The following is a 225,001-nucleotide window of genomic DNA, read 5'->3' as shown; positions in this document are numbered from 1 at the left end:
GCAGCCGCTTTGCACTTCATCGACGATCAACAGAATGTTGTGCTTCTTCGTCAGCTCGCGCAGTTGCTTCATGAATTCGCGGGTTGCAGGGATCACGCCGCCTTCGCCCTGGATCGGCTCGAGCATCACCGCGACGGTCTTCGCGTTGATCAGCTTTTCCACCGACGCGATGTCGTTCAGGTCCGCCTTCGGGAAGCCCGGCACCTGCGGTGCGTAGATCGTGTCCCAGCCCGGCTTGCCGCTGGCCGACATCGTCGCGAGCGTGCGGCCGTGGAAGCTGTGGTCGAACGTGATGATCTCGAACGCGCCGTCCTTGAACTTCTTGCCCCACTTGCGCGCGAGCTTGATCGCGCCTTCGTTCGCCTCGGCGCCGCTGTTCGCGAAGAACACCTTGTCGAAGCAGCTGTGCTGCGTGAGCAGACCCGCGAGCTTCGCCATCGGCTCGTTGTAGAACGCCGGCGACGGGTTGATCAGCAGCTTGGCCTGGCTGTTCAGCGCTTCGATCATGCCGTCGTTGCAGTGGCCGAGGCTGTTGACTGCCCAGCCCTGAATGAAATCCAGGTAGCGCTTGCCGTTGTTGTCGTAAATCCACGAGCCTTTGCCGTGCGTGAAAACGATTTCGGGCCGGTTCGTGATGTACATCAGCGAATCGATTGGATACTCATTGAAATTCATGTCGGCAGGCTCCAGGCAAAGGGTAAGAGCAGGGTGAAGAAATGGTGACGGTTTGGCCAATAAAAACGGCGGCCGGAAAAACAGAAAAGCCACGGCATGCCGTGGCTTTCATGATTCGAACAGCTTGCGCCCAGGTTGGTGTGTGGCGCGAGTCCGTGACGAAGCCAGCGGCGTCCCTAGGGGAGCGGCGAGCGGCGACGTCGGAGTTCGGACTGGAGGCGGTTCATGCGCGAAAGAATACGATAAGAAAAGCACCGGTGTAAACCATGAATTTGCACTGGTGCTGCATCGGGGCGAAATTGCCGGCGTGCAATCAGACCGCGTTCGCGAGATCGGCCGCGCTCGTGAACGAGTCCGCGTAGAACTCGTCTTCCGGCAGCTGGTGATGCTGCGTGAAGTCGCGCAGCGCCGATTCGACCATCACCGGCGCGCCGCATGCGTACACCTGGTAGGCCGACAGATCGGGCAGATCCTCGATCACCGCGCGATGCACGAAGCCCGTGCGGCCCGTCCATGCGTCGCCCGCATCGGGCTCGGAGAGCACCGGCACGAACTTGAAGTTCGGAATCTCGCGCGCCCATTGTTCGGCGAGTTCGAGCAGATAGAGGTCTTTCTTGCGGCGCGCGCCCCAGTAGAGCGTCATGGGGCGCGTGATGTTCTTGAACACCGCATGCTCGACGATCGCCTTCAGAGGCGCGAAGCCGGTGCCCGATGCGAGCAGCACGATCGGCTTGTCCGAATCTTCGCGCAGGAAGAACGTGCCGAGCGGCGCTTCAAAGCGCAGGATGTCGCGCTCCTTCATCGTGCTGAACACGTGATCGGTGAACGCACCGCCGGGCATATGGCGGATGTGCAGCTCGATCGGGCCTTCGACGTGCGGCGCATTCGCCATCGAATAGCTGCGGCGCTTGCCGTCCTTCAGGATGAATTCGAGGTACTGGCCGGCCAGATATTGCAGGCGCTCGTTCGCGGGCAGTTGCAGCTTCACGACGATCACGTCGTCGGCCTTGCGCTCGATCGCGTTCACGCGACACGGCAGCTTTTTGACCTGCACGTCGCCGACGCCGGCCACTTCGCGGATGTCGACTTCGAGATCGGAGCACGCGGTCGCGCAGCACAGGAGCGCCATGCCGCGGGTCTTTTCGTCGTTCGAAAGCGCCGACGACGAGTGCGCGCGCTGTTCGACCTCGCCGCTCACGACCGTGCCCTTGCACGAACCGCACGCGCCGTTCTTGCAGCCGTACGGCAGGCCGATGCCTTGCCGCAGGGCTGCGGAGAGCACCGGTTCGTCCTGTTCTACCTGAAACTGCCGGCCGGTTTGCCGGAGCGTGACGTTAAATGCCATAAAGTGTTCGGAATCGAAAAAACGGAATCGAAATCGGACCCGCCGGATCAACCGCGCGGTACCTGTTGCGTGTGACCGCTACAATGCGCCCACCATGAAAGCGACACGAAATTTCCGCCGGCCGCGCGTGCTGATCGTAGGATGCGGCGACGTCGGCATGCGCTGCGTGCCTCTGTTGCGGCCGCGCGCGCATGTCTTCGCATTGACCAGCCACGCCGCGCGCTGCGACGAGTTGCGCGCCGCGGGTGTAACGCCGCTCGTCGGCGATCTGGACGCGCGCCGCAGCCTCAAACGGCTCGCGCGCCTCGCGCCGACGGTGCTGCATCTCGCGCCACCGCAGAAGTCCGGCGACGACGACCGGCGCACTCGCGCGCTGCTTGCGACGCTAGGTGCAGCGGGCCGCATGAACGCTAGCGCGGCGAGGCCGTCGGTCGCGCCGATCGCGCGGCTGCGCCGCGCGCGCGCTTCAGGTCTGGACGCTGAAACACCCGCTATTGTACCCGACGGGGTGTGCCAGACCGGCGCTTCGCGGGCACCGGTGCGCATCGTTTACGCAAGCACGACGGGCGTCTACGGCGATTGCGGCGGCGCGTGGATCGACGAAACACGCGCGATGCGGCCCGCGAATGCGCGCGCCAAACGTCGCGTGTCGGCCGAGCGGCAGTTGCGGCGCGCGACCGCGCGCGGCAGCGTCGCCGCGAGCATCGCGCGGATTCCGGGCATCTATGCGGCCAACCGCCTGCCGCTCGCGCGGCTCGAAAGAGGCACGCCGGCGCTCGTCGATGCCGACGACGTCTACACGAATCACATCCACGCCGACGACCTCGCCGCCATTCTCGTGCGTCTCGCCACGCATGGCCGGCCCGCGCGTGCGCTGCACGCGTCCGACGATTCGTCGCTGAAGATGGGCGAGTATTTCGACGCGGTCGCCGACGCCTTCGGGCTCGCGCGAGCGCCGCGCATCACGCGCGAGCAGGCGGAGCGGCAGATCGATCCGATGCTGCGGTCGTTCATGCGCGAGTCGCGCCGCCTTGTGAACCGGCGTCTGAAGGAGGAATTGGGAGTACGTCTGCGCTATCCGAGCGTCGACGATTTCTTGCGCGAAGCGAAGGGGAAGGGCAAGGGCGGCTAGGCCAGCCACGGAAACAAAAATGCCGCCTCGCGAGGCCACCTGGCCCCGCAGAAATAGCACCTGCGCCGCACCGCATCAATGCACCGCGCAAAGAGCCGCGGTCCAACCGGCATCAGGTCAGCGTAGGCAGCACTTCCAGCAACAGGAAGCACAGCATGCCGCCGATCAACGCGCCGATCAGGTTCGGGTGGTACTGGTGCCGCCGCCGCATGATGACCAGCAATCCACCGACCAGCAGCAGCGCGAAGCAGATAAACGCGATCATCGCGCGCGAAAACGCCATCGTGCCGTCGATATTCATGGCGCCCCTCCTTGAAACCTTTGTAGTCGTTTGTTTAGACGAGTATAGGGCGACATGTAAGCAACGGCATGCTGCAACGCAGCGGCCTATGTGCGGTGCACCACAATGCGCGCGGGCTTTCTCCGGCGCATCAAGGGCTTAGAAGGCGCTCACCGCGCGCTAGTCGTTTACCCGGCCCGCAGCGCGGCGAGGCCCGCTTCGTCGAGCCATTGCCATGCGCCGGGCGCGAGCGTCGCGGGCAGCGCGAGGCCGCCGATCCGCTCGCGATGCAGCGCCTCGCAGCGGTTGCCCGAGGCCGCGATCATCCGCTTGACCTGGTGGTATTTGCCTTCGAGCACGGTGAGCGCGAGCGTGTGGGTGTCGCGCGCCTGTGCGTCGAGCGCGGCGCTCGGTCTGGTCTCGCCGTGCAGCAGTACGCCGTCGCGCAGCGCGGCGAGCTGCGCGTCATCGAGCGGATGGCGCGTGGTCGCGACGTAGAGCTTCGGCACCTTGCGTTTCGGCGACGTGAACTGATGCACGAACTTGCCGTCGTCGGAGAGCAGCAGCAGGCCCGTGGTGTCCTGATCGAGGCGACCGACGCACTGCACGCCGCGCTCCGCGAACTGCGGCGGCAGCAGGCTGAACACGCTCAGATGATGCTGCGGATCGCGCGAGCATTCGTAGCCGACCGGCTTGTTCAGCAGCAGATACGCGTGCTCGCGATACGGCCACTCGACGCCGTCGACGCTAAAGCGCAACGCGCCGCTATCAACGGCGAAATCGGCGTCGGCATCGGTGCAGATGGCGCCGTCGATGCCGACGCGGCCGTCGCCGATCAGCGCGCGGCACTGGCGGCGCGAACCGAAACCTTGAGTAAAGAGGATGCTTTCGAGATTCATGGCGAGCGAAGAATAACACCGCAAGAACCGGAGCGCCCCGCAGGCCCCAAGCGCCGACGATGAATGCTTCACGTCACAACTCCGGAGTGCATCGATGTCCGCCACCACGTCTTCGTCGTCTTCGCCGTCCAACGCGCAACGGCTGCCCCGCGCCTTCCAGCGCCTCGCCTGGTCGAACCTGTGCGCGCAATCGGCCGAACAGATCAGCCTCGCCGCCGCGCCGCTCGTCGCGGTGTTCGCGCTCGGCGCGAACGCGCGCGATACCGGTCTGCTGCAAACCGCGCAGACGCTGCCGTTCCTGTTGCTGTCGATGCCGCTCGGCGTCTGGGCCGACCGCCGCTCGCGCCGCGTGCTGATGACGCTCGCCGAGAGCGTGCGGGTCTGCGCGATGCTGTGCGTGCTGCTGCTGGTGCTCACGCATGCGCTGAACCTGCCGCTGCTCGCCGCGCTCGGCTTCGTCGCGGCGACGGGCACGGTTGCCTACAACGTCGCGGCGCCTTCGCTGGTGCCGTCGATCGTGCCGCGCGAAGCCTATGCGAGCGCGAACGGCCGGCTCGAACTCGCGCGCAGCGTCGCGTATTCGGCGGGGCCGGCGCTGGGCGGCGTGCTGGTCGGCTGGATCGGCGCGGGCTGGGCGTATGGCGCCGCGGCGGGATCGTCGGCGCTCGCGGTCGCGTTGCTGGCGGGATTGCGCGAGCCGCCGCGCGCGGCCGCGCCGCGGCGGCACTTCATGCTGGAGCTGCGCGACGGCACCCGCTTCGTGCTGCGTGATCCGCTGCTGCTGCCGATCCTGCTGACCGCCGTGTTCTTCAACCTCGGCTTCTTCATCCTGCAGGCGGTCTATGTGCCGTACGCGGTGCATCGGCTCGGGCTCGACGCGTCGGCGGTCGGCGTGACGCTCGGCGCGTACGGCGTCGGCATGGTGTGCGGTGCGCTCGCGGCGCCCGCGGTCGCGCAGCGTATGGCGTTCGGCCGTCTGCTGATCATCGGGCCGTCGTGCGGGCTGCTCGCGTCGCTCGCGATGGTCGCGACGCTCGTCGCGCCATCCTTTTGGCTCGCTCTCGCGAGTTTCTTCCTGCTCGGCGTGGGACCGATTCTGTGGGTCGTCGCCTCGACCACACTGCGTCAGGCGATCACGCCCGAACGAATGATCGGCCGGGTGTCCGCGCTGATCAGCACGGCGACCTATGGCGCGCGGCCGGTGGGCGCGCTGCTGGGCGCTGCGCTCAGCGCGCGCTGGAGCATCGACGTGTGTCTGGTTGCGGCGGCGTTTGCGTTTCTCGTGCAGGCGTTGATCATCGTGATGTCGCCGGTGACGCGGCTGACCGACATTCCCGAGCAGAGCGCGGCGCCAAGCGCGCGCTGAAGCCTTCCAGGCGCCCCGATGAAAATTCATTTTCATCGTGGCGCAGCATGTCGCGGATGCCGAATACCTTTATCCGACGGGCTTCGGTCGGTGAAAACCCTCAAAGTATGAAAATGAATTTTTTTCGGCGCGGGTTTCATGTAAATATGTTTTCATCGAATCCACCTAGCCCAACCGCGCCTGTCCGCTCGCATGATCCATCACCCGTCCGCTGTGTCGAACTCCGCCGAGCAGGCGATTGCCGCGCGCATCAGCGCCGCGATGCCGACGCTCACGCCGATCCACCAGCGCATGGGCGAGTACGTGCTCGCCAATCTGTTCCGCGCGGCGACGATGCGTATCGACGAACTTGCGAGCGTGGTCGGCGCGTCGGTGGCGAGCGCGAATCGTTTTGCGCGCGCGCTCGGCTTCGACGGTTATCCGCAGTTTCGCGAGGCGCTCGTGCGCGGCTTCGAGGCGACGCTCGCGCCGGTCGAGCGGTTGCGCAACGCGCAGGAAACGCTCGCGGCCGGTGACGACCTGATCGACGCGTCGCTCGAGCAGGCCGCCGACAATCTGCACGCAACGCGTACCTCGATCGATCGCGCGACCGCCGATGCCGCCGTCGATGCGATCATCGCCGCGCGCCGCGTATTCGTGATCGGCTTCGGCGCCAGCGCGTTTCTCGCGAGCCTGATGGAGCACGGCCTGCTGCCGTATCACGAGAACGTGCATTCGCTTGCGCTGAGCGGCGGGCCGTCGCATGCGGCGCGGCACCTCGTGCGTTCCGGTGCGGGCGATCTCGTGATCGGCATCGCCTTTCCGCGCTATGTCGAAGACACGATCGAGCTTGCTCGCCGGGCGTCCGAACGCGGTGCGCGCGTGCTTGCGCTCACCGACGGTCCGCGCTCGCCGCTCGTGCGGTTCGCGGACCTGGCGCTGTATGTCCGTACCGACCGGCGCCTCGCGTCGAATGCCGATTCGGCCGTGCTCGCGGTCATCGAGGCGTTGTGCGACGCGGTCGCTTATCGCGCGCAACGCTCCGTCAAGGCGGCCGCCGAGGTCAGCGAGTTCGTGCTGCCGTGGCTGTTCGATCCGCAGTCCGGCGCGGCCGGCGCCGCGCAGGAACCGGCGCGCGCCGCGAGCAAAGCCGCGCGCGCAAAGCCCGACGGCGGCCAGGCCAAGGGCATCGAAGCAACGGATACCGAAGCAAAAGCCATCCCGGCAGTCCGCACTCCCCGAACCAACCGCACTCCACAATCCAAACGATGAACTCCAACGCAGTCATTGCCATTCACGGCGGGGCAGGGACGATCCTGCGCACGTCGATGTCGGCCAGCGCCGAAGCCGAATATCACGCGGCGCTCAACGCGGTGCTGAGCGCCGGCCAGCGCGTGCTCGCCGACGGCGGCAGCGCGCTCGACGCGGTCAGTGAAGCGGTGCGGCTGCTTGAAGACTGCGCGCTCTTCAACGCGGGTCACGGGGCGGTCTACACCGCGGCCGGCACGCACGAGCTCGACGCCGCGATCATGGACGGCCGCACGCTCGACGCGGGCGCGATCTGCTGCGTGAAGCGCGTGCGCAATCCGATTCTCGCCGCGCGCCGCGTGCTCGAGCGCAGCGACCACGTGCTGTTCACCGGCGAAGGCGCGGAAGCGTTCGCGGCCGCGCAGGGGCTCGAGTTCGTCGATAACAGCTACTTCAATACCGACGCGCGCTATCGCCAATGGCAACTCGCACGCGAGCAGCAGCGTCCGATGCTCGATCACGACGCCGCGACGCTCGCGTCCGCGGCTTCACGCAACGGCGACCCGATGCCGCACGAGCCGATCGATCCGAACCGCAAGTTCGGCACCGTCGGCGCGGTCGCGCTCGACCGTCATGGGCATCTCGCCGCCGCGACCTCGACGGGCGGCGTGACCAACAAGCAGGTGGGCCGTGTCGGCGACACGCCGCTGATCGGCGCCGGCTGCTACGCCGACGACGCGACCTGCGCGGTATCGACCACCGGCTCCGGCGAAATGTTCATGCGCATGGTCGCCGCCTACGACGTCGCCGCGCAGATGGCCTATCGCCAGGTGTCGCTCGAACAGGCCGCGCACGACGTCGTGATGAACCGCTTGCCGAAGATCGACGGACGCGGCGGACTTGTCGCCGTCGACGTGCATGGCAACGTCACGCTGCCGTTCAACACCGAAGGCATGTACCGCGGTTTCGCACGGTTGGGCGAAGCGCCGGTGACGGCGATCTATCGCTAACCGCGTTCGAATTCAAAGCAAAGGAATCACCGTGCCGACTTCCTCGCATACCGCCAGCCCGCTCATCGAAACCCTGCCGCCGCAGCGCGTGCTCGCGGTCGAGGATCTGACGGTCGCGTTCCGCCGCGGCGACTCGACGTTCAACGCGGTCCGCAATCTGTCCTTTACGGTCGAGCGCGGCGAGACGCTCGCGATCGTCGGCGAATCGGGTTCCGGGAAGTCGGTCACGTCGCTGGCGCTGATGCGGCTGATCGAGCACGGCGGCGGGCGACTTGCCGGCGGCAGCATCGCGTTCCGGCGGCGCGACGGCAGTGTGCTCGATCTCGCGAAGACGTCTTCGGGCACGATGCGCACGGTGCGTGGCGCCGACATCGCGATGATCTTCCAGGAGCCGATGACCTCGCTCAATCCGGTCTTCACGGTCGGCGACCAGATCAGCGAGGCGATCGCGCTGCACCAGGGCAAGAGCCGCGAGGCCGCGCGCGCCGAAACCTTGCGTCTGCTCGAACTCGTGCGGATTCCGGAGGCGAGGCGCGTCGCCGCGCGCTACCCGCATCAGCTGTCGGGCGGCATGCGCCAGCGCGTGATGATCGCGATGGCATTGTCGTGCAAGCCCGCGCTCTTGATCGCCGACGAGCCGACCACCGCGCTCGACGTGACGATTCAGGCGCAGATCCTGCAACTGATCCGCGGCTTGCAGGATGAGATGAACATGGGCGTGATCTTCATCACGCACGACATGGGCGTGGTCGCCGAAGTGGCCGACCGGGTCCTCGTGATGTATCGCGGCGAGAAGGTGGAGGAAGGCGCATCGGACGCGCTCTTCGCCGCGCCGTCGCATCCGTACACGAAGGCGCTGCTCGCGGCGGTGCCTCGGCTCGGCTCGATGCACGGCACCGATCGGCCCGCGCGCTTCCCGATCCTGACCGTCGAGCAAGCCGGCGCGAACGGCGCCGATGCCGCGGTGCAGCCAGACGCCGCCGTCGCCGAAGAAGCGCAGCCGCCGGTGCGCGACGACACGCCGCCGATTCTGCGCGTGCGCGATCTGGTCACGCGCTTTCCGGTTCGCAGCGGCCTGTTCGGCCGCATGACGGGCCGCGTGCATGCGGTCGAAAAAGTCAGCTTCGATTTGCGGCCCGGCGAGACGCTCGCACTGGTCGGCGAGTCGGGCTGCGGCAAGTCGACCACGGGCCGCTCGCTGCTGCGGCTCGTCGAAAGTCAGAGCGGCTCGATCGAATTCGCTGGCAAGGAAATCAGCTCGCTGAGCGGGCCCGCGTTGCAGGCGCTGCGCCGCGATATCCAGTTTATTTTCCAGGACCCGTTCGCGTCGTTGAATCCGCGCTTGACCGTCGGCTTCTCGATCATGGAGCCGCTGCTCGTGCACGGCGTCGCGCAGGGTGCCGAAGCGCAGGCGCGCGTCGCGTGGCTGCTCGAGAAAGTCGGCTTGCCGGCCGAGGCCGCACGTCGCTATCCGCATGAGTTTTCGGGCGGGCAGCGTCAGCGTATCGCGATTGCCCGCGCGCTCGCGTTGAATCCGAAAGTCGTGATCGCCGACGAATCGGTGTCCGCGCTCGACGTCTCGGTGCAGGCGCAGATCGTCAATCTGATGCTCGATCTGCAGCGCGAACTCGGCGTCGCATATCTGTTCATTTCGCACGACATGGCCGTGGTCGAGCGCGTCAGTCATCGCGTCGCGGTGATGTATCTCGGCCAGATCGTCGAGATCGGTCCGCGTCGCGCGGTGTTCGAGGCGCCGCAGCATCCGTACACGAAGAAGCTGATGAGCGCGGTGCCGGTCGCCGATCCTGCGCGCCGTCACGCGAAACGCCTGCTTGCCGCCGACGATATTCCGAGCCCGATCCGCGCGCTGCACGACGAGCCGGTGGTCGCGCCGCTCGTCGCGGTGGGACCGGATCACTTCGTCGCACAGCATCGCGTCGGCGGCGCGTATTGAGCGAAGCGCCGCATCGCGTTGAAGCGGAAAGACCTGAAGCAAAACTGCAGCACGAGCAACCGCGGCACAAACCAACTGAAGCACGAGCCAACCATAAAGACCCGGTCACACCATTAACTCGCAGCCTGGAGCAATCTCATGAACCTGCTGTTCCCGTCCTCTCCGTTTCGTTTGCGCGCGCTCGTCAGCGGCGGCGCGGTGGTGTTCGCGATGCTTGCGGGCAATCTGGCGCACGCCGAAACCACGGCCGTGATGGCCGTCGCGTCGACCTTCACGACGCTCGATCCGTACGACGCGAACGACACGCTGTCGCAGGCGGTCGCGAAGTCGTTCTACCAGGGGCTGTTCGGCTTCGACAAGGACATGAAGCTCGTCAACGTGCTGGCCGACAGCTATGAGGCGAGCCCCGACGCGCGCGTCTATACGATCAAGCTGCGCCACGGCGTGAAGTTCCAGGACGGCACCGACTTCAACGCGGCCGCCGTGAAGGCGAACTTCGATCGCGTGACCGATCCGGCCAACAAACTGAAGCGCTACAACATGTTCAGCCGCATCGAGAAGACCGAAGTGGTCGATCCGTACACGGTGCGCGTCACGCTGAAGGCGCCGTTCTCGGCATTCGTCAACGTGCTCGCGCATCCGTCGGCGGTGATGATCTCGCCGGATGCACTCAAGAAGTACGGCAAGGACATCGCGTTTCATCCGGTGGGCACGGGTCCGTTCGAACTCGTGAAGTGGGACCCGGCCGGCGACCTGACCGTGAAGAAGTTCGGCGGCTACTGGAAGAAGGGCTATCCGAAGATCGACGCGATCGACTGGAAGCCGGTCGTCGACAACAACACGCGCGCCGCGCTGATGCGCACCGGCGAGGCGGACTTCGCGTTCCAGGTGCCGTTCGAGCAGGCCGCGCAACTGCAGTCGAGCCCGAAGGTCGATCTGATCGCGGCGCCGTCGATCATCGAGCGCTACATCAGCATGAACATGAACCAGAAGCCGTTCGATAACCCGAAGGTGCGTGAGGCGCTGAACTACGCGGTCAACAAGGAAGCGCTGACGAAGGTCGCGTTCGCCGGTTACGCGACGCCGGCCGACGGCGTGGTGCCGGAGGGCGTCGACTATGCGGTCAAGCTCGGACCCTGGCCGTACGATCCGGCGAAGGCGCGCGCACTTCTGAAGGAAGCGGGCTATCCGAACGGTTTCGAAACGACGCTGTGGTCCGCGTATAACTACTCGACCGCGCAGAAGGTGATCCAGTTCGTGCAGCAGCAACTCGCGCAGGTCGGCATCAAGGCGAGCGTCGAGGCGCTCGAAGCGGGTCAGCGCGTCGCCAAGGTCGAAAGCGCGCAGGACCCGGCGACCGCGCCGGTGCGTATGTACTACGCCGGCTGGTCGTCGTCGACCGGTGAGGCGGACTGGGCGATCAGCCCGCTGCTCGCGGGCTACTCGATGCCGCCGAAGATGGTCAACACGTCGTACTACAAGAGCGACGCGGTGGACAACGATCTGAAACAGGCGCTCGAAACCACCGACCGCACGCAGAAGGCCGCGCTGTACGCCGACGCGCAGAAGCGCATCTGGGCCGACGCGCCGTGGATCTTCCTCGTCAAGGAGAAGGTCGTGTATGCGCGCAGCAAGCGTCTGTCGGGCGCTTACGTCGCGCCGGACGGCTCGTTCAACTTCGACGAGATCGCGATCAAGTGATGAGCTGACGAGGCGGCACACGTTTCGTCGTGGCCCGCCTCGTTTGCCGCACATTCGCCGCTCATTTGCCGGACTGGTTTCATGCTGAACTTCCTCGTCAAACGTCTGCTAGGCCTGCTGCCGACGCTCTTCATCGTCGCCGTGCTGGTGTTCCTGTTCGTGCATCTGCTGCCGGGCGATCCGGCGCGGCTCGCCGCCGGTCCCGAAGCGGACGAAGCGACCGTCGCGCTGGTGCGCGCCGACCTCGGCCTCGACAAGCCGATGCCGCAGCAGTTCGTCCGCTTCTTCTGGCGCATCGCGCACGGCGACTTCGGTGTTTCGACGCGCAGCAAGCGGCCGGTGAGCCAGGAGATCGCGGAACGCTTCTTCCCGACGCTGTGGCTGACGATCGCGAGCATGGTGTGGGCGGTCGTGATCGGCATGGCGATCGGCATCGCCTCGGCGGTGTGGCGCAACCGCTGGCCGGATCGGCTGGGCATGACGCTCGCGGTATCGGGCATTTCGTTTCCGGCGTTCGCGCTCGGCATGCTGCTGATGGAAATTTTCTCGGTGCAGCTCGGCTGGCTGCCGATCGTCGGCGACGGTTCGTGGCGCAGCTACGTGCTGCCGTCGCTGACGCTCGGCGCGGCGGTCGCGGCCGTGATGGCGCGCTTCACGCGGGCCTCGTTCGTCGAAGTGCTGCACGAGGACTTCGTGCGCACCGCGCGTGCGAAGGGCGTGCCCGAGCGGCTCGTAATCGTCAAGCACTGCCTGCGCAACGCGCTGATTCCCGTCGTCACGATGATGGGCCTGCAGTTCGGCTTTCTGCTGGGCGGCTCGATCGTCGTCGAAGTGGTGTTCAATTGGCCGGGCCTCGGGCGCCTGCTGATCGATGCGGTGTCGATGCGCGACTATCCGATCATCCAGGCCGAGGTGCTGTTGTTCTCGCTCGAATTCATCATCATCAACCTGATCGTCGACGTGATGTACGCGGTGATCAACCCGACCATCCGTTTCAAGTGAGGCCCGCATGAGCACCACTGCCACCGGGCCGAACGCGGCCAATCCCACGCTCGCCGAACGCGCGATCCGCACGCCGTGGAGCGAGTTCTGGCGCAAGTTCCGCAAGCAGCATGTCGCGCTGGCCGCCGGCGTGTTCGTGCTGCTCTTGATCGTGATCGCGATCATCGCGCCGCATATCGTGCCGTACGACCCCGAGAATTTCTTCGACTACGACGCGCTGAACGCGGGGCCGTCGGCCGCGCACTGGTTCGGCGTCGATTCGCTGGGCCGCGATATTTTCAGCCGCATCCTCGTCGGTTCGCGCATTTCGCTCGAAGCGGGCTTTCTGTCCGTTGCGATCGGCGCGGTGATCGGCACGTTCTTCGGTCTGCTTGCCGGGTACTACGAGGGCTGGTGGGATCGCATCACGATGCGCGTGGCCGATGTGCTGTTTGCGTTCCCCGGCATTCTGCTCGCGATCGGCGTGGTCGCGATTCTCGGCAACGGCATGATCAACGTGATCAGCGCGGTGGCGATCTTCAGCATCCCGGCGTTCGCGCGGCTCGTGCGCGGCAATACGCTGATGCTCAAACAGCTCACCTATATCGAAGCGGCGCGCAGCATCGGCGCGTCGGACTGGACCATCATCGTGCGGCATATTCTGCCGGGCACGATTTCATCGGTCGTCGTGTATCTGACGATGCGCATCGGCACGTCGATCATCACGGCGGCGAGCCTGTCGTTCCTCGGCCTGGGCGCGCAGCCGCCGACGCCCGAGTGGGGCGCGATGCTCAACGAAGCGCGCGCCGATATGGTGACCGCGCCGCATATCGCGCTGTTTCCGAGCCTCGCTATTTTTCTGACCGTGCTCGCGTTCAACCTGCTCGGCGACGGTCTGCGCGATGCGCTCGACCCGAAGCTGGATCGGCCATGAGCACGAATAACCATCACTCGGCTGAGCGTGCGCCGCATATCGGCACGTTGCCGGCCGGAGCGCTCGGCACGATCGCCGACGTGGACGGCGTCAGCGTCGGTCATTGCACGCTTGCCGAAGGCGCGTTGCAAACCGGCGTCACCGTGATCCGACCGCACCGCGGCGATCCGTTCGTCGACAAGGTGCCGGCCGCCGCGTCGGTGATCAACGGCTTCGGCAAGAGCGTCGGGCTCGTGCAACTCGACGAACTCGGCGCGCTGGAGACGCCGATCGCGCTGACCAACACATTCGGCGTCGGTACGGTCGCGCAGGCGCAGATCCGCGCGGCGATTCGCGCGAATCCGCGCATCGGCCGCGAATGGTCGACCGTCAATCCGCTAGTGTTCGAATGCAACGACGGCTACCTGAACGATATTCAGGCGCTCGCCGTGACCGAACAGCATTTCAACGAAGCGTTCGATGCCGCGAGTACCGATGTCGCGAGCGGTGCGGTCGGCGCGGGGCGCGGCATGTCGTGCTTCGATCTGAAGGGCGGCATCGGCACTGCGTCAAGGGTGGTCAGTGCGGCGGGCCGTGACTACACCGTCGGTGCGCTCGTGCTGGCCAACTTCGGCCGTCTGCCGATGCTGACGATCGACGGCACGCCGCTCGGCCGCGTGCTGGCCGAACGCGCGGCTGCGGCTGAGGCGGCAAATGCTGCTAATGCTGCTGCCAGCGCAACCTCCGACAAACCCGAGCAAGGTTCGATCATCATGATCGTCGCGACCGATGCACCGCTCGACGCGCGCCAATTGAAACGCCTGTCGTTGCGCGCGGCGGCGGGTCTCGCGCGTACCGGCTCGGTGTACGGCCACGGCAGCGGCGATATCGCGCTGGCGTTTTCGACCGCATACACGGTGCCGCACGGCGCGGACTTCGTCGCGCTGCCGCCGCTCGTCGCCGATCATTGTATGGACCCGCTGTTTCGCGCGTGCGCCGACAGCGTCGAACAGGCGATCGTCGATGCATTGTGGAGCGCCGAATCCGTCACCGGTCGCGACGGCCATAGGCGGCTGTCGCTGCGCGACAGCGTGCCCGATCTTGCCCAACTGCTGAGGAATTCCGCGCGATGAAAGTCCTGATCTCCACCGACATCGAAGGCATCGCCGGCGTGTTTCATGCCGAGCAGACGCGCGCGGGCAACGGCGAATACGAAGCCGCGCGACGCTGGATGACGCTCGAAGCCAACGCCGCCATCGAAGGCGCGTTCGCGGGCGGCGCGACCGACGTGTGGGTCAACGATTCGCACGGCGGCTTTCGCAACCTGCTGCCCGATCTGCTCGATCCGCGCGCGCAGGTCGTGCTCGGCAAGCCGCGCACGCTCGGCATGATGGCCGGGCTCGAATACGGCGCGGCACTCGTCTTCATGATCGGCTATCACGCGAAGGCGCAAACGCGCGGCATTCTCGCGCACACGATCAACAGCTTCGCGTTCGCGCGCGTCGCGTTCAATGGCGTGGAGCTAGGCGAAGCGGGGCTGTACGGCGCGCTCGCTGAAGAATATGGCGCACGTGTCGCGCTTTTATCGGGTGACGACGTGTTCGCCGAGGAAACCGCGCCGCGTTTTCCCGGCGCGCATTTCGTCGTCACGAAGACCGCGACCGGTCAGGCAAGCGGCGTCACGCAGTCGCCCGCGAGCGTGCGCGAGGCGCTGCGGGCTGCCGCGCGCGACGTGGTCCGTCAGCATATCGAAGCGGGCCGCGCGCCTGCCGCGACGCGTGGGGAGCCGCGAGCAGTCGACTGCGAACTGCGCGTGCAAACGAGCGGGCTTGCCGATCTGTTCTGCCAATGGCCGACGCTCACGCGTGTCGATGGCGTGACGTTGCGTTTCAGTGCGGCGTCGGCCGAGCATGCGGTGCGGATGCTGAACTGTCTATCGGCGATGTCGTTCATGTTGCGCTGAGCCGCGGCACGCCGAGCCGCTGACAGCTTATTGCGGTGGCCTACTGCTGCTGCCGGCTCAACTCGCGCGCCGCATGATCGATTGCCTCGGCCACCGCCCCGGCGTGCGACACCGGCGCGAGGTGGCTCGACGCGACCGGCACCACCTTCGCGCCGATGCGCCCGGCGATCATTTTCTGCAAATCCGGCGACACCGCCCGGTCTTTCGTCGTCAGCACGTACCACGATGGTTTGTCTTTCCAGCCGACCTGATCGACCGGTTCGTCGAATGCGCTCGCGGCGATCGGTACCTGCGCGGCGGCGAGCACGCGGGTGACGGTCTCGGGCACGTCGGCGGCGAGGTCGGCGTGATAGCGCGCGCGGTCGAGCCACAAAAACCCGTTCGCGTCCTTGCTGATGCTCTGGCCGGCCGGCATCGGCCCGCCGGCCTTCATCACGTCCGTCGCCGATTCGTGCAGTTGCGGCGCAAGCGCGGCGACATACACGAGCCCGGCGACGTTCGGCGCATTCGCGGCGACCTCGGTGATCACGACGCCGCCCCACGAATGCCCGACCAGCAGCACCGGGCCGTTCTCGCGATCGAGCACGCGGCGGGTCGCGGCAACGTCGTCGGCGAGCGATGTCAGCGGGTTCTGCACCGAGCTCACGTGATAACCCTTTTGCTGCAGCTTGGCGACCACGCCGTTCCAGCTCGAGCCGTCGACGAACGCGCCATGCACGAGCACGATGTTGCGCACCGGGCCGCCGAGCGCGGCGGCAGGCGGCGTGCTGGCGGTAGCGGGGGCCGCCGCCGTTTGCGCAAGCGCGGGTGTACCGACGCCCGCGAAACAGAGACACAACGCAGCGGCGCAAAGCAGACGTTTGGGCAACATGTTGAAGCTCCGCAGCTTGAAAAGTGGACTCCGGCAACATACTCGCGTGCCATCCCCGTGACAATCACAATCCGCGCGCTTGAGTGCGGCGCACAACGAAGGCGGGCGGCTACGAACGTCAGAGGAATATCGGTCGGGTAAAATTATCGGTTTTGCCGGACCGGACGCGTGCTGTCCGGCCGTGCAATCGGCCACAGCGCTGCCCTCGACAGCGTTCTACACGCAGCGGCCACACGCAGCGATCTCCACACAGCAGGGCGTAATGAATAGTGCAAAGCAGCAAGAGGGCCTGAAGCGCGGGCTCAAGAATCGTCACATCCAGTTGATCGCGCTGGGTGGCGCGATCGGCACCGGCCTCTTTCTCGGCTCCGCCAGCGTGCTGCAGGCCGCGGGTCCGTCGATGATCCTAGGCTACGCGATCGGCGGCGTCATTGCGTTCATGATCATGCGCCAGCTCGGCGAGATGGTCGCGCAAGAGCCGGTCGCCGGCTCGTTCAGCCACTTCGCATACAAGTACTGGGGCGATTTCCCGGGCTTCCTGTCGGGCTGGAACTACTGGGTGCTCTATGTGCTCGTCAGCATGGCCGAGCTGACCGCGGTCGGCACCTACGTGCATTTCTGGTGGCCGGGCGTGCCGACATGGCTGTCGGCGCTGGTGTGCTTCGCGATCATCAACGCGATCAATCTCGCCAACGTGAAGGCCTACGGCGAAACCGAGTTCTGGTTCGCGATCATCAAGGTCGCGGCGGTGATCGGCATGATCGTGTTCGGCGGCTATCTGCTGATCAGCGGTCACGGCGGCCCGCAGGCGACGGTCGCGAACCTGTGGCGTCACGGCGGCTTTTTCCCGCACGGCTTTCACGGCCTGTTCATGATGCTCGCTGTGATCATGTTCTCGTTCGGCGGGCTGGAGCTGATCGGCATTACGGCGGCCGAGGCCGCCGAGCCGCAGAAAAGCATCCCGAAGGCCGTGAATCAGGTGATCCTGCGGATCCTGATTTTCTATATCTGCTCGCTCGCGGTGCTGCTGTCGCTGTATCCGTGGAACGAGGTGGCGGCGGGCGGCAGCCCGTTCGTGATGATCTTCTCGCAGATGGGCTCGTCACTGACCGCCAACGTGCTGAACGTGGTCGTGCTGACCGCGGCGCTGTCGGTGTACAACAGCGGCGTCTACGCGAATAGCCGCATGCTGTACGGTCTCGCCGAGCAGGGCAACGCCCCGCGCGCGCTGCTGAAGGTCGACCGGCGCGGCGTGCCGTATCTGGCGATCGGTCTGTCCGCGCTCGCGACGTTCGCAGCCGTGATCATCAACTACGTGATCCCGGCCGAAGCGCTCGGTCTGCTGATGTCGCTGGTGGTCGCGGCGCTGGTGCTGAACTGGGCGTTGATCAGCCTCACGCATCTGAAGTCGCGCAAGGCGATGGTGGCCGCGGGCGAGACGCTGGTGTTCTGCTCGTTCTGGTTTCCGCTCAGCAACTGGATCTGCCTCGCGTTCATGGCGCTGATCCTCGTGATTCTGGCGCTGACGCCGGGCTTGTCGGTCTCGGTTTGGCTGGTGCCGGCATGGCTCGTGCTGATGTGGGGCGGCTACGTGATCAAGCGGCGCCGCGAGGCGACTCGCGCTAGCGTGGGGATTGCGAGCTGATCTTCACGCGGCGAAGTTCCCCACATAGGTCGCTCCCGTGTGGGCGAGCGCACAGATCGATTTTTGCGAACCGGTAATCTCTGTCCGGTCGTCCGGCACGAAGCCGGCGCGGAGAGACACCATGTTCAACTCAGGCGCGGTACGGACCAGGTCGAACTTCGGCGCGGGTGCCGCGCTCCTTCTGCTGATTGCGGTAGCCTGCCTCGCGCTGCGCATCCTGCACGTCGTCGCGAAGTTTCGTGGCGACGTCCCCGACGCCTTCGGCGATTTCAATTTCTACCTGTACGCCTTCGACGTCGTGCTGCACGACCCGGCGCGCCTGTACGATCACGACGCGCTGATCGCGTTCTTGCAGGGCATCGGCGCGCGCTCGACGGGCGACGACATCTTCTACGCCTACCCGCCGCAGTTCGCGCTGGTGTTTGCGCCGCTCGCGCTGCTGACGCCGCTCGCCGCGAAAATCGTCTGGGTGAGTGCGTCGATCGTGTTGTTCGCGCTGGCTTTGTATCTCGTCGTCACGATGGCGTACCGCGGCGCGGAGCGCAGCGTTAGCCTGCTGCTGGTGGCGGTGGCGCTGCTGAGCTTTCCGCTCGTCGAAGATACCTACGACGGCCAGTCCAACGAACTGCTGTTCTTCCTGCTGGTTGCGACCTTCGCGCTGATCGAGCGTGGCAAAGGCTATGCCGCTGGGCTCTTTCTCGGCTTCGCGATCGCGATCAAGCTCACGCCTCTCGCCGTCGCCGGTCTGCTGTTGCTGCGCCGCGAATGGCGCACGTTCGTGATGGCGAGCGTCGTTGCGATTGCCTTGACGCTGATTACCGGAGCGCGGCTCGGCTTCGACGTTCTGTGGCACTACTTCGTGTCGGACATGCCGCGCCTGAATGGCATGGCACTGGCGATGAGCGGTGGCGGCGCGCCGATGAACAACGCCGTGCGGGGCGCGTTGCAGACGCTATCGGCGACGCTCGGCATGCCGATGTCCGGTACGTTGCTGTCGATTGTCTCGCATGCGTTGGTGCTGGCTGCTTGCCTGCTGTCCGCGTATCTGGTGTTTCGCCGCCATCGGGACAGCCGCATCGACTACGCGCTCGCCTCGATGACGATGCTCGTGGCTTATCCGATCCTCGAGCCGATCCACATGGTGCTCGCGCTGATCCCGTTGCTGATTCTGCTGGGCACCGCATTCGAAGCGCGCGACGGGCAGTTGTCGGCGCTCGGTCCGAGACTGGAGATGCTGCTGGTCGCAGTCGTCGTGGTCTTGCTGTTCTTTGCGGCGCGGTTTGTGTCTTATACGGTCGCGGCGCTGATCATTTACCTGCTCTGTGTTGCAAGGTACTTTCCACCGTCAGAGGTGGGATGGCGAGAGCGGGCTTACCAGCCTGGATGAACGATCCTGGTGTGGCGCGGCTCCTCTAAGGTCTTTGCATGAAGGTGCAATGGGTATCAGAGAACTGCTCGCGGAGCAGGATGCAAAGTTCGTGAGCCTGCGGGCGCGGAGAGCCTCCGTGTTCTTGCGGGGGCTTTTCTGTTTCTTCGGAAGGCGGAGATTTTGGGCGGTCGCCCATGTACGGACTGCCTGTCGCACGGTAATTATCTGACTGCTGTCAACTCCGGCAGCGACTTCAGATAGACCAACGACACACCTATGTCCCTGTCCGTATTTGAGATGCACTCCGTGGAGCTGTTCTGCCAGCGGCCATCGGGTGCCTGTTATGTCATCTGTGACGAGTGGCGCTATAAGGCGTGCCTCGGCAAGGCCGCAGACCTTCCGAAGGCCAAGGCGGAGACCCGGGAATTTCTTGAGATTGCCGAACTCAATCACAGCAAGTGGGAGGAGGACCGAAAGCTTGTCAGGAATCTCCTTGACAGTCACTGGCTGTTTTTTCATAACGTGCGGGACCGTAACCCTGACACCGATGGCTGGTGGGTCATCGTTGCTCTTCTCGAAGAGGTTCGCCGGGGCAAACTGCTTGCCATTAAAGGTCCGCGCAATGGCCTGTTTCCGTCACCCTACAGCAGCACGCCGTTAAGAAATCCCGTAGCGAGGACCGGCAGTCATCCGGACGGCGAACCCATTCGGTCCGTCGAGTATGATCCGGCCACCTGGCAAGCCCAGTTAGCCGCTGCGCGCGCAGCCAGGGCGACACCGCCACACATCGAGATACCACAGGCACTGACCAAGGCGCAGCGGTGGCAGACGCGCAAGGCGCTGATTGCGGCGGGCAATGCGGCCATGTCCGGGCGCGTGCGGGCGGCGGCTGAACGGCTCGCACGCAACAATGTCGCGGTGGAGAAGGCCAGACTCTCCGATCATGTCTACGAGCCGTCCGGGCCGGTGCCCGAAGGGTGGGTGAACCGCAGCGGGGATAGGGGATTTCTACGGCAGTACGGCTTGAAGCCAATAGACCTGGAAATCGAAGGCGCGAACTTCAGGGCGCAGCTATACGAACCGGATGCGGCGGTCTTCGGTGCCGATATGAATCCGACACTCGCCTTCAAGGGAACCGAAATGACGAGCCTGAGCGACTGGTCGAACAACTCAAACCAGAGCGCGGATATGACATCGCCTTACTACAGGCGAGCCGTAGATATTGGATGGAAGATGCGCCGCACACAGGCACCAATTGATATTGCCGGACACTCGCTAGGTGGCGGTCTGTGTTCTGCCGCTTCTTTGGCCAGCGGCAAGGACTGCTGGAGCTTCAACGCCGCCGGCCTGCACCCGAAGACGGTCGAACACTACGGCGGCCAGGTCACGCCATCGAACATCAATGCCTACCATGTGAACGGCGACATTCTGACCGTCGCACAGACGTGGACGCCCCTGCCCGGTGCAGCCGGTACTCCCTATCTCCTTCCCGGCAGCGGCTCGCCCGTGTCGCGGCACTTCATCACGCAGGCAATAGACGGCATAGAGCAGCAGAAGGCGGAGGACATCACCGTACTTGAAACACTGTCATAGCGAGGCTGAAAGCGATGAAAGCACTCAGCCGAATCCTTATCGTGCCGGTGCTGTTACTGGCGATATTCCCTGTGGTTCATGCAATGAAAAAATTTCCCGCCACTGATTTTTTTAGCGGCCCGCAACTCGAACTGGCGCAGGCCATCGAGCGGGGTGACATGCAGCAGGTCCGGCGACTGGCTCCGAAGACGGACCTGAACACGCCCGGGCGCAAGAACATGACGATGCTGTTTTTTGCGTTTCAGGAGGCGTTGCAGCGCGACCCGCATCGGCTTGCGGTTACGTCGGAGGTGGTGAGGGCCGGGGCCGATCCTTTGCAGGCCGTACCGGATTTTGGTAGTCCCCTCGGGGTCCTGCTCAACAGCTCGCACCCGGAATTCCTGCGCGCGATGCTGGACGGGGGCGTTGATCCTAATCTGGTCTACAAGGGAGATCCATTAATTTTCTTTGTTGCAGGAGAGTCGACATCTGGCTCGCTCAAGCTGCTGGTGGAGCGTGGCGCCGATCTGAACCGGCGCGATTCGTTGCGCAATTCAGTGCTATATGAGGCGCTGGCAAATCGTGCACTAGATCAGATTGACTACTTGCTGGATCATGGTGCGAATCCCAACACCTACGATATCAAAGGCCTGTCGTTTCCTCAGGCGCTATCAACACGCATTGCCGATAACGCTTCCGCGCCCAATTCCCCGACCTACATAAAGCTAATCGAGATTCGGGATCGCATCATCAGGATGGGTGTGAAATGGCCCCCGGAGACACCGGCACAGATTCGAGCGCGCTGGGGGGCAAACGCACCGCGGTGGCTCGATGACAGCAAACTTCCTCTGCCTTGAAATAACGAGGCTGAAAGCGATGAAAACACTCAACCGAATCCTTATCGTGCCGGTGCTGTTACTAGCGCTATCTCCTTTGGTTCATGCAATGAAAAAATTTCCCGCCACTGATTTCTTTGGTGGCCCGCAACTCGAACTGGCGCAGGCCATCGAGCGAGGCGACATGGAGCAGGTCAGGCGGCTGGCACCGAAGACGGACCTGAACACGCCTGGGCGCAAGAACATGACGATGCTGTTTTTTGCGGTCCAGGAGGCGTTGCAGCGCGACCCGCATCGGCTTGCGGTTGCGTCGCAGGTGGTGAGGGCCGGGGCTGATCCCTTGCAGGCCGTACCGGATTTTGGCAGCCCCCTTGGGGTCCTGCTCAACAGCTCCCACCCGGAATTCCTGCGCGCGATGCTGGACGGGGGCGTTGATCCTAATTTGGTCTACAAGGGAGATCCATTAATTTTCTTTGTTGCAAAAGAGTCGACATCTGGCTCACTCAAGCTGCTGGTGGAGCGTGGCGCGGATGTGAACCGACGCGATTCGTTGCGCAATTCAGTGCTGTATGAAGCGCTGGCAAATCGCGCACTAGATCAGATTGACTACCTGCTGGACCATGGGGCAAACCCCAACACCTACAACATTAACGGCGAGTCATTCCCACTAGGGATATGGGACGACATTAATACCTTCGCGACTGATTCACCGGCCTACAGGAAACTGGTCCAAATCCGGGACCGCATCATCAGGATGGGCGTGAAATGGCCTCCCGAGACTCCGGAACAGATAAGAGCACGTTGGGGAGCCAATCCTCCGCGCCGGCTCGATGACAGCAAGCTTCCGCTGCCGTGAGGCAGAAACGGAAAGGGCTCTTCCAGTTCTTCATGTAGGATCGTGCGCGCCATCGCCCGGAAGCGGTGGCCGGTTATCTCCATGCGCGCATAGGAGCCAAGCCGCCGAAGCGCGGCATTGATAGCCGCTTCACTCATCGGGTGCTTGATATCGCGTGCGCTTGGGAACCCGTAGCTTTCCGGCAAAACGGTACTTGAAAATGCATCGCTTGTTGGTCGTTGGCGTGATCAGAAGCAGGCCGCCGCCGTACAGCTTCCGAAGTTTTTCACCCGGCTTCGTGTACGGATCGTGGCAACACGCCAAACGACCCCCTGATGGGGGCTGTAATCGCTGGTGAAACGTTGGAGACCACACAAACAAAAACCCCGCTCAGGGCTGGCTGTCGGGGCTTAGTGGGGAACCGTTGAAACCGGTTTAAGAGTGTTTGGTGCCCAGGGCCGGAATCGAACCGGCACGCCTTGCGGCGGGGGATTTTGAGTCCCCTGCGTCTACCAATTTCACCACCTGGGCAGAAACTGCAGCGCGCATCAGAAGTTAAGCGCGCGAGGAAGACGCAGATTATGGCCGAAAATCGCTCGACGGGCAAGCCGATTGCCTTCACCCGCCACAGCGCGTTCGCAACGAGCGGTCCTCAGACCGTGCGCGAGAACCGTGTGAGCGTCTGCTCGCCGAGATAGCGGTCGAATACCATCGCGAGATTGCGTACGAGCATGCGACCGGCCATCCGCACTTCGAGCTTGCGCGTGCCGAGCGAGATCAGCCCGTCGTCCTCGAATGACCGCAGACGCGCGAGCTCCGGCGCGAACGTGTCGGCGAAGTGGATGCCGTACGCCGCCTCGAATTCGTCGAAACGCAGTTCGAGGTTGCACATCAGTTGCGTGATCACGTCGCGCCGCAGACGGTCGTCGGCGGACAGGCGGATGCCGCGCGCGATCGCGAGCCGGCTTGCGTCGATCGCGTCGGTGTAGGCGGGCAGCTCTCGCGCGTTTTGCGCGTACACGTCGCCGACCTTGCCGATCGACGAGGCGCCGAAGCCGATCAGATCGCACTCGGCCCGCGTGCTATAGCCCTGGAAATTGCGATGCAGCGTGCGCTGTGCCTGCGCGAGCGCGAGCTCGTCGGTGGGCAGCGCGAAGTGATCCATGCCGATGTACACATAACCCGCCTGTGTCAGCCGTTCGACCACCCGTTGCAGCAGAACGAGCCGCTCCTCGCTCGACGGCAGCGTCGCGGCATTCATCTGCCGCTGCATCTTGAAGAGCTGCGGCATGTGCGCGTACGCGAACACCGACAGCCGGTCCGGCGCGAGTTCGAGCATCGTGTCGAGCGTGCGGCTGAAGCTCGCGACCGTTTGATGCGGCAGGCCGTAAATCAGATCGACGCCGATCGAATGAAAACCGTGCGCGCGCGCCGCTTGCATCACCGACGCGGTCATCTCGAACGGCTGGATGCGATTGATCGCCTGCTGCACGCGTGGATCGAAGTCCTGCACCCCGAGGCTCAGCCGGTTGAAGCCGAGATGGCGCAGCAGCGCGATCGTGTCGGGCGACGCCTCGCGCGGATCGACCTCGATCGAATATTCGGCTTGATCGTCGGGCAGCAGATTGAAGTGCTCGCGCGTTGCGGCCATCAATTCCGTCATCTCGTCATGCGACAAAAACGTCGGCGTGCCGCCGCCCCAATGCAGTTGCGACACGGGCCGCTGTGTATCGAAACACGCAGCCTGCAAGCCGATTTCGCGTTTGAGCCGCTCGAGGTACGGCCGCGCGTGCGCGCGGTTTTTCGTCACGACCTTGTTGCAGCCGCAGTAGAAGCACACGGTGTCGCAAAACGGAATATGGAAGTACAGCGACACATCGGTCGACGCGGCACCCGGATCGGCGGCGGCGCGGCGATAGTCGGCGGTGTCGAACGATTCGCGGAACTGCGGCGCGGTCGGATAGGACGTATACCGGGGACCATTCGCGCTGTAGCGCGCGAGCAGGTCGGGGCGGAACAGGGTGTCGGCTAGGGACATGAGCGGTATCGGACGGTGGGCGGCTCTCGCGGCGTATCGCGTGTGCATGGCCATTCGGGATTTTTCAGTTTAAATGCGCGCCTGCGGGCTCCGTTTGTGTAAAAAGGTCGCACAGACAGGCAGTGGCACAATGCGGGTCTGGCAACGCGTTGCCAAGGTTTGAGTTCAGGAAAGATGACGTGGATCAAAGGTTGAAGAGCGCACGAGTGGACGATCACGCGTGCCGTCCAGATTGCGGCGCGTGCTGTATCGCGCCGTCGATTTCGAGTCCGATTCCGGGTATGCCCAACGGCAAGCCGGCGGGCGTTCGCTGCGTGCAACTCGGCGACGATCTGCGCTGCGCGATCTTCGGCCGGCCGGAGCGGCCCGCATGCTGCTCGGGTCTGCAGCCGCAACAGGAGATGTGCGGCGCGAATCGCGGTGAAGCGCTCGCATGGCTCACGCAACTCGAAGTGCAAACGCAACCGGCATCGCATCCATGATGCGCGGCACGCGATAAGCGCCATCACCCACCTCAAAGCCAACGCGAGCCGATGTCCGCAAGGGCTTCCACAGGAGATTTCGCATGACTCGACCCGCAGCGCCGGCCCGGCGCCGCTTTCTGCGCGCCGCGCTGACCGGCTGCAGCGTGCTTGGCATCACCGTGTCGCTCGCGGCTTGCGCGAGCCCGACGTTTCCGTTCATGCCGTCGCAATACACGTTCTCGCAGAAGCAGGTGCAGGAGGCCGTGCAGCGCAAATTCCCGTATCAGCGCACGGTGTCGCAGGTGTTCGACGTCGCGCTGAGCAATCCGGTGGTGGGCATGCTGCCCGATGCGAACCGCGTGCAGGTGAAGCTCGACGCGCGTTTCGCCAGCCCGTTCCTGCAAGAGCCGGTCGATGGCGTGTTCACGCTGTCGAGCGAACTTGCCTACGACGCGGCGAGCCGTTCGGTGATCCTCAAGTCGCCGAGTGTCGATAACGTCAGCGTGAACGGCCAGGCGCAGATGTACACGCAGCAGATCAACGCGGCCGCGGCGCTGCTCGCGACCCAATTGCTGACCAACTGTCCGATCTACACGTTCAAGCCCGAGCAACTGCAATTTGCCGGCGTCCATTACGAACCCGGTACAATCACCATCCTTACAAACGGCATACGCGTGCAGATCGTCGAAAGATGACGCGCACGCGCGGCCACGAGGGCCGCGCGTGCCAGTCATGACCGTGCCGGCCCATTTCGTTGCGACAACCAACTGCGATAAGGGGCACGGATGGACTGGCTACTGGCTTGCAAAGCGCTGATTCTCGGCGTGATCGAGGGTTTGACGGAGTTCCTGCCGGTGTCGAGCACCGGGCATCTGATCGTCGTCGGCAGTCTTATCGATTTCTCCGACGAGCACGCGAAGACCTTCGATGTCGTGATCCAGCTCGGCGCGATTCTCGCGGTGTGCTGGGAGTTTCGCCGTCGCATCGGCAACGTGATCGTGGGTCTGCCGAACCGGCCCGAAGCGCGCCGCTTCGCGCTGAACGTCATCATCGCGACGATTCCGGCGGTCGTGCTGGGCCTGCTGTTCGAAAAGTCGATCAAGGAGGCGCTGTTCGCGCCGGTGCCGGTGGCGTTCGCGCTGGTTGCGGGCGGCGTCGTGATCCTGTGGGCGGAGGCGCGTCAACGTGCGCGCGGCGACGCGGCGGTGCGAGTGCGCAGCATCGACGACCTGAGCCCGCTCGATGCACTGAAAGTCGGCCTCGCGCAGTGCTTCGCGCTAATTCCGGGGACCTCGCGCTCGGGCTCGACGATCATCGGCGGCATGCTGTTCGGCATCGAGCGCCGCGCCGCGACCGAGTTTTCCTTCTTTCTCGCGATCCCGATCATCTTCGGCGCGACCGCCTACGAGTTGTACAAGGACTGGCATCTGCTTACCACCGACGCGCTCGGCAGCTTCGCGCTCGGCTTCGCGGCTGCGTTCGTCAGTGCGTTCATTTGCATTCGCTGGCTGCTGCGCTACGTCGCGTCGCACGACTTCACGGTGTTCGCGTGGTATCGGATCGGCTTCGGTCTGCTGATCCTGCTGATCGGTTATAGCGGCGGGTTGAGCTGGGCCGATTGAGGCTGGCTGTGCGATGAAAAAAGGTCCGCGAATGCGGACCTTTTTTCGTTGGCTTGCCGTTTCGTCGCGTTATGCGGCGGCGCGCTTGCGGAATACCAGGTCCCACACGCCGTGGCCGAGCCGCAGGCCGCGCCGCTCGAACTTCGTTACCGGACGATAGTCGGGCCGCGGTGCGTAGGTGTCGGCGGTGTTTTCGAGCAGCGGATCGGCGCCGAGCACTTCGAGCATCTGTTCGGCGTAGTTCTGCCAGTCGGTCGCGCAATGCAGATACGCACCCGGCTTCAGACGCGACACGAGCAGCGCGACGAACTTCGGCTGGATCAGCCGGCGTTTGTGGTGGCGCGCCTTGTGCCACGGATCGGGGAAGAAGATGTGCACGCCGTCCAGGCTGTCGGGCGCGATCATGTGTTCGAGCACTTCGACCGCGTCGTGCTGGATGATGCGGATGTTCGTCAGCGACTGCTCGCCGATCAGCTTCAGCAGCGCGCCGACGCCGGGCTCGTGGACTTCGACGCCGAGGAAGTCGTCGCCGGGACGCTGTGCGGCGATCTCCGCGGTGGTGGCGCCCATGCCGAAGCCGATCTCCAGCACGCGCGGCGCTTCGCGGCCGAACACGCCGGTCCAGTCGGGCTGCTGCGGCGCGTAGGGCACGACGAAGCGCGGGCCGAACTCATCGAGCGCGCGGCGCTGGCCGGTCGACACGCGACCCGCGCGCGTGACGAAGCTGCGGATGCGGCGGTGATGAAGCGTGTCGGCCGGCGTCGCACCGGGCGTGCCGTCGACGTTGTGCGTTTCGTCGCCGGCGGACCGGTCTGCTGCGCTCGTGGGAGTCGGGGAGTCGTCCGGGAGACCGGAGTCGTTTGGATCGTGGATCATCGTCGATGCTGCTGCAAGGGTGAGGGCTGCGCGGCTTGCGCGCTGTGCCGGGCCGTTGCCACTACAAAAAAGCCGCCTTCAGGGAGGCGGCTCTTGCTAGCTTCCGCTGAATGCTCAGCAGGAAAGTGGAGCGGGCGATGGGAATCGAACCCACGGCTCTAGCTTGGGAAGCTAGGGTATTACCATTATACGACGCCCGCGGAACTCGCGATTTTACAGGCTTTTGGGCGGTTTGGGCAGGGGTATGGTTCGCGCGCACGAACAGCCACCGCGCCTGTTCGCGTTGACGGTCAGAACGGCGCGCGTCTTCAGATGGCGTCTGCGCCTGCCGTTAACCCGAATGCTGCCCAACATCGTGTGCTTGCGCAGCGCAAGCCGGCACGCCCCCGGCGCTCCCCATCCTGTTCAAGAGACTTTCCCAAGATGCAGTGGTTTTCCAATCTGAAACTGAGCCACAAGCTGGTCGGCTCGTTGATGCTGTGCGCGTTCGTGACGGCCATCGTCGGCACGGTCGGTGTGCTGAAGGTGCGCGAAGTCGCGACGATGCAAACCGAAATGTACGACCGCGAATTCGTGCCGGTGCGCGACGACGGCACCGCCGCGTGGCAGGCGGCCTCGCACTTTCGCCGCCTCTATTCATACATCCTGAATCCGGAGCCGGCGGGTCGCGCCGATACGGTGCGCCTGAATCACGGCGGTGAAGCGGCGATCCTGGCGGCGTTCGACTACGAGCGCAAGCACGCGACCACCGACGCGCAAAAGCAATTGCTGAGCGACTTCGACGCCGCCTATCCGGCCTATATGAGCTCGGTCGCGAAGGTGATGGCGCTGGCCGACCAGGGCGATCAGACCGGCGCGCTCGCCGAGCTCAAATCGACCACCGACCCGCTGCACGTCAAGCTGCGCACATTGATGATCAAGCTGTCGGACGTGCGGGATGAGTTGGCCAGACAGCGCGTCGCGAACGGCGTCGACATGGTTCGCTCGGTGACGTGGTGGATCGCGAGCTGCGCGCTCGTCGGCGTCGCGATTGCGATCGGCTTGGGGTTGCTGGTGACGCGGGCGGTCGTGCGGCAAATCGGCGGCGAACCGGCCGAAGTCGCGAAGGTCGTCGAGCAGATCGCGGGCGGCGACTTGAGCCAGCGCCTGCACACCGGCGCGGCCGACGAGCGCAGCATCCTGCGCGCGGTCGCGCACATGCAGGAGCGTCTCGCGTCGACGATCGGCTCGATCCGCGAAAGCGCCGAGTCGGTCAGCATCGCTTCGCAGCAGATCGCGAGCGGCAACATCGATCTGTCCGCTCGCACCGAAGAGCAGGCCGCTTCGCTCGAACAGACCGCGGCGAGCATGTCGGAGTTGACGCAGACCGTCGGCCGCAACAGCGACAACGCACGAAACGCGAGCGCGCTCGCGACTCAGGCCGCACAGGTCGTCGACACCGGCAACATGGCGGTCGAGGGCATGGTGCGCACGATCGGCGAGATCAGCGGCAGCTCGACGAAGATCTCGGAAATTACCGGCGTGATCGAAGGCATCGCGTTCCAGACGAATATTCTTGCGTTGAACGCGGCGGTCGAGGCGGCGCGCGCGGGCGAGCAGGGGCGCGGTTTCGCGGTGGTCGCGAGCGAGGTGCGTAACCTCGCGCAGCGCTCGGCCAGCGCGGCGAAGGAGATCAAGGAGATGATCACGACGTCGGTCGCGATCATCGAGGGCGGCACGCAGCAGGCGGCCGAAGTCAGCACGACGATGGCCGATATCAAGGATGCGATTCATCGCGTGTCGAATATCGTCGGCGAGATCGCGACGGCCTCCGAAGAGCAGAACCGCAGCATTCACCAGGTCGGCCAGGCCGTCACGCAGATGGACGAGACCACGCAGCAGAACGCGGCCCTCGTCGAACAGGCCGCGGCGGCTGCGCAATCGCTCGAGGCGCAGGCGCGCAGGATGAAGCAGACGGTGTCGGTGTTCCGGACGGCGGAAAGCCGTGCCTTTGCGGCGGCCTTGCCAAACCCGGCGCCGGCGCCCACTCGAGCGTCGGCGCGCGTGCGCGTCGACCAGCCGGCGTTGCCTCAGGCCGCGGCGGCCGTGCCTGCGCGCGAGCGCGTGGCGGCGGCCGCGGCAGCACAGAGTGACTGGAGTGCGTTCTGATCCACGGCTCGCGACCGAGCCTGGCGATCCGGAAATTGACCGCCTGAGGGCGGTCGAAGCCGCCACGACGATCAGCAGACACGAAAACGCCGCCGCATGCAGTCGCAAGCGGCGGCGTCTCGAGCGCGATCAGCTCAGATCACAAAATAAGTCAGCTGAACCGCCGCGCGCGTGACGACCATCTGCAGCACCTGCACGATCACGAACAGCAGGATCGGCGACAAATCGATACCGCCGAATTTCGGCAGCACGCGGCGCAGCGGATTCAGAAACGGCGCCGTCAGCTGATACAGAATCGGCATCGCCGGCGAGCGCGGATTGAGCCATGACAGCAGCGCCATCAGGATCGTCATCCAGATGACAAGATTGAGCGCCCACTTGATCGCGGTCAGCACCGCGACGATCAGCAGCGTCGGCACGAGCGTCAGCGGATCGGCGCCGGTCATCACGATCATCAGGACGACGTAGATAATCGCGGCGATCAGCGTCGCGGCCACGCTCGCCCAGTCGATCCTGCGCGTGCTCGGCAGAATGTGCCGCAGCGGCAGCACGATCCAGTTGGTCGCCTGCAGCACGGCGTTCGAGACCGGGTTGTACGGCGGCAGGCGCACGACCTGCAGCCACGCGCGTAACAGCAGCGCGGCGCCGAACAGCGTGAAAATGGTATTGAGCAGAAAACGGGCGATATCGCCAAACATCTCGGGTCCTTATGCTTCTGATAACGGCCACCGGCGGGCCGTGGGCTGCCGGCGTCGCAAGATCGGTGCGCGCCGGCGGTTTTCTGGATTTACCTGGTTAGCCAACCGGAGGTTCGACGCCATTGCGCACCGCCTGCCGGTGGTTGTCTGTCCGGCATCACACGGAAGTCCGGACCTCGCTGATCAGGATCGTGCCATTGCCGCCGTCCGTGTAGTTCGGGATATCCGCCAATAGTTGCTCGGACGCGGGCTTGAACACTTCATAGAAATCGTCCGCGCTGTCGAACAGGAAGTGACCCGCGGCCACGTAAGGAGGCGGCGTGCCGGGCGGCCCGGCGTTCAGGCCCGCGTCGACCGACCAGCCTTTCAGCGCCGGCCCGAACAGCTTCGCCGCGAGCGGCATATGGGTCGCGCAGTAGTAGTCCATGTCGAAGCGGCCATTTTCCCGGTACGGGTAGAGGATGCTGACCTTGATCATTGTGCGTTCTCGTCTGTTGATCCCGAGGCGCGGCGCGGGTCGTCGCGTGGTTCGCATCTGCTTCGCCCGGCGCGCCGGACGTCACATTATCACGGCTTACTTGACGCTTGCACCTGCTGCCGCCTGATTCAGCGAGCGGCCCAGCGATTCTTCCACAGCTTCGGAGATCGCTTCAATCGTCGCGGGCGGCGCGGTACGCCGTCGGGCGAGGGTGACCGCGCGGCGCGTCAGCAGACCGTAGAGCGCGGCATGGTCGCCGTCGAAGCTTTCGAGCAGCGCCAGCTGCTTCTCGACGACACCCGTGTCGCCGCGCGATACCGGCCCCGCGAGCGCGTTCGGCAGGCCCTTGTCGCGCGCCGTTTCGATCGTGCCGGCGAGCATCGGCAGAAGCGCGCGCAGCGCATCGTCCTCGGCGAAGCCGAGCGTGCGCCACAACGCGACGCATTCGGCGAGGCTGCAAAGCGCAAAGCTCGCCGCGTAGTGCGCGGCGGCGTGATACAGCATGCGGCCGCCCGGCGGAATCGACAGCGGATGGCAGCGCAGTGCGAGCGCGAGCGCGGTCAGTGTCTTCTTCAGTTCGCCGTCGGCTTCGATCGTCACCGAACAGCCGGCGATCCGCTCGAGATCGGCAAGCTCGCCGCTAAATAGATACAGCGGATGAAAGCCGCCGATCGCCGCGCCCTGATCGCGCGCCGGCGCCAGCAATTCGACCGGCGACGCGCCGCTGCAGTGCACGAGCGCCTTGCCGGGGTGGCTTGCCGCATCGCCGCCAAAGCGGAGTGTGTGCGCTGTCGTACCGATGCTGTCGTCGGGAACGGCTAAAAAAACGATATCGGCAGCGTCGACGACTTGTTGCGGGTCGTCAGAGGCCATGCAGTGCGCGAACTGGGCGGCGAGCCGGCGCGCGGAATCGGCCGAGCGGCTCGCCACCGCGGTGACCGGGTAGCCGGCGCGCGCGAACGCGAGAGCGAGACAGCGCGCAAGCCGCCCCGCACCGATGAAGCCGACGCGCGGCAAGGAAGACTGGGACATGGTCGCCTGCTCCAGACAGATCGTGTGAACGGGAAAGCAGCAGTATCTCGCATCCGCAATGCGCGGGCGCGAGCCGGCCCCTTGCGCGGCTCGGCAGCTGTCGTCGGATGAGTTTGCGGGCGATATGGCGCCACCGGTCGGTCATCGGGCGGCGCGACGCCCACGGGTGTGAAAACTGCTCACAATCGTAGTGACAGGAACAGTGGTCGATGAGTCGGTTTTGACGGTCGTATTTTTCGTACTTTGTTCGTAGTCAGAAAATCGGGAGGGTAGCGATGAGTATTTTTTCTTACCGAAAACACTTGCGGTTCCTGACGCACGCCCAGCGCCGTCGCTGGTGGGATCAGAAAAAGCGCCTGACGCCGCGCGTGCGGATCAGCGGCGCGTATGTGCCGCCCAATGTGTCCCGCGAATTCGTGTACGTGAAGGTCGGCTAGTCGCGCGGTCTTCGCAGGTGAGAAAGTGCCCGGCTCGAGCCATTGAGCCGGGCATTTTTTATTGGGAAATTTCTCCCGGCTGTCAGGATTGAAGCGAATTTGTAATTAAAGTTTACCGATGCGCGAACTCAAGCCCCTCGCGTTCGATCTGACCTATGACCCGCGGCCCGTCGCTCGCGTGCAACCCCTTGATTCACGGCTCCCTTGGCTGTCGCTGCGGCGGCGCGTGGGCGCGCACGTGCGGCGCCCGGCAAAACGCTTCGGCTTGCCCTTGCAATTTGCAACAAATGCGAACAGTTCGGCCGGGGCTTTTTAGATACATTGATTCCACAGCATGCGAGGCATGCGCAGTCGGCGACCTTGGCAGGCCGCGCTAGGAGAATAGAAGTGAAAAAGATCGTTCCATTCGTCGTTGCAGCCGCACTCGGCTTGGGACTTGCCGGGGCTGCTGAGGCAGGTGTTTCCGTTGGTATCGGCCTTGGGGTGCCGATCGCGCCGGCCTATCCGGTGTACGCGGCGCCGCCGCCCGTCTATTACGCGCCGCCGCCTCCGCCGGTGTATGCGCCGCCGGTTGTCGTCGCCCCGGCTCCAGTGGTGGTCGGAGGCTATTACGGCTATGGCCATCCTTATTATCGTGGCTACTACCACGGCTACCGTGGCTACTATCGCGGCTGGTACGGGCACCCGTACTATCGTCATTAAGAAGCGCGGGCGCGCGTGACGCGCGCGGGAACCTCCACGGCGTAACACCGGCTTGTGCCGGGTTACGCCGCTTCTATTTGTATCGCTGGTTGTGCTTTCCGCCGTGTTTCCTAGCAGGTGTCGCGCGCTCGCGCGAGCACCGTTCCAAAGCATGGATGAAGCTGGGAGAATGGCTGCTTCGCCATCGCTCCAGGAGAGTTTCGCCGATGCAAGCGCTTCCCGCTCCCACCTTCGATGACGTCCTCGACGCCGCCACGCGTCTCGAAGGCGTCGCGCACCGTACCCCCGTTCTGACGTCGAGCACGTTCGACGAGCGCACCGGCGCGTCGGTGTTCTTCAAGTGCGAAAACTTTCAGCGCATGGGCGCGTTCAAGTTCCGCGGCGCGTACAACGCGATTTCGCATTTCGACGCGGAGCAGCGCAAGGCCGGAGTGCTAACCTATTCGTCGGGCAATCACGCGCAGGCCATCGCGTTGTCGGCGCGCCTCGCCGGCATTCACGCGACGATCGTGATGCCGCACGACGCGCCCGAGGCCAAGGTCGCCGCGACCAAAGGCTACGGCGGCGAAGTGATCACGTACGATCGCTACAAGGAAAATCGCGAGGAGATCGGCCGGCGCCTAGCCGAGGAGCGTGGCATGACGCTGATTCCGCCGTACGATCATCCGCACGTGATTGCCGGGCAGGGTACCGCGGTCAAGGAGCTGATCGACGACACCGGCCCCCTCGACATCTTGTTCGTGTGCCTTGGAGGCGGTGGGTTGATCAGCGGCAGCGCGTTATCGACGGCCGCGCTGAGCCCTGCTTGCACGGTGATCGGCATCGAGCCCGAAGCGGGCAACGACGGCCAGCAGTCGCTCGCGCGCGGCGAGATCGTGCATATCGATACCCCGCGCACGATCGCCGATGGCGCGGCCTCGACGCATCTGGGCCACTACACGTTCGCAGTCATCCGTCGGCTGGTCGCGCGAATTGAAACGGTCAGCGATGCGCAACTGATCGAGACGATGCGCTTTTTCGCGCAGCGCATGAAGATCGTCGTCGAACCGACCGGTTGCCTCGCGGCGGCGGCGGTGCTGAATGGCATCGTGCCGGTGAAGGGCAAGCGCGTCGGCGTGGTGGTGAGCGGCGGCAACGTCGATTTGCCGAAGCTCGCGCAGTACCTCGCATGAGCGACTCACGTCGAGCCGCATGAAGAAACGGCTCGCCGATGCGAGCCGCTTTCTTATGCGTGAACCGCTTCAGCTTGCTACTTGTGCAGTGCTTTGTACGATCAGGTCGCGATACCCGTTGACGATCACGCTGTACGAGAAATACGCGAACAGCAGCGCCGACAAAACGTGACACGCCCGCAGCAGACCGGCGCCCGCGCGCTTGCGTCCGTGGCTGCCGAGCCCGCAGATAAACAGCGTCCAGCACAGGCCGCCGAGAAAGAAGCCGCCGAGGAAGATCAGCGCGGTCGTCGGGCTCGTTGCGCCGGCTTTCGCGATCAGCGCGCCGCCGACCGCCGCGAACCACAGGATCGCCGAAGGCGACGACACCGCCAGCAGCACGCCGCGCAGGAAGCCGCGCCATGGCGACTGATGCGCAGTAGCGTCGCCTTCGCCGGCAACAGCGGGTGCCGTGGCCGGGAACATCGCTTCACGCGCCATCTTCCAGGTGAGAAACAGCAAGATCGCCGCGCCGCCGATCCACACGACCCAGCGCACCGATTCGAACTGCAGCAGCGCAGCCATGCCCGCGAGCGCGAGCGCCGCGTAAATGAGATCGCCGACGCACGAGCCGAGGCCGAGCCAGAAGCCCGGCCGGAAGCCGTGCGATAGCGTCAGCGAAATGATCGCGACGTTGACGAGACCGATATCGAGGCATAGCGACAAGGACAGAAAAAAGCCGTCCGACATCATTGAAAAAGCGTGCATCCGCGCGAGCGCTCCATCCGTTATTAGTTGTGTTGTTTGGCGCGCGTTTACAGACCGAGGCCCAACTCGTTCCACAAGCTGTCGATACGCTGCTTGACCGCCTCGTCCATCACGATCGGGCGGCCCCATTCGCGGTCGGTTTCGCCCGGCCACTTGTTGGTCGCGTCGAGCCCCATCTTCGAGCCGAGGCCGGCTACCGGCGACGCGAAATCGAGATAGTCAATTGGCGTGCGGTCGACGAGCACCGTGTCGCGCGTCGGGTCCACTCGCGTGGTGATCGCCCAGATCACTTCGTTCCAGTCGCGGATATTGACGTCCTCATCGACGACGACGATGAACTTCGTATACATGAACTGCCGCAGGAAGCTCCACACCCCGAACATCACGCGCTTCGCATGGCCGGGGTAGCTCTTCTTCATCTGCACGATCGCCATGCGGTAGCTGCAGCCTTCGGGCGGCAAATAAAAGTCGGTGATCTCGGTGAACTGCTTCTGCAGTAGCGGCACGAACACTTCGTTCAGCGCGACGCCGAGCACCGCGGGCTCGTCGGGCGGTTTGCCGGTGTAGGTGGAGTGATAGATCGCGTCGCGGCGCATCGTGATCCGCTCGACCGTGAAGACCGGGAACCACTCCTGTTCGTTGTAGTAGCCGGTGTGATCGCCATACGGGCCTTCGAGCGCGTGTTCGTACATGGCCGACGCACCCTTCGACGGACGCGGCGGCGCGCCGGCCGGAGCGGACGAGGGCGCGCCTTCCTGCGGATAGATGAAGCCTTCGAGCACGATCTCGGCGCGCGCGGGCACTTGCAGACCGTCGACGCCCGGCGTGATGCATTTCGCGAGCTCGGTGCGCCCGCCGCGCAGCAGGCCGGCGAACTGGTATTCGGACAGCGTGTCGGGCACCGGCGTGACCGCGCCGAGGGTCGTCGCAGGGTCCGCACCGAGCACGACGGCCACCGGATACGGCTTGCCTGGATTTTTCAGCGCGAACTCGCGGAAATCGAGCGCGCCGCCGCGATGCGCGAGCCAGCGCATGATCAGTTTGTTACGCCCGATCAGTTGCTGGCGATAGATACCCAGGTTTTGTCGGCTCTTGTTCGGCCCTTTCGTGACGGTCAGACCCCAGGTGATCAGCGGCCCAGCATCGCCCGGCCAGCAAGTCTGAATGGGCAATCTGCCGAGGTCGACGTCGTTGCCTTCCCAGACGATTTCCTGGCAGGGCGGCGCGCTGACCGTCTTCGGCGCCATGTCCCACACGGCCTTCGCTAGCGACAGCAGCTTGCCGGCGTCCTTGAAACCTTTGGGCGGTTCCGGTTCCTTCAGCGCGGAGAGTAGCCGGCCGACGTCGCGAAGCGATTCGAGCGCCGCCTGGTCGCCCGCGCCCGCTTCGGCATCGATGCCCATGCCGAGCGCGACGCGGCGCGGCGTGCCGAACAGATTGCCGAGCACCGGGAACGCATGGCGCTCGGTGTTCTCGAACAGCAGAGCCGGACCGCCCGCGCGCAGTACACGGTCGCACAATTCGGTCATTTCGAGGTTCGGCGACACCTTTTGCGAAATTCGGCGCATTTCACCGATCGCCTCGAGGCGGCCGATGAAATCGCGCAAGTCTTTGTATTTCATCTGTGACGGGTTCAGGGCCGCATGCACGGCGCATAGGACTGAGGGCGCAGCAGGACCGACGGTGGTATCTGCGTGGCGCAAAAAAACGATTGTCGATTTTACCTGCGTTAGCCAGCGCACGTAGATCAACCAAATGGTCTATCCCGAACAGCCAGGGTCCGATCGCCTAAAACGCACATAGAACAGGGCTTCCGGCGGACTGAACACCGTTTATTATTACAAATAGTTATAGATATTGAATTCTATAGTGTTGACGATCTATAAAACCGTGCATAGAATCCGTCCACATTGGTTGCAGGGCGTTGACCTTTTTACCGTCGCCCCCGGTCCTCAGACGCAACGCGTCACCGTTTTACTTCCCTGCAGGGTAGAACGGCATTATTGAAGTCCCTCACCAGCGTCCACCAACGCTGGTTTTTCGCGTGGGAGCCAGGCCCGTACACATTGAGTATGTGTGGGCTGTTTTTGAGATGGCTCCCCGAAACGGTATTTGTTGCCGTTTTCCCGACGTCGCTGCTGCCCAACCAGAGAGCACGCGATGTCTTGACTCTGCGAGCGCGCTGTACCGCCTGATTTGACCCGGCGGAGTTCGCGGATCATGCAAGATGGGAGATCTGAATGAACGCCTGGTTATCGTGGCGTCCTGATGAGCGTATTGCGCAGGTTGTGCGCGGTGCGCTGCGCCGCGGGACGCGACTGAGTCATCACCTGTTCAGCATTGTCGGCGGGATCGCCGTGGTGCTGGCGCTCGCACTGTGGCTGATGCCTACCTGGCGCGGCGCGCTGGCTGCGCGTCTGATGCCGGTCATTTCCGCCGCCGTGCAAGCGGGTCCCGCCCGCCTGCTGCAAGGCAACCCGCTGCCGGCCATCGGACCGACCAAAAACGCCGCTGCATCCTCCGACGAATCGCTGTCGGCCAATTCACCGACCGCGCCGAACACGCCGAGCCCCGCCGATGGGTCGAGCGACGGCAGCATGACCCTGACCTCGGCGACCACCAGCTTCGACGGCGCGTTCGACAACGCTGCCACGTCGGGCACCAGCACCGTCGCGCTCAACGGCCTCGATCCGCGCACGATGCAGGGCGTCAGCGCGCTCGCGCGTCTGATTCCGCAGCAACGCGTGTCCGCCGATGCGCGCGACGACCGTGTGCTCGTGTCGAGCCACGAGCAGGACCTGGTCGCGTCGTACCTTGCGCGGCGCTATCGGGTCGCTCAGGAGCCCGTCAGCGAACTCGTGAAGGCCGCGTTCGACACCGGCCGCGAAGTCGGCCTCGATCCGCTGCTGCTGCTCTCAGTGATGGCGATCGAATCGGGCTTCAATCCCTACGCCGAGAGCGGCGTCGGCGCACAGGGCCTGATGCAGGTGATGTCGAAGGTGCATTCGGACAAATTTCAGTATTTCGGCGGCCAGAGCGCTGCGCTCGAACCGCTCGCGAACATCAAGGTCGGCGCGCTCGTGCTGAAGGATTGCATCGCGCGCGGCGGCTCGCTGCCGGGCGGCCTGCGTCTGTACGTCGGCTCGAGCACGCCGGACGACGGTGGCTATGGCGCGAAGGTGATGGCCGAGCGCGGTCGGCTGCGCGATGTCGCGCGCGGCCGCAAGGTGCCGATCAATGCGCCGCAGGCTCCGGTGCTGAGCGCGTCGACGACGCCGGCGCCAGCGGCCTCGACGAGCGGCGGCAACGGCAAGCGCGTCCAGGTGACATTGCAGGGCGGCCACGCGCTGAGCTCGGCGACTCCGGCGGCGCACTCGCAGCCGGCCGATCAGCAGGACGACGCCAGCGCCAATTCGGTAACGCGCCATGTGGCGTCGGCGTCCGAGCTGGGGGCTTGAGTTAGACATTTGCTAGCCGCATGAAAAAAAGGACACCCGAGGGTGTCCTTTTTTGCGTCTGGCAGGCCAGTAGCCGCCGGCTCAGTGCCTCAACATCAATGCCGCCCGAACAGCTTCGCCAGCCGCTCGACAGCCTCTTCGAGCTTCGGATACGCGGTCGCATACGATAGCCGGATGTAGTCCCTCGGCGCGTGCGTGCCGAAGTCCATGCCCGGCACCAGCACGACGCCGGCATCGTGCAGCATCGCCTTCGTGAGCGCCGCGCTGTCGCCGGCCGCGGGATGCGCGACACCGCGGCAGTCGGCGTACACGTAGAACGCGCCGTCGGGCATTACGGGCACCGAGAAGCCGAGCGATTCGAGCGCCGGCGCGATGAAGTCGCGGCGTCGCTTGAATTCGAGGCGCCGCGCTTCGTAGATCGCGATCGTCTCCGGCTCGAAGCAGGCGAGCGCCGCGTGCTGCGCGAGCGCCGACGCGCAGATGAACAGGTTTTGCGCGAGCTTTTCGAACGCGCTGACCATCGCGGGCGGCACGACGAGCCAGCCGAGTCGCCAGCCGGTCATGTTGAAGTACTTCGAGAAGCTGTTGACGGTGACCACGTCGTCGCCGAACGACAGCGCCGACACGGGCTTCGCGTCGTAGCTGAGGCCCTGGTAGATCTCGTCGACGATCGTGAAGCCGCCGCGCGCGCGCACGGCCTTGACGATCCGCTCGAGTTCGGCCGGCTCTATCGACGTGCCGGTCGGATTCGACGGCGACGCGAGCAGCACGCCGCGGGTGCGCTCGCCCCACAGGCGTTCGACGTCGGCGGCGGTCAGCTGGAAGCGCTCGGCCGGCCCGCTCGGCACCATCACCGGCTTGCCTTCGGCGGCGATCACGAAATGGCGGTTGCACGGATAGCACGGGTCGGGCATCAGCACTTCGTCGTCGCGATCGACGAGCGCCGCGCACGCGAGCAGCAGCGCTGCCGACGCACCCGCCGTGACCACGATCCGCGCCGGATCGACGTCGATGCCGTAGAACTCGGCGTAATGCGCGGAAATCGCGTCGCGCAGCTCGTGCACGCCGAGGGCGTTCGTGTATTGCGTGACGCCGCGGCGCAGCGCGCTCGCGGCCGCCTCGATGACCGGTTCGGGCGCGGTGAAATCCGGCTCGCCGATGCCCATGTGAATGATGTCGCGCCCGGCTCGTTCGAGCATCGCGGCCTCTTTGGCCAGTTCCATCACGTAGAAAGGCTGGATGGCATCGACGCGCGCGGCAAGCCGCACGAGAGGTTCGGTCACGGAGTTCATACGGTCAGATCCAATTCAGAAGCAGGGAACGGCGCCCATTCATGGAATGATGCGCTCATCGATGCGCACGGCGGCGTCCTTGCGGGCGCTCGCGGTGCTTCGCCCTGTGCAATGCGGCGTGGCGGGAGCCGATGCACGGCATGGCCCCGCCCGCGCAGCGCTCAGCTCTTACGAGCCGCCTGCGTTTCGGCGGCGCGCAGTTGCGCCGAGAGCTTGTCGAGCACGCCGTTCACGTACTTGTAGCCATCCGAGCCGCCGAACGTCTTGGTCAGCTCGACCGCTTCGTTGATGACCACGCGATACGGAATGTCGACGTGATTCTTCAGTTCGAACGCGGCGACCAGCAGCACCGCGCGTTCGACCGGCGACAGCTGATCGATCGGACGATCGAGGCATGGCGCGATCGCGGCGGACAATTCCTCGGAATCGCGCATCACGCCATGCAGGATTGCGTCCAGATGCTCGTGGTCGGCCTTGTCGTAACCTTGCGCGCCGCGCAGTTGCGCGTCGATCTCACCGCCGGGCGAGCCCGACAGCAGCCACTGGTAAAGCCCCTGCGTGGCCAGTTCGCGGGAGCGTCGGCGTGCGCTCTTCATGCCTCTTCCTCATCGTCTTCGTCTTCATCTTCGTCGTCATCGCCGCCGAGCTGTTCGAGCGCAACCGCGAGGTTCGCCATCTCCACAGCCACGCGCGCGGCGTCGCGACCCTTCTCGGTCATGCGAGCGACGGCCTGCTCGTCGTTCTCGGTGGTCAGCACCGCGTTCGCGACCGGAATGCCGAAGTCGAGGCCGATGCGCGTGATGCCCGCGCCGCTTTCGTTCGACACGAGTTCGAAGTGGTACGTCTCACCGCGGATCACCGCGCCGAGCGCGATCAGCGCGTCGAATTGCGCGCTTTCAGCGAGCTTTTGCAGCGCAAGCGGGATTTCCAGCGCGCCCGGCACCGTGACGAGCAGCACGTCTTCGCCGGTCACGCCGAGGCGTTCGAGTTCTTCGATGCATGAGTCGGCGAGGCCGTTGCAGACGGGTTCGTTAAAGCGCGCCTGGACGATGCCGATGCGCAGTCCGTCGCCGTCGAGATTCGGTTGATATTGTCCGATTTCCATGTGAATTCCGTAGTGTTTGAGTGGGCGCGAGGCGCGTGAGTGGCCGGATCAGACTTGCGGGGCTTGCGTTTTGCTGCCGGGCATCGGAATGAAGCCCGTCACTTCGAGACCATAACCCGACATGCTGCCGAGCTTACGAGGGTTCGACAGCACCTGCATCTTGCCGACGCCGAGTTCGCGCAGAATCTGTGCGCCGACGCCGTAGGTCTTGAAGTCGACCGGGCGGCGCTTCAGCGCGTCCGCTTTTTCCTTCGAGTCGAACGCCTTGAAGACGTCGATCAGATGGTCTTTCGAGTCGCCGCAGTTCAGCAGCACGACCACGCCGAGATCGCGTTCCGCGATTTCTTTCATCGCCGCATCCAGCGTCCACGAGTGCGTGGATTCGCCGACTTCGAGCAGATCCAGCACGGAAAGCGGCTCGTGCACGCGCACCGGCGTGTCGCGATCGGGTGACGGCGTGCCGCGCACCAGCGCGATATGCGGCTGGCCGCTCGGCTGGTCGAGATACATGACCGCGCGGAACGAACCATGCGCCGTTTGCATCGTGCGTTCGCAAATACGCTCGACGATCGATTCCGTGCGGCTGCGATAGTGGATCAGATCGGCGATCGTGCCGATCTTCAGGCCGTGCTCCTTGCCGAACTCAAGCAGATCCGGAAGACGCGCCATCGTGCCGTCGTCCTTGATCACTTCGCAGATCACCGCGGCGGGCGTGAGGCCCGCGAGCCGCGTGAAGTCGCAGCCGGCCTCGGTATGGCCGGCGCGCACCAGCACGCCGCCCGGCTGGGCCATGATCGGGAAGATATGACCCGGCTGCACGATGTGTTCGGCCTTTGCGTCCGGCGCTACCGCGGCGGCGATCGTGCGGGCCCGGTCGGCTGCCGAGATGCCGGTCGTCACGCCTTCGGCCGCTTCGATGCTGACCGTGAACGCGGTGCCGTACTGCGTGCCGTTGCGGTAGGTCATCAGCGGCAGGTTCAGCTGTTTGCAGCGGTCCTGGGTCAGCGTCAGGCAGATCAGGCCGCGGCCGTAGCGAGCCATGAAATTGATCGCTTCCGGAGTGACGAACTCGGCGGCGATCACGAGGTCGCCCTCGTTTTCGCGGTCTTCTTCGTCGACGAGGATCACCATCCGGCCGGCTTTCAGTTCGGCAATGATCTCTTGGGTGGAGGCGAGCGTCATGTTGGCGAGTTTTTCGGGAAAGCGCGTATTTTACGCCACGCGCGGGCCCAAGTCGCCTCCGCCAGACATAGGCGGTTTGGCCGATTGACGAAGAGCGGGGCGTGGTTGCCATCGCGGCCCGTTTTACGGACTGCAATAGTGCGGAACGGTACTTGCGGCGCAGCAGGCAGCTTCGTCTCACTACCATCCGGAGATTGCAATGTCGAGGACCGTCGGCTATTGCATCACTGCAAGGCGTCACGCGCACGTGCAAGGAGCGCGGCCATGAGGCGCGGCGTCACGAGCGGGGGCTCGTCGCAGGCGCCCGTCACCGCGCTGCGCGCGAGCGCGTACCGGATCCCGACCGACGCGCCGGAAGCCGACGGCACGTTCGCGTGGGACGCGACCACGCTGGTCGTCGTCGAGGTCGACGCGGGCGGCGACACCGGCATCGGCTACACGTACAGCGACGCCTGCATCGTCGCGCTGATCCAGGGCGCGCTCGCCGCTTGCGTGCTGAATCACGACGGCCTGGACGTCGGCGCGCATTGGCAACGGCTACAACGCCAGGTGCGCAATCTCGGCCGCGCCGGACTGGCCGCCACCGCCATTTCCGCGATCGACTGTGCGCTGTGGGACCTGAAGGCGAAGCTGCTCGGCGTGCCGCTCGTCGGGGTACTCGGCGCGCTGCGCCCGACCGTGCCGGTCTACGGCAGCGGCGGCTTTACTACGTACACGAACCAGCGCTTGCAGCAGCAGTTCGCTGGCTGGGTCGCGCAGGACGGGTGCCGGTGGGTCAAGATGAAAATCGGCAGCGAGCCGGACAAGGACCCGGTGCGCGTCGCGGCGGCGCGCGAGGCGATCGGCGGCGCGGGCCTTTTCGTCGACGCGAACGGCGCGTTCACGCCGCAGCGGGCGCTGTACTACGCGCAACGCTTCGCCGAGCACCAGGTGAGCTGGTTCGAGGAGCCCGTGTCGTCGGACGACGAAGCGGGCCTGCGCAACGTACGCGAGCACGTGCCGGCCGGCATGGAGATCGCCGCTGGCGAATACGGCTACACGCTCGACGATTTCCGCCACCTGCTCGCGACCGGTGCCGTCGACGTGCTGCAGGCCGACGCGAGCCGGTGCGCGGGCATCACCGGCTTTCTGCAGGCCGCCGCGCTTTGCGATGCGTATCACGTGCCGCTGTCTGCCCACTGCGCGCCGGCGCTGCATCTGCACGTCGCGTGCGCCGCGCCGCGCTTGCGCCATCAGGAGTGGTTCCACGACCACGCCCGGATCGAAGCGATGCTGTTCGACGGCGCGCCGCGTTTGCGCGATGGCCAGATGGAGCCGGACCTGTCGCGGCCTGGTTGCGGGCTCGAGTTCAAGCAGGGCGACGCCGCGCGCTACCTCATCAAATAAAGCAGGCCATAACAAGGAAGCGATATCGATGAGCTCTTCAGGCGTACCCGGATTGCTGTGCACGGCGGCGGCGGTGGCGGCCGTCGCGACGTTGGCCGCGCGCGGCGCGCGAGGGCCCGAGCAGCAGCGCGAACCACGCGGCAGCGGCCTGCGACACCGTGAGCGTCGAGCCTCCGTGACGTCCGCGGCGCGTGTGCACACGGGAAAACCCGCTGGCGAGGTCCAGGCACACGTCGCAGCGGCCCGCACCTTCAACCATAGCTCCGCGCTGCTCGCGCTGTCGGTGCTCGCCGACAGCGCGATGGAGCACTATCGCGGCTCGTTCGACAATCCCGCGATGTTTGCGCCACTCGTCAGCGCGAGTCTGTCGCTCGCCGCGGGTCTGCATGGCGGCGCGGATCCTCGCGGCCAAACGCATCGCGCGCGCCATGCGATCTATCTGGGCGCGGCGGCGACCGGCATCGCCGGCACGGGATTCCATGTCTACAACGTGATGAAGCGCCCGGGCGGCTGGAGCTGGAACAACCTGTTTCACGCGGCGCCGCTCGGCGCGCCGATCGCGTTGTTGCTGTCGGGCGCGTTCGGTGCCGTCGCCGAACGGCTGCGCGACCAGCCCGCCGCCGACCCGCGACTGCTCGGCATGCCGGCCGGCCAGGCGCTCGGTCTGCTGGTCGCGGCCGGTCTCGTCGGCACCGTGGGGGAGGCCGCACTGCTGCATTTTCGCGGCGCGTTCCAGCATCGCGCGATGTACGCGCCGGTCAGCATTCCGCCCGTCACCGCGGCGCTGCTCGCGCATGCCGCGCTGGCCGCTCCGCGCGAGCGCTGGTACACGCGGCTGTGGTTGCGCATCACGACCGCGCTCGGCTTTATCGGCGCGGGTTTTCACGCGCGCGGGATCGCGCGTCGCCAGGGCGGCTGGCGCAACTGGAGCCAGAACCTGTTCGACGGGCCGCCGCTGCCCGCGCCGCCGAGCTTTTCCGCGCTGGCGCTCGCCGGGCTCGCCGCGCTGCGTCTGCGGGAGACTGAAAAATGACCCACCAACCACGCTCGACCCGAGTCACCCGCTATCCCGGCTACGACGTGCTCGACAAACGCGCGACGCCGTCGTGGGACGCTCACACCCGCGCGGTGATCGCCGAACGCCTCGCGACACCGCTCGAGCCGCGCTTTTTCCGCGCCGTCGAATGGCTCGCGGTCACCTCGCTGTGCGCGCGCATCGTGCCGCAAGCGAACGCGCAACCGGTGGTGCCGCTCGCCGCGCTGCTCGACGCGCGCCTCGCCGGCAACAGCAATGACGGCTACCGCGACGCCCGTTTGCCGCCGATGCGCGACGCCTGGCGCATCGGCCTCGCCGCGCTCGATGCCGAATCCCGCGAGCGCGGCGGCCTGCCGTTCGCGAGCCTCGCGCAGGATGCGCAGATCGCGCTGCTCGGCGACATGCAGCGCGGCGAACTGACGAACCCCGCGTGGCGCGGCATGCCGTCGAAGCTGTTTTTCAGCGAGCGGGTGCTGCACGACATCTGCGGGCTCTACTACTCGCATCCGCACGCGTGGAGCGAGATCGGCTTCGGCGGCCCGGCGAATCCGCGCGGATACGTGCGCATGTACCTGAACCGGCGCGATCCGTGGGAGGCGGTCGAAGCGACGCCCGACACGCACGAGCAGGCCACGAGGGAGAACCGCCGTGTCCGATGACGCGCAGCAACGGCCGCGCGGCAAGGACGGCCGCGCCCCCGACGTGTTCCAGCGCGGCGGCTGGGTGCCGATGCGCACGTACTCCGACGGCGAAGAGGTCGATTTCGCGATCGTCGGCACCGGCGCCGGCGGTGGCACGCTCGCGTGCCGGCTCGCGGAGAAAGGCTTCAAGGTCGTCGCGTTCGATGCCGGCGCGTGGTGGCGTCCGCTGGAAGAGTTCGCTTCGGACGAGGCGCATCAGGAAAAGCTGTTCTGGACCGACGAGCGCATCTGCGACGGCGACAATCCGCTGAAGCTCGGCCACAACAACAGCGGCAAGGCGGTCGGCGGCAGCACGGTCCATTTCGCGATGGTGTCGCTGCGTTTTCGGCCCGAGTGGTTCAAGTCGCGCAGCGTGCTCGGCTATGGCGCCGACTGGCCGCTCGACTGGCGCGAGATGTGGCGCTACTACGGCGAGGTCGAGGACGCGCTGAAAATCTCCGGACCGGTCAACTATCCGTGGGGTCCGAAGCGGCCGCGCTATCCGTATCGCGCGCATGAGCTGAACGCGGCGGCACTGGTGCTCGCGCGCGGCGCCGAGGCGCTCGGCATCGGCTGGTGCCCGACGCCGCTCGCAACCATCTCCGCGCCGCGCGGCCGCGCGCATCCGTGCGTGTACCGCGGCTTTTGCGTGTCCGGCTGCGCGACCAACGCGAAGCAAAGCGCGCTCGTCACGTGGATTCCGCGTGCGCTGCGTGCCGGCGCCGAAGTGCGCGATCTGGCGATGGTCGGCCGCGTCGTCACCAACGACGCGGGGTTCGCCACCGGCGTCGAATATCTGCGCGAAGGGCATTGGCGATTCCAGCGCGCGAAGCACGTGGTGGTGGCCGGCTACGCGATCGAAACGCCGCGCCTGTTGCTGATGTCGGCCAACAGCCGCTTTCCGGATGGACTCGCGAACAGCTCGGGACTCGTCGGCAAAAACCTGATGGCGCAGTCGAATCAGGCCGTCTACGGCACCTTCGACGAAGACATCCGCTGGTACAAGGGCCCGCCGTCGCTCGCGCTCACCGAGCACTGGAACTACGAAGACAAGGGCAAGGACTTTTTCGGCGGCTACTGCTACATGAGCCAGGGGCCGCTGCCGAACGGCTGGGTCGCGGTGCAGAACGGCCGTGGCTTGTGGGGTGACGCGCTCGGCGCGGAGATGCTCAAGTACAACCACCAGGCGGGGCTGAAGATCGTCGGCGAGATGCTGCCGCAGCAGCGCAACCGCGTGATGCTTGCAGACGAAAAGGACCAGTACGGGCTGCCGATCGCGCGCGTCACCTATTCATGGTGCGACAACGACAAGCGGCTCATCGCGCATTCGCTAGACTTCATGGAGCAGGCGCTCGCGGCCGCGGGGGGCAACGAGATCTGGCGCGAGACCGACGACACCTGCCACCTGAACGGCACCGCCCGCATGGGAGACGATCCGGCGACGAGCGTCGTCGATGCGGACTGCCGCAGCTGGGACATCCGCAACCTGTGGGTGTGCGACGGCTCGGTGTTTCCGACCGTCGGCGGCGTGAATCCGTCGTTGACGATCCAGGCGATCGCGTGCCGCACGGCCGACCGCATCGCCGCGCTGGCCGCGCGCGGTGAGCTATAGGTTTCGCATCGTTCGCCGGATGGAGGCTTGTATGAAGCGCACCTGGACGATCATCGGGGTCGATGACGTGGCTCGCAGCTTCGGCTGGTATCAGCAACTGTTCGGTCAGCCGCCGACGTCGCCCGCTCACGACGACTTCGGACAGATCCGCGACATGGACGGCACCGTGTTGCTGTGTCTGCATCAGTGGGGCGCGCATGAACACCCAACGTTGACGAGCCGCGACTATGGTCTACCCGGCAACGGCCTGCTGCTGTTTTTCCGGGTCGATGATTTCGATTCGTGCGTCGCGCGTGCCCGGGCGCTCGCCGATCGTTTCGAAGAAGAGCCGCGCATCAATTCGCACACGGGCACGCTGGAATTCGCGCTGCGCGATCCGGACGGGTACTACGTGATGGTCAGCGCGCTGTCCGAGGCGTGAGGCTTTATCGCCAGTCACACCTGCCGGGCACAACATGCTCTGCGAGCATCGAAGCTTGGCGCAGATCATGTTCGCGGCGAGAAAACGGCCTCTTTTTCAATGCGCACCATGCATGGTGCGATGCAAAGTCCATAGAAAGGCCGGGGCTGCGAGCCTCACCATACCTTGAAGGTATGAAAAAGGACGGGAAAAGTATTGGACGGGCCAAATGGGCGAGGGGTATAAAAACATCCAATGAACTCACTTCTCGCCGCAGCCGCCATGCCCCAAGCGACCATCGAACGTATCGAAACCCGCCTCGTCGATCTGCCGACGATCCGCCCTCACAAGCTGTCGGTCGCCACGATGCACGGGCAGACGCTGATGCTGGTCAAGGTGTGCTGCAGCGACGGCATCGTCGGGATCGGCGAAGGCACCACGATCGCCGGCATGGCCTACGGCCCGGAAAGCCCCGAGGCGATGAAGCTCGCGATCGACGCCTACTTCGCCCCGGCGATGATCGGCAAGGACGCGACGCAGATCCAGGCGCTGATGGCGCACCTCGGCAAGCTGGTCAAGGTCAATCATTTCTCGAAGAGCGCGCTCGAAACCGCGCTGCTCGACGCGCAAGGCAAGCGCCTCGGCGTGCCGGTGAGCGAGATGCTCGGCGGCCGTCGCCGCGAGCGCCTGCCGGTTGCGTGGACGCTCGCGTCGGGCGATACCGCGAAGGACATCGCCGAAGCCGAGCACATGCTCGACGTGCGCCGCCACAAGGTCTTCAAGCTGAAGATCGGCGCGAAGGAACTGAAGACCGACATCAAACACGTCGCCGACATCAAGAAAGCGGTCGGCGAGCGCGCCGCGGTGCGTGTCGACGTGAACATGGCGTGGAGCGAGACCCAGGCCGCCTGGGCGATTCCGGCGCTGGCCGACGCGGGCTGCGAGCTGGTCGAGCAGCCGGTTGCATCCGCCGCGGCGCTCGCGCGCCTGATGCGGCGCTTCCCGGTCGCGCTGATGGCCGACGAAGTCCTGCAAGGTCCGGACAGCGCGTTCGAGATCGCGAAGAACGGCGGCGCCGATGTGTTCGCGATCAAGATCGAACAGAGCGGCGGCCTGTTCGCCGCGCAGCGCGTGGCCACGATCGCCGATGCCGCCGGCATCGAGCTGTATGGCGGCACGATGCTCGAAGGCGCGTTCAGCACGGTCGCGTCGGCGCATCTGTTCGCGAGCTTCGCGAACCTGCAATGGGGCACCGAACTGTTCGGGCCGTTGTTGATCACCGAAGAAATTCTGACCACGCCGCTTGATTACAGCGACTTCGAACTGACCGTGCCGAATGGCCCGGGTCTCGGCATCGAACTCGACGAGGCGAAGGTCGAGCGATTCACTCGAGACGGGCTGATGAAGGTCACCCGCTAAACCGATTCAGATCAAGAGGAGTCAACGATGCTTTTCCATGTGCGAATGGACGTGAACCTGCCGGTCGACATGCCGGCCGAAGTGGCGAACGAAATCAAGACCCGCGAGAAGGCTTACTCGCAGGAGCTCCAGGGTAGCGGCAAGTGGCGTCATATCTGGCGCCTCGTTGGCGAGTACGCGAATTACAGCATCTTCGATGTAGAGAGCAATGCCGAACTTCACGACATCCTGTCCGGTTTGCCTCTGTTCCCGTACATGAAGATTTCGGTGACGCCTCTGTGTCGTCACCCGTCGTCGATTCGGGACGACGACATCTGAGCCCAGGGGCCAGGCGCTGTTTGAAGGCGAGCGCATCCAAAGCCATCTTTTCCCCCTATACCAACTGGAGACAGTCATCGTGAGCGTCAAAGTATTTGAAACCAAAGAAGTGCAGGATCTGCTGAAGGCCGCTTCCAACGTCGATGCTGGTAACGGCAATGCACGTTTCCAGCAGATTGTTTTCCGTCTGCTGGGTGACCTGTTCAAGGCAATCGATGACCTCGACATCACGCCCGACGAAGTCTGGGCCGGCGTCAACTATCTGAACAAGCTCGGCCAGGACGGCGAAGCAGCGCTGCTCGCAGCCGGCCTCGGTCTCGAGAAGTACCTCGACATCCGCATGGACGCCGAGGACAAGAAGATCGGTCTCGAAGGCGGCACGCCGCGCACGATCGAAGGCCCGCTGTATGTGGCCGGCGCGCCGGTGCGCGACGGCGTGTCGAAGATCGACATCAACGCCGACGAAGACGCGGGCCCGCTCGTGATCCGCGGCACGGTCAAGGATCTGGACGGCAAGCCGGTCGCCGGCGCGCTCGTCGAGTGCTGGCACGCGAACTCGAAGGGCTTCTATTCGCACTTCGATCCGACCGGCGCACAGACCGAGTTCAACCTGCGCGGCGCGGTGAAGACCGGTGCCGACGGCAAGTACGAGTTCCGCACGCTGATGCCGGTGGGCTATGGCTGCCCGCCGCACGGCGCGACGCAGCAACTGCTGAACGTGCTGGGCCGTCACGGCAACCGTCCGGCGCACGTGCACTTCTTCGTCAGCAGCGACGGTCATCGCAAGCTGACCACGCAGTTCAACATCGAAGGCGATCCGCTGATTTGGGACGACTTCGCGTATGCAACGCGCGAAGAGCTGATTCCGCCGGTCGTCGAGAAAACCGGTGGCGCGGCGCTGGGCCTGAAGGCGGATGCGTACAAGGACATCGAGTTCAACTTCACGATCACGCCGCTGGTTCAAGGTAAGGACAACCAGCTCGTCTATCGTCTGCGCGCTTCGGCCGAAGCGTGATCGCACGAGGGGGCGCCGTGGCGACACGGCCGCCGCCTTTCGTTGCCAACGGCCGGCAGTCCAGTCGGCCGGACCAATCCCCTGAAGCGTCGAGGAGTCGACGGTGTCGAGCAAACTTCGTGAGCAGGCAGCGCACGATGTCGCGTCCGTGCTGCCCGAGCGGGCCCACGATCTGGCGCGCCTGCTGATTCTGATCGACGACAGTGAACCGGTCGTCACCGTCGTCGGCAAATACAACCACGGCAAGAGCAGCCTGCTCAACGAGGTGTTGGGCCGCGATGCGTTCGCGGTGTCCGACCGGCGCGAAACGGTGCGCCTGTCCGACAGAGTGCACCAGGGCGTGCGCTGGCTCGACGCGCCGGGACTCGACGCCGACGTCGGCAGCGAAGACGACCGCGAAGCGTTGCGCGCCGCGTGGCTGAAGTCCGACATTCGCCTGTTCGTGCACGCCGCGAAGGAGGGCGAGCTCGATGCGAAGGAACTGACGCTGCTGACCGAGCTCGACGCCGATCGCGTCAGGACCGGGCGGCAGACGCTGTTCGTGCTGTCACAAGTCGACCAGCTCCCCGACGACGCCGCGTTGCGGAACATCGGCGCAGCGATCGACCGGCAGATGCCCGGCATCACGCTGAACGCGGTGTCGTCGATGCGACATCGCAAGGGGCTCAACGGCGGCAAGAACCTGCTGCTTGAAAAAAGCGGCATCCCCGCGCTGCAAACCGCGTTGCGCGCGGAACTCGCGCGTGTGCCGGATGCGCGCGCTCACGAAACCACGCTGCTGATCGGCGAAATCCGCGACGAACTGCAACGGCTGCGCGCGGCACGGCTGACGTCGCTGGAGATTCTGCGCACCACGCAGCAGCAACAAAAGCAGGCCTTCGATCGGAGCCTCGCGGCCGTCATCGACAAAGTCAGCGGGGACATCGGCGCGATGTTGAATGCGCTCGGCACCGATCACGCGATCGTGCCCGATACCGCGAAGGACGCCTACGCGATCACCGCGGGCAAACTGGAGCGCGCGCGCATCCAGATCGCCTACTCGCGCGCGTGCATCGAGATTGATGCGATGCTGGCCGGGCACGGTGTCATCGGTCTGCCGGCGGACCAGCACACCGCGGCGAAAAGCCTGAACTCGGTGATGATCGCGGTGATGGGCGTGTCGGTGAAGTTTCGCAAGGATCTGCGCCGCATGTTCTGCGAAGCGACGGGACGCGAACGCATGCAGCGCCAGTTCACGCACTACTACGCCGGTATCGACGATATCGTCGTCGAGCGTACGGGTGCAGATGGACTGGTTCGCGAAGTTGCGGGCGTCGACTATGGCCGCCTTCACGCGGCGCTCAGCCGCGCGATTCGCGAGTGCGTGCTGAGTCTGTCCAGCCATGCCGAGCAACGGTGCCGCGCGTCGATCGCTCAGTTGATGAAGCTCGCGCGGCGTCTTGAAGCGTCGTTAGCGACGCATGAGGAAGGCTTGCTCGATCTGAAGTCGCAGGTGCGATCGGAATCTGTCTGACGCGCCGTGCAAATGCCCGGCGTCGGCGTGATCGTGAACGACCGCGGTGTCTCACCGTTCTCATTGCGCGGCATCGGATCGGGGCGCTTGACCGCCTCGACGGCGCGTGACTACTTCAACGATTGATCGCCATCGCGCGGCGCATTGAGCATTCGCTCGACATAGCGTGCAATCAGATCGATTTCCAGATTCACTTTCACGCCATCGCGCAGATGCTTGAGCGCCGTCACCTGCACGGTATGCGGAATCAGATTGATCGAAAACTCGCAGCCGTCGTCGCGATCAGCGACGGAGTTCACGGTCAGGCTCACGCCGTTGACCGTAATCGAACCCTTGTACGCGAGATAGCGGCCGATGTCGCGCGGCGCGAGAATGCGCAGCTCGTGCGATTCGCCGACCGGCGCGAAACGCGTGACGGTACCGAGCCCGTCGACGTGTCCGGACACGATATGTCCGCCGAGCCGGTCATGCGCGCGCAGCGCTTTCTCGAGATTGACCTCGCCGGTTTCGCCGAGACCGGCCGTGCGGTTCAGGCTTTCGCGCGATACGTCGACTTCGAACGAATGAGCGGTCTTCGCGACCACCGTCATGCAGGCGCCCTGGATCGTGATGCTGTCGCCGAGCTGCACGTCGGCGAGGTCGAGGCCGCCGGCTTCGACGTTCAGGCGTACGCCCGCATCGCCGCCCGCGCCGAGCGGCTTGACTGATTCGATGCGGCCCACTGCCGCGACGATTCCTGTAAACATCGTGCTAATCCTTGATCATTTCGAAACGGTGGGGGACACGGCGTCTGTCCCGGGTACGTTTGGCTGTGCGAAGCGCGCGAGGATGCGCAGGTCGTCGCCGATCCGCTCGACCGTGTGGAAATTGAGCTTCACACGGTCTTCGAGCAGGTCGGGCGCGTCCAGATTGAACATGCTCATCGAGTCCACGCCGAGCAGGCTCGGCGCCAGATAGACGAGCAGTTCATCGACGCAGCCTTCGCGCAGCAGCGAGCCGTTCAGCTTGTAGCCGGCTTCAACGTGCAATTCGTTCACGTTGCGCTCGCCGAGCACACTCAGCATGCGCGGCAGATCCACTTTGCCGAACGCGTTCGGCAGCGGCACGATCTCGGCGCCGCGCTCGCGCAGCGCAACCGCGCGTTCTTCGAGACGCGCATCGAGCTCGCCGCAGAAGATCAGCGTCGGCGCGCCGGCCAGGATCTGCGCGTCGAGCGGCACGTCGAGCTGGCTGTCGATCAGCACGCGGTGCGGCTGGCGCGGCGTATCGACCGCCCGCACGGTCATGCGCGGATTGTCTTCGCGCACGGTGCCGATGCCCGTCAGGATCGCCGACGCGCGCGCACGCCACGCATGACCGTCGGCGCGCGCGGCCGCGCTCGTGATCCACTGGCTCTCACCCGAAGGCAAGCCGGTGCGGCCATCGAGCGATGCCGCCACCTTCATGCGCACCCACGGACGGCCGCGCGTCATGCGCGACACGAAGCCGATGTTCAGCTCGCGCGCTTCGTTTGCGAGCAGCCCGCAGCGCACTTCGATACCGGCTTCGCGCAGCATCGCGAGTCCGCGGCCGGACACCTGTGGATTGGGATCTTCCATCGCCGCGATCACGCGGCCGATCTGTGCTTCGATCAGCGCGCTGGCGCACGGCGGCGTGCGGCCGAAATGGCTGCACGGTTCGAGCGTCACGTAGGCGGTCGCGCCGCGCAGGTCGTGGCCGCGCGAGCGCGCGTCCTTCAGCGCGCGAATCTCGGCGTGATCCTGGCCGGCCGGCTGCGTGTAGCCTTCGCCGATCACCTCGCCGTTTCTGACGAGCACGCAACCGACCCGCGGATTCGGGTCGGTCGTGTACATGCCGCGCTTCGCAAGCGCGAGCGCGCGTTCCATATGGACGAAATCGGTTTGCGAGAACATCGGTGTCCGTTGTGGTGCGGTGTCTGGGTCGTGCGGGTTGCGGCTTTTGCTTGAAGTCCGGGTTCAGCCCTTCAACGCTGCGAACGCGCCGCGCGCGGCGTCGATCGTCGCGTCGATCACTGCGTCGTCGTGCGCGCTCGACACGAAGCCCGCCTCATACGCGGACGGCGCGAAGTACACGCCCGCGTCGAGCATCTTGTGGAAGAACGCGTTGAAGCGCGGCACATCGCTCTTCGTGACGTCGGCGAAGCTCGTCGGGATCGATTCGCGGAAGTAGATGCCGAACATGCCGCCGAGCGCGTCCGCGGCGAACGGCACGTTTGCTTCGCGGGCGACCTGCGCGAGCCCTTGCGCGAGACGCGTGGTGTGTGCGGCGAGCGTGTCGTAGAAGCCGGGCGCCTGGATCAGCTGCAGCGTCTTCAGGCCGGCCGCGACCGCGATCGGATTGCCCGACAGCGTGCCCGCCTGATAGACGCCGCCGAGCGGCGCGAGGTGAGCCATGATGTCGCGCCGTCCGCCGAACGCCGCCGCCGGCATGCCGCCGCCGATCACCTTGCCGAGGCACGTAAGGTCCGGCGTGATGCCGTAGAGCTGCTGCGCGCCGCCGAGCGCAACGCGGAAGCCGCACATCACTTCGTCGAAGATCAGCACCGAGCCGTACTCGGTGCACAGGCGCCGCAGCGCCTGCAGGAATTCGGGGGTCGCGCGCACGAGGTTCATATTGCCCGCAACCGGCTCGACGATCACCGAGGCGATCTCGTTGCCGAACGCCTTGAACGCTTCTTCGAGCTCGGCGACGTTGTTGTATTCGAGCACGGTGGTGTGCTTCGCGATATCGACCGGCACGCCCGCCGAGGTCGGATTGCCGAAGGTCAGGAGGCCCGAGCCAGCCTTGACGAGCAGGCTGTCCGCATGGCCGTGATAGCAGCCTTCGAACTTGACGATGCGGCTGCGGTTCGTGAAGCCGCGCGCGAGACGCAGCGCGCTCATCGTCGCCTCGGTGCCGCTCGACACCATGCGCACCTGTTCGATCGACGGCACCAGCTTGCAGATTTCCTCGGCGATCTGGACTTCCGACTCGGTCGGTGCGCCGAACGAGAAGCCATTCACGAGCACGCGCTGCACGGCTTCGAGCACTTCGGGATGAACGTGGCCGAGGATCATGGGACCCCACGAGCCGATGTAGTCGGTATAGCGCTGGCCGTCCGCGTCCCAGAAGTACGGGCCTTGCGCGCGCTCGATGAAGCGCGGCGTGCCGCCGACGGAACGGAAAGCGCGCACCGGCGAATTCACGCCGCCGGGGATCGTGCGTTGCGCGCGTTCGAAGAGGGTTTCGTTTCTGGACATGGCGATGGCTGGAATAGGGAGCAAGGGTTGCGCAGCGGCGCAAAGGGCCTCGGACGATTCCCGCGGACACTTCGCGCGATGCTGGGATGGATCGAGAAATTGTACCGGACTCGGCGCCGGCGGGCTGTGCGCGCGGGCGGCCGCGGCGGCGGGAATTTCAGGCCTGGCTGCCCGGTGCGGGCAGCGCCGGCGGCTTGCGCTTGCCGGTCAATTCGGCCCAGCGCTTCTCCAGCGCGCCTTCGGCGATGGGCTTGATGATCGTGCCCGAGCTTTGCGCATCCCACGTCTGCACCGAGAACGGATGCACACGCAGCTGATCGCGCGGGATGACCGGCGCGTGATGCGCATCGACGAGCCAGTCGTAGACGAAGTCGATGCACAGACGGTAGCCGCGTTTGGTCGACGCGTCGGGGACTTCGTACGGCGCGCGCGTCACGTAGCCCGAACCGAAGATGCCCTTCGGCTCCTGCGCGACGCGATGCAGGAACACGCGGTCGCCTGGCAGGATGCCGCGCGCGAAGCCGCAGCCCCATGCGTCGGTCACCGCTTCGCCGGCGGCCACGCGTTTGGCGATGTCGGGCAGCTCGGGCCACGGCCATTTTTTGGGGCTCCAGATCAGCAGAAAGGCGGTCATCGCGGGTTCGAACGGGATCGGGGGAAGGGGGTGGGCATGCAGGCGGCAGCTTAACCGATCGACGGTGTTTGCGCCGCGCGGCGCTGCCTCGCGCACAGTCAGCGGGTTAACCGTCGCGTACAATCGAGCCGGTCAGTTGATGGCCGTTCCCGCTTCACCCGTTCCGCTGCCGATGCCGGCGCGGCGTTCCATCCGGATTTCCCATGTCTCACGTCGTCAAACGCCGGCCCGATGGCCGGCTGATCTTGTTGCTCGGCGCGCTGGCCGCGTGCGGGCCGATTTCCATCGACATGTATCTGCCGAGCCTGCCGACCATCGCGCAGGCCTTCGCGGTCGGCACGGGCGCCGCGCAATCGACGTTGACCAGCTTCATGTTCGGCTTCTCGATCGGCATGCTGCTGTACGGTCCGCTGTCCGATACGTACGGCCGCCGGCCGATCCTGCTCGGCGGCATCATCATGTATGCGCTCGCGAGCATCGCCTGCGCGCTGTCGATCTCGATCGGCTCGCTGGTCGGCTTTCGCTTCGTGCAGGCGTTGGGCGCGGGGGCGGCGTCGGTGCTGGCTCGCGCGATCGCGCGCGACGCGCACGAGCCCGGCGATGCGGCGCGCGTACTGTCGATGATCGCGATCGTCACGGCGATCGGTCCGCTGCTCGCGCCGCTGATCGGCGGACAGTTGCTGCTGCTGGGCGGCTGGCGCGCGGTATTCGTGGCGCTGACGCTGTTCGGGGCCGTGTGCGCGGTGACCGCATTCCTGAAGGTGCCGGAGACGTGGCCGCGCGAGATGCGCGCGCAGTCGGCGCTGCTGAAGTCGTTCGGCGCGTATGGCACGCTGCTGCGCGATCCGGTCGCGTGGGGACATATGTTGTGTGGCGGCATGGCATTCGCGTCGATGTTCGCGTACATCACGGCGACGCCGTTCGTCTACATCGAGTATTTCCACGTGTCCGCGCAGCACTATGGCTTCCTGTTCGCGCTGAATATCGTCGGCATCATGTTCGGCAATTACCTGAACACGCGGTTCGTCGGCCGGCTCGGGCCGGTGCCGATCATCTCGTTTGCGGCGAGCGTGAGCTTCGTCGCGTCGCTGTTCGTGTCCGTCGTGTCGCTGACGGGGTGGGGCGGCTTGTGGTCGATCGTGTTTGGCCTCTTTTTCGTCGTCAGCGTGGTGGGCGTGTTGTCCGCCAACTGCACGACCGATCTGATGCATCGCTATCCGGTCAACGCAGGTGCCGCGGCGGCCGTGTTCGGCGCGGTGCAGCTCGCGCTGGGCGCGTTGTCGAGCCTCGCGGTCGGACTGTGGCAGGACGGCACGCCGAAGGGCATGGGCATCGTGGTCGGCGTGGCGGGCTGCCTGTGCTTTGTCGGACGCAGGCTCGTGATGCGCTGGAACGGGACGAAGTCGCCGGTTGCGGCTGTGTAGCGTGTGCGGTTTGAGTATTGAGGTCGAGCACTGCGCGGGCGCTGTGAAAACGGCGTGAAAGCCGTATGACGCTCGTGATACACCGGCCGTCGGTACCGACCGACGCGTGAGTTCACCGGGCGCGCTCCGGAAAACACCTGGTGTTGCGCGCGCACCACCGTGCGTCGCGGTTTGCATTGCTATGATGAAGTCACTGTTCCTCGGAGCGGCAATCATGGCGATCAAAGACTTGATAAACGGCGAACGGCAATTTGCCGCATTCGCCGAAGCGCAACGGCTGGCCGACAGCGGCGCTTACTACGATTACACCGACATCGAATATGTGTTGCGCTTTGATCACGGGTTGACGGATGTATCGGCTCTGCTCGATAGCCAGCTGATGCATCGCGATCTGAATCGCCGTTGTGCGGATGCGCGCGAGAAGCTCGAGATCGCGGATGCGTGATGCGCGGTGTGCCCGTTTGCGCTGAATGAAGCACGGCGATGAACCGCTCCGGCAATTTCACTTCTGGAGTGGTTGATGACCGATAGCACGCACGCCGCACGCTTGCCTCACACCGACAATCCCGCCGCGCTGGCGAAACCCGGCGGTCACTACAGTCATGTGGCGGTCGCGAATGGCTTCGTCCTCGTGTCCGGGCAATTGCCGATCAATGCGCAAGGCGACAAGCTCGCCGATGCGTCCTTCGACGCGCAAGCCGAACAGGTTCTGGCCAATGTGAAGGCGGCGCTCGAAAGCGTCGGCAGCAGCGTCGTGCAATTGGTGCAGGTGCGCGTGTATGTCGTCGATGTCGAACATTGGGCGAGCTTCAATCAGATCTATGCGCGCTGGGCCGGTGAGGCAAAACCGGCGCGCGCGGTCGTACCGGTGCCGCAGTTGCACTAAGGGTTCAAGATCGAGGTTGAGGCGGTGGGGGTGGTTTAGTTCGGGGTGGTGCAAGCGAGTACCTGAAGCTTCGCAGGCTTTTCTCGTTTTCACGATCAGGTCCTGCCGAAGCACGCGGCAAAGGTCGAGCACCAACCGGCGATGCCTTGGCGCGACCCTTGCCGAACGGGCGCTTGCGCATACTGTGTCGAGCAAGGGATCGGCTTGTGCATTCGAGCGAGGCTCTATCGATATTCGTCAATCTCAACGGTGCCGCCCATGGCTTCCATCATGGTGCGGATATCGTCGGGCACATCAGGCACGCGGTCGCCGCTCTCGTTGTCCCAATAACAGAAGAAACGCATCTGTGCGCCAGTGCGCTTGAGCAATTCGGGCAGGTCCAATCGGGGCAATGCCAAGCGTTCGACAAGAGTGCGAAGGTGAGGCGCGAGAAGATCACTCTGAACATGCCCCTTGCTATCCACACTCCATACACCAATTCGAGCGGGGTACTTGCTAGTGCGCCCAGACGGTGTAGTGCGGAATTGCCTCCGAACGCTCTGCATGTCCGGTTCAACGCCAAAATAGTTTGTCCAGAATTCGGGCCGCTCCACGTCCTGATAGATAGTGAAAGAAGCATGTGCAAGTTGATGGGTCGTTACCATAACATTCCTTTAGGGTGCCCAACTGTGCATGTTGTCGATAATCACGCCGTTGAATTCCACGTCTCCATCGTCATGCCAGATCACGTTGTTGTCGCCGCGCAATTTGTTGTACTGCTTCATAGCGTGAAGCATGTCGCTGAACGTACATAGGTGTGTCGATGGTCTATCTGAAGCCGCTGCCGGGTTGACAGCAGTCAGATAAGTACCGTGAGACAGGCAGTCCGTACATGGGCGACCGCCCAAAATCTCCACGGGTTTCGACGAAACAGATAAAAGCGCCCGCAAGAACATTGCGATTTTTCGCGCCCGTAGTGCGGTTGCTCGCGGGGAGCGACCGTACCTCTCGTCTATGATCTTTCCAGTCGCTGACGGCACTCGCGCAGCGGATCATCGGGATAAGAAAAACAAAAACCCCGTAAGTCGCTGAACTTACGGGGTTTTTCTTGAAAGACTGGCGGAGGCGGTGAGATTCGAACTCACGGAAGGATTGCTCCTTCGCCGGTTTTCAAGACCGGTGCCTTAAACCACTCGGCCACACCTCCAAGCCGCGAATTGTAACCTGGAAAGACTTCGCTGCCGAGTCCAGGCGAGTCACCATCACTGCGGATCTTTCAGAAACAGCGCTTGCAGATCGTTCAGGAACGCCTGCCCAAGCGGCGTCGGCGCAATTCGTTCGTGGTCGCGCGTAATCAGCTTGCGCCGTTCCGCTTCCTGCAACGCGGGTTCGATCGTCGTGATCGACAGACCCGTGCGCTCGATGAACCGATGCACCGGAAACCCTTCCACCAGGCGCAGCGCGTTCAGCATGAACTCGAACGGCAGATCGCGTGGCCCGACCTCGTGCTCTTCCTGCACGCTTGCCCCGGCCTTGGCCTGCTCGATGAACGTGGTCGGATGTTTGTAGCGCGCCTGACGCACGATGCGATTCGGAAACGACAGCTTCGTATGCGCGCCCGCGCCGATGCCGAGATAGTCGCCGAAACGCCAGTAGTTCAGATTGTGTTTGCTCTGCCGATGCGGCCGCGCATACGCGGACACCTCGTAGCGCTCATAGCCGGCTTCGGCGGTGCGTTGATGAATCCAGTCCTGCATGTCCGCGGACGCGTCGTCGTCGGGCAGCGCGGGCGGGAACTTGGCGAACAGCGTGTTCGGTTCGAGCGTCAGGTGATACAGCGACAGATGCGGCGGTGCAAACGACAACGCCGTTTCGACGTCGGCCTGGCATTCGGCGAGCGTTTGCCTGGGCAGCGCGAACATCAGGTCGAGGTTGAAGTTGTCGAACGTGGTCGCGGCGACTTCGACCGCGTGGCGCGCTTGCGCCGCGTCGTGAATGCGGCCGAGCGCCTTCAGATGCGTTTCGTTGAAACTCTGGATGCCCACCGACAGCCGGTTCACGCCGCTCGCGCGAAACTGCGCGAACTTGTCGGCTTCGAACGTGCCGGGGTTCGCTTCGAGCGTGATTTCCGCGTCGGCGTCGAGGGGCAGCAAAGCGCGAATATCCGACAGCATGCGATCGAGCCCCGCCGCCGACAGCAAACTCGGCGTGCCCCCGCCGATGAACACCGTATGCACCTGGCGGCCCCAGATCAGTGGCAACGCCATTTCCAGATCGGCGCGCAGCGCGGCGAGGTAGTCGTTCTCCGGGAACGTTTCGCCCTTCCACTCATGCGAATTGAAGTCGCAGTACGGGCACTTGCGCACGCACCACGGAAAATGCACGTACAGCGCGAGCGGCGGCAGGGACGTCAAACGGATGCCGCCTGGCGACGTGAATGCCTTGACGACACCGTTGCCGATGTCCGCCGGTGTCGATCGGATCGGAATCACGCTTCCTCCGACAGGCGAGCGAGCAGTTGCCGCAGCGCGATCGCGCGATGACTGCTGGCGTTCTTGACCGCTGGCTCGAGCTCGGCGGCGCTCGCGTTAAGCGAGGGCAGATAGAAGTACGGGTCGTAACCGAAGCCATGTTCGCCGCGCGGCGCGTCGAGGATTTCGCCATGCCAGCGGCCTTCGGCGATCAGCGGTTCGGGATCGTCCGCGTGACGCACGAGGGCGAGCACGCAGTAGTAATAGCCGCGCCGATCGCTCGCGCTCCGCAGTTCTTCGACGAGTCGCGCGTTGTTCGCCGCGTCGCTTTTCTCGCCGCCGGCGAGTTGCGCGAAGCGGGCCGAGTAGACGCCCGGCGCGCCGCGCAGTGCACGCACGCAAAGGCCCGAGTCGTCGGCGAGCGCGGGCAGGCCGGTCAGCTTCGCCGCGTGACGAGCCTTGGCGAGCGCGTTTTCGACGAAGGTGGGGTGCGGCTCTTCCGCTTCCGGTACATTGAGCGCGCCTTGCGGGATCAACTCGATGCCGGCCGCGCCGAGCAGCGCCGCGAATTCGCGCAGCTTGCCCGCGTTGTTCGACGCGAGCACGACTTTTTTCAACGGCATGCCCGACGTTATGCCGAGAGCATCGTTCCCGCCGCCGTCCTGACGAACCTCATTCACTGCTGCACTCCCAGCGCTTCTTTCTGCTTCGCGATCAGCGTGCTGATGCCGTCGCTCGCGAGATCGAGCAGCGCATTCATTTCTTCGCGCGAGAACGCCACGCCTTCCGCGGTACCCTGAATTTCGACGAAGCCGCCCGCGCCCGTCATCACGACGTTCATGTCGGTGTCGCACTGCGAGTCTTCGTCGTAGTCGAGGTCGAGCACCGGCACGCCGTCGTACACGCCGACCGAAATCGCGGCGACGTAATCCGTGATCGGCGAGCTTTCGATGCGGCCTGTGGCGAGCAATTTGGCGACCGCATCATGTGCGGCGACGAACGCGCCGGTGATGCTCGCGGTGCGCGTGCCGCCGTCGGCCTGGATCACGTCGCAGTCGAGATTGATCGTGCGCGCGCCGAGCTTCTCGAGATCGAACACCGAGCGCAGCGCGCGGCCGATCAGCCGCTGAATTTCCTGCGTGCGGCCGGTCTGTTTGCCGCGCGCGGCTTCGCGATCGCTGCGCGTATGCGTGGCGCGCGGCAGCATGCCGTATTCGGCGGTGAGCCAGCCCTGGCCGCGATCGCGCAGGAACGGCGGCACGCTCTCGCTGACGCTCGCGGTGCAGATCACCTTGGTGTCGCCGAACTCGACCAGCACCGAGCCCTCCGCATGCTTCGTGTAGTGACGCGTGATGCGCACGTCGCGCAACTGGTTGGGCTGGCGGCCGCTGGGGCGTGGGGTGTCGTTGCTCATGTCGGAATGGGTCGCGTTGTGTGCCGAAAGGCCGAAAGAGGGGCGGAGGAAAAACCCTAATTTTACCGCCGATCGAATCGGGCGGTTGCCCATACGCATAGCACACGAGCTTGCGGGCGATGAGCGCCGCTTGAGCACGCGAGAGTCATCGTAACGACGAGCGGCAATCCGTACCGTGAAAGCGGCCGCGTGCCGGGCCGCATCCGTGCTCGCTCACGAGCGGATGGCACCGCCAAAAATGGGATAATGCCGGTTCCCCGCCCCGCGTCTCGTACACGCCGGGCGATCCGCTTCTCAGGCCATCGTCGAACGCATGGCCGCAATCGCGAGATATACGATGATCTACAGCATGACTGGCTATGCGAGCGCCACGCGCGAACTCGTGGCGGCTTCGGGCACTGGCGGCGTCAGCGTGTCGGTCGAATTGCGCACGGTGAACTCGCGCTTTCTCGACCTGAACTTCCGCATGCCGGAAGACGTGCGCGTCGTCGAACCGACGCTGCGCGAAATGCTGATGAACAAGCTGTCGCGCGGCAAGGTCGACATTCGCGTGAATCTGCAGCGCAGCGAGCAGTCGGCGAACGCGGGCGCGATCAACCACGACGCGCTCGCGCAGCTCGCGCAGCTGGAACGCGCAGTGCTCGACGCGTTTCCGGAAGCCGGCCGTCTGCGTACTGGCGAAATTCTGCGCTGGCCGGGCGTGCTCGCCGAAAGCGGCATCGCGCCCGAGACGTTGCGCGACACGGTGCTCGCGTGCGGCAAGCAGGCCATTGCGGACCTGATCGACGTGCGTGCGCGCGAAGGCGCGCAACTCGCGACGATGCTGCTCGCCAACGTCACCGAAATGGAAACGATCGTCACGAAGATCACGCCGCTCGTGCCCGAGCTGATTGCACGGCATCAGCAGAAGATCGTCGAGCGTCTGCAGGAAGCGCTCGGCATCGCCGCACCGGACGCGGCCGTGACGATCGTGTCGCGCGAAGAGATCAACGAACGGATTCGCCAGGAAGTGACGATGTACGGGATTCGCATCGACATCGCCGAAGAGCTGTCGCGCCTTACCGCGCACCTGAACGAAACGCGTCACGTGATCGAGAAGGGCGGCAAGGTCGGCAAGCGGCTCGACTTCATGATGCAGGAGCTGAACCGCGAAGCGAACACGCTCGGTTCGAAGGCGGCGGCGAAGGAACTCGCGGATTCGTCGATGACGCTGAAACTACTGATCGAACAGATGCGCGAGCAGGTACAGAATCTCGAATAAGGCTGGAGCACTACACATCATGACCGACCATCATCCACGCGAAGCCGGCGCGCCGCGCCATCCGTACGCCGGCGCCTATCCCGGCAATCTGTTCATGGTCGTCGCGCCGTCGGGCGCGGGCAAGTCGACGCTCGTGAACGCGCTGCTCGCGGGCGACGACGCGATCCGTCTGTCGATCTCGTACACGACGCGCCCGCCGCGTCCGAAGGAGCAGGACGGCGAGCACTATCACTTCACGACCGTCGAAGACTTCATGCGGCGTCACGATGCGGGCGAGTTTCTCGAAAGCGCGGAAGTGCACGGCAACTACTACGGCACATCGCGCGTGTGGATCGAGGAGCAGATGAAAAACGGCCATGACGTGCTGCTCGAAATCGACTGGCAAGGCGCGCAGCAGGTGAAGAAGCAATTCCACAACGCGGTGGAGATTTTCATTCTGCCGCCGTCGCTCGAAGCGCTCGAAGAGCGTCTGAAAAAGCGCGGCCAGGACGAACCGAATGTGATCACGCGACGCCTGCTCGCGGCGGGCGGCGAGATCGCGCACGCGGCCGAAGCGGAGTACGTCGTGATCAACGAAAACTTCGATCGAGCGCTGGCTGAGTTGCAGTGCCTCGTCGGCGCGACGCGCTCGCGCTTCGCGTCGCAGTACGCGCGTCACAAGCAGCTTTTCATGCAGCTCGGCATCCACCTGCCGCACGCGTGAGCGCGGCGTGCCGTCAGGCACATAAGGTAGAATAAGCAACATACTGAGAAGGAACCCAACATGGCCCGCATTACCGTCGAAGACTGCCTCAAACAGATCCCGAACCGTTTCGAACTCGCGCTTGCCGCGACCTATCGCGCGCGTCAGCTCGCTCAAGGCCACACGCCGAAGATCGAAAGCCGCGACAAGCCCACCGTCCTCGCGCTGCGTGAAATCGCATCGGGTCAGGTCGGCGTCGAAATGCTGAAGAAGGTGCCGGTCTAAGGCGCACGGATTTTCGTTTTCGACTTGTCCGGTATTCGCCACACCGGATTGCTCAACGTGCAGAACTGTGTCCAACCCTGACCGCTACCGGAGGCGACCATGAGTGCTACCCCGCCCACCGCCACGGAAGCGGAACACGACACCGACGCGCCGTCGTCTGCACGCAAGTACATCGACGCGGTCCTCGAGCAATCGTTTCGTCATCTGTTCGGGCCGACCGCCACGCCGGAGCAGCCGCGCCGGCATGACGTCGTCTCCATCGCCAATCTGACGTCCGCGCTGTCCGGCTATCTGCCGCCGGAAGAAATCAAGGACATCAAGGCGGCGTTCCACTTCAGCGACGAAGCCCACCTCGGCCAGTATCGCCAGAGCGGCGAACCCTACATCACGCATCCGGTCGCCGTCGCGGAAATCTGCGCGGGCTGGAATCTCGACGCCCAGGCGATCATGGCCGCGCTGTTGCACGACGTGATGGAAGACCAGGGCGTGACCAAAGCGGAGCTCGCCGAGCGCTTCGGCGCGAAGGTCGCAGAACTGGTCGACGGGTTGTCCAAGCTGGACAAGATGGAGTTTCGCAATCGCGAGGAAGCGCAGGCGGAGAACTTCCGCAAGATGCTGCTCGCGATGGCGCGCGACGTGCGCGTGATCCTCGTGAAGCTCGCCGACCGGCTGCACAACATGCGCACGCTCGGCGCGGTGCCGCCGGAGAAACGTCGCCGCGTGGCGCGCGAAACGCTCGACATCTACGCGCCGATCGCTCACCGGCTCGGCCTGAATAACACCTATCGCGAGCTGCAGGACCTGAGCTTCGCGAATTTCAACCCGCACCGTTACGCGACGCTCGAAAAAGCCGTGAAGGCGGCGCGCGGTAATCGTCGCGAGGTGGTCGGCAAGATTCTCGAATCGGTGCAGCGCGCGATTGCCGACGCAAAGCTCGACGCCGAAGTCACCGGTCGCGAGAAAACCATCTTCAGCATTTACAAGAAGATGCGCGACAAGCAGCTGTCGTTCTCGCAGGTGCTCGACGTGTATGGTTTTCGCGTGGTCGTCGACAGCGCGCTCGAGTGCTATACCTGCATCGGCGCGCTGCATGCGCTGTTCAAGCCTGTTCCGGGCAAGTTCAAGGATTACATCGCGATCCCCAAGGTGAACGGCTATCAGTCGCTGCATACCACGCTCGTCGGCCCGTTCGGCGCGCCGATCGAGTTTCAGGTGCGCACGCGCAAGATGCACGAGATCGCCGAGGCGGGCGTTGCCGCGCATTGGCTTTACAAGAACGGCAGCGCGGACCTCAACGACGTGCAAAAGCGCGCGCACCAGTGGCTGAAGTCGCTGCTCGACATTCAGAGCGAAGCGGGCGATTCGAGCGAATTCCTCGAGCACGTAAAGATCGACCTGTTCCCGGACGCGGTCTACGTGTTCACGCCGAAGTCGAAGATCATGGCGCTGCCGCGCGGCGCCACCGCGCTCGACTTCGCGTATTCGATCCACAGCGATCTCGGCAACCAGTGCGTCGCGGTGAAGATCAACAACGAGCTGCTGCCGTTGCGAACCGAACTGAAGAGCGGCGACATCGTCGAGGTCATCACGGCGCCGTATTCGAAACCGAACCCCGCATGGCTCGGCTTCGTGCGCAGCGGCAAGGCGCGCTCGGCGATCCGTCATTATCTGAAGACGATGCGCCTGAACGAGTCGGTGCAGCTCGGCGAGCGTCTCGTCGATCAGGCGTTGAAGGGCTACGGCCTCGCGCTGTCGGACGTGACGCCGGAAGCGTGGGAAAAGCTCGTGCAGTGGACGGGCAACAAGAACCGTCAGGAAATTTTCGCGGACATTGGTCTCGGCCGACGCGTCGCCGCGGTGATGGCCAAGCGCATCGAAGTGCTGATGAGCGGGCGCGACGGCGACGACGACGGCTCGCGCTCCGAGTCGGGCTCGACGCCGCATGCGCCGCCGGTCGTCATCACTGGTACCGAGGGCATGTCGGTGCAGCTGTCCGCGTGTTGCCGTCCGATTCCGGGCGACGACATCATGGGCTATATCGGCATCGGCCTCGGCATGGCGATCCACACCACCGACTGTCGCGTCGCGCAGCGTATCCACCGGCGCGATCCGGGGCGCTGGATCGACGTTGCGTGGGCGCCGCAGCCGGGGCGTCTGTTCGATGTCGCGGTGAAGGTGCTGGTCAAGAACACCAAGGGCGTATTCGCCCGCGTAGCGGCCGACATCACGTCGGCGGACGCGAACATCGTCCATATCGCGATGGACGAAGATCTGTCGCAGGAATCCACGATTCTGCGCTTCGTGATTCAGGTCAGCGATCGTGTGCATCTGGCCAATGTGATGCGGCGCGTGCGCACGAATCCCGACGTGATGCGCATCACGCGTGAGCGGCCGAGCGAAGAAGGGCATCACCGCCACGAGGGCGGCATGCGTATCGACCGCGAGCGCGCGGATTACTGAGCGGCTTCCGGCTGGGCGTCGGCGCGGCCTGGACTGGCGCTTCTCGCCAGTCTGGCATCTTTCGTGCAGCTCAGGATACAACTGAAGGCAAGTCTCACCTGAACCCCGGGGAGAACGCAGATGAACGTATCCGACCTCGCTGGCGTGGCGCTCGATTACTGGGTGGCGCGCAGCCTGCACGACTTCGTGCGCGAAATCTACTTTACCGATAGTGGCGAGACTGTTGCGATCCGCGGCAACGATCGTGGTCGTCCGTGGGACGGGCGCTTCACGCCTTGCGCGTCATGGGAAACGGCCGCCGTTGTGCTCGAGCGCGCGATACGGCTCGATGTGCGCGAGCAGAGCGAAAAAGGCGCGTTGTGCGTCGCGGAGTTCAAGGGCGGACAGCGGGCCTCGGAGGGGAGCGGCGACTCGCTGCGCATTGCTTTGCTGCGGGCGTTCGTCGCGAGCCATTTCGGCGATACCGTCGACGACGTGCTGCGCGAGCGCCAGGCACTGACCGGCATGCGGGCCGAGACGATCAGCGAGCAGACGGTAGGCGGGGTCGTCGAGGACTTGCCGCACCCGGACGGGCAGATTGGGGATATCCAGTCGCCGCCGCGTTGAGCTGGCGCACAGGGTATGGTGCGCCAGAAAAACAAAGGGCCTTCCGACTGGAAGGCCCTTCATAGGTGGCGCGGCTGGCAGGATTCGAACCCACGACCCCTTGGTTCGTAGCCAAGTACTCTATCCAACTGAGCTACAGCCGCACGCAAAACGGTGATGCTTACTGCAAAAACCGGTGAAACCTGAGAACGCCCGGCAACGAAGTTCTCGAATAAGGTGGCGCGGCTGGCAGGATTCGAACCCACGACCCCTTGGTTCGTAGCCAAGTACTCTATCCAACTGAGCTACAGCCGCACACAGAAACGAGATTATAGCCAACGGAATTGAAAAATGGAAGCCCATCACGGCGATTTGTGTCGCGGGCGCGATCGTGTAACCTCCTATCAGGTTGTTGCTAGCTGCTGTTAATGGATGATTATGAACAAGGCCTTTGTCAAAGAGTCGAGCGAGGACAACGACGACGATCTCGACGTCACCCAGCCCGACGTGCCCGCAGGCACCAAAAATTACATGACTCCCGCCGGTCATCGGCGTATGCGCGATGAGTTGCTGCATCTGATCGATGTCGAGCGGCCCGAGGTCGTCAAGCTCGTGTCGTGGGCGGCGTCGAACGGCGACCGCTCGGAGAATGGCGACTACATCTACGGCAAACGACGTTTGCGCGAAATTGACCGGCGCATCCGTTTCCTGACGAAGCGGCTCGATCTGGCCGAGGTCGTCGATAGCAGCCAGCAGGAAAACCTCGACCAGGTGTTCTTCGGCGCGACGGTCGACTATGCGACCGAGGACGGCGAAGAGCATAAGGTGACGATCGTCGGTGTCGACGAGGTCGACCTGGACATTGGGCACGTGAGCTGGATTTCGCCCATTGCGCGTGCGCTGCTGAAGGCCAAGGTCGGCGATACGGTCACGCTGTTCACGCCGGCCGGCCCTCAGCCGATCGACATTCTCGACGTCAAGTACCCGCCACCTGATGCCGACCGCTAGGGCGCTGGCAGGAGCACGCAAAGTCTGGCGAAAGACCCCTTCGGCGCGAACATAAAAAAAGGCGCCGCGAACGGCGCCTTCTCTACTGCCAGTCCTTGCGCGGTGCTTAGAAGCGGTGACGCAGACCAGCCGTTACAGCGACTTGCTTGTTGTTGCCCGAAGCGTTACCCACGCCATTGATGAAGGCGGGGACGATCGAGCCTTCGTTTGCTGCCTGATACACGCCTTGCAGGTACACGTCGGTACGCTTGGACAACGCGTATGCGGTCTGCAGGTCGACCTGGTTCCAGTGCACGTGCGTGCTGGACAGGTTAGCGCGAGTGTACGTGTACGCAGCGGCAACGCTGATCGCCGGTGTCAGAGCGTAACGAGCGTTACCCTCGAAATTCTGGAACTGAGCGCTGTTGGACGGGAAGCCGATACCGCCCGAGACACCCGATGAGCCCTGGCTGATGCCGACGAGGCCATGCAGGTTCGTCTGCGAGTACACGATGCCAACGGTTGCCGGGCCGAACGCGTAGTTGGCGCCTGCGCCCCATGTTTGCTGACGTTGCGCGAAGAACGTGTTGTCGCCCGATACTGCGCCACCCGAATTGAACGCTGCGGCCGCGCCGGTTGCGCCGTTGGCGTTCAGCTGCAAGTAAGCGGCTGCGACGTTCAGGCCGCCCCAGTTGTACGATGCGCCCGCGCTGTATGCGCGGTTGTTCGCGAAGCCGCTAGCCTGGTTCGAAAAGCCGTACAACGCGCCGAACTTGAAGCCGCCGTAGTTCGCGCTCGTGTACTTGGCCGAGTTGTTGATACGGAACGAGTTGTTCAGGTTGTCGTTGTCGAACGGGTGGGCGAACTGGGTGCCGCCGTATTGCGTGCCGGTCAGCGCCAGCGGGCCGACGAAGTCGACCATGCTGTCATATTGACGGCCGAGCGTGACAGCGCCGAACTGGTCGCTCGACAGACCGACGAAGGCCTGCCGGCCGAACATACGGCTCTGCTGCTTGAGCGTGCCGTCGTTGATGCCGAAGCCGTTTTCCAACGTGAAGATGGCCTTCAGACCACCGCCGAGATCTTCAGCGCCACGCAGGCCCCAGCGGCTACCGTTCACCGAACCGCTCGTCATCGCAACGTTGGCGCCGTGCTGGGTAGCACTGACGCGCTGGTTATTCGTATAAGTAATCCCGGCGTCGATCAGGCCATACAGGGTGACGCTACTTTGCGCGTGCGCTGCCGTGACGAAAACGCCCGACAGGGCAGCGACCATGAGTGTCTTCTTCATTGATATAACTCCAAGAGCGAGAGAGGTATAAAACCCTGGCTTAGGAGACCTTCACGCGAGCGCTGCGAGAAGCGGAATCCGCGTGAGAAGCGCGCTGACCAGATCCGCGCCGGTTTCCGATTACGCAGAGTGTAGAGAGACACTTCCAGGAGTTGATGTTCCGATTTGCGCAATAAAGTATTACGCATCAAGAAACGATCATGATTCGCCATTCGGGCCTTATAGATAAAGGCTTTGCGACGATTCGGCGGAGTTCAGCGTCTGATTTTTCCTAAACCGCGTTGCTGATTCGCGACACCAAACGATGCGGAAAAACAACGGGAAGAAATGCGGAAAACGATTGTTGTTATTGCGGCAATACACGATTGTCAATTGTGTGAATAATCGAAATCGTATACGACCGCTATACTTTAGTTTCTGCTTTCCGAAGCAGACTTTTTCGTTGACGAAAAAGATCTCCAAACCTTTGTCAGCGCGACCTTCCAGTCGCGCTTTTTTTATGGCGGACGACCTTCGCGAACTGCTCTAGTGAGCGGGGGCGGTGCCTTCCGCGTCGTCCCAATCGCCCTGCGCCGACACGCTCCAGTCTTCCATCACATAACGGCGCGCATCCATCGGCGAGGAGAGCAGGTTCTGCCAGTGGTCTCCGTGCCACATCGGATCGAAGTCGAAAACCGTGGATGATTCCTCGGCTGCAGATTGATCTGGTATGACCTTTGCACGCGAATGAGTTAGCCAGGCGAACAGACGGTGAATTTCCTGGAACATGACAACCTCCTGAAGCACATCGCTACAACTCATTTGAATCATGCGAGTCGGACTGCGCGGCAACAACTCGGACAAACACTTACGCAAAGATGGATTTTGTTACATTCGCATTGCATATTTGCGCAAATTTTTCCGTTTCCAGGCTTGGCTAAATCATTCCAGGTAAGTTTGACGCGTCGATCTTATCCATGCGATTTGAAGCATTATCTTTTTATACGCTAAACGCATATGAAAAGTTTACTTGACGGCGATTCTCCGTTCCCCGTATAACGGCAAAGCCGAATTTGATTGGCTGTTTCTGGTTTTTGTATTGATCAGATATGGGCAACTGAATCGGGGTTGGATCGATTCAAGGGCAATGCCCGCTTTGGATAAATCACCGAGGGAAAACAGGAAATGGAAACTGGTGTCGTCAAATGGTTCAACGATGCTAAGGGTTTTGGCTTCATTACGTCGGACGCGGGTGGCGAGGATCTTTTCGCCCACTTTTCGGAGATCCGTAGCGAGGGTTTCAAGTCGTTGAAGGAAAACCAGCGGGTGTCTTTTGAAGTCAAGACCAGCCCGAAGGGCAAGCAGGCGGCCAACATTCAGCCGCTGTAAGTGCGCTGAGCCGGGCGCGCCGCCCACGCAGTCGGGAGCGAAAAACCCTCGCCGTCGCGCGAGGGTTTTTTATTTCTATCCTCGAGATCTTCGGTAACTGCACGGTTCAGCAAATGCGCATTATTGTCGGAAGTTAATTTACTGAAGCAAAATTGGCTACGTCCGGATTAATGATTTAAGCGTCTGTGGGATATCTGCGCAAAATTGAGGGACCGCCGACCAGTTTCCGCCTGCGGACGGCGCTCAGTGTGGATGCGCACCGTCCAGCTGGTGCATACTTGGCGCAAATTCACGCATCCGAATCTCTTGCCCCATGTCTGAACTGCTTTCGCCGGAACCGGCGCTCGATGCACCCATCGTTTTCGTCGACCTCGAAACGACCGGCGGCTCGACGAGCGAGCACCGCATTACTGAGGTTGGCGTCGTCGAAGTCGGGCCGGCCGGCGTATCGCGCTGGAGCAGCCTCATCGATCCGCGGCAGCCCATTCCGTCGTTCATCCAGCAACTGACCGGCATCACGAACGATATGGTGCGCGGCGCACCGACGTTCGAGTCGATCGCGCCCGCGCTGTTCGAGCGCCTGAACGGCAAGCTGTTCGTCGCGCACAACGCGAGTTTCGATCGCGGATTTTTACGCAGCGAATTTCGTCGCGCGGGAATTGCGTTCGATCCGGACGTGCTTTGCACGGTGCGGCTGTCGCGCGCGCTGTTTCCCGGCGAAAAGCGCCATGGTCTCGATGCGCTCGTCGAACGTCATGCGCTGGTGCCGTCCGACCGTCACCGCGCGCTCGCCGACGCCGATCTGATCTGGCAGTTCTGGCAGCGTCTGCCGACGCTCGTACCGCTTGAAGCGCTGCGCGCGCAGATCGAGCGCACGACGCGTCGCTACCGGCTCGCCGGCGACATCACCGAAGACCTGCTTGACACCGCGCCAGCAGGCTGTGGCGTGTATGCGTTCTATGGCGAAGGAGATGCACCGCTGTATGTCGGCCGCAGCGTGCGCGTGCGTCAGCGGCTGCGCTCACATCTGACCGGCGAGCGGCGTTCGGCGAAGGATATGCGGCTTGCGCTGCTGGTGCGGCGCGTCGAATGGCGCGCGACTGGCGGCGAACTCGGCGCGATGCTCGCGGAGGCGCAGTGGATCGCGACGCTGCGGCCGGGCCACAACCGTTTGCCGCGCGTGACGAAGAGCGATCCCGCGAACGCGCCGTGGCCGTTCGAGGGGCCGATTGTTTTCGAGGAGTGTGAGGACGCGCAGCGCATCTTCCACGTGGTCGATCGCTGGCGATACCTCGGGCACGCGCCATCGCTCGTGCAGGCGGCGCAACTGCATGCGTCGACACTGGCGGGGTCGTTCGAACTCTCGACGTACCGTATCCTGCAAAGCCATCTGGCTCGTGGTCTGCGCGTGATGCCGTTGAGCGTATCGCGTGACACGCCGGAGTCGAGCATCGTCGTGTGACGCCTATGCAGCGTGCGCTCGCCGTAGCGTTGGCGGAATCAGCCGGTCGCGCCAACTCCACCGGTCTCGCACACGTGACCTAGCGCGCGCGTCATCGCGCTCGCATGCGCGGAGTCATAGCGCGTCAGCGTTTTCCAGTTAGCCAGCGATTGGGCGACGCGCGACGGGCAATCGTCCGCTGCGCGCAGCGGCTGCACGCGCGCCAGACTCGCCATCAACGATTGCGTCAGCTTGTCGAGCTGTGGTCGCGTGCTGGTTGCGAGATCGGGTGCGGGACCTTGCGGTGGCTGCGTGCTGCTCCATTTCGCGAACAGCGCGTTCTGCACGTCTTTGCTCGCATCGATCTGGTCCTGGAAGAACGCGCGCGCGAACGCCGGGTCGACGTTTGCCGCCGCAGCGCGCTTTTCCACATCGGCGAGCAGCGCGTTTTCACGCGGCGTATCGGTGATCGGCTGGTGGTTCGCCCATTTCCAGCGCGCGACCGGCTCCGCGAGCGCAAGGCGCTGCGAAACCAGTGCGATCAGGTTCGTGAGCGCGGTGTCGTCACCATCGGCAAGGGCGGGGGCGGGCGAGAAAGCGACGGTGGCGGCGATGGCGAGCGCGCATGACGCGCCGAAGCGATGCAGACGATTCATGAGGTGGACGTGGCCGGGCGGCCGTTGACGGAAAAACCAGAAGAATAAATGATGCCCGGCAAACCTCGCGCGCCGGGCCACTTTGCACAAGTTGTCGGAGAGGAAATTGGCGCGTGAAGGACGCGCGTATTCGTACGCTCGAGCCGTGTGGCCCAGTGTAGCTGGTGTGATCAGGCGAACTGATCCAGCGTCTTGACGGAGGTGTCGGACGCGTAATGAGGGCGCGAGTACTCACCGCGCATGACATCAATGAGCGCGAATGCTGCGCCGCGCCAGTGGTCCGTTACTTCGGATCGCACGACTTGCGTTGTTCGTCGAAGAAAGCGCGAACATGCTCGGGCAGCTCGGCTCCCAAAAACTCGACGGCCACAGGTTCCGGATCCGGGTAAAAAACCTTGTCCGGGGTCGGAATCTTCGGTGGTTTGGCATCCATGATCTTTCTCCTTTGCGAACCGATTATCGGCCTCGTTCCCCGCATGGCACCAGTGCCCGATGCGAGTCATACATACTCTGTTGCTTTAACGGCACAAGCCGACACATCAGCAGAGGGATTGAATAAAATTTATCGTCTAACTATCGCTTGGGTTTCGCGATCTCCCCGATCCGCTTAATTCCCAGCGTGAAATCATCTCGATCCGGCTCCCTCCGCCATTCGCTCTCGCGCCTTGCCCCACCGGGGTTTGAGCACGTCCGATCGATATTTCGCAGCCCTGCATCTGACGTTCTCGTGTGAAAAACACCTGACAAATTTGTGCGTTGCCGCATCGGCAGTATTTTCGCGTTTTCTGAATTGAACGTTCGTAATTTGCCGATTGCATAACTGCGTGCCTAATACTTTGTAAACGGCACATTCCGCGCCGCGTTGACCGGACCAACCGCTGTTTAAAGATTTTTGTCATTAATTGATTGCTGACAGTTGGTTGGCATACTGATTCCCGTATTGCTGTGACAAAAGGAGCTCATTTGGCGACCTGTCGAACATATGCGATCGCGCCTTCCTATGATTGAAGCGACTACCGATGTTTCGACGTGCGTTGACAGACGGACCCGCGACGCGCGGAGCGGATCATGACGTTCTTCATGTTGGGGGAGAGGTCGCCCATGGAAAACGCTGTCTACTGGAGCGGACGTCAGGTCGGCATCGAGTGCGCCGGCAGGATCTTGTGGTTCGCGTCGGCACCCGCGCAAGCGATAGCCGCATACGGCGCGTCCGAGCAGCCGACCCCACAGGCCGATATTGTCGTTGCGCGGAACCTCGCGATGCCACGGTCATACGACCCGCTCCACGTTCCCGACTAGGCTGGCCGCGCGCACCGCGCTAGAGAACGTGCTGCTCGTCCACGCACGGGAACAGGCTCAGCAGGAGCTTCGTGTCGTGGTCGATCAGCGCCGAATGCCATTGCCGGCTACGGCTGTTTTGGCTCGTCAAGGGAGCGGGAGGTCGGCAACGTCTCGCGCGACGGCAAAACAAAAAGCCCAGTCACGAGGACTGGGCTTTTTGCTTGAAACTTGATGGTGCCGGAAAGAGGAATCGAACCCCCGACCTTCGCATTACGAATGCGCTGCTCTACCGTCTGAGCTATTCCGGCATCAGGAGAAACGAGATTATAGGGACTACTTCAGTGACTTGGCAAGCCCCTTGATGCATTTTTTCTTTCGCGATCACTTCTTCGCTTCGAGGTGATAGCGAGTCACGCGATCGACCTCGTTCTTCGAGCCGAGGAACACCGCGACGCGCTCGTGCAGGCTCTTTGGCTGGACGTCGAGAATACGCTTCTCGCCGTTGGTTGCGGCGCCGCCCGCCTGCTCGACGATGAAGGCCATCGGATTGGCTTCGTACATCAGACGCAGCTTGCCGGGCTTGTCCGGTGTGCGCTTGTCGGCCGGGTACATGAAGATGCCGCCGCGATTCAGGATGCGATGTACGTCGGCGACCATCGATGCGATCCAGCGCATGTTGAAGTCGGCCTGGCGCGAACCTTCCTTGCCCGCTTTCAGTTCGCCGATGTATTGCTGAACCGGCGGATACCAGTGGCGTTCGTTCGAAGCGTTGATCGCGTACTCGCGAGTTTCGACGGGAATACGCATGTCGCTTTGCGTGAGCACCCATGAGCCCAACTCGCGATCGAGCGTGAAGCAGTTCACGCCGTTGCCGGTGGTCAGCACGAGCACTGTTTGCGGGCCGTACACCGCATAGCCCGCAGCGACCTGCTCCGTGCCCGGCTGCAGGAACGATTGCTCGGTGGCCTGATGGCCGTCCGGGCAGCGCAGCACCGAGAAGATCGTGCCGATCGACACATTGACGTCGATGTTCGACGAGCCGTCGAGCGGATCGAACACGAGCAGATATTCGCCCTTCGGATAGTTGGCCGGAATCGGGAAGAACTGTTCCATTTCCTCGGAGGCCATGCCTGCGAGATTGCCGCCCCATTCGTTCGCCTCGAGCAGAATTTCGTTCGACAGGATGTCGAGCTTTTTCTGCACCTCGCCCTGGACGTTTTCGCTGCCCGCCGAGCCGAGCGCATCGCCGAGTGCGCCCTTGCTGACGTGGTAGCTGATCGCCTTGCACGCGCGCGCGACGACTTCGATCAACAGGCGCAGATCGGCGGGCAGGTTGTTGGTTTCACGCTGCTGCTCGATCAGGTACTTCGTGAGAGTGGTACGACGTTGCAAAGACATTGCTGTACTCCGGGAAGGCTAGAAGAATGATGGGATTTTAACCGCTCGTGTGTGTCGGCTCCGTGCTTTTGGCCGCACGGCCGCCTTCAGGCCTTGCGGCGCGTCCTGGCCGAGACGGTGCCGCGGACGCTGGCCGCGAGCGCCGCGGCCCGGGCGTGCCCGGCGGGCACGCTGGGCAGTTTCGGGCGCTCGGCGCGCGGCATCGGTTCGATTTCCTGTTCGATCTGCTCGCCGGCGGCGGCGGTGGCGACGCGCAGGTCGTAGGCGATTTGCAGATTGAGCCAGAACTGCGCGCTGGCGCCGAAGTAGCGCTCGAGCCGCAGCGCGGTATCGGCGGAGATCGCGCGGCGGCCGCGCACGACGTCGTTGATGCGCGGCGCCGGCACCCGCAATGCAAGCGCGAGCGCATTGACGGACATGCCGAGCGGCTCGAGGAACTCGCTGCGCAGAATTTCGCCAGGATGGATCTCGTCAATGGCCGCGCCCGTATCGATGTCGGAGAAATCGATGCTTTTCAGCGCGGAGCGTTTGATGACCATGTCGGTCTCCCAGTAGTCAGTGATAGTCGACGATCTCGACATTTAGCGCGTCCTCGCCGACGAAATGAAAACAGATGCGCCACTGCGCATTGATGCGGATGCTCCATTGCCCGCTGCGCTCGCCTTGCAAGACTTCGAGCCGGTTTCCGGGCGGCGCGTGCAAATTCGCGATGGAGCTCGCGGCGTCGATCATCAGCAGCTTGCGATGTGCTAGCGCCTGGATCGAGTGCGGCAACGTATGCACGAACCTGCCCTGGAAAATTCTTGCGGTGGCCTTGTCTGCGAATGTCGTGATCATCGAATCGTATAACGCATTGCGTTAAATGTAAACCATTAAGCGTGTGCGTATACTTTCTCCCCGCCGAGGTCCGATGAACAGTCGGCCAAATGGCTAACGCCGTGCCACGACCGGGGGAGCGCAGCCCATCAACGAAAAAGCGGCGCAAAAAAAAGCCGGCAACGCGTGCCGGCTTTCCGATGCGACTCGAGAACTCAGCGAGGCATCACGCCAACGCCTTCTCGACGATCTCGCGCACGTCGCGCGACTTGACCTGCGCGGCCACTTTCTCGAGCGCCGCGCGCATGCTGTCGCGCAGCGCCGGCGTGAAGCGTCGCCACAGCTCGAGCGAACGCGCGAGGCGCGCGGCCACCTGCGGATTGAGCGCGTCGAGCGCGATCACCTGCTCGGCCCAGAATGCGTAGCCGGAGCCATCTGCCGCGTGGAACTGCGCGGGGTTCGCCGCGCAGAAGCTGAAAATCAGCGAACGTGCCCGGTTCGGGTTCTTCAGGTTGAAGGCCGGATGCGTCATCAGCTTGCGCACCGTATCGATCACCGGATGCTGCGCGCCGCCGCGCTGCGTGGCCTGCAACGCGAACCATTTGTCGATGACGAGCGGCTCCTTCTCGAAGCGTCGATAGAAGTCGTCGAGCGCGTGCTGCGCCTCGGGGCTGCCGCCTTGCGGCGCGGCCGCGTTGAGCAGCGCCGACAGCGCGGCCGCGCGGTCGGTCATGTTGTTCGCGGCTTCATATTGCGCGGAGGCGAGACGCACGGCGTCCGCGGAATCGTCGAGCTCGGTCAGATACGACAGCGCGAGATTCTTCAACGCGCGATGACCGGCCGCCTCCGGCGTCGCCTCGTAGGCGCCCGGCGTGCGATGCTGCTCGTACACCTTCAGCCAGTCGTCACGCAGCGCATTGGCGAGGCGCTTGCGCACGAACTGCCGTGCCGCGTGCACCGCGGCCGGATTCGACTCGGCCATCTGCTCGGCCAGATACGCTTCGGACGGAAGCATCAGCGCGAGTTCACGGAATGCCGGCGACAGCGTCTCGTCGGTCAAAACGCGAGCGAACGCGGCGACCACCGAGTCGTCGAGCTGCAGCGCCGCGCCCGTGGCCGCACGCGCGGCGAGCGCGAGCAGCTCGCGGGTGGCGAGCCGCTGGCCGGCCTCCCAACGGTTGAACGGATCGCTGTCGTGCGCAAGCAGGAACGCGAGCTGTTCGGCCGTGTAGTCGTATTCGACGATCACCGGCGCCGAGAAATTGCGCAGCAGCGACGGCAGCGGTTCCTGCCCGACGTTGACGAACGTGAAGGTCTGCTCGGTCTGCGCGAATTCGAGCACGCGCGTGGTCGACTCCGACGCCTTCGCCTCGCCGTCGAGCTGCAGCGGCAGATCGCGGCCGTCCTTGCCGATCAGACCGATCGCGAACGGAATCAGCAGCGGACCCTTCTGCGTTTCGCGCGCGGCTGGCACGGCATCGCCGTAGCCTTGGCGCAGCGTCACGCTGTAGCGCTGCTGCGCGGCGTCGTAGTGCGCGCGCACCGACACGCGCGGCGTGCCGGCCTGGCTATACCAGCGCTCGAACTGCGCGAGGTCGCGGCCGTTCGCGTCGGCGAGCGCGTGACGGAAGTCGTCGCAGGTCACGGCCTGGCCGTCGTGACGCTTGAAGTACAGGTCCATGCCCTTGCGAAAGCCGTCGCGGCCGAACAGCGTCTGATACATCCGCACGACTTCCGAGCCTTTCTCGTAGACGGTCATCGTGTAGAAGTTGTTGATCTCGACGTAGCTCTCCGGGCGCACCGGATGCGCCATCGGACCCGCGTCCTCGGCGAACTGCAATTGACGCAGCACGCGCACGTCCTCGATACGCTTGGTCGCGCGTGCGGCTTCGTCGCTGGCGCCGCCCGCCATGTCGGCCGAGAACTCCTGGTCGCGAAACACGGTCAGGCCTTCCTTCAGGCTCAGCTGGAACCAGTCGCGGCAGGTCACGCGGTTGCCGGTCCAGTTGTGGAAGTACTCGTGGCCGACCACCGCCTCGATGTTCGCGAAGTCGGTGTCGGTGGCCGTTTCGGGATTCGCGAGCACGTACTTCGTGTTGAAGATGTTGAGCCCCTTGTTCTCCATCGCGCCCATGTTGAAGTCGCTGACCGCGACGATCATGAAGCGGTCCAGATCGAGCTCGAGCCCGAAGCGCTCTTCGTCCCAGCGGATCGAGTGGATCAGCGAATCCATCGCGTGACGGGTCTTGTCGAGATCATGCGGCTCGACCCACACCTGCAGCAGCTTTTCCTTGCCCGAGCCAGTCTTCACGCGTTCTTCGAGCGCGACGAGCTTGCCCGCGACGAGCGCGAACAGATAGCTCGGCTTCTTGAACGGATCTTCCCAGCGCGCGAAATGACGGCCGTCGGGCAGATCGCCTTCTTCGAGCAGATTGCCGTTCGACAGCAGCACCGGATAGTCGGTCTTGCTCGCGCGCAGCGTGACCGTGAAGCTCGCCATCACATCGGGGCGGTCGAGGAAGTAGGTGATGCGGCGAAAGCCCTCGGCTTCGCACTGCGTGAAGAAGTTGCCACTCGACACGTACAGCCCCGACAGCGTGGTGTTTTCCGCGGGATTGCAGATGCTCGTGAGGGTCAGTCCGAAGCTGTCCGGCACGTTGTCGAGCAGCAGTCCGTGCTCGTGCGGATGCGCATTCGCAAACGGCTTGCCGTCGATCTCCGCGCTGACGAACTCGAGCTGCTCGCCCATCAGTTCGAGATGCGCGGCGCGCGAAGCATCCGGGTTGCGGCGCACGCGCATCGTATTCCTGACAACCGTGCGTTCGGGGACCAGATCGAACTCCAGCGCGACGGTGTCGATCAGGAAGGCGGGCGGCGCGTAATCGGCGCGGCGGATCACATTGGGCGTTGCGGTATCGGCCATGGTGTTCTTTGGTGGTGTACTCGAGCGGTCGGGCGCGCAAACGGCGCGCGAGCCGGGCTTGGTCGACTCATTGTACAAAGCCTCGGGCGATCGTGCGGAGGGGAAGGGGGTCGAGTTTCGGCGCAGGGCAGCGCGTCCGGTTTCGACGGGCAGGGCAAGAACCTTTTGCTCGCTGCCGGGGTCAGCGTATTATCGGGCGCCGTGCGTGGCGGGGACCCGGCAGCGTCAGCCGGCGAGCGCATCGCACGATGGAATAATCGCGGCCGAAGCAGAGTTTTAACCGAAGCTGAATAGATGCAACCAGAGGCATCACGAGGCAGACCATGAACTTCGATCGATGGACCCGCCGCGTCGCGTTGCTGTTCGTCGCGCTGAGCGTGCTGCTGTCCGGCTGCACGACCTACGTGACGACACAGGTCACGGCGTTCTCCGACTGGACCGGCAGCGACGCAACCCGCACCTATGCGTTCACGCGCCACGAGGATCAGAAGAACAATCTCGAACTGAGCGCCTACGAGCGGATCGTCGCAAACGAGCTCGCCGTGCACGCGTTCCGCGAAGTCCCTCACGACGAAGCGCGCTATCTGGTGGAACTCGCCTATGGCATCCGCTCGGATGTCGTGACCGTCGCGCAGCCGGTCTACTACAACCCGTGGCCCGGCCCTTACTGGGGCCGACCGTTCGATCCGTGGGGTCCGTGGGGGCCGTTCCCGGCGACATACGTGAACCAGAGCTACCCGGTATTCACGCATCTGCTCGGCATCCGGATTACCGAGCGTGCGAGCGGCCGGGAGGTCTACAACGTGACGGCGCGCAATTTCGGCGAGGAGTCGTCGCTGGTGCGGGCGATGCCTTATCTGGCGCGTAGCGCGCTGGCGGACTTCCCGCTGGCCAACGGCGCCGTGCACACCGTGAAGATCCCGCTCGGCGGCGGCGCGGCTGCGAACGAAGTGTCTCTGCCAGCGGCGCCGCCGCCCGCGGGTTCGGCGTCGGCGCCGAAGGCCGCGCAGTAGCTTAGACCCCGACCCCGAACAAGGCCATCGCGCCCAGCACGACGAACATCACCGCGGCGATGCCGTGCACGAGCTTCGTCGGCAGACGATGCGCGAAGCGGTCGCCGAGCAGGATCGCCGGGACGTTCGCGATCATCATGCCGAGCGTCGTGCCGGCCACCACGCCGAAGAAATCGTGAAAGCGCGCGGCGAGGGCGACCGTCGCGATCTGCGTCTTGTCGCCCATCTCGGCGAGGAAGAACGTGACGACCGTGGTGCCGAACACGCCGAAGTGCGTGCGGTTCGTGTTGGCTTCCTCGTCTTCGAGCTTGTCGGGCACCAGAATCCACAGCCCCATGCCGACGAACGACGCCGCCAGCGCCCAGCGCATGACGGTCGGCGTCAGCATCGAACCGAGCCACGCGCCGAGCGCGCCGGCGCCCGCGTGATTGATCAGAGTTGCCGCGAACACGCCGAGAATGATCGGCATGGGCTTGCGATAGCGCGCGGCCAGCACGAGCGACAGCAGTTGCGTCTTGTCGCCGATTTCGGCGAGCGCGACCGCGCCGGTCGAAATGAGAAAAGCTTGAGTCACGTTGAATGGATTCCTCGGGCCGAAGATGAACGAGCGACGACCCACGACACGCCGGGCCCTGTTGCGGCGCGTGTGGATCATCGGTCTCGCCAGGCCAAAGGCTGCGACTGCCATGGCCGTGCTGGCCAAGTGTGTTGACAGGCGCCCCCGCGAGCCACACGTGCGACGCACCGGCGAAGCGGTGCGGACGTGCCGCGGGGCGGCTACTCCCCAATGAGGGGCGGAGTATAACAGGCGCCGCAGCATCGCTGTGACGAATGTTGTTCGCGTGCGGACGACGACCCTGCGGAGGTGTTTTCGCTCTACGACGTATTCCGCGAAAGACCAATGAAAGGTTTTTTGGTGGATTCTGTCGGCGTTGGCACGCCAGCGTCGACGCGCGAAACGGCCTTGCGGTGCGTCTCCGCGGCCGGCTTTGTCAAATCGTCTAACAATGTGTTGCGCCTCAGGCGCGGATACAGATGGATACGTCTTTACTCGACGATTTGCTTCAAAATATCCGGTACTATTCGGCCACAAAAGGAGCCCGAGCCGCCATCCACCACACCGATTGTCAGGGGCGCCTGACAAGTAAGGCCGATCGCCGGTGCTGCATTCCCATGCCAGCTGACCGGTCGGTCCCGGCTGGAACCTCCCGATCCGCGCGGCGCCGCTCGCTGTGACGGCTGTGTATTCCGTCAGGCGCTTGAGCCCCTTTCCCGTTTCTACGCGCGAACACCATATGCCCGATCTGCACTGGACCATTCCGGTCGGTCGCTGGTCTAGCTGGCCAGCTACCTCGTCTGCTGCACCCGATGTCGGCTTTATCGAGCCGATCGTGCGGCGGCGTCTCAGCACGCTGTCCAAGGTCGCGCTCAAGGTCGCGCACGACTGCGTCGCGCAGGAACCCGTGCGCGTGGTGTTCGCGTCGCGGCACGGGGAATTGCGGCGTACGACCGACATTCTGCGCAGCATCAGCGCGGGCGAACCGGTGTCGCCGACCGCCTTCAGCCTGTCGGTGCTGAACGCGATGACCGGCGTGTTCGGGATCGCGCGCGGCGACCGTTCGGCCGCGAGCGCGGTATCGGCTGGTGCGCAAACGCTCGGCTATGCGCTGCTCGAAGCGTACGCGCAATTCGCGACACAACCGGACGTGCCGGTGCTGCTCGTCTATGCCCACGAACCGGCCGATCTCGCGTACGGCACGATCGAAGACGAAGTGCACGGCGGCGCGATCGCGGTGCTGCTCGACAAGGATGCGTCGGCAGGGCACGTTGTTTGCTCCTTGACCCGCGCCGACGAGGAGGTGGCCGGGCAACCCGGCGAGCCGCGCACCGCAATGAGCGGCGCCGCGAGCTTTCCGACCCAGAGCCAGGCGCTGCTGCACTGCCTCGAAACCGGCCAGCCCGCGCGCTGGCAGCGCGCCGGCGCGCTATGGCACTGGAGGTGGGATGAGCGCGCGGCTTGATTACGCGTGGCGTTTTTGCGCGACCGGCCTCGCCTTTGTCGCGTTCGGCGTGTGTGGCGTGCTGTTTTCGGTGCTCGTGTTTCCGCTCGCGTGGCTGTGGCCACATCGCGCGTCGCGGCAGCGTGCGGTGAGCGTCGTGATCCATCGGTTCTTTCGCGCGCTCGTCGCGGTGCTGCGCGGCCTCGGCGTGATGGAACTCGAAGTATCCGGCGCCGAGGCGTTGCGCGCGGGCGGACCGGCGATCGTCGTCGCGAATCACCCGACTTACCTCGACGTGATGGTCCTGCTGTCGCTGACGCCGCGCGCATGCTGTGTCGTCAAGCACGTGCACTGGCACAACCCGTGTTTCTGGGGCATCGTGCGCGCGGCCGAATACGTGAGCAACGCGGACGCGATCGCGCTCGTCGAGGCGGGAGCCAGGCAGATCGCGGCCGGCTACACGATGATCATTTTTCCGGAGGGCACGCGCAGCCCCGCGCCCAACCGGCTGCACGCTTTTTCGCGCGGGTTCGCGCACATGGCGCTGAAGGCCGGCGCGCCGATCGTGCCGGTGTTGATGGATTGCGATCCGCCCGCGTTCACGCGGCAGATGCGCTGGTACCACGTGCCGGCGCGCGCTTTCCGGATGCGCGTGAACGTGCTCGCGCCGCTTGGCGTCGCCGAACTGGCCGCGCACGGCACCACTGCCGCCATCGCGGCGCGCAGCGTGACGAATGCCGTAGAAGCCCACATTACCCAGCACCTGTTCGATTATGGATTCTTTAAAACTGGAAATTAAAAAGCTTCTGATCGAAGCCCTCGATCTCGAAGACCTGAGCCCCGCCGATATCGACGACGACGCCCCGTTGTTCGGTTCCGACGGCATCGGTCTCGATTCGATCGACGCGCTCGAAATCGGCATCGTGCTGCGCAAACAATACCAACTGACCATCGCGGCGAACGACGAACGTACCCGCGAGCACTTTCGCTCGATCAACACGCTCGCCGCGTTGGTCGCGAGTCAGCGCGAAGCGGCGCACGCTGCGAACGAAACCGCAAGGAAGGGGATTGAATCGTGACCGAGACTGAGATTCTCGAGCGCATCCGCGCGATCTTTCAGGAAAACTTCGCGATCGAGCCGCAGCGCGTAACGCCCGACGCTCATCTGTTCGAAGACCTCGATCTCGACAGCATCGACGCGGTCGATCTCGCGATCAAGCTGCAGGAGATGACCGGCCGCCGCATCAAGCCGGAGAACTTCAAATCCGTGCGCACGGTCGGCGACGTGATCGGCGCGGTCGAATCGCTGCTCGCGGCGCAAGGCTGATGCGGGCCGCGCACCCGCGCATGCAGATGTCGGAGCCACCGCACGCCGCAAGCGGGTCCGGCGCGCGGCCTCGCTGGAGCCGGACCGTCGTGCTGGTGCTGCTGAAACTCGCTTACCCCGTGCTGATTCTGTGTGCCTGGCGCTGGGATGCGCCGCGCCTCGTCGGCGGCATGCTGCTCGTGACCTTGTGGTTGCAGCGCTGGGCCGGCGGCGGTCCGGTCGCGATACCGCTGCGGCAGCTTTCCGGACTCGACTGGAGCGTGGTGGCGATGCTGAGCTGCGCGTCGGCGACGATCGTCGTCACCGATAGCGAACTGCTGCTGCGCTTCTATCCGTTGCTCGTCAATCTCGGTTTGCTGATCGCGTTCGGCGCGACGCTCGTTCGCGGGCCGTCGATGATCGAAAAATTCGCGCGCCTCGGCAGTCCCGATCTGCCGCCGGGCGCGGTGCGCTATACGCGGCGCGTGACCCAGGTGTGGTGCGCGTTCTTCGTGCTGAACGGCGCGTTTTCCGCCTATACCGCGCTCTATTGGAGCCGCGCGGCCTGGTCGCTGTACAACGGCGCGATCGCCTATGGACTGATCGGCCTGCTGCTGGCGGGCGAATACGTGTGGCGACGCCTGTTCGTGCTGCCGCGCGCCGCGCGCGCTGACTCGGAGTCGGCCTGATGATCGCGTTGCATGACCTGTTGTCGGCCGATGCCGCGCTCGCGACGCCCGCCGCACCGGTGTGCCGCGACGGCGCCGTGCTGCTCGATCGCGCGGCGTTCCGCGCGCGCGTCGCGGGCTTGCTCGAATTCGTGCAAACGCACGACGCGCGGCGCTGCGCGCTTTGTATCGACGATCCGTTCGAGTTCGCCTGCGCGTTGTTCGCACTGTTCGCGTGCGGCAAGGAGCCGGTGATTCCTGCCAATGCAACGCCGGGCTACGTCGCCGATCTCGCGGATGCGTACGACTTTCTGCTGACGGACGCGGATCTGCCGCCGTTCGTCGCAGCGACGCATGTCGTCACGGCCAATACCGGGCAGCCGATCGACCCCCGCGCATCGCTGACGCTCTACACATCCGGCAGCAGCGGCGCACCGAAGCCGATCCGCAAGACGCTCGCGCAATTCAACGCCGAGGTCCACACACTCGAACAGCAGTGGGGCGCATTGCTCGGCGACGCGACGATGCTCGCGAGCGTGCCGCATCACCACATCTACGGTCTGCTGTTTCGCGTGTTGTGGCCGCTCGCGGCGGGCCGCGCGTTCGATCGCGCAATCGGCATGGAGCCGCTGCAACTGCAGGCGCGCATCGCGCAATGCGGCGCGACGGCGGTCGTGTCGACGCCCGCGCAGCTGTCGCGCTGGCCCGCGTTGCCGGGCTTCGCTGCGCTCTCGCCCGCGCCGCGCGCATTCTTTTCGTCGGGTGGTCCGCTCGCGGCCGACGCCGCGCAGGCCTATGCGGTGAGCTATGGCGCGGCGCCGCTCGAAATCTACGGCAGTACGGAAACCGGCGGGATCGCGTGGCGGCGTCAGGATCAGGGCGACGCGTGGCAGCCGGTCGCTGGCGCCGAGGTGCGCCGCGAGGACGACGGAGCGCTGTTCGTGCGCTCGCCGCATCTCGACCACGACGGCTGGCACCGCACGGGCGATCGCATCACGTTCGATGCCGACGGGCGCTTCCATTTGCAAGGCCGCCTCGACCGCGTGCTGAAGCTCGGCGGCAAGCGCGTGTCGCTGCCGGAGCTCGAGGCGCGTCTCGCGCTGCATCCGTATGTCGCGCAGGCGGCGCTGGTGCCGCTCGAAGGCGCGACGCGAGAGCGGGTCGGCGCAGTGGTCGCGCTGACCGAAGCGGGCGGCGCGACATTGCGTGATGAAGGCCGCGTCGCGCTCGCGAAAACGCTGCGCCGGCATCTGGCCGATTACTTCGATGCGGTCGTGCTGCCGCGTCACTGGCGTTTTCGCGTGGGTCTGCCATTCGACGCGCGCGGCAAGCTGCCCGCAAGCGCGGTCGCGGCCGCGTTCGCGCCGCTCGCCGAGGGCATGGAAGTGCTGGCCGAAACGCGTGCAGGCGACACGCTGCACTACGTGCTGCGCGTGCCGCCGTCGCTTCAGCATTTCGCCGGCCACTTTCCGGGCCTGCCGATTCTGCCTGGCGTCGTGCAGGTCGACTGGGCGGCGCGGCTCGCGGCCGGGCATTGGCCGCGGGTGCGCGCGGTGGCGTCGGTCTATCGCCTGAAGTTCATGGCGCCGGTGACGCCCGGCGCGGTGCTCGAGCTCACGCTCGCCTACGATGCCGCGCGCCGGCGCGTGCAGTTCGCGTACCGGTTCGATGGACGCCAATGCGCGTCGGGCGTGCTCGTGCATCGGGAGGACGCGTGATGAAGTTCGCGCCTTGCATCGTCATTCCGATCTACAACCACAAGGACGCGATCGGCGCGACCGTCGCCAATCTCGCGGTGTACGGCCTGCCGATCTTCGTCGTCGATGACGGCAGCGACGAGCCGACCCAGCAGGTACTCGCCGCTCTCGCGCTGCAATACGCGCAGCAGTTGACGCTGCTGCGTCTGCCCGAAAACGGCGGCAAGGGCGCGGCGGTGATGGCGGGCCTGCGCGCGGCGCGCGCCGCGGGCTACACGCACGCGCTGCAGATCGACGCCGACGGCCAGCACGACGCGACGGACGTGCCGCGCTTCATCGATGCCGCGCGCGCCGAACCCGGCGCGGTGATTCTCGGCCGTCCGGTGTACGACGACAGCGTGCCGAAGGCACGCCTGTACGGCCGCTATCTGACCCACGTGTGGGTGTGGATCGAGACGCTGTCGCTGACGATCCGCGATTCGATGTGCGGCTTTCGTCTGTATCCGCTCGCGCTCGCGTGCGAGCTGATCGACAGCGTGCGGCTGCCGACGCGCATGGACTTCGACATCGAGATCCTCGTGCGTCTGCACTGGCGGCGCGCCGCGTTCCGCTCGATCCCGACCCGCGTGACCTACGCGGCCGACGGCGTGTCGCATTTCGACGTGCTGTGGGACAACGTGCGCATCAGCCGCAGCCATACGCGGCTCGTGTTCGGCATGCTGATGCGTCTGCCGATGCTGCTCGCGCACAAGCTGATGCCACGCCACGGCGCGCTTGACGACACAGCGGACGAGCGTGCCGACGCACCCCGGCCCGAAGCCTGGTGGCGTATCGCCGAACGCGGCAGCCGGCTCGGCATGAGCCTGCTCGCGCTGAGCTGCAAGCTGTTCGGCCGCCGCTTTACCGCGTTGTGGCTGCATCCGGTCGTCGCGTACTTTCTGGTGACGGGCCGCGCCGCGCGCGCCGCGTCGGGCAACTACTTCGCGCATCTGAACGCGGTCGCGCCGTCGGCGGAGATGCCGCGCCCGGGGTGGCTGTCCGCGTATCGTCATATGCTCGCGTTCGCGCAATCGGGCTTCGACAAGCTCGCCGCATGGACCGGCCGCGTCGACGACACAGACGTGACGTTCGACGATCCCGCGGCATTCGAAGCCTTGATCGCGAGCGGCAAGGGCGCGCTCGTGATCGGCGCGCATCTCGGCAATCTGGAGATGATGCGCGCGCTCGCGATCCGCGGCGATCACGCGAAGGTCACGGCGGTCGTCTACACCGAGCATGCGCGCCGCTTCAACGAGGTGCTCGCGGCGTCGAATCGCGAGTTCGCGCGGCATCTGCTCGAAGTCGGCGACTTCGGTCCCGAGACCGCGGTGCTGATGCAGCAGCGCATCGATGCGGGCGAACTGCTGGTGATCGTCGGCGACCGGGTGCCGGCGCGCGAGGCGGGGCGCACCACCGACGCGCAATTTCTCGGCGCTAGCGCGCCCTTCGCGCAAGGGCCCTACGTGCTCGCGCATGCGCTCGGCTGTCCGGTCTACCTGTTCTTCTGCCTGAAGGAACGCGACGGCTATCGCATGTACTTCGAGCCGTTCGCCGAGCGAATCGAGCTGCCGCGCCGCGATCGCGCGCAGCATCTGGCCGCGTGGGCGCAACGCTACGCGCTGCGCCTCGAACACTATTGCCGCAAGGCCCCTTATCAATGGTTCAACTTCTTCGATTTCTGGGCCAGCTCCGAGCGAGGCGCGAATGGCCGATCATGATCTGAACGATGTGCGACCCGCGCGCGTTGTTGCGAATGCCGCTTGCGCTGCCGGCTGCACGCCGGTCGTCGTCGGTGCGCGCCGACTGACGATCGAAGAGGTCGTCGCGATTGCGCGGCAGCGGGCGTGCGTCGCACTGAGCGATGACCCCGCATGGCGTGCGCGCATCGAGCGCGGCGCGGCATTCCTGCGCCGCCAGTTGGCCGCCGGCGCCACCGTGTACGGCGTCAACACCGGTTATGGCGACGCCTGCGTGGTCGACGTGCCGACGGCGCTCGTCGAGGCATTGCCGCTGCAACTGACGCGTTATCACGGCTGCGGCATGGGCGCGTATCTCGACGATGCGCAAACCCTCGCCGTGATCGCCGCGCGTCTGAATTCGCTCGCGTATGGTTTTTCGGGCGTGCGCACGGTGCTGCTCGAACGCCTCGCGGCGTTGATCAATCACCGCATGTTGCCGCGCATTCCGTCCGAGGGCTCGGTCGGCGCGAGCGGCGATCTGACGCCGCTGTCGTACGTGGCGGCGGCGCTCGCGGGCGAGCGCGACGTGCAGTACGCCGGCGCGTTGCGCGCGGCGCGCGACGTGTGGATCGAGCTTGGTGTCGAGCCGCTGACGCTCGCGCCGAAGGAGGGCCTCGCGCTGATGAACGGCACCGCCGTGATGACGGGTCTCGCGTGTCTCGCAGTGGCGCGCGCGGAGCACTTGACGCGGCTGGCAGCGCGTTTGACCGCGCTGGCGACCGTCGCGCTCGACGGCCGCGCCGCGCACTTCGACGCGACGCTGTTCGACGTGAAGCCGCACGCGGGCCAGGCCGAAGCGGCCGCGTGGATTCGCGCCGATCTGGCCGGCCGCGCCGACACGCCCGGGCATCGTCTGCAGGACCGCTATTCGATTCGCTGCGCGCCGCATGTGATCGGCGTCGCGCGCGATGCGCTCGGCTGGGTGCGCCGCGACGTCGAAAACGAGCTGAACAGCGCGAACGACAATCCGCTCATCGATCCCGACAACGAACGCATCTTGCACGGCGGCAACTTCTACGGCGGCCATATCGCGTTCGCGATGGATGCGCTGAAGGTCGCCGTCGCCAATCTGGCGGATCTGATGGACCGGCAGCTCGCGCTGCTGGTCGATGTCAACTTCAACAATGGCTTGCCGCGCAATCTGTCGGGCGCGGCGCCCGCACGCTCGGCGATCAATCACGGTTTCAAGGCCGTGCAGATTTCATCGTCCGCCTGGACCGCCGAGGCGCTGAAGAACACGATGCCCGCGAGCGTGTTTTCACGCTCGACCGAAGCGCACAATCAGGACAAGGTCAGCATGGGCACGATCGCCGCGCGCGACTGCCTGCGCGTGCTCGAATTGACGGAACAGGTCGCCGCCGCGCACACGCTCGCGACGGTGCAGGCCGTGCATTTGCGCTTGCGCATCGATAGCGAGACGCCGGTGCCCGCGCCGCTGCGCGCATTCATCGACGAGGTGGGCGCGCATTCGCCCTTCGTCGACGAGGACCGCGCGCTCGAAGGCGAGCTGCGCGCGCTGACAGCGCGCATTGCCGGGTGCGAACTGCTGGACATGATCGACGATCAGGAAGGAGTCAAGCTATGAGCGTGCCCGTGAAAACGCAGCACGTGCTCGCCGCGAGCGCGACCGTCGAAGTGCCGTTTCACGACGTCGACGCGATGAACGTGTGCTGGCACGGCAATTATCTGAAGTACTTCGAGCTGGGCCGCGCGGCGCTGTTGCGCGCGTTCGACTATGACTATCGCCAGATGCGGGCGTCCGGTTATCTGTGGCCGATCGTCGAGGCGCATCTGAAGTACGTGCGGGCCGCCGTATATGGACAGAAGCTCGAAGTGCGCGCGCAACTGCTCGAATACGAAAACCGCTTGAAAATAGGCTATGAAATCGTCGATTGCGCATCGGGTGCGCGACTCACGAAGGGCTATACGATCCAGGTCGCCGTCGATGCCGCCACCGAGGAATTGCAGTTCGTGTCGCCGCAGGTCGTATTCGACAAGCTGGAGCGCGTATGGGGCAGATGAACCGACGTGCGTCCGTGTCGCGGATCGCGGGCGTGATCGGCATGATCGGCGCGATGTGCGTGCCCGGATGGGCAGCACCGGCGCATGCGGCAACGGCCAACACTGCGCCCGCCAACGCCGCGCTCGTCTCGCAGATCGCCGCGCATCTCGCGCAGCCCAAGGGTGTGCGTTCGCAATTCACGCAGACGCAGACGCTCGCCGCGATGAAGCAGCCGCTCGTCAGCAACGGCACGTTGCTGTTCTTGCGCGAGCGCGGTGTGATCTGGCAAATCCACACGCCGTACAAGGCCACCTACGTGATTACCGATGCTGGCGTCGCGCAGGTCGACGCCAGCGGCCGCCGCGTAAGCACACATAGCGCACAGGGCACGCGCGGCGTCGCGCAGGTGTCGAAGATGATGCGCGCGATGCTCGGCGGCGATCTGTCGGCGCTGTACTCGCAGTTCGACGTGAGCGCCGAAGGCAGCGCCGCGCAATGGCGCATGCGCCTCACGCCGAATCAACCGCAGCTCGCGCAATCGATCAAGGGCCTCGACATGAGCGGCGGCGCTTATCTGCAAAGCCTGCGCATCACGCTCGCTAACGGCGACGTGACGAAGCTCGAGTTCGCGAACAGCACGGCCGTCGCCGAGCCGACGCCGGACGAGCGCAGCCTGTTCGGAGCGCCGTGATGGAGATGCCGCAGCAGCGAGCCGCGAAACGCGCATGGGGCGTGCGCGCCGCATGGCTCGCGCTCGCGCTGCTGGCGGCGCTGTATTGCGGCTGGCGCTTCGCCGGGCCGTCACCACTCGAAACCAATCTGCTCGCGCTCTTGCCCGCGACCGAAGCGGACCCGGTCGCCGAAAAAGCGGTCGACACGCTCGCGAGCGCGCTCGGCGATCGCACCGTGCTGCTCGTCACGAGCCGCGACGATGCGCACGCGAAAGCGGCCGCGAAGCAGCTGGGCGCGTCGTTGCGAAAGAGCGGCGCATTCGCGTCGGTGACGGCCGAACTGCCGCCGTTCGACCTGTCGCAGATCGCGGCGCTGTATCTGCCGTACCGCTTCGGCCTGCTCGCGCCGGCCGATCGCAGCGCGCTCGCGAGCGCCAGCGCCACGACGTTGCACGACATGCTCGCGCAGCGCATCTACAGCCCGCTGCAAGGCGGCCTCAGCACGCAACTCGCCGACGATCCGTTCGGCTGGCTCGAACGCTGGCTCGGCGATCTGCCGCTCGCGGCCACGAATCTCGCAGTAGAGGACAACCTGCTGGTGTCACATCGTCACGATGCGCAGGGCGATACGACCAGCGTGCTGATCGTCGCGACGCTGCCTGGCTCCGCTTATGAAACGAAGACGCAGCGCGCGGTAGACGCGGCGCTCGCCGACGCGGAAAACACGTTGCGTCAGGCGTTCCCCGATGTATCGGTCGCGCGCACCGGCGCCGTGTTCTACGCCGAGGCTGCGCGCAGCGCTGCCGAACGCGAGGTGCACGTGATCGGCATCGCGTCGCTATGTGGCATCGCGCTGCTGATGATGTGGGTGTTCCGCTCGCCGCGTCTGTTGCTGCTCGGCTTCGTCTCGACCGCGCTCGGCATCGTGTGCGCGCTGGCGGCGACGCTGCTGATCTTCGGCAAGCTGCATCTGTTGACGCTCGTGTTCGGCGCGAGCCTGATCGGCGAAGCCGTCGACTATTCGATCCAGTATTTCGTCGTCTATCTCGGCGCGGGCCGCAACTGGGATGCGCGGCACGGCGCGCGTAGCGTGCGGCCCGCGCTCGGCGTGGCGCTGGCGACGAGCCTGCTCGGCTACGCGATCCTGATGTGGGTGCCGTTCCCTGCGTTGAAGCAGATCGCGTGCTTTGCAATGGTGGGTATCACGACCGCGTTCGCGTCGGTGCTGTGGCTGCTGCCCGCGCTGCTCACGCGCGCGCCGAAGCACAGCCCGCGACGCCTGTTCGCGGGCGCGGCGCGGCTGCTCGCGCGCTGGCAGCATGCGCTCGGCGGCAAGCGCGCGTGGCTGGTCGCCGCGCTGCTGCTGATCGCGTCGGTGCCCGGCTGGCTGCGTCTGAGCAGCGACGACGACATCCATCTGCTGATCCAGCGCGATGCGTCGCTGGCCGCGCAGGAAGACACGGTGCGCGCGGCGGTCGGCGTCGATAACAGCGCGCAGTTTTTCGTCGTGCGCGGCGCGAGCGAGGAAGCGGTGCTGCAACGCGCCGAAGCGCTCGGCGCGAAGCTCGATGCGCTGAACGGCAGCGCGGATAGCGTCGGCGGCTATCAGTCGGTCGCGCAGTTCGTGCCGTCCGCGCAACGTCAGAGCGAAGACCGCGCGCTGCTTGCACGGCATGTGTTCGGCGACTCCGCCGCGTTGCGCGCGACGCTGCTGCAAGCGGGCTTCAAGGACGAAGTCGCCGAGGCGTGGCTCGCCGGCTTCGCCCGGCCGTCCGCGCCGCTCACCGTCGAGCGTTGGCTCGCGGCGCCTTGGTCGCAGCCGTACCGGCATTTGTGGCTCGGCGCGGTGGAATCGAATGACGCGAATCGGGCGCATGAAACAAGCTATGCGGCCGTCGTGATTCCGCAACGCGTGACGCCGCGCAACGAACCCGCGCTGATCGCGCTCGCGCGCGGCCTGCCCGGCGTCGTGTTCGTCGACAAGGCCGCGAGCGTGTCGAAGCTGTTCGGTGCGTATCGCGTGGATAGCGGCTGGTGGCTGGGCGGCGCGCTCGTGCTCGTGTGCGTGCTGCTGATGGTGCGTTATGGGGCGCGCGGCGGTATCGCCACGACCTTGCCCGTGCTGTTCGCGGTCGGCGTCGCACTGGCGGTGTTCGGCTACGCGGGCGTGCCGCTCAATCTGTTCAACTGGCTCGCGCTGATGCTGGTGCTCGGCGTCGGCGCGAACTATGCGGTGTTCCTGCGCGAAGGCTGCGCCCGCGCGGACGCGGATCTCGGCGCGGTGTGGACCGGCGTGCTGCTGTCGGCGGCGACCACGTTGTTGTCGTTCGGCATGCTCGGCCTCAGTGCGATGCCCGCGCTCAGGAGTTTCGGCACCACGCTCGCGCTCGGCATCGCGGTTGCCGTGTTGCTCGCGCCTATCGGCATGCCATCGGCGAAGTCATCGGCGCAGTCATCGGCGCAGTCATCGGATATATCATCGCATTCACGGAGAGCGGCATGAAAGCGCCAACAGTTTATTTGCACGCGCTCGGCATGATCAACGCGCTCGGTGGTGACGTCGGCCAGATCGTGCCGGCGCTCGCCGCCGCGAGTTCGCCCGGCATGGGCAACGTGCATACCGGCATCGGCGACGCGTTCGTCGGCAGCGTGCTCGCGCCGCTCGAACTCGCGCCGCGCGCCGATCTCGCGCGCTACGACTGCCGCAACAACCGGCTGCTGCTCGCGGCATTGGCGCAGATCGCGCCCGCGATCGAAGTCGCGCGCGAGCGCTATGGCCCTGAGCGGATCGGCGTCGTGCTCGGCACCAGCACGTCGGGCATCGAAGCGGCCGAAACCGCGTTCGTCTATCACGCCCGAGCCGGCGAGCTGCCGGAGAGCTTCAACTACCGGCAGATGGAAATCGGCACCGCCGCGCCATTCGCGGCCGCCGCGCTCGGCGTGCACGGGCCGGCGTTTACGATTTCGACCGCGTGCACGTCGAGCGCGAAGGCGTTCGCATCGGCGCGCCGGCTGCTGCAATTGCGGCTGTGCGATGCGGTCGTCGTCGGTGGTGTCGATTCGCTCTGCGAATTGACGGTGCAGGGCTTTGCGTCGCTCGAATCGACCAGCGGCACGCGCACCAATCCGATGAGCCGCAATCGCTGCGGCATCAACGTCGGCGAGGGCGCGGCCGTGTTCCTGATGAGCCGCGACGAAGCGGCGGTGCGGCTCGCGGGCGTCGGCGAATCGAGCGACGCGCATCATATTTCGGCGCCGGACCCGCAGGGCGTCGGCGGCGAACTCGCGCTTCGCGACGCGCTCGCGGACGCGGGCATCGCGGCGTCGGCGGTCGGCTATGTGAATCTGCACGCAACCGCCACGCAGAAGAACGACGAAATGGAAGCGCATCTGATGGCGCGCGTGTTCCCCGCTGGCGTCGCCGCGAGCGGCACCAAGCCGCTGACCGGTCATCAGCTCGGCGCGGCCGGCGCGACCGAACTCGGCTTCGCGTGGCTCACGCTCGCGCACGAGAACGCGACGCTGCCGCCGCATCTGTGGGACGGCGAAGCCGATCCCGCGCTGCCCGCGCTCGATCTTGTCGCCGGCGCGCGCCATTTGCCGCGCGGCACGGGCACGCTGTACGCGATGAGCAATTCGTTCGCGTTCGGCGGCAGCAATGTCAGCCTGATCCTCGCCCGGTAAAGCGCATGACGACTCCGCCACTCACCATCGAGCAACTCGCGCGTCAGCCGATCGAAGCGATCATCCCGCATCGCGGCAGCATGCTGCTGCTCGATGCGATCGACACGTTCGCCGACTCCACGCTCAGCGCGTTCGCCCGCGTCGATCCGCACGCATGGTATGCCGACGCCGCCGGCGCAATGCCCGCGTGGATCGGCATCGAGGTGATGGCGCAGGCGATCGCCGCGCACATCGCGCTCGTCGCGATGCGCGGCGGCGGCTATGCGCGTCACGGCGTGCTGCTAGGTTCGCGCAGCTATCAGGCGTTGCAGCCGGTGTTCCAAAGCGGCGCGCGCTTGCGCGTTCACGTGAGCGAACTGCTGCGCAGCGACGCAGGTCACAGCGCCTACGAATGCACGATCGACGACGGCGAGACGCGCTGCGCCGAAGCCGTGATCAAGGTGTTTCAACCGCCCGATTTCCAGTCATTCATCGAAGGGAGTATCAGTACATGAGCCGGCGAGTTCTCGTTACCGGCGCAAGCCGCGGCATCGGCCGAGCGATTGCGTACAAGTTGGCCGCCGACGGTTTCGCCGTGACCGTGCATTGCCGCACCGGACGCAGCGAAGCCGACGCGGTCGCGACAGGCATCGCCGCGCAGGGCGGCACGGCGCGCGTGCTGCAGTTCGACGTGCGCGAGCGCGCCGCGTGCCGCGAGGCGCTCGAAGCCGACGTCGCCGCGCACGGTCCGTACTACGGCATCGTGTGCAGCGCGGGCGTCACGCGCGACGCGGCGTTTCCGGCGCTCACCGAAGAAGACTGGGACGTCGTGATCGAAACCGGCCTCGATGCGTTCTACAACGTCGTGCATCCGCTGACGATGCCGATGGTGCGCGCGCGTCAGGGCGGCCGCATCGTCACGATCGCTTCGGTGTCCGGCGTGATGGGCAATCGCGGCCAGGTCAACTACAGCGCGGCGAAGGCGGGGCTGATCGGCGCGACCAAGGCGCTCGCGGTCGAACTCGCGTCGCGCAATATCACCGTCAATTGCGTCGCGCCCGGGCTGATCGAAACCGGCATGCTCGAACAGGTCACGGTCGACCACGCGTTGAAGACCGTGCCGATGAACCGCGTCGGCCAGCCGGCGGAGGTCGCGTCGGTGGTGAGCTTTCTGATGTCGGATGGCGCGTCGTACGTGACGCGCCAGGTGATCGGCGTGAACGGCGGGATGGTCTGATGAAGCGTGTCGTCATCACCGGCATGGGCGGCGTGACCGCGTTCGGCGATAACTGGGACGCGGTTCAAGCGCGCCTGAAGCGCGGCGAGAACGCGGTGCGCCGCATGCCCGAGTGGGACTACTTCGAGTCGCTGCATACGCGGCTCGCGTGTCCGCTGCCCGAGTTCGCGACCCCCGCGCATTACCCGCGCAAGAAGGTCCGCTCGATGGGTCCGGTGTCGCTGTACTCGGTGCGCGCGAGCGAACTTGCGCTCGCCGATGCGGGGCTCGCCGAAGACACGGCCATCGCCGACGGCCGCATGGGCGTCGCGTACGGTTCGTCGTCGGGCTCGGTGCAGCCGATCCGCGCGTTCGGCACGATGCTCGAAACCGGCTCGATGAGCAACGTCACGTCGAACAGCTACGTGCAGATGATGCCGCACACGGCCGCCGTCAACGTGAGCCTGTTCTGGGACCTCAAAGGCCGCATCATCCCGACCTCGTGCGCGTGCGCGTCGGGCAGCCAGGCGATCGGCTACGCGTACGAGGCGATCCAGTCCGGCAAGCAGACGCTGATGCTGGCGGGCGGTGCGGAAGAGTTGTCGGGTCCGGCAGTCGCCGTGTTCGACACGCTGTACGCGACCAGCACGCGCAACGACGAGCCGCATCTGACGCCGCGTCCGTTCGATGCCGCGCGCGACGGCCTCGTGGTCGGCGAGGGCGCGGCGACGCTGGTGCTGGAAGAGTACGAGCACGCAGTGGCGCGCGGCGCGCGGATTCATGCCGAGGTGGTCGGCTTCGGCTGCAACTCGGACGGCGCGCACATGACGCAACCGACCGCCGACACGATGGCGCTCGCGATGCAGCTCGCGCTGCGCGACGCGCAATTGGCGCCCGAAGCGATTGCCTATGTGAACGCGCACGGTACGTCGACCGATCGCGGTGATATCGCCGAAAGCCATGCGACCGCGCAGACCTTCGGCGCGCGCATGCCGATCAGCTCGCTGAAAGGCTATGTCGGCCACACGCTCGGCGCGTGCGGCGCGATCGAAGCGTGGTGGACGATCGAGATGATGAAGCGCAACTGGTACGCGCCGACGCTGAATCTCGAGCACGTCGATCCGGCTTGCGCGCCGCTCGATTACATCGTCGGCGGCGCGCGCGAGATCGACGCCGAGTACGTGATGAGCAACAACTTCGCGTTCGGCGGCATCAACACGTCGCTGATTTTCCGGCGCGTTCGATGAGCGGCGGCCTGCAACGCGTGGTCGTGACCGGCATGGGCATCGTGTCGTGTCTCGGCAATACGCTCGACGAAGTTTCCACTGCATTGCGTGCGGGGCGCTCGCGCATCGAGCGTATCGACGCATGGCGCGAGCGCGGGTTTGCATCGCAGGTTGCCGGCGTCGCGTCGGTCGCGCACGAGGCGCCGTTCGAGCGCAAGCTCGAGCGCTTCATGGGCGACACCGCGCGCTTCGCGTGCCACGCGGCGCAACGCGCGATCGCCGATGCGGGGCTCGACCTCGCTTCGTTGCAGTCGCCGCGCGCTGGCGTCGTGATCGGCTCGGGCGTCGGCACGCTGGCGAGCTACGACGGGGCGCTCGCAATCGCGCAAACGCGCGGCGTCGACAAGGTGCCGCCGTACACGGTGCCGCAGGCGATGAGCAGCACCGCGTCGGCGAACGTCGCGCAGATGTTGGGGCTCGAAGGCGTCAGCTATTCACCGTCGTCGGCATGCACGACATCGGCGCTCGCGATCGGGCAGGCGATGCAGCTGATCCAGACCGGCCGCCAGCAGATCGTGCTCGCGGGCGGCAGCGAAGCGCTGCACGACAACACGACGCTGATGTTCGACGCGATGGGCGCGTTATCGCGCCGTTTCAACCACACGCCGGCGAGCGCATCGCGTCCGTACGACACGCAGCGCGACGGCTTCGTGATCGCGTCGGGCGGCGGCGTGCTGGTGCTCGAAGCGCTCGATCATGCGCTCGCGCGCGGCGCGCGCATTTACGCGGAGCTGAGCGGCTTCGACGATTGCACCGATCCCGCGGGCATGGTCGCGCCGCGTGCGGCCGGCATCGCGCGCGCGATGCGCGGCGCGCTCGCGCAGGCGGGCCGCCGTCCCGACTACGTGAACACGCATGCGCCGTCTACGCCGCTCGGCGATCTCGAAGAACTGCATGCGTTGCGCGACGTGTTCGGTGCATCGGCGCAACGGGTGCCCGCATTTTCGTCGACCAAGGGCATGACAGGGCATTCGCTCGGCGCGTGCGGCGCGCACGAAGCGATCTATACGCTGCTGATGATGCGCGACGGCTTTATCGCGGGCACGGCGCTGGTCGATACGCCGGAGCCGCAAGTGCGCGACATGCCGCTCGTGCGCGTCACGCGCGACGCGCGCATCGACACGGCGATGTCGGTTTCATTCGGGTTCGGCGGTAGTTGCGCGAGCCTGATGTTCGAAGCGTGGCGCGGCCCGCATACGGCGCGGCCGCCCATGCAAACCGTTGGAGGAGTGATTTGAACAGCGATTCTTCAAAGCGGACCGTGGTCGACGTTGCGATCATCGGCGCGGGTCCGGCCGGCGCGGTAGCTGCCGCGCTATTGCGCAAGGCCGGCCGCTCGGTGCTGGTGCTGGAGCGTCAGCATTTTCCGCGTTTCTCGATCGGCGAGAGCCTGTTGCCGCAAAGCATGGCGTACCTCGAAGAGGCCGGCATGCTGCAGGCCGTCGTCGAGGCGGGTTTCCAGTACAAGAACGGCGCGCACTTTGTATATCGCGACCAGACCTCGTCGTTCGACTTCCGCGACAAGCATTCGCCGGGCTGGGGTACCACGTACCAGGTCGAACGCGCGCTGTTCGACGACGTGCTGATTCGCTGCGCGGCCGCGCAGGGCGCCGACGTGCGCTTCGGGCACACGGTGAGCGCGGTGCGGACGGGCGCGGCGCCGGTGCTCGACGTCGCCGATGAAGCGGGGCACGCGTATCCGGTCGAAGCGCGTTTCGTGCTCGATGCCAGCGGCTTCGGGCGCGTGCTGCCGCGCCTGCTGAAGCTGGAGACCCCGACGCGCATGCCGACGCGCGCCGCATTGTTCACGCACGTGCGCGACGGCCTCGCGCTCGACGTCATCGATCGCAACAAGATCTGCATCGCGACGCATCCCGAGCGTCGCGACGTGTGGTTCTGGATGATTCCGCTCGCGGGCGGCCGCTCGTCGGTGGGATGTGTCGCCGAGGCGAGCTTTCTCGACGTGCCGGAAGGCGAGCGCGAGGCGGCGCTGCGCGCGCTGATCCAGCAGGAGCCGACGCTGAACCGGCTGATCGGGCAGGCGCCGTTCCTGATGCCGGTGCGGAGAATCGGCGGCTACGCGGCGAACGTCGCGAGTCTGCACGGGCCGGGCTATGCACTGCTCGGCAATGCGGGCGAGTTTCTCGATCCGGTGTTTTCGTCGGGGGTGACGATCGCGCTGCGCTCCGCGCATCTGGCTGCGCGCGCGCTGAACCGGCAGCTCGACGGCGAGAAGGTGGACTGGTCAGCTGCTTACGACGTGCCGTTGCGCAAGGGCATCGACACGTTCCGCGCGTTCGTCGAGCGCTGGTACACGGGCGAGCTGCAGGACATCATCTACTACCCGGAGCAGGTGACGCCGATCCGTCGGATGATCTGCGCGGTGCTCGCCGGTTATGCGTGGGACGAGTCGAATCCGTATGTCGCGGACCCGGCGCGGCGGCTCAACGCTTTGCACGAGGTGTGCAAGGCGGGCTGAGGCCCCCGTCAACCGAGCTAGTCTCAAGCCGCGATCTTCGCGCGCCCCGGCACGTGCCGGCGCGCGTCGTCGCGGCGATGCACGCGCTTGCCGGCCGCATACGTTTCATACACCGCGCGATCGTCGCCGAGCAGCGCAAACGCGAACAACAACTCTTCGAGCGATTCGCGCCGCGCGGTGCGGCGCGCGAGCAGCGGCGTCGCCTGCGGATCGAGCACGACGAAGTCCGCTTCCGAGCCGTCCCTCAGCGTGCCGACCTTGTCGCCGAGATCGAGCGCTTCGGCCGCGCCCGCGGTCGCCAGATAGAACATGCGCGTCGCCGTCAGATGATGGCCGCCGAGGCGCGCAACCTTGTGCGCTTCGTTCATCGTCTGCAGCATCGAGAACGACGTGCCGCCGCCGACGTCGGTCGCGAGCGCGATCGGCATGCCGGCCGAGTCGGCCTTCTCGAAGTCGAACAGCCCGCTGCCGAGGAACAGGTTCGACGTCGGGCAGTGCGACGCGAGCGCGCCGGTTTGCGCCATGCGCTTGCGGTCTTCGTCGTCGAGGTAGATGCAATGGCCGTACACCGCGCGGCGGCGTAAAAGCCCGTAGTGATCGTAGATGTCGAGATAGCTGCGGTGGCCGGGGAACAGCTCGGCGACCCATTTCACTTCGTCGGTGTTTTCCGCGACGTGGCTCTGGATGAACACGTCCGGATGCAGTCGCGCGAGCGCGCCGCATGCTTCGAGTTGCGCCTCGGTCGAGGTCGGCGCAAAGCGCGGCGTCAGCGCGTACATCTGGCGGCCGCGATTGTGCCAGCGGCCGATCAGCTCGGCGCTGTCGTCGTAGCCCGATTGCGCGGTGTCGCGCAGGAACTCGGGGCAGTGGCGGTTCATCAGCACCTTGCCCGCGACCATGCGCAGATTGCGCGCTTCGCTCTCGGCGAACAGGGCATCGGCGGATTCCTTGTGCACCGTGCAGTACACGAGTGCGGTCGTCGTGCCGCAGGCGAGCAGTTCATCGACGAAAAAGCTCGCGGTGTCGCGCGCGTGGTCGATGTCGGCAAAGCGGCGCTCGGTCGGGAACGTGTACGTATCGAGCCACGGCAGCAGACCCGGCGCCGGCGACGCGATCATGTCCGTCTGCGGATAGTGGATGTGCGTATCGATGAAGCCCGGCACGATCAGCTTGTCGCGTCGCTCCACGATCTGGGTGCCGGGCGCGAGCCGCGATGCGAGCGCCGCATACGCGTCGGCCGCGACGACGCGGCCGTCTTCGACGATCAACAGACCGTCCTCGTGAAACACAGCGGCGTTCGGCGCGTGCGCCGGATCGCCGTTGAAGGTCAGCAGCGGCGCACGGAATGCAGTTTGTGCCGCTTGCGCGGTATGAGCCGACTCAGTCATGGAAAAGCTGTCTCCGAATGTTGAAAGCTGGGCGGCACAGGCAACGGTTTCCCGGTTCGGGGTCTTACCGATCCCCGAACGAAGCGAAACCGCTGGCCGGCGACGTCAGTCGAGGCCGGTCAGTTGAAATCCATTAACGCGTGGCTTACTGCCGCCAGTGCGCGTCGAGCTTAGCGATCAGCATCGCGCGTTCCTCGGGCGTCACGAACGACGCCTCGAAGCCGTTGCGGATGATCGTGTAGACCTCGGCGTCGTCGAGCTTCAGCGCGTCGATCGTCGCCAGATAGTTGGCGTTCACGTAGCCGCCGAAATAGGCCGGATCGTCGGAATTGACGGTCACCGCGACGCCGCGATCGAGCAGGTCCTTCAGCGTGTGTTTGGTCAGGTCGTCGAACACGCACAGCTTCAGATTCGACAGCGGGCACACGGTGAGCGCGACGCGCGTATCGGCGAGGCGCGTGACGAGCGCCGGGTCCTCGATGCTGCGCACACCGTGATCGACGCGGTCGACTTTCAGCACATCGAGCGCTTCGTAGATGTAGGACGGCGGGCCTTCCTCGCCCGCATGCGCGACGAGCTTCAGACCGAGCGCGCGCGCTTTCGCGAATACGCGCTCGAACTTCGACGGCGGATGACCGCGCTCCGACGAATCGAGCCCGACGCCGATCAGCCGATGCTTGTACTGCTCGAAGAGGGGCAGCGCTTCGTCGAAGGTGGCGAGCGCATCGTCCTCGGACAGATGGCGCAGGAAGCACAGGATCAGCTTGCTCGTGATGCCGCGCTTTTCCGCGTGGGCCAGCGCGCGTTCGATGCCGGCCACCACGGTTGCGATCCGCACGCCGCGCTCGGTGTGCGTCTGCGGGTCGAAGAAGATTTCGCTATGCACGACGTTGTCGGCGACACAGCGCTCGACGTAGGCCATCGTCATGTCGTAGAAGTCCTGCTCGTGCAGCAGCACGCTCGCGCCTGCGTAGTAGATGTCGAGGAACGATTGCAGATCGGTGAACGCATAAGCCGCGCGCAAGGCTTCCACCGAGTCGTAGGCGAGCTTTACGCCGTTGCGCTGCGCGAGCGCGAAAATCAGCTCGGGTTCGAGCGAGCCTTCGATGTGGATATGCAACTCGGCCTTCGGCGCGCGCGCGGTTTTCTCGGCGAGCGTAACGGCGGAAACGGGGGTAGCTGTTGTCGTATTCATGGTGATTTGGAATTGTTTATGGGGTAACGAGCGGTGCGGCTCTCGGATCAGACCGACTGCGTCGCGTGGCGCGCGCCCGCGTTCGCCTCGACCGCCTGCAATACCTGCGCGGCCGCCGAGATCGCGATGACCTCGGGCGACTTGTCGACGATGCCCTCGACGCCGAGCGGACACTTCATCCGCGCGATCCGCGCCGGATCGATGCCGTGCGCCGCGAGCCGGTGCTCGAACTGCTTGCGCTTGGTGTGCGAGCCGATCATGCCGAAGAACGCGAAATCGCCGCGCCGCAGGATGCGCTCGGCGAGGTCGAGATCGCGCGCGTGGTTGTGCGTCATCACGATGAAGTAGGTGTTCGGCGCGGCCTGATCGATCGCTTCGTCGGGTGCGTCGTTCGCATCGATCGTCACGTTCGGCGCATGCAGCGTATCGAGCGGCGGAAACTGCGCGTCGCGTTCGTCGACCCAGCGCACCGTGCATGACAGCGTCGCGAGCACGCGCACGAGCGCCGCGCCTACGTGACCGGCGCCGAACAGCACGACGGCGAATTCGCCCGGCGCGATGGTTTCGGTCAGCAACGCGCTGCTGTCGTCGAAACCGGCGCCGTCCCATAGCAGACAGTCGGCTCCGTCGATGCCGGGCTCGGGCTCGGACAGCATCACCGCATCCGGCGCGGGGCCGAATGATACGCTACGCACCGTCGATTGCCCCGCCGCGAGGCGCTTGGCGAGCGAAGCGAGCCAGCCGAGATCGCCGACGTCGAGCCGCTCGAACGCGAGGACCACGGCGCCGCCGCAGCACTGCCCGAGGCTCGGCCCCAGCGCGAAGCGTTCGAGCCGCCGCATGTGCGGTGCGCGCATGCCGTCGCGCAGCACCTGGCGCGCGGTCTCGATCGCCTTCCATTCGAGGTGGCCGCCGCCGATCGTATGCCTGGCCGCCTCGCGCGTGGCGATCATCTTCGTGCCGGCTTCGCGCGGCGCCGAACCTTCGACGCGCGCGACCGTCACCAGCACGGCGGCGTCGCCATGCGCGAGCAGATGTTGCAGGTCAGTGAGCCAGGCTTGCATCCGGCGATTCTCCTTGCGGGGCCGCGTCACTTGTCGGCGCGGCGGGTGGCGTGTGGATGTCGGCGCTGTCGGGGTGCGCGGCGGCTTCGGTCGGATCTGCGTGCTGCGACGCGTCGGACGCGCTCAACGCGTCCAGCGCGGCGAGTATCGCCTCGGGCGTCGCGGGCGCGCGCAACAGCGGAGCATGTTGTACGCCCGGCACCGCGGCTGCGATCGCGTCGCGAATCGCGAGAAACACCGAGAACGGCAGCAGCAATGGCGGCTCGCCGACGGCCTTCGAGCGGAACACGGTCGGCTCCGCATTGCTGTTGTCGTAGAGCCGCACGTGGAACGCGGCGGGCGTGTCGCTGACCGCGGGAATCTTGTACGTCGACGGCGCGTGCGTCATCAGGCGGCCGTCGCGGTTCCACCATAGCTCTTCGGTGGTGAGCCAGCCCATGCCCTGAATGAAGCCGCCTTCGATCTGGCCGAGATCGATCGCCGGATTGATCGATTGGCCCGCGTCGTGCAACACGTCCGCGCGCACGAGCTTCCACTCGCCGGTCAGCGTATCGACGACGACCTCCGACACCGCCGCGCCATACGCGAAGTAATAGAACGGATGACCGGTCAGCGTCTTCGCATCCCAATGCACTTTCGGCGTCGCGTAGAAGCCGTCCGACCACAACTGCACACGCGCGAGATACGCGGCGTTGACGAGCTGTTCGAACGGCAGCGCGCCACCGTTCACCGATACGCTGCCGCGCGCGAACTGCACGTCGCTCGCGTCGCCGCCGAGCTGGCGCGCCGCGACTTCGGCGAGCCGTGCGCGGATCGTCTGCGCGGCGGCAACGGCTGCCATGCCGTTCAGATCGCTGCCGGTGGAAGCCGCGGTCGCGGAGGTGTTGGCGATCTTCGACGTATCGGTCGCCGTCACCCGCACGCGCGATAGCGGCAAGCCGAACTGATTCGCGACGACTTGCGCGACCTTCGTGTTGAGCCCCTGGCCCATCTCGGTGCCGCCGTGATTGACGAGCACGGAGCCGTCCTTGTACACGTGCACGAGCGCACCGGCCTGATTCAGGAACGGCACGTTGAACGAGATGCCGAACTTGACCGGCGAGAACGCGAGGCCGCGTTTGAGCACGGGACTCTTCGCATTGAATTCGGCGAGCGCCGCGCGCCGCGCGCGGTAGTCGCTCGAAGCGAGCAGCGCGTCGGTCAGCGGCGCGATGATATTGTCTTCGACACGCTGTCCGTACGGCGTCGTATCGCGTTCGCCGACGCCGTAGTAATTCACGAGCCGTACGTCGAGCGGATCGAGCCGCAACTCGCGCGCGATGCCGTCGAGCAGCACCTCCATCACGAGCGCGCCCTGCGGTCCGCCGAAGCCGCGAAACGCGGTGTTCGACTGCGTATTGGTCTTGCAGCACAGCGCGACGATATCGACGTCGGGCAGGTAGTACGCGTTGTCGAAGTGGCATACGGCGCGCGTCGCGACCGCGCCCGACAGATCCGCGGAGTAGCCGGCGCGCAGCGCGATTTCGACGCGCACGCCGAGCAGGCGGCCCTGATCGTCGAAGCCCGCGTCGTATTCGTAGACCGCGTCGTGGCGCTTGCCGGTGATCAGGAAGTCGTCGTCGCGATCGGCGCGCAGCTTGACCGGCCGACGCAAGCGTTGCGCCGCGAGCGCGGCCACGCACGCGAATAGCGCCGATTGCGATTCCTTGCCGCCGAAACCGCCGCCCATGCGCCGGCATTCGCACACGACGTTATGCGCGGGCCAGGCGAGCATATGCGCGACCACCTGCTGCATTTCGCTTGGATGCTGCGTCGAACTGTAGACGAGCATGCCGTCCATCTCCTTCGGCACCGCATAGGCGATCTGGCCTTCGAGATAGAACTGCTCCTGGCCGCCGACCTCGAACGTGCCGGCCAGCCGATGCGGCGCGGCGGCGATCTTCGCGTCCGGATCGCCGCGCCGCAGATGCAGCGGCGGCAGCACGAACTGCTTCGCGGCTTTGGCATCGGCGGCGGTGAGGATCGCGTCGAGCGGCTCGTAGCGGATCACGTCGTCGCTTTTCGCGAGCGCGGCCGCGCGGCGGGCGAGCTCGTGAGTTTCGGCGATCACCGCGAAGACCGGCTGGCCGAGGTACAGCACTTCGCCGTCGGCGAGAATCGGATCGTCGTGCAGCACCGGGCCGCAATTGTTTTCGCCGGGAATATCGTCGGCGCTCAGCACCGCGATCACGCCGGGCGCGTTTCTGACCGCGTCGAGATCCATCGACACGATCCGCGCATGCGCATGGCGCGATAGGCCGAGCGCCGCGTGCAGCGTGCCGTGCAGCTCGGCGATATCGTCGGTGTAGGTCGCTTCGCCGCTCACGTGCAGCGCGGCGGATTCGTGCGGCAGCGGCACGCCGATCGACGCGCTGCTACTGCCATCGTTAGGCGTCGCATCGCGTTGATCGGCACGCTCGCCCGCGTGTTCGACAAAGGCATCGGTCCGGTTCATCACGGCGACTCCTTCGCGACGGCTGTGTCCGCTTCGAACGCGAACGCGTTGACATCGCAGAGCGCGAGCGGCGCGTCGTCGCGCGTTTCGAGGTAGAAGCGCCACAGCAGATTGCGCGCGACCTTCAGCCGATACGCGCTCGATGCGCGCATGTCGGTGAGCGGCTGGTAGTCGGCGGCGAGCGCGTCCATCGCGCGACGGGCGGTTTGTTCGTTCCACGCCGCACCGTCGAGCACGGCTTCGGCATGCGCGGCGCGCTTCGGTGTCGCCGCCATGCCGCCGAACGCGACGCGCGCCGCGCGGATCGTGCCGTCTTGCGCGACGTGCAGCGCAAACGCCGCGCACACCGCCGAGATGTCCTGGTCGTAACGCTTCGCCACCTTGTAGGTGCGAAACCGCAGCGCGCCTGCCGGGCGCGGCACGCGCAGCGCGCTGACGAATTCGCCGGCCGCGAGCGCGGTCTTCTGATAGCCGAGGTAGAACGCGTCGAGCGGCAGCGTGCGGGTCGTGCGATCGCGGCGCAGTTCGACCTCGGCGCCGAGCGCGAGCAGTGCCGGCATCGAATCGCCGATCGGCGAGCCGTTCGCGACGTTGCCGCCGAGCGTGCCCGCATTGCGGATCGGCAGCGAGGCGAAGCGCGTCCATAGTTCGGCGAGCTCGGGGTAGTCGGCGGTGAGCGCCGCGTACGCGTCTTCGAGCGTGGCCGCCGCGCCGATCGTCAGCGTTTGCGCGTCGCGCGCGATCGTCTTCAACTCGGCGACGTTGCCGATGTACAGCAGGTCGCCGAGATCGCGAAACTGCTTGGTGACCCACAAGCCGACGTCGGTGCTGCCCGCGACGATGCGCGCGTCCGGATGCTGCGCGCGCAGCGTCGCGAATGCGTCGAGTGTGAGCGGGGCGTGGAAGGTGGGTGAGCCGAACGCGGCGCCACGGGTGTCGGGGGCGCTGTATTCGAACGTGTCTTTGCGCTGCAGTGTGCGCAGCGTGGCCGCGACCGCATCGCGGTCCAGCGCGACGCGCGGATGCTGTGCGTAGTCGAACATCTTCTGCGCGGCATCGATGATCGGCCGGTAGCCGGTGCAGCGGCACAGATTGCCGGACAGCGCGGCGTCGATTTCGTCGCGGGTCGGCAGGCCGGCGCTGGCGGGCTGGTTCTCGTAGAGCGCCCACATCGACATCACGAAGCCGGGCGTGCAGAAGCCGCATTGCGAACCGTGACAGTCGACCAGCGCCTGCTGCACCGGATGCAGCGCGCCGTTCGCGGCGCGCAGGTCTTCGACGGTGAAAAGGGCGCGGCCGTCGAGCGTCGGCAGGAACTGGATGCAGGCGTTGACCGCCTTCAGCGCGAGCTCGCCGCGCGCGTCGAGTTCGCCGATCGCGACCGTGCACGCGCCGCAGTCGCCTTCCGCGCAGCCTTCCTTGGTGCCGGTGCAGCGCAGATCCTCGCGCAGGTGCTGCAGCACGGTGCGCGTCGCCGGAACGCCCGCGACCTCGCGGACGGACCCCTGGTGATAGAAGCGGATGGTTTGCGTTGTCATGGCGGATCGGAAGACAGTGCGGACCGGGCGCGCGTTACGCATGGGGTCGCAAAAGCCGGCCTCGCGCACGTAGATCGCCATCCATACCCGAAGATAGCACTACCCCGGCCCGAAAATATTTCCCGCGTCGCATGAAGCTCATGCGGCGGCGATCATGATCCTGGTACGATTCGCGCGGCAGCGAGAAGTTGCGTGCGCGGGCCAGGGAGCGACGACAATGGTGCGCGATCGGTGGACATCGCGCAGAAAAAAACGCCGGACTCCGGTGGCCCAAGCATGGGCGACACGAAGTCCGGCGTCATTGGCAATGCGGATCGGTCGTCAGGACACCCGATGGCGATTGCGCACCAGGCTCAGCGCCAGCGCGATGAACGCGACGATGAACGCGACCCCCGACCACATTGGCAGCGTCAGCCCGAGAATCGGCGGATATGCGGTTTCGCACAGGCCCGCGACCTTGAACACGCTCGGCAGCCAGTGCGCGGGCGGCAGGCTGTCAACGATCGGCTGCAGCTCGTCGAAGCCGCAGCTGAAGCCAGGATTCGCCTGGATGTACACATGGCGCGCGGCGGTCGCGATGCCGGCGAGCGCCGACAGCGCCGCCATCACTTCGAGCAGGCGCACGCCGCGCCAGTTCTTGAAGCGCGCGCCGAGGAACGCGAAGATCGCGATCAGCAGAAAGAAATAGCGCTGGATGATGCACAGCGGACACGGGTCTTCGCGCAGGCCGAACTGCAGGTACAGCGCACCGCCCACGAGGGCGAGACAGATCAGGCCGAGCAGATTCAGCAGGGTGCGCTCGCGGCGCAGCATCGCGGAGTCGTTAGTCATGGATCTTCGATTGGTCTGGAGACGATAGAGCGGGTGCCGGCGATTCTAGCGCGAACGCCTTTCGCGCCGCTTATCGCCTGACGATTGCCGCGCTTTAACGGATCGCTTTCAACACCGCCTCGGCCGCGCGGCCGATTGCGAGCAGCGCGTCGTCGGCGTACGGCGCGCCCGCCAGCATCAGGCCGACCGGCGCGTCGCCGCGCAGATGGCACGGCAGCGACAGCGCGCAACTATCGAGGAAGTTGAACGCACTCGGGTTGCGCAGGATCAGCGCGTTAGTGTGGCCGAACGTGTGGTCGTCGTCGAGCAGGTCGGCGAGGCGCGGCGGCACGACCGGCACGGTGGGCGCGACGACCACATCGAAACGCTGCCACAGCGTGCGCGCGGCTTCGTCGAGCATCGCGGCGCGCTCGGCGAGCAGGTCCAGATAGTCGACCGCGGTGGCCGGCTGTCCTTTCATGATGCGCACGAGCACGCGCGGGTCGTACTGCTCGCGATGCTTGTCGAGCAGCGGGCGATGCCACGCATACGCCTCGATCGGCGCAAAGCCGAAGCGGTTGATTTCCGGCAGGCGGTCGAGCGGCGCGAAGCGCACCTCGCTGACGATCGCGCCGGCCGCCTCCAGGTGCTTGAGCGCGGTGTCGATCGCGCGCGCGACTTCGGGCTCGACGCCGTCGGTCACGAAGTTGGTCAGCACGCCGAGACGCACGCCTTCGAGCGGCCGCGCGGCCGGGATGCGCGGCTCGAGCCCGGCGAGCATCCGGTCGACCAGCGCGCAGCACGCGACCGATACACCGATCGGCCCGAACGAATCGAGCGTCGACGACAGCGGCACGCCGCCCTGTTTCGGGATGCGCGCCGCGGTCGGCTTGAAGCCGGTCAGCCCGCACAACGCGGCTGGAATGCGGATCGAGCCGCCGGTGTCGGTGGCGAGCGCGACCGCCGCCATGCCGTCGGCGACCGATGCCGCCGCGCCCGACGACGAGCCGCCCGAAACCCGCTCGTCGCCCTTCACGCCGCGCCGGTACGGCGACAACGGATGGCCGTAGTGCGGATTCAGGCCGAGCCCGGAAAACGCGAACTCGCTCATGTTGGTGCGCCCGACGATCACGGCGCCGGCCCGCTTCAGCCGCGCGACCGCGACCGCGTCGGCTTTCGCGGGGGGCGCACCGGCGAGCACGACGGAGCCCGCGCGGGTCGGCTGGCCTTCGACGTCGAACAGGTCCTTGACCGACACCGGAATCCCGGCGAGCGGCGACAGCACGGTGCCGGCCGCGCGCAGGCGGTCGTGCGCGTCGGCGGCGGCGCGCGCGGCATCGGCGTCGACGTGCATGAAGACAGCGGCGCCCTGGCCGGCGGGGTCGGCGATCCGGTCGAGCGCGGTTTCGACGAGCGCGCGGCTGGTGGTGCGGCCGGCGGCGAGATCGGCGGCAAGCTGGGCAAGCGGCGGGAACGGAGCGAAGTCAGTGGCCATGATGTCGGTAGAGATCCGGTTGAGCGCGGCTCGGGCGCATGAGCGGGGCAGTGTCGAGCCAACGGAAAGGTCCGTCCGCATTGTAGAGCAAGGTTTTGCGGCCGAGCGGCCTGCCAGGGCCGGCGCGGCGCGGCGCGCGAATTCGCCAAAAACATCGCCGGCCCGTTTGTTACACTGCGCCTTCCGAGATTACCGTTTGTAAGGAAAACGCTCATGCACCATGGCATTGGCTTCATCCAGGATCTGGCCGTCGTGATGGCGCTGGCGGGCGTCGTCACCGTGCTGTTCCATCGCCTGAAGCAGCCGGTGGTGCTCGGCTATATCGTGGCCGGCGTGATCATCGGACCGTACACGCCGCCGTTCCAGCTGATCCATGACGAACAGACGATTCAGACGCTCGGCGAGCTGGGCGTCGTGTTCCTGATGTTTTCGCTGGGCCTCGAATTCAGCCTGCGCAAGCTGTTCAAGGTCGGCGCGACGGCGATCGTCGCCGCGCTCTCCGAGATCGTGCTGATGCTGTGGATCGGCTACGCGATCGGCAATGCGTTCGGCTGGAGCCCGATGGATTCGCTGTTCCTCGGCGCGATCCTCGCGATCTCGTCGACGACGATCATCGTGAAGGCGCTGTCCGACCTCGGACTCAAACGCGAAAGCTTCGCGCAGCTCGTGTTCGGCATCCTGATCGTCGAAGACATTCTGGGCATCGCGATGCTCGTGCTGCTGACCGGCATCGCGCAGACCGGGCAGTTGTCGGCCGGGCTCGCGGCCGTCACGCTCGGCAAGCTGCTGCTGTTCATGACGGTGTCGCTGCTGGTCGGCGTGCTGCTCGTGCCGCGCGCGCTGAATTACGTCGCGCGCACCGGCAGCAACGAGATGATGCTCGTGTCCGTGCTCGGCTTCTGCTTCGGCTTCTGCCTGCTGGTCGTCAAGCTCGATTACAGCATCGCGCTCGGCGCGTTTCTGATCGGCGCGATCATGGCCGAGTCGCGCCATCTGCATCGGATCGAGCATCTGATCGCGCCGCTGCGGGACGCGTTTTCCGCGATCTTCTTCGTGACGATCGGACTGATGCTGAACCCGGCCGTGATACTCGACTACGGATGGCCGATCGCCGTGATCACGTTCGCGGTGATCGTCGGCAAGATCGTGTCGTGCGGGCTCGGCGCGTTTCTGTCGGGGCAGGACGGGCGCACGTCGATGCGCGTCGGCATGACCGTGTCGCAGATCGGCGAGTTCTCGTTCATCATCGCGACGCTCGGTTTGACGTTGAAGGTGACGAGCGGGTTTCTGTATCCGATCGCGGTCGCCGTGTCGGCGTTGACCACGCTGACGACACCCTATCTGATCCGCGTCGCCGATCCGCTGACGCGCCGCATCGCTAACGCGATGCCCGCCACGTTATCCAACGCGTTCGGCATGTACGGGCAATGGCTGCGCAGTTTGATCACGGCGCGCGGCGAGCCGACGCTGATCAGCATGACGCGGCGCATCGTATTGCAGATCGCGGTGAATCTCGCGCTCGTCGCGGCGATTTTCCTGGTCGTGTCGTATAGCGCGCCGCATAGCGGCCGGCTGCTCGCGCACTGGCTCGACGAGGAGCCATTGCAACGCGTCGTGCAGTGGAGTGTCGCGCTGGTGGTGTCGCTGCCGTTCCTCGTGGCCGTGTATCGCAAGACCAAGTCGCTCGCGCTGCTGCTCGCCGAAGTCAGCGTGCAGCCGACCGCTGCCGGGCGCTTCACCAGCGCGCTGCGTCACGCGATCGCCGACCTCGTGCCGATCGTGTCGATGATCGGCGTGTTTCTGCTGGTGGCGGCGCTGTCGGGCAGCATCCTGCCGCCGACGGGCCTGCTCGTTGCGGTGCTCATGTGCGCCGCGCTGCTGCTCACGCTCGTGTGGCGATGGTGCGTGAAGATTCACGCGTCGATGCAGATCGCGTTGCGGGAGACTTTCGACGAGCGGCCAGACCCTTGATTCAGAGGGTTTGTGTAAAGCTTCGCAACAATGTGAGTAATTGTTTGCGGGTTTGCCGGGCCTGCTGCACTGACGGATAATCAGGGCATATTCATTCATTCGTTCGCGCGGAAGGCGCCCGTCCGACAGTCATGAGCGACAAACCCGAAAACGCCGGCACGACCGGCAGTCCACCGCCGAGCTCGCCCGCGCCGAGCGGCACGCCGGCCGCACCGGCGCCCTCGCTTCCTCCGTCGCATGAAGATGCCACCCAGTCGGCCGCCAAAGACACGAGCCCGGCCACCGAGGAGGCGACCGCGCGGTCGTCGACCGACGATCCGATCAGCGCATCGTCAGTTACTCGCGAAGATCCGCGCACGGCGCGGTTGCGCGACGCGGCGGAGGCACGCAGCGCCGCCGCCGAATCGACCGCGCGCCAGGAAGCCGCGGTGCACGAGCGCGAAGCGCGGCGCGCCGGTACGCGCCCCGGCGGCGCGACCACGGTGAAACCCGAGCCAGCCGTCAAACCGAGGGCAGCCGCCGGCGAGCCTCTAGTGGGTGGCGGCCTCAGCGCTGCGGACGTCGCCACCGACGGCGAGATCGCCACCGACGAAACCGCCGCGCCCGCGGCGCGCGCGCCCGGCTCGCCGCCGCCCGGATTCGGCGCGGCACCCGATTTCAGCGCCACCAATCCGCCTCCGCCCAACGCGCTTCCGCCGTCGCCGCCGCGTTATCTGAAGCAGAGCGATTCGGCGTGGAGCGTGTTCGGCCGTATCGTCGCGGCGCGCGCGCGTCAGCTGTTCGATCGCGCGGGACAGCGGATCACGCAGCGCACGCTGCGCATCGGCGTGTCGGCGCGCATCTTCCACCCGGAACCGGGCGCGAAGGGCTTGCGCGGCAAGACGCTGCAGTATCTGGAGGAGTCGATCGCGCACTGGGTGATGTCGCGCGACGTGCTGGTGTTCATGATCCCGACCGTCGGTCATCAGGGCATGCTGCACCCGAGCAACATCCGTCTGCGCGACTATGCGAAGCATCTCGACGGCCTGCTGCTGCAAGGCGGCGCCGACGTATCGCCGCAGACCTACGCGGAAACGGCGAGCAGCCACGAATGGCCCGGCGACCGCGTGCGCGACATGTACGAGCTCGAACTGCTGCACGAGTTCGTCGAATCGGGCAAGCCGGTGCTAGGCGTGTGCCGCGGCTGCCAGCTGATCAACGTCGCGTTCGGCGGCACGCTGTATCAGGACATCGCGACCGATGTGCCTACCGCGAACGCCCACGTCAACGAGAACTACGATCAGCACCGGCACGGCGTGCATTTTCCCGATGGTTCGACGCTGCTGAACATGTTCCCCGGACGACGCGACGCGATCGTCAACTCGATCCACCATCAGGCGGTGAAGACGCTGGGCCGCGATCTGAATATCGAGGCGGTGTCGGCGTCGGACGGCATCATCGAGGCCGTGCGCTATCGGCGCGCGCCGTTCGTGATGGGCGTGCAGTGGCATCCGGAGTTTCATCGCGCGGGCGGGCCGGAGCTGCTCGATTGCACGCCGTTGCTCGATACGTTCCTGCGGGTCGCGCGGGAGACGCGGTTTTAAGCAGGGCGGGTTCGCGTCGGCCCGACGGGGCCGTCCCATCCATTTGACGCACTGCCACCCTATGTGGCAGGCGGCGATCATTGCGCGAATTGTTCCGGGATTTCGGTGACGCGTCGCTGCGATATGTGATTCATCCACTCGGTGCTGTCCGCCGGCCGATCGTTCGACACGGTGGAGCGCGGCAGCGGCGCGGCGTCGCGTGAAGACATCATCGCGAAGGTCGTCACATCGGCGTATTCGTCATCGCCGAACCGGGTTCGAACGCGCGCTTCATGCGACGACTCGTTTGCGGCATGGCGATTTACCGAAAGCGGACGCGTTTGCGCGCGAAGCGCACGACGCGCAGGCGAGGAGTGAATCGCATCACGCGGCGTGCGCGGATTTCGCGTGGTGTTGCGCTGAGGCAAGGCCGCTATGGGCGCGGGTGCAGCGGCGGCCACGTCGACAGGTAATGGCGGAAGCACAGCAGCCGGTGTGACGGCCTCGGCAATCACCGGCGCATCGCGATGCGGCATCAAAGCCTGTGCCGACTTCAGCATCTCGGAGCCCATGTGCCGCGGCGCCAGAGGCTGATCGACGATCCACCACACTAGCGCCGCGACGCAGCCGACTACCCCGGCACTCGCCGCGACAGTACGTCGATTCCAAACTGAGCGCCGCTGCGCGATTCGCGGCGAGCGGGCCTTGAGCGCGATACGCATTGGACCCTGAGGCACCTTCCGTTGCATAGCGGGACGCGTCACCGTCGCGGTATGCGCCGCTTCCGCAGCGTCCGCGACCGGAGCCGCGGCCGGACGCTTCACGCCGCTCAGCGCGCCCTCGATCGACACCCACTGCCCATACGACAGCAACGGCTGATCCTCGACGCAGTCGGTGCGCAGCAGCGCGGCATACAGCGAATCGATTCCGGCTCGCCAGCACTGAGCGTCGGGCAGCAACGCCCAATCGCGGCCGAACCGTTCGGAAAGTTGATTGAACGGACGGAGAGGGGGAAGGGCGAATGCGCCTTCGATCAAGGTGAGCGGCGTGCTGGTCATCGGTTTCTTCCGGTGTCTCGTGACAGGACGACCGGCGAGGCAGGGACGGAATCTGTAGGGGACCGATGAAGCCATCGGCGACAGAATATCGTGCCTCGAAACTACCTTGTCCACCCTTCAGATGACTCCGAAAACGGGGACATCACGGGCGCGCTGCACGTGCGTTCAACTTCGATGCTCACGGCTTCAACCGGTACACGTAGCGCAGCGCGGTGATATCGACGCCGCCCATATGGTCGGGCTCCGCGCCGACCAACTGCCAGCCGTGCCGCTCGTAAAAGCCGATCGCCGCCGTATTGCCCTCGAGCACGTACAGATACAGCTGTGCCTCGCCTTGGGCGCGGGTCCAGTCAACGGCTGCGTGCATCAATGTTTTGCCGACGCCGATGCCCTGATAACCGGGCAGCGCATGCAGGTTGTCGAGCAGCACGCCCCATGCGGACTCGGGCTGTCGCTCGACACACACGAAGCCGATCGGCTCGCCGTCCAATTCGGCGATCAGCACGATGCGGCGCTCGCCGCCCGGCGCGCCGAGACGCGCTTCCCAATAGGCGGCGCGTTCGCGCGTGACTTCGCCGTCGAGGAACGCGTCGGGCAACAGACCGCGATAGGTCGCCTGCCAGCTGGCGCTGTGGATCGACGCGATCAGCGCGGCGTCCTCGAGCGTGGCGGGGCGCAGGGAAAGAGCAGGGGTGGCTTGCATCGAAGTAATCAACTGAATGGCTTGCGCGGGCAGTCTACCGCCGCCCGCAGGTGTCGCGCGTAAGCAAACTGTATGCGTTTCGCGTCGACCTTATCAGCAGTAACATTACGTGGCATCGGCCACGCATCAAGCTCAGCGTTTACCCTGATCCCGGATGAACGCCGTAGACAGCAATATGCGGCGCCCCCAGGCGCGCTTCACTAATCGATAACCGCGTGTGCGCCTGTGTGATCCGCTTGCCAAGCGCAGTGGATCGTTCCAACTGCCCGCTCGTCACCGTCCGCGTCGATCCGTCCGACTGGGCGGCGGGCCTCTCCGAGAGTGTCATGTCTACCGCGACCCACGCCGCTTCCAATACCAAAGAATCCAAGGTCAAGACAGTGTTCCGCGTCGTCAGCGGCAACTTTCTTGAGATGTACGACTTCATGGTCTATGGCTACTACGCTTCCGCGATCGCCAAGACCTACTTCCCGAGCGGCAGCGATTTCGCGTCGCTGATGCTGTCGCTGTCCGTATTCGGCGCGGGCTTCCTGATGCGTCCGCTCGGTGCGATCGTGCTCGGCGCCTACATCGACCATCACGGCCGCCGCAAAGGCCTGATCCTTACGCTGAGCCTGATGGCGCTCGGCACGCTGACGGTCGCGACGATACCGGGCTACGCGACCATCGGACTCGTGGCGCCCGTGCTCGTGCTGTTCGGCCGGCTGCTGCAAGGTTTCTCGGCCGGCGCCGAGCTCGGCGGCGTGTCGGTGTATCTGTCGGAGATCGCGACGAAGGGCAACAAGGGCTTCTATTGCTCGTGGCAGTCGGGCAGCCAGCAGGTCGCGGTGGTATTCGCCGCGCTGATCGGCGTGGGGCTCAACAAGATTCTTCCCGCCGACCAGATGTTCGCGTGGGGCTGGCGCGTGCCGTTCCTGATCGGCTGTCTGATCGTGCCGTTCCTGTTCATCATCCGCCGCTCGCTGCAGGAGACCGAGGAGTTCACGGCTCGCAAGCATCGTCCGGGCATGGGCGAGATCCTGAAGTCGATGGCCGCGAACTATCCCGTAGTGCTGGGCGGCATGGGCATGGTCGTCATGACGACCGTGTCGTTTTACATGATCACGGCTTATACGCCGACCTTTGGCAAGGAGGTGCTGAAGCTGACGGCGATCGACGCGCTGGTCGTCACCGTCTGCGTCGGTATCTCGAACCTGATCTGGCTGCCGGTGTCCGGCGCGTTGTCCGATCGCATCGGCCGCCGTCCGGTGCTGCTCGCGTTCACGATCCTGACGATCCTCACCGCGTATCCGGCGCTGCAATGGCTCGTCGCCGAGCCGTCGTTCGCGCGTCTGCTCGCCGTGCAGCTGTGGCTGTCGTTCCTGTATGGCTGCTACAACGGCGCGATGGTCGTCGCGCTGACCGAAGTGATGCCGGTCGAAGTGCGGACCGCCGGCTTCTCGCTCGCGTACAGTCTCGCGACGACGATCGGCGGCTTCACGCCGGCCATCGCCACGCTGCTGATCCACGTGACCAACAACAAGGCGGCGCCGGGTCTCGTCCTCGGCGTGGCGGCGATCTGCGGTCTGCTCGCGACGCTGTTCCTGTATCGCACGCCGGAGGCGCGCAATCAGTATCGGGCGGCCTGACGGGTTCGCCCGATGTTCTGAAACCAAAAACCCCACGAAAGCGGGGTTTTTGCTTGTTGGCGGAGCGTGGTCCGTCGCTACCCGTGGCGCAATTCGTTGGCGACCGCTTCGACGACTTCATCCCACGCGCCCGGCCGCGGCTGACGCACCAGCGTCGCGCCCGGATACCACGGGCTGCGCGTGTCGCCGTCGAACCAGCGCCAGTCGGCGGCGAACGGCAGCATCAGCCACAGCGGCTTGCGCAGCGCGCCGGCAAGGTGCGCGATCGAGGTGTCGATCGACACCACCGCGTCGAGCCGCTCGACGATCGCCGCGGTATCCGCGAAGTCGCCGATGCGGTGGTCGAAGCGATGGATCGCGGCCGCGCGCGGATGTGCGTCGAGCGCCGCGCGTTCGACTTCGGACAGATCGGGCTGCAGCACGATCCAGTCGATGCCGTCGAGCGCGAACAGCGGCTCCAGCGCGGCGAGCGGCATCGTGCGGGTTTCGTTGCGCTGGATGCGCCCCGACCACGCGAGCCCGATCTTGCGCTTCGCCTGACCGCCGAGCGAGCCGCGCCATTTGCGGCGATAGGCCGGCGGCACGCTCAGATAGGGCGTGCGCGCTTCGATCGTGTCGTAGCGCGTGCCGAGCGCGAGCGGCAGGCTCAGCAGCGGAATCTGCAGATCGGCGGCGGGGCGCGGCTGACCTTGCGCGATCAGCGAGACGCGCCATGCCTGCGCGACGGGCGCGAGCAGCGGCACCAACTGCGGCTGCACTTCGAGCACGACGCGCGCGGCGCGTTGCGCGGCGAGCGGCACGAAGCGCACGAATTGCAGCGTGTCGCCGAAACCCTGTTCGGCATGGATCAGCAGCGTGTACTCGTCGATTGACTCGCCGTGCCAGCGCGGCAGCGTCTGGATCGCCGGTTGCGCGACGGTTTGCAGGCGCCATTCGTATTCGGGCAGACCGCGCTCGAAGTCGCGCATCGCAAGCCACGCGAGCGCTCGGTTCATATGCGCGGACGCGAGGTCGGGGCGCAGCCGCAACGCCTGATCGAGCGCGCGCACCGCGGCCGCGTGCGCGCCGAGCGCCTGGTGCGCGGTGCCGAGCGCGAGCCACGCGAGCGCGAATTGCGGATCGAGCCCGACCGCGCGCTCCAGATACGGCAAGGCCTGCTCGGCCCGGCCGAGCGCCGCGAGCGCGTTGCCCATGCCGTAGATCGCGGGCGGCAGGTTCGGCTGCAGCCGCAGCGCCGCTTCGAATGACGCGACTGCCTGCTCATGTCGGCCGGTCGCATCGAACGTGTTCGCGAGGTTGAAGTGCGCGGCGACGAAGCGCGGCTCGGCGGCGAGCGCGGCCTCGAAGCAGGGCACCGCTTCGTTCGGCCGATCGAGCGCGTTCAGCGACATGCCCATGTTGTTCAGCGCGCCCGCGTGACCGGGGCGCAGTTCGAGCGCGCGCCGGAACGACGCGATCGCGTCCGCATGACGGCCGAGCGCGTGCAGCGCATTGCCGAGATTGTTGTGCGACGACGCGTCATCCGGCTGCAGGCGCAGCGAGCGTTCGAACGCATCGGCGGCGTCTTCGTGACGGCCCAGCGACGCGTATGCGTTGCCGAGGTTGTAGTGCGCCATCGGGAACGTCGGCGCGAGCGTCAGCGCGTTGCGGAACTGCTCGATCGCGGCGTCGATCTGGCCGAGCGCCTTCAGCGCATTGCCGAGGTTCAGCTGCAGCGCCGCGTCTTCGGGGCGCAGGTCGACCGCGCGCCGCACGAGCGCCGCGGCTTCGGCGTGCTGGCCCTGCTGGTGGCGCAGCACGCCGAGCAGATGCAGCGCATCGACATGGCTGGGGTCGTGGTCGAGCGTGGCGCGGTAGTCGCGTTCGGCGTCGTCGAGGCGGCCGTCACGATGCGCCGCAAACGCGCGGTCAAATACAGGTTGCATGACGGGGAGGGCATTCGGATCAATCAGACTGGGCCGCATTTTCCCATACTTGCGCAAGGGGCCCGGATTTGCGCGGCTCGCAGGCGCCTCTGCAGCGCCGCGGCGTCCCTTCTGCGCGATTGATGCAGCGCACCGGTGTGCGCGAGAGCGGCGGCGTACACTGAACGCATTGTTGCCTCCGGAGTTCCGCATGGACGCTGCCGCCTACGACGCGTCGCCGGTGCTGATCGTCGGGGCCGGTCCCACTGGACTTGCCGCAGCGATGAGTCTCGCGCGTGCTCACATCCCCGTGCGTCTGATCGACAAGGCGCCGCAGCCGAACCCTTACTCGCGCGCGATCGGCATTCAGGCACGCACGCTCGAGCTGCTCGAGCAGCATCGGCTGATCGAGCCGTTTCTCGAACTCGGCCATCGCGCGCGCGTCGCGAATCTGTTTTCGAACGGCATGCGGCTTGCGCAGCTCGATTTCGACCCGCTGCACACGCGCTATCCCTATCTGCTGTTTCTCGACCAGTCGGTGACCGAACGGCTTCTCACCGAGCATCTGGCGACGCTCGGCGTGAAGGTCGAGCGCGGCGTCGAACTGATGGCGTTCATGCAAGGCTCCGCGAGCATTCAGGCGACCCTGCGCCGCGCGGACGGCCGTACGGAAGGCATGCGCCCGTCATACATGATCGCCGCCGACGGCGCGCATAGCTCGATTCGCCATCGCCTCGGCCTGAACTTCGAGGGCAAGACCTTCGAGCAGACCTTCCTGCTCGCCGACCTGCACGCGGAAACCGACTGGCCCGACGACGAGTTCCATATCTTCGCGTCGGGCGACGGTCTCGTCGCGCTGTTTCCGATGGGCCACGGCCGTCATCGACTGATCGCCGATCATGCGGTCGAGCCGTCCGGCAGCGCCACCCCGCCCGCCACCCCCGCAGTGCCGTCGCTCGAACAATGCAAGGCGCTGATTGCGCGACGCGTGCGCGAGCGCGTCGACGTGTCCGATCTCGCGTGGTCGGCGTATTTCCACGTGAATAGCCGGATGGTCGATCGGCTGCGCGTGGGCCGCATCTTCCTCGCCGGCGATGCCGCGCACGTGCACAGCCCCGCGGGCGCGCAGGGCATGAACACCGGCATCCAGGAAGCGCTCAATCTCGGCTGGAAGCTCGCGCGTGTGATCGGCGGCGCGGCGCCGGATCGCCTGCTCGACACGTACCACGCCGAACGGCATCCGATCGAGCGCGACGTGCTGCGGCAGACCGGCTTTATCACGCAGATGGCCGAGGCCGATCACGGCCCGCTGAAGCTGCTGCGCGAGCGCGTGATGCCGGTGCTGGCCGCACTCGGGCCGCTGCGCGATGCCGCGCGCGCGACGATCAGCGAGCTGGCGATCCAGTACCGGCGCAGTCCGCTGACGCTCGAACGCGTGCTCGACGGCGGCCCGCGCGCGGGCGAGCGCGCGCCCGATGCGCTAGTGCATGTCGTCGACGGTCCGCTCGGGCGCGCGCCCGGCGTCGGCTGCATTTTCGATCTGCACGATCCGGCGTTCTTCTCGCTGTTTCTGCTGGTGCCGCCGCTGCCCGTCGATGGCACGCCGCTCGATCCGGCCGCGAAGCATGCGGCGCCGCCGGACCCGGAGGTGGAAAAGCTCGCCGCCGAGGTCGAGCGGCTGCTGCCGAACGCGGTGCGGATCTGGCGCGTTACCGATACGAGCGGCGACGGCGGGCCGGCGCTGTCCGAATCGTATGGGCGTACGCGGCCGTCGTTTTATCTGGTGCGGCCCGACGGCTATATCAGCGCGCGCGGACGCACCGGCTCGGACCTGCACGGTCTAGTACGGCACTGCGAGGCGTGGTTTGCGGTGGGGGGAGAGATACACGAGCAGGCGACGCTGTGATCAGGGTCGCCTGTTACGCGGCAGCGGATTTCGCCGCCGTGCCACGGTGGTTGAGAAAATGGGCTAAGTCTAAGCCTAGGCCGCCGACGCCTGGGCCGGCGTCAACTTCTCGCGATACCTGACGATCGCCTCGCGCGTGAAGTTCGTTAGCGCGATGCCATAGGTGTCCGGCGCTTCGTCGAGCGTTGCGAGCAGCGCGCGACGCATGCGCGGCTCCCAGAAGCGGCGGATGTGTTCGGCGACGCCGGTCAGCGCTTCCTCGTGGTCGGGCATCGACTCGAAGAAGTCGCCGATCCGGTTCGCCATGTCGATCAGATTCCGATTGTCCATGGCTCGCCTCACTTGCCCGCGGTAACGGCCGCGGCCGAATCGGCCTGCTCGCGCCGTTTCAGCAGATCGAGCTGTTCGCTGCTGAAGCGCGAATAGTCCTTCTGCCATTGCGACGGCTGCTCGACCGGCATCACCTGCACCGCGGTCACCTTGTATTCGGGGCAGTTGGTCGCCCAGTCGGAGCTGTCGGTCGTGATCACGTTCGCGCCCGATTCGGGGAAGTGGAACGTCGTATAGACGACGCCCGGCTGCATGCGCTCCGTCACTTTCGCGCGCAACACGGTCTGCCCCGCGCGCGATTCGATGCCGACCCAGTCGCCGGTCTTGATACCGCGTTCCTCCGCATCGTCCGGATGCAGTTCGAGCCGGTCTTCGTCATGCCACAGCGAGTTGTCGGTGCGGCGCGTCTGCGCGCCGACGTTGTACTGCGACAGGATGCGGCCGGTCGTCAGCAGCAGCGGATACTTGCGCGTGACCTTCTCCGGCGAGGCGATGAACTTCGTGATCACGAACCTGCCCTTGCCGCGCACGAAAGTACCGACGTGCATCGTCGGCGTGCCGTCGGGCGCGTCCTCGTTGCATGGCCACTGGATGCTGCCCAGTTCGTCGATCTTCTGGAACGACACGCCGTGGAAGGTCGGCGTGAGCCGTGCGATTTCGTCCATGATCTCGGACGGATGGGTGTAGTCCATCTCGTAGCCGAGCGCGCGCGACAGCAGCTGCGTGACTTCCCAGTCCGCGTACCCGCCGAGCGGCGGCATCACCTTGCGCACGCGCGAGATGCGGCGCTCGGCATTGGTGAACGTGCCGTCCTTTTCGAGGAACGACGAGCCGGGCAGCAGCACGTGGGCGTACTTGGCGGTCTCGTTCAGGAAGATGTCCTGCACGACGATGCATTCCATCGACGACAGCGCCGCCGCCACGTGATGCGTGTTCGGGTCCGACTGCACGATGTCCTCGCCCTGGCAGTACAGGCCCTTGAAGCTGCCGTGCAGCGCAGCGTCGAACATGTTCGGAATGCGCAGGCCCGGTTCCGGGTGCAGCGTGACGTTCCAGGCGTTTTCGAACTGCGTGCGCACGAGCGGATCGCCGATGTGCCGATAGCCGGGCAGCTCGTGCGGGAACGAGCCCATGTCGCACGAGCCCTGCACGTTGTTCTGGCCGCGCAGCGGATTCACGCCGACACCTTCGCGGCCGATGTTGCCGGTCGCCATCGCGAGGTTCGCGATGCCGATCACCATCGTCGAGCCTTGCGCGTGTTCGGTGACACCGAGGCCGTAGTAGATCGCGGCGTTGCCGGCGCTCGCGTAGATGCGCGCGGCTTCGCGCACCTGTTGCGCGGGCACGCCGGTTGCCGCTTCGGTCGCTTCCGGCGAGTTCTCCGGCAGCGCGACGAAATCGCGCCACTGCTCGAACGCGCGCGTTTCGCAGCGCTCGGCGATGAACGCTTCGTCGAGCAGGCCTTCGGTGACGATCACATGCGCGAGCGCATTGATGATCGCGACGTTGGTGCCGGGCCGCAATTGCAGATGATGCGACGCCTTCACGTGCGGCGTATCGACGATATCGATGCGGCGCGGATCGACCACGATCAGCTTCGCACCCTCGCGCACGCGGCGCTTCAGGCGCGAGGCGAACACCGGGTGGCCGTCGGTGGGATTCGCACCGATCACCATGATGACGTCGGCCTTATCGACCGAGGCGAACGTCTGGGTGCCCGCCGATTCGCCGATCGTCGTCTTCAGGCCGTAGCCGGTCGGCGAATGGCAGACTCGCGCGCAGGTGTCGACGTTGTTATTGCCGAACGCGGCGCGCACGAGCTTCTGCACGAGGTACGTTTCTTCGTTCGTGCAGCGCGACGACGTGATGCCGCCGATCGAATCGCGCCCATGCTTCGCCTGGATGCGACGGAATTCCGATGCCGCGTACGAGATCGCTTCGTCCCAGCTGACTTCGCGCCAAGGGTCGGTGATCTTCGCGCGGATCATCGGCCTGGTGATGCGGTCCTTGTGCGTCGCGTAGCCCCACGCGAAGCGGCCCTTCACGCATGCATGGCCTTCGTTGGCCTGGCCGTTCTTGTGCGGCACCATCCGCACGACTTGATTGCCCTTCATCTCGGCCTTGAACGAGCAGCCGACGCCGCAATATGCGCAAGTGGTGACGACCGAGTGCTCGGGCTGGCCGAGCATCACGACGGTCTTTTCCTGCAAGGTCGCGGTCGGGCACGCGGCCACGCACGCGCCGCACGACACGCACTCCGATTCCATGAACGGCTGGTTCTCGCTCGCCGCGACGCGCGATTCGAAACCGCGTCCGGTGATCGTCAGCGCGAACGTGCCCTGGGTTTCCTCGCACGCGCGCACGCACCGATTGCAGACGATGCACTTCGACGGGTCGTACGTGAAGTACGGATTCGATTCGTCCTTCCTGTCCTTCAGGTGATTCTCGCCGTCGAAGCCGTAGCGCACTTCGCGCAAGCCCGTCACGCCGGCCATGTCCTGCAGTTCGCAGTCGCCGTTGGCGGGGCAGGTCAGGCAATCGAGCGGATGATCGGAGATGTACAGCTCCATCACGTTGCGACGCAGCGTCTGCAGACGGTCGGTCTGCGTGCGCACCTTCATGCCGGCTTCGACCGGCGTCGTGCATGAGGCGGGATAACCGCGCCGTCCTTCGATTTCGACCAGACACAGACGGCATGAGCCGAACGGTTCGAGCGAATCGGTCGCGCACAGCTTCGGCACGTTGACGCCGGCTTCGGCCGCCGCGCGCATCACCGACGTGCCGGCGGGCACGGTCACCGCCTGGCCGTCGATCTCGAGCGTCACGTCGATGTCCGAGTGACGGGCGGGGGTGCCGTAGTCGGTGTCGTCGAAGAATGGGTTGGCGGCGCGTGCCTGCGCTTGCGACTTGCAAGCGCAGTTGCCTGAGCCGCAGCCGCCCCCCATGGGGACGGGAGAGTTGAACTGGTCGGACATGGTGAACTCCTGGTGTCAGGCCGCGGCCGCTTTGCTGGCGTGGTCGGCAGTGGGATCGGCGGCGAGACCGAAGTCTTCAGGGAAATGATCGAGCGCGGACAGCACCGGGAACGGCGTCATGCCGCCCATCGCGCACAGCGAACCGGACACCATCGTGTCGCACAGATCGCGCAGCAGTTGCACCTGACGCGTCGAGGTATCGCCATTACGAATCCGCGCGATCACTTCGACGCCGCGCGTCGAGCCGATCCGGCACGGTGTGCATTTGCCGCACGATTCGAGCGCGCAGAAGTGCATCGCGTATTGCGCGAGCTCGGCCAGGTTCGACGTGTCGTCATGCACGACAAGACCGCCATGGCCGATCACCGCGCCGACTGCCGCGTACGCTTCGTAGTCCATCGGGATGTCCCACTGGCTTTCCGGCAAATATGTGCCGAGCGGACCGCCGACCTGCACTGCGCGCGCCGGTCGGCCACTCGCGGTGCCGCCGCCGAAGTCGTCGAGCAGTTGGCGCAATGTCACGCCGAACGCGAGTTCGACGAGGCCGCCTCGCTTGATGTTGCCGGCCAGTTGGAACGGCAGTGTGCCGCGCGAGCGGCCCATGCCGAAGTCCTTATAGAACGCCGCGCCGCGCGCGAAGATGATCGGCACCGTGGCGAGCGTGATCACGTTGTTGATCACGGTGGGCTGGCCGTAGAGACCGACGAGGGCGGGCACCGGCGGCTTCGCGCGGACGATGCCGCGCTTGCCTTCGAGCGATTCCAGCATCGCGGTTTCTTCGCCGCACACATACGAGCCCGCGCCTTTCGCGACGAACAGCTCGAAGCGCTGCCCGCTCGAGAGCACGCTGTCGCCGAGCCAGCCGGCTGTGCGCGCGCGGGCGATGGCCGCTTCGAGCGTCGCGATCGAGTGCGGGTATTCGCTGCGCACATAGATGTAGCCGACGGTTGCGCCAGTCACGATGCCCGCGATGATCATGCCCTCGATCAGCACGTACGGATCGCTTTCCATCACCAGGCGATCGGAGAAGGTGCCCGAATCGCCTTCGTCGGCATTGCAGACGACGTACTTCTGCGCGGCCTTCGCGCCGCGCACCGTGCGCCACTTGATGCCGGCGGGGAAGGCCGCGCCGCCGCGGCCGCGCAGGCCGGATTGGATCAGCGCTTCGCACGCGGCATCGCCGTCGGTTTGCAGCGCGTTGCGTAGGCCTTCGAGGCCGCCGTGTGAGACGTAGTCGTCGATGGACAGCGGGTCGGTGATGCCGATCCGCGCGAAGGTCAGGCGCTGCTGCTTCTTCAGATACGGAATCTCGTCGACCACGCCGACGCGCCGCGCATGCTCGCCGCCGTCGACGAAGCCCGCGTCGAACAACGCAGCGACGTCTTCCACGTCGACATTTGCATAGCCGATGCGGCCTTCGGGCGTCGCGACTTCGACCAGCGGTTCGAGCCACAGCAACCCGCGCGAACCGTTGCGGATCAGTTCGATCGCCATGCCACGGCGCGCGGCTTCGCTGGCGATGGCTTCGGCCAGCGCATCGGCGCCGAGCGCGAGCGCCGACGAATCTCGCGGAACATAGATGCGCGTCATGCCGTCACCTCCACGCGTTTGCTGGCTGCGGCGAGCAGCGCGTCGAATTTCTGTGGCGTAACGCGTGCGTGCAGCGTGCCGTTGAGCATCATCGCCGGAGACAGCGCGCATTGGCCGAGGCAGTACACCGATTCGAGCTCTACCGTCGCGCCGTCATGGTGACCGGCGTCGAAGCGGCAACCCGTGTGCGCCTCGATGTGCTGGGCGAGCGCCTCGGTGCCCATGCTGCGGCATGCTTCGGCGCGGCACAGCTGTACCGTGACGGGCGCGGCCGGCGTGGTGCGGAAGTGGTGGTAGTAGGTGATGACGCCGTGCACTTCCGCGCGCGACAGGTTCAACGCGCGGGCGAGCGGTCCGACTGCGGCAGGTGGCACAAAGCCCAGTTCGTCCTGGATCGCATGCAGGATCGTCATGAGCGTGCGGCCCGGTTGCGCGTGTCGTTGCACGAGCTGATCCGGCGCCGTGGCGAGAGAATCGTCCAAAGTGGGGGCTCCTCCAAAGCGATATATGCACTTGTTATTCATAATAGGCGCACGTATGCTTCGCTTATTCGATATGGTATAGCCGAAAGATAGGCGGGCTAACCGGCGCGTGCAATAGGAAACGGTCAAACATATATGGTCAGGATCGAATGTCAGGTCGAGCTGGTCGTGAAGGGTGCGGACGGCCGCGAGGCCAGCCTGTCTGACGTGGTGCCGTTACTCGCGCTTGTCGATGAATCTGGCAGCATTGCGCAGGCGGCGGCGCTTAAGGGTTTGTCCTACCGGCACGCGTGGGGTTTGCTGCGCAACATCGAGGAGCGGCTTGGCGGTCCGCTGATAGCGAAAGAGCGGGGGCGCGGCTCGGTTTTGTCCGACCTCGGACACGCGGTGCTGCGTGGGCAGCGGCTCTGCGGTGAGCGGCTCGACGGCAATCTGCAGGCGCTCGCGAGCGAAGTGGCGAGCGATCTGAACCGCTGGCTCGCGCCCCCCACCGATAACGTGCGCATCCACGCGTCGCACGGTTATGCGGTGGCCGCACTCGTGACTGCACTCGTCGCCAACGATCTGCCGGTCGAGATCAAATACCGCGACGGCGCCGACGCGGTCAGCGCGCTCGCGCGCGGCGAGTGCGATCTGGCGGGCTTTCACCTGCCGCTCGGCGAGTTTCGCGCGGTGTGCGCCGATACCTACCGGCGCTGGCTCGATCCGCAACGGCATGTGCTCGTGCATCTGACCCGCCGCAAGCAAGGGCTCTTCATCGGCAAGGGCAATCCCAAGGGAATCGGTGGGCTCGGCGATCTGGCGCGCGACGACATCCGTTTCGTCAACCGCCAGCCCGGCTCGGGTACGCGGATGCTGCTCGATCTTTCGTTGCGACAGATCGGGGTGGACCCGGACCGCGTGAACGGCTATGCGTCGACCGAGCTGACGCACTCCGCGATCGCGGCGTTCGTCGCGAGCGGCATGGCGGACATAGGCTTCGGCGTGCAGCCCGCCGCGCATCATTTCGGGCTCGACTTCATTCCGATCGTCGACGAGGACTATTACTTCGCGTGCGACCGCGCGCACCTGTCACGCGCGCCGCTCGCGACGGTGATCAATCTGTTGCGCGGCAGCGCGTTTCATCATCGTGTCGAGCAGCTCGCCGGCTACGATCCGTGCGACTGCGGCAGGCTCGTCGATCTCGACGAGGGGCTCGGCGGCGCGCTAGCTTAGCGGCGGCGTAAGAGCTCGTAATCAGAAACTCGATGGCGCTCGGCGCGCGCTGCTGCGCGGCAAGCCGGTTTGGGCTACTCTCTTGGCTTCGTATCCGCTCTAACCGCGCCGCAAGCCGCGCCGAACCAACATGAAAGCTCTTTTCCACGCATGCGCCGCCGCTGCCGCGGCTGGTGTGCTCTGTGCCACCGTCTCCGTCGCTTACGCGCAAAACTCGCCTGGCGTGCCGGGGGGCATCCTGAACGATGAATTCCGCCTCAACGAGCATCCGCAGATGCCGTTCGCCGCGTCCGCGCCGTCGGACAAGTATCAGCACGGCAAACGATCGGCAGCGCGCAAGCGCGGTGACATGGGCGATCCGAGCGGCTGCAATCTGCAGTGCCCGAAGGACGACTAAGGAACGGCGCGGGCTTCGCCCGAGCTTCGAGGTTTGACGCAACGCCGGCCCTTGGGCCGGCGTTGTGCTTTGTGGCGGGTGCGATGGTGGCGCAGTTTGCGGACCGGCTGTGTCCTTTAAGCCGTCCCCCTTTGCATCGCCGGCCTGCTTATCGGCCGCGTAGTGGTGCAGCAGATGGCCCTTGTACGCCCATCGCTGCTTGCCGTCCGAGCTCGGAATTAGAGTCCAGTCGCCCGACGGCTTGTCGGTCGGCGCCGCCGTGGCCGCCGGCCAGTTGCTCATGCAGCCGGCGGTGCTACCGGGTCATGTTGTTGGTCGCGGACGGTACCGAAAATGAAAAACCCCGGCAGCGCGAAGCTACCGGGGTTTTTCGGAGCCGTTCATTGCGAACGTGCCAGGTGTTTGGTGGAGGCGGCGGGAATCGAACCCGCGTCCAGAAGTCCTCTACGACCAGTTCTACATGTTTAGTTCTGTCTTTTGATTTAACCGCAGCGACGCGGACGAACACGCTGCGCTACGGCGATTCACTAGATTTTCGACCCGGACGTCGTGACGCCGCCAAGGCTTAACTGACGTATATGACCTCTGTCGGTATTGCTACCGGTCTTGCGACACTAGCCCGTCAGTGAACTAGGCAGAGGACGGCGGCCCTTAGGCTGCCAGTGCGAACGTATCGTCGTTTGCAGTTACGTTTTTCCCATTGATTAACGAGGTGACGGGTCCTCGACATGCCCTAGCCGCTTCGCAACCCCTGTCGAAACCAGGTCGCCCCCGCGGTTCGTTGCTCACATATATGAGCCAAAAGAGATTTTACAATAGATCGACGGCACGCGTCGCCCGCATTGGCTGGCCGGACTTGGTCAGACAATGTCGCGCAGCAGCGTCTGCAACTCGGCCGTCGATTCCACCACGTGTTGCGCGTGCCACCGTGACGGCGGAATGTCATTGCCGCAATAGCCGTACGCGGCGGCGACGGTTTTCATGCCGGCAGCAAAACCGGCCTGCACGTCGCGCAGATCGTCGCCGATATAAACGACGCGCTCCGGCGCGATGTCCAGCTCACGCGCCGCGTGCAGCAGCGGCGCGGGGTGCGGCTTCGAATGTGGGGTCGTGTCGCCGCTCACCACGCAGCCGGCGCGCTCCTCGAGCCCGAGTTGCGCGACGAGCGGTTCGGTGAGCCGCGCGACCTTGTTCGTGACGATGCCCCAGCGCACGCCGCGCGCGTCGAGTTCATCGAGCACTTCCGCGATGCCAGGAAAGAGTGTCGTCTCGATGCACAGGTCCGCTTCGTAGTTCGCGAGAAACTCCTCGCGCATCGATGCGAATTCGTGATGATCGGGCCCGATGCCGAACGCGCCGCAGATCAGTCCGCGCGCTCCGGCCGAGGCGAGCGGGCGCAGCTTCTCGAGCGGCACCATCTCGAGTCCCCGGTCGTGGCGCATTTTATTGACGGCTGCCGCGAGGTCGGGCGCCGTGTCGGCAAGCGTGCCGTCGAGGTCGAAAAGCACGGCGAGGCAAAAGCCGAGCGTGTCGTCGTTGTCGTCGCGTTGCGGCAGGGGAGTCGGGTCGCTCATTGTTCGTTTCGGATACGGCGGATCGGGGCGGTTCTGGCAGGTCAGGCGTCGCGGCGACAGGCGAGCATGTAGTTGACGCTCGTGTCGGACGACAGCGCGAAATGCTTGCTGAGCGGGTTGTACACGATGCCCTTGATGTCGGCCGTGCGCAGATCGGCGGCGCGCACGAAGCCGGCGAGTTCGGACGGGCGGATGAAGCGCGCGTAGTCGTGCGTGCCCTTCGGCAGCATTCGCGCGATGTATTCGGCGCCGATCACCGCGAACAGATACGACTTCACGTTGCGGTTCAGTGTGGAGAAAAACACCCAGCCGCCTGGCTTCACGAGAGTCTTGCAGGCCTCGACGATCGCGGCCGGCTTGGGCACGTGCTCGAGCATTTCCATGCAGGTGACCACGTCATAGGTGCCCGGTTCGCGCGCGGCCAGCGCCTCGGCCGCGATTTCTTCGTAATCGACAGTTACACCGCTTTCAAGGCTGTGAAGATCGGCGACGCCGAGTGCCTGCGTCGACAGGTCGATGCCCTTAACATGCGCGCCCAAGCCTGCCATCGATTCCGACAGGATGCCGCCGCCGCAACCGATATCGAGCACCTTTTTGCCGGCGAGATGCGCGTGCGCGTCGATCCAGCGCAGGCGAATCGGATTCAGTTCGTGCAGTGGTTTGAATTCGGCGTTCGGGTCCCACCAACGATGCGCGAGGTCGCTGAATTTCTGTAGTTCGTGGGGATCGGCGTTGGTCATGGCGAAGGCTGCCTCGATGAAAGCGGTGAGCGGACGCTCGAGGATAAACTCTGAGTATATAGGGCAAGAGAAAGAGCGGCAAAAGCGCGCCAGCGAGCGGCTGCCAATCCGAGCTGCGAGCCGCTCGTAGCGGAACGGGGTGTACCTCCGCCGCGCATCACGCCACGTCGCGGCACCCGCACATAAAAAAAGCCCCGCCGGAGCGGGGCTTTCGATACTGCGGTAATTTTCCAGCTTACTGCTTCGGCGTACCGACAACTTCGACTTCCACGCGGCGGTCCGGTGCGAGGCAGGCGATGAGTTGCTTGCGGTTCTTCTGGTTGCAACCGGTGGTAACCGGGTTGCGGCGGCCCTTGCCTTCCGTGTAGATACGGTTGGCTTCGACGCCCTTGCTGACCAGGAAGGCCTTCACAGCTTGAGCACGACGCAGCGACAGACGGTCGTTGTAAGCGTCCGAACCGATGCGGTCGGTGTGGCCCGTAGCAACGACGACTTCGAGGTTGATGCCTTGGATCTTCGATGCCAGTTCGCTCAGACGTTCCTTGCCAGCCGGCTTCAGGATTGCCTTGTCGAAGTCGAACAGCGCATCAGCTTGATACGTAATCTTTTCGCTGGAGATTGCCGGAGCCGGAGCGACCGGTGCCGGCGGGGTCGGAGCCTGAGCAACCAGAGCGCCGTCGCACTTGGCGTTAGCCGTTGCGGGCGTCCAGAATGCATCGCGCCAGCAAAGCTCGTTCGTGCCGTTCATCCACACGTATTCGCCAGTACCATTCACCCAGTTGTCGTTGGTAGCTTGTCGCGACGCCGGCACCGACTGCGCCATGGCGGATGCAGCCATAACTGCGGTAGCTGCAATGAACGCGAGCTTTGAAAGTTTATTCATATTTCTCCTCTCGAAATTGAGATTACCGCAGGTTTACTGCGAGCCTGTTGACGGATGACCAGTCATACATTGCTCGAAGTATAACATTGGTGCGGAACAAAAACCGGCTGTATAGACTTCGAGCAGTGTCTGACTCTTTGTGCGTTGGCATTTTGCCATATCGTTCCCTTCCGACGAAAAAAAAATCTGCCCCCATTCAAATCCCCCTCCAAATGTGGTGCATGCGCAACAAATGTTTTCGTCTGAGCGGTCCGCCGGCTCTGGCTGAGCGGGGAATTGGCCCTACGCAGGAATCGAGCCTGGTGAGTCTTAAATTGTGCGATCGGCGAGGTGTTGGCGGGTGCCCCTCTAATATGTATACGTACCTGCGTCGGGCGCGGATGCGTGGCATGTTAGAATCGCGTGATGCGTTGCGCCTGCAATGCTTACGCGAAGTTGCGGCGAACCCCCGCCTTCGCACGTAAAAGATACGGATAATGGATCAATTCGCCAAAGAGACTCTGCCAATCTCCCTTGAGGAGGAAATGCGCCGTTCGTATCTCGATTACGCGATGAGCGTGATCGTAGGGCGAGCGCTTCCCGATGTCCGCGATGGCCTGAAGCCGGTGCACCGGCGCGTGCTGTACGCGATGCATGAGCTGAACAACGACTGGAACCGCGCCTACAAGAAGTCGGCGCGTATCGTCGGCGACGTCATCGGTAAATACCATCCGCACGGCGACACTGCTGTCTACGACACGATCGTACGGATGGCGCAGGACTTCTCGCTGCGCTACATGCTCGTCGACGGTCAGGGGAACTTCGGTTCGGTCGACGGCGACAACGCCGCGGCGATGCGTTACACCGAAATCCGCATGGCGAAGATCGGCCACGAGCTGCTGGCCGACATCGACAAGGAAACGGTCGACTTCGTGCCGAACTACGACGGCAGCGAGAATGAACCGGCCATCCTGCCCGCGCGCATCCCTAATCTGCTGATCAATGGCTCGTCCGGCATCGCGGTCGGCATGGCGACCAACATCCCGCCGCACAACCTCAACGAAGTCGTCGACGCGTGTCAGCATCTGCTGAAAAACCCGGAAGCGACGATCGACGAACTGATCGAGATCATCCCCGCACCCGACTTCCCGACCGCCGGCATCATTTACGGCGTGGCCGGCGTGCGCGACGGCTATCGGACCGGTCGCGGCCGCGTTGTGATGCGCGCGCTGACGCACTTCGAGGAAATCGACCGCGGCCAGCGCATGGCAATCATCGTCGACGAATTGCCATATCAGGTGAACAAGCGCTCGCTGCTCGAGCGTATCGCCGAGCTCGTCAACGAGAAGAAGCTCGAAGGCATCTCCGACATCCGCGACGAATCCGACAAGAGCGGCATGCGTGTCGTGATCGAGCTCAAGCGCGGCGAAGTGCCCGAGGTCGTGCTGAACAATCTGTACAAGGCGACCCAGCTTCAGGACACGTTCGGCATGAACATGGTCGCGCTCGTCGACGGCCAGCCGAAGCTCCTGAATCTGAAGGAAATGCTGACGTGCTTCCTGTCGCATCGCCGGGAAGTGCTGACGCGGCGCACCGTCTACGAGCTGCGCAAGGCGCGCGAACGTGGCCATGTGCTCGAAGGCCTGGCGGTTGCGCTCGCGAACATCGACGAATTCATCGCGCTCATCAAGGCCGCGCCGACGCCGCCTATCGCCAAGCAGGAACTGATGTCGCGCTCGTGGGATTCGTCGCTCGTGCGCGAAATGCTGTCGCGCGCCGAGACGGATAACGCGTCGGCGGGCGGTCGCGAAGCATATCGTCCGGAGGGGTTGAACCCGTCGTTCGGCATGCAGGCCGATGGCCTCTACCGTTTGTCCGATACCCAGGCGCAGGAAATCCTGCAGATGCGTCTGCAGCGCCTGACCGGTCTCGAGCAGGACAAGATCATTGGCGAATACCGCGATGTGATGGCGCAGATCGCTGACCTGCTGGACATTCTGGCTCGCCCGGAACGCATTTCGGCGATCATCGTCGACGAACTCTCTTCGATCAAGGCCGAATTCGGCGATGCGCGTCGCTCGAAGATCGAGTTGAACGCGACCGAACTGAACACCGAAGACCTGATCACGCCGCAGGAAATGGTCGTGACGATGTCGCACGCGGGCTACGTGAAATCGCAGCCGCTGTCCGAATATCGGGCCCAGAAGCGCGGTGGTCGTGGCAAGCAGGCTACTTCCATGAAGGAAGACGACTGGATCGACACGCTGTTCATCGCCAATACGCACGACCACATTCTGTGCTTCTCGAATCGCGGCCGGGTGTACTGGGTCAAGGTCTACGAGGTGCCGCAGGGCTCGCGCAATTCGCGCGGCCGGCCGATCGTCAATATGTTCCCGCTGCAGGAAGGCGAAAAGATCACGGTCGTGCTGCCGGTCAAGGAGTTCTCGGCCGACAAGTTCGTGTTCATGGCAACCGCGTTAGGAACGGTAAAGAAGACCCCGCTCGAGGCATTCAGCCGGCCGCTGCGCAAGGGTATTATTGCGGTCGGTCTCGATGAGGGTGATTACCTGATCGGCGCCGCGATCACCGATGGCCAGCACGACGTGATGCTGTTCTCTGATTCGGGCAAGGCAGTGCGCTTTGACGAAAACGACGTGCGTCCGATGGGCCGCGAGGCGCGCGGCGTGCGCGGCATGCAGCTCGAAGACGGCCAGAACGTGATCGCGTTGCTGGTGGCCGGCGACGAGCAACAGTCGGTGCTTACCGCAACCGAGAACGGCTTCGGCAAACGCACCCCGATCACCGAGTACACGCGTCACGGCCGCGGCACGAAGGGCATGATCGCAATCCAGACGTCGGAGCGCAATGGCAGGGTCGTTGCCGCGACGCTCGTGGATTCGGAAGCGCAGATCATGCTGATTACCACGACGGGCGTGCTGATTCGCACGCGCGTGTCGGAAATTCGCGAAATGGGACGCGCAACGCAAGGTGTTACACTCATCAGCCTTGACGAAGGGACCAAGCTGTCCGGTCTGCAACAGGTAGCTGAGGCCGAGGGCGAGTCGGAAAACGATTCCGACGGCTCCGCTGAAGGTGATAACGGCGGTGAGGGCGGCGCGGCTTGATCCGTGCCAGCGGCTTTCAGTCTCAGTTAATACGTTGAAGCTACGCTGCGGGTCAACGCGTATCAGGCCGGTACGCTTTCCCGTGCGGCGTGCGGTTCAAGTTAATTTCTCTTAGGGAGTAATGATGCAAAAACGATTCAAACAACTGATGTTGCTGGCTGCCATCGTGCCGACCTTCGCCATGGCTCAAGCGCTGCAGAACCAGGCGCCCGCAGCTCCGGCTGCCGCAGCAGCACCGGTTGATCCGGCCAAGCAAGCTGCCATCAAGGACCTGCTCGACGCCATCGACGCGCAGAAGCTGGTTGGCGCAATCGGCAATAGCGCGCAGATGCAGGCCAAGCAGCTCGTGCCGGCAATCCTGTCGGACGCGCTGACCGAGAACAAGACGATGACGGACAAGCAGAAGCAGGCCGCCGTGCCGACGCTGCAGAAGAACGCGGTGCCGAAGCTGGTGGACGCGGCAGGCCAGGTCTTCGCAACCGACGGCTTCCGTCAGGACGCGATGCAAGCTCAGTACGATGCGTACGCAAAGTACTACAGCGTGTCGGAAATCAAGGACCTGACCACGTTCTACAAGAGCCCGACCGGACGCAAGTTCATCCAGGTGCAAGACCAGGTTGGCCGCGACGTCGTGAACGGTCTGATGCAGAAGTACATGCCGGAATCGATCAAGGCAACGCGTGACCAGGCCGACAAGGAAGTCGCATCGGTCAAGCCGGCTGCCAAGTAAATTCCGCTCGCAGGCCGCGCTAATTAGCCGGCCTGTCGCCGCGCCCATTGGGCCACCCGGCGTGGCGGGTTGGCGGCGACAATGCGATAATGGCCGTTTGCGCACTGGCGCAGACGGCCATTTTCTTTTTCGGCGAGCCATTTCGCAGTTCTTTTCGCCGATTCCCGCGCGACTTCGTTATTTCACGCCCGCTTCCAGGACCTCACATGCGCGTTTTTAATTTCTCCGCCGGCCCGGCGGCCATGCCCGTAGAAGTGCTGCGCCAGGCAGCCGACGAGATGCTGAACTGGCAAGGTAGTGGTATGAGCGTGATGGAAATGAGCCATCGCGGCAAGGAATTCATGTCGATCCACGAAGCAGCGCTGACCGATCTGCGCGAGTTGCTGCAGGTGCCGGCAAGTCACCGCATCCTTTTCCTGCAGGGCGGCGGGCTCGGCGAGAACGCGATCGTGCCGATGAACCTGCTCGGCTCGAAACCGCGGGCGGATTTCGTCGTGACCGGCTCGTGGTCGCAGAAATCGTTCAAGGAAGCGGAAAAATACGGCAGCGTGCATCTTGCCGCGACCGGCAAGACGGCCGAGGGCTACACGCGCGCGCCGGCGCGTGCGGAATGGCAACTGTCGGACGATCCGGCTTACGTGCATTTGTGCACGAACGAGACCATTCACGGCGTCGAAACCTTCGAGATTCCCGACCTCGGCGATATTCCGCTCGTGGCGGACGCGTCGTCGCACATCCTTTCGCGCCCGATGGACATCGCCAAATACGGCGTGCTGTTCGGCGGTGCGCAGAAGAATATCGGCATGGCGGGCGTGACGGTCGTGATCGTGCGTGAGGACATGCTCGATCGCGCAATGCCGATTTGCCCATCGGCGTTCGAATGGAAGACCGTCGCCGAGAACAACTCGATGTACAACACGCCGCCCACCTATGCGATCTATATTGCCGGGCTCGTGTTCAAGTGGTTGAAGAACCAGGGCGGCCTCCAGGCGATGGAGGCGCGCAACCTCGAAAAATCGCAGCTGCTGTACGACACGATCGACTCGAGCAGCTTCTATCTGAACAAGGTCGAACGTGGCTCCCGCTCGCGGATGAACGTACCGTTCTTCCTCGCCGACGAGTCGCGCAACGAAGATTTCCTGTCCGGCGCGAAAGCGCGGGGATTGGTGCAGCTAAAGGGCCACAAGTCCGTCGGCGGCATGCGGGCGTCGATTTATAACGCCGTCCCGCTCGAAGGCGTCAAAGCGCTTGTCGAATACATGAAGGAATTCGAACAGCGCAGTGCCTGAGTCACACTGACCGGCAGGCGTGCGCATCTTTTCCAGCAGTTACCCGGCAGAGCCGTTTTACGCATGGACGACGAACTCAATACACGACTCAAACCTCTGCGCGATCGCATCGACGCGCTCGACGCGCAGTTGATCGCGCTCCTGAACCAGCGCGCGTCGGTCGCGCTCGAAGTGGGCGAGGTCAAGAAGCATTTCAACGCGCCGGTGTTCCGGCCCGAGCGCGAGCTGCAGGTGATCGCGCGCCTGCAGGAAATGAACGCGGGGCCGCTCGCGGACGAACACATCAGCGCGATCTGGCGCGAGATCATGGCCGCGAGCCGCGCGCTAGAAAAGAGCATCAAGGCCGCGTATCTCGGGCCGGTCGGCACCTATAGCGAACAGGCGATGCATGAGTACTTCGGTCAGTCGATCGAAGGGCTGCCGTGCCCCTCGATCGATGAAGTATTCCGCTCGGTCGAGGCGGGCGCCGCCGACTACGGCGTCGTGCCGGTCGAGAACTCGACCGAAGGCGCGGTGTCGCGCACGCTGGATCTGCTGCTGCAAACCCAGCTGACCATCGGCGGCGAACTCGCATTGCCGATCCATCACAACCTGCTCACGCAAAACGGGCTCGCTGGCGTCACGCGCGTATGCGCGCATGCGCAGGCGCTCGCGCAGTGCCAACGCTGGCTGTCGACCAATGCGCCGCATCTCGAGCGCCAGGCGGTGTCGAGTAATGCCGAAGCTGCACGGATGGCGGCCGAAGATCCGACCGTTGCGGCCATCGCCGGCGATCGCGCCGCGATCCACTACGGCCTGCAGGTCACCAACGCGCTGATCCAGGATGATCCGCACAACCGCACGCGCTTCGTAATGATCGGCAAGGAGCCGACCGGTCCGAGCGGCTACGACCAGACCTCGCTGATCGTGTCGGTCGCGAACGAACCGGGCGCGATGGTCAAGCTGCTCGAGCCGCTCGCGCGCCACGGCGTGTCGATGACGCGATTCGAATCGCGTCCGGCGCGCGTTGGCACGTGGGAGTACTACTTCTATATCGATGTCGAAGGCCATCGCGACGATCCGGCTGTGGCTGCCGCGCTCGCCGGTCTCGGCGAGAAGGCCGCGTTCCTGAAAATACTCGGCTCATATCCGCGCGCCCGCTAAAGGCTGGCAGCGCAGTCCGGGCGGCGCCGCGTGCGCTGCCCGAACGCAGATTTCACTATCCATCGTCGTTCGGAGATTTTCATGACAGCGTCTTTCGGCCCTTCCTATGTGCGCGCGATCGCGCCGTACATCGCCGGCAAGCCGATTTCGGAAGTGGCCCGCGAGTTCGGTCTCGACGAGGCGAGCATCGTGAAGCTCGCATCGAACGAGAATCCGCTCGGCATGCCGGAATCCGCGCAGCACGCGATGGCGCAGGCGATCGCAGATCTCGGCCGTTATCCGGACTCGAACGGTTTCGAGCTGAAGGCGGCGCTCGCCGCGCGCTACGGCGTGCCGGCTGAGTGGATCACCCTCGGTAACGGCAGCAACGACATCCTCGAACTCGCCGCGCACGCGTTCGTCGAGAAGGGCCAGGCGGTCGTGTTCTCGCAGTATTCGTTCGCGGTCTATGCGCTCGCGACGCAAGGCGTCGGCGCGCGCGCCATCGTCGTGCCGGCGGTGCGCTATGGTCACGACCTCGACGCGATGCTCGCCGCAATCGACGACCACACGCGTCTCGTGTTCGTCGCGAATCCGAACAATCCGACCGGCACGTTCGTCGACGGCCCGAGGCTCGAGGCTTTTCTCGACAAGGTGCCGCGCCACGTGGTCGTCGTGCTCGACGAGGCGTACACCGAGTATCTGTCGGCGGACAAGCGCTACGACTCGATTGATTGGGTGCGCCGCTATGCGAACCTGTTGGTTTCGCGTACGTTCTCGAAGGCGTTCGGGCTTGCGGGCTTGCGCATCGGCTTCGCGATCGCGCAGCCCGGGTTGACCGATTTGCTGAATCGACTGCGTCAACCGTTTAACGTAAATACGCTCGCGCAAGCCGCGGCGATTGCGGCGCTGAACGACAGCGCGTTCCTGCAGAAAAGCGCGGCGCTGAACGCGCAGGGCTATACGCTTCTGACGGAGGCGTTCGACAAGCTCGGCCTCGAATACGTGCCGTCCGAAGGCAACTTCGTGCTCGTGCGCGTTGGCAGCGACGACAAAGCCGGCGCCCGGGTGAACCTCGCGCTACTGAAGCAGGCCGTGATCGTGCGACCGGTCGACAACTACGGCTTGCCGCAGTGGCTGCGCATCACGATCGGCTTGCCGGAGGAAAACGAAGCGTTCCTCGCGGCGCTCGAAAAGACGCTTGCCGAGCCTGACGCAGCGTAAGCCTTGATCCTTGACCCCGCGCGTCGACCGCCAGGAGTGGCGCGCTTAATGTCCGTATTGTGTGAGCGACGTGGCCGCGTTTTCCTTTAACAAGCTGGTGATTTTCGGTGTCGGCCTGATCGGCGGATCGCTCGCGCGCGCGTTGCGTGAACGCGGCGAGGCTGGCGGGGCGCGCACGGTGGTTGGGCTCGGACGGACCTCCGCGTCGAGCGAACGGGCGTTGGCGCTTGGTGTGATCGACGGTGCCGCGGCGCTCACCGACGACGCCGCGCTGCGCGACGCGCTCGCGGGCGCGGACTTCGTGCTGCTCGCGGCGCCGGTCGCGCAGACCCAGCCGTTGCTCGAGCGCATCGCGCCCCATCTCGACGCCAACACGATCGTCACCGATGCGGGCAGCACCAAATCTGACGTGGTCGCCGCCGCCCGCGCGGCGCTCGGCGCCCGGATCGGCCAGTTCGTGCCGGGCCATCCGATCGCCGGTCGCGAGTCGAGCGGGGTCGATGCCGCGTTGCCCGATCTGTACGTGAACCGCAACGTCGTGCTGTGCCCGCTGCCGGAGAATACGCCGGACGCGGTCGAGCGCGTCGCGGCGATGTGGCGCGCCACCGGCGCATTGGTGCGGGAGATGACGCCGCAGCAGCACGACCGCGTGTTCGCGTCGGTCAGTCATCTGCCGCATGTGCTGTCGTTCGCGCTCGTCGAGCAGATCCTCAATTCGCCCGACGCTGCGTTGAAGTTCTCGTTCGCGGCGGGCGGTTTTCGCGACTTCACGCGCATCGCCGCGTCGAGTCCGGAGATGTGGCGCGACGTCTGTGTCGCCAATCGCGTGGCGCTGCTCGACGAACTCGACGCGTACACCGCGGTACTCGCGCGCCTGCGCACGGCGATCGAAGCTGGCGACGGCGCCGCGCTCGAAGCAGTATTCGCGCGCTCGCGCGTCGCACGCAGTCAGTGGCAGGAGCAGCGCGCGGCTGGCGTGGCCAGCGGCGACGCGTCGAAATAACCGGAAACTGGACACATCATGGAATTCCTCGATCTCGGACCTTTTTCCCGTGCGTCCGGCACGGTTCGTCTGCCCGGCTCGAAGAGCATCTCGAACCGCGTGCTGCTGCTCGCCGCGCTCGCTGAAGGCGAGACGACGATCACGAACCTGCTCGACTCCGACGACACCCGCGTGATGCTCGACGCGCTCGAAAAGCTCGGCGTACGTTTGAAGCGCGACGGCGACACCTGCGTCGTGACCGGCACGCGCGGCGCGTTCACCGCGCGCACGGCCGACCTGTTCCTCGGCAATGCGGGCACGGCGGTGCGCCCGCTGACCGCGGCGCTCGCCGTGAACGGCGGCGACTACCGGATTCACGGCGTGCCGCGCATGCATGAACGGCCGATCGGCGATCTCGTCGACGGCCTGCGCCAGATCGGCGCGAAGATCGACTACGAGCAGAACGAAGGCTATCCGCCGCTGCGCATCCGTCCCGCCCAGATAACGGCCGACGCGCCGATCCGCGTACGCGGCGACGTGTCGAGCCAGTTCCTGACCTCGCTGCTGATGACGCTGCCGCTGTTGCGCACCGCGAGCGGCGTCACCACCGTGCAGGTCGACGGCGAGCTGATCTCGAAGCCGTACATCGAGATCACGATCAAGCTGATGGCGCGCTTCGGGATCGAGGTCGAGCGCCACGGCTGGCACCAGTTCGTGGTGCCGGCCGGGAAGCGGTATCAGTCGCCGGGCACGATCATGGTGGAAGGGGATGCGTCGTCGGCGTCGTATTTTCTCGCCGCGGGCGCACTCGGCGGCGGGCCCCTCAGAGTCGAAGGCGTGGGCCGCGCGAGCATCCAGGGCGACGTCGGATTTGCCGATGCACTGATCAAGATGGGCGCGAACCTGCAGATGGGCGACGACTGGATTGAAGTGCGTGGCGTCGGCAACGACCACGGCAAGCTCGATCCGATCGACATGGACTTCAACCTGATCCCCGATGCCGCGATGACGATCGCGGTCGCCGCGCTGTTCGCGGACGGCACGAGCACGCTGCGCAACATCGCGAGCTGGCGCGTGAAGGAAACCGACCGCATCGCCGCAATGGCGACCGAGCTGCGCAAAGTCGGTGCGAAGGTGCAGGAAGGCGAAGATTTCCTCGTCGTCACGCCACCCGAAAAGCTGTTCCCGAATGCCGCGATCGACACCTACGACGACCACCGCATGGCGATGTGCTTCTCGCTCGTGAGTTTGGGCGGCGTGCCGATCCGCATCAACGACCCGAAGTGCGTCGGCAAGACGTTCCCCGATTATTTCGAGCGCTTTACGGCGCTCACACAACCCTGATGCAACCCGGATTCGCGTGCGAATCGCCCGATGTGCGACATTTTTAGATGAAACCGACCCGCCCCTTTCACCAGACGCCCGTCATTACGATCGACGGCCCTAGCGCCTCCGGCAAAGGCACTGTGGCCGCGATGGTGGCCGCCAACCTCGGCTTTCACCTGCTCGACAGCGGCGCGCTGTATCGGCTCGCGGCGCTCGCGAGCCTGCGCTATGACATTGCGGCGGACGACGTCGACGCACTTGTCAAACTGATCGATGACCTCCATATCACGTTTCGCGAGGGGCTCGCGCAGCTTGACGGGGTCGATGTATCGACCGAAATCCGCGCCGAGGAAGTAGGCAGCCGCGCTTCGGCGATCGCCGTGCACGCACCGGTGCGAACCGCGCTGGTGGCGCGCCAGCGGGCGTTTCGCAAGGAACCGGGACTGGTCGCCGACGGCCGCGACATGGGCACCGTGATCTTCCAGGACGCCGCGCTGAAGGTGTTCATGACCGCGAGCGTCGAGGCCCGCGCGATGCGCCGGCATAAGCAATTGATCCAAAAAGGATTTTCTGCTAATATAGATGACTTGCTCCGGGATTTGCGTGAGCGTGACGAGCGTGACAGTCAGCGCGCGGCCGCGCCGCTCAAGCCCGCGGCGGATGCAAAGCTGCTTGATACCTCCGCATTGTCGGTCGACCAGGCGGTCGAGCAGGTGGTGCAATGGTATGAAGCGCTGGTCCCGCATGCGTGATTGAAAACGGTCGCGCAGAAGTGGCCAGCAGCGGCAGTCCCGTTGTTGGTAGGTGCTTCGCAATGGTCGCGAAGCGTTGTTTTTAACCCTTTAACCCCGCGTGGCGTTCGCGTATTTGCCGCAGTTGCTGACCGGTCCGGTGAGCCAGGCGTTGCGAAGACCATGCAAACTCTGATTTTTATGTCCGACCTGCAAACCTCTACCCCGAATACCGAATCTTTTGCGGCTCTGTTCGAAGAGTCGCTGACCAAGCAGGACATGCGCGCTGGCGAAGTGATTTCCGCCGAAGTCGTGCGTGTCGACCACAACTTCGTGGTCGTGAACGCTGGTCTGAAGTCCGAAGCCTACATCCCGCTCGAAGAGTTCCTGAACGACGCGGGCGAGGTAGAAGTGCAGGCGGGCGACTTCGTTTCCGTCGCGATCGACGCGCTGGAAAACGGCTATGGCGACACCATCCTGTCGCGTGACAAGGCGAAGCGTCTGGCTTCGTGGCTGTCGCTGGAAAAGGCGCTGGACAACAATGAACTCGTGACCGGCACGATCACGGGCAAGGTCAAGGGCGGTATGACCGTGATGGTCAACGGCATCCGCGCGTTCCTGCCGGGTTCGCTGGTTGATACGCGTCCGGTCAAGGACACGACCCCGTACGAAGGCAAGACCCTCGAATTCCGCGTCATCAAGCTCGACCGCAAGCGTAACAACGTCGTGCTGTCGCGCCGCGCTGTCATCGAGGCAACGCAAGGCGAGGAGCGCGCGAAGCTGCTCGAAACGCTGAAGGAAGGCGCGATCGTCGAAGGCGTGGTCAAGAACATCACTGACTACGGCGCGTTCGTGGACCTCGGCGGCATCGACGGCCTGCTGCACATTACCGACATCGCATGGCGTCGCGTGCGTCACCCGAGCGAAGTTCTGTCGGTTGGCCAGGAAGTCACCGCGAAGATCCTCAAGTTCGACCAGGAAAAGAACCGCGTTTCGCTCGGTATCAAGCAACTGGGCGACGATCCGTGGGAAGGCATCTCGCGCCGTTACCCGTCGGGCACGCGTCTGTTCGGTAAGGTCACCAACATCACCGACTACGGCGCATTCGTCGAAGTGGAATCGGGCATCGAAGGCCTCGTCCACGTGTCGGAAATGGACTGGACCAACAAGAACGTTGCTCCGTCGAAGGTTGTCCAGCTGGGCGACGAAGTCGAAGTGATGGTTCTCGAAATCGACGAAGACCGCCGTCGTATCAGCCTCGGCATGAAGCAGTGCAAGCCGAACCCGTGGGACGACTTCAGCCGCAACTTCAAGAAGGGCGACAAGATCAGCGGCGCCATTAAGTCGATCACCGACTTTGGCGTGTTCATCGGTCTGCCGGGCGGCATCGACGGTCTGGTTCACCTGTCGGATCTGTCGTGGAGCGAAACCGGCGAGGAAGCCGTTCGCAAGTACAAGAAGGGCGACGAAGTGGAAGCGATCGTTCTCGGCATCGACGTCGAGAAGGAACGTATTTCGCTGGGTATCAAGCAGCTCGAAGGTGACCCGTTCAGCAACTACGTTGCAATGAACGACAAGGGTTCGGTCGTCGACGGTACCGTCAAGTCGGTCGACGCGAAGGGTGCCGTGGTCCAGCTGTCGGGCGAAGTCGAAGGCTACCTGCGTGCTTCGGAAATCGCCCAAGACCGCGTGGAAGACGCTCGCAATGTGCTGAAGGAAGGCGACAAGGTCAACGCGATGATCATCAACATCGATCGCAAGTCGCGCGGCATCAACCTGTCGATCAAGGCGAAGGACTCGGCTGAGCAGCAGGAAGCCATCCGCGGTCTCGCTGCTTCGGATTCGAGCGCAGCCGCTACCGGCACGACGAACCTCGGCGCGCTGCTGAAGGCCAAGCTCGACGGCCAGAACCAGTAAGCCTGAGAGGTCTGCTGCAGTATGACCAAATCGGAATTGGTCGCCCAGCTGGCTACGCGATTTCCGCAACTGGTTCTCAAGGATGCGGATTTCGCGGTGAAGACGATGCTTGATGCGATGTCGGAGGCGCTTGCCAAAGGTCATCGCATCGAAATTCGTGGCTTCGGCAGCTTCGGCCTCAACCGCCGTCCCTCCCGCGTCGGACGCAATCCGAAGTCGGGCGAGAAGGTGCTGGTACCCGAGAAGTACGTACCGCACTTCAAGCCGGGCAAGGAATTGCGCGAGCGGGTGGATCGTCGCGCGGGCGAGCCGCTGAAGGCCGAGGAGCCGGATGACGACCTTTAATGACTCCGCTGTGTGTGTGTTGCAGCGTGGCATAGCTAGCGTCAGCGGCCAAAGCCAGTCGGCAAAAGACCAGGAAAAGCGCCTTCGGGCGCTTTTTTTTCGTCCATCATTTGAGAAGTCGCGCCTTCCGCTGCGGCCTTTGCATTTCGCGAATGGCCCGTAAGTCCGGCATCCCGCCACTTGCTGCCCAGCCGCGAGGGCATCCATTACAATACGGGTCACTTCGGCGCGGGCAACACCGTGGCGCGACGCGTCATCAAGCCGGCGTCATCCCGCAACTGCCGTGAAGAGATCTATTCATGAAATTTATCGTCTGGCTGATCCGTGTGCTGGTGTTCGTGCTGCTGCTCGTGCTCGCGCTCTCCAACACGCAACCCGCTACGCTGAATTTCCTTGCCGGCTACGTCTGGTCGGCGCCTCTGATTCTGATCGGCCTCGCGTTTTTCGTGATCGGCTTGCTCGCCGGGCTCGTGTCGGCGATGCCGGCCGTCGTGCGCCTGCGCATGGAGAATGGCCGGCTTAGGCGCGAGTTGCGCGTGGCGCGCGAGACTCCCGCCGTGGTAGAGCAGCCGCCGATGCCGCCGCTGATGTGAGCTGTCTTGCGCCGCGCGCGCTCCGAGCGCGGCTTTTCGTTTTCGCTTTTCCGCACATTTGCATTAATCGCATGGATCTAGACTTCTGGTGGCTGCTGGTCATACCCGTCGCGTTCGCGTTCGGCTGGATGGCGGCGCGCTACGACCTCAAGACGCTGCTGTCCGAAAGCGCCAACCTGCCGCGGTCGTATTTTCGCGGCCTGAACTTCCTTCTCAACGAGCAGCCCGACCAGGCGATCGATGCATTCATCGAAGTCGTCAAGCTCGACCCTGAAACGGTCGAATTGCATTTCGCGCTCGGCAATCTGTTCCGCCGCCGCGGCGAGACGGATCGAGCGATTCGCGTGCATCAAAATCTGCTGAGCCGCGCGGACCTGCCGGTCAACGAGCGCGATCACGCGCTGTACGAACTCGGCCAGGACTTCCTGAAAGCGGGTCTGCTCGACCGTGCCGAAGAAACCTTCCGCTCGCTGCAAGCGGGCGATTACGCGCTGGGTGCTCAGCGCGCGCTGTTGACGATCTACGAGATCGAGAAAGACTGGGTCAAGTCGATCGATACCGCGCGCCACCTCGAAACGATGGGCGCACCGTCGCTCGACAAGGAAATCGCACAGTTCCACTGCGAACTTGCGCAGGAAGCGCTGCAGCAGAAGAAACCGGACGAGGCGCGTCATCAGCTCGGGCTCGCGCTGAAGGCGAACCCGACCAACGTGCGCGCGACGATCCTGTTCGGCGATGTCGACGCGGCCGGCGGCGCGCCGGAAGCGGCGATTGGGCAATGGCGCCGCGTCGAGGAGCAGAACCCCGCGTATCTGCCGCTCGTCGCCGAGAAGATCATGAAAGCGTATGAAGCGCTCGGCCGCGCGCAGGAGGGCGCCGATCTGCTGACCACGTGGGTCGACCGTCATCCGAGCAACGATCTGCTCGACGTTGCGTATCAGCACGTCGCATCGCTGCGCGGCGCCGATGCTGCGCATGCGCTCGCGCGCACGCAAATGCAGAAGTCGCCGAATCTGGCCGGCATGACGCGTCTGCTCGAAGCGCAGCAGGCCGTCGCCGAAGAGCCGCGGCGCGGCGAGCTCGAACTGATGCGCACACTGATCCGCCAGCGCACCAAGAATCTGCCACGCTATACGTGCCAGAATTGTGGTTTCAGGGCCCGGCTTTTCTACTGGCAGTGCCCGGGATGCAGCGGTTGGGAAACCTATGCGCCGCGCCGCGTCGAGCCGATTGCCGCGCCGAACTGACGCCGCATGCGCGGCGGTGGCCGCGTCGGCGTTCATTGGCGCGCAATCGCCCCGCGAATTTCGCAACGAGTTTATCGCCGGCCTCACGAGCGGCATTCATCACCGGAACCATCTACCGGACAGCGTATGAAAATCACCATTATCGGCACCGGCTATGTGGGCCTTGTCACCGGCGCGTGTCTCGCCGAAATCGGCAACGACGTCTTCTGTCTCGACGTCGATCAGCGCAAGATCGACATCCTCAACAAAGGCGGCGTGCCGATTCACGAACCGGGCTTGCAGGAGATGATCGCGCGCACGCGCGCGGCCGGCCGCATCACGTTCTCGACCGATGTCGCGGCGAGCGTCGCGCACGGCGACGTGCAGTTCATCGCGGTCGGCACGCCGCCCGACGAAGACGGCTCCGCCGACCTGCAATACGTTCTCGAGGCCGCACGCAACATCGGCCGCACGATGAACGGCTTCAAGGTGATCGTCGACAAGTCGACGGTGCCGGTCGGCACCGCGCAACGCGTGCGCGCGGTGATCAACGAAGAGCTCGCGTTGCGCGGGCTCGCCGGCAGCGCGCAGCATCGCTTCTCGGTCGTGTCGAACCCCGAGTTCCTGAAGGAAGGCGCGGCCGTCGACGACTTCATGCGCCCCGACCGTATCGTGATCGGTATCGACGAAGACGAATCGGGCGCACGCGCGCGTGAGATGATGAAGCGTCTGTACGCGCCGTTCAACCGCAACCACGAACGCACGCTGTACATGGACGTGCGCTCGGCCGAGTTCACCAAGTACGCGGCCAACGCGATGCTCGCGACGCGCATCTCGTTCATGAACGAGATGTCGAATCTCGCGGACAAGGTCGGCGCCGACATCGAGGCGGTGCGCCGCGGCATCGGTTCCGATCCGCGCATCGGCTATCACTTCCTGTACGCGGGCTGCGGCTATGGCGGCTCGTGCTTCCCGAAGGACGTGCAAGCGTTGATTCGCACCGCGAGCGAGAGCGGCCACAACCTGCGCATTCTCGAGGCGGTCGAGGAAGTGAACGACCAGCAGAAGGACGTGCTCGTGAACAAGATCGCCGCGAAGCTCGGCGAGGATCTGAGCGGCCGCACGTTCGCGGTGTGGGGCCTCGCATTCAAACCGAATACCGACGACATGCGCGAGGCGCCGAGCCGTCGCGTGATCGGCGAGCTGCTCGCGCGCGGCGCAAACGTGCGCGCGTACGATCCGGTCGCCGTGACCGAGGCGCAGCGCGTGTTCGCGATGGATCTGCACGCGGCGCCCGAGCAGCTCGCACGTCTCACGTTCACGAACACTCAGGACGAAACGCTGACCGGCGCCGACGCGCTCGTGATCGTGACCGAATGGAAGGAGTTCAAGAGTCCTGATTTCGTGCATCTGAAATCGGTGCTGAAGACACCGCTGATTTTCGACGGCCGCAATCTGTACGAACCGGACGCGATGATCGAGCTCGGGATCGACTATCACGCTATTGGACGCCCCTATGCCCAACCCTCTGAACTTCCGGCCGATGCCTGAGGCCATGCCCGCGGCGCCCGCGTCCACCACGGCGCAGAAGCTCACGTTCGTGCCGCGCGGGCAGCTCAATGCGGCGCGCGTGCTGGTAGTCGGCGACGTGATGCTCGACCGTTACTGGTTCGGCGACGTCAACCGCATCTCTCCGGAGGCGCCAGTACCGGTCGTGCACGTGCAGCGCCAGGAAGATCGCCTGGGCGGCGCGGCGAACGTCGCGCGCAACGCGGTCGCGCTTGGCGCGCAAGCGGGTCTGTTGTGCGTGGTCGGTCATGACGAGCCCGGCGAGCGCATCGTGCAGCTGCTCGACGAAAGCGGCGTGACACCGCATCTCGAACGCGATCCGGCCTTGCTGACGACGATCAAGCTGCGCGTGCTGTCGCGTCAGCAGCAACTGCTGCGCGTCGATTTCGAAAACTCGCCGGCGCATGAAGTGCTGCTAGCGGGGCTTGCGCGTTTCGATGAGCTGCTGCCGTCGCACGACGTGATCCTGATGTCCGACTACGCGAAGGGCGGCCTCACGCATGTCACGCAAATGATCGCGAAGGCGCACGCGGCCGGCAAACCGGTGCTCGTCGATCCGAAGGGCGACGACTGGGAGCGCTATCGCGGCGCGACGCTGATCACGCCGAATCGCGCGGAATTGCGCGAGGTCGTCGGACAGTGGAAGTCCGAGGAAGATCTGATCGCGCGTGTCACGAAGCTGCGCGCCGAACTCCAGTTCAAGGCGCTGCTGCTGACGCGCTCGGAGGAGGGCATGACACTCTTCGCCGACGATGGCATCCTGCACGCATCGGCTGATGCGCGCGAAGTGTATGATGTGTCGGGCGCGGGCGACACGGTGATCGCGACGCTTGCCGCGATGCTCGGCGCGGGTCTTTCTCTCGTCGACGCGGTCGGGCTCGCGAATCGCGCGGCCGGCATCGTGGTCGGCAAACTCGGCACCGCCACCGTCGACTACGACGAACTCTTCTCCTGATGCAGCCCGCGGGGCTGCCGTCGTCCGACGGACCAGCGGACCCCGCGGCGTTGACTGAACGAAGCTCACTACAAAGCTCACTACGGCAGGATCATCATGACCGTCATCGTCACCGGCGCGGCCGGTTTTATCGGCAGCAATCTCGTGAAGGCGCTCAACGAGCGCGGCGAACAACGCATCATCGCGGTCGATAACCTCACGCGCGCGGACAAGTTCAGGAATCTGGTCGACTGCGAAATCGACGACTATCTCGACAAAACCGAATTCGTCGAGCGCTTCAGGCGCGGCGACTTCGGCAAGGTGCGCGCGATTTTCCACGAAGGCGCCTGCTCGGACACGATGGAAACCGACGGCCGCTACATGATGGACAACAACTACCGCTATAGCCGCGACGTGCTCGACATCTGTCTCGCGCAGGACGTCCAGTTCCTGTATGCGTCGTCGGCGGCGACGTATGGCGGCTCGAGCCGCTTCGTCGAGGAGCGCGAGGTCGAGCAGCCGCTCAACGTGTATGGCTATTCGAAGTTCCTGTTCGACCAGGTGATTCGCCGCGTGCTGCCCACGGCGAAAAGCCAGATCGTGGGCTTTCGTTATTTCAACGTGTACGGTCCGCGCGAAACGCATAAGGCGCGGATGGCGTCGGTCGCGTTTCACAACTTCAATCAGTTCCGCGCCGAGGGCAAGGTCAAGCTGTTCGGCGAATACAACGGCTATGCGGCTGGTGAGCAGACGCGCGATTTCATCTCCGTCGAAGACGTCGTCAAGGTCAATCTGTTCTTCTTCGATCATCCGGAGAAGTCGGGCATCTTCAATCTCGGCACCGGCCGCGCGCAGCCGTTCAACGACATCGCGAGCACCGTGGTCAACACGCTGCGCGCGCTGAACAACGAGCCGGCGCTGTCGCTCGCGGATCAGGTGCAGCGCGGCCTGATCGAATACGTTCCGTTTCCCGACGCGCTGCGCGGCAAGTACCAGTGCTTCACGCAGGCCGATCAGTCGAAGCTGCGCGCGGCCGGCTACGACGCGCCGTTTCTGAGCGTGCAGGAAGGTGTCGATCGTTACGTGCGTTGGCTGTTCGGCCAGGTGTAATTAGTACGCCGTCCTCTTTAAACTGGAATCTCCTGGCCGGTGATGGTCGCCGGCCAGTGGCAACAGGGAGATTCCAATATGTTTCGAAAAGTACTGGTTACCGCGGCGATGCTCGCCGCTTTCGGCCACGCGTATGCGGCGGTGGACGTCAACACGGCTAACGAAGACGCGCTGCGCGGCATTAAGGGCATCGGTCCGGCAAAAGCCAAAGCGATCGTCGACGAACGCAATGCGCACGGCCCGTTCAAGGACGCGGCCGATCTCGGCAAGCGCGTCAAGGGCATGGGCGGCCACACCATCGAGCGCCTGCAGGCGGAGGGTCTCGCTGTCGGACCGGCTGGCGCGGCTGCTAGCACGCAGGTTGCGGCAGCTGCAGCGGCCAAGGAGCCGGCCGCTGCGGCCGCGCCCGCCGCCACGCAGAAGGGCGCCGCCGCAGTGGCGGTGAAGAAGTAAGCGGCCGCGAGCCTTGCGCGTGTCATGCTGACGAGCGGCTTGCGGCGCGCAGGGTCCGCGAACATCCCACTGCTCCGATTTGCACACACCACTTCCCGCGGCTCGCAGCCGCGGGCTTTTTGCGCCGCAAGCGGCATGCATCCATGCGGACAGAAGGGCTGCAGGGCAGCGCCGGAGTTCGTGGTTTAGAATCGATAGATTGAAGACACTCTCTCGCGCATCGATCGCTAGACCCCCTATGGCATACAAAACGATAGAAGACACGGTCGGCAACACGCCGCTCGTACAACTCGTCAGGCTTCCCGACGACGAGATCCGCAGCCGCAACAATGTGATCCTCGCGAAGCTCGAGGGCAACAACCCGGCGGGGTCGGTGAAGGACCGTCCGGCATTGTCGATGATCAAGAAGGCCGAAGCGCGCGGGCGCATCAAGCCGGGTGACACGCTGATCGAGTCGACCAGCGGCAATACAGGCATCGCGCTCGCCATGGCCGCGGCGGTCCGCGGCTACAAGATGGTGCTGATCATGCCGGAAGATCTGTCGGTGGAGCGCCGTCAGAGCATGGCGGCCTACGGCGCGGAAATCATTCTGACGCCGGTCAAAGGCGGCATGGAGTACGCGCGAGATCTCGCCGAGCAGATGCAGCGCGAAGGCAAGGGCATCATCCTCGATCAGTTCGCGAACCCGGACAATCCGGCTTCGCACATCGAAGGCACGGGCCCGGAAATCTGGCGCGACACGGAAGGGCGCATCACGCACTTCGTGTCGTCGATGGGCACGACCGGCACGATCATGGGCGTATCCACGTATCTGAAAGCGCAGAACCAGCAGATCGAAATCATCGGCGCGCAGCCGGAAGAGGGTTCGCGTATTCCGGGTATTCGCAAGTGGCCGGAAGCGTATCTGCCGAAAATCTTCGACCGTAGCCGCGTCGACCGTGTGGAGAACGTCAGCCAATCCGCGGCCGAGGCGATGGCGCGCCGGCTGGCGTCGGTCGAAGGCATCTTCGCGGGCATTTCGTCGGGCGGTGCGTGCGAAGTCGCGCTGCGCATCGCGCGTCAGGTCGAGAATGCAACGATCGTGTTCATCGTCTGCGACCGCGGCGACCGTTATCTGTCCACGGGAGTATTTCCCGCGTAAGCGGGTCGCCGGGCGCCTTCGCGGGCGCACGAGCCAATGAAAAGCGCCGGTCGAGCCGGCGCTTTTTTACGTCCTTCAACGCGAGGCGCGCATGGCGCCTCGCGGGGCGACTCACTGCGAATTTGAGTTCGACTGATCTGTCTGACCTTGCGACGCGCCGCCGTTGTTGACCGCCTTCGCGGCATTCGCAGTGTCGATTGCTTCCATCTGGGCCTTGACCTTCTGACCGAGTTGATACACCGCAAGCGCATAGAAGAAGCTGCGGTTGTAGCGGGTGAGCACGTAGAAGTTCTTCAGGCCGAGCACGAACTCGGTGCCGCGCCCCGGCGTCGGCAGATCGACCACCGTGACCGGCGTACCCGCTTCGGAAGCAATGTCGACGTTCGGCTCGTTCAGTACGAGACCGGCGCGCAGCAACTGGTCGAGCGGCCAGTGCGGCTCCGGCTGGCCAGTGGCCGCCGCCTGCGCGACACCGAGGCTGCCCGCGTCCGAGGCGATTCGCCATACCACCGGCCGGCCGCTTTCCCAGCCATTCTGGCGCAGATAATTCGCGACGCTGCCGATCGCGTCGGCATCGCTCGTGCGCAGATCGATGTGCTTGTTGCCCTCGTAGTCGACCGCGTACTGGACGATGCTGCTCGGCAGGAACTGCGGAATGCCGATCGCGCCCGTGTATGAACCGAGCACCGTGTTCGGGTCGATCTGCGCGTCGCGCGTCCACACCAGGTAGTCTTCGAGATTCTTGCGGAAGGTCGCCTGGCGGTCCGCGCGATTCGCGGTGTTCGGATAATCGAAGCTCAGCGTGGTCAGCGCATCGAGCACGCGGAAATTACCCATGTAGCGGCCGTAGATCGTCTCGACGCCGATAATGCCGACGACCATCTCCGGCGGCACGCCGAACTCCTGATACGCGCGCTGCAGCGTGGCCCGGTTCTCGCGCCAGAACTGCACGCCGGCATTGACGCGCACCGGGTCGAGAAAGCGCGCCTGATACGAGCGCCAGTTCTTGATCGACGGCGTCAGCGACGGCGTGACCAGCTTCACCGCGGTCGCCGAGTAGCTGACGCCGGCAAACAGCGCATGCAGCGACGCTTCGTCGAAATCGTAGCGCGCGACCATCTCGTTGATGAACGCATCGACGTTCGCGTTGTTCGCATAGCGCTGCGGAATGATCTCTTCCTCAAACGTTTGCCCTTGCGGGACCGGCTGTTGCGGCTGGCTCTGCGCGAGCTGCACCGAGGCTTTGCGCGTGGCGCTTTGTGCGCTCGCGGGACTTGCTGCGATGAACATGCACGATGCGACGGTCAGTGAGGCGGCGAGGGAGTTGAGGCGAAGCCGGTTGCGTGGGGATCCTGCGGACAGAGCAAGCTTGACGGTCATGGTGAGCAGTGAGCGCGATGCGTGAAAGGCTGGAAGCAGTCGGAAAGCGGCAGGAACGAAACGGCGAATAACGGGTCGGGGAAGTATACCCGACGGCTCCCGCAAAACCGTGCTGAATCGGCGACAGCGGCGTCGTGTGGTAACTTGACGAATGTAGGCGCGCGGGGGCGCGCGCCGCTCGACGGAGACACGCCGCGCGCGCAATTGATGCGCCGCGCCGTAGAAGAGACGCACAACACGAACTATGGCAACAGGTTTCTATTCCCACCCCGACTGTCTGCTGCATGACATGGGACAGTGGCATCCCGAGTGCCCCGCGCGCCTGCAGGCGATCGAGGATCAGTTGATCGCGAGCCGCATCGACGCGCTGATCGAGCGCGAGTCGGCGCCGCTCGTCGACGAGGCCGCGCTGCTGCGCGTGCACACGCGGGCGCACGTCGACTACATCCGCGGTCGCTCGCCGCTCGAGGGCGTCGCCGAAATCGATCCCGACACGACGATGAACCCGCACACGTTGCGGGCCGCGTTGCGCGCGGCGGGCGCGGCGGTCGCCGCCACCGACGCGGTGATCGAAGGCCGCTACGACAACGCGTTCTGCAGCGTGCGCCCGCCCGGCCATCACGCGGAGCCGGCGCGCGCGATGGGCTTCTGCTTCTTCAACAACGTCGCGATCGCCGCACGCCACGCGCTCGACGTGCATGGTCTCGCGCGGGTCGCCATCATCGACTTCGACGTGCATCACGGCAACGGTACCGAGGCCGCATTCGCGGGCGACCCGCGCGTGCTGATGTGCAGCATCTTTCAGCATCCGTTCTATCCGTTCACGGGCGCCGACAACCAGGCGTCCAACATGTGCAACGTGCCCATGCCGGCGCGCTCGAACGGCATGGCCGTGCGCGAAGCGGTCGATATGCTGTGGTTGCCGCGCCTGCACGAGTTCAGGCCGGAGATGCTGTTCATCTCGGCCGGCTTCGACGCGCATCGTGAGGATGACCTCGGCAACATGGGCCTCGTCGAAGACGATTACGCGTGGATTACCGACCAGGTGCGCGAGATCGCGCGGCGCTACGCGCGCGGGCGCATAGTCAGTTGTCTCGAGGGCGGCTACAACCTGTCGGCGCTCGGGCGCAGCGTGGTCGCGCACGTGCGCTCGCTCGCGGAGATCTGAGCCATGAACGTCAACCCCGTCAATACCGGCGACGCGTCGCTGGTCACCATCGAACCCGACGCGTATCGTGTACCGGGCGTCGTGCGCGTAACGATGAACCGGCCCGATGCGTTCAACGCGCTGTCCGAAGCGCTGCTCGACGAATTTCAGCAGACGCTGACCGACATCGCGAAGACCGATGCCCGCGTGGTCGTGATCGCCGGCGCGGGCCGCGCGTTCTGCGCCGGGCACGACCTGAAGGAAATGCGCGCGGCGCCGTCGCTCGCGTACTACCAGCAGCTGTTCGCGCGCTGCACGAAGCTGATGCTGACGATCCAGCGCCTGCCGCAGCCGGTGATCGCGCGCGTGCACGGCATCGCGACCGCGGCCGGCTGCCAGCTCGTCGCCATGTGCGATCTCGCGGTCGCCGCCGAGACCGCGCGCTTCGCCGTATCGGGCGTGAACCTCGGGTTGTTCTGCGCGACACCGTCGGTGCCGCTGTCGCGCAACCTGTCGCGCAAGGCCGCGCTCGAAATGCTGCTGACCGGCGATTTCATCGACGCCGCCGAAGCCCGCAAGCAGGGGCTCGTGAACCGCGTCGCCCCAGCCGATGCACTCGACGACGAAGTCGCGCGGCTCGCCGCGAGCATCTGCGCGAAGCCGGTCGAAGCGGTCAGCGCGGGCAAGGGCCTGTTCTACCGCCAACTCGAAATGGGCATCGAGGCCGCGTACCAGCTCGCCGGGCAGACGATGGCCTGCAACATGATGGACGACTCGGCGCTCGAAGGCGTGCAGGCTTTCATCGACAAACGCGCGCCGGAGTGGAAGCGCTAGCCGACGGCTACCACGCGCCGCATCTTCTCAACTCCGTCCCACCGACCGTCTTTCAATCCAATCGACCAACCCCGCGATCACCCGATCGCGGTCGAGGTCGTTCATCGTCTCGTGATAGCTGCCCTCGTGCAGCGTGAGCGTCTTGTCCGGCGAACCCGCGTGCTCGCCGAACGCGCGGCTGCCGTCGGGCTCGGTCAGTTTGTCGTCGGTGCCGTGAAACACGAGCAGCGGCATGCGCAGCCCCGCGCGGCCACGTTCGATGCGCGCCATCGCCAGCAACAACTCGGCGCCCGTGCGCGCCGGAATCGCGTCGTGATGCACGAGCGGATCGTTGAGGTTGGCTTTGACGACCGGCTGAAGGCGCGACAGCAGCGCGGGGTCGATCTTCATCGCCGGGAAGCCCGGATAGACGCGGCTGATCACCTGGCTCAGCGCGAGCATCCACTTCGGCACGTCGCGCCCCGGCGCAAGCGCGGGGCTCGACAGGATCAGACCACTCAGGCGCCTCCCGCTGGCGTCGAGACGTTCGATCGCGTACAGCGCGGCCACCGCGCCACCCATGCTGTGGCCCATCAGGAAGAGCGGCGCGCAGCTTTGCGCGGCGGCGTCGAGTAGCGCCTGCGCATCGAGCAGGTAGTCGTCGAAGCGTTTTACATAGACGCGCCTGCCGGGCGCGTGGCCATGGCCGCGAAGATCGACCGCGACGAGTTCGATGCCCGCCGCGTTGAGCCGGTCCGCCACGGCCGCGTAACGGCCGGCATGCTCGGCGAGGCCGTGCAGCAGCGCGACCGTCGCGCGTATCGGCCCGTTCGGCTGCCAGCGATACAGCGGCAACTCGATGCCATCGGCGGTCGTGATCGACGCGCGCTGCGGCGCTTCCTTATTAAGACTGCCGGCGCTCGCGCGCACCGTGTGGCTCGGGGAAGTTTGCATGGCGGTAGGCTGTGCGGAAGGGGGTGGTCCGATCATAGTCGGAGCGGCGCGATGCGCGAGAGCTTTGTACGTAACGCGCGGCTCTAATGCCCATTGGTTATGAAAAGATCGGAATTGATTATTAAAGGGTATGTCGGCGCTGCGGTAGAATGGCGACCTTAAATCCCAAATAAAAGAAACGGCGGCCGCTTGTCGGGAGCATGACGCTCGCCGGCAGCCTCCGCCGTTTTCGTTTGTCCATGATCGAAATACGCAATGTTTCCCAGCGGTTCGCCGGACCCCGGGGCTGGGTCGAGGCGCTGCACAACGTCAATCTGACGATTCCGGCGGGCGAGGTGTTCGGCATCATCGGCCGCAGCGGCGCGGGCAAGAGCACGCTCGTGCGCACGATCAACCTGCTGACCCGCCCATCCGAGGGCAACATCCTAGTCAACGGCCGCGATCTGACGACGCTGCCCGCCGCGCAACTGCGCGACGCGCGTCGCGAGATCGGCATGATCTTCCAGCACTTCAATCTGTTGTCGTCGCGCACCGTGTACGAGAACGTCGCGCTGCCGCTCGAACTGGCCGGCATGAAGCGCGACGAAATCGAGGCGAACGTGCTGCCGCTGCTCGAACTGGTCGGACTGTCGGCGCAGAAGGACCGCTATCCGGCGCAGATCAGCGGCGGGCAGAAGCAGCGTGTGGGTATCGCTCGCGCGCTCGCGAGCAAGCCGAAGGTGCTGCTGTCGGACGAGGCGACCTCGGCGCTCGACCCCGAAACCACGCGCGCGATCCTCGATCTGCTCAAGCGCATCAACCGCGAGCTGAACCTGACGGTCGTGCTGATCACGCACCAGATGGACGTGATCAAGCAGGTCTGCGATCGCGTCGCGGTGCTCGACGCGGGCCGCGTCGTCGAACAGGGCAAGGTGATCGACGTGTTCCTGCAGCCGCACCACGAAGTCACGCGCGCGCTGATCGGCGACGTGATCGCGCAGGACTTGCCGCCCGCCATGAAGGCGCGTGTCGCACAGCGCCTGAAGACCGGCAGCGGCCATCTGCTGCGCCTCGCGTTCACCGGTTCGGGCGTGGATCAGCCGATCCTGTCGGAGACGATTCGCCGCTACGAGCTCGACTTCAATATCCTGCACGGCCAGATCGATGAAATCCAGGGGCAGGCGTTCGGCTCGCTCGCGGTGCTCGCGGGCGGCGATCCGGCCAAGGTCGCGCAGGCGATCACGTTTCTGCGCGAGCAGGGTGTCGTAGTGGAGGAGCTCTCGCATGTTGAGTGAAATGTTCGATATGTTCGTCCAGTCGTTCTGGGAGACCCTCATCATGGTGGGTATCTCCGGGCTGATTGGCGCCGTGGTTGGCGTGCCGCTCGGCGTGCTGCTGTATCTGACCGACCGCCAGGGCGTGCTCGAAAACGTCGCCGTCAATCGGGTGATGGGCGTGATCGTCAATGCGGTGCGCTCGACGCCGTTCATCATCCTGCTGGTCGCGGTGATTCCGTTTACGCGGCTCGTCGTCGGGTCGTCGATCGGCACGGCGGCGGCCATCGTGCCGCTGACGATCGCCGCCGCGCCGTTCATCGCGCGCCTCGTCGAAACGGCGCTGCGCGAAGTCGACCGCGGGCTCATCGAGGCGGCCCAGGCGATGGGCGCGACCACCAGCCAGATCGTCTTCAAGGTGCTGTTGCCGGAATCGCTGCCGGGCGTGGTCGCCGGTTTGACGATCACATTCGTGTCGTTGGTCGGCTATTCGGCGATGGCCGGCGCGATCGGCGGCGGTGGCCTTGGCGACCTCGGCATCCGCTACGGTTATCAGCGCTTCCTGCCGGAAGTGATGCTCGCGGTCGTGCTGATCCTGATCGTGTTCGTGCAACTGGTGCAGTCGTTTGGGGATTGGCTCGTGCGTCGTTTGAGCCATAAGTAAACAAGGGCGTTCGGAAGCCCGCTCATAGAGATTCGGAAAAGGTCCATCATGCAACGTCGCCTCATTCTCAAGTTGGCCGCCGCGCTCGGCGCGGCAACGCTCTTCGCCACCACCGCGGCGCATGCCGAAGACACGATCAAGGTCGGCGTCACCGGCGGCCCGCACGCGCAGATCATGGACGTCGTGAAGACGGTCGCCGCGAAGAACGGCCTCACCATCAAGATCGTCGAATTCTCCGATTACGTGCAGCCGAACGCGGCGCTCGCGAGCGGCGATCTGGACGCGAACAGCTACCAGCACGACCCGTACTTGCAGGCGCAGGTGAAGGACCGTGGCTACAAGCTGATCCGTGTCGCCGATACGGTCACGTACCCGATGGGCATCTACTCGAAGAAAGTGAAGTCGCTCGCCGAACTGCAGCCGGGCGCGAAGATCGCCGTGCCGAACGATCCGACCAACGGCGGCCGCGCGCTTCTGCTGCTGCAGAAGCAGGGCTTGCTGAAGCTGCGCGCCGATGCCGGCCTGAAGGCGACGCCGCTCGACATCGTCGACAATCCGAAGAAGCTGAAGATCGTCGAGCTCGACGCGGCGCAGATTCCGCGTTCGCTGGGCGACGTCGATGCCGCCGCGATCAACACCAACTTCGCGATGGAAGCGGGCTTGAAGCCGAAGCAGGACGCCATCGCGATCGAGGACCCGAAGGGTCCGTACGTAAACGTGATCGCGATTCGCGAAGCGGACAAGAACAAGCCATGGGTCGCGAAGCTCGTCGCGGCGTACCACTCGCCGGAAGTGAAGCAGTTCGTCGACAGCAAATTCGGCGGCTCGGTGATCACCTCCTGGTGATGCAATGGTCCACGAACCAGCAGAACACGACGGCAATGGGAAATTAGAGGTCGGAGTCGGAACCCGGGGTTGTTTCCCGGGTTTTTTAGAGATTAAAATAGAACGATCGTTCGATATTGCCGTCACGCCGCGGAGGAGCGATATCCTTCCGCAAAGCGCCCGCGACACGGCTGCCATGAGGGCAGTCGCTATAATGTTTGTCGGGTTGACGTATTCGTAACTTTGGAGCGTGTGCATGAAAATTCTGGTGCCAGTGAAAAGAGTGGTCGACTACAACGTGAAGGTCCGCGTGAAATCGGACGGTACGGGCGTCGATATTGCGAACGTGAAAATGTCGATGAATCCGTTCGATGAAATCGCGGTTGAAGAGGCGGTGCGGCTGAAGGAAGCGGGCGTCGCGACCGAAGTGATCGCCGTGTCGGCCGGTGTGACGCAGTCGCAGGAAACGCTGCGCACCGCGCTTGCAATCGGCGCGGACCGCGCGATCCTGATCGAATCGAACGAAGACCTGCAGCCGCTGGCCGTTGCCAAGCTGCTCAAGGCGCTGGTCGACAAGGAACAGCCTTCGCTCGTCATTCTGGGCAAGCAGGCGATCGACGACGATTCGAACCAGACCGGCCAGATGCTCGCCGCGCTCGCGAACCTGCCGCAGGCGACGTTCGCGTCGAAGGTGGTCGTGGCGGATGGCAAGGCGACGGTATCGCGTGAAGTGGATGGCGGCGCGGAAACGCTGTCGCTGACGCTGCCGGCCGTGATCACGACCGATCTGCGCCTGAACGAGCCGCGCTACGTGACGCTGCCGAACATCATGAAGGCCAAGAAAAAGCCACTGGAAACGGTGAAGCCCGAAGACCTCGGCGTCGATGTCACGCCGCGTCTGAAGACGCTGAAGGTCGCCGAGCCTCCGAAGCGCTCCGCCGGTGTGAAGGTGCCGGACGTGAAGACGCTGGTCGAGAAGCTGAAGACCGAAGCCAAGGTGCTGTGAGGAGACGCAAGAAATGACGAATCTGGTTAACCTGGTAGTAGCAGAACACGACAATGCATCGATCAAGGCCGCGACGCTGAATACGATCGCCGCGGCACAGAAGATTGGCGGTGAGATTCACGTGCTGGTCGCGGGCCACAATGCGCAAGCCGCGGCCGATGCCGCAGCGAAGATCGCCGGCGTCGCCAAGGTACTGCTGGCCGACGCGCCGCAACTCGAAGCGGGTCTCGCGGAAAACGTCGAAGCGACGGTGCTGACGCTTGTGCAAGATGCGGCCAGGAACTACACGCACATCCTCGCGCCGGCTACCGCGTACGGCAAGAATATCGCGCCGCGTATCGCCGCAAAGCTCGACGTCGCGCAGATCAGCGACATCACCGCGGTGGAAAGCGCCGACACGTTCGAGCGTCCGATCTACGCGGGCAACGCCATTGCGATCGTGCAATCGGCTGATCCGATCAAGGTCATCACCGTGCGCTCGACCGGTTTCGACGCCGTCGCAGCCGAAGGCGGCAGCGCAGCGGTCGAAAAGATCGAAGCCGCGGCCGACGCAGGCATCTCGCAGTTCGTGAGCCGCGAAGTGACGAAGCTCGATCGTCCGGAACTGACGAGCGCGAAGATCATCGTGTCGGGTGGCCGGGGTCTGGGCAATGGCGAGAACTACACGAAGGTGCTCGAGCCGCTGGCCGACAAGCTCGGCGCGGCACTGGGCGCATCGCGCGCGGCGGTCGACGCGGGCTTCGTGCCGAACGACTATCAGGTCGGCCAGACCGGCAAGATCGTCGCGCCGCAACTGTACGTCGCGGTCGGCATCTCGGGTGCGATCCAGCATCTCGCCGGCATGAAGGACTCGAAAGTCATCGTCGCGATCAACAAGGACGAAGAAGCGCCGATCTTCAGCGTGGCCGACTACGGCCTCGTCGGCGATCTGTTCACCATCGTGCCGGAACTCGTGAAGGAACTCGGCTAAGCGCCGCGGCGGTTGAAACAGGCCGCCGAAAATAAGCGAAGGGCGCTGGACCGACCAAGTCCCGCGCCCTTTTTTCATATCAAGGGAGGAGAACCGAAATGAGCTATACGGCGCCCATCAAGGACATGCTGTTCGTGATGAAAGAACTGGCCGGACTCGAAGACATCGCGAAGCTGCCCGGCTTCGAAGACGCGAACCTCGACACGGCGCAGGCCGTGCTCGGCGAGTCGGCGAAACTGTGCGGCGAAGTGCTCGCGCCGCTGAACGTCGACGGCGATCGCAATCCGAGCAGTTGGAAGGATGGCGTCGTCACCGCGACGCCCGGTTTCAGGGATGCGTTCCGCCAGTTCGCCGAGGGCGGCTGGCAGGGTGTGCAGCACCCGCTCGACTACGAAGGGCAGGGGTTGCCGAAGCTGATCGGGACGCCATGCGTCGAAATGCTCAACGCATCGAATCTGTCGTTCGCGCTGTGTCCTTTGCTCACCGACGGCGCGATCGAAGCACTACTGACCGCCGGCAGCGAAGCGCAGAAACGGACCTTCGTGCCGAAGCTGATTTCAGGCGAATGGACCGGCACGATGAACCTGACCGAGCCGCAGGCGGGCTCCGATCTCGCGCTGGTGCGCACGCGCGCCGAGCCGCAGGCCGACGGTTCGTTCAAGCTGTTCGGCACGAAGATTTTCATTACCTGGGGCGAGCACGACATGGCGAAGAACATCGTCCATCTCGTCCTTGCGCGCACGCCTAACGCGCCCGATGGTGTGAAGGGCATTTCGCTGTTCCTCGTGCCGAAGTTTCTCGTCAACGAGGACGGCTCGCTCGGTGAGCGCAACGACGTGCATTGCGTGTCGATCGAGCACAAGCTCGGCATCAAGGCGAGCCCGACCGCGGTGCTGCAGTTCGGCGATCACGGCGGCGCGATCGGTCAGTTGATCGGCGAAGAGAATCGCGGCCTCGAATACATGTTCATCATGATGAATGCCGCGCGTTTCGCGGTCGGCATGCAAGGCGTCGCGATTTCGGATCGCGCGTATCAGAAGGCCGTCGCGTATGCGAAGGAGCGCGTGCAGAGCCGTCCCGTGGATGGCTCCGCGAAGCAGTCGGTCGCGATCATCCAGCACCCGGACGTGCGCCGCATGCTGTCGACGATGCGCTGCCTCACCGAGGCGTCGCGCGCGCTCGCGTACGTTGCGGCCTCGCACTGCGATATCGCGCATCGTCATCCTGACGACGCGACGCGTGCCAAGCATCAGGCGATCTACGAATACCTGGTGCCGATCGTGAAGGGCTGGAGCACGGAATTGTCAATCGACGTGACGAGCCTCGGCGTGCAGGTGCATGGCGGCATGGGCTTCATCGAGGAAACCGGCGCCGCGCAGTACTACCGCGACGCGCGCATTCTGCCGATCTACGAAGGCACGACCGCGATCCAGGCCAACGACCTGATTGGTCGCAAGACGCTGCGCGACGGCGGCAAGGTCGCGAAGGAACTGCTTGCTGGTGTCGCCGAAACGGTCGAAGCGCTCGGCGCGCAGCAGGGCGCGGCGTTCGCGTCGATGCGGACGCAACTCGCTGAGGGTCAGCGGGCGCTTGGCGCGGTCGTCGATTTCGTCGTCGCGAACGCGAAGGGCGATCCGAATGCGGTGTTCGCGGGCAGCGTGCCCTATCTGAAGCTCGCGGGCATCGTGCTAGGCGGCTGGCAGATGGCGCGTGCGCAGCTTGCGGCGGTGGCGAGGCGCGACGAGGATCCCGCGTTTCATGACGCGAAGATTGCGACCGCGCGGTTTTACGCCGAGCATATGCTGCCGCAGGCGGCGGCGCTCGAAGTGGCGATCGTCAGCGCGAAGGGTGGCGAGGGCGTGCTGGCTTTGTCGGAAGACCAGTTCTAAGCATGCCTCGGTGCCTGCCGCGATTGCGGCGGCACCTTGGAAAACAAACGGCGCCTCGCGAGGCGCCGTTTGTTTTTGCCGCTGCTGTTTGTTGCCGCGTGCGCTTGCGGTCAGGGCCGCGTCAGCGCACGCGCTCGACCTCACGCATACGCCGGCCGATGTTCGCCCGCGGTCTCGCCGAGATAGCGATGCACCGACAGATCGTCCGCGCGAATCGCCGGTTGCTTGCCCGACATCAGGTCGGCGAGCAGTTGGCCTGAGCCGCACGACATCGTCCAGCCGAGCGTGCCGTGGCCGGTGTTCAGGAACAGGTTCGGCACCGGCGTGCGGCCGACGATCGGCGTGCTGTCCGGCGTCATTGGCCGTAGACCGGTCCAGAACGTCGCCTTCGACGTATCGCCGCCGCCCGGGAACAGGTCGTTCACCGAAAGCTCGAGCGTCTTGCGGCGCGCCTCGCGCAGTGATTTGTCGAAGCCCACGACCTCAGCCATGCCGCCGACGCGAATCCGGTCATCGAAGCGCGTGATCGCGATCTTGTAGGTCTCGTCGAGCACGGTCGACACCGGCGCGGCAGCCGCGTCGACGATCGGCGCGGTGATCGAATAGCCCTTCAGCGGATAGACCGGAATCTTCACGATGCCGTCGAGGAAGCGCGTCGAGTACGAGCCGAGCGCGACCACGAACGAGTCCGCGCGCACCAGTTCGCCGCCGCACTGCACGCCGGCGATGCGGCCGCCTGCCATCGCGAGCGCGTCGATCGGCGTGTTGTAGCGGAACTTGACGCCCAGTTGCTCGGCGAGTGCCGCGAGTCGCGTCGTGAACATCTGGCAGTCGCCGGTTTCGTCGCCTGGCAGGCGCAGGCCGCCGGTGAGCTTGTGCGACACCGCAGCGAGCGCCGGTTCGGCCTTGCCGAGTTGGTCGGCGCTCAGCAGTTCGTACGGCACGTTGGCTTCCTGCAGCACGGCGATGTCTTTCGCGGCGCCGTCGAACTGCTGCTGCGTGCGAAATACCTGCAGCGTGCCACCGGTGCGGCCTTCGTACTGGATGCCGGTGTCGGCGCGCAGCGCCTGCAGGCAGTCGCGGCTGTATTCGGCGAGCCGCACCATGCGGCCCTTGTTCACCGCATAGCGCGGCGCCGTGCAGTTCTGCAGCATCTGCCACATCCATTGCAGCTGGAACGCGGTGCCGTCGAGGCGGATCGCGAGCGGCGCGTGCTTCTGGAACATCCACTTGACGGCTTTCAGCGGCACGCCCGGCGCGGCCCACGGCGACGCGTAGCCCGGCGAGATCTGGCCAGCGTTGGCAAAGCTGGTTTCGAGCGCCGGGCCGGCCTCGCGATCGATGACGGTCACTTCGTGACCGGCGCGTGCGAGGTAGTACGCGCTCGTTACACCGACGACGCCACTGCCCAAAACGACGACTCGCATAGCTGCTCCAGATATCCAAAAATTGAGTGAGGGCAAGGCGCGTTTCGCTGGATTCGATCTGCTTCGATTCAACGAGCTGCAACGTGAGGTGAAATGCCGTCTGCCCAGTGTTAACCGCTATACTATTAACAGTGAAGCAGGTTTTGTTATCGTATTTTCATCATTTTCAGCAAAAACACTATGCGTACCCAGCGCCATCCCGTGCGGGCTCTCGATAAGCTCGATCACAAGATCCTGCGGCTCCTGCAGCAGGACGGCCGTATGGCGATGAAGGACCTGGCGGAACGGGTCGGTCTGTCGGTGACACCTTGCATAGAGCGCGTCAAGCGGATGGAGCGCGACGGCGTGATCACCGGCTACTATGCGCGCGTGAATCCGGCCGAGCTGGGCGCGGCGCTGCTGGTGTTCGTCGAGATCACGCTCGATCACAAGAGCGGCAACATGTTCGACCAGTTCCGCCGCGAGGTGCAGAAGATCCCCGAGGTGCTCGAGTGCCACCTCGTGTCGGGAGATTTCGACTATCTGATCAAGGCGCGCATCGGCGAAATGGCCGACTACCGCAAGTTGCTCGGCGACATCCTGCTGCAGTTGCCGGGAGCGGTGCAGTCGAAGAGCTATGTGGTGATGGAGGAAATCAAGGAGACGCTGACGATCGCTGTTACCGACTAAGTGTCCGATCGCTGACGGGACTCGCCGCGCATCCCGCGGCCAACGAAGTGCTCGACAAACGGCGTAAATACTGTATATTTATACAGGTGTTTTGCGCCGTTTTCCTTTGGCGCTTTCTGTTTGCGTTTGCTTCGCGTGGCCCGCCGTGGATGACCCCGACACCCCTGACATTCCCGAATTTCCGATCGCGCCGCCGGCGCCTCGCAAGGGGCGCGGTGCGGTCACGAACCTGCAAGGCCGCTACGAAGTCGACCAGCGCGAGGCCGTCGATGACGGCTGGCAGGCGGCCGACGAAGACTGCGAGCCGAAGCTCCTGCGCACGCAGGTGTTCGAGGAGCGCGCGAAAACCATCCTCACACGCAACGCGTCGCCGGACATTCCGTTCAATGTGTCGCTGAATCCGTATCGCGGTTGCGAGCACGGTTGCATCTATTGCTTCGCGCGGCCCACGCACAGTTACCTGGGGTTGTCGCCGGGGCTCGATTTCGAAAGCCGCATCTACGCGAAGATCAACGCGCCGGAACTGCTCGAGCGGGAACTGTCGAAGAAGTCCTATGTGCCCGAGCCGATCGCGCTCGGCGTCGCGACCGACGCATGGCAGCCGGCCGAACGCGACTTGCGACTTACGCGTCGGGTGATCGAGGTGCTCAGCGAGCGCAATCACCCGTTCGCGGCGATCACCAAATCGTCTCTGATCGAGCGCGATATCGACCTGCTCGCGCCGATGGCGGAGCGCGGGCAATTCATGGCCGCGATCACGATCACCACGCTGGACGCCGACATCGCGCGCACGCTCGAGCCGCGCGCGGCCACGCCGTCGCGCCGCCTGCGCACGATCCGCACGCTAAGTGGGGCGGGCATTCCGGTCGGCGTCAGCATCGCGCCGGTGATCCCGTTCGTCACCGAACCGGACATGGAGCGCGTGCTCGAAGCGTGCGCGGAAGCGGGCGCCAGCAACGCGAGCTATATCGTGCTGCGGTTGCCGTGGGAGGTCGCGCCGTTGTTCAAGGATTGGCTGAGCGCACACTTCCCGGATCGGGCCGAGCGCGTGATGAACCGTGTGCACGACATGCGGGGCGGCAAGGATTACGACTCGTCGTTTTCGACCCGCATGAAGGGAGAGGGGTTATGGGCGGATCTGCTCAAGCAGCGCTTTCACAAGGCCGCGCGCCGGTTGGGGCTGAGCGGGCGTGACCGCGGCATTCTCGACATGTCGCACTTCCGCCGGATCGAGTCGCCGCGCGCCGAGCAGGCGAGCGCGCCGGCGCGTGACAATTCGCAATTGAGGCTTTTCTAGTGCGCAGGAATGCCTGCTGGGCCCACGGGTGTTACTGCGAAATCGCTTTGGCCGCTTCGACCTGGCTTTCGAAGTAGGTCTGGAACGCGAGCGCGAGACCGGTCATCAGCAGAAACGCACCGATGAGCAGCGAAAAGATCACGACGAAAATGACCGTCCAACCTGAGCGGCTTTTACGTTGCGTGTGGGCGTTGAATTGCGCATCCCATTTTTGGTCCGGACGCAGCCCGTAGACGAGCGCGGCCAGAAACGCAGCGAACAGTGAAACCGCACCGATCGACGCGAGCACCCAGCCGAGGATCGACGCGCGCTCGGTCGCGATCAGCAGCATCACGCCGGGAATGCCGATCAGCGTGCCGAGCAGATGCGTCCAGCCGAAGATGTCCCGGATGCCATACAGATAGAAGCGGTGGGCGCCGAGGCTGCCGAACAGGAACGCCAGCGCGGCGGTAAGCGTCTTGGATCTAAAGCGCGGGGAGGTCGAGGCAACGGTGGACATGAACGCGTGGGCAGAGTGACAGGCGGTCGAAAGGAGCGGTGTGCCGCAGGGCGCGGACCGACGCGCATTCTACGCCTGCGGCGGGCGGGTGGTTACGTTGAGGGCGAGCGCCCGCGCTGAAGGCGGGGCGGCGGAACGCGCCGGAACTGGCTGAAGACCAGTACAGCCGCTCAGCCAGACATGCATGCATCCGCGCTCTACGGCGCCGAATACGTGACGCGATAGATCGCGCCGGCGGTATCGTCGCTGATCAGTAGCGAACCGTCCGGCAACGGCAGCACGTCGGCGGGACGGCCCCACACTGATTCGCCGGGTTGCAACCAGCCTTCGGCAAAGACTTGCTGGCGTGCGTGGCTGCCGTCGGGGTCGGTGATCACGCGCACCACGCGGTAGCCTACCTTCTTGCTGCGGTTCCACGAGCCGTGCTCGGCGATGAAGATGTTGTTGCGGTAGTCGGCCGGAAACATCGGGCCGTCGTAGAAGCGCATGCCAAGCGCCGCCACGTGCGCGCCAAGCTTGACCACGGGCGGCGTGAAGTCGCTGCACGGATGATCCTTGCCGAACTCGGGGTCGGGCGTGTCGCCGCCGTGACAGTACGGAAAGCCGAAGTTCATGCCGACTCGTGACGCACGGCTGAGCTTGTCGCTCGGAATGTCGTCGCCGAGCAGGTCGCGACCGTTGTCGGTGAACCACAGTTCGTGGGTGACCGGATGCCACGCGAAGCCAACCGAATTGCGGATGCCGCGCGCGACGACCTCGTAGTGGCTACCGTCCGGGTCCATGCGGCCAATCAGCGCAAAGCGGTCCGGATCTCTCTCGCAAATGTTGCACGGCGCGCCTTGCGGCACGTACAGCTTGCCATCCGGGCCGAACGCGATGAATTTCCAGCCATGATGCGTGTCCGTCGGCAGCTTGTCGGTGACGACGACCGGTTTCGGCGGATCGTTCAGGTGCGAGTCGATCGCATCGAAGCGCACGATTTTCGACACGGCCGACACGTACAGCGCGCCATCGCGCCACGCGACACCGGCGGGCATCTGCAGCCCGGACGCGATCACGTGGCGGCCCGTCACCCGGCCGTTTCGCAGTTCGAGCGCATAGACGTGCCCGTCGTTGCTGCCCACGTACAGAATGCCCTTGGGCGATAACGTCATCGCGCGTGCGCTCGGCACGTCGTCCGACAACACCTCGATGTGAAAGCCCGGCGGCAGTTTAATTTTCTCGATGGGTAGCGCGGCGTTTGCCGTCAACGCCTGCGCGGTGAGCAACGTGGCCGCCGCCACGCGTAGAATCCGGCTGCGCGGGGTGCGCGAAAATCCAGCAAAGCGCACGATAAAAGCAAAAAAGGCGAATGGAAACAGGAGGTTCGGTTGGCGTTGCACACGCGCTCCTTCAGGTAATTCGGGCGTTTGAGCGGGTTCTCGCACCTCTTGTGGAAGGCCGGTGCGGCGCGGTTCCTCAGTTTATCCCGGTAAGTGTTTGTTATGGCGTCGGTTTCCCGCTATAATCGCGTGTTTCAGTCGTTCCGAACCCCGGTTTTCAAGGATTCTAGTATGGTCATCATCCGCTTGGCTCGTGGCGGCTCCAAGAAGCGCCCGTTCTACAACATCGTCGCCACCGACTCGCGCAGCCGTCGTGACGGCCGCTTCATCGAGCGCGTCGGTTTCTACAACCCGGTCGCTACGAAGGGCGAGTCCCTGCGTATCGCTCAGGATCGCCTGACGTACTGGCAAGGTGTTGGCGCGCAGCTGTCGCCGACCGTCGAGCGTCTCGTGAAGGAAGCCCAAAAGGCACAGCCGGCTGCTTGATATGGCAGCCCGCGGGCGTATCGTCGTCGGTTCGGCCGGCGGCTCGCGCAACTCGCGTGAGCAGTCCGATGCGCAATTTGTGTTACTGAAGCAGACGCCAAAGCCGGCTGCGAAGTTGTTGTCGAGGTTATTCGATGTCTGAGCGTGATTCCGGCAGTTCTGGTAGCGCCAAGGCAGCTTCGCGCGCAAAGGCGTCTGGTCAGGCGTCGTTTGGCGCATTCGTCCGCAAGCCGGTCGAACGAACCGACGGCAAGGTGAAAGAGGCGCAGACCAAGGTAGCGAACGCTGGTTCCGAAGCTGCAGAAATGCGCATCGAAACGGCGGCGAGCTGGCCGGCCGATGCGGTCGAAGTCGGCGCAATCGTCGACGCGTATGGTCTCAAAGGCTGGGTCAAGGTGGCCGCGCATGCGGATGCCGGGCAGGGCGGCGACGCCTTGCTGAGCGCGAAGCGCTGGTGGCTGCTGAAAGGCCAGGAGCGCAAATCGGCGCCGACCTTGCAGGCCAAAACGCATAGCGACAGCGTGGTCGCCCGTCTGGGTGGCATCGCTGACCGCGATGTGGCGCTGGCTTTGCGCGGCTCTCGCGTGTACATCAGCCGTAGCGAATTTCCGGCGCTCGAAGCCGACGAATTCTACTGGGTCGATCTGATCGGCCTGGATGTGGTGAATCTCGCTGGGCTCAGCCTCGGCAAGGTCGCCAGCATGATCGACAACGGCGCGCAGTCGGTGCTGCGCATCGAATATCCGGCTACCGATAAAAGCGGCAAGCCGATCGCAGCCGAGCGTTTGATCCCGTTCGTCGGCGTCTTTGTCAAGACGGTGGACCAGACGGCCAAGCAGATCGTCGTCGACTGGGAAGCTGACTATTGAAATCTATCGTTGAGTGGGGAGAGCGATGCAGTTCGATGTCGTGACGCTCTTTCCAGAAATGTTCCGCGCGCTGACTGACTGGGGTATCACCAGCCGGGCCGCGAAGCAGCAGCGTTATGGGTTGCGTACGTGGAATCCGCGCGATTTCACGACCGACAACTACCGCACCATCGACGATCGCCCGTACGGCGGAGGCCCCGGCATGGTCATGCTGGCTCGGCCGCTCGAAGATGCGATCAGTGCCGCGAAAACGGCGCAGTCGGAACAGGGCATCGGCGCGTCGCGCGTCGTGATGATGTCGCCGCAAGGCGCCACGTTAAATCACGAGCGCGTGATGAAGTTCGCGACCGAACCCGGTCTGATCCTGTTGTGCGGGCGTTACGAAGCGATCGACCAGCGTCTGCTCGACCGTGTCGTCGACGAGGAAGTCAGCCTTGGCGACTTCGTGCTGTCGGGCGGCGAGCTGCCCGCGATGGCATTGATGGATGCGGTCGTGCGTCAGTTGCCCGGCGTGCTGAACGACTCGCAGTCGGCGGTGCAGGATAGTTTTGTCGACGTGCTGCTCGATTGTCCGCACTACACACGTCCCGAGGAATACGAGGGCGTGCGGGTGCCCGATGTGCTGCTCGGCGGCCATCATGCGGAAATCGAAGCGTGGCGGCGGCGCGAAGCGCTGCGCAACACGTTGAACAAACGGCCCGATCTGATCGTGAAGGCCAGAAAGAAAAGAATGCTGAGCCGTGCCGACGAGGCGTGGCTCGCAAGTCTCGCGAAGGAAGAGCCGAAGGCCTGAGGCTCCGGTCTTTCGAGCGGACAAAAGGCGGTGCCGTACATGCGTGTGCGGTGCCAGATGTGAACCCATCCTCTATCGGGGCCGTAGCCCAACGCAGTAAGCGTGGGCAGGTACGAACGCCGACAAGATGGATCTAGGAGTCAGTGATGAATCTGATTGCAAAACTCGAGCAGGAAGAAATCGCGCGCGTTCTCGGCGAAAAGACCATTCCGGATTTTGGTCCGGGCGATACGGTCATCGTCAGCGTGAACGTGGTTGAAGGCACGCGCAAGCGTGTGCAGGCTTACGAAGGTGTCGTGATCGCCAAGCGTAACCGTGGTCTGAATTCGTCGTTCATCGTCCGCAAGATTTCGTCGGGCGAAGGCGTCGAGCGTACGTTCCAGACGTATTCGCCGCTGCTGGCAAGCATCGTCGTCAAGCGTCGCGGCGATGTGCGTCGTGCGAAGCTGTACTATCTGCGCGAGCGTTCGGGCAAGTCGGCTCGAATCAAGGAAAAGCTGGTCTCGAAGGACCGCGCTCCTTCCGAAGCGTAAATGCTGTAAGAAAAAGCACCCCTCGCGGGTGCTTTTTTCTTGGCCAGGTCAAAATAGCGGCATGTCCCCGCTCATCAGAGAGACCCGTTGATCCGCCCCGTCTTTGAGCCCGAAACTCTGCCTGTCATCGCGACGGGCGCCGATCTGCCACCGGTCACGGGCGAGCGTCTGACGCCCGATGCTCTACGGGCGCGCTTCGATCGGCAACTTGCCTGGACCCCCGAAAAAATTGCCGATGCGCCGTGGCGCAACACCGACCTCGACCCACGCGTGGCCGCGGTGCTGGTGCCGCTCGTCGTGCGCGCGCGAGGCCTTACCGTGTTGCTCACGCAGCGCGCGGACCATCTGAGCGATCACGCCGGCCAGGTGAGTTTTCCCGGCGGCCGCCAGGAACCGTTCGACGCCAATGCGACCGCCACGGCGCTGCGCGAAGCGCGTGAAGAGGTGGGCCTCGACGCGTCGCGCGTCGAAGTTCTCGGCGCGTTGCCCGACTATCTGACTGGCACCGGCTTTCGCGTGTCGCCGATCATCGCTCTCGTGCACCCGCCGTTCTCGCTGGAGATCGATCCGCTCGAAGTCGCCGAGGTTTTCGAAGTGCCGCTCGCGTTCCTGATGGACCCGTCCAACCACGAAGAGCGGCTGTTCCGCTACGAGGGCGGCGAGCGCCGCTTCTTCGCGATGCCGTATCCGCGCGGCAAATTGACGGTGGCTCCGGAAGCCGCCGAGCAGCACGGCGGGCAACACGCTCAGACGGCCACGCCAGCGGCCGTGCAAGGCGGCCATCATTTCATCTGGGGCGCGACGGCCGCGATGCTGCGCAACCTGTATCGGTTCCTCGCCGCGTGAGAGATATGACTCGCATCGACGCGCCGACGATGCGAGTTGCGCGAACGACGCACTTGTTGGCGCTTTGTCAGCGTCCGCATTCAGACTCATCCGACCCTGTGCTATCGTTATAAAACAATCGTAAAAACTTAAAAAGCACGGCGCATCGCATGACTTTTTTCTCCGTATTGCTGGCTCTGATCATTGAACAGGTACGCGCGCTATCGCCGAACAATCCGGTGTCTGCGTTGCTTCAATACCATGCGGAGTCGGCGGCGCACGGATTCGATGCTGGCAAGCAACGTCACGGTCTGCTCGCGTGGCTCGTCGTGGTGCTACCCTGGACGCTCGCAGTCGCGCTCGTCTATTACGTGCTGTATCACATTCACTTCATGCTCGCGTTCCTGTGGAACGTCGTGGTGCTGTACTTCACGCTCGGCTTCCGGCAGTTCAGCCACTACTTCACCGACATCCATCTCGCGTTGAACAACGACGACGTGCCACGCGCGCGCGAAATCCTCAACGAATGGACCGGGCTCGAGACAGTCGACATGCCGGTCAGCGAGATCGTGCGTCACACGTTGATTCACGCGGTGGTCGCGTCGCATCGCCACGTGTTCGGCGTGTTCTTCTGGTTCCTGATTCCGGTCGGCCCTGCCGGCGCGGTGCTGTACCGTTGCGCGGAATATCTGGCGCGCGCATGGGCGCGGCCGGCCGACGACCGCACCGTCGCATTTTCGAGCTTCGCGCAGCGCGCGTTCTTCGTGATCGACTGGGTGCCGGCGCGGCTGACGTCGCTGGGCTTTGCGATCGTCGGCAATTTCGAGGATGCGATTTACGCGTGGCGCAATCATGCGCGGCAATGGCCCGATACGAACGACGGCGTGTTGCTCGCCGCGGGTAGCGGGGCGCTCGGCGCGCGCCTGGCTGGGCCACTCGCGGAGCCGTCGAGCCTCGACGCGCTCGCCACCGGCGACGGCGGTCCGATGCAGGTCGGCGACGACTGCACGCCGCGCACGCTGCAATCGGCGGTGGGGCTCGTGTGGCGCGCGGTCGTGTTGTGGATGATCCTGCTGTTGATGTTGACCATCGCGGTGTGGCTCGCCTGAAGCGGCCACGCGCGCGCAGCACAAGAGAAAGCCGGGCGTTGCCCGGCTTTCTCAATTCCCGACGACGCCTCACCCCTTCAAAGGATCGCGCACAGTCCCGCATTGCCAGCACACGGTGAACTGCGCCTCGAGCATCTCGCCGCACTGCTGACATTGCCATAGAGGCGCGCCCGGTGCCGGTCCTCGCGACGCCGCTTCGATCAGCCGCCGCGCGACCGCCTCATCGCGTTCATCGACGAGCCACAGCTCCGGCGCGCATTGATCGGCCGGAATCTCGCCGAGCGCGCCGTTCAGATAGCGGTTATGCAGCTCGCAGGCGATGCCAGCGGTCTCCAGCACGTTGACCCAATGCTGTCCGATGATCAGGTTCGGCGCGCGCATCAGTTTCATGTCAGCGGACGATCTGGCTCGCCTCGTGCACGAGTTGCGCATAAAGCGCATGCCGTTCGCGGCGGATGCGGCCGTCGGCGACCGCTTCGAGGATCGCGCAGCCAGGCTCGTGCAGATGATGGCAGTTATAGAAACGGCAGTTCGGCAGCAGCGGCCGGAACTCGGGGAACGCGCGTTCGAGCCGGCCTTCGGTCAGATGGTGCAGGCCGAATTCCTGGAAGCCCGGCGAGTCGATCAGCGCGCCGGCCGCGCCGTTGACGTGATTCAAATCGGCCGTACCCTCCGACTGAGGCAGCGGATAAAGACGCGTGAACGTCGTCGTATGGCGCCCGCTGTTCAACGCGGTCGAGATCTCGCGCGTCGCCACTTCGGCATCGGGAATCAGCAGGTTCACGAGCGTCGATTTGCCCATGCCGGACTGACCGAGCAGCAGCGTCGCGTGACCGTGCAGATGTTCGGTCAGCGTGGCGCGTGCCGCCTCGGGCTGCATGCGGATCGACACTTCGAGCACCGGATAGCCGAGCGCGCGATACGGCTCGAGCCGCTTGCGCGCGCCATCCAGAGCAGCGGTGACGTCGATCTTGTTCAGCACGATCAGCGGCTTCAATTCGTTCGCCTCGGCGGCGACGAGTGCGCGGCCGAGCAGGTCCTCGCTGAAATGCGGCTCGGTCGCGAGCACGATCAGCAGTTGGTCGAGGTTCGCGGCGAACAGCTTCGACTTGTACTGGTCCGAGCGATACAGCAGATTGCGCCGCTCGCCGATTTCGACGATCACGCCTTGATCCGCCGAAGTCGGCTCGTAGATCACGCGATCGCCGACCGCGACCTCGCTGCGCTTGCCGCGTGGGAAACACTGTAGCAGCGCGCCGCCGTCTTCAGGGGCGACCAGATAGTGGCGGCCGTGCGCGGCCACCACGAGGCCGCCCGTGCGCGCGGCGTGCATGCCGGACCCGGCGCCGCGCGCCGCTTTCTTGGGAGCGCGGCCGCTCATGCGTGCTGCAACAGTCGGTCGATCCGCTGCGAGGCCGGCGGATGCGAGTAGTAGAACGCGGTGTAGAGCGGATCGGGTGTCAATGTCGACGCGTTGTCCTCGTACAGCTTGACGAGCGCGTTGATCAGATCGTGCGCGTCGGTTTGCGACGCGGCGAACGCGTCGGCTTCGAACTCGTGCTTGCGCGAGCTGAGGCTGCCGAGCGGCGTGACGAAGAACACGAGCACCGGCACCGCAAGGAAGAACAGCACGAGCGCGAGTCCGCTGTTGCCGCCAATGAGCGACGGCCGCACGCCGAGCCCTTCGTAGAACCATACGCATTGCGTCAGCCAGCCGAGCAGCGCGAGCATCGCGAGGCTGATCGCGAACGTGACGAGCATGCGCTTCATCACGTGACGGCGCTTGAAGTGGCCGAGCTCGTGCGCGAGCACCGCTTCGATCTCGCGGCCCGACAGCCGCGCAAGCAGTGTGTCGAAAAACACGATGCGCTTGCTCGCGCCGAAGCCGGTGAAGTACGCGTTGCCGTGCGCCGAGCGGCGGCTGCCGTCCATCACGAACAGACCCTTCGCGGCGAAGCCGCAGCGCTTCATCAGCGCCTCGATGCGGGTCACGAGCGCTTCATCCTTCAGCGGCTCGAACTTGTTGAAGAGCGGCGCGATGAAGGTTGGGAAAATCAGCAGGCCGAACATCTGGAACGCGACCCACACGACCCATGCCCACAGCCACCACAGGTTGCCCGCGCGGTTCATCAGCCACAGCACGACAAACAACAGCGGCAGGCCGAACGCGATACCGAGCAGCGCGCCCTTCAGACGGTCGAAGAAGAACAGGCTTTTGCTCATGCGATTGAAGCCGAAGCGTTGCTCGACGACGAACTGCCGGTAGTAGTCGAACGGCAGGTCGATCGCGCTCGTGATCGCGATTACAGCGGCAACCAGCGCAATCTGACCGGCATAGCCGCGGCCGAGCCAGTCGGAGATCGCGAGATCGAGCATCTGCACGCCGCCGAGCAGCGTGAGCCAGATCAGCACGGCCGCGCCGACGACGATCTCGACCATCGCGAGCCGCGTGCGCTCGACGGTGTAGTCGGCTGCGCGCTGATGCGCGGTGAGCGCGATGGTGTTCACGAACTGGCTGGGCACCTGTTCGCGATGCGCGACGACGAAGCGGATCTGCCGCGACGCGAGCCAGAGTTTGGTGCCGACCATCGCGACGACGGCGACGATGAAGAGGGCGGTGAAGTACAGGGTAGGCATCCGAGGATTCCGTGGTATCTATGCGAGAATTATATGTTTCTTCCCGCCTCAGGGCGGAGATACGGTTTAACGCGGCGGTTTAACGCATTAGCTCCGGGCAGCAGTTCAAGGCGGCGCTTCAGCGCAGCCGGCCCGGCTCGAACCGCGCGAATCCATTTCAAACGAACACATGCCGCGCCGCACGGGCTTGCAGCGAAGCCCGCGGCGCGGCCCTCAGGGTTGCCTTCATGACTGACATCCTCGCATCCACCGAACAGCCGCCGCTCGTGCGCAGCGACATGAATCTCGTCTGGCTGGACATGGAAATGACCGGGCTCGAGCCCGACACCGACCGCATCATCGAGATCGCGGTGGTGGTGACGAATTCGACGCTCGACAGGATGGTCGAAGGTCCGGTGCTCGCGATTCATCAGAGCGATGAGACGCTCGCGAAGATGGACGAGTGGAACCAGAACACGCATGGCCGCTCGGGGCTGATCGATCGGGTGAAGGCCTCGACGGTCAGCGAGGCCGACGCAACCGCGCAGATCCGCGAATTCCTCGGCCAGTATGTGCCGCCCGGCAAGTCGCCGATGTGCGGCAACTCGATCTGCCAGGACCGCCGCTTCATGGCGCGCTGGATGCCGGATCTGGAGAGCTTCTTCCACTACCGCAACCTCGACGTGAGCACGCTGAAGGAGCTGTGCCGGCGCTGGCAGCCGGTCATCTACAAGGGCTTCCAGAAGCGCGCGATGCACACTGCGCTGGCCGATATTCACGAGTCGATCGACGAACTGAAGTACTACCGCGAGCATTTCCTCGTGCCGTCGGCGCCCGACGCCGCCGCGAGCGCCAAATAAAGCGCGGGCCTGCACCTGCAGGCCCTGATCCGCCAACCTCAGTCCTGCCGCGGCGCGCGCTGCGCGCTCTTTGGCCGGAACGCCTTCACCACCTCGGCGTTGGTTTCCACGTAAGGCCCGCCGATCAGGTCGATGCAGTAGGGCACCGCCGCGAAAATTCCCGGCACCTTCACCGCGCCGTCATCGCGCAGGCCTTCCAGCGTTTCCCGGATCGATTTCGGCTGTCCGGGCAGGTTGACGATCAGCGCGGCGTGCTGATCGGTTTCCCGGATCACCGCGACCTGGCGCGACAGGATCGCGGTCGGCACGAAATTCAGGCTGATCTGCCGCATCTGCTCGCCGAAGCCGGGCATCTCCTTGGTCGCCACCGCGAGCGTCGCCTCGGGCGTCACGTCGCGGCGCGACGGACCGGTGCCGCCGGTCGTCAGCACGAGATCGCAGCCCACTTCGTCGACCAGTTCGATCAGCGTCGCCGAGATGGTCGGCGCATCGTCGGCGATCAGCCGCGTGACGACTTGCCACGGCGAGCTCAAGGCCGCGCCGAGCCACTCCTGCAGCGCCGGAATGCCCTTGTCCTCGTACACGCCCGTCGACGCGCGGTCGCTGATCGACACGAGACCGATCACGATTTCGTCGGGGTGGTTACGTTGCTTGCGTTGATCAGGCGTCGCGGTCGTCATCGTCGTGTTCCGGGGCGAGGTCAGCGTCTTCGGTTTCGTCGCCGGCGCCGGCCGCGTTCTTGATCCACTGGAACAGCTCGCGGAAGTAGCGCGGCGGCTTGCTCTGCTGCGCTTCCTTGCGCGCGTTGCGGATCAGCGTGCGGCCCTGCTGCGGGTCGGCGGCCGGGTGCTGGCGGATGAACTCGGTCAGTGCGGCGTCGTCGGCAAGCAGCTTTTCGCGGGTGCGTTCGATCCAGTGGAGCTTCGCCGTTTCCGTCTTGTTGACGCCGTTGTAAGTGTCGAGCGCGGTGCGCAGCGCGGCGGTTTCGGTGTCGAGCAGCGAGCGCATCACGCGGCCGACGTACTGGATCTGGCGGCGCTTGCCCTCATGATCAGTGATGCGGCGCGCTTCGCGCACGGCTTCGTCGAGCTTTTCGGGCATCGGCATGCGCTTGAGCGCGTCTTTCGGCAGCGCGACGAGCGCCGCGCCCAGATCCTGCAACGCCTGCATTTCGCGTTTGACCTGGGACTTGCTCGGACGATCGTAGCCGTTTTCGTCGACTTCCGTGACGACCGATTCGATCGGTTGAATGCGGGTTTTGCGTGTCATGCCGGTATTGTAACTTGCCGCGCCGGCCCGACCCGCGGCGGCGCGTACCTTGCTATGATCGCGGGATGCATTTATCCCGCACCCGCGCATCTCGCGCCGAACACGGTGCGCATACCCAGGGCCGCGCGGCCCCAACAGGACGGCAACCACAATGGCAGCAGACATGGACGTCAAGCAGCGCTTTTTTCCGCATACCCAGGATGAACTGAAGGAAATCGCCTCGGACATCCTCCGTCACGCGAAGGCGCTCGGCGGTACCGACGCCGCAACCGAAATCTCCGAGGGCGACGGCCTGTCCGTCTCCGTGCGGCGCGGCGAAGTCGAGACGATCGAGCACAACCGCGACAAGATGGTCGGTGTGACGGTGTTCATCGGCAACAAGCGCGGCAACGCGAGCACCTCGGACTTCTCGCCGCAAGCCTTGAAGGACACGGTCGCGGCCGCCTACAACATCGCGCGCTTCACCGCCGAAGACGATTGCGCGGGCCTCGCCGAAGCCGAGCTGCTCGAAACCGCGCCGCGCGACCTCGATCTGTATCACCCGTGGAATCTGTCGGCCGACGAAGCGGTCGAAATCGCGCGCCGCGCCGAAGACGCCGCGTTCGCGACCGATCCGCAGATCAAGAACTCCGAAGGCGCGAGCGTGTCGGCACAGCATTCGCAGTTCGTGCTGGCGACCTCGCGCGGCTTTCTCGCCGGCTACCCGTACTCGCGCCACTACATCGCGTGCGCGCCGATCGCCGGCAGCGGCCGCAACATGCAGCGCGACGACTGGTACACGTCGACGCGCAGCGCCGACGAGCTCGCCGATCCGGAAGCGGTCGGCCGTTACGCGGCGCAGCGCGCGCTCGCTCGCATCGGCGCGCGCGGCCTCGACACGCGCAAGGTGCCGGTGCTGTTCGAAGCGCCGCTCGCGGCGGGCCTGCTCGGCGCGTTCGTGCAGGCAACGAGCGGCGGCGCGCTGTATCGCAAGACCTCGTTTCTGGTCGACAGCCTCGGCAAGCCGGTGTTCGCGCCGCACGTGCAGGTGGTCGAAGATCCGCACGTCGCGCGCGCGATGGGCAGCGCGCCGTTCGACGAGGAAGGCGTGCGCACGCGTCAGCGCTCGGTCGTGAAGGACGGCGTCGTCGAGGGCTACTTCTTGTCCACCTACTCGGCGCGCAAGCTCGGCATGAAGACCACCGGCAACGCGGGCGGCTCGCACAACCTGTCGCTGCTCAGCTCGAACACGCGCGCCGACGACGACTTCGAAGCCATGCTGAAGAAGCTCGGCACGGGTCTCTTGCTGACCGAGCTGATGGGGCAGGGCGTCAACTACGTGACGGGCGACTACTCGCGCGGTGCGTCGGGCTTCTGGGTCGAGAACGGCAAGATCCAGTACCCGGTCGAAGAGATCACGGTCGCGAGCACGCTGCAGGAGATGTTCCGCCATATCGTCGCAATCGGCGCGGATACGATCACGCGCGGCACCAAGCAGACCGGCTCGGTGCTGATCGAGAGGATGACGATCGCGGGGCAGTAAGCCGCGCGGCGGCGCGTTCCGGCGCTGTCCCATATCAAACGAAAACGCCACGCAGCTCAACGTTGCGTGGCGTTTTTTTATTGCATGCGTGGCGCGTGCCGTCAGACGTCCTTGCGTTGATATGTGACGAATGCGTAATCGAAGTCGTTCGGCGCATTCGAGTGATGCGCTTCGCGCGCGATTTCTTCCCACACGCGCGGGTCGATCGCGGGGAAGGTCGCATCGCCGTCGAAGTCGGCGGCGATTTCGGTGACGATCAGCTTGTCCGCGTGGCGCAGCCCTTCGTCGTACAACTCCGCGCCGCCGATCAGAAACGCCTGCGGCGCCTGGTCCTGCGCGGCGAGCGCGAGCGCTTCGTCGAGATTGGTCGCGGTATCGCAGCCTTGAAAGCGCCGCGAGGCATCGCGCGTGACGACGATGTTGCGGCGTCCCGGCAGCGGCCGGCCGATCGATTCATGTGTCTTGCGGCCCATGATGATGGGCGCGCCCATCGTCGTGCGCTTGAAGAACTTGAGGTCTTCGGGCAGTCGCCAGGGCAACTGGTTGTCGCGGCCGATCACGCCGTTGCTGGCGCGAGCGACGATCAGGGTGAGCGTCGTCATCGAATGGAAAGAGGAGGGTAACCGGGCGATTCTACCCGACCCACCGATGCGCACCGATGCCCGCCCGCTGCTCACCCCTGCGCCACCCCGTCCGTGGCGAGCCCTTTCTTGTCGTCGGCGCCACCCGGTTCGCGCAAACCGTGCACGCCCATCAGCCGATACAGCGTCACGCGCGAAATGTTCAGATCCACCGCTGCCTCGTTCAAGCGGTGCCGGTGGCGCAGCAGCGCGGCCTCGATCGCGCGCTTCTCGGCTGCCTCGCGCGCCTGGGTAAGCGTCATGCTTTGCTGCTCGGTAAAACCGGCGAGGTCGAGGTCGTCGGCTGAGATCAGCTTGTTCTCGGCCATCACGATCGCGCGGCGCACGCGGTTGATCAGCTCGCGCACGTTGCCGGGCCAGTTGTAGTTGTAGAGCGCCTCGATCGCCGACGGCGTGAAGCCGCGAATCTTGCGCGCGTTGTCGGTCTTGAACTTGTGCAGGATGTGGTACGCGAGAATCTCGATGTCCCGCCCACGCGCGCGCAGCGGCGGCTCGTCGACGCGCAGCACGCACAGGCGATGAAACAGGTCCGCGCGGAACTGGCCGTCGCGCATTGCGCCGTCGAGATCCACGTGGGTCGCCGAGATGATGCGCACGTCGACCGGGATCGATTCGCGTCCGCCGAGCCGCTCGATCTTGCCTTCCTGCAGAAAGCGCAGCAGGCTCGCCTGGCTTTCGAGCGGCAGGTCGCCGATCTCGTCGAGAAACAGCGTGCCGCCGTCGGCAGCCTCGACTCGGCCGATCTTGCGCTGATTCGCGCCGGTAAAGGCGCCGCGCTCGTAGCCGAACAGTTCGGATTGGAGAAGGTGATGCGGAATCGCGCCGCAGTTGATCGGCATGAACGGCGCCTTGCGGCGCGGCGAGCGCTCGTGGATCGCCAGCGCGGTCAACTCCTTGCCGGTGCCCGATTCCCCCGCGATGAACACGCTCGCGTCGGTGTTCGCAACCTTGCGGATCGTGCGAAAGAGCTGCTGCATCGCCTCGCAGGTGCCGACCATTTCCTCGTCGCCCGCTTCGCTGGCGGGCGGCGGGAACTCCGGGTCGCACAGCGTGACCATGCCGAACGCGTGGCCGGCCAGATAGTCGATCGTCGCGTGCGCGACGGGCAGCTTCACGAAGTCGAAGCAGAAGTGGCGCACGAGACGTCGCACCAGCGGATCGCTGAGCCGCTCGTTGCTCGCGAGCGCGATCCAGCCGATCTGCTGCTGACGCAGGCTCGCCTCGAGTCCGCCGATGTCGCGCGGCGCGAAGCTCGCCAGATCGACGATGCCCGCGCACGTTATGTCCGGCTTCAAAAGCCGCCCGAGTTCGTGCGCCGAGCGCGCGGCCGCGACCTGCCAGCCGCGGCTTTTCAGATGCGCGATCAGCGTTTCGTCGGGGGTGCGCGCGACGTACAGCAGCTGTCGCGCGACGCCCGGCATCGCGGCGCTCGCGGGCGCGCCGGTTTCGTTGCTAGCCGGTGGCTCGACGGCCGGCGCCGCGGCGGCCCCGGCGGACGGCACCGCGGCGCGCTGCTTCGGCGCCGCGAGCGACAGATGCGATCCCGCTGCCGCGACGGAAGCCACACTGCTCAGATGAGGTGATTCACGCACGTTCGACCTCGTATCGTTGGCACGTCAGAAGGTGTACGGAAAGCGCACGCCGACCACGAAGTTCGGCGCGTCGGGTGTGAGTCCGATCGATACCGAGCCATTGATGGTCAGGTGCTTGTTCACGACGTGGTTCAGGCCAAAATTCATCGCCGCGGCCGTGGTTTCGCTGCCCGGCACCTTCTGGTAGCTGCCGCCCGGCGCCTTGGTCTCCGACTCGGGTTCGAGCGCCATCGTGAACGACACGCTGGCCGAATCCTTGTCGGAGAACGCGAGCGCGACGCCGCCGCCGAACTGCACGATGTCGCCGAGCTTGACCGTCGCCGGTTCGGTTTGTCCCTGCACCGACGAGATGTCCGCGAACGAACGCGCGATGTTGTAGGTGTAGGAAACGCTGCCGAACAGCACGACCGGGTCGTAGGTCTTCAGCACCGACAGACCCGCGGTGATGTTCCAGAAACCGGTGCCGGTCGGCAGTCGGGTCGGCGCGACGAGGTTGGTGTTGTTCGCGTCGATCTGCACGACTTTTTCGCCGAACGGCGAGCTGCCGGTCGGCGCCTTCACGCGCAGACTGCCGACCACGTCCGGCAGCGCATTGGTTTCCCTGACGAACTGGTAGTAGATGCCGAAATTCACGTCGCCGATGTCGTGACTCGACACCGTCGCGTCCGACAGCGTGCTGGCCGCGCCGCCCGCGCCGCCGACGATGAAGGTGCTGCGCCGGTACACGTACGGCACGTCGACGTCGACGTTGACGCGGTCGGACACGCCGTAGCGCGTGTCGAGGTCCGCCATCACCTGGTGCGACTTGGTCTGGCCGAGGTTGATGTTGCCGAGGAAGATCGCGTCGAGCGCGAGGAAGCCCGACAACTGCAACTGGCGACGGTCGTAGTAGGTGTCGCTGATGCCGAAGTCCATCGTCAGCTTGTGGTCGAACAGCGGCGCATGCTCGCGCTGCACGACCGCCTGCTCGGCCTGCGTGCGCACCGGTTCGCTCGCGCGCTGGGTCTGGCCGACCGCGCCGCTGCCGTCGGTGGCGGTGGGCAGTCCGCCGGCGCTGGCGGTGCCCGCGTTGCTGCCGTCCGGCGTCGGCGGATTGACCGGCACGCCGGTGGCGGTGCCGGTGGTGCCCGCCGGCGCGGGCGCGCCAGGCGCGATCTGCGCGAGCGGCGGCAGCGGCACAGGCAGGCCGTCGGCGCCGGGCTGCTCGGCCACCGCGCCGCTGCCCGCGGGAGCGCCGGCGCCCGGCACGCCGCGGCCGCGTTGCGCCATCTCGAGTTCGGTGACCTGGCGTTCGAGCGAATGGATCTGCCGCTGCTGCTCGTCGACGACGCGCATCAGCGTGTTCAGACGGTCCTCCACGGATTGACCGGCGAGCGCCTGCGCGCTCGCTGGCTGAGAAAGAGCCCAAAGCATGACGGCGGCCGGAATGGCCGCGAGAGCCATGCGCGGTGCCCTGGTCGATGACACTTTTTTCATTATTTGCTCCCCCGGTGGTCCGGCCGCGCGGTCCTGACTGCGCGGCCGTCTCTTTTCTGCTTGTGGTGCAACTGGCGGGTGGCGGCCCGCTCCGTTATCTCCTGTTTTGCAGTGCCTGCAGTACGCCCAACTGACGAAGCATCGAAGCCGACATCTGCTGGGTTTGCAGATGCAGTTGCAGGGCGTTGGCGACTTGCTGGTTATTGCCTGCGATCTGCAGCAACTGGGCGATCTGCCCGTTGCTCGGCGCGATGCTCTGGGTGGCGAGCCCAGCGGGTGTCTGCAGCGCGACGTTCACGCCGTTGCTGCCGAACGAAATGCCGGCTTTCACGGAGCCGGTCGAATTGCTGGCCGTCGCCGACGGCGCGTTGCCGGAGCCGGTCAGCGTCGCGGCGCTGTTGTTGAAGTCGATCAGCGCGGAGTTGGTGCCGCTGTTGCGATCGCCCGCGACCTGGCTAACCTGCGACACGCCGTTGACGCCGATGCTCTGGCCGCCGCGCGCCTGCGCATTCGGATTGGCGCCCGAATCGCCGGCATGGCCGTGCGCGCCGCCGGTCACGCTCGCGAACGTGCTGACGGAACTCGTGAGCTGGCCGCCACCGTTCTGTACCGCGCTCAGCGAGCCTTGAGCGAGCGCGCTCGCGCCGTTGGGCAACTGCCATTGCGAAATGACGTTCAGCACGAAGCCGGAGATCATCGTCGCGCCGGCGTATTTGCCGGTCTGGGTCGCGAGCACGTCGTCGCCGACCAGCTGCACTCGCAGCGGCTCGGCGCCCGGCGCGGACCGTGTCGAAACTTCGGGAGCCGGTGGCGAGGCGGCGCCCTCCGAAGCATGGGCAATGCTGCTTGCGCCACAGGCGATGGAGCAGAGCACGAACCCAAGCGGTGTCAGGTGTGACTTCATGGCGGGATCAGAACATGTCTGCCTTGTTCAAGCCGTACTCGAAAAAGGGCGTCGCGGCGGTGCCGGCCGCCAGCGCGGCGGCGCGCAGCTTCAGCGCGAGCGACTCGTTGTCCTGCAACAGCGGTGAATCCTCCCTGAAGGGTTTGCCGAGGACCGCGAACACGAGGCCGTTCCAGGTCTTCGCGAAGTCGTCTTCGAGCACGATGCGATTGCCGAGCGCCGGGTCCGCGATGAACACGCGGCCGTCCTGCGCATGCTTGACGATCACGAAATGCTCGTAGCCGTCGATGTTCATCAGGACCATCACGGGGATCTGAAGGTGGTGAAGCGCGTCGACGTTGACGCGAAAGCCGCGGCCGCGCAGTCCGATGGTCTCGACGAAGTGCTTCATGTCGAGCATCGAGAAGCCGTTCTTGACGACGACTTCGGGCGTCGAGAAAACCATCATCCGGCGGATCAGTTCGGTTTCCGGAATATCGATGCCGTAGCCATACTTGAGGAGGGTGGCGAGCGCCGCCGCGCCGCAGCTGTAGTCGAACTGCTGATTGACGATGTGGTTGTAGCGCAGGTCCTTCATCGAACGGACCGTCTTCGTCAATGGCACGCCGACGAACGTGGACGTGTCGATGCTCGACTGCGCCGCGGCGTGGTCCGCGCACAGCACGCAGCCTGCCAGCGCTACCGCGAACGGTAGCGCCGGGAACCCCTTGAACCCGGTCATGCTGGTCTCCTGCCCTTCCGACTGCTTTTGCTTTTTCTGCTTGCCCGCGGTCGTCGCGTCGTCGGCTTACTTGCCGCTGTTCAGCGCCGCGATGGCAAGGCCGTTGTGCTGCAAGTTGCCCGCGCCGCCGGCGATGTTCACGCCGATGTTGCCGGAGGCGCCTTTCAAAGTATCGGCGCCCAGACTTGCGGTGCCCTGGAATTGCCCGTGAACGACCATCGTGGCGGATTGCGAGTTGTCATCCGTCGCATCCATCGCGGTGGTCAGCGCCTTGCCCGGCGAGGTCGTCGTTACTGCGCCGGCAAGCGCGTTGTCCTGCGCGTTGCCGATGCCGGACGCGATGTTCACGCCGACGTTGCCCGTCACGCCCGACAGCGACCCGTTGCCGACCGACGCGTTCAGATTGAAGTTGTGGATCGCCGCGCTGCCGCCCGAGGACTGCACGTTGAAGTCCTGCGCGTTGCCGAACACGTTGCCGACGTCGACTGACGCGAGCGACACGTCGTTGCTCTGCGCGTTGTTGATGCCTTCCGCGATGTTGATGCCGAGGTTGCCCGACACGTTGCTGGCCGCGTTGGTGCCGGTGGTCGCGTTCAGCGTGGCGGCCGCCTCGTTGTTGATGTGCTGCGTGATCGAGCCGCGCGTCGTCACGTCGGTCGTCGTGAGGCCTTCGTCGATGCCCCATACGGCGCGGTACGCGTTGGTCGACGAAGAGCTGCTGCGCGAGTAGCTCGACGATTGCTCGCCGACCCTCGCAAAGCCGGAGCCTTCGCTCGCCTTGAAGCTCCAGGAACGGCTTTGCCCGGATGCTTCGCTCGCTTCGAAGGCGCCGGCGACGCCCGACGAGTTCGAGTAGCTCGACTCGCGATAACCGGCGTGCAGGCCGCCGTGGGCGCTGAACGAGCCGCTGCCGTGCGAGGGCGTGTTGTGGTCCTGATAGCTGTAGCTGCCGCCGATCGAGCTGCCCGCCGCGATATGGCCGCCCGAGTTCTGACTCGTGTGCGAGAAGCTGCCCGCGATGCCGGCTGCCTGCTGGCTCGTTTCATAGCCGCCGCTCGTCACGCTCGCACTCTGGCTGCCGTACGCATAGCCGCCCGAAGCTTCGAAGCCCTGCGCGCTCGAGCTCGACGAGGTATGGCTTTGCGTCGTGAACGCGAATGCCGTGCCGCCGCCTCTGACCGACGACCTGTTGTTGTTGATGGTCGTGGTCACGGTGCCGGTGGTGTAGGTCTGCGCCTGCGGATCGAGCGTCGCGTTGACGTTGACCATCTGATTGTTGTTGATCACCGCGTTAGCCGTGCTGGAGACATGCACGCAGCCAAACAGTCCGACCATACCCTCGACGCCGACCATCTCGCCGACGACCGTCGTATTGAACAGGTAGGCCTTCTGCGGCGCGGCAAGCACGCTGCCGGATGCGGCAACGAGAACGGCCGTGGCAATAAGAGTGCGCTTCATGATTCGCTCCGATACTTAAGTGTGGTCATTTAAAAAAAGTGCCCGCCGGGGGACGGAGCACAAAACTGTTTGCCGTGGCATTACCGGCGCCGGCTGCCTGGTTGATCTGCACGATTCCGCTCGCGTTACGGAAGGCATCGCTGGAAATGCTTGCCTCGCGCACGCCGTGAATCGTGTTCGACCGCCCCGGACTGCCGTTTTTCGGGGCCGTCGCGGATAGCTCCCCATCCGAGACGGTCTCGACTCCGAGCGCCGCAGTCCCGATCTGGGTGCCGTTGCGCTGCAGATTCCCTGCTCCGGCCGACTGGTTCACCAGCACCGCGCCGGATGTGTTCGAAAACGCATTGGCCTCGATCGACGCTTGCGCGCGCGGCACGTTGGCGACCACCGACGCGCTTTGCACGCTCGCGTTCGCGTTGCCGACGGCGGCGCCGTTCGTCACCGTGATCTGGTTGATCTGCGCGTTGTCGAGGCCAGCGGTTTCGTTGACCGAGAGCGCGCCCGTCGCGCCCATGCCCGCGCCGCTGCCGATCGTCGCGGTGGCGCCGACGACCGGCGCCGCCGCCGACTGCGCGTGGGCCTCGCCGGCGACGAGCGCAGCGACGCCCATGCACAGGCACGCGCAGACGCGCAGGGAAGTGCGCGCCGAAGTGAATTGCAGTGATTCGAGCGATGGCAGCGAGGGGCCAAGGCGCGTGTTCATTTCAGACCTCCGGGTGCGCCGCCGAGCACGTTCGATAGCGGCGCGAGCGCGCCCGTCACGGACGAGCTGATCGTGCCGCCGACGCCCGTCGCCGGTCCGCCGATGCCGCCCGCGTTCAGCGGGATCGTATTGCCGGTCGCCTTGCCGGAGAGGATCTGCGTGACGGCCTGCATGCCCGTGCCGCCGAGCACGCCGCCGGCGACGACGCCGTTCGAGCCGTGCGCGTTGGTCAGATCGGTGTCGCCGACGAGCGTCGCGATCGTCGGGTCGAACGAGTTGGCCGGGAACGTGGTGGCGCGCACCGCGACCGGGTCCTCGTCGCGCGGTACGGGGACGAACGCGTCGCGCGGCGTGACGCTGCGCTCGACGATGATGTCCCCCGGATTGGCGACCTGCTCGGCATACGCATGGCTCGCGAAGCAGGCGCTGACGAGGACGCTGGCGAGGAGGGCGGTGCCGGCCAAAGCGGTGCGCGGCAAGACGGGAGCGTTGCTGAACGACGCCGCCGGCAGCCCGAGGGCGCGCGGCGTCTGGTGGTTCCTGCTCATGTCCCGGTCCCTTCTCTGTTGTTGCTTGTGTCCCGCCGTCGTGGGGTGCGTCAACTTTCGCGCGGCCACCGGTCCCGCATTCCCTGGTTATTTGCTATCGGTTCGTTGCTTCGTCCTGCTCACTTGCGCTGGTATGTCGCGACGTTGCCCTGGGCGGCGCGTGCTGCATCGACGGGCACGGGCAGCGGCGAGGGCGGGGCGATCTCGTCCCACAACGTCACCTGGTTGCCGCCGCCTTGCATCAACTGTGGCGTCGCGGCGACCATCAGCATGCCGACCGCGCCGCCGCGTTGCCGCGACAGCATCTGGTCGTCGAGCGAAATATCGTTCATCGATGCAGCATCGCCAGCCCGGCTCGACGCGTTGGCGGCAAGCTGGCTGCCGTCCTCCGCGGCAACCGGCGAAGCAGTTTGCGGGCTGGCGGAGGCGGGGTCGGTGGCATCGTTGAAATCCGCCGGCGTGACGGAACGCGTCGGGGCGGCTGGCGTTGTCTGGGTGTCGGCACTCGCCGGCAGGGCGCTGAGCGCCAGGGCTGCGCAAATTGCGAAGAATGGTGCGCGGCGGCTTATCAGATCGATGCGGAATGCGAGTCGCATGATGTGTCTCCCTCGTGTTCGCCAATTAGCGAAACATGTGCCATCGCTCGCAATCCATTGATGCATCTGGCGCCCACCGGCGGAATGACAACTAATGCGTTCCAAATGGGGTAAAAACGTTGCAGCCCTGAAACGGGTCAGCAGAAAATACCTATAATTCGATAATCTGTAAGGTACGAACTACCGTCGCGGGAACGCCACGAAAAGCGCTTCCACTAATGTTTTATTTGTCGGCTGAATATATGGTGATCGGCCGCTAAACCATGATGGGCAAGGGGTCCATCGATTAAATTCGCATAATTGTTTTCGAAGCGGCGCACGTATAGTAAGCTCTCGAAAACAGCTTCAGATTTAAAAAAGGCCCATATCAGGCCGTCTCAAACACACACGCCGCTTTCTTGGGGATCAGCTGTCCGCACGGAATGGAATGGCCGTTCGGGTTTTGCGATTCGCGAATCCCGGACGAGTCAGCGTGTCTGAACCTCAGTTTCAGGTGCATGCGTCGTCCTTAACGTTCGTTGACGAGAGGATCTGAATAATGGAACCCGCAGCGCGGCAACTGATTTACGTTTCGCGTCACCCCAGCGCGGAACTGAATACGCGTTTTATGCAGCGTGGCTGGCATGTGGAAGTCGTGGGATCGGCGCGCGATGCGCGCCGGGCAGTGCGCACCGGCTCGGCAGCTGGCGGCCTGCTCGATTTGTCCAGTGATTTCCAGCCGCACGAAATCGCCGCTTTTGAATCCTGTTTGACCATGCCGAACGTCGGCTGGGTCGCTGCCACTGCGCCTGGCCAACTGCAAGACGCCGCGTTGCGCCGGCTCGTGCGCGACTACTGTTTTGATTACGTGACGGTGCCGTCTTCTGGCGACCGTATCGTCGACTCGGTCGGTCATGCGTACGGCATGATCTCGCTGAGCGACGCGACCCCGCACGACGGTTTGCAAGGCGCCGAGGGCGAGATGGTCGGCTCGTGCGACGCGATGCTCGCGCTATTCCGCTCGATCCGCAAAGTCGCGATGACCGACGCGCCGGTGTTTATCTCCGGCGAATCGGGCACCGGCAAGGAGCTGACGGCGGTCGCGATTCATGAACGCTCGGCGCGGCGCAACGCGCCGTTCGTGCCAATCAATTGCGGCGCGATTCCGCCGCATCTTCTGCAATCGGAACTGTTCGGCTACGAGCGCGGTGCGTTCACCGGCGCGAACCAGCGCAAGATCGGCCGAGTCGAAGCGGCCAACGGCGGCACGCTGTTTCTCGACGAAATCGGCGATCTGCCGCTCGAAAGCCAGGCGAGCCTGTTGCGCTTCCTGCAGGAGCGCAAGGTCGAGCGGCTCGGCGGACATACCGCGATCGATGTCGACGTGCGCATCATTTCGGCGACGCACGTGGACATGACCGCGGCGATGATCGAAGGACGCTTCCGTTCCGACCTGTATCACCGCCTCTGCGTGCTGCAGATCGACGAGCCGCCGCTGCGTGCGCGCGGCAAGGACATCGAGCTGCTCGCGCGACACATGCTCGAACGTTTCAAGAAGGATGCGAGCCGCCGTCTGCGCGGCTTCGCGCCCGACGCGATCGCCGCGCTTCATAACTACGGCTGGCCCGGCAACGTGCGCGAGCTGATCAACCGGGTGCGGCGCGCGATCGTGATGTCGGAAGGACGCGCGATCACCGCGCGCGACCTCGAACTCGCCGAATACGTCGAGATCGTGCCGGTGTCGCTCGCGCAGGCGCGCGAAGCGGCGGAACGTCAGGCGATCGAGCTTGCGTTGCTGCGGCATCGCGGGCGGCTCGGAGACGCGGCACAGGAGCTCGGCATCTCGCGGGTGACGCTGTACCGGCTGCTGTGCTCGCACGGCATGCGCCATATGGAAGGCGAGCCGATGTCGGCGCCGCACGGCGATTTGCCGGCGTCGGTGCAGCATCTGTAAGCGGCGAGGCTGGCGACGCGGCTTGTGAAGGTCTGGCGCGTCGCCTCGAAGCACTTTTGCGTGCACCTGTTTGCCGCTCGCATATATCGCGTACCCCGGCGTTTTCCTTTCCGTCTGATATTCCCCCTCGATATTTCCCATGCGGCGCGCCATGCCCCGGCGTCGTCCGGTCGCGCTTGTTAGAATCGGGCTTTGCTCAATTCCGTGAGCGCGCCTGATCGGGTTCGCGCCGCGTCGAAGGAAACCGCATGAAACAATACCTGGACCTCGTCCGCACGATTCTCGATACCGGCACGTGGCAGGAAAACCGCACCGGCATTCGCACCATCAGCATGCCCGGTGCGATGCTGCGCTTCGATCTGCAGCAAGGCTTCCCCGCGGTCACGACGAAGAAGCTCGCGTTCAAGTCGGCGATCGGCGAGCTGGTCGGGTTTCTGCGTGCCTCGCGCAGCGCCGCGGATTTCCGCGAGCTCGGCTGCAAGGTGTGGGACGGCAACGCTAATCAGAACGCGCAGTGGCTCGCCAATCCGTATCGCGAGGGCCCCGATGATCTCGGTGACGTGTACGGCGTGCAATGGCGCAAGTGGCCGGCCTATAAGGTGCTCGACGCCAGCGCCAGTGCGCAGCTGGCCGACGCGCAGGCGCGCGGTTTTCGCGTGATCACGCAGTTCGACGAAGATGGCCGCTCGAAGGTATTGCTTTACAAGGCGATCGACCAACTGCGCCAGTGTCTCGACACGATCATGCAGAACCCCGCCGATCGACGGATTCTGTTCCATGCCTGGAATCCGGCCGTGCTCGATCAGATCGCGCTGCCGGCTTGCCATCTGCTGTACCAGTTCCTGCCGAACGTGACGCGCCGCGAAATTTCGCTGTGCCTGTATATCCGCAGCAACGACGTCGGGCTCGGCACGCCGTTCAATCTGACCGAGGGTGCGGCGCTGCTGCACCTGGTCGGACGGCTGACGGGCTATACGCCGCGCTGGTTCAGCTATTTCATCGGCGACGCGCACATCTACGAGAATCAGCTGGATATGCTGCATCAGCAACTCAAGCGCGAGCCGTACGAGAGTCCGCGGCTCGCGATTTCCGATCGCGTGCCCGACTACGCGAAGACCGGGGTGTACGAGCCGGAATGGCTCGAGAAAATCGAGCCGGCGGATTTCTCGCTGATCGGATATCAGCATCACGAGCCGCTGACGGCTCCGATGGCGATCTGATCTCGGTGGAAGCGGGGCGATAGCGTTCGCCCCCGATATAGAAAAGCCCCGCGATGGCGTGTATCGCGGGGCTTTTTCGTTGCCGGAACGGCAGGTGTCCTGCTCAGCTCCTGTGATGGTCGTCGCGATTGCCGCCGCCTTGGTGCTGCTCGACGTGTTGCGGCTGCGGCTGGGGTTGCGGACGTGGCTGCTGCACCGGTTGGGGCCGCGGTTCGGGGCGTGGCTGCTGCATCTGCATCTGCATCTGTGGACGCGGCTCTGGCCGGGCTTGCGGCACCGGCATCGGCTGTGGTCGCGGCTCGAAATGCGGCTGCTGCGCCTGCTGCAACTGCGGCTCGGGCCGAGGCGCTTGCGGCATCGGCTGCGGACGCGGTTCGAAATGCGGCTGTTGCGCCTGCTGCATTTGTGGTTCGGCACGCGGTTGCTGCGGCGGGACGGCGCGCGGCGCCTGTTGCATCGCAGGCGGATGCCAGTTCGACCCACGCGCCTGTTGCTGCGCGGCCGGGTTTTCCGGCGGATGCGGCACTCCGGACTGCGGCGCGAAGCTCGGCTGTTGCGGGTGGCCGGGCTGTTCCATGCGCGGCGCCTGCTGCGCCATCGGCGGATGCGGCTGCGTCCATGCGGGCTGAGACCTGCCGACCGCGCCCCATTCCTTCGGCGCGCCGTGCTGCCCTGCGTGCGCTGCCGCGTCGGCTGGATTACCGCCGACTGCTTGCGGTGGCCGCGGCACACCATTCGACGGACGGCCCAGATTGCCCACGAGCCTGCTCTCGCCGGGCTGCGGCGGACGCCCGTTGCCGACCATCTGCGGCGGCATGCCCGCACGCGCTTGCGCAGGCGCTTCGCCACGCGGCACCACGGCGCCAGCTTCGCCGGGCCGCTGACCGGCCTGTTCGACGCCATGCGGCGCGTTGCCGCCCATTGCGCCAGGCGTATCAGGCGTACCTGGCGCACCTGCCGCCATCCCCGGCGGACGTCCCGGCACATGCGATTGCACGACCCGCACGTTCGCCATCGGCAGCGCGCCAGGTGCACCGGTCATATGCGCGGGTACCGAGGTGCGCACGACCGGCTGGCCGCCGCCGGGCACCCGGCCGCCGCTTTGCGCGAAGCGCTGCGCGAGTTCGTCGTGGAAAGCGGCGGGCATGACGGGATTGCGGGTCGCGACGACCGGCCGGCCGGCGACGCTCGCCGGTGGCCGATAGTTCGCACGCCGCAGATCCGACCCGAAGCTTTCGCGCACCGGCGCGATCCCCGGTGCGCCCGGATTGATTCGCGCGTTGCGCCACTGCGCCGGGTCGACCTTCTGCGAGAAGCGTCGGACCGGCTGACCGTGCACGAACGCGGTCGCCGGCACGGCCGTCACACAGCCCGGCACGCGATAGTTCACGTACGTGTTCACGTTGCGGTGGTAGTCGTTGTAGATCGTCGCGCGGTTCACGCGGTTGTAATACCCGGCGCTCCAGCGATCGTGATCGCCCCAATGCGGATGCCACGGCTCGCCCGGCCCGAGCGGAAACCACGCGACCCCCGCTGCGATGACGCCGCCGACCGCCAGGTTGACACCCCAGTCGGCGCCGCCGTCGTCATTACCGACGAACGCGACCAGCGCCGGTGCATAGGCCGGCGCCACGTCCGCTTCGAGCGGACCGGGCACCCAAGCCCACGCGCCGTCGATGTCGGCCCAGCGGCCGTAGTGGTACGGCGCGAAGCCCCAAGGCTGGTCGTCGACCCAAGTCCAGCCCCACGGCGCCTGCCAGACCCAGTGGCCGTCGTGATACGGCGCCCAGCCGGCCGGCGTCGCGTTCGGCACCCACACTGCGCCGTACTGCGGCGTCTCGCGCCATGTGCCGTTGGCATCGAGATCCTGGTAGCCGGGGATGTCGCGCGACACGTAGCGCGCCGACAGCGAGCGGTCTTCGGTGGCGTCGCGGCTGGCGGCCCATTGGTCGAGCTCGTCGGCGGCGGGCGCGCGGTTGTCGGCGAGTTGCTGCAGGTTGGTGCCGGCAAAGCGGATCTGCTCACCCGCCGCAATCGGCACCTGGCCGCCGTCGCCGTAAGCGATCGCGCTGCCGCTGCGCACGGTGACGGTCGTGCTGCTGCCGTCGGGGGCGACGTCGACGCGGTAGTCGCCGGGACCGTTCACGCCGAGCGCAAGATTCGGCGTGTCGATTTCATACGACGACCCTGGCGCAAGTTCGCGCACGCGTGTCGACAGCGTGCCTTGCGCGACTTTCAGTTGCGCGGTCGTGTCGTCGAGGTTGAGCACGTCGAGGCTCGTGTTCTGGCCGAGGCGCACCGCGGTCGAGCCGATGTGCAGCTCGGAGCGGGCGTTCTGGTCGTTCCACAGCTGGTCGCCGGTCGTCAGCGGCCGGTTGATCTGAGCATACGACCAGTCGGTCGCGCCGGCGGGCTCGGTGGTCACGGCCCCGGCCGTGTAGTTCAGACGCGCGATGCGCCCAGGCGGATCGCCCCCGGACGCTTCGCCGCCCGACCCGACGGCTACCGCGGCTGGTGGCGCAGGTGGCGCTTCCTGCGCGAGAGCGGTTTGCGCGGCGAGCGCGACGACCGCGGCCGCGATCAGCGTATAGCCGCTGGTCCGGCGATGAATCCCCGCTTGCCGCACTTGTTGCTTGGCGTGTGTCATGACTGATCTCCGGCGGACGCGGCAATCGGCCGGGTCCGTTCAGTCACTGTACCTGGCGCCTATGTTTCAAGGCCCGCACATTTGTAAGGTGGATTCGCTCGCCTGTAACAAAAGGTCTCGCGCGGGTCTCGCGCGGGTCTCGCGCGGGTCTCGCGGCTCCGCGGCAAAGCCGGTTCAGCGGTCTATCCGGCCAGAAACGCATCGAATTGCTGATGGCCGGCCGGCGTGACGCGCAGCACGCGCGGCCGCTCCGTCCGCTCGACCCAGCCATGCGCCGACCACGCGTCGAGCAACGCCGCGCCGAGCGCGCCGCCCAGATGCGGCCGGCGCATGCTCCAGTCGAGGCAGGTGCACGCGAAGCGCCGCCGCCGGGTCTTCTGCGCGGCGAGGTCGATGCCCCAGTCGGCGAAGCGGGCGGCGCCCTGCGCGGTCGCTTCGAGCGAGGCGCCGTCTTGCGTCAGCAACCCGCGCTCGAGCATGCGCTCGAACATCCGCACCGACAGCTCGCCGGCCATGTGGTCGTAGCAGGTGCGCGCAAAGCGCATTTCCAGCGGCACGGTGCGTGCGGGACGCGGCACGGAGCGCTGCGGCGCGCTGACTTGCGCGACGTTCGCGAGTGCTTCGATCGATGCGGCGATGTCCGCCGACGCGATACGGAAATAGCGATGCCGGCCGCGCACTTCGAGCGCGAGCAGGCCGCCGTCGGTGAGCCGTCCGAGATGGGCGCTCGCCGCCGATGGCGACAGCCCCGCGATCATCGTCAGTTCGCCCGCGGGGCGCGCGCTGCCGTCCATCAGCGCCCACAGCATCGCGGCGCGGCCGGGATCGGCGAGTAGCGCGCCGATGCGGCTCAGGCCGGGGAAGTGGTTCTGGTCGTCTAAGAGGGGGGCGGTCATCGCGAATCTCCTGAAGGGGCGGCAAAGGGCGCCGCCACGATTCCTACTCTACGCGCATCAGGTATTCGATGTTTCAGCTTTGCGTGAACAATCAATGTGACGGACGTGTCACGCTCGCCCGCGTTCCCGCGCCGTCTCGTGCCGCCAGGCTAGAATCGAAGCCTGTTCTTGCAGGAATTCGATGTGATGAAAACGCTTCTGGCCGTCGCGGCGACGGTTCTGCTGTTTACCGCCTGCGCAGGGGGCGGAGCCGGCTCGGGCTCGGCCGGCAGCGGCAGCATCAGCATGTACGGCACCATCGACCAAGGGATCACCTTTCACAACTAGGCCGACCGCCGGCCCATCGGCGTGCCGCGCGCCGCGTCTTCCATGCGACGCCGCGCCGCGCGCAATATTGCGCTCGTATAATCGCCTCCTTTCAATGCATCCGATTGACCGGAGTCAAGATGAGCACTTTTCCCACCGCACCGCTGGACCGTTCGGAAACCACCTTCCGCTTTCTCGCCGAGCCGACCTCGGTCAACTTCGGCGGCAAGGTGCACGGCGGCGCGCTGATGAAGTGGATCGACGAAACCGCCTACGCATGCGCGGCGGTATGGTCGGGGCGCTATTGCGTGACGGTCAGCGTCGGCAATATCCGTTTTCGTCGGCCGATTCTTGTCGGCAATCTGGTCGAACTGCGCGCGCGCGTCGTCGCCACGGGCCGTACCAGCATGCACATCCACGTGTCGGTGCACGCGGGCGACCCGAAGGGCGGTGAACTGCTGCAGACCACCGACTGTCTCGTCGTGATGGTCGCCGTCAACGAGAACGGCCATCCGGTGCCGGTCCCCGCCTTCTTGCCGGAGACCGAGGAGCAGAAGCGCCTTGCCAAGTACGCGATGGACGTGAAGGAAGCGCTCGACGCGATCGTCGAGCTGAAGCCGGAAGAAGTCGCGCAGGGGAAAATCTGAGCGCAGCGGGGCGGCGCGCGGCGCGCCCGTTTGCGCGCCTTCCGTCACGCCGCCTCGCGGATCATCATGCCGTGCGTCCGACCATATCGTTCGGTCGCACCCACTCGTCGAACTGCTGCTCGGTGACATAGCCGAGCGCCAGTGCCGACGCCTTCAGCGTCGTGCCTTCCTTGTGCGCCTTTTTCGCGATCTGCGCGGCCTTGTCGTAGCCGATGTGCGGATTGAGCGCCGTCACCAGCATCAGCGATTCGTTCAGCAAGGTATCGATGCGCTCGTGATTCGGCTCGATGCCGACCGCACAGTTGTCGTTGAAGCTCTGCGCGCCGTCGGCGAGCAGGCGCACCGACTGCAGCAGGTTGTGCGCGATCATCGGCCGGAACACGTTCAGCTCGAAGTTGCCGCTCGCGCCGCCGATGTTCACCGCGACGTCATTGCCGAACACCTGCGCGCACAGCATCGTCAATGCTTCGGACTGGGTCGGATTGACCTTGCCCGGCATGATCGAGCTGCCCGGCTCGTTTTCGGGGATCGACAGCTCGCCGAGACCGCAGCGCGGGCCGCTCGCGAGCCAGCGGATGTCGTTGGCGATCTTGTTCAGGCTCGCCGCTACCGTTTTGAGCGCGCCGTGCGCGAAGACGAGCGCGTCGGCCGCGGCCATCACCTCGAACTTGTTCGGCGCCGACACGAATGGCAAACCCGTCAGCTTGCCGATCGCGGCGGCGACGCTGTCGGCGAACTTCGGATGCGCGTTCAGTCCCGTGCCGACCGCGGTGCCGCCCTGTGCGAGCTCGTACAGGTGCGGCAGCGCCGACTCGACGTGCCGGATGCCATGCTCGAGCTGCGCGACATAGCCGGAGAATTCCTGGCCGAGCGTGAGCGGCGTCGCATCCTGCAGGTGCGTGCGGCCGATCTTGACGATATCGGTGAACGCTTTTGCCTTGCCGTCGAGCGTATCGCGCAACGTTTTCAGCGCGGGCAGCAGATGCTTGACGATCGCGTCTGCGGCGGCCACGTGCATCGCAGTAGGAAACACGTCGTTCGACGACTGCCCGCGATTCACGTCATCGTTCGGATGCACCTTGCGCGCTTCGCCGCGCTCGCCGCCGAGCAGCTCGCTCGCGCGGTTCGCGATCACCTCGTTGAGGTTCATGTTGGTCTGCGTGCCCGAACCGGTCTGCCAGACCGCGAGCGGAAATTCGCCCGGATGCTTGCCGTCGATGATCTCGTCGGCCGCTTGCATGATCGCGCGCGCCTTCTGCTCGTCGAGCACCCCGAGGCCGAGATTGACTTCGGCGGCCGCGCGCTTGATCACCGCGAGCGCGGTGATCAGTTCGGGCGACTGCTTTTCCGTCGAGATCTTGAAGTTCTGCAGCGAGCGCTGCGTCTGCGCGCCCCACAGGCGAGCGTTCGGCACCGCGATTTCGCCGAAGGTGTCGCGCTCCATCCGTACGTCTTCAGTCATGGTTGACTCCGCTTCTCAAAGTTCCGAGTTGACAGGCAATAACGAGAATAGACCGGTTAGCACATTCCGGTAAAAACCGGCCTGCGGATCGAAAATGTAGGTGCGTGTCTCGCCGTTCTCGACGTCGGTCCAGACGAGCGGCGACGGCGGCGCGCCGATCGAGCGCAGATAGGCGAGCTGGGCCGAGTCGGCGAGCGTTACGTGGTAGCTCTGCTCCGGCTGGGTCCCGCGCTCGAAGATTCTCGCGACCTGATTCGCCAGTTCGGGGCTGTGGATCACGAGCGCCAGCTCGGTGTTCAGATTGGCCGAGCGCGGATCGAGGTTCATCGAGCCGATCACGAGAATCTTGTGGTCGATCACGTAGGCCTTCGCATGCAGGCTCGCGCGCGAACGCGAGCCGACCAGCCCGACGTTCGGCGTTTCCTGGCGCGGCCTGAATTCGTACAGCTCGACGCCGGCCTTCAGCAGCGGCACGCGAAACGGACTGTAGCCGGCCTGCACGGCGACCGCGTCGGTGGCTGCGAGCGAGTTGGTCAGCACCGCGATACGGATGCCGCGATGCGTGAGCTCGCTGGCCGCCTGCACCCCCGCGGCGTGCGGCACGAAGTAGGGCGACACGATCAGGAAATCGTGCTGCGCGTCGCGCATCAGTTCGCGCAGCCGCGCGAGCGGCGGGCTCACGTAGTCCGGCGACGGATGCTCGATCTTCTCCGGCAGGTCTACCCGGAATTCCGCGTCCGCCCACGTGAGGCCGAGCTGCTCGCTCGTGATCTGCGCGGCAAGCGGCGTCGCGTTCAGCGGTTTCGCGTTGTACGGATCGGCGTTGGTGCGCCAGTGATGGCGCAGGTCGTCGCGCGTCTGGTCGAGTTCCTTCTGGTCGAACTTCTGCTTGTTCAGCGCACGCAGCGGATAGGCGAGCTCGCTGTTCCAGTAGTCGTCGAAACTCGCGGAGACGTCGGCGACGATCGGGCCCGCCGCGAGCACGTCGAGGTCGCGGAACTGCAGCGTTTCACTCGCGCTGAAGTACTCGTCGCCCAGGTTGCGACCGCCGACGATCGCCAGCTGGTTGTCCGCGATCATCGCCTTGTTGTGCATGCGGCGCGTGAAGTGGCCGATCTGCGTGAACAGGTTCGCGGTGCGCTCGAACAAGCCTTCCTGCGCGCTGCCGAACGGGTTGAACACGCGGATCTCGATGTTCTCGTGCGTGTCCAGCCCCGCCATGATGCGGTCGATGTCCTTGAAGTTCAGGTCATCGACCAGCATGCGCACCCGCACGCCGTGATCGGCCGCATATAACGCGGCGCCGAGCAGCAGCTTGCCGGTGGTGTCCTCGTTGGCAATGTAGTACTGCATGTCGAGGGTTTTGGTCGCCGCGCGCGCAAGTGCGATGCGCATTTGCAGCGCGTCGGTGCCGTTCGCCAGCACACGGAAACCCGACTGCTCCGGATGCTTCGCCTCGAGCGGCGCGAGCGCTTCACGCAGCGGCGTATCGGCGGTGGCCGGCAGCGCGTGCGTCACCTGGCGGTCGAACGCGGTGGCGGGCGGCTTCGTCGCGCAGGCGGTCAAAAATGCCGCCGCGCAACAGAGCAGGAAGATTTGCCTCGTTGTGCTGACTATCGAGCGGCGGCGCGCGGCCCGCCGATGTTGTTCGAATTGGCCCTGCACGCTGTTTTCCCCTCGTTGCAAGCTTTTCGCGTGGCGACAGCGAAGGCCTGTGCACGCTGTCGAGAAAATCATTCTAAGGGAATTGGGGCGCGGGTTGCGCGTACGTCGGCAAACGCAGCGCAGTGCCGCGCGCTGGTCGCGAGGGCGCCGCGGTTCGGTGATCGATCGCCTGCTGCAAACCGCGGCGCGCGGAGGCTGTTATCAGACGCGCTCGACGTGCAGCGCGCGCTCGCCATCGGGATGCGTCGAGCCTTTCGCCGGTCGGCCCGCCCACACGCCCGCGAGCAGCGAACCCGACAGGTTGTGCCAGACCGAGAACAGCGCGCCTGGCAGCGCGGCGATCGGCGTGAAGTAGAGCTTGCCGAGCGTCGCGGCGAGGCCGGAGTTCTGCATGCCGACTTCGATCGCGAGCGTCCGGCAGACGGCTTCGTCGAACCCGAGCAGACGGCCGCCCCAGTAGCCGCCGAGCAGGCCGATGCCGTTGTGCAGCACGACGCCGACCATCACGAGGAAGCCCACCGACGCGATGCTCTTCTGCGTGCCGCCCACCACTGCGCCGATGATCAGCACGATCGCGACCATCGACACGAGCGGCAGGATCGGTTCGATCTTGCGCACCAGCTTACCGAACAGATGATTGACGACGAGACCGACGACGATCGGTAGCGCGACGATCTGCAGGATGCTCATCAGCATGCCGTGCACATCGACGGCGATCGACGCGTCGACGTAAAGGCGCGTGAGCAGCGGCGTGGCGAATACGCCGACGAGCGTCGACAGCGCGCTGATCGTCACCGACAACGCGACGTCGCCGCGCGCGAGATAAATCATCACATTCGACGCGGTGCCGCTCGCGACGCTGCCGACCAGCACCATGCCGGCGGTCAGGTCGGGCGGCATGCGCAGCGCCTTCGCGATGACCCATGCGGCGAGCGGCATCACGAGGTAGTGCAGCACGATGCCGGCGATCACGGGCGCGGGGCGCGTGAACACGCGCAGGAAATCGCCGGCCGACAGCGTGACGCCCATCGCCAGCATGATGATCGTGAGGAGCGTGGTGACGTGCGGCGCGACGCCGGAAAAAGAGGCCGGCGAGAAGTACGCGGCGACCGAGACGAGCACGGCCCAGAGCGGGAACAGGCGGGTGACGCGGGCAAGCATGGCGGGTGGTCCTTGGTTATGTTGTATCGCGAGAAAGCGGGGGCCGCGGCGCGGCCGGGTGTCGGCTGGCGTTGCGGCGTTCGTCGCGCCGAAGCGGGTGAAGCGGCTACGGCATGCGCCGTAGCGAAAGCGCGGCAAACACGGGCGGCCAATCGAAGCCGCACGCGTCGCGGGCAATGGTGGGTGCTCCGGCGGCGCCAGTCCGGCTTTTGCCTTGGTGAGGCGCGCCGTCGTGCGGTTCCTGGCGCGCGAGCGCGGGTTAGCGCTCGCGTGCAGCGGCGGGCATTTTACCTTTTACAGTGAGTGCTTCAGGAGTGAGACTTGCCGCTGCGCCGCTCAGACCGAGTGCGCGGGCGGTGTGATTGACGCCACCGTCGGCGGTTGCCGGCCGCTCAGCTTGTGAAACCGCAGTGTCATCAGCAGCGCGACGCTCGCGAGGCCTGCCGCCAGCCCCCACCACAAGCCGCGCGCGCCGAGGCCGGCGTGAAACGCGAGCAGATAGCCGGTCGGAAAGCCGATCACCCAGTAGCCGAACGCGGCGGCGATCATCGGGATGCGGGTGTCTTTCAGGCCGCGCAGACAGCCGGAGCCCACCGCCTGCATCCCGTCGACGATCTGGAAGATCGCCGCCACGCCTAGCAGCGAACTGGCGAGCGCGATGGTCGGCGCGTTGGCCGGGTCGTCGAGATGCAGATACAGGCCGACGATCCAATGCGGCGCGGCGATCAGCACGAGACCCGACATCGACATGAAGCCGACGCCGAGCGCGAGCGCGACGAAGCCCGCGTGGCGCGCGGCGAGCGGCTGACCGGCGCCGGCCCAGTAGCCGACCCGCACATTGGCCGCCTGGCCGATCGACAGCGGCACCATGAACGCGACCGACGCGACGTTCAGCGCGATCTGATGCGCGGCCAGTTGCGATTCGCCGAGCAGGCCGACCATCAGGCCGGTGGCAAGGAACAGCGTCGACTCGACGCCGTAGGTGATCGCGACCGGCCAGCCGATGCCGAACAGCTCGCCCATCAGCGGCAGCTTCGGCCGCGTCGCGACGACGAAATGCCTGAAGCGCGGCCGCAGATGCAGCAGCGCCATCAGCACGAGCGCGGTCAGCCACACGGTGATCGTGGTCGCGGCCGCGGAGCCGAGAAAGCCGAGCCGCGGCAGCCCATACGCGCCGTGAATCAGCCCGTAGTTCAGAAAGCCGTTCACGCCGACGCTCACGATCGACACCCACAGCAGCCGCCGCGCCGCGCCGATCGCCGGCAGGAACGAGCGCATCAGGCCGACGCCGATCAGGCTCGCGGGCGCGCCCCAGCGCAGCACCGCCGCGTATTGGCCGACGTTGTGCGCGAGCAGGCCCGGCTCGCCGAACGCGAGCAGGATGTGCGACGCGAACGACAACAGAATGAACGCCGGCACCGCCAGCAGCACCGACAGCAGGAAACCGGTCCAGTAGATATGCGGCACGCGGCCGTCGTCCTGCGCGCCGCGCGCGTGCGCGACGCTGACGCTGACCGAGGTCAGCACGCCCTGCAGCAGCGTGACGACCACGAAAAAGAGGTTCGCGCCGAGACCGCCGGCGGCGAGCGCGTCGGGGCCCAGCGAGCCGAGCAGGATCGTGTCGGTCACGCTCATCGCCATCTGCGACAGTTGCGCGATCGCGAGCGGGGCGGCGAGCCGCGCGGTGTCGGCCGCGTGGCGGGATAGGGTCGGCGGCCGGCTGGCCGCGTGGGCGAAGCTGGGTTGAGTCATCGAATGCCTGGCGGCGAAAGTTGGCAACTGCGGCGGCAACCGCAGTGGCGACAGCGAGAGGCGGGCGCAAGCGGCGCCGCATTGCATCGCGCCGCGCTCCGACGGGCGGTGGAGCGGCGGGGCAGCGGGCGGAGAAATTCCGCGGCGCGGCGGCGAGCCGGTCAGCCGACTCCTCGCCCATGGCGCGGTCCGTCGTTTACCTGTCGAAACCGACAGCTTATTGCCTCGCCCGGGCGATGTCGATGGACAACGCACAGTTCCGGTGCGCGGCGTCCTGCGAATTTCCGGAGTGGCTCAGCCTTCGTGGACCGCGATCCGCGTATCGCCGAGCAGCACGACCTGGCCCGCGCGGATCTTGCAGGTCTTGCGGGTCTCGACCCGGCCATCGACCATCACGGCGCCGTCCGCGACCATCATCTTCGCGGAACCGCCGCTATCCGCGAGGCCCGTGATCTTCAGCAGATTGTGAAGTTCGACGTACTCGCCGGTCAGCGTGAAATTGAGATTGGGCATGACGTTTGCGCCTTGGGCACGGGGTCGCGTTGGGGTTCGCATCATAAAGCAAGTGCACGGCGGCGCGGCGGCGCGGGGCTGTCCCCGCCTGTGCTGGATGCATCGAGCGAGCCATCGCGCAAGCAAATGAAAGTAGATGTTATTCAGTTGTGGAGAGTGAAACGTTGCGTAACGCTGGTCGCGCCGGATGGATTTCACTCCTAAAGTCCACCTCAGCAGCAAAGCCCGCTGGTATTCCGGGATCGCTCCCCGGCCACCCATCCAGCGACGCATAGACCGGGCGGGGCGCGTGGGCCATTCCATCATCACGACGCCAGAGAGTCCGCCCGTGTCACAACCAAGTCTAGAGAGGATAGCCATGACCCAGATTCGTACGCTCCTGATCGGTACCGCCCTCACCGTTTTTGCCGCGACGGCCGCCGTCGCGCAGACCGCGCAGCCGGCAACAGGCATCGGCGGTCAGGCGCAGATCCAGAGCCAAGGGGCCGCCGAGATGGCGCCGCCGTCCGCGGCCGGCGCCCAAGGCATGCAGGCCCCGCCGTCGGCGCAAGGCATGCAGCAAGTCCCGGGCGCGCCCGCCGCGCAAGGCGTCGCCGCGCCGCCGCCGGGCCGTCTGACGGCTTCGGGCTCGACCGACCCGCTCGTACAGAAGCGCGACGCCGACGCGAAGGCCAACGCCGAGTATCGCGCGGCGAAAAAGTCCTCGAAGGCGGAACTGAAGGCTGAGCAGAAGGCCGCGAAGGACCAGTACAAGGAGCAGGTGCGCGGCGCGAAGCTGAACCAGAAGGCGGACAAACAGAGCGCCAGCAACGAAATGAAGATGGAGATGGAAGGGCAGGCTGCCGCGCAGACCGACGGCCCGGACGTCAAGCATTAAGCCCTGCTGGATGCCGCGGCGCGTGGGTCGGCGAGGCTCGCGCGCCGCGGGCGTCTGGCACTTTGCAAGCTGTGCCTCAGGGAGAACCCAGATGAACATCGACCGTTCCAGCCGAACCCGCATTTACGCCGCGCTGATCGCGGCTTGCCTGTCATCGGCCGTGCTCGCGCAGACCGCGGACCCGGCTTCGGCGCCCGCCACGCACGCGGACAAGAAGGCCGTGAAAGAGCAGGCGAAGGCCGACAAGAAAGCCGCGGTCGCCCAGGCGAAAGCGGACAAGACCAAAACCGACGCGCAGGCCAATGCCGACAAGGCCGCCGCTGAGGCCAACGTGAAGGACGCGAAGAAGCAGTAGTAGCGCGCGGCGTAGACCGCCAGGCAGGCGCCCCAAAAAAGGGGCGCTTGTCGCATTGGGTTGTATGGATATACAGTGTGCGTCGCATCCTGAAAATCCATCCAACGCGCAAAAACCGCTCAGTGTCCACCGTCGCCGAATCCGCTCCGTCGTTCGATACCGCCGCCTGGCTCGCAAAGCTCAACGACGCCCAACGCGAAGCCGTCGAATACGGGACCGACACGCCCGACGCGCTGCCCGGCGCGCTGCTCGTGATCGCGGGCGCGGGCTCCGGCAAGACCAACACGCTCGCGCATCGCGTCGCTAATCTGGTGGTGAAGGGCGCCGATCCGCAGCGCATCCTGCTGTTGACCTTCTCGCGCCGCGCGGCACTCGAAATGACCCGCCGCGTGACACGCATCACCGGCGCCGCGGCTTCCACCGTCGGTGCACGCGCCGCGCTCGCGCAAGGGCTGACGTGGGCGGGCACGTTTCACAGCGTCGGCGCGCGGCTGTTGCGCGAATACGCGGATCTGATCGGCCTCGCGCCCGCGTTCACGATCAACGACCGCGAAGACTCCGCGGACCTGATGAACCTCGTGCGCCACGAACTCGGACTGTCCGCGAAAGAGCGGCGCTTTCCGGCGAAGGGCACCTGCTTCGCGATCTACTCGCGCGTCGTCAACACCGGTGCATCGCTCGGACAGGTATTGGACAGCGCGTTTCCGTGGTGTCGCGAGTGGGAGGACGATCTGCGCAGGCTGTTCGCCGCGTACGTCGACGCCAAACAGAAGCAGAGCGTGCTCGACTACGACGATCTGCTGCTCTACTGGTCGCACATGGCCGCCGAGCCCAGCATCGCGGCCGATCTGTCGGCGCGCTTCGACCATGTGCTGGTCGACGAATACCAGGACACCAACCGCCTGCAGGCGTCGATCCTGCTCGCGCTGAAACCGGACGGCCGCGGCCTGACCGTGGTCGGCGACGACGCGCAGTCGATCTATTCGTTTCGCGGCGCGACCGTGCGCAATATCCTCGATTTCCCCACGCAATTCGAGCCGCCCGCGAAGCAGGTCACGCTCGAGCGCAACTATCGATCCACCGAGCCGATTCTCGCCGCGTCGAACGCGGTGATCGAACTCGCGAGCGAGCGCTACACGAAGAATCTGTGGACCGACAAGGCGTCGGCGCAGCGACCGCGCCTCGTCACGGTCGCCGACGACGCCGCGCAAGCTCGCTACGTCGTCGAGCAGGTGCTCGAAGCGCGCGAGCAGGGCGTCAAGCTGAAGTCGCAGGCGGTGCTGTTCCGTGCCGCGCATCACAGCGCCGCGCTCGAGATCGAGCTCACGCGCCGCAACATCCCGTTCGTCAAATTCGGCGGGCTCAAATTTCTCGACTCGGTGCACGTGAAGGACGTGCTCGCGGTGCTGCGCTGGGCCGAGAATCCGCGCGACCGCGTCGCCGGCTTTCGCGTCGTGCAGCTGCTGCCGGGCGTCGGTCCGGCCACCGCGGCGAAGGTGCTCGACGACATCGTCGCGCGCGCGGATGGCGGCGATCCGGTCGCGACCGCGGGCGGTGTGCTGGCCGCGTTTGCGGCGCCCGCAAGGGCGCAGGAAGACTGGCATCCGTTCGTCAAGCTGATGTCGAGCGTGTATGGCCGGCAAACGCCGTGGCCGGCCGAGTTCGAGACGGTGCGGCGCTGGTACGAACCGCATCTGGAGCGCAATCACGAGGACGCCGCGATCCGTCACGCGGACCTGCTGCAGATGGAAAGCATTGCGGGTACTTATCCGTCGCGAGAGCGCTTCCTGACCGAGTTGACGCTCGATCCGCCCGACGCCACCAGCGACGAATCCGGCGTGCCGCTGATCGACGAGGATTACCTGATCCTGTCGACGATCCATTCGGCAAAGGGCCAGGAGTGGCGCAATGTGTTCGTGCTGAATGGCGTCGACGGCTGCATTCCGTCCGATCTGGGCACCGGCAGCGACGAGGAAATCGACGAGGAGCGGCGCCTGCTCTACGTGGCGATGACGCGCGCGAAGGAAGACCTGCATATCGTCGTGCCGCAGCGCTTTTACGTGCACAACCAGACCCATCTGGGCGACCGCCATGTGTGGGCGTCGCGCACGCGCTTCATCGCCACGCCGATGCTGCCGCTGTTCGACGCGTACGCATGGCCGCGCGTGCCGGTGGCGAGCGCGCCGAGCGCGGCGGGGCTCGCCGCGGCCGCGCAGGCCAGGATCGAGATCGCCGCGAAGCTCAGGAAGATGTGGGACTGAGCGGCCGGCGCCGCTCGGGTCAGTCGAAGCTCAACGCGGCTGCCGCTGCTGTTGCTGCGCGACCGGAGGCGGCGGCACGAAGAAATTGCGCAGCCATGCCGCGAGCCGCGAGAACACGTCGTACGGCTCCTCGACGAAAATCTCCGGCTTCAAAAGCCGCAGATACTCCATGATCTGCTGCGCTTCCTGCTTCTGGAACGTGCCGTGCGAAATGCCGAGCCGCAACAGCCCACGCAGTTCGCCGAGCTTCTCGCGCGCGGTACTGCCGACGCTCGTCTCGCACGCGATCTTCGCCTCGTAGACGCGCTGGCGCAGCGATTCGACCAGCCGCCATGCCGGCGTCTGCATCACTTCCTCGAGCGCCTGGATGTCCTGCACCGTGCTCTTGATCTGCGCGGCGAGCGGATCGACCAGCGTCGCGTCGCCTTCCGCTTCCTTGACGATCGCGGCGGCCCAGTCGCGGCATTGCTTGGTGAGCTCCTCGGGCGTCCATTCCGAGCGCGCCGCGAAACCGAAGCCGAACTCGCTCGCCTGACGCATCAGGATCGACACGACGTCGGGAAACTCCTTGTCGAGCGTGCGTTTGGCCCATGCGTACTGGCCGCCTTGCAGCATCCGCTGCACCGCGTGCTCGGTGAGCGGCACCATGTTGTCGAGCAGCTTCGCGCGCAAGAAATCTTCGAACGACGGCGTCGCGAACTGCGGATCGAGCTTCAGCGAGACCCGCAAAAAGGCCTCGAAGTCTTTGCGCAGCGAAGCGACGGTCTCGTCCTTCAGTTTCAGGGTGATTTGACCCATGTGTTATCCCGTTTAATGCGGCCGCGCGCGGCGCGCCGTCGCACGATCGCCCGGTCACTCCCGGACCGAGGCGACGCGACGCCGGCTGCCGACGCGCTCGATTTCAAGCTGTTGCCGCGTAACCAACGGGACGACTCCCGATGAGCGGACCTCGACTGCATATCGGCGGGGTGGCGGGAAACTTGAGGGCGGCCCGGCGACGGTTGCGGGCTTTGGAGGGAAGCTTCGGGCGCTTGCGCGCCTCGCTGCCGCTGGGAGAGGGGGGCGCGGTCCGCGATGCGTCGACGGACCGCTGACGAGTCGATGAGCGTGGAGAAGGGCGCGCTTACTTCAGCACCACGCACTGCCACACGAAGAACACGACGAGACCGACTGCGATCGTCAGCAGCGGCCTGCGCGTCACGGCACTGACGACGATCGCGGCGAGCGCGCCGACCAGCTGCGGATTGCGCCAGGTCAACTCGGCGTTGTTGCCGTGCGGCGACACGGCCATCGGGACGATGATCGCGGTCAGCACGGTGACCGGCACGAAGCTGAGCGCCGTGCGCATCAGCGGCGGGAACACGAGGCGCTCGCCGAGCACGAACACGGCCGCGCGGATCAACCACGTAATCGCGGCCATGCCGACGATCAGAACGACGTAGTTCATCGCGTCGCCTCCACCGGACGGCGCGCGCCACGCAGGTTCAAACGCGACATCGACAGCAGCACGCCGACCGCGACTCCCGCGAACACCGCGCCGAGCAGGCCGAGCTTATACGGCCACGCTTGCCAGAAAAACGCCAGCGTGCCGGCGGTGACGGCCGCCGCGATATAGCGCAGCGCGACGAGTTGCGGCACGACGATCGCGATGAACGTCGCGACCATCGCGAAGTCGAGGCCGAGCGACTGCAGGCCCGGGAAGGCCGCGCCGAACAGCAGGCCGGCGACGGTCCACAGCTGCCAGTTCAGATACATCGCGACGCCGGCGCCGAAGAAGTAGTACGGACCCACGGTACCCGGCTCGCGATGCCGGTAGTGCTCCCACGCGACCGCGAAGACTTCGTCGGTGAGCAGCGCGCCGAGCGCCCAGCGCCAGCGCTTCGGCAGATGCGCGACGTGCGGCGCGAGCGTGGCGCTATACAGCACGTGACGCAGATTGACGACGAGCGTGGTCGCCCAGATTACGGCGAAGCTCGCATGTCCGGCGATCAGCCCGAGCGCGATGAACTGCGCGGAACCCGCGAAGACGACGAGCGACATCAACTGGCCGTGCCACAGATGCAGCGGGCCGGACGTCACGAGCGTGCCGAAGATGACGCCGAACGGCGCGGCACCGACCATCATCGGAATGATGTCGCGCGCGCCGGCGGCGCATTCTTTGAGATGGCTGCCGCGGGTGGGCTGGCCTTGGGTGGAATCGGTCAATCTGAGCCTCCTTGATTTCGGAAGCATAGCGACTGACGGGCATTCGGACTTGTACGTTCTTGCGGCGGGTTGCCGGCGGGGGCTACGGCGTAGCGGGGGATGGCTGATGAAGGGCTGGCGCAGACAGGCGAATTGCGGCGCGATGCTCACTGCGTGCCGCGCACGCGACGGCGGTGCCGCATCGCGCGTTACGAGCCGCGCTGCGTTCCTTGCCATTGGCCCGGCGGCACGCCGAACATGCGCCGGAAATGCCGCGTGAAATGGCTCTGATCGGTGAAGCCACTTGCGGCGGCGACGTCGGTCACCGGGACACCGGCGCGCAACGGCGCGAGCGCGCGCTGCAGGCGCACCTGATTGCGCCACGCATGAGGCGGCAGGCCGGTCGATTGCGTGAATAGCCGCGCCGCGTGGAACGGCGACAGACCCGCCGCCTTGGCGACCTCGGCGAGCGTCACCGGTTCGACGAGGTCACCGGTCAGCCGCTCCTGCATCAATGCGACTCGAGTGTCGTCGGTCGCGACGCGCGCGGAGGCGGGGCGCGTCTGCGCATAGCGGACCAGCAAGGTTGACAGTGCGTCGAGCATCGCGGCTTCGGCGGCGAGCGCGTCGTCGCCGGCTTCGAGCAGACGGTGCGCGTGCGCGAGCCGCATCGCGAGATCGGGATCGCGGATCACGCCGGGCGCAAACCACGGCAAGGCCTGCGGCTTGCCGGCAACCTCGTCGGCAAGCGCGCGGAGGAACTCGACCGGCGCATACATCACGCGATACCGCCAGCCCGCCTCGACCGCCTTCGACCCCGTATGCAGCTCGCCCGGATTGATGATCGGCACGCTGCCCGCTTCGGCGACATGGTTCTCGCCGCGATACCGATAGCACTCCGCACCCGCGACGATCACCGGGATCGTGTAGGCGTCGTGCCAATGCGGCGCGAACTCGTGGTCGTGGTATTCGGCGGTGAGCAGATCCGCGCCGGGCAGTAGCGGCGTGCGCCAGTAGCGGGCGGAATCGCGGAAACGAGAGGTGGCGGTCATGACGAAAGTCCAGCTGGACTGGTCAGTTTAACGCGTCGTGGGCGGGTACGGCGGCGGGCGCGCAGGCGCGCTGCGTCGCGCCGCGTGCCACTCGCGCCGTCAATTGACGGTACTTGCGTTACTTGAGCGGAATCGTCGTGCCGGTCGGCATCGGCACGGCGCTCACGCTGTTTTTCGCGCTGCCGCTGACCACACGGTCGCTGTAGGTCAGATAGACCAGCGCGTTGCGCTTCGTGTCGACCACCCGCACCACGTGCAGCGACTTGAAGATCAGCGACATGCTGACCGAGAACACGTCGTCCTTCTGCTTGATGGGGCCGGTGAAATGCAGCTCCCCGACCTGGCGACACGCGATCGACGCCTCGGTCGGATCTTCGGCGATGCCGAGCGTGCCTTTGACGCCGCCGGTCCGCGCCCGCGACACGTAGCAGGTGACGCCTTGCACGACGGGATCGTCATAGGCTTCGACGACCACGCGGTCGGAGCCTGTAACGTGAAAATTCGTATTGACGCTGGCGATTTCTTCGCCGTGCGCCGAAGAAAGCAGCAGGGCGCCGATCGCCGTGAGCGCGATGTGTAGCGAGGTGGATTTCATGAGCGTGCCGGTTGAGTGTCTAGAGTGAGCCGGCGCCAGAGGGGTGAAACGTGCGCCGTGAAGCCGCCATCGTATAACGGCGTGCCGCGCACGTGAGATGGGCGATCGGGGCGCAAAAACAAAAAGGCCCGCACGGATGCGGGCCTTTCAATTTTTTGGCTCCTCGACCTGGGCTCGAACCAGGGACCTACGGATTAACAGTCCGGCGCTCTACCGACTGAGCTATCGAGGAACAGCAGTACAACTTGATCTACATAAAAAAACCCGTCTTGGTTAACGGGCTTTTGCAATTCTTGGCTCCTCGACCTGGGCTCGAACCAGGGACCTACGGATTAACAGTCCGGCGCTCTACCGACTGAGCTATCGAGGAACAGAACAACAACAGCAGAGAAGCGAAATTGTAGAGGCGGCTTAAACGCCTGTCAATACCTCTGCGTTCATCTTCATATTAATTCCTGCTCAGCGCGCGAGCAACGCGAGCTTATCCTTCACGTCCTTGAATTCCTCGGCTTCCGGCAGCGGTGCCTTGGTCTTCGTGATGCTGGGCCACGCTTTCGCCAGGTCGGCGTTCAGCGCGATGAAGTCCTGCTGGTCGCCCGGCACGTCTTCTTCGGCATAGATGGCGTTCACCGGGCACTCGGCTACGCACACGGCGCAGTCGATGCATTCATCGGGGTCGATCGCGAGGAAGTTGGGACCTTCGCGAAAGCAGTCCACCGGGCACACATCGACGCAGTCGGTATAGCGGCACTTGATGCAGCTTTCGGTCACAACGTGAGTCATTCAGGCAGCTCCTGCATGCGGAATCAGGGAAGGCGCGGACGCCAAAAGAGTTATTGTAACTTAACGTCAACAGGCAGATGAAACATCGGCCTGTGCGTCTTATATGTTTTTGTGATTAGTTTATGAGGTGCCGCAAATGGCCGCGGACAGCCGGCGCAAGCCGGTGGCACGATGGATGCGGACGCATTCGGGTAACATGCGTCAGGTTGGCGCGCCGCTCGGTTCAGCGCGTCCGTTGCAACGGTGCCGTGAGCCCGTTTCGTTTTTTCAGCGGTCCAGTTCGTACCATCATGATTATTACTTCGCTGCTCGATACCGATCTGTACAAGTTCACGATGATGCAGGTGGTGTTGCATCACTTCCCCGCCGCGAACGTGGAGTACCGCTTCCGCTGCCGCACGCCGAACGTCGATCTGGTGCCCTACATCGGCGAGATTCGCGACGAAGTGCGCAAGCTCTGCGAACTGCGTTTCACCGACGATGAGCTCGACTACCTGCGCCGCATGCGCTTCATCAAGGGCGACTTCATCGAGTTCCTCGCGCTGTTCCATCTGAACGAGAAGTACATTTCGATCACGCCGTCGCTGAAGGGCAATGGCGAAATCGACATCGACATCAAGGGGCCGTGGCTGCATACGATCCTCTTCGAAATCCCGGTGCTCGCGATCGTCAACGAAGTCTATTTCCGCAACACGCAGCAAACGCCCGACTATCACGTAGGCCGCGGCCGTCTGCTCGACAAGATCCAACTGCTCGGCGCGCGTCCCGAATACGCCGACTGCAAGATCGCCGATTACGGCACGCGCCGCCGCTTCTCGAAGCAATGGCACGAGGAGGTGATCCTCACGCTGAAGGACGGCCTCGGCGAGCAGTTCGCCGGCACGAGCAACGTCTTCTACGCGATGAAGCACAGCCTGACGCCGCTCGGCACGATGGCGCACGAGTACCTGCAGGCTTGCCAGGCGCTCGGTCCGCGGCTGCGCGACTCGCAGATCTTCGGCTTCGAGATGTGGGCGAAGGAATATCGTGGCGACCTCGGAATTGCACTCTCCGACGTGTACGGCATGCAGGCGTTCCTGCGCGACTTCGACATGTACTTCTGCAAGCTGTTCGACGGCGCTCGCCACGATTCTGGCGATCCGTTCGACTGGGGCGAGCGCCTGCTCAAGCACTACGAGGCGAATCGCTGCGACCCGCGCACCAAGGTCCTCGTGTTCTCCGACGCACTCGACATCCCGAAGGTGCTGCAGCTCTACGAGCGCTTCCGCGGCCGCTGCAAGCTCGCGTTCGGGGTGGGCACCAATCTGACCAACGACCTCGGCTACAACCCGCTGCAAATCGTGATCAAGATGGTCCGCTGCAACGGTCAGCCGGTCGCGAAATTGTCCGATTCGCCGGGCAAGAACATGTGCGAGGACAAGGCGTATCTCGCGTATCTGCGCCAGGTGTTCGGCATCGCGCAGCCGGAAGAAGAGGCGGCCAAGTAGCGCGCTTCGCGGCCTGCTTTTCGGTTCATCGCCTGTTCATGATCTGCTCGCGTTCGGGGTGGTGCGGCGAACAGTGTCGCCGCACTCCCGACGCCCGGCAATGTGCCGTTCGGCCAGGGTGTTTGCGTGGAAGGCCACCGGTATAATCCTCGCCATATCGCACGGCTGTCGACACGAGGATTTCGCCCATGGACACATCGATTGCCCGCCGCAACATCCTGGCGCGCATCCGCGCCGCGCAAGGGCGCGAGCCCGAACCGAGCGCCGCCGAGCGCGAAGCCGCGGCGGACTATCTCGCGCGTCATCCGGCCGGGCCGCGTCCGGACATCCCCGCCGATCTGCGCGCGCAGTTCATTGAAGAAGCGCAGAAGATGGCGACCACCGTCGACACCGTTCAAACCCTCGCCGATGTGCCCGCCGCCGCGCATCGCTATCTGATGCAACACGGCTTGCCGTTGCAGGCTATCGCATGGCAAACGCTGCGCGATCTGCCGTGGGCCGAAGCCGGCCTCGCCGTCGAATTTCGCAAACCTAAAGACAACGACGTGGTCGGTCTCACCGGCTGCTTCTGCGCGACCGCGGAGACCGGCACGCTCGTGTTGCTGTCCGGACCCGAGACGTATGCGTCGGCCGGGCTGCTTCCGGAGACGCATATCGCGATCGTGCCGGCGTCGCGCATCGTCGCGGGTCATGAGGAGGCGTTCGGTCTGATTCGCAAGGAGCGCGGTGAGCTGCCGCGCGCGGTCAATTTCATATCGGGGCCGTCGCGCACCGGCGATATCGAGCAGACCATCGTGTTGGGCGCGCACGGCCCTTACCGGGTGCATGCGATCGTCGTGCAGGATGCTTGAACGCGTCGCGCGGCGGCTTGCTGACGCATATGCGACACACGCGGTATCCGTCGTTCGTGCGTTGGCAAACTGTCGCGCGTCCTGTTTCGGCATGAGTTCGCTGTCTGGTCGCGCGGGCCTGTGGCTCGCCGTTGCCCCCATGCTCGCGCTGTGTGCGCCGTCCGTGCAGGCCGCGACGCTCGACGGTGCGCGCTTGTCGGCGCTGTGGGGCTTGCCCTTCGCGGGTGTGCTGCTGTCGATCGCGATCTTTCCGCTGATCGCGCCAGCCTTCTGGCATCACCATTTTGGCAAGATCGCCGCGGCGTGGGCGCTCGCGTTCATCGTGCCGTTCGCCGTGAGCTTCGGCACGAGCGCCGCGTTAGGCGCGCTCGCGCATGCCATGCTCGACGAGTACATCCCGTTCATCATTCTGCTGACCGCGCTCTACACCGTCGCGGGCGGCATCTGCGTGCGCGGCAATCTGCACGGCACGCCGCGCCTGAACACCGCGATTCTCGCGCTCGGCACGCTGCTCGCGAGCGTGATGGGGACGACCGGCGCGGCAATGCTGCTGATCCGCCCGCTGCTGCGCGCCAACGACAATCGCCGCCATGTGACCCACGTGGTCGTGTTCTTTATCTTCCTCGTCGCGAACATTGGGGGCGCGCTGTCGCCGCTCGGCGATCCGCCGCTCTTCCTCGGCTTTCTCGAAGGCGTGAGTTTTTTCTGGACCACCACGCATCTCGCGGCTCCGATGCTGTTCGTGAGCGGCATGCTGCTCGCCGCTTTCTACGCGCTCGACTCGTACTACTTTCACCAGCGCGAGGAGCAGCGTTCGGCCTTCCTCGATCCGACGCCCGACGGCGCGCCGCTCGGTATCGATGGCAAGATCAATTTCGTGCTGCTCGCCGCGGCGATCGCGCTCGTGCTGATGAGCGGACTGTGGCGCCCGCAAATCACATTCGACGTACTGGGCACCCACGTCGCGTTGCAAAACATCGTGCGCGACGCCGCGCTGATCGTCGTCACGCTGCTGTCGCTCGCGTGGACGCCGCGCGCCGCCCGTGCCGGCAATGACTTCAACTGGGCCCCGATCGAGGAAGTCGCCAAACTGTTCGCCGGCATCTTCGTGACGATCGTGCCGGTCATCATGATCCTGCGCGCGGGAGAAGCCGGCGCGTTCGCGGGCATCGTCCATCTGGTCAACGATCCGTCGGGCGAGCCGCGCGACATCATGTACTTCTGGGCGACCGGCCTGCTATCTTCGTTTCTCGACAACGCGCCGACCTATCTCGTGTTCTTCAATTTGGCCGGCGGCGACGCGCAGACGTTGATGACCACCGGAGCAACCACGCTCGCGGCGATTTCGGCCGGTGCCGTGTTCATGGGTGCCAACACCTATATTGGCAACGCGCCGAACTTCATGGTGAAGGCGATGGCGCAATCGCGCGGCGTGCGCATGCCGAGCTTTTTCGCGTATATGGGCTGGTCCGGCGCGATGTTGCTGCCGTTGTTCGCGCTGACCGGCTGGCTCTTTTTTCGACGCTGACTCTGCAACGCCGAGGCACTCCCTCGACGTGCGATACGGAGACTTGCAATGCAGAAAATCCTCGTTGCCCGTTCGATCTTTCCCGACGTGATCGACCGGCTCAAACAATACTTCGACGTCGACTGGAACGAGGGCGACGTGTTGCCCGCCGACGAGCTGAAGCGCCGGCTCGCGGACAAGGACGGCGCGCTGACGGCCGGCGAGATGATCGATGCGGCCGTGCTCGCCGCGGCGCCGCGTTTGCGCGTCGTGTCGAACATGGCAGTCGGGTACAACAACTTCGACATGGCCGCGTTCAACGCGGCGAACGTGCTCGGCACCAACACGCCAGACGTGCTGAACGAATCGACCGCCGACTTCGGCTGGGCGCTGATGATGGCCGCCGCGCGCCGCATCGCCGAGTCGGAGCACTGGCTGCGCGCGGGGCTCTGGCAGAAGTGGAGCTACGACGGCTTTCTCGGCAGCGACCTGTACGGCTCGACGCTGGGCGTGATCGGCATGGGCCGCATCGGCCAGGCGCTCGCGCGTCGCGCGCAGGGCTTCAACATGCGAGTCATCTATCACAACCGCTCGCGCGTCGCGCCGCAAATCGAGGCCGAGCTGAACGCGGAATACGTGTCGAAAGAGGATCTGCTGCGGCGCGCCGACCACGTCGTGCTGGTGCTGCCGTACACGAAGGACAACCACCACACGATCGGCGCGGCCGAACTCGGGCTGATGAAGCCGAGCGCGACGCTGACGAACATCGCGCGCGGCGGCATCGTCGACGATGCGGCGTTGGCCGACGCGCTGCGTGACAGGCGCATCGCGGCGGCCGGTCTCGACGTGTTCGAGGGCGAACCGAATCTGAATCCGGCGCTGCTCAGCGTGCCGAACGTGGTGCTGACGCCGCACATCGCGAGCGCGACCGAAACCACGCGCCGTGCGATGGCGAACCTCGCCGCGGACAATCTGATCGCCGGGCTCGGCGCAGGACCGCGCGCCGGTCAGCCGCCGAATCCGATCAACCCCGACGTGATCGGCAAGGCGCGTTCATGACGATGATTCTGGTGGCGGCCGTCGCGGTGCTGGCGGTCGCCCTCGTGATCGCATTGGCCTTGCTGGTGCGCGGTCATGACCGCACGGAGCAGCACGAGCAGTTCGAGATGCTCAACGAACGCGTCGATGCCGTCGTCGACGCCCAGGTGCATACCGCCGAGCGGCTCGAGCGGCAACTGCGCAACGACATCGCCGAGACCGCCCGTGTATCGCGCAGCGAGCAAAGCGGCGGCTTCGCGCAGTTTCAGCAAACCCTCGCCGCGCAGTTCGGCAGCATGACGACGGTGCAGGGCGGCAAGATCGACGGCTTTGCGCAGCAGCTGGACGCGGTGCGTCACAGCCTGCAGGCGCAGGCGCAGCAGGCGCGCGACGAGCAGGGCCGCTCGCTCAAGCAGTTCGGCGACACGCTGAGCCTGCAGCTCGGGCAACTGACCGAGGCGAACGACCGGCGCTTCGCCGAAGTGCGCGCGACGATCGAGCAGCGTCTGAAGGACATCGAGGCGAACAACGCGACGCGGCTCGAGGAGATGCGCCGCACCGTCGACGAAAAACTGCACGCCACACTGGAACAGCGGCTCGGCGAATCGTTCAAGCTCGTGTCCGACCGGCTCGAACAGGTGCATCGCGGGCTCGGCGAAATGCAGACGCTGGCGGCGGGCGTCGGCGATCTGAAGCGCGTGCTGACCAACGTGAAGACGCGCGGCACGTGGGGCGAAGTGCAGCTCGAAGCCTTGCTCGAACAACTGCTGACCACCGATCAATACGCGAAGAACGTCGCGACGGTGCCGAAGAGCGCCGATCGCGTGGAGTTCGCGATTCGGCTGCCGGGGCGGCCGGAACCGGGTGGCGCGAACACGCCGGTATGGCTGCCGATTGACGCCAAATTCCCGCGCGAGGACTACGAGCGGCTGATTGAAGCGCAGGAGCGCGCCGATCCGGTCGCGGTCGAGGAAGCATCGCGCGCGCTTGAAGTGCGGATTCGCGCGGAGGCGCGCACCATCGCGGAGAAGTACGTGGCGCCGCCGCATACGACCGACTTCGCGCTGCTGTTTTTGCCGACCGAAGGCCTGTACGCGGAAGTGCTGCGCCGGCCGGGGCTCTGGGATCTGCTGCAGCGCGACTATCGCGTGACGATTGCGGGGCCGACCACGCTGACCGCGTTGCTCAATAGTCTGCAGATGGGTTTCCGCACGCTCGCGATCGAAAAGCGTTCGAGCGAGGTGTGGCAGGTGCTCGGCGCGGTGAAAACGGAGTTCGGCAAATTCGGCGACGTGCTCGCGAAGACCAAGGCGCAGCTCGAAACCGTCACACGTTCGATCGAGGCCGCCGAAACGCGCACGCGCATGATGAACCGCAAGCTGCGCGACGTCGAAGCGTTGCCGGGCGAGGAGGCGAGTGGGCTGCTCGGCGATGCGCTCTCGGGTGTGGAACCCGATGAGCAATGAGGGGCGAGGCGCTGGAATTCAGGCTCTTTCAGCTAGCCGCTCCAGCGCATCGCCCGTCACGCTTCTTCCGGCGCGTCGGCCAGATGGATTTCGATACCACCGAAGCGCGACGCGACCCAGTTGTAGGCGTGGCACGCGATCCACAACAGGACGAAGCCGAGGATCGCGTTCAACAGCAGCGCGCTGAACACGGTGCTCAGCTCCACCGAGCCATAGCGCACGAACGCGACCACCACGCCGAGCAGCACGATCGGCACCGAGAATGTCAAATACACGAGGATCAGCGCTTTGGCCGTCTGTCCTGGTGCGATGAACGAGATCTGTTTTTTCATGTAAGTCAAACCCCAGTGTGTCTTAGTAGTGGTAGTGGGTGGAGTGCGGATCAGATGCTGAGGTGATGTCATGCGATCGATGCGTCGCCTGGAACGTCAGATGAGACCGTCGAACAGCATGATCGACACGCGATCGCCGACGTCGATTTCGCCCTCGTCGTGGCCGAGCACGATGAAGCAGTTCGCTTCGCTCATCGAGCTCAGCACGCCGGAGCTTTGCGAACCGGTCGGGCTCACGTGCCAGTGTCCGTGCGCGTCCTGTTCGGCGATGCCGCGCTGGAATTCGGTGCGGCCCGCGCGCTTGTCCAGCGCCACGCGGCTCGTCGCGTGAATCACCGGCAACGGCCGCGGCGTCGCGCCGGCCATCAGCAGCAGCGCTTCGCGCACGATCTGATAGAACGTCACCATCACGGCGACCGGATTGCCGGGCAGGCCGAAGAATAGCGCAGGTTTGCCGAGCCCCGGCTGTGCACCGGACCACAGGCGGCCGAACGCGAGCGGCCGGCCGGGGCGCATTGCGAGACTCCAGAATGCGACGTCGCCGAAAGTCTGCAGCAGTTGCTTCGTGAAGTCCGCTTCGCCGACCGACACGCCGCCCGAAGTCAGCACCACGTCGGCATTGGCCGCGGCGCTGCGCAGCGCGGCTTCGAGCGCGGCCGGCTCGTCACGCACGACGCCGAGATCGAGCGCGTCGACGTTCAGGCGCCGCAGCATCGCAAACAGCGTGTAGCGGTTGCTGTCGTAGACCGAGCCGGCGTCGAGCGGCTCGCCGAGCGAGCGCAGCTCGTCGCCGGTCGAAAAGAACGCAACCCGCAGACGCCGCCGCACGCTGACTTCGCCGATGCCGAGCGACGCCAGCAGGCCGAGGTCCGACGCGCGCACGATGCGCCCGGCATGCAGCGCGACGTGGCCACGCGCGAGATCTTCGCCGGCGCGACGGCGGTTCGCGCCCGCCGGCACCGCGCTGGCCGCGAAGCGGATCGAAGGGGAATCCGCGTTATCGCGCTCGACCCGTTCTTGCGGCACGACGGTGTCGCAGCCGGAGGGCATGCAGGCGCCCGTCGTCACGCGCACGCACTGGTTCGCCGCGACGCGGCCCGTGAACGGATGGCCCGCGAGCGCCTTGCCGGCGACCGTCAGCTCGACGCTGTCCGCGCCGCCTCGCGTACCGGCCGCGAGCGCCGCGTGATTGAACGCGTAGCCGTCCATCGCGGAGTTGTCGTGCGCGGGCACGTCGATCGGCGACACGATGTCGGCGGCGAGCACGCGCTCGAGCGCGTCGCGCAATGCCACGCGCTCGACGGCCGCGACGGGCGTCGCCCACTGCCGGACGATCGCCTGAGCGGCCGGGACGGGTAGCGCATGAGGATCGTACTGCGCGACGCAGCGTGAAAAGTCGTTGAACGTGGTCATGAATGGCTGGGCGTCGCGACCGGAGACGGGCGCGGCTATTGCCGTGCGGCCGGAGCGGATGTCAGCCGGGGCCTCGATTACGTTCGAGGTCGGCGAGTTCTTGTAACGAGTTGGCATTGTAGAACGCGCGCTCGTCGGCAAAGACGACTTCGACCGTCTTGTGGCGCGCGTACCACGCGCGGACCTTGCGTTCCCCGGCGGCCAGAAACGCGGCCAGGTCGTCCGCGACGGCGGTGCGCATCAGCGCGAACACCGGGTGCAGCGTCGTCTCGCCACGGATGTCGATGGTGGTGACGGTCACGATATCGGCGTGGTTTGCGTCGAGCGCATCAGCGAGGCGCGCGGCGAGGTCGGCCGGCAGCCATGGCGAATCGCAGGGCACGCTCAGCAGGTAGGCCGTGCCGGCGGCACGCAGTCCGGCGAGCATGCCGGCGAGCGGGCCGGGAAAGTCGGGGAGCGTATCAGCGACGACCGTCGCGCGATACGGCGCGCCGAGCGCGGCATAGATGTCGGCATGGCGGTTCGCGCTGATCATCAGCGGGCCGGTCTGCGGCGCGAGACGTCGGAGCACGTGAGCGGCGAGCGCTTCGCCGTGCAGCGGTTGCAGCCCCTTGTCGACGCCGCCCATGCGCGTGCCGCGCCCGCCCGCAAGCACGAGGCCGGTGATCTGTTCGCGGGGGATGGACATGCGCCGGCCGCTCAGCCGCCGATGTAGGACATTTCGACGCGACGCCCGGCCGGCTCGCTCGAATCGGCCGGCTGGCTGCCGCGCAGCTGCGAGTAGCGGTCACTGCGGCCCTGCCAGATTTCGGCGACGGCGGTGGCGATCTCGGCATCGCTCGCGCCGCCGCGCAACAGCGCGCGCAGGTCATGCCCGCTCGATGCGAACAGGCACAGGTACAGCTTGCCCTCGGTCGACAAACGCGCGCGCGTGCAATTGCCGCAGAACGCGCGGGTCACGCTCGAAATGACGCCGATCTCGCCGCCGCCGTCGACATAGCCCCAGCGTTGCGCGGTTTCGGCGGCGCTGTGCGCTTCGAGCGGAACGAGCGGGAAATGTTCGGCGATGCGCGTGACGACGTCGGCGGAAGGCAGCACTTCGGTCATGTTCCAGCCGTTCGAGGTGCCGACGTCCATGTACTCGATGAAGCGCAGCACCGTGCCCGTGCCTCTGAAATGACGCGCCATCGGGACGATTTCGCCGTCGTTGGTACCGCGTTTGACGACCATGTTCACTTTGATCGGCGCGAGCCCGACCGCCTGAGCGGCGGCGATGCCGTCGAGCACGTCGGCGACCGCGAAGTCGGCGTCGTTCATGCGGCGAAACAGTGCGTCGTCGAGCGCGTCGAGGCTGACGGTCACGCGCGTGAGGCCGGCGTCCTTCAGGCTGCGCGCCTTGCGCGCCAGCAACGAGCCGTTGGTGGTCAGCGTGAGATCGAGTGGACGGCCGGCGGGGGTGGTCAAGCGGGCGAGCCGGTCGATCAGGAATTCGAGGTTCTTGCGCAGCAGCGGCTCGCCGCCCGTCAGGCGAATCTTCTCGACGCCATGCGCGACAAACAGTTGCGCGAGCCGCTCGATCTCCTCGAAGCTCAACAGCGCGCTGTGCGGCAGGAACGCATAGTCCTTGTCGAACACCGCGCGCGGCATGCAGTAGACGCAACGGAAGTTGCAGCGGTCCGTCACCGAGATGCGCAGATCGTGCAGCGGACGCGCGAGCGCATCGTGCAGCGCGCCGCTAGGCGTCTGCTCCGGGCCGGTGATGACCGGCGCCGCGCTGAGATCGGCAACAGGAATGATGCGTCGTGACATGAAGTGCTTCGTCAGAGGCTTTATCGGACGGCGGATGATTAATTCTATCGGAAATGCCCGTGGTGGCAGGCGGGCGGCGCGCGTTGTGGGGGTTTACGGGGAGCGACGTGACGCGGCTCGCGACCAAGACAGAACGGCGCAAAAAAAAGCCCGCCGGAAAGGGCGGGCTTTTTCAAGTACAACGACGCGGCTTACTGCGGATGCTTGATCGTTTCGACCTGTTGCATCGGCGTGTTGTCGACCGGCGGCAGCGCCTTGCGCTCACGGACCACACGCGGCGGCTTGACCGTCTGCGCCGCCGCTTCCTGCGCGGCACGCAGTTTGTCGGCGTCGGTGTTCACCCAGATCAGGCCAACTTGCTCGAGGATCGGCTGCAATGCATCGGCCGATGCGGCGGCGGGCGCTGCGCTGCGCACGGGAGCCGGCTGCGCGGCCGCGGCGACGGGCGCCGGTTCGGCCACGGCCGGTTCCGGTGCGACGACCGGTTGCGGCTCGACGATCTCGGCCTGCGGTGCCGGCACGGCTGCCGGTGCCTCGACGATCGTGGCCGGAGCCGCGGTGTCGAGCGCAGCCGGGGCGGCTTGCGGTTCGGTCGGGACGGTCGGCTGCACTTCCAGCGCCGGCTCGACTGCCGGCGATTCGGCATGCGCGGCAGGTTCGACCGGAGCAACCGGCGCGACCGGTTCGCTCGCAGCCGGCGCGGCTTGCTCTGCTTGCGCCGGCGTTTCGATAGCCGGTTGGGCCGCCACCGGAGCTTGGTCGACTGGCACGACCTTTTCGGTCTTCGCGGCATGTTCCGCGGCGAGAGCTGGCGTTTCGGCTGCCGCATGCAGTTCGGTCACGACGGCGCTTTGCGTTGCGACAGCGGCGACCACCACTTCGACCGGGGTCACGTCCTTCGCTTCGCTGGCCGCACGCGTGTGCTCGACAGGCTGCTCGATACGCACCGGCGCTTCGTCGCTGGCGGCAACGTTGTCACCTTCCGCTTCCGCGACGTCCGCCGCGAGGTTGCCATTCACGTCCTCTTCACGCTCGCGACGACCACCACGACGGCCGCGACGGCGACGACGACGCTCTTCACCGTCCCGTGCGACCGCTTCCTGATCGACCGGCACGCCGTTTTCACCGGCTGCGGCGCGGTTGCGGGCGAGTTCGTCGGCGGCTTGCGTGTCGGTTTGCGTCAGCGCCGCGGCGGCTTCCGCCTGCGGCTTGCGACGCTCGCCACGCTCGACGCGTTCAGCGCGTTCGCCACGCTCGCGGCGCTCACCGCGTTCCTGACGTTCGGCGCGTGCCGTGCCTTCGACTGCTTCCGCGCGCTCGGCGCCGCGGGTATCGCGTTCGCGTGCTTCACGCGGTTCGCGAGCCTCACGCGGTTCGCGGCCTTCACGAGCCTCACGCGGTTCGCGTTGCTCACGCGGCGCGCGCGGCTCACGGCCCTCGCGTGCCTCGCGGCCTTCGCGTTCCTCGCGACGCTGCGACGGCTGCTGAGCTTGCGCCTGACGGCCGCCGGTGACGCCTTCGCCACGCGCTGCCGCGTCGCGGCCGCCTGCGCCGCCACGGCGATTGCGGTTGCGATCGCCGCCGCGCTCGCCGGTGCGCTCACCGCGCTCGGCGCGTTGCGGACGGGCCTGCTTGTCGGTCGTGGCCGGTGCGGCAGGTGCCGGAGCGGCCGGCTGCATGCCGAACAGATTCTTCAGCCAGCCGATGAAGCCGCCGCCGGCCGGCGTCACCGCGACCGGAGCGGGGGTAGCCGCCGGGCGGACCGGCGCGCTCGGAGCCGGCTTCTCGGGCGTGATGCCCTTGACCGCCGCTTCCTGCTTCGGCTTCACTTCCTCGGTGCGCTTGCTGTAGCCGGTTTCCGATTCGAGCTCGCGGGCTGCTTCTTCGGCCATCTTCCACGATGCGCGCGGATCGTCGAGGCGCGCGTCGTCGTGACGCAGACGCTCGAGCTTGTAGTGCGGCGTATCGAGGTGCTTGTTGGGGATCAGCACGACGTTGACCTTGAAACGCGACTCGATCTTGTTGATTTCGGCGCGCTTCTCGTTCAACAGGAAGGCGGTCACTTCGACCGGCACCTGGCAGTGGATCGCCGCGGTGTTTTCCTTCATCGCTTCTTCCTGAATGATCCGCAGCACTTGCAGCGCGGACGATTCGGTGTCGCGGATGTGACCCGTGCCGTTACAACGCGGACACGTGACGTGACTGCCTTCCGACAGCGCCGGACGCAGACGCTGGCGCGACAGCTCCATCAGGCCGAAGCGCGAAATCTTGCCCATCTGGACGCGGGCGCGGTCGTGCTTCAGCGCGTCTTTAAGACGCTGCTCGACTTCGCGCTGGCTCTTGGCCGATTCCATGTCGATGAAGTCGATCACGATCAGCCCGCCCAAGTCGCGCAGACGCAGCTGGCGGGCGACTTCGTCGGCGGCTTCGAGGTTCGTGCGCGCGGCCGTTTCCTCGATGTCGGCGCCCTTGGTGGCGCGCGCCGAGTTCACGTCGATTGCGACGAGCGCTTCGGTGTGGTCGATGACGATCGCGCCGCCCGACGGCAGCGGCACCGTGCGCGAGTACGCCGTTTCGATCTGGTGCTCGATCTGGAAACGCGAGAACAGCGGCACGTCGTCGTGATACCGCTTCACCTTGCTGACATTATCCGGCATCACGATGTCCATGAAGGCGCGTGCCTGGTCATGGATTTCGGTCGTGTCGATCAAGATTTCGCCGATATCGGGCTGGAAGTAGTCGCGAATCGCGCGGATCACGAGGCTCGATTCGAGATAGATCAGCATCGGCTGGCCGGCCGTGCCGCTTTGCGACGCGGCTTCGATCGCGCGCCATAGCTGCATCAGGTAATTCAGGTCCCATTGCAGCTCTTCGGCGCTGCGGCCGATGCCGGCCGTGCGCGCGATGATGCTCATGCCTTCCGGCAGTTGCAGCTGCGCCATGGTTTCGCGCAGTTCCTGACGGTCGTCGCCTTCGATCCGGCGCGACACGCCGCCGCCACGCGGGTTATTCGGCATCAGGACCAGATAGCGGCCGGCGAGCGAGATGAACGTGGTCAGGGCCGCGCCCTTGTTGCCGCGTTCTTCTTTTTCGACCTGGACGATCAGTTCCTGACCTTCCTTCAGCGCGTCCTGGATGCGTGCAGAACGCATGTCGACGCCATCGCGGAAGTACTGCCGGGCGACTTCCTTGAACGGCAGGAAGCCGTGGCGGTCTTCGCCGTAGTTGACGAAGCAGGCCTCGAGCGACGGCTCGATCCGCGTGATGATGCCCTTGTAAATATTGCCTTTGCGCTGTTCGCGCCCGGCGGTTTCGATGTCAATGTCGATGAGTTTTTGCCCATCGACGATGGCGACGCGCAGTTCTTCCTGCTGCGTCGCATTGAACAACATTCGTTTCATTGAACGGCTCCAGAGCGGCCTCGCCGGCCCAGCTGCGCGGTTGTCAGTCGCGAGAGCGTAAAGGGCAGGCGTGCCGCGTCTTATTGTGTTTTCACAAGCACGCTGGAGCGGGAAAGATGGCGGGAGAATTGCCTGAGAGGGCCCGGCCCGATGGAAAGATGGGCACGGTGCCGCAGGGCACATGCGAACACGGCTTCAAATCATGGCCTGACACGCCGCGTTTAGCCAGCAGACCTTCATAAGTCTTCGTCCTGTGAAGCGGGCGCGCCAACTGGGCGCGCGAGCGAAGGGACGAAGTCCGCGGTCATGCCGCAACGGGAAGTTCGCGCAGGCGGCGCGTCTTTTCCTGCTGGGGGTGTCTCGCCTTTCTTTTGACGTCGCCATGTCTTGTACTTTCTACAAGACGCCTCGGGCGCACGCCGTATTTTCGCGACTTGCAGCTCCGTCCAGCAGGGCGTCATACCACCCGGATCACGAAGCTGGAAGCTAAATTCTTTTTTACCAAAATTCCGTTACCGTCGAAGCCGACCTTGACCGAACGCGCCTGCGGGCGCCGTCCCTGCCGGGTGCTGACTTCGTGCGTGCAACTTGTTGCATCTCGTTTTCAGGGTGAGCAACCAGACCCCGGCGCAAGTAAAATAACGGTTTATCGCTTGCGCTCGCGCAATCCACCCGCATTCCGGACGCTGTGCGGACACCGCGCCGGCCGTCGCGGACTGCTGGGCAAATTATATTCAGAATGAAAGAGTTAGGCAAAACATCCCAGAGATCGGTTGCAGGCGCGGTCGAAGGCTCGATTTCGGGCGACCAGGTTTCGCTGATCGAAATCGACGACCGATCGGCTGGTCAGCGCATCGATAATTTCCTGCTGCGCGTCTGCAAGGGCGTGCCGAAAAGCCATATTTACCGCATCCTGCGCAGCGGCGAAGTGCGCGTGAACAAGGGCCGGATCGATGCGCAATACCGGCTCGAACTGGGCGATCTCGTGCGCGTACCGCCGATCCGCGTCGCCCAGCCGAATCAGGCCGCAGCCCACGTGCCCGTCCCCGCGGCGGGCTTTCACATTCTGTTCGAAGACGAGCATTTGCTGGTGATCGACAAGCCAGCCGGCGTCGCAGTCCACGGCGGCAGCGGAGTCGCGTTCGGCGTGATCGAGCAGATGCGCGCGGCGCGGCCCCAGGCGAAATTCCTCGAACTCGTGCACCGGCTGGATCGCGAGACCTCGGGCATCCTGATGCTCGCGAAGAAGCGCGCGGCGCTCGTCGATCTGCACGAGCAGATCCGCGACAACCGGATGGATAAGCGCTATTACGCGTGCGTGCACGGCGAATGGGCCAGCGACTGGGGGCGCCGTCGCGCGGTGAAGGAGCCGCTGCACAAATACCTGACCGCCGACGGCGAGCGTCGCGTGCGCGTGCAGGCCGATGGCCTCGCTTCGCACACGATCTTCAATCTGGTCGACCTCTGGCCCGAATACGCGCTGTTGGAGGCGGAACTGAAGACTGGGCGCACGCACCAGATTCGCGTGCATTTGCAGCATCTGGCGCTACCGATCGTCGGCGACGCCAAATACGGTGATTTCGCGCTTAACAAGGCTCTTGCGCGCGCGAACGCAAAGCCCGGGATCAAGCGTATGTTTCTGCACGCTTACCGGCTCAAGCTCACGCATCCGGCCACCGGCGCGCCGTTGCAACTCGAGGCGCCGCTGCCGGCCGACTGCCGCGGCTTTATAGAACAACTCAACGAACTACGCACTGGGTCCAACCCGGAGACGACCTTGCATGGCTAGAGAGCAATTTGACCTGATCGTGTTCGACTGGGATGGCACGCTGATGGATTCGACCGCGCATATCACGCGCAGCATCCAGGCGGCGTGTCGCGATCTCGGCCTGCCGGTTCCCGCCGACGAAGCCGCGAGCTATGTAATCGGCCTAGGCCTGCGCGACGCACTGCAGATCGCCGCGCCGACGCTCGATCCTGCCGACTATTCGCGGCTTTCCGAGCGTTATCGCTTTCATTTTCTGGTAAAGGACCAGACCACCGAGCTGTTCCCCGGCGTGCGCGAAATGCTTCAGGAGTTGCGCGATGTCGGCTATCTGCTCGCGGTCGCGACCGGCAAGAGCCGCGTCGGGCTCAATCGCGCGCTCGATCAGGCACGTCTGACGAGCCTGTTCGACGGCACGCGCTGCGCTGACGAAACGTTTTCGAAGCCGCATCCGGCAATGCTGCACGAGCTTACCCGCGAACTGGGGCAGGATACGGCGCGCACGGTAATGATCGGCGATACGACGCACGACTTGCAGATGGCGCTCAACGCCGGCGTGGCGGGCATCGGCGTGACCTACGGCGCGCATCCGGCGAATTCGCTGAATGCGATGTCGCCGAAGTTCGTTGCTTCGAGCATCAACGATTTGTCCAGCTGGCTGCGGGAGAACGCATGAGCGCCGACGGCGTGAATGCCGCGACGGCCGCGGCTGCGCAGGCAGTGCGCATTTGCGCGGCCGAGGAGCTGGTCGACGGTGGCGAAGGCGTCCGGCGCGACGCGCGGCTCGGCGGGCAGGATGCCGTGGTGTTTTTCGTCCGCTATGATGGCTGCGCGTACGGCTATCTGAACCGCTGCGCTCACGTGCCGATGGAGCTCGACTGGCAGGAAGGGCAGTTCTTCGAATCGTCCGGCTTATACTTGATGTGCGCGACACATGGCGCGATTTACGCGCCGGATACCGGCAAATGCGTCGGTGGGCCGTGTCGCGGGGGCAGATTGCGGGCCGTGCAGGTCGAGGAACGCGATACGCCTGAGGGTCGTGCGGTATTCTGGTTGCCTGACGGCGAATTGCTGCCGGTCACGCGCTGATTTCCTCTCCAATTTTTCCACTGTCCGCATGTCCGACAATTTGACCCCCGGAAAGGACCCCTCCTCGGGAGGCCGCTCCGGTGCAGCCGCCGACCAGCCCGGCTGGGAGCGTGCCGCGCTTGAGCGCATCGCGCTCGCTGCGATCAATGAGCAACGCGCCGCGCGGCGCTGGCGGATTTTTTTCCGTTTCCTGTTCCTCGGAGTGCTTGCACTAGTAGTGTGGGGCGTGCTGAGTTTTTCGGGTGAGCGGGTCGCCACGACTGGCCGACATACGGCGATGGTGTCGCTTGACGGCGAGATCTCGACGGATACAAACGCGAACGCACAAGATGTCAACACTGCCCTCGATTCCGCATTCGAAGATTCAAATACCGCCGGCGTGATTCTCTATTGCAACAGCCCGGGCGGCAGTCCGGTCCAGGCAGGCATTATCAACAGCGAAGTTCGGCGATTGCGCGGGAAATATCCGTCTATTCCGCTGTATGTCGTAGTTGGCGACATGTGCGCATCAGGCGGCTACTACGCGGCCGCCGCGGCGGAGAATATCTATGTAGACAAGGCGAGCATCGTCGGTTCGATCGGCGTGCTGATGGACAGCTTCGGTTTCACCGGTCTGATGGACAAGCTGGGGATTCAGCGCCGGCTGCACACCTCGGGTGAGAATAAGGGCTTTTTCGATCCGTTCTCGCCTGAAACGCCGAAGATGGACGAACATGCGCAGGTTATGCTCGATCAAATCCACTCGCAGTTCATCGATGCGGTGCGTCAGGGGCGCGGCAAGCGTCTGCATGAGACACCGGACATGTTCTCGGGTCTGTTCTGGACGGGGCAGAAGAGCGTCGAATTGGGCCTCGCGGACGGTTTTGGTGATCCGGATTACGTCGCGCGAGAGATCTTCAAGGCGCCGGATATTGTCGATTACACGGTAAAAGAGAGCATTACGGACCGCGTTGCGCGCAAATTCGGCGCTGCGGTCGGCGCCGGCGCGGTTCGGGCGATGGCGCTCGGCGCAAAAATGAATCTGCGTTGAACGCGCAGTAATAAAAGAAGCCCGCGTGGTCGGCTTTGGCCGATTGCGCGGGCTTTGTCTTTGCGGGCACGTTTCCGGGCGGCCTGGTGTTCGCTGTCTGCCCCGTACTCGCGCTCAGGCCGCCAGAATCAGAAAGATCGCCGGCCGCTTATGCAGGTCGATCTCAGGCTTCTTTTTCCAGTCCGCAACGCTCCGGCTTGCGATGACTTCGCTCGGCAGCGTCAGATCGACCGCCACACAGACGAGCGTCGACGGCGCGCAGGTCGCGAGCAACGTATCGAGCAATGCGCGATTCCGGTACGGCGTTTCGATGAAGATCTGCGTTTGCTTGCTCTTGCGCGACTGTTGCTCGAGATCGCGCAGACGTTTGGCGCGCTCGGCGGCGTCGACGGGCAGGTAGCCGTGAAACGCGAAAGTCTGGCCGTTCAGCCCCGACGCCATAAGCGCGAGCAGAATCGAACTCGGTCCGACCAGCGGCACGACTT

208 protein-coding genes, 8 tRNA genes, 1 other RNA gene, 2 pseudogenes and 1 riboswitch (2 of these 220 running past the window's edge) are annotated in these 225,001 nt (G+C 65.2%); of the genes and pseudogenes, 119 read left to right on the top strand and 100 right to left on the bottom strand.

What is annotated here, in order from left to right; translation table 11 throughout:
- Both AB3X95_RS07250 and AB3X95_RS07245 read right to left on the bottom strand, forming a co-directional pair.
- A protein-coding gene (locus tag AB3X95_RS07250; RefSeq protein ID WP_176124447.1) for an acetylornithine transaminase crosses the window boundary here: on the bottom strand, positions 1–675 show its 5' portion. It extends 510 nt beyond the left edge of the window; 675 of the gene's 1,185 nt are visible here — the first part of the coding sequence; its start codon is at positions 673–675; its stop codon lies beyond the left edge, outside the window.
- Positions 676–988: 313 nt separating this feature from the next.
- Positions 989–2,020 carry a CDP-6-deoxy-delta-3,4-glucoseen reductase gene (locus AB3X95_RS07245; RefSeq protein WP_176124446.1) on the bottom strand — a complete coding sequence of 344 codons (1,032 nt, stop codon included), beginning with the start codon at positions 2,018–2,020 and terminating at the stop codon, positions 989–991.
- 94 nt (positions 2,021–2,114) lie between these two features.
- Here AB3X95_RS07245 and AB3X95_RS07240 point away from each other — a divergent pair, with 94 nt between their 5' ends.
- Entirely contained in the window at positions 2,115–3,152 is a 1,038-nt protein-coding gene (locus AB3X95_RS07240; RefSeq protein ID WP_368620995.1) for an NAD-dependent epimerase/dehydratase family protein, read from the top strand.
- A gap of 112 nt (positions 3,153–3,264) precedes the next feature.
- Here the strand turns inward: AB3X95_RS07240 and AB3X95_RS07235 are convergent, their stop codons facing one another.
- Entirely contained in the window at positions 3,265–3,453 is a 189-nt protein-coding gene (locus AB3X95_RS07235; RefSeq protein WP_176124444.1) for a hypothetical protein, read from the bottom strand.
- Between the two features lie 167 nt (positions 3,454–3,620).
- Positions 3,621–4,331, bottom strand: coding sequence for a pseudouridine synthase (locus tag AB3X95_RS07230; RefSeq protein ID WP_184226373.1), 711 nt, complete (start codon positions 4,329–4,331; stop codon positions 3,621–3,623).
- A 94-nt stretch (positions 4,332–4,425) separates the two neighbouring features.
- Here AB3X95_RS07230 and AB3X95_RS07225 point away from each other — a divergent pair, with 94 nt between their 5' ends.
- The 9 genes from AB3X95_RS07225 to AB3X95_RS07185 all read left to right on the top strand — a co-directional run bounded on the left by AB3X95_RS07225 (position 4,426) and on the right by AB3X95_RS07185 (position 15,446).
- Positions 4,426–5,697, top strand: coding sequence for an MFS transporter (locus AB3X95_RS07225; RefSeq protein ID WP_184226372.1), 1,272 nt, complete (start codon positions 4,426–4,428; stop codon positions 5,695–5,697).
- A gap of 192 nt (positions 5,698–5,889) precedes the next feature.
- Complete coding sequence (locus AB3X95_RS07220; protein WP_368620994.1) at positions 5,890–6,948, top strand: MurR/RpiR family transcriptional regulator; 1,059 nt, start codon at positions 5,890–5,892, stop codon at positions 6,946–6,948.
- Positions 6,945–7,934, top strand: coding sequence for an isoaspartyl peptidase/L-asparaginase family protein (locus tag AB3X95_RS07215; RefSeq protein WP_368620993.1), 990 nt, complete (start codon positions 6,945–6,947; stop codon positions 7,932–7,934). The genes AB3X95_RS07220 and AB3X95_RS07215 overlap by 4 nt, the downstream gene beginning before the upstream one ends.
- Positions 7,935–7,965: 31 nt before the next feature.
- Positions 7,966–9,888 carry a dipeptide ABC transporter ATP-binding protein gene (locus tag AB3X95_RS07210; protein ID WP_184226370.1) on the top strand — a complete coding sequence of 641 codons (1,923 nt, stop codon included), beginning with the start codon at positions 7,966–7,968 and terminating at the stop codon, positions 9,886–9,888.
- 138 nt (positions 9,889–10,026) lie between these two features.
- Positions 10,027–11,589 (top strand): glutathione ABC transporter substrate-binding protein GsiB, encoded by a 1,563-nt coding sequence (gene gsiB / locus AB3X95_RS07205; protein ID WP_368620992.1) that lies wholly within the window; start codon positions 10,027–10,029, stop codon positions 11,587–11,589.
- An 81-nt stretch (positions 11,590–11,670) separates the two neighbouring features.
- Positions 11,671–12,591 carry a glutathione ABC transporter permease GsiC gene (gene gsiC, locus AB3X95_RS07200; protein ID WP_368620991.1) on the top strand — a complete coding sequence of 307 codons (921 nt, stop codon included), beginning with the start codon at positions 11,671–11,673 and terminating at the stop codon, positions 12,589–12,591.
- Positions 12,592–12,598: 7 nt separating this feature from the next.
- Positions 12,599–13,504: a glutathione ABC transporter permease GsiD gene (gene gsiD / locus AB3X95_RS07195; RefSeq protein ID WP_176124436.1), complete on the top strand. Its 906-nt coding sequence runs from the start codon at positions 12,599–12,601 to the stop codon at positions 13,502–13,504.
- Complete coding sequence (locus tag AB3X95_RS07190) at positions 13,501–14,616, top strand: P1 family peptidase (RefSeq protein ID WP_368620990.1); 1,116 nt, start codon at positions 13,501–13,503, stop codon at positions 14,614–14,616. Before gsiD ends, AB3X95_RS07190 begins: the two co-directional genes overlap by 4 nt.
- Positions 14,613–15,446, top strand: coding sequence for a M55 family metallopeptidase (locus tag AB3X95_RS07185; protein ID WP_176124434.1), 834 nt, complete (start codon positions 14,613–14,615; stop codon positions 15,444–15,446). Before AB3X95_RS07190 ends, AB3X95_RS07185 begins: the two co-directional genes overlap by 4 nt.
- 40 nt (positions 15,447–15,486) lie before the next feature.
- Here AB3X95_RS07185 and AB3X95_RS07180 read toward each other — a convergent pair whose 3' ends face one another.
- On the bottom strand, positions 15,487–16,317 hold the full coding sequence (locus AB3X95_RS07180) for an alpha/beta fold hydrolase (RefSeq protein WP_368620989.1): 831 nt from the start codon (positions 16,315–16,317) through the stop codon (positions 15,487–15,489).
- A 262-nt stretch (positions 16,318–16,579) separates the two neighbouring features.
- Between AB3X95_RS07180 and AB3X95_RS07175 the strand changes: the two genes are divergently transcribed.
- The 5 genes from AB3X95_RS07175 to AB3X95_RS07155 all read left to right on the top strand — a co-directional run bounded on the left by AB3X95_RS07175 (position 16,580) and on the right by AB3X95_RS07155 (position 22,595).
- Complete coding sequence (locus tag AB3X95_RS07175) at positions 16,580–17,962, top strand: amino acid permease (protein WP_368620988.1); 1,383 nt, start codon at positions 16,580–16,582, stop codon at positions 17,960–17,962.
- Positions 17,963–18,083: 121 nt separating this feature from the next.
- Entirely contained in the window at positions 18,084–19,349 is a 1,266-nt protein-coding gene (locus AB3X95_RS07170; protein ID WP_368620987.1) for a glycosyltransferase family 87 protein, read from the top strand.
- Between the two features lie 258 nt (positions 19,350–19,607).
- Positions 19,608–20,924, top strand: coding sequence for a hypothetical protein (locus tag AB3X95_RS07165; RefSeq protein ID WP_368620986.1), 1,317 nt, complete (start codon positions 19,608–19,610; stop codon positions 20,922–20,924).
- A gap of 14 nt (positions 20,925–20,938) precedes the next feature.
- Positions 20,939–21,760 (top strand): ankyrin repeat domain-containing protein, encoded by an 822-nt coding sequence (locus AB3X95_RS07160; protein WP_368620985.1) that lies wholly within the window; start codon positions 20,939–20,941, stop codon positions 21,758–21,760.
- Positions 21,735–22,595 (top strand): ankyrin repeat domain-containing protein, encoded by an 861-nt coding sequence (locus AB3X95_RS07155; protein WP_368620984.1) that lies wholly within the window; start codon positions 21,735–21,737, stop codon positions 22,593–22,595. Before AB3X95_RS07160 ends, AB3X95_RS07155 begins: the two co-directional genes overlap by 26 nt.
- A 17-nt stretch (positions 22,596–22,612) precedes the next feature.
- Here the strand turns inward: AB3X95_RS07155 and AB3X95_RS07150 are convergent.
- From AB3X95_RS07150 to hemN, 3 genes and pseudogenes are all read right to left on the bottom strand, one after another.
- A pseudogene (locus AB3X95_RS07150) lies at positions 22,613–22,768 on the bottom strand (integrase); the annotation flags it as partial.
- Positions 22,769–23,020: 252 nt separating this feature from the next.
- Positions 23,021–23,105, bottom strand: a tRNA-Leu gene (locus AB3X95_RS07145).
- A 121-nt stretch (positions 23,106–23,226) separates the two neighbouring features.
- Positions 23,227–24,612, bottom strand: coding sequence for an oxygen-independent coproporphyrinogen III oxidase (gene hemN / locus AB3X95_RS07140; protein ID WP_368620983.1), 1,386 nt, complete (start codon positions 24,610–24,612; stop codon positions 23,227–23,229).
- A gap of 179 nt (positions 24,613–24,791) precedes the next feature.
- Between hemN and AB3X95_RS07135 the strand changes: the two genes are divergently transcribed.
- From AB3X95_RS07135 to AB3X95_RS07125, 3 genes are all read left to right on the top strand, one after another.
- Positions 24,792–25,094: a YkgJ family cysteine cluster protein gene (locus AB3X95_RS07135; RefSeq protein ID WP_176105286.1), complete on the top strand. Its 303-nt coding sequence runs from the start codon at positions 24,792–24,794 to the stop codon at positions 25,092–25,094.
- Between the two features lie 83 nt (positions 25,095–25,177).
- A complete protein-coding gene (locus AB3X95_RS07130; RefSeq protein ID WP_368620982.1) occupies positions 25,178–25,771 on the top strand; it encodes a DUF1439 domain-containing protein in 594 nt (197 codons plus the stop codon).
- A 90-nt stretch (positions 25,772–25,861) separates the two neighbouring features.
- Positions 25,862–26,698 (top strand): undecaprenyl-diphosphate phosphatase, encoded by an 837-nt coding sequence (locus tag AB3X95_RS07125; protein WP_368596540.1) that lies wholly within the window; start codon positions 25,862–25,864, stop codon positions 26,696–26,698.
- Positions 26,699–26,767: 69 nt separating this feature from the next.
- On the opposite strand, the gene trmB is transcribed toward AB3X95_RS07125, so the two are convergent.
- Entirely contained in the window at positions 26,768–27,574 is an 807-nt protein-coding gene (gene trmB, locus AB3X95_RS07120; RefSeq protein WP_368620981.1) for a tRNA (guanosine(46)-N7)-methyltransferase TrmB, read from the bottom strand.
- A 126-nt stretch (positions 27,575–27,700) separates the two neighbouring features.
- Positions 27,701–27,774: transfer RNA gene (locus AB3X95_RS07115), tRNA-Gly, on the bottom strand.
- Between the two features lie 223 nt (positions 27,775–27,997).
- Here AB3X95_RS07115 and AB3X95_RS07110 point away from each other — a divergent pair.
- Entirely contained in the window at positions 27,998–29,722 is a 1,725-nt protein-coding gene (locus AB3X95_RS07110) for a methyl-accepting chemotaxis protein (protein ID WP_368620980.1), read from the top strand.
- A 134-nt stretch (positions 29,723–29,856) separates the two neighbouring features.
- Here AB3X95_RS07110 and AB3X95_RS07105 read toward each other — a convergent pair whose 3' ends face one another.
- The 3 genes from AB3X95_RS07105 to AB3X95_RS07095 all read right to left on the bottom strand — a co-directional run bounded on the left by AB3X95_RS07105 (position 29,857) and on the right by AB3X95_RS07095 (position 31,930).
- Positions 29,857–30,420 (bottom strand): YggT family protein, encoded by a 564-nt coding sequence (locus AB3X95_RS07105; protein WP_176105291.1) that lies wholly within the window; start codon positions 30,418–30,420, stop codon positions 29,857–29,859.
- Positions 30,421–30,577: 157 nt separating this feature from the next.
- Positions 30,578–30,898, bottom strand: a complete 321-nt coding sequence (locus AB3X95_RS07100) for an EthD family reductase (RefSeq protein WP_176105292.1) — start codon at positions 30,896–30,898, stop codon at positions 30,578–30,580.
- A 96-nt stretch (positions 30,899–30,994) separates the two neighbouring features.
- Positions 30,995–31,930 carry a Rossmann-like and DUF2520 domain-containing protein gene (locus AB3X95_RS07095; protein WP_368620979.1) on the bottom strand — a complete coding sequence of 312 codons (936 nt, stop codon included), beginning with the start codon at positions 31,928–31,930 and terminating at the stop codon, positions 30,995–30,997.
- Between the two features lie 275 nt (positions 31,931–32,205).
- Between AB3X95_RS07095 and AB3X95_RS07090 the strand changes: the two genes are divergently transcribed.
- The 3 genes from AB3X95_RS07090 (at position 32,206) to AB3X95_RS07080 (ending at position 34,241) form a co-directional block, all read left to right on the top strand.
- The gene (locus AB3X95_RS07090; protein WP_013090236.1) at positions 32,206–32,367 is read left to right on the top strand and encodes a hypothetical protein; all 162 of its coding nucleotides are present in this window, start codon (positions 32,206–32,208) and stop codon (positions 32,365–32,367) included.
- 387 nt (positions 32,368–32,754) lie between these two features.
- Positions 32,755–33,069 carry a hypothetical protein gene (locus tag AB3X95_RS07085; protein ID WP_176105294.1) on the top strand — a complete coding sequence of 105 codons (315 nt, stop codon included), beginning with the start codon at positions 32,755–32,757 and terminating at the stop codon, positions 33,067–33,069.
- 206 nt (positions 33,070–33,275) lie between these two features.
- On the top strand, positions 33,276–34,241 hold the full coding sequence (locus AB3X95_RS07080) for a threo-3-hydroxy-L-aspartate ammonia-lyase (protein ID WP_184226360.1): 966 nt from the start codon (positions 33,276–33,278) through the stop codon (positions 34,239–34,241).
- Positions 34,242–34,310: 69 nt separating this feature from the next.
- Here AB3X95_RS07080 and AB3X95_RS07075 read toward each other — a convergent pair whose 3' ends face one another.
- Together AB3X95_RS07075 and AB3X95_RS07070 are read right to left on the bottom strand one after the other, a co-directional pair.
- The gene (locus tag AB3X95_RS07075; protein ID WP_176105296.1) at positions 34,311–34,988 is read right to left on the bottom strand and encodes a LysE family translocator; all 678 of its coding nucleotides are present in this window, start codon (positions 34,986–34,988) and stop codon (positions 34,311–34,313) included.
- Between the two features lie 47 nt (positions 34,989–35,035).
- Positions 35,036–36,610, bottom strand: a complete 1,575-nt coding sequence (locus AB3X95_RS07070) for a UbiD family decarboxylase (RefSeq protein WP_368620978.1) — start codon at positions 36,608–36,610, stop codon at positions 35,036–35,038.
- 618 nt (positions 36,611–37,228) lie between these two features.
- Between AB3X95_RS07070 and AB3X95_RS07065 the strand changes: the two genes are divergently transcribed.
- Complete coding sequence (locus AB3X95_RS07065; RefSeq protein WP_368620977.1) at positions 37,229–38,446, top strand: transglycosylase SLT domain-containing protein; 1,218 nt, start codon at positions 37,229–37,231, stop codon at positions 38,444–38,446.
- A gap of 95 nt (positions 38,447–38,541) precedes the next feature.
- Here the strand turns inward: AB3X95_RS07065 and AB3X95_RS07060 are convergent, their stop codons facing one another.
- From AB3X95_RS07060 to ribBA, 4 genes are all read right to left on the bottom strand, one after another.
- Complete coding sequence (locus AB3X95_RS07060; RefSeq protein ID WP_184226358.1) at positions 38,542–39,738, bottom strand: pyridoxal phosphate-dependent aminotransferase; 1,197 nt, start codon at positions 39,736–39,738, stop codon at positions 38,542–38,544.
- Positions 39,739–39,899: 161 nt separating this feature from the next.
- Positions 39,900–40,334 carry a transcription antitermination factor NusB gene (nusB, locus tag AB3X95_RS07055; RefSeq protein ID WP_176105300.1) on the bottom strand — a complete coding sequence of 145 codons (435 nt, stop codon included), beginning with the start codon at positions 40,332–40,334 and terminating at the stop codon, positions 39,900–39,902.
- The gene (gene ribH, locus AB3X95_RS07050) at positions 40,331–40,843 is read right to left on the bottom strand and encodes a 6,7-dimethyl-8-ribityllumazine synthase (RefSeq protein WP_013090228.1); all 513 of its coding nucleotides are present in this window, start codon (positions 40,841–40,843) and stop codon (positions 40,331–40,333) included. The genes nusB and ribH overlap by 4 nt, the downstream gene beginning before the upstream one ends.
- A gap of 48 nt (positions 40,844–40,891) precedes the next feature.
- On the bottom strand, positions 40,892–42,025 hold the full coding sequence (gene ribBA / locus AB3X95_RS07045; RefSeq protein WP_176124418.1) for a bifunctional 3,4-dihydroxy-2-butanone-4-phosphate synthase/GTP cyclohydrolase II: 1,134 nt from the start codon (positions 42,023–42,025) through the stop codon (positions 40,892–40,894).
- 264 nt (positions 42,026–42,289) lie between these two features.
- On the opposite strand from ribBA, the gene AB3X95_RS07040 reads away from it, so the two are divergent.
- The 9 genes from AB3X95_RS07040 to AB3X95_RS07000 all read left to right on the top strand — a co-directional run bounded on the left by AB3X95_RS07040 (position 42,290) and on the right by AB3X95_RS07000 (position 51,404).
- Positions 42,290–43,411, top strand: coding sequence for an enolase C-terminal domain-like protein (locus AB3X95_RS07040; protein ID WP_368620976.1), 1,122 nt, complete (start codon positions 42,290–42,292; stop codon positions 43,409–43,411).
- Between the two features lie 28 nt (positions 43,412–43,439).
- A complete protein-coding gene (locus tag AB3X95_RS07035; RefSeq protein WP_368620975.1) occupies positions 43,440–44,444 on the top strand; it encodes a hypothetical protein in 1,005 nt (334 codons plus the stop codon).
- Positions 44,441–45,106 carry a gluconate 2-dehydrogenase subunit 3 family protein gene (locus AB3X95_RS07030; RefSeq protein ID WP_368620974.1) on the top strand — a complete coding sequence of 222 codons (666 nt, stop codon included), beginning with the start codon at positions 44,441–44,443 and terminating at the stop codon, positions 45,104–45,106. The genes AB3X95_RS07035 and AB3X95_RS07030 overlap by 4 nt, the downstream gene beginning before the upstream one ends.
- The gene (locus tag AB3X95_RS07025) at positions 45,096–46,739 is read left to right on the top strand and encodes a GMC family oxidoreductase (RefSeq protein ID WP_368620973.1); all 1,644 of its coding nucleotides are present in this window, start codon (positions 45,096–45,098) and stop codon (positions 46,737–46,739) included. The genes AB3X95_RS07030 and AB3X95_RS07025 overlap by 11 nt, the downstream gene beginning before the upstream one ends.
- A 31-nt stretch (positions 46,740–46,770) precedes the next feature.
- Positions 46,771–47,160 (top strand): VOC family protein, encoded by a 390-nt coding sequence (locus AB3X95_RS07020; protein ID WP_368620972.1) that lies wholly within the window; start codon positions 46,771–46,773, stop codon positions 47,158–47,160.
- 261 nt (positions 47,161–47,421) lie between these two features.
- Complete coding sequence (locus AB3X95_RS07015; protein WP_368620971.1) at positions 47,422–48,558, top strand: muconate/chloromuconate family cycloisomerase; 1,137 nt, start codon at positions 47,422–47,424, stop codon at positions 48,556–48,558.
- Between the two features lie 27 nt (positions 48,559–48,585).
- On the top strand, positions 48,586–48,876 hold the full coding sequence (gene catC / locus AB3X95_RS07010; RefSeq protein WP_368620970.1) for a muconolactone Delta-isomerase: 291 nt from the start codon (positions 48,586–48,588) through the stop codon (positions 48,874–48,876).
- 79 nt (positions 48,877–48,955) lie between these two features.
- On the top strand, positions 48,956–49,891 hold the full coding sequence (gene catA / locus AB3X95_RS07005) for a catechol 1,2-dioxygenase (RefSeq protein ID WP_176105309.1): 936 nt from the start codon (positions 48,956–48,958) through the stop codon (positions 49,889–49,891).
- 103 nt (positions 49,892–49,994) lie between these two features.
- Positions 49,995–51,404: a GTPase gene (locus AB3X95_RS07000; RefSeq protein ID WP_368620969.1), complete on the top strand. Its 1,410-nt coding sequence runs from the start codon at positions 49,995–49,997 to the stop codon at positions 51,402–51,404.
- 110 nt (positions 51,405–51,514) lie between these two features.
- On the opposite strand, the gene AB3X95_RS06995 is transcribed toward AB3X95_RS07000, so the two are convergent.
- From AB3X95_RS06995 to AB3X95_RS06980, 4 genes are all read right to left on the bottom strand, one after another.
- Positions 51,515–52,150: a riboflavin synthase gene (locus AB3X95_RS06995; RefSeq protein ID WP_184226352.1), complete on the bottom strand. Its 636-nt coding sequence runs from the start codon at positions 52,148–52,150 to the stop codon at positions 51,515–51,517.
- Between the two features lie 15 nt (positions 52,151–52,165).
- Complete coding sequence (gene ribD / locus AB3X95_RS06990; RefSeq protein WP_176369041.1) at positions 52,166–53,317, bottom strand: bifunctional diaminohydroxyphosphoribosylaminopyrimidine deaminase/5-amino-6-(5-phosphoribosylamino)uracil reductase RibD; 1,152 nt, start codon at positions 53,315–53,317, stop codon at positions 52,166–52,168.
- A 63-nt stretch (positions 53,318–53,380) separates the two neighbouring features.
- Positions 53,381–54,664, bottom strand: coding sequence for a glutamate-1-semialdehyde 2,1-aminomutase (gene hemL / locus AB3X95_RS06985; protein ID WP_184226351.1), 1,284 nt, complete (start codon positions 54,662–54,664; stop codon positions 53,381–53,383).
- Positions 54,665–54,821: 157 nt separating this feature from the next.
- A complete protein-coding gene (locus AB3X95_RS06980) occupies positions 54,822–55,298 on the bottom strand; it encodes a hypothetical protein (protein WP_176124407.1) in 477 nt (158 codons plus the stop codon).
- A 203-nt stretch (positions 55,299–55,501) separates the two neighbouring features.
- On the opposite strand from AB3X95_RS06980, the gene AB3X95_RS06975 reads away from it, so the two are divergent.
- The 3 genes from AB3X95_RS06975 to AB3X95_RS06965 all read left to right on the top strand — a co-directional run bounded on the left by AB3X95_RS06975 (position 55,502) and on the right by AB3X95_RS06965 (position 57,608).
- Positions 55,502–56,722, top strand: coding sequence for a Bcr/CflA family multidrug efflux MFS transporter (locus AB3X95_RS06975; RefSeq protein ID WP_368620968.1), 1,221 nt, complete (start codon positions 55,502–55,504; stop codon positions 56,720–56,722).
- 214 nt (positions 56,723–56,936) lie between these two features.
- Positions 56,937–57,167 (top strand): hypothetical protein, encoded by a 231-nt coding sequence (locus AB3X95_RS06970; protein ID WP_176105316.1) that lies wholly within the window; start codon positions 56,937–56,939, stop codon positions 57,165–57,167.
- A gap of 75 nt (positions 57,168–57,242) precedes the next feature.
- Positions 57,243–57,608, top strand: coding sequence for a RidA family protein (locus tag AB3X95_RS06965; protein WP_368620967.1), 366 nt, complete (start codon positions 57,243–57,245; stop codon positions 57,606–57,608).
- 224 nt (positions 57,609–57,832) lie between these two features.
- On the opposite strand, the gene AB3X95_RS06960 is transcribed toward AB3X95_RS06965, so the two are convergent.
- The 6 genes from AB3X95_RS06960 to rph all read right to left on the bottom strand — a co-directional run bounded on the left by AB3X95_RS06960 (position 57,833) and on the right by rph (position 61,472).
- Entirely contained in the window at positions 57,833–58,252 is a 420-nt protein-coding gene (locus AB3X95_RS06960) for a DUF4279 domain-containing protein (protein ID WP_368620966.1), read from the bottom strand.
- Between the two features lie 9 nt (positions 58,253–58,261).
- Positions 58,262–58,384 (bottom strand): hypothetical protein, encoded by a 123-nt coding sequence (locus tag AB3X95_RS06955; RefSeq protein WP_368620965.1) that lies wholly within the window; start codon positions 58,382–58,384, stop codon positions 58,262–58,264.
- Positions 58,385–58,704: 320 nt separating this feature from the next.
- Positions 58,705–58,794 (bottom strand) — tRNA-Ser (locus AB3X95_RS06950).
- A gap of 55 nt (positions 58,795–58,849) precedes the next feature.
- Positions 58,850–60,079 (bottom strand): radical SAM family heme chaperone HemW, encoded by a 1,230-nt coding sequence (gene hemW / locus AB3X95_RS06945; protein ID WP_368620964.1) that lies wholly within the window; start codon positions 60,077–60,079, stop codon positions 58,850–58,852.
- Positions 60,076–60,681 (bottom strand): RdgB/HAM1 family non-canonical purine NTP pyrophosphatase, encoded by a 606-nt coding sequence (rdgB, locus tag AB3X95_RS06940; protein ID WP_176369068.1) that lies wholly within the window; start codon positions 60,679–60,681, stop codon positions 60,076–60,078. The genes hemW and rdgB overlap by 4 nt, the downstream gene beginning before the upstream one ends.
- Positions 60,682–60,734: 53 nt before the next feature.
- Positions 60,735–61,472, bottom strand: a complete 738-nt coding sequence (gene rph, locus AB3X95_RS06935; RefSeq protein WP_176124402.1) for a ribonuclease PH — start codon at positions 61,470–61,472, stop codon at positions 60,735–60,737.
- Positions 61,473–61,809: 337 nt separating this feature from the next.
- On the opposite strand from rph, the gene AB3X95_RS06930 reads away from it, so the two are divergent.
- The 5 genes from AB3X95_RS06930 (at position 61,810) to AB3X95_RS06910 (ending at position 66,766) form a co-directional block, all read left to right on the top strand.
- Positions 61,810–62,733, top strand: coding sequence for a YicC/YloC family endoribonuclease (locus tag AB3X95_RS06930; protein ID WP_184226346.1), 924 nt, complete (start codon positions 61,810–61,812; stop codon positions 62,731–62,733).
- Positions 62,734–62,752: 19 nt separating this feature from the next.
- A complete protein-coding gene (gene gmk, locus AB3X95_RS06925; RefSeq protein WP_176124400.1) occupies positions 62,753–63,436 on the top strand; it encodes a guanylate kinase in 684 nt (227 codons plus the stop codon).
- Positions 63,437–63,496: 60 nt separating this feature from the next.
- Positions 63,497–63,700, top strand: coding sequence for a DNA-directed RNA polymerase subunit omega (gene rpoZ, locus AB3X95_RS06920; protein ID WP_008921215.1), 204 nt, complete (start codon positions 63,497–63,499; stop codon positions 63,698–63,700).
- A 99-nt stretch (positions 63,701–63,799) separates the two neighbouring features.
- Entirely contained in the window at positions 63,800–66,160 is a 2,361-nt protein-coding gene (locus AB3X95_RS06915; RefSeq protein WP_176124399.1) for a bifunctional (p)ppGpp synthetase/guanosine-3',5'-bis(diphosphate) 3'-pyrophosphohydrolase, read from the top strand.
- A 120-nt stretch (positions 66,161–66,280) separates the two neighbouring features.
- Entirely contained in the window at positions 66,281–66,766 is a 486-nt protein-coding gene (locus AB3X95_RS06910) for a phage protein NinX family protein (RefSeq protein WP_176105324.1), read from the top strand.
- Between the two features lie 66 nt (positions 66,767–66,832).
- Here the strand turns inward: AB3X95_RS06910 and AB3X95_RS06905 are convergent.
- Together AB3X95_RS06905 and AB3X95_RS06900 are read right to left on the bottom strand one after the other, a co-directional pair.
- Positions 66,833–66,909, bottom strand: a tRNA-Arg gene (locus AB3X95_RS06905).
- 74 nt (positions 66,910–66,983) lie between these two features.
- Positions 66,984–67,060: transfer RNA gene (locus AB3X95_RS06900), tRNA-Arg, on the bottom strand.
- 123 nt (positions 67,061–67,183) lie between these two features.
- On the opposite strand from AB3X95_RS06900, the gene greB reads away from it, so the two are divergent.
- On the top strand, positions 67,184–67,753 hold the full coding sequence (gene greB, locus AB3X95_RS06895; RefSeq protein WP_176105325.1) for a transcription elongation factor GreB: 570 nt from the start codon (positions 67,184–67,186) through the stop codon (positions 67,751–67,753).
- 106 nt (positions 67,754–67,859) lie between these two features.
- On the opposite strand, the gene AB3X95_RS06890 is transcribed toward greB, so the two are convergent.
- Positions 67,860–69,023 carry a porin gene (locus tag AB3X95_RS06890; protein WP_176124397.1) on the bottom strand — a complete coding sequence of 388 codons (1,164 nt, stop codon included), beginning with the start codon at positions 69,021–69,023 and terminating at the stop codon, positions 67,860–67,862.
- Positions 69,024–69,548: 525 nt separating this feature from the next.
- Positions 69,549–69,791: a hypothetical protein gene (locus AB3X95_RS06885; RefSeq protein WP_254906027.1), complete on the bottom strand. Its 243-nt coding sequence runs from the start codon at positions 69,789–69,791 to the stop codon at positions 69,549–69,551.
- A gap of 396 nt (positions 69,792–70,187) precedes the next feature.
- Here AB3X95_RS06885 and AB3X95_RS06880 point away from each other — a divergent pair, with 396 nt between their 5' ends.
- Together AB3X95_RS06880 and AB3X95_RS06875 are read left to right on the top strand one after the other, a co-directional pair.
- Positions 70,188–70,391, top strand: a complete 204-nt coding sequence (locus AB3X95_RS06880; RefSeq protein WP_013090197.1) for a cold-shock protein — start codon at positions 70,188–70,190, stop codon at positions 70,389–70,391.
- A 313-nt stretch (positions 70,392–70,704) separates the two neighbouring features.
- The gene (locus AB3X95_RS06875) at positions 70,705–71,853 is read left to right on the top strand and encodes an exonuclease domain-containing protein (RefSeq protein WP_368620963.1); all 1,149 of its coding nucleotides are present in this window, start codon (positions 70,705–70,707) and stop codon (positions 71,851–71,853) included.
- Between the two features lie 38 nt (positions 71,854–71,891).
- Here AB3X95_RS06875 and AB3X95_RS06870 read toward each other — a convergent pair whose 3' ends face one another.
- Both AB3X95_RS06870 and AB3X95_RS06865 read right to left on the bottom strand, forming a co-directional pair.
- Positions 71,892–72,488 carry a chorismate mutase gene (locus tag AB3X95_RS06870; RefSeq protein WP_176124394.1) on the bottom strand — a complete coding sequence of 199 codons (597 nt, stop codon included), beginning with the start codon at positions 72,486–72,488 and terminating at the stop codon, positions 71,892–71,894.
- A 283-nt stretch (positions 72,489–72,771) separates the two neighbouring features.
- A complete protein-coding gene (locus AB3X95_RS06865; protein ID WP_008921206.1) occupies positions 72,772–72,921 on the bottom strand; it encodes a hypothetical protein in 150 nt (49 codons plus the stop codon).
- 668 nt (positions 72,922–73,589) lie between these two features.
- On the opposite strand from AB3X95_RS06865, the gene AB3X95_RS06860 reads away from it, so the two are divergent.
- The gene (locus AB3X95_RS06860; protein WP_260332172.1) at positions 73,590–73,787 is read left to right on the top strand and encodes a hypothetical protein; all 198 of its coding nucleotides are present in this window, start codon (positions 73,590–73,592) and stop codon (positions 73,785–73,787) included.
- A 214-nt stretch (positions 73,788–74,001) separates the two neighbouring features.
- Here the strand turns inward: AB3X95_RS06860 and AB3X95_RS06855 are convergent.
- The 5 genes from AB3X95_RS06855 to pepN form a co-directional block, all read right to left on the bottom strand.
- Positions 74,002–74,077, bottom strand: a tRNA-Thr gene (locus AB3X95_RS06855).
- A gap of 73 nt (positions 74,078–74,150) precedes the next feature.
- A complete protein-coding gene (locus tag AB3X95_RS06850) occupies positions 74,151–75,167 on the bottom strand; it encodes a class 1 fructose-bisphosphatase (protein ID WP_176381236.1) in 1,017 nt (338 codons plus the stop codon).
- A gap of 86 nt (positions 75,168–75,253) precedes the next feature.
- The gene (locus AB3X95_RS06845; RefSeq protein WP_368620962.1) at positions 75,254–75,706 is read right to left on the bottom strand and encodes a HigA family addiction module antitoxin; all 453 of its coding nucleotides are present in this window, start codon (positions 75,704–75,706) and stop codon (positions 75,254–75,256) included.
- Positions 75,707–75,722: 16 nt separating this feature from the next.
- Positions 75,723–76,004 carry a type II toxin-antitoxin system RelE/ParE family toxin gene (locus tag AB3X95_RS06840; RefSeq protein ID WP_368620961.1) on the bottom strand — a complete coding sequence of 94 codons (282 nt, stop codon included), beginning with the start codon at positions 76,002–76,004 and terminating at the stop codon, positions 75,723–75,725.
- 205 nt (positions 76,005–76,209) lie between these two features.
- Positions 76,210–78,906 (bottom strand): aminopeptidase N, encoded by a 2,697-nt coding sequence (pepN, locus tag AB3X95_RS06835; RefSeq protein ID WP_368620960.1) that lies wholly within the window; start codon positions 78,904–78,906, stop codon positions 76,210–76,212.
- A 323-nt stretch (positions 78,907–79,229) separates the two neighbouring features.
- On the opposite strand from pepN, the gene AB3X95_RS06830 reads away from it, so the two are divergent.
- Complete coding sequence (locus AB3X95_RS06830; protein ID WP_176124389.1) at positions 79,230–79,919, top strand: DUF4136 domain-containing protein; 690 nt, start codon at positions 79,230–79,232, stop codon at positions 79,917–79,919.
- Position 79,920: 1 nt separating this feature from the next.
- On the opposite strand, the gene AB3X95_RS06825 is transcribed toward AB3X95_RS06830, so the two are convergent.
- Positions 79,921–80,493 carry a TMEM165/GDT1 family protein gene (locus AB3X95_RS06825; protein ID WP_176124388.1) on the bottom strand — a complete coding sequence of 191 codons (573 nt, stop codon included), beginning with the start codon at positions 80,491–80,493 and terminating at the stop codon, positions 79,921–79,923.
- A gap of 11 nt (positions 80,494–80,504) precedes the next feature.
- A riboswitch (yybP-ykoY riboswitch) is annotated at positions 80,505–80,717 on the bottom strand.
- Positions 80,718–81,214: 497 nt separating this feature from the next.
- On the opposite strand from AB3X95_RS06825, the gene AB3X95_RS06820 reads away from it, so the two are divergent.
- Genes AB3X95_RS06820 through AB3X95_RS06740 form a run of 17 tightly spaced genes read left to right on the top strand, consistent with a single transcriptional unit; the run spans position 81,215 to position 98,685 of the window.
- On the top strand, positions 81,215–81,940 hold the full coding sequence (locus tag AB3X95_RS06820; RefSeq protein WP_368620959.1) for a beta-ketoacyl synthase chain length factor: 726 nt from the start codon (positions 81,215–81,217) through the stop codon (positions 81,938–81,940).
- Complete coding sequence (locus tag AB3X95_RS06815) at positions 81,924–82,718, top strand: 1-acyl-sn-glycerol-3-phosphate acyltransferase (RefSeq protein WP_368620958.1); 795 nt, start codon at positions 81,924–81,926, stop codon at positions 82,716–82,718. The genes AB3X95_RS06820 and AB3X95_RS06815 overlap by 17 nt, the downstream gene beginning before the upstream one ends.
- Positions 82,693–82,998 (top strand): phosphopantetheine-binding protein, encoded by a 306-nt coding sequence (locus AB3X95_RS06810; RefSeq protein WP_176105339.1) that lies wholly within the window; start codon positions 82,693–82,695, stop codon positions 82,996–82,998. Before AB3X95_RS06815 ends, AB3X95_RS06810 begins: the two co-directional genes overlap by 26 nt.
- The gene (locus AB3X95_RS06805; protein ID WP_013090186.1) at positions 82,995–83,246 is read left to right on the top strand and encodes an acyl carrier protein; all 252 of its coding nucleotides are present in this window, start codon (positions 82,995–82,997) and stop codon (positions 83,244–83,246) included. Before AB3X95_RS06810 ends, AB3X95_RS06805 begins: the two co-directional genes overlap by 4 nt.
- Positions 83,247–83,272: 26 nt before the next feature.
- A complete protein-coding gene (locus AB3X95_RS06800) occupies positions 83,273–83,914 on the top strand; it encodes a hypothetical protein (RefSeq protein WP_254906025.1) in 642 nt (213 codons plus the stop codon).
- Complete coding sequence (locus AB3X95_RS06795) at positions 83,914–85,611, top strand: AMP-binding protein (protein ID WP_368620957.1); 1,698 nt, start codon at positions 83,914–83,916, stop codon at positions 85,609–85,611. Before AB3X95_RS06800 ends, AB3X95_RS06795 begins: the two co-directional genes overlap by 1 nt.
- Positions 85,611–87,347, top strand: coding sequence for a glycosyltransferase (locus AB3X95_RS06790; RefSeq protein WP_368620956.1), 1,737 nt, complete (start codon positions 85,611–85,613; stop codon positions 87,345–87,347). The genes AB3X95_RS06795 and AB3X95_RS06790 overlap by 1 nt, the downstream gene beginning before the upstream one ends.
- Positions 87,334–88,953 carry a histidine ammonia-lyase gene (gene hutH / locus AB3X95_RS06785; RefSeq protein ID WP_368620955.1) on the top strand — a complete coding sequence of 540 codons (1,620 nt, stop codon included), beginning with the start codon at positions 87,334–87,336 and terminating at the stop codon, positions 88,951–88,953. Before AB3X95_RS06790 ends, hutH begins: the two co-directional genes overlap by 14 nt.
- Entirely contained in the window at positions 88,950–89,390 is a 441-nt protein-coding gene (locus tag AB3X95_RS06780; RefSeq protein ID WP_176124381.1) for a thioesterase family protein, read from the top strand. The genes hutH and AB3X95_RS06780 overlap by 4 nt, the downstream gene beginning before the upstream one ends.
- Positions 89,378–90,061 carry an outer membrane lipoprotein carrier protein LolA gene (locus tag AB3X95_RS06775; protein ID WP_368620954.1) on the top strand — a complete coding sequence of 228 codons (684 nt, stop codon included), beginning with the start codon at positions 89,378–89,380 and terminating at the stop codon, positions 90,059–90,061. The genes AB3X95_RS06780 and AB3X95_RS06775 overlap by 13 nt, the downstream gene beginning before the upstream one ends.
- The gene (locus tag AB3X95_RS06770) at positions 90,061–92,544 is read left to right on the top strand and encodes an MMPL family transporter (RefSeq protein WP_368620953.1); all 2,484 of its coding nucleotides are present in this window, start codon (positions 90,061–90,063) and stop codon (positions 92,542–92,544) included. The genes AB3X95_RS06775 and AB3X95_RS06770 overlap by 1 nt, the downstream gene beginning before the upstream one ends.
- Entirely contained in the window at positions 92,541–93,725 is a 1,185-nt protein-coding gene (locus AB3X95_RS06765) for a beta-ketoacyl-[acyl-carrier-protein] synthase family protein (RefSeq protein WP_368620952.1), read from the top strand. The genes AB3X95_RS06770 and AB3X95_RS06765 overlap by 4 nt, the downstream gene beginning before the upstream one ends.
- A gap of 5 nt (positions 93,726–93,730) precedes the next feature.
- A complete protein-coding gene (locus AB3X95_RS06760) occupies positions 93,731–94,219 on the top strand; it encodes a hotdog family protein (protein ID WP_368620951.1) in 489 nt (162 codons plus the stop codon).
- On the top strand, positions 94,216–94,941 hold the full coding sequence (locus tag AB3X95_RS06755; RefSeq protein WP_013090176.1) for a 3-ketoacyl-ACP reductase FabG2: 726 nt from the start codon (positions 94,216–94,218) through the stop codon (positions 94,939–94,941). The genes AB3X95_RS06760 and AB3X95_RS06755 overlap by 4 nt, the downstream gene beginning before the upstream one ends.
- A complete protein-coding gene (locus tag AB3X95_RS06750; RefSeq protein ID WP_176369519.1) occupies positions 94,941–96,167 on the top strand; it encodes a beta-ketoacyl-ACP synthase in 1,227 nt (408 codons plus the stop codon). The genes AB3X95_RS06755 and AB3X95_RS06750 overlap by 1 nt, the downstream gene beginning before the upstream one ends.
- Entirely contained in the window at positions 96,164–97,444 is a 1,281-nt protein-coding gene (locus AB3X95_RS06745; protein ID WP_368620950.1) for a beta-ketoacyl synthase, read from the top strand. Before AB3X95_RS06750 ends, AB3X95_RS06745 begins: the two co-directional genes overlap by 4 nt.
- Positions 97,441–98,685: an NAD(P)/FAD-dependent oxidoreductase gene (locus AB3X95_RS06740; RefSeq protein ID WP_368620949.1), complete on the top strand. Its 1,245-nt coding sequence runs from the start codon at positions 97,441–97,443 to the stop codon at positions 98,683–98,685. Before AB3X95_RS06745 ends, AB3X95_RS06740 begins: the two co-directional genes overlap by 4 nt.
- A 23-nt stretch (positions 98,686–98,708) precedes the next feature.
- On the opposite strand, the gene guaD is transcribed toward AB3X95_RS06740, so the two are convergent.
- The 7 genes from guaD to AB3X95_RS06705 form a co-directional block, all read right to left on the bottom strand.
- Positions 98,709–100,073 (bottom strand): guanine deaminase, encoded by a 1,365-nt coding sequence (guaD, locus tag AB3X95_RS06735; RefSeq protein WP_368620948.1) that lies wholly within the window; start codon positions 100,071–100,073, stop codon positions 98,709–98,711.
- Positions 100,074–100,218: 145 nt separating this feature from the next.
- On the bottom strand, positions 100,219–101,268 hold the full coding sequence (locus AB3X95_RS06730; RefSeq protein WP_368620947.1) for an adenosine deaminase: 1,050 nt from the start codon (positions 101,266–101,268) through the stop codon (positions 100,219–100,221).
- A gap of 47 nt (positions 101,269–101,315) precedes the next feature.
- On the bottom strand, positions 101,316–102,332 hold the full coding sequence (xdhC, locus tag AB3X95_RS06725) for a xanthine dehydrogenase accessory protein XdhC (protein ID WP_368620946.1): 1,017 nt from the start codon (positions 102,330–102,332) through the stop codon (positions 101,316–101,318).
- Positions 102,313–104,826 carry a xanthine dehydrogenase molybdopterin binding subunit gene (xdhB, locus tag AB3X95_RS06720; RefSeq protein WP_368620945.1) on the bottom strand — a complete coding sequence of 838 codons (2,514 nt, stop codon included), beginning with the start codon at positions 104,824–104,826 and terminating at the stop codon, positions 102,313–102,315. Before xdhB ends, xdhC begins: the two co-directional genes overlap by 20 nt.
- A complete protein-coding gene (gene xdhA / locus AB3X95_RS06715; RefSeq protein ID WP_368620944.1) occupies positions 104,826–106,364 on the bottom strand; it encodes a xanthine dehydrogenase small subunit in 1,539 nt (512 codons plus the stop codon). Before xdhA ends, xdhB begins: the two co-directional genes overlap by 1 nt.
- Before the next feature lie 321 nt (positions 106,365–106,685).
- Positions 106,686–107,195 (bottom strand): disulfide bond formation protein B, encoded by a 510-nt coding sequence (locus tag AB3X95_RS06710; protein ID WP_368620943.1) that lies wholly within the window; start codon positions 107,193–107,195, stop codon positions 106,686–106,688.
- Between the two features lie 94 nt (positions 107,196–107,289).
- The gene (locus AB3X95_RS06705; protein ID WP_368620942.1) at positions 107,290–108,669 is read right to left on the bottom strand and encodes an amidase; all 1,380 of its coding nucleotides are present in this window, start codon (positions 108,667–108,669) and stop codon (positions 107,290–107,292) included.
- 213 nt (positions 108,670–108,882) lie between these two features.
- Between AB3X95_RS06705 and AB3X95_RS06700 the strand changes: the two genes are divergently transcribed.
- Complete coding sequence (locus AB3X95_RS06700; protein ID WP_368620941.1) at positions 108,883–110,640, top strand: cation:proton antiporter; 1,758 nt, start codon at positions 108,883–108,885, stop codon at positions 110,638–110,640.
- Between the two features lie 131 nt (positions 110,641–110,771).
- Entirely contained in the window at positions 110,772–112,223 is a 1,452-nt protein-coding gene (locus AB3X95_RS06695; RefSeq protein ID WP_368620940.1) for a gamma-glutamyl-gamma-aminobutyrate hydrolase family protein, read from the top strand.
- 77 nt (positions 112,224–112,300) lie between these two features.
- On the opposite strand, the gene AB3X95_RS06690 is transcribed toward AB3X95_RS06695, so the two are convergent.
- Both AB3X95_RS06690 and AB3X95_RS06685 read right to left on the bottom strand, forming a co-directional pair.
- A complete protein-coding gene (locus AB3X95_RS06690) occupies positions 112,301–113,260 on the bottom strand; it encodes a hypothetical protein (protein ID WP_368620939.1) in 960 nt (319 codons plus the stop codon).
- A gap of 178 nt (positions 113,261–113,438) precedes the next feature.
- Positions 113,439–113,963, bottom strand: coding sequence for an N-acetyltransferase family protein (locus AB3X95_RS06685; RefSeq protein ID WP_368620938.1), 525 nt, complete (start codon positions 113,961–113,963; stop codon positions 113,439–113,441).
- 326 nt (positions 113,964–114,289) lie between these two features.
- Here AB3X95_RS06685 and AB3X95_RS06680 point away from each other — a divergent pair, with 326 nt between their 5' ends.
- The gene (locus AB3X95_RS06680) at positions 114,290–115,591 is read left to right on the top strand and encodes an MFS transporter (RefSeq protein ID WP_176124363.1); all 1,302 of its coding nucleotides are present in this window, start codon (positions 114,290–114,292) and stop codon (positions 115,589–115,591) included.
- Between the two features lie 77 nt (positions 115,592–115,668).
- Here AB3X95_RS06680 and AB3X95_RS06675 read toward each other — a convergent pair whose 3' ends face one another.
- Positions 115,669–117,516: a tetratricopeptide repeat protein gene (locus tag AB3X95_RS06675; protein WP_368620937.1), complete on the bottom strand. Its 1,848-nt coding sequence runs from the start codon at positions 117,514–117,516 to the stop codon at positions 115,669–115,671.
- Between the two features lie 190 nt (positions 117,517–117,706).
- Between AB3X95_RS06675 and AB3X95_RS06670 the strand changes: the two genes are divergently transcribed.
- The gene (locus AB3X95_RS06670; RefSeq protein ID WP_184226319.1) at positions 117,707–119,401 is read left to right on the top strand and encodes an FAD-dependent monooxygenase; all 1,695 of its coding nucleotides are present in this window, start codon (positions 117,707–117,709) and stop codon (positions 119,399–119,401) included.
- A gap of 75 nt (positions 119,402–119,476) precedes the next feature.
- Here the strand turns inward: AB3X95_RS06670 and AB3X95_RS06665 are convergent, their stop codons facing one another.
- The 4 genes from AB3X95_RS06665 to AB3X95_RS06650 are packed head-to-tail and all read right to left on the bottom strand — an operon-like array spanning position 119,477 to position 124,778.
- Positions 119,477–119,731, bottom strand: a complete 255-nt coding sequence (locus AB3X95_RS06665; protein WP_176369260.1) for a formate dehydrogenase subunit delta — start codon at positions 119,729–119,731, stop codon at positions 119,477–119,479.
- A gap of 8 nt (positions 119,732–119,739) precedes the next feature.
- Positions 119,740–122,706, bottom strand: coding sequence for a formate dehydrogenase subunit alpha (gene fdhF, locus AB3X95_RS06660; RefSeq protein WP_368620936.1), 2,967 nt, complete (start codon positions 122,704–122,706; stop codon positions 119,740–119,742).
- Positions 122,707–122,721: 15 nt separating this feature from the next.
- Positions 122,722–124,296 (bottom strand): formate dehydrogenase beta subunit, encoded by a 1,575-nt coding sequence (locus AB3X95_RS06655; RefSeq protein WP_368620935.1) that lies wholly within the window; start codon positions 124,294–124,296, stop codon positions 122,722–122,724.
- The gene (locus AB3X95_RS06650; protein WP_176124357.1) at positions 124,293–124,778 is read right to left on the bottom strand and encodes an NAD(P)H-dependent oxidoreductase subunit E; all 486 of its coding nucleotides are present in this window, start codon (positions 124,776–124,778) and stop codon (positions 124,293–124,295) included. Before AB3X95_RS06650 ends, AB3X95_RS06655 begins: the two co-directional genes overlap by 4 nt.
- A 135-nt stretch (positions 124,779–124,913) precedes the next feature.
- Here AB3X95_RS06650 and AB3X95_RS06645 point away from each other — a divergent pair, with 135 nt between their 5' ends.
- Together AB3X95_RS06645 and AB3X95_RS06640 are read left to right on the top strand one after the other, a co-directional pair.
- Positions 124,914–125,993, top strand: a complete 1,080-nt coding sequence (locus AB3X95_RS06645; protein WP_176124356.1) for a substrate-binding domain-containing protein — start codon at positions 124,914–124,916, stop codon at positions 125,991–125,993.
- A gap of 130 nt (positions 125,994–126,123) precedes the next feature.
- Positions 126,124–126,390 (top strand): hypothetical protein, encoded by a 267-nt coding sequence (locus AB3X95_RS06640; RefSeq protein WP_176369263.1) that lies wholly within the window; start codon positions 126,124–126,126, stop codon positions 126,388–126,390.
- 111 nt (positions 126,391–126,501) lie between these two features.
- Here the strand turns inward: AB3X95_RS06640 and AB3X95_RS06635 are convergent.
- The 5 genes and pseudogenes from AB3X95_RS06635 to ompA all read right to left on the bottom strand — a co-directional run.
- Positions 126,502–126,708, bottom strand: a pseudogene (locus AB3X95_RS06635) (hypothetical protein); the annotation flags it as partial.
- An 85-nt stretch (positions 126,709–126,793) separates the two neighbouring features.
- Positions 126,794–127,163: a transfer-messenger RNA gene (gene ssrA / locus AB3X95_RS06630) on the bottom strand.
- 87 nt (positions 127,164–127,250) lie between these two features.
- The gene (gene gph, locus AB3X95_RS06625) at positions 127,251–127,964 is read right to left on the bottom strand and encodes a phosphoglycolate phosphatase (RefSeq protein ID WP_368620934.1); all 714 of its coding nucleotides are present in this window, start codon (positions 127,962–127,964) and stop codon (positions 127,251–127,253) included.
- Positions 127,965–128,005: 41 nt separating this feature from the next.
- Positions 128,006–128,704: a bifunctional 2-polyprenyl-6-hydroxyphenol methylase/3-demethylubiquinol 3-O-methyltransferase UbiG gene (gene ubiG / locus AB3X95_RS06620; protein WP_184226316.1), complete on the bottom strand. Its 699-nt coding sequence runs from the start codon at positions 128,702–128,704 to the stop codon at positions 128,006–128,008.
- A 235-nt stretch (positions 128,705–128,939) separates the two neighbouring features.
- Complete coding sequence (gene ompA, locus AB3X95_RS06615; RefSeq protein ID WP_026228725.1) at positions 128,940–129,587, bottom strand: outer membrane protein OmpA; 648 nt, start codon at positions 129,585–129,587, stop codon at positions 128,940–128,942.
- A gap of 476 nt (positions 129,588–130,063) precedes the next feature.
- On the opposite strand from ompA, the gene gyrA reads away from it, so the two are divergent.
- The 17 genes from gyrA to cysM all read left to right on the top strand — a co-directional run bounded on the left by gyrA (position 130,064) and on the right by cysM (position 149,383).
- Positions 130,064–132,691, top strand: coding sequence for a DNA gyrase subunit A (gyrA, locus tag AB3X95_RS06610; protein ID WP_176124350.1), 2,628 nt, complete (start codon positions 130,064–130,066; stop codon positions 132,689–132,691).
- A gap of 124 nt (positions 132,692–132,815) precedes the next feature.
- Complete coding sequence (locus AB3X95_RS06605) at positions 132,816–133,421, top strand: DUF2059 domain-containing protein (protein WP_176105377.1); 606 nt, start codon at positions 132,816–132,818, stop codon at positions 133,419–133,421.
- Between the two features lie 206 nt (positions 133,422–133,627).
- Positions 133,628–134,710 carry a 3-phosphoserine/phosphohydroxythreonine transaminase gene (serC, locus tag AB3X95_RS06600; RefSeq protein WP_368620933.1) on the top strand — a complete coding sequence of 361 codons (1,083 nt, stop codon included), beginning with the start codon at positions 133,628–133,630 and terminating at the stop codon, positions 134,708–134,710.
- Between the two features lie 63 nt (positions 134,711–134,773).
- Positions 134,774–135,853, top strand: a complete 1,080-nt coding sequence (gene pheA / locus AB3X95_RS06595) for a prephenate dehydratase (protein ID WP_368620932.1) — start codon at positions 134,774–134,776, stop codon at positions 135,851–135,853.
- Between the two features lie 81 nt (positions 135,854–135,934).
- Entirely contained in the window at positions 135,935–137,056 is a 1,122-nt protein-coding gene (gene hisC / locus AB3X95_RS06590; protein ID WP_176124348.1) for a histidinol-phosphate transaminase, read from the top strand.
- A gap of 61 nt (positions 137,057–137,117) precedes the next feature.
- Complete coding sequence (locus tag AB3X95_RS06585; RefSeq protein ID WP_368620931.1) at positions 137,118–138,059, top strand: prephenate dehydrogenase; 942 nt, start codon at positions 137,118–137,120, stop codon at positions 138,057–138,059.
- Positions 138,060–138,077: 18 nt separating this feature from the next.
- Positions 138,078–139,382, top strand: coding sequence for a 3-phosphoshikimate 1-carboxyvinyltransferase (aroA, locus tag AB3X95_RS06580; RefSeq protein WP_176369268.1), 1,305 nt, complete (start codon positions 138,078–138,080; stop codon positions 139,380–139,382).
- 47 nt (positions 139,383–139,429) lie between these two features.
- Positions 139,430–140,116, top strand: a complete 687-nt coding sequence (gene cmk / locus AB3X95_RS06575) for a (d)CMP kinase (RefSeq protein WP_368620930.1) — start codon at positions 139,430–139,432, stop codon at positions 140,114–140,116.
- A gap of 162 nt (positions 140,117–140,278) precedes the next feature.
- Positions 140,279–142,012, top strand: coding sequence for a 30S ribosomal protein S1 (rpsA, locus tag AB3X95_RS06570; RefSeq protein ID WP_008921410.1), 1,734 nt, complete (start codon positions 140,279–140,281; stop codon positions 142,010–142,012).
- 21 nt (positions 142,013–142,033) lie between these two features.
- Positions 142,034–142,357, top strand: coding sequence for an integration host factor subunit beta (locus tag AB3X95_RS06565; protein ID WP_006050255.1), 324 nt, complete (start codon positions 142,034–142,036; stop codon positions 142,355–142,357).
- A 299-nt stretch (positions 142,358–142,656) separates the two neighbouring features.
- Positions 142,657–142,950 (top strand): lipopolysaccharide assembly LapA domain-containing protein, encoded by a 294-nt coding sequence (locus AB3X95_RS06560; RefSeq protein ID WP_184226313.1) that lies wholly within the window; start codon positions 142,657–142,659, stop codon positions 142,948–142,950.
- A gap of 71 nt (positions 142,951–143,021) precedes the next feature.
- Positions 143,022–144,197 (top strand): lipopolysaccharide assembly protein LapB, encoded by a 1,176-nt coding sequence (gene lapB, locus AB3X95_RS06555; protein WP_184226312.1) that lies wholly within the window; start codon positions 143,022–143,024, stop codon positions 144,195–144,197.
- A gap of 126 nt (positions 144,198–144,323) precedes the next feature.
- Positions 144,324–145,727: a UDP-glucose/GDP-mannose dehydrogenase family protein gene (locus AB3X95_RS06550; RefSeq protein WP_184226311.1), complete on the top strand. Its 1,404-nt coding sequence runs from the start codon at positions 144,324–144,326 to the stop codon at positions 145,725–145,727.
- Positions 145,693–146,700, top strand: a complete 1,008-nt coding sequence (gene rfaE1 / locus AB3X95_RS06545) for a D-glycero-beta-D-manno-heptose-7-phosphate kinase (protein WP_217910439.1) — start codon at positions 145,693–145,695, stop codon at positions 146,698–146,700. The genes AB3X95_RS06550 and rfaE1 overlap by 35 nt, the downstream gene beginning before the upstream one ends.
- Positions 146,701–146,796: 96 nt before the next feature.
- Entirely contained in the window at positions 146,797–147,789 is a 993-nt protein-coding gene (rfaD, locus tag AB3X95_RS06540; protein WP_368620929.1) for an ADP-glyceromanno-heptose 6-epimerase, read from the top strand.
- 78 nt (positions 147,790–147,867) lie between these two features.
- Positions 147,868–148,242 (top strand): helix-hairpin-helix domain-containing protein, encoded by a 375-nt coding sequence (locus tag AB3X95_RS06535; RefSeq protein ID WP_176124342.1) that lies wholly within the window; start codon positions 147,868–147,870, stop codon positions 148,240–148,242.
- A 238-nt stretch (positions 148,243–148,480) separates the two neighbouring features.
- On the top strand, positions 148,481–149,383 hold the full coding sequence (cysM, locus tag AB3X95_RS06530; protein ID WP_018435653.1) for a cysteine synthase CysM: 903 nt from the start codon (positions 148,481–148,483) through the stop codon (positions 149,381–149,383).
- 111 nt (positions 149,384–149,494) lie between these two features.
- Here cysM and mltB read toward each other — a convergent pair whose 3' ends face one another.
- Positions 149,495–150,673, bottom strand: coding sequence for a lytic murein transglycosylase B (gene mltB / locus AB3X95_RS06525; protein ID WP_368620928.1), 1,179 nt, complete (start codon positions 150,671–150,673; stop codon positions 149,495–149,497).
- Between the two features lie 334 nt (positions 150,674–151,007).
- On the opposite strand from mltB, the gene AB3X95_RS06520 reads away from it, so the two are divergent.
- Positions 151,008–151,931, top strand: coding sequence for a histone deacetylase family protein (locus AB3X95_RS06520; protein ID WP_368620927.1), 924 nt, complete (start codon positions 151,008–151,010; stop codon positions 151,929–151,931).
- Between the two features lie 3 nt (positions 151,932–151,934).
- A complete protein-coding gene (locus AB3X95_RS06515) occupies positions 151,935–152,744 on the top strand; it encodes an enoyl-CoA hydratase (protein WP_368620926.1) in 810 nt (269 codons plus the stop codon).
- A gap of 27 nt (positions 152,745–152,771) precedes the next feature.
- Here AB3X95_RS06515 and AB3X95_RS06510 read toward each other — a convergent pair whose 3' ends face one another.
- Positions 152,772–153,677, bottom strand: coding sequence for a lysophospholipase (locus tag AB3X95_RS06510; protein WP_368620925.1), 906 nt, complete (start codon positions 153,675–153,677; stop codon positions 152,772–152,774).
- Between the two features lie 239 nt (positions 153,678–153,916).
- Here AB3X95_RS06510 and AB3X95_RS06505 point away from each other — a divergent pair, with 239 nt between their 5' ends.
- The 6 genes from AB3X95_RS06505 to AB3X95_RS06480 all read left to right on the top strand — a co-directional run bounded on the left by AB3X95_RS06505 (position 153,917) and on the right by AB3X95_RS06480 (position 160,284).
- Complete coding sequence (locus AB3X95_RS06505) at positions 153,917–154,951, top strand: methionine ABC transporter ATP-binding protein (protein WP_176124337.1); 1,035 nt, start codon at positions 153,917–153,919, stop codon at positions 154,949–154,951.
- On the top strand, positions 154,941–155,594 hold the full coding sequence (locus tag AB3X95_RS06500) for a methionine ABC transporter permease (protein WP_008924321.1): 654 nt from the start codon (positions 154,941–154,943) through the stop codon (positions 155,592–155,594). Before AB3X95_RS06505 ends, AB3X95_RS06500 begins: the two co-directional genes overlap by 11 nt.
- Before the next feature lie 48 nt (positions 155,595–155,642).
- The gene (locus tag AB3X95_RS06495; RefSeq protein ID WP_176105396.1) at positions 155,643–156,440 is read left to right on the top strand and encodes a MetQ/NlpA family ABC transporter substrate-binding protein; all 798 of its coding nucleotides are present in this window, start codon (positions 155,643–155,645) and stop codon (positions 156,438–156,440) included.
- A 235-nt stretch (positions 156,441–156,675) separates the two neighbouring features.
- The gene (locus AB3X95_RS06490; protein WP_368620924.1) at positions 156,676–157,425 is read left to right on the top strand and encodes an electron transfer flavoprotein subunit beta/FixA family protein; all 750 of its coding nucleotides are present in this window, start codon (positions 156,676–156,678) and stop codon (positions 157,423–157,425) included.
- Positions 157,426–157,447: 22 nt separating this feature from the next.
- Positions 157,448–158,395 carry an electron transfer flavoprotein subunit alpha/FixB family protein gene (locus tag AB3X95_RS06485; protein ID WP_368621102.1) on the top strand — a complete coding sequence of 316 codons (948 nt, stop codon included), beginning with the start codon at positions 157,448–157,450 and terminating at the stop codon, positions 158,393–158,395.
- Positions 158,396–158,493: 98 nt separating this feature from the next.
- Positions 158,494–160,284, top strand: coding sequence for an acyl-CoA dehydrogenase (locus AB3X95_RS06480; protein WP_368620923.1), 1,791 nt, complete (start codon positions 158,494–158,496; stop codon positions 160,282–160,284).
- A gap of 140 nt (positions 160,285–160,424) precedes the next feature.
- Here the strand turns inward: AB3X95_RS06480 and AB3X95_RS06475 are convergent, their stop codons facing one another.
- Positions 160,425–161,711 (bottom strand): D-amino acid dehydrogenase, encoded by a 1,287-nt coding sequence (locus tag AB3X95_RS06475; RefSeq protein ID WP_176124226.1) that lies wholly within the window; start codon positions 161,709–161,711, stop codon positions 160,425–160,427.
- 180 nt (positions 161,712–161,891) lie between these two features.
- Between AB3X95_RS06475 and AB3X95_RS06470 the strand changes: the two genes are divergently transcribed.
- Both AB3X95_RS06470 and AB3X95_RS06465 read left to right on the top strand, forming a co-directional pair.
- Positions 161,892–162,380, top strand: a complete 489-nt coding sequence (locus AB3X95_RS06470; protein WP_013090122.1) for an Lrp/AsnC ligand binding domain-containing protein — start codon at positions 161,892–161,894, stop codon at positions 162,378–162,380.
- Between the two features lie 145 nt (positions 162,381–162,525).
- Positions 162,526–163,677 (top strand): PA0069 family radical SAM protein, encoded by a 1,152-nt coding sequence (locus tag AB3X95_RS06465; protein ID WP_368620922.1) that lies wholly within the window; start codon positions 162,526–162,528, stop codon positions 163,675–163,677.
- A 31-nt stretch (positions 163,678–163,708) separates the two neighbouring features.
- On the opposite strand, the gene AB3X95_RS06460 is transcribed toward AB3X95_RS06465, so the two are convergent.
- Both AB3X95_RS06460 and AB3X95_RS06455 read right to left on the bottom strand, forming a co-directional pair.
- The gene (locus tag AB3X95_RS06460) at positions 163,709–164,176 is read right to left on the bottom strand and encodes an NINE protein (RefSeq protein WP_176124224.1); all 468 of its coding nucleotides are present in this window, start codon (positions 164,174–164,176) and stop codon (positions 163,709–163,711) included.
- 197 nt (positions 164,177–164,373) lie between these two features.
- On the bottom strand, positions 164,374–165,558 hold the full coding sequence (locus AB3X95_RS06455) for a sorbosone dehydrogenase family protein (RefSeq protein WP_368620921.1): 1,185 nt from the start codon (positions 165,556–165,558) through the stop codon (positions 164,374–164,376).
- A 171-nt stretch (positions 165,559–165,729) separates the two neighbouring features.
- On the opposite strand from AB3X95_RS06455, the gene rpsP reads away from it, so the two are divergent.
- The 6 genes from rpsP to AB3X95_RS06425 all read left to right on the top strand — a co-directional run bounded on the left by rpsP (position 165,730) and on the right by AB3X95_RS06425 (position 170,113).
- Positions 165,730–165,984 carry a 30S ribosomal protein S16 gene (gene rpsP, locus AB3X95_RS06450; RefSeq protein ID WP_013090118.1) on the top strand — a complete coding sequence of 85 codons (255 nt, stop codon included), beginning with the start codon at positions 165,730–165,732 and terminating at the stop codon, positions 165,982–165,984.
- 134 nt (positions 165,985–166,118) lie between these two features.
- Positions 166,119–166,853, top strand: coding sequence for a ribosome maturation factor RimM (rimM, locus tag AB3X95_RS06445; protein WP_368620920.1), 735 nt, complete (start codon positions 166,119–166,121; stop codon positions 166,851–166,853).
- 25 nt (positions 166,854–166,878) lie between these two features.
- Positions 166,879–167,646, top strand: coding sequence for a tRNA (guanosine(37)-N1)-methyltransferase TrmD (gene trmD / locus AB3X95_RS06440; RefSeq protein ID WP_176124221.1), 768 nt, complete (start codon positions 166,879–166,881; stop codon positions 167,644–167,646).
- Between the two features lie 146 nt (positions 167,647–167,792).
- The gene (rplS, locus tag AB3X95_RS06435) at positions 167,793–168,179 is read left to right on the top strand and encodes a 50S ribosomal protein L19 (RefSeq protein ID WP_176105405.1); all 387 of its coding nucleotides are present in this window, start codon (positions 167,793–167,795) and stop codon (positions 168,177–168,179) included.
- A gap of 87 nt (positions 168,180–168,266) precedes the next feature.
- Positions 168,267–169,025, top strand: coding sequence for a CoA pyrophosphatase (locus tag AB3X95_RS06430; RefSeq protein ID WP_368620919.1), 759 nt, complete (start codon positions 168,267–168,269; stop codon positions 169,023–169,025).
- A 149-nt stretch (positions 169,026–169,174) separates the two neighbouring features.
- On the top strand, positions 169,175–170,113 hold the full coding sequence (locus tag AB3X95_RS06425) for a CobD/CbiB family protein (protein WP_176105407.1): 939 nt from the start codon (positions 169,175–169,177) through the stop codon (positions 170,111–170,113).
- A 69-nt stretch (positions 170,114–170,182) separates the two neighbouring features.
- On the opposite strand, the gene AB3X95_RS06420 is transcribed toward AB3X95_RS06425, so the two are convergent.
- From AB3X95_RS06420 to AB3X95_RS06410, 3 genes are read right to left on the bottom strand one after another with little or no spacing between them, the layout of a single operon-like run.
- Positions 170,183–170,503, bottom strand: a complete 321-nt coding sequence (locus tag AB3X95_RS06420; RefSeq protein WP_176124218.1) for a DUF2007 domain-containing protein — start codon at positions 170,501–170,503, stop codon at positions 170,183–170,185.
- A gap of 1 nt (position 170,504) precedes the next feature.
- Positions 170,505–171,494, bottom strand: a complete 990-nt coding sequence (gene rsgA / locus AB3X95_RS06415; protein WP_368620918.1) for a ribosome small subunit-dependent GTPase A — start codon at positions 171,492–171,494, stop codon at positions 170,505–170,507.
- Positions 171,491–172,750: a M48 family metallopeptidase gene (locus AB3X95_RS06410; RefSeq protein WP_368620917.1), complete on the bottom strand. Its 1,260-nt coding sequence runs from the start codon at positions 172,748–172,750 to the stop codon at positions 171,491–171,493. Before AB3X95_RS06410 ends, rsgA begins: the two co-directional genes overlap by 4 nt.
- 227 nt (positions 172,751–172,977) lie before the next feature.
- On the opposite strand from AB3X95_RS06410, the gene orn reads away from it, so the two are divergent.
- Positions 172,978–173,589, top strand: a complete 612-nt coding sequence (orn, locus tag AB3X95_RS06405) for an oligoribonuclease (RefSeq protein ID WP_152853925.1) — start codon at positions 172,978–172,980, stop codon at positions 173,587–173,589.
- Positions 173,590–173,627: 38 nt separating this feature from the next.
- On the opposite strand, the gene mog is transcribed toward orn, so the two are convergent.
- The gene (mog, locus tag AB3X95_RS06400) at positions 173,628–174,269 is read right to left on the bottom strand and encodes a molybdopterin adenylyltransferase (RefSeq protein WP_368620916.1); all 642 of its coding nucleotides are present in this window, start codon (positions 174,267–174,269) and stop codon (positions 173,628–173,630) included.
- Positions 174,250–174,858, bottom strand: a complete 609-nt coding sequence (gene yjgA, locus AB3X95_RS06395) for a ribosome biogenesis factor YjgA (protein ID WP_176366130.1) — start codon at positions 174,856–174,858, stop codon at positions 174,250–174,252. The genes mog and yjgA overlap by 20 nt, the downstream gene beginning before the upstream one ends.
- 151 nt (positions 174,859–175,009) lie before the next feature.
- On the opposite strand from yjgA, the gene pmbA reads away from it, so the two are divergent.
- On the top strand, positions 175,010–176,380 hold the full coding sequence (gene pmbA / locus AB3X95_RS06390; RefSeq protein WP_176124213.1) for a metalloprotease PmbA: 1,371 nt from the start codon (positions 175,010–175,012) through the stop codon (positions 176,378–176,380).
- Positions 176,381–176,481: 101 nt separating this feature from the next.
- Here the strand turns inward: pmbA and AB3X95_RS06385 are convergent, their stop codons facing one another.
- The 9 genes from AB3X95_RS06385 to AB3X95_RS06345 all read right to left on the bottom strand — a co-directional run bounded on the left by AB3X95_RS06385 (position 176,482) and on the right by AB3X95_RS06345 (position 185,019).
- The gene (locus AB3X95_RS06385; RefSeq protein WP_176124212.1) at positions 176,482–176,982 is read right to left on the bottom strand and encodes a dihydrofolate reductase; all 501 of its coding nucleotides are present in this window, start codon (positions 176,980–176,982) and stop codon (positions 176,482–176,484) included.
- A 71-nt stretch (positions 176,983–177,053) separates the two neighbouring features.
- Positions 177,054–178,613, bottom strand: coding sequence for a sigma 54-interacting transcriptional regulator (locus tag AB3X95_RS06380; RefSeq protein ID WP_368620915.1), 1,560 nt, complete (start codon positions 178,611–178,613; stop codon positions 177,054–177,056).
- Positions 178,614–178,637: 24 nt separating this feature from the next.
- Positions 178,638–180,089: a hypothetical protein gene (locus tag AB3X95_RS06375; RefSeq protein ID WP_368620914.1), complete on the bottom strand. Its 1,452-nt coding sequence runs from the start codon at positions 180,087–180,089 to the stop codon at positions 178,638–178,640.
- Between the two features lie 94 nt (positions 180,090–180,183).
- Positions 180,184–180,993: a peptidase C39 gene (locus AB3X95_RS06370; protein WP_368620913.1), complete on the bottom strand. Its 810-nt coding sequence runs from the start codon at positions 180,991–180,993 to the stop codon at positions 180,184–180,186.
- A 7-nt stretch (positions 180,994–181,000) separates the two neighbouring features.
- The gene (locus AB3X95_RS06365; protein WP_176124208.1) at positions 181,001–181,714 is read right to left on the bottom strand and encodes a C39 family peptidase; all 714 of its coding nucleotides are present in this window, start codon (positions 181,712–181,714) and stop codon (positions 181,001–181,003) included.
- Positions 181,715–181,780: 66 nt separating this feature from the next.
- The gene (locus AB3X95_RS06360) at positions 181,781–183,172 is read right to left on the bottom strand and encodes a hypothetical protein (protein ID WP_368620912.1); all 1,392 of its coding nucleotides are present in this window, start codon (positions 183,170–183,172) and stop codon (positions 181,781–181,783) included.
- Positions 183,173–183,197: 25 nt separating this feature from the next.
- On the bottom strand, positions 183,198–183,875 hold the full coding sequence (locus tag AB3X95_RS06355; RefSeq protein WP_368620911.1) for a hypothetical protein: 678 nt from the start codon (positions 183,873–183,875) through the stop codon (positions 183,198–183,200).
- Positions 183,872–184,423, bottom strand: a complete 552-nt coding sequence (locus AB3X95_RS06350) for a hypothetical protein (RefSeq protein ID WP_368620910.1) — start codon at positions 184,421–184,423, stop codon at positions 183,872–183,874. Before AB3X95_RS06350 ends, AB3X95_RS06355 begins: the two co-directional genes overlap by 4 nt.
- Before the next feature lie 119 nt (positions 184,424–184,542).
- Complete coding sequence (locus AB3X95_RS06345) at positions 184,543–185,019, bottom strand: hypothetical protein (RefSeq protein ID WP_368620909.1); 477 nt, start codon at positions 185,017–185,019, stop codon at positions 184,543–184,545.
- A 538-nt stretch (positions 185,020–185,557) separates the two neighbouring features.
- Here AB3X95_RS06345 and AB3X95_RS06340 point away from each other — a divergent pair.
- On the top strand, positions 185,558–186,952 hold the full coding sequence (locus AB3X95_RS06340) for a sigma-54 dependent transcriptional regulator (RefSeq protein ID WP_176366122.1): 1,395 nt from the start codon (positions 185,558–185,560) through the stop codon (positions 186,950–186,952).
- A gap of 248 nt (positions 186,953–187,200) precedes the next feature.
- Entirely contained in the window at positions 187,201–188,172 is a 972-nt protein-coding gene (locus AB3X95_RS06335) for a thymidylate synthase (protein ID WP_176380321.1), read from the top strand.
- Between the two features lie 103 nt (positions 188,173–188,275).
- Here the strand turns inward: AB3X95_RS06335 and AB3X95_RS06330 are convergent, their stop codons facing one another.
- Together AB3X95_RS06330 and AB3X95_RS06325 are read right to left on the bottom strand one after the other, a co-directional pair.
- Complete coding sequence (locus tag AB3X95_RS06330) at positions 188,276–190,819, bottom strand: DUF6600 domain-containing protein (RefSeq protein WP_368620908.1); 2,544 nt, start codon at positions 190,817–190,819, stop codon at positions 188,276–188,278.
- A gap of 182 nt (positions 190,820–191,001) precedes the next feature.
- Positions 191,002–191,715, bottom strand: a complete 714-nt coding sequence (locus AB3X95_RS06325) for a helix-turn-helix transcriptional regulator (RefSeq protein ID WP_176124200.1) — start codon at positions 191,713–191,715, stop codon at positions 191,002–191,004.
- 186 nt (positions 191,716–191,901) lie between these two features.
- Between AB3X95_RS06325 and AB3X95_RS06320 the strand changes: the two genes are divergently transcribed.
- Complete coding sequence (locus AB3X95_RS06320) at positions 191,902–192,042, top strand: hypothetical protein (RefSeq protein WP_176105427.1); 141 nt, start codon at positions 191,902–191,904, stop codon at positions 192,040–192,042.
- A 119-nt stretch (positions 192,043–192,161) separates the two neighbouring features.
- Positions 192,162–192,668, top strand: a complete 507-nt coding sequence (locus AB3X95_RS06315) for an acyl-CoA thioesterase (protein WP_184226535.1) — start codon at positions 192,162–192,164, stop codon at positions 192,666–192,668.
- 64 nt (positions 192,669–192,732) lie between these two features.
- Here the strand turns inward: AB3X95_RS06315 and fumC are convergent, their stop codons facing one another.
- From fumC to AB3X95_RS06290, 5 genes are all read right to left on the bottom strand, one after another.
- Positions 192,733–194,130: a class II fumarate hydratase gene (gene fumC, locus AB3X95_RS06310; protein WP_176124199.1), complete on the bottom strand. Its 1,398-nt coding sequence runs from the start codon at positions 194,128–194,130 to the stop codon at positions 192,733–192,735.
- Between the two features lie 15 nt (positions 194,131–194,145).
- Positions 194,146–195,867, bottom strand: a complete 1,722-nt coding sequence (locus AB3X95_RS06305; protein WP_368620907.1) for a phospholipase D family protein — start codon at positions 195,865–195,867, stop codon at positions 194,146–194,148.
- Between the two features lie 129 nt (positions 195,868–195,996).
- A complete protein-coding gene (locus AB3X95_RS06300; protein WP_176366118.1) occupies positions 195,997–196,956 on the bottom strand; it encodes a bile acid:sodium symporter family protein in 960 nt (319 codons plus the stop codon).
- 336 nt (positions 196,957–197,292) lie between these two features.
- Positions 197,293–198,708, bottom strand: a complete 1,416-nt coding sequence (locus AB3X95_RS06295) for an MATE family efflux transporter (protein WP_184226538.1) — start codon at positions 198,706–198,708, stop codon at positions 197,293–197,295.
- Between the two features lie 294 nt (positions 198,709–199,002).
- Positions 199,003–199,221 carry an RNA-binding S4 domain-containing protein gene (locus AB3X95_RS06290; protein WP_013090085.1) on the bottom strand — a complete coding sequence of 73 codons (219 nt, stop codon included), beginning with the start codon at positions 199,219–199,221 and terminating at the stop codon, positions 199,003–199,005.
- A 358-nt stretch (positions 199,222–199,579) separates the two neighbouring features.
- Here AB3X95_RS06290 and AB3X95_RS06285 point away from each other — a divergent pair, with 358 nt between their 5' ends.
- The 3 genes from AB3X95_RS06285 to AB3X95_RS06275 all read left to right on the top strand — a co-directional run bounded on the left by AB3X95_RS06285 (position 199,580) and on the right by AB3X95_RS06275 (position 202,714).
- On the top strand, positions 199,580–200,098 hold the full coding sequence (locus AB3X95_RS06285; protein WP_368620906.1) for a hypothetical protein: 519 nt from the start codon (positions 199,580–199,582) through the stop codon (positions 200,096–200,098).
- A 91-nt stretch (positions 200,099–200,189) separates the two neighbouring features.
- A complete protein-coding gene (locus AB3X95_RS06280) occupies positions 200,190–200,453 on the top strand; it encodes a hypothetical protein (protein WP_176124195.1) in 264 nt (87 codons plus the stop codon).
- Positions 200,454–200,575: 122 nt separating this feature from the next.
- Positions 200,576–202,714, top strand: a complete 2,139-nt coding sequence (locus tag AB3X95_RS06275) for an ATP-dependent helicase (RefSeq protein WP_368620905.1) — start codon at positions 200,576–200,578, stop codon at positions 202,712–202,714.
- 30 nt (positions 202,715–202,744) lie between these two features.
- Here the strand turns inward: AB3X95_RS06275 and AB3X95_RS06270 are convergent, their stop codons facing one another.
- The 8 genes from AB3X95_RS06270 to fdxA all read right to left on the bottom strand — a co-directional run bounded on the left by AB3X95_RS06270 (position 202,745) and on the right by fdxA (position 207,328).
- Positions 202,745–203,512, bottom strand: coding sequence for a DUF4088 family protein (locus AB3X95_RS06270; RefSeq protein ID WP_176124194.1), 768 nt, complete (start codon positions 203,510–203,512; stop codon positions 202,745–202,747).
- 325 nt (positions 203,513–203,837) lie between these two features.
- Positions 203,838–204,161, bottom strand: a complete 324-nt coding sequence (locus AB3X95_RS06265; RefSeq protein ID WP_176105435.1) for an AzlD domain-containing protein — start codon at positions 204,159–204,161, stop codon at positions 203,838–203,840.
- Complete coding sequence (locus tag AB3X95_RS06260) at positions 204,158–204,919, bottom strand: AzlC family ABC transporter permease (protein WP_368595364.1); 762 nt, start codon at positions 204,917–204,919, stop codon at positions 204,158–204,160. The genes AB3X95_RS06265 and AB3X95_RS06260 overlap by 4 nt, the downstream gene beginning before the upstream one ends.
- A 188-nt stretch (positions 204,920–205,107) precedes the next feature.
- Positions 205,108–205,950: an AraC family transcriptional regulator gene (locus tag AB3X95_RS06255; protein WP_176366111.1), complete on the bottom strand. Its 843-nt coding sequence runs from the start codon at positions 205,948–205,950 to the stop codon at positions 205,108–205,110.
- A 118-nt stretch (positions 205,951–206,068) separates the two neighbouring features.
- Entirely contained in the window at positions 206,069–206,545 is a 477-nt protein-coding gene (locus AB3X95_RS06250; RefSeq protein ID WP_176105438.1) for a CreA family protein, read from the bottom strand.
- 156 nt (positions 206,546–206,701) lie between these two features.
- A tRNA-Asn gene (locus tag AB3X95_RS06245) sits at positions 206,702–206,777 on the bottom strand.
- 62 nt (positions 206,778–206,839) lie between these two features.
- Positions 206,840–206,915, bottom strand: a tRNA-Asn gene (locus AB3X95_RS06240).
- A gap of 89 nt (positions 206,916–207,004) precedes the next feature.
- On the bottom strand, positions 207,005–207,328 hold the full coding sequence (gene fdxA, locus AB3X95_RS06235) for a ferredoxin FdxA (RefSeq protein WP_176124190.1): 324 nt from the start codon (positions 207,326–207,328) through the stop codon (positions 207,005–207,007).
- A gap of 290 nt (positions 207,329–207,618) precedes the next feature.
- On the opposite strand from fdxA, the gene pncB reads away from it, so the two are divergent.
- The 5 genes from pncB to AB3X95_RS06210 all read left to right on the top strand — a co-directional run bounded on the left by pncB (position 207,619) and on the right by AB3X95_RS06210 (position 213,677).
- Complete coding sequence (gene pncB / locus AB3X95_RS06230) at positions 207,619–208,815, top strand: nicotinate phosphoribosyltransferase (protein ID WP_176124189.1); 1,197 nt, start codon at positions 207,619–207,621, stop codon at positions 208,813–208,815.
- 188 nt (positions 208,816–209,003) lie between these two features.
- Positions 209,004–209,666 (top strand): lactate utilization protein C, encoded by a 663-nt coding sequence (locus tag AB3X95_RS06225; RefSeq protein WP_176124188.1) that lies wholly within the window; start codon positions 209,004–209,006, stop codon positions 209,664–209,666.
- A 139-nt stretch (positions 209,667–209,805) separates the two neighbouring features.
- Positions 209,806–211,194 (top strand): sodium:proton antiporter, encoded by a 1,389-nt coding sequence (locus tag AB3X95_RS06220; RefSeq protein ID WP_368621101.1) that lies wholly within the window; start codon positions 209,806–209,808, stop codon positions 211,192–211,194.
- Between the two features lie 48 nt (positions 211,195–211,242).
- On the top strand, positions 211,243–212,232 hold the full coding sequence (locus AB3X95_RS06215; protein ID WP_368620904.1) for a 2-hydroxyacid dehydrogenase: 990 nt from the start codon (positions 211,243–211,245) through the stop codon (positions 212,230–212,232).
- Positions 212,229–213,677 carry a DNA recombination protein RmuC gene (locus tag AB3X95_RS06210; protein WP_368620903.1) on the top strand — a complete coding sequence of 483 codons (1,449 nt, stop codon included), beginning with the start codon at positions 212,229–212,231 and terminating at the stop codon, positions 213,675–213,677. Before AB3X95_RS06215 ends, AB3X95_RS06210 begins: the two co-directional genes overlap by 4 nt.
- A 56-nt stretch (positions 213,678–213,733) precedes the next feature.
- On the opposite strand, the gene AB3X95_RS06205 is transcribed toward AB3X95_RS06210, so the two are convergent.
- The 5 genes from AB3X95_RS06205 to AB3X95_RS06185 form a co-directional block, all read right to left on the bottom strand.
- Positions 213,734–214,009 (bottom strand): hypothetical protein, encoded by a 276-nt coding sequence (locus tag AB3X95_RS06205; protein ID WP_008923126.1) that lies wholly within the window; start codon positions 214,007–214,009, stop codon positions 213,734–213,736.
- A gap of 96 nt (positions 214,010–214,105) precedes the next feature.
- Complete coding sequence (gene glp, locus AB3X95_RS06200) at positions 214,106–215,422, bottom strand: gephyrin-like molybdotransferase Glp (RefSeq protein ID WP_368620902.1); 1,317 nt, start codon at positions 215,420–215,422, stop codon at positions 214,106–214,108.
- A gap of 61 nt (positions 215,423–215,483) precedes the next feature.
- Complete coding sequence (gene mobA, locus AB3X95_RS06195) at positions 215,484–216,110, bottom strand: molybdenum cofactor guanylyltransferase MobA (protein WP_184226545.1); 627 nt, start codon at positions 216,108–216,110, stop codon at positions 215,484–215,486.
- Positions 216,111–216,121: 11 nt separating this feature from the next.
- On the bottom strand, positions 216,122–217,231 hold the full coding sequence (gene moaA, locus AB3X95_RS06190; RefSeq protein ID WP_368620901.1) for a GTP 3',8-cyclase MoaA: 1,110 nt from the start codon (positions 217,229–217,231) through the stop codon (positions 216,122–216,124).
- A gap of 191 nt (positions 217,232–217,422) precedes the next feature.
- Entirely contained in the window at positions 217,423–220,632 is a 3,210-nt protein-coding gene (locus tag AB3X95_RS06185) for a ribonuclease E/G (RefSeq protein ID WP_368620900.1), read from the bottom strand.
- A gap of 739 nt (positions 220,633–221,371) precedes the next feature.
- Here AB3X95_RS06185 and AB3X95_RS06180 point away from each other — a divergent pair.
- The 4 genes from AB3X95_RS06180 to AB3X95_RS06165 are packed head-to-tail and all read left to right on the top strand — an operon-like array spanning position 221,372 to position 224,516.
- On the top strand, positions 221,372–222,421 hold the full coding sequence (locus tag AB3X95_RS06180) for an RluA family pseudouridine synthase (protein ID WP_176366106.1): 1,050 nt from the start codon (positions 221,372–221,374) through the stop codon (positions 222,419–222,421).
- Positions 222,414–223,073, top strand: coding sequence for an HAD-IA family hydrolase (locus tag AB3X95_RS06175; RefSeq protein ID WP_176124179.1), 660 nt, complete (start codon positions 222,414–222,416; stop codon positions 223,071–223,073). The genes AB3X95_RS06180 and AB3X95_RS06175 overlap by 8 nt, the downstream gene beginning before the upstream one ends.
- On the top strand, positions 223,070–223,486 hold the full coding sequence (locus AB3X95_RS06170) for a Rieske (2Fe-2S) protein (protein ID WP_368620899.1): 417 nt from the start codon (positions 223,070–223,072) through the stop codon (positions 223,484–223,486). Before AB3X95_RS06175 ends, AB3X95_RS06170 begins: the two co-directional genes overlap by 4 nt.
- A 28-nt stretch (positions 223,487–223,514) precedes the next feature.
- Entirely contained in the window at positions 223,515–224,516 is a 1,002-nt protein-coding gene (locus AB3X95_RS06165) for a S49 family peptidase (protein WP_368620898.1), read from the top strand.
- A 114-nt stretch (positions 224,517–224,630) separates the two neighbouring features.
- Here AB3X95_RS06165 and AB3X95_RS06160 read toward each other — a convergent pair whose 3' ends face one another.
- Positions 224,631–225,001 carry the 3' portion of an SAM-dependent methyltransferase gene (locus AB3X95_RS06160; RefSeq protein ID WP_368621100.1) on the bottom strand. 349 nt of this gene lie beyond the right edge of the window, so only the last 371 of its 720 coding nucleotides appear in the window; its start codon lies off the right edge, out of view; its stop codon occupies positions 224,631–224,633.

It is taken from the genome of Paraburkholderia sp. BR13444 (assembly GCF_040948755.1).
Lineage (GTDB): Bacteria > Pseudomonadota > Gammaproteobacteria > Burkholderiales > Burkholderiaceae > Paraburkholderia > Paraburkholderia youngii.
Note: the sequence above shows the minus strand (reverse complement) of the source record. Positions and strands in the feature narration are given on the sequence as shown.

Bases quoted from the DNA above. Each gene is read 5' to 3' on its own strand.
- AB3X95_RS07245 (WP_176124446.1), bottom strand. From the start codon at position 2,020: ATGGCATTTAACGTCACGCTCCGGCAAACCGGCCGGCAGTTTCAGGTA.
- AB3X95_RS07240 (WP_368620995.1), top strand. From the start codon at position 2,115: ATGAAAGCGACACGAAATTTCCGCCGGCCGCGCGTGCTGATCGTAGGA.
- AB3X95_RS07235 (WP_176124444.1), bottom strand. From the start codon at position 3,453: ATGAATATCGACGGCACGATGGCGTTTTCGCGCGCGATGATCGCGTTT.
- AB3X95_RS07230 (WP_184226373.1), bottom strand. From the start codon at position 4,331: ATGAATCTCGAAAGCATCCTCTTTACTCAAGGTTTCGGTTCGCGCCGC.
- AB3X95_RS07225 (WP_184226372.1), top strand. From the start codon at position 4,426: ATGTCCGCCACCACGTCTTCGTCGTCTTCGCCGTCCAACGCGCAACGG.
- AB3X95_RS07220 (WP_368620994.1), top strand. From the start codon at position 5,890: ATGATCCATCACCCGTCCGCTGTGTCGAACTCCGCCGAGCAGGCGATT.
- AB3X95_RS07215 (WP_368620993.1), top strand. From the start codon at position 6,945: ATGAACTCCAACGCAGTCATTGCCATTCACGGCGGGGCAGGGACGATC.
- gsiB (WP_368620992.1), top strand. From the start codon at position 10,027: ATGAACCTGCTGTTCCCGTCCTCTCCGTTTCGTTTGCGCGCGCTCGTC.
- gsiC (WP_368620991.1), top strand. From the start codon at position 11,671: ATGCTGAACTTCCTCGTCAAACGTCTGCTAGGCCTGCTGCCGACGCTC.
- gsiD (WP_176124436.1), top strand. From the start codon at position 12,599: ATGAGCACCACTGCCACCGGGCCGAACGCGGCCAATCCCACGCTCGCC.
- AB3X95_RS07190 (WP_368620990.1), top strand. From the start codon at position 13,501: ATGAGCACGAATAACCATCACTCGGCTGAGCGTGCGCCGCATATCGGC.
- AB3X95_RS07185 (WP_176124434.1), top strand. From the start codon at position 14,613: ATGAAAGTCCTGATCTCCACCGACATCGAAGGCATCGCCGGCGTGTTT.
- AB3X95_RS07180 (WP_368620989.1), bottom strand. From the start codon at position 16,317: ATGTTGCCCAAACGTCTGCTTTGCGCCGCTGCGTTGTGTCTCTGTTTC.
- AB3X95_RS07175 (WP_368620988.1), top strand. From the start codon at position 16,580: ATGAATAGTGCAAAGCAGCAAGAGGGCCTGAAGCGCGGGCTCAAGAAT.
- AB3X95_RS07170 (WP_368620987.1), top strand. From the start codon at position 18,084: ATGTTCAACTCAGGCGCGGTACGGACCAGGTCGAACTTCGGCGCGGGT.
- AB3X95_RS07165 (WP_368620986.1), top strand. From the start codon at position 19,608: ATGTCCCTGTCCGTATTTGAGATGCACTCCGTGGAGCTGTTCTGCCAG.
- AB3X95_RS07160 (WP_368620985.1), top strand. From the start codon at position 20,939: ATGAAAGCACTCAGCCGAATCCTTATCGTGCCGGTGCTGTTACTGGCG.
- AB3X95_RS07155 (WP_368620984.1), top strand. From the start codon at position 21,735: ATGACAGCAAACTTCCTCTGCCTTGAAATAACGAGGCTGAAAGCGATG.
- hemN (WP_368620983.1), bottom strand. From the start codon at position 24,612: ATGTCCCTAGCCGACACCCTGTTCCGCCCCGACCTGCTCGCGCGCTAC.
- AB3X95_RS07130 (WP_368620982.1), top strand. From the start codon at position 25,178: ATGACTCGACCCGCAGCGCCGGCCCGGCGCCGCTTTCTGCGCGCCGCG.
- AB3X95_RS07125 (WP_368596540.1), top strand. From the start codon at position 25,862: ATGGACTGGCTACTGGCTTGCAAAGCGCTGATTCTCGGCGTGATCGAG.
- trmB (WP_368620981.1), bottom strand. From the start codon at position 27,574: ATGATCCACGATCCAAACGACTCCGGTCTCCCGGACGACTCCCCGACT.
- AB3X95_RS07110 (WP_368620980.1), top strand. From the start codon at position 27,998: ATGCAGTGGTTTTCCAATCTGAAACTGAGCCACAAGCTGGTCGGCTCG.
- AB3X95_RS07105 (WP_176105291.1), bottom strand. From the start codon at position 30,420: ATGTTTGGCGATATCGCCCGTTTTCTGCTCAATACCATTTTCACGCTG.
- AB3X95_RS07100 (WP_176105292.1), bottom strand. From the start codon at position 30,898: ATGATCAAGGTCAGCATCCTCTACCCGTACCGGGAAAATGGCCGCTTC.
- AB3X95_RS07095 (WP_368620979.1), bottom strand. From the start codon at position 31,930: ATGTCCCAGTCTTCCTTGCCGCGCGTCGGCTTCATCGGTGCGGGGCGG.
- AB3X95_RS07090 (WP_013090236.1), top strand. From the start codon at position 32,206: ATGAGTATTTTTTCTTACCGAAAACACTTGCGGTTCCTGACGCACGCC.
- AB3X95_RS07080 (WP_184226360.1), top strand. From the start codon at position 33,276: ATGCAAGCGCTTCCCGCTCCCACCTTCGATGACGTCCTCGACGCCGCC.
- AB3X95_RS07075 (WP_176105296.1), bottom strand. From the start codon at position 34,988: ATGCACGCTTTTTCAATGATGTCGGACGGCTTTTTTCTGTCCTTGTCG.
- AB3X95_RS07070 (WP_368620978.1), bottom strand. From the start codon at position 36,610: ATGAAATACAAAGACTTGCGCGATTTCATCGGCCGCCTCGAGGCGATC.
- AB3X95_RS07065 (WP_368620977.1), top strand. From the start codon at position 37,229: ATGAACGCCTGGTTATCGTGGCGTCCTGATGAGCGTATTGCGCAGGTT.
- AB3X95_RS07060 (WP_184226358.1), bottom strand. From the start codon at position 39,738: ATGAACTCCGTGACCGAACCTCTCGTGCGGCTTGCCGCGCGCGTCGAT.
- nusB (WP_176105300.1), bottom strand. From the start codon at position 40,334: ATGAAGAGCGCACGCCGACGCTCCCGCGAACTGGCCACGCAGGGGCTT.
- ribH (WP_013090228.1), bottom strand. From the start codon at position 40,843: ATGGAAATCGGACAATATCAACCGAATCTCGACGGCGACGGACTGCGC.
- ribBA (WP_176124418.1), bottom strand. From the start codon at position 42,025: ATGACGCTCGCCTCCACCCAAGAGATCATTGCCGAACTGAAAGCCGGC.
- AB3X95_RS07040 (WP_368620976.1), top strand. From the start codon at position 42,290: ATGAGGCGCGGCGTCACGAGCGGGGGCTCGTCGCAGGCGCCCGTCACC.
- AB3X95_RS07035 (WP_368620975.1), top strand. From the start codon at position 43,440: ATGAGCTCTTCAGGCGTACCCGGATTGCTGTGCACGGCGGCGGCGGTG.
- AB3X95_RS07030 (WP_368620974.1), top strand. From the start codon at position 44,441: ATGACCCACCAACCACGCTCGACCCGAGTCACCCGCTATCCCGGCTAC.
- AB3X95_RS07020 (WP_368620972.1), top strand. From the start codon at position 46,771: ATGAAGCGCACCTGGACGATCATCGGGGTCGATGACGTGGCTCGCAGC.
- AB3X95_RS07015 (WP_368620971.1), top strand. From the start codon at position 47,422: ATGCCCCAAGCGACCATCGAACGTATCGAAACCCGCCTCGTCGATCTG.
- catC (WP_368620970.1), top strand. From the start codon at position 48,586: ATGCTTTTCCATGTGCGAATGGACGTGAACCTGCCGGTCGACATGCCG.
- AB3X95_RS06995 (WP_184226352.1), bottom strand. From the start codon at position 52,150: ATGTTTACAGGAATCGTCGCGGCAGTGGGCCGCATCGAATCAGTCAAG.
- ribD (WP_176369041.1), bottom strand. From the start codon at position 53,317: ATGTTCTCGCAAACCGATTTCGTCCATATGGAACGCGCGCTCGCGCTT.
- hemL (WP_184226351.1), bottom strand. From the start codon at position 54,664: ATGTCCAGAAACGAAACCCTCTTCGAACGCGCGCAACGCACGATCCCC.
- AB3X95_RS06980 (WP_176124407.1), bottom strand. From the start codon at position 55,298: ATGACCGCCTTTCTGCTGATCTGGAGCCCCAAAAAATGGCCGTGGCCC.
- AB3X95_RS06975 (WP_368620968.1), top strand. From the start codon at position 55,502: ATGTCTCACGTCGTCAAACGCCGGCCCGATGGCCGGCTGATCTTGTTG.
- AB3X95_RS06970 (WP_176105316.1), top strand. From the start codon at position 56,937: ATGGCGATCAAAGACTTGATAAACGGCGAACGGCAATTTGCCGCATTC.
- AB3X95_RS06965 (WP_368620967.1), top strand. From the start codon at position 57,243: ATGACCGATAGCACGCACGCCGCACGCTTGCCTCACACCGACAATCCC.
- AB3X95_RS06960 (WP_368620966.1), bottom strand. From the start codon at position 58,252: ATGGTAACGACCCATCAACTTGCACATGCTTCTTTCACTATCTATCAG.
- AB3X95_RS06955 (WP_368620965.1), bottom strand. From the start codon at position 58,384: ATGCTTCACGCTATGAAGCAGTACAACAAATTGCGCGGCGACAACAAC.
- rdgB (WP_176369068.1), bottom strand. From the start codon at position 60,681: ATGCCGTTGAAAAAAGTCGTGCTCGCGTCGAACAACGCGGGCAAGCTG.
- rph (WP_176124402.1), bottom strand. From the start codon at position 61,472: ATGAGCAACGACACCCCACGCCCCAGCGGCCGCCAGCCCAACCAGTTG.
- AB3X95_RS06930 (WP_184226346.1), top strand. From the start codon at position 61,810: ATGATCTACAGCATGACTGGCTATGCGAGCGCCACGCGCGAACTCGTG.
- gmk (WP_176124400.1), top strand. From the start codon at position 62,753: ATGACCGACCATCATCCACGCGAAGCCGGCGCGCCGCGCCATCCGTAC.
- rpoZ (WP_008921215.1), top strand. From the start codon at position 63,497: ATGGCCCGCATTACCGTCGAAGACTGCCTCAAACAGATCCCGAACCGT.
- AB3X95_RS06915 (WP_176124399.1), top strand. From the start codon at position 63,800: ATGAGTGCTACCCCGCCCACCGCCACGGAAGCGGAACACGACACCGAC.
- AB3X95_RS06910 (WP_176105324.1), top strand. From the start codon at position 66,281: ATGAACGTATCCGACCTCGCTGGCGTGGCGCTCGATTACTGGGTGGCG.
- greB (WP_176105325.1), top strand. From the start codon at position 67,184: ATGAACAAGGCCTTTGTCAAAGAGTCGAGCGAGGACAACGACGACGAT.
- AB3X95_RS06890 (WP_176124397.1), bottom strand. From the start codon at position 69,023: ATGAAGAAGACACTCATGGTCGCTGCCCTGTCGGGCGTTTTCGTCACG.
- AB3X95_RS06885 (WP_254906027.1), bottom strand. From the start codon at position 69,791: ATGTTCCAGGAAATTCACCGTCTGTTCGCCTGGCTAACTCATTCGCGT.
- AB3X95_RS06880 (WP_013090197.1), top strand. From the start codon at position 70,188: ATGGAAACTGGTGTCGTCAAATGGTTCAACGATGCTAAGGGTTTTGGC.
- AB3X95_RS06875 (WP_368620963.1), top strand. From the start codon at position 70,705: ATGTCTGAACTGCTTTCGCCGGAACCGGCGCTCGATGCACCCATCGTT.
- AB3X95_RS06870 (WP_176124394.1), bottom strand. From the start codon at position 72,488: ATGAATCGTCTGCATCGCTTCGGCGCGTCATGCGCGCTCGCCATCGCC.
- AB3X95_RS06865 (WP_008921206.1), bottom strand. From the start codon at position 72,921: ATGGATGCCAAACCACCGAAGATTCCGACCCCGGACAAGGTTTTTTAC.
- AB3X95_RS06860 (WP_260332172.1), top strand. From the start codon at position 73,590: ATGGAAAACGCTGTCTACTGGAGCGGACGTCAGGTCGGCATCGAGTGC.
- AB3X95_RS06850 (WP_176381236.1), bottom strand. From the start codon at position 75,167: ATGTCTTTGCAACGTCGTACCACTCTCACGAAGTACCTGATCGAGCAG.
- AB3X95_RS06845 (WP_368620962.1), bottom strand. From the start codon at position 75,706: ATGGTCATCAAACGCTCCGCGCTGAAAAGCATCGATTTCTCCGACATC.
- AB3X95_RS06840 (WP_368620961.1), bottom strand. From the start codon at position 76,004: ATGATCACGACATTCGCAGACAAGGCCACCGCAAGAATTTTCCAGGGC.
- pepN (WP_368620960.1), bottom strand. From the start codon at position 78,906: ATGGCCGATACCGCAACGCCCAATGTGATCCGCCGCGCCGATTACGCG.
- AB3X95_RS06830 (WP_176124389.1), top strand. From the start codon at position 79,230: ATGAACTTCGATCGATGGACCCGCCGCGTCGCGTTGCTGTTCGTCGCG.
- AB3X95_RS06820 (WP_368620959.1), top strand. From the start codon at position 81,215: ATGCCCGATCTGCACTGGACCATTCCGGTCGGTCGCTGGTCTAGCTGG.
- AB3X95_RS06815 (WP_368620958.1), top strand. From the start codon at position 81,924: ATGAGCGCGCGGCTTGATTACGCGTGGCGTTTTTGCGCGACCGGCCTC.
- AB3X95_RS06810 (WP_176105339.1), top strand. From the start codon at position 82,693: ATGGATTCTTTAAAACTGGAAATTAAAAAGCTTCTGATCGAAGCCCTC.
- AB3X95_RS06800 (WP_254906025.1), top strand. From the start codon at position 83,273: ATGTCGGAGCCACCGCACGCCGCAAGCGGGTCCGGCGCGCGGCCTCGC.
- AB3X95_RS06795 (WP_368620957.1), top strand. From the start codon at position 83,914: ATGATCGCGTTGCATGACCTGTTGTCGGCCGATGCCGCGCTCGCGACG.
- AB3X95_RS06790 (WP_368620956.1), top strand. From the start codon at position 85,611: ATGAAGTTCGCGCCTTGCATCGTCATTCCGATCTACAACCACAAGGAC.
- hutH (WP_368620955.1), top strand. From the start codon at position 87,334: ATGGCCGATCATGATCTGAACGATGTGCGACCCGCGCGCGTTGTTGCG.
- AB3X95_RS06780 (WP_176124381.1), top strand. From the start codon at position 88,950: ATGAGCGTGCCCGTGAAAACGCAGCACGTGCTCGCCGCGAGCGCGACC.
- AB3X95_RS06775 (WP_368620954.1), top strand. From the start codon at position 89,378: ATGGGGCAGATGAACCGACGTGCGTCCGTGTCGCGGATCGCGGGCGTG.
- AB3X95_RS06770 (WP_368620953.1), top strand. From the start codon at position 90,061: ATGGAGATGCCGCAGCAGCGAGCCGCGAAACGCGCATGGGGCGTGCGC.
- AB3X95_RS06765 (WP_368620952.1), top strand. From the start codon at position 92,541: ATGAAAGCGCCAACAGTTTATTTGCACGCGCTCGGCATGATCAACGCG.
- AB3X95_RS06760 (WP_368620951.1), top strand. From the start codon at position 93,731: ATGACGACTCCGCCACTCACCATCGAGCAACTCGCGCGTCAGCCGATC.
- AB3X95_RS06755 (WP_013090176.1), top strand. From the start codon at position 94,216: ATGAGCCGGCGAGTTCTCGTTACCGGCGCAAGCCGCGGCATCGGCCGA.
- AB3X95_RS06750 (WP_176369519.1), top strand. From the start codon at position 94,941: ATGAAGCGTGTCGTCATCACCGGCATGGGCGGCGTGACCGCGTTCGGC.
- AB3X95_RS06745 (WP_368620950.1), top strand. From the start codon at position 96,164: ATGAGCGGCGGCCTGCAACGCGTGGTCGTGACCGGCATGGGCATCGTG.
- guaD (WP_368620948.1), bottom strand. From the start codon at position 100,073: ATGACTGAGTCGGCTCATACCGCGCAAGCGGCACAAACTGCATTCCGT.
- AB3X95_RS06730 (WP_368620947.1), bottom strand. From the start codon at position 101,268: ATGAATACGACAACAGCTACCCCCGTTTCCGCCGTTACGCTCGCCGAG.
- xdhC (WP_368620946.1), bottom strand. From the start codon at position 102,332: ATGCAAGCCTGGCTCACTGACCTGCAACATCTGCTCGCGCATGGCGAC.
- xdhB (WP_368620945.1), bottom strand. From the start codon at position 104,826: ATGAACCGGACCGATGCCTTTGTCGAACACGCGGGCGAGCGTGCCGAT.
- xdhA (WP_368620944.1), bottom strand. From the start codon at position 106,364: ATGACAACGCAAACCATCCGCTTCTATCACCAGGGGTCCGTCCGCGAG.
- AB3X95_RS06710 (WP_368620943.1), bottom strand. From the start codon at position 107,195: ATGACTAACGACTCCGCGATGCTGCGCCGCGAGCGCACCCTGCTGAAT.
- AB3X95_RS06705 (WP_368620942.1), bottom strand. From the start codon at position 108,669: ATGGCCACTGACTTCGCTCCGTTCCCGCCGCTTGCCCAGCTTGCCGCC.
- AB3X95_RS06700 (WP_368620941.1), top strand. From the start codon at position 108,883: ATGCACCATGGCATTGGCTTCATCCAGGATCTGGCCGTCGTGATGGCG.
- AB3X95_RS06695 (WP_368620940.1), top strand. From the start codon at position 110,772: ATGAGCGACAAACCCGAAAACGCCGGCACGACCGGCAGTCCACCGCCG.
- AB3X95_RS06690 (WP_368620939.1), bottom strand. From the start codon at position 113,260: ATGACCAGCACGCCGCTCACCTTGATCGAAGGCGCATTCGCCCTTCCC.
- AB3X95_RS06685 (WP_368620938.1), bottom strand. From the start codon at position 113,963: ATGCAAGCCACCCCTGCTCTTTCCCTGCGCCCCGCCACGCTCGAGGAC.
- AB3X95_RS06680 (WP_176124363.1), top strand. From the start codon at position 114,290: ATGTCTACCGCGACCCACGCCGCTTCCAATACCAAAGAATCCAAGGTC.
- AB3X95_RS06675 (WP_368620937.1), bottom strand. From the start codon at position 117,516: ATGCAACCTGTATTTGACCGCGCGTTTGCGGCGCATCGTGACGGCCGC.
- AB3X95_RS06670 (WP_184226319.1), top strand. From the start codon at position 117,707: ATGGACGCTGCCGCCTACGACGCGTCGCCGGTGCTGATCGTCGGGGCC.
- AB3X95_RS06665 (WP_176369260.1), bottom strand. From the start codon at position 119,731: ATGGACAATCGGAATCTGATCGACATGGCGAACCGGATCGGCGACTTC.
- fdhF (WP_368620936.1), bottom strand. From the start codon at position 122,706: ATGTCCGACCAGTTCAACTCTCCCGTCCCCATGGGGGGCGGCTGCGGC.
- AB3X95_RS06655 (WP_368620935.1), bottom strand. From the start codon at position 124,296: ATGACGCGCATCTATGTTCCGCGAGATTCGTCGGCGCTCGCGCTCGGC.
- AB3X95_RS06645 (WP_176124356.1), top strand. From the start codon at position 124,914: ATGGTCAGGATCGAATGTCAGGTCGAGCTGGTCGTGAAGGGTGCGGAC.
- AB3X95_RS06640 (WP_176369263.1), top strand. From the start codon at position 126,124: ATGAAAGCTCTTTTCCACGCATGCGCCGCCGCTGCCGCGGCTGGTGTG.
- gph (WP_368620934.1), bottom strand. From the start codon at position 127,964: ATGAGCGACCCGACTCCCCTGCCGCAACGCGACGACAACGACGACACG.
- ubiG (WP_184226316.1), bottom strand. From the start codon at position 128,704: ATGACCAACGCCGATCCCCACGAACTACAGAAATTCAGCGACCTCGCG.
- ompA (WP_026228725.1), bottom strand. From the start codon at position 129,587: ATGAATAAACTTTCAAAGCTCGCGTTCATTGCAGCTACCGCAGTTATG.
- gyrA (WP_176124350.1), top strand. From the start codon at position 130,064: ATGGATCAATTCGCCAAAGAGACTCTGCCAATCTCCCTTGAGGAGGAA.
- AB3X95_RS06605 (WP_176105377.1), top strand. From the start codon at position 132,816: ATGCAAAAACGATTCAAACAACTGATGTTGCTGGCTGCCATCGTGCCG.
- serC (WP_368620933.1), top strand. From the start codon at position 133,628: ATGCGCGTTTTTAATTTCTCCGCCGGCCCGGCGGCCATGCCCGTAGAA.
- pheA (WP_368620932.1), top strand. From the start codon at position 134,774: ATGGACGACGAACTCAATACACGACTCAAACCTCTGCGCGATCGCATC.
- hisC (WP_176124348.1), top strand. From the start codon at position 135,935: ATGACAGCGTCTTTCGGCCCTTCCTATGTGCGCGCGATCGCGCCGTAC.
- aroA (WP_176369268.1), top strand. From the start codon at position 138,078: ATGGAATTCCTCGATCTCGGACCTTTTTCCCGTGCGTCCGGCACGGTT.
- cmk (WP_368620930.1), top strand. From the start codon at position 139,430: ATGAAACCGACCCGCCCCTTTCACCAGACGCCCGTCATTACGATCGAC.
- rpsA (WP_008921410.1), top strand. From the start codon at position 140,279: ATGCAAACTCTGATTTTTATGTCCGACCTGCAAACCTCTACCCCGAAT.
- AB3X95_RS06565 (WP_006050255.1), top strand. From the start codon at position 142,034: ATGACCAAATCGGAATTGGTCGCCCAGCTGGCTACGCGATTTCCGCAA.
- AB3X95_RS06560 (WP_184226313.1), top strand. From the start codon at position 142,657: ATGAAATTTATCGTCTGGCTGATCCGTGTGCTGGTGTTCGTGCTGCTG.
- lapB (WP_184226312.1), top strand. From the start codon at position 143,022: ATGGATCTAGACTTCTGGTGGCTGCTGGTCATACCCGTCGCGTTCGCG.
- AB3X95_RS06550 (WP_184226311.1), top strand. From the start codon at position 144,324: ATGAAAATCACCATTATCGGCACCGGCTATGTGGGCCTTGTCACCGGC.
- rfaE1 (WP_217910439.1), top strand. From the start codon at position 145,693: ATGCCCAACCCTCTGAACTTCCGGCCGATGCCTGAGGCCATGCCCGCG.
- rfaD (WP_368620929.1), top strand. From the start codon at position 146,797: ATGACCGTCATCGTCACCGGCGCGGCCGGTTTTATCGGCAGCAATCTC.
- AB3X95_RS06535 (WP_176124342.1), top strand. From the start codon at position 147,868: ATGTTTCGAAAAGTACTGGTTACCGCGGCGATGCTCGCCGCTTTCGGC.
- cysM (WP_018435653.1), top strand. From the start codon at position 148,481: ATGGCATACAAAACGATAGAAGACACGGTCGGCAACACGCCGCTCGTA.
- mltB (WP_368620928.1), bottom strand. From the start codon at position 150,673: ATGTTCATCGCAGCAAGTCCCGCGAGCGCACAAAGCGCCACGCGCAAA.
- AB3X95_RS06520 (WP_368620927.1), top strand. From the start codon at position 151,008: ATGGCAACAGGTTTCTATTCCCACCCCGACTGTCTGCTGCATGACATG.
- AB3X95_RS06515 (WP_368620926.1), top strand. From the start codon at position 151,935: ATGAACGTCAACCCCGTCAATACCGGCGACGCGTCGCTGGTCACCATC.
- AB3X95_RS06510 (WP_368620925.1), bottom strand. From the start codon at position 153,677: ATGCAAACTTCCCCGAGCCACACGGTGCGCGCGAGCGCCGGCAGTCTT.
- AB3X95_RS06505 (WP_176124337.1), top strand. From the start codon at position 153,917: ATGATCGAAATACGCAATGTTTCCCAGCGGTTCGCCGGACCCCGGGGC.
- AB3X95_RS06500 (WP_008924321.1), top strand. From the start codon at position 154,941: ATGTTGAGTGAAATGTTCGATATGTTCGTCCAGTCGTTCTGGGAGACC.
- AB3X95_RS06495 (WP_176105396.1), top strand. From the start codon at position 155,643: ATGCAACGTCGCCTCATTCTCAAGTTGGCCGCCGCGCTCGGCGCGGCA.
- AB3X95_RS06490 (WP_368620924.1), top strand. From the start codon at position 156,676: ATGAAAATTCTGGTGCCAGTGAAAAGAGTGGTCGACTACAACGTGAAG.
- AB3X95_RS06480 (WP_368620923.1), top strand. From the start codon at position 158,494: ATGAGCTATACGGCGCCCATCAAGGACATGCTGTTCGTGATGAAAGAA.
- AB3X95_RS06475 (WP_176124226.1), bottom strand. From the start codon at position 161,711: ATGCGAGTCGTCGTTTTGGGCAGTGGCGTCGTCGGTGTAACGAGCGCG.
- AB3X95_RS06470 (WP_013090122.1), top strand. From the start codon at position 161,892: ATGCGTACCCAGCGCCATCCCGTGCGGGCTCTCGATAAGCTCGATCAC.
- AB3X95_RS06460 (WP_176124224.1), bottom strand. From the start codon at position 164,176: ATGTCCACCGTTGCCTCGACCTCCCCGCGCTTTAGATCCAAGACGCTT.
- rpsP (WP_013090118.1), top strand. From the start codon at position 165,730: ATGGTCATCATCCGCTTGGCTCGTGGCGGCTCCAAGAAGCGCCCGTTC.
- rimM (WP_368620920.1), top strand. From the start codon at position 166,119: ATGTCTGAGCGTGATTCCGGCAGTTCTGGTAGCGCCAAGGCAGCTTCG.
- trmD (WP_176124221.1), top strand. From the start codon at position 166,879: ATGCAGTTCGATGTCGTGACGCTCTTTCCAGAAATGTTCCGCGCGCTG.
- rplS (WP_176105405.1), top strand. From the start codon at position 167,793: ATGAATCTGATTGCAAAACTCGAGCAGGAAGAAATCGCGCGCGTTCTC.
- AB3X95_RS06425 (WP_176105407.1), top strand. From the start codon at position 169,175: ATGACTTTTTTCTCCGTATTGCTGGCTCTGATCATTGAACAGGTACGC.
- AB3X95_RS06420 (WP_176124218.1), bottom strand. From the start codon at position 170,503: ATGAAACTGATGCGCGCGCCGAACCTGATCATCGGACAGCATTGGGTC.
- rsgA (WP_368620918.1), bottom strand. From the start codon at position 171,494: ATGAGCGGCCGCGCTCCCAAGAAAGCGGCGCGCGGCGCCGGGTCCGGC.
- AB3X95_RS06410 (WP_368620917.1), bottom strand. From the start codon at position 172,750: ATGCCTACCCTGTACTTCACCGCCCTCTTCATCGTCGCCGTCGTCGCG.
- orn (WP_152853925.1), top strand. From the start codon at position 172,978: ATGACTGACATCCTCGCATCCACCGAACAGCCGCCGCTCGTGCGCAGC.
- mog (WP_368620916.1), bottom strand. From the start codon at position 174,269: ATGACGACCGCGACGCCTGATCAACGCAAGCAACGTAACCACCCCGAC.
- yjgA (WP_176366130.1), bottom strand. From the start codon at position 174,858: ATGACACGCAAAACCCGCATTCAACCGATCGAATCGGTCGTCACGGAA.
- pmbA (WP_176124213.1), top strand. From the start codon at position 175,010: ATGGCAGCAGACATGGACGTCAAGCAGCGCTTTTTTCCGCATACCCAG.
- AB3X95_RS06385 (WP_176124212.1), bottom strand. From the start codon at position 176,982: ATGACGACGCTCACCCTGATCGTCGCTCGCGCCAGCAACGGCGTGATC.
- AB3X95_RS06375 (WP_368620914.1), bottom strand. From the start codon at position 180,089: ATGAAAAAAGTGTCATCGACCAGGGCACCGCGCATGGCTCTCGCGGCC.
- AB3X95_RS06370 (WP_368620913.1), bottom strand. From the start codon at position 180,993: ATGAAGTCACACCTGACACCGCTTGGGTTCGTGCTCTGCTCCATCGCC.
- AB3X95_RS06365 (WP_176124208.1), bottom strand. From the start codon at position 181,714: ATGACCGGGTTCAAGGGGTTCCCGGCGCTACCGTTCGCGGTAGCGCTG.
- AB3X95_RS06360 (WP_368620912.1), bottom strand. From the start codon at position 183,172: ATGAAGCGCACTCTTATTGCCACGGCCGTTCTCGTTGCCGCATCCGGC.
- AB3X95_RS06355 (WP_368620911.1), bottom strand. From the start codon at position 183,875: ATGAACACGCGCCTTGGCCCCTCGCTGCCATCGCTCGAATCACTGCAA.
- AB3X95_RS06350 (WP_368620910.1), bottom strand. From the start codon at position 184,423: ATGAGCAGGAACCACCAGACGCCGCGCGCCCTCGGGCTGCCGGCGGCG.
- AB3X95_RS06345 (WP_368620909.1), bottom strand. From the start codon at position 185,019: ATGCGACTCGCATTCCGCATCGATCTGATAAGCCGCCGCGCACCATTC.
- AB3X95_RS06340 (WP_176366122.1), top strand. From the start codon at position 185,558: ATGGAACCCGCAGCGCGGCAACTGATTTACGTTTCGCGTCACCCCAGC.
- AB3X95_RS06335 (WP_176380321.1), top strand. From the start codon at position 187,201: ATGAAACAATACCTGGACCTCGTCCGCACGATTCTCGATACCGGCACG.
- AB3X95_RS06330 (WP_368620908.1), bottom strand. From the start codon at position 190,819: ATGACACACGCCAAGCAACAAGTGCGGCAAGCGGGGATTCATCGCCGG.
- AB3X95_RS06325 (WP_176124200.1), bottom strand. From the start codon at position 191,715: ATGACCGCCCCCCTCTTAGACGACCAGAACCACTTCCCCGGCCTGAGC.
- AB3X95_RS06320 (WP_176105427.1), top strand. From the start codon at position 191,902: ATGAAAACGCTTCTGGCCGTCGCGGCGACGGTTCTGCTGTTTACCGCC.
- AB3X95_RS06315 (WP_184226535.1), top strand. From the start codon at position 192,162: ATGAGCACTTTTCCCACCGCACCGCTGGACCGTTCGGAAACCACCTTC.
- fumC (WP_176124199.1), bottom strand. From the start codon at position 194,130: ATGACTGAAGACGTACGGATGGAGCGCGACACCTTCGGCGAAATCGCG.
- AB3X95_RS06305 (WP_368620907.1), bottom strand. From the start codon at position 195,867: ATGATTTTCTCGACAGCGTGCACAGGCCTTCGCTGTCGCCACGCGAAA.
- AB3X95_RS06300 (WP_176366118.1), bottom strand. From the start codon at position 196,956: ATGCTTGCCCGCGTCACCCGCCTGTTCCCGCTCTGGGCCGTGCTCGTC.
- AB3X95_RS06295 (WP_184226538.1), bottom strand. From the start codon at position 198,708: ATGACTCAACCCAGCTTCGCCCACGCGGCCAGCCGGCCGCCGACCCTA.
- AB3X95_RS06290 (WP_013090085.1), bottom strand. From the start codon at position 199,221: ATGCCCAATCTCAATTTCACGCTGACCGGCGAGTACGTCGAACTTCAC.
- AB3X95_RS06285 (WP_368620906.1), top strand. From the start codon at position 199,580: ATGACCCAGATTCGTACGCTCCTGATCGGTACCGCCCTCACCGTTTTT.
- AB3X95_RS06280 (WP_176124195.1), top strand. From the start codon at position 200,190: ATGAACATCGACCGTTCCAGCCGAACCCGCATTTACGCCGCGCTGATC.
- AB3X95_RS06270 (WP_176124194.1), bottom strand. From the start codon at position 203,512: ATGGGTCAAATCACCCTGAAACTGAAGGACGAGACCGTCGCTTCGCTG.
- AB3X95_RS06265 (WP_176105435.1), bottom strand. From the start codon at position 204,161: ATGAACTACGTCGTTCTGATCGTCGGCATGGCCGCGATTACGTGGTTG.
- AB3X95_RS06255 (WP_176366111.1), bottom strand. From the start codon at position 205,950: ATGACCGCCACCTCTCGTTTCCGCGATTCCGCCCGCTACTGGCGCACG.
- AB3X95_RS06250 (WP_176105438.1), bottom strand. From the start codon at position 206,545: ATGAAATCCACCTCGCTACACATCGCGCTCACGGCGATCGGCGCCCTG.
- fdxA (WP_176124190.1), bottom strand. From the start codon at position 207,328: ATGACTCACGTTGTGACCGAAAGCTGCATCAAGTGCCGCTATACCGAC.
- pncB (WP_176124189.1), top strand. From the start codon at position 207,619: ATGATTATTACTTCGCTGCTCGATACCGATCTGTACAAGTTCACGATG.
- AB3X95_RS06225 (WP_176124188.1), top strand. From the start codon at position 209,004: ATGGACACATCGATTGCCCGCCGCAACATCCTGGCGCGCATCCGCGCC.
- AB3X95_RS06220 (WP_368621101.1), top strand. From the start codon at position 209,806: ATGCTCGCGCTGTGTGCGCCGTCCGTGCAGGCCGCGACGCTCGACGGT.
- AB3X95_RS06215 (WP_368620904.1), top strand. From the start codon at position 211,243: ATGCAGAAAATCCTCGTTGCCCGTTCGATCTTTCCCGACGTGATCGAC.
- AB3X95_RS06210 (WP_368620903.1), top strand. From the start codon at position 212,229: ATGACGATGATTCTGGTGGCGGCCGTCGCGGTGCTGGCGGTCGCCCTC.
- AB3X95_RS06205 (WP_008923126.1), bottom strand. From the start codon at position 214,009: ATGAAAAAACAGATCTCGTTCATCGCACCAGGACAGACGGCCAAAGCG.
- glp (WP_368620902.1), bottom strand. From the start codon at position 215,422: ATGACCACGTTCAACGACTTTTCACGCTGCGTCGCGCAGTACGATCCT.
- mobA (WP_184226545.1), bottom strand. From the start codon at position 216,110: ATGTCCATCCCCCGCGAACAGATCACCGGCCTCGTGCTTGCGGGCGGG.
- moaA (WP_368620901.1), bottom strand. From the start codon at position 217,231: ATGTCACGACGCATCATTCCTGTTGCCGATCTCAGCGCGGCGCCGGTC.
- AB3X95_RS06185 (WP_368620900.1), bottom strand. From the start codon at position 220,632: ATGAAACGAATGTTGTTCAATGCGACGCAGCAGGAAGAACTGCGCGTC.
- AB3X95_RS06180 (WP_176366106.1), top strand. From the start codon at position 221,372: ATGAAAGAGTTAGGCAAAACATCCCAGAGATCGGTTGCAGGCGCGGTC.
- AB3X95_RS06175 (WP_176124179.1), top strand. From the start codon at position 222,414: ATGGCTAGAGAGCAATTTGACCTGATCGTGTTCGACTGGGATGGCACG.
- AB3X95_RS06170 (WP_368620899.1), top strand. From the start codon at position 223,070: ATGAGCGCCGACGGCGTGAATGCCGCGACGGCCGCGGCTGCGCAGGCA.
- AB3X95_RS06165 (WP_368620898.1), top strand. From the start codon at position 223,515: ATGTCCGACAATTTGACCCCCGGAAAGGACCCCTCCTCGGGAGGCCGC.